188 protein-coding genes, 4 tRNA genes and 2 pseudogenes are annotated in these 191,955 nt (G+C 68.1%); 105 read left to right on the top strand and 89 right to left on the bottom strand.

All coding sequences use genetic code 11. From position 1 onward, the window contains the following. On the bottom strand, positions 1 to 1,536 hold a 1,536-nt coding region (locus ESP51_RS03260; protein WP_129519449.1), incomplete at its 3' end, for an MFS transporter. A 5-nt stretch (positions 1,537 to 1,541) separates the two neighbouring features. After that, complete coding sequence (locus tag ESP51_RS03255) at positions 1,542 to 1,964, bottom strand: MarR family winged helix-turn-helix transcriptional regulator (RefSeq protein WP_129519448.1); 423 nt, start codon at positions 1,962 to 1,964, stop codon at positions 1,542 to 1,544. A 125-nt stretch (positions 1,965 to 2,089) separates the two neighbouring features. On the opposite strand from ESP51_RS03255, the gene ESP51_RS03250 reads away from it, so the two are divergent. The 4 genes from ESP51_RS03250 to ESP51_RS03235 are packed head-to-tail and all read left to right on the top strand — an operon-like array spanning position 2,090 to position 6,454. Beyond that, positions 2,090 to 3,817 carry a circularly permuted type 2 ATP-grasp protein gene (locus tag ESP51_RS03250; protein ID WP_129519447.1) on the top strand — a complete coding sequence of 576 codons (1,728 nt, stop codon included), beginning with the start codon at positions 2,090 to 2,092 and terminating at the stop codon, positions 3,815 to 3,817. Beyond that, a complete protein-coding gene (locus ESP51_RS03245) occupies positions 3,811 to 4,740 on the top strand; it encodes an alpha-E domain-containing protein (protein ID WP_129519446.1) in 930 nt (309 codons plus the stop codon). Before ESP51_RS03250 ends, ESP51_RS03245 begins: the two co-directional genes overlap by 7 nt. Continuing rightward, positions 4,737 to 5,582: a transglutaminase family protein gene (locus tag ESP51_RS03240; RefSeq protein ID WP_129519445.1), complete on the top strand. Its 846-nt coding sequence runs from the start codon at positions 4,737 to 4,739 to the stop codon at positions 5,580 to 5,582. Before ESP51_RS03245 ends, ESP51_RS03240 begins: the two co-directional genes overlap by 4 nt. Before the next feature lie 23 nt (positions 5,583 to 5,605). Further along, entirely contained in the window at positions 5,606 to 6,454 is an 849-nt protein-coding gene (locus ESP51_RS03235) for an alpha/beta fold hydrolase (RefSeq protein ID WP_129519444.1), read from the top strand. Positions 6,455 to 6,462: 8 nt separating this feature from the next. Here ESP51_RS03235 and ESP51_RS03230 read toward each other — a convergent pair whose 3' ends face one another. Beyond that, positions 6,463 to 7,110: a histidine phosphatase family protein gene (locus ESP51_RS03230; RefSeq protein ID WP_129519443.1), complete on the bottom strand. Its 648-nt coding sequence runs from the start codon at positions 7,108 to 7,110 to the stop codon at positions 6,463 to 6,465. A gap of 83 nt (positions 7,111 to 7,193) precedes the next feature. Between ESP51_RS03230 and ESP51_RS03225 the strand changes: the two genes are divergently transcribed. Together ESP51_RS03225 and ESP51_RS03220 are read left to right on the top strand one after the other, a co-directional pair. Beyond that, entirely contained in the window at positions 7,194 to 8,243 is a 1,050-nt protein-coding gene (locus ESP51_RS03225) for a lipoate-protein ligase LplAB (protein WP_129519442.1), read from the top strand. A gap of 97 nt (positions 8,244 to 8,340) precedes the next feature. Next, the gene (locus ESP51_RS03220) at positions 8,341 to 8,658 is read left to right on the top strand and encodes a hypothetical protein (RefSeq protein WP_129519441.1); all 318 of its coding nucleotides are present in this window, start codon (positions 8,341 to 8,343) and stop codon (positions 8,656 to 8,658) included. Positions 8,659 to 8,719: 61 nt separating this feature from the next. Here ESP51_RS03220 and ESP51_RS03215 read toward each other — a convergent pair whose 3' ends face one another. Then, on the bottom strand, positions 8,720 to 9,223 hold the full coding sequence (locus tag ESP51_RS03215) for a flavodoxin family protein (RefSeq protein ID WP_129519440.1): 504 nt from the start codon (positions 9,221 to 9,223) through the stop codon (positions 8,720 to 8,722). A 74-nt stretch (positions 9,224 to 9,297) separates the two neighbouring features. Between ESP51_RS03215 and ESP51_RS03210 the strand changes: the two genes are divergently transcribed. After that, entirely contained in the window at positions 9,298 to 10,188 is an 891-nt protein-coding gene (locus tag ESP51_RS03210; RefSeq protein ID WP_129519439.1) for a DNA-methyltransferase, read from the top strand. A gap of 13 nt (positions 10,189 to 10,201) precedes the next feature. Here the strand turns inward: ESP51_RS03210 and ESP51_RS03205 are convergent, their stop codons facing one another. From ESP51_RS03205 to ESP51_RS03185, 5 genes are all read right to left on the bottom strand, one after another. Next, complete coding sequence (locus ESP51_RS03205) at positions 10,202 to 11,230, bottom strand: LacI family DNA-binding transcriptional regulator (protein WP_129519438.1); 1,029 nt, start codon at positions 11,228 to 11,230, stop codon at positions 10,202 to 10,204. Between the two features lie 4 nt (positions 11,231 to 11,234). Continuing rightward, positions 11,235 to 12,761 (bottom strand): GH1 family beta-glucosidase, encoded by a 1,527-nt coding sequence (locus tag ESP51_RS03200; RefSeq protein WP_129519437.1) that lies wholly within the window; start codon positions 12,759 to 12,761, stop codon positions 11,235 to 11,237. Further along, positions 12,758 to 13,687 carry a carbohydrate ABC transporter permease gene (locus ESP51_RS03195; protein WP_206737179.1) on the bottom strand — a complete coding sequence of 310 codons (930 nt, stop codon included), beginning with the start codon at positions 13,685 to 13,687 and terminating at the stop codon, positions 12,758 to 12,760. Before ESP51_RS03195 ends, ESP51_RS03200 begins: the two co-directional genes overlap by 4 nt. 2 nt (positions 13,688 to 13,689) lie before the next feature. Beyond that, complete coding sequence (locus tag ESP51_RS03190) at positions 13,690 to 14,667, bottom strand: carbohydrate ABC transporter permease (protein ID WP_129519436.1); 978 nt, start codon at positions 14,665 to 14,667, stop codon at positions 13,690 to 13,692. Between the two features lie 87 nt (positions 14,668 to 14,754). After that, positions 14,755 to 16,026: an ABC transporter substrate-binding protein gene (locus ESP51_RS03185; RefSeq protein WP_422386823.1), complete on the bottom strand. Its 1,272-nt coding sequence runs from the start codon at positions 16,024 to 16,026 to the stop codon at positions 14,755 to 14,757. A 194-nt stretch (positions 16,027 to 16,220) separates the two neighbouring features. Between ESP51_RS03185 and ESP51_RS03180 the strand changes: the two genes are divergently transcribed. The 3 genes from ESP51_RS03180 (at position 16,221) to ESP51_RS03170 (ending at position 19,868) form a co-directional block, all read left to right on the top strand. Then, positions 16,221 to 17,036 carry a M15 family metallopeptidase gene (locus ESP51_RS03180; protein ID WP_241842944.1) on the top strand — a complete coding sequence of 272 codons (816 nt, stop codon included), beginning with the start codon at positions 16,221 to 16,223 and terminating at the stop codon, positions 17,034 to 17,036. Beyond that, entirely contained in the window at positions 17,029 to 18,411 is a 1,383-nt protein-coding gene (locus tag ESP51_RS03175; RefSeq protein ID WP_129519434.1) for an MFS transporter, read from the top strand. Before ESP51_RS03180 ends, ESP51_RS03175 begins: the two co-directional genes overlap by 8 nt. A gap of 422 nt (positions 18,412 to 18,833) precedes the next feature. Beyond that, the gene (locus tag ESP51_RS03170; protein ID WP_164990379.1) at positions 18,834 to 19,868 is read left to right on the top strand and encodes an amidase domain-containing protein; all 1,035 of its coding nucleotides are present in this window, start codon (positions 18,834 to 18,836) and stop codon (positions 19,866 to 19,868) included. A gap of 122 nt (positions 19,869 to 19,990) precedes the next feature. Here the strand turns inward: ESP51_RS03170 and pgm are convergent, their stop codons facing one another. Together pgm and ESP51_RS03160 are read right to left on the bottom strand one after the other, a co-directional pair. Then, the gene (gene pgm, locus ESP51_RS03165; protein WP_129519432.1) at positions 19,991 to 21,622 is read right to left on the bottom strand and encodes a phosphoglucomutase (alpha-D-glucose-1,6-bisphosphate-dependent); all 1,632 of its coding nucleotides are present in this window, start codon (positions 21,620 to 21,622) and stop codon (positions 19,991 to 19,993) included. Between the two features lie 46 nt (positions 21,623 to 21,668). Next, positions 21,669 to 22,946, bottom strand: coding sequence for a DUF445 domain-containing protein (locus ESP51_RS03160; protein ID WP_129519431.1), 1,278 nt, complete (start codon positions 22,944 to 22,946; stop codon positions 21,669 to 21,671). Positions 22,947 to 23,033: 87 nt separating this feature from the next. On the opposite strand from ESP51_RS03160, the gene pheA reads away from it, so the two are divergent. The 4 genes from pheA (at position 23,034) to ESP51_RS03140 (ending at position 26,954) form a co-directional block, all read left to right on the top strand. Next, the gene (gene pheA / locus ESP51_RS03155; RefSeq protein WP_422386826.1) at positions 23,034 to 23,984 is read left to right on the top strand and encodes a prephenate dehydratase; all 951 of its coding nucleotides are present in this window, start codon (positions 23,034 to 23,036) and stop codon (positions 23,982 to 23,984) included. Between the two features lie 107 nt (positions 23,985 to 24,091). Continuing rightward, complete coding sequence (locus ESP51_RS03150) at positions 24,092 to 25,942, top strand: carboxypeptidase regulatory-like domain-containing protein (protein WP_129519429.1); 1,851 nt, start codon at positions 24,092 to 24,094, stop codon at positions 25,940 to 25,942. A gap of 80 nt (positions 25,943 to 26,022) precedes the next feature. Further along, positions 26,023 to 26,619 carry a hypothetical protein gene (locus ESP51_RS03145; protein ID WP_129519428.1) on the top strand — a complete coding sequence of 199 codons (597 nt, stop codon included), beginning with the start codon at positions 26,023 to 26,025 and terminating at the stop codon, positions 26,617 to 26,619. After that, a complete protein-coding gene (locus tag ESP51_RS03140; protein ID WP_129519427.1) occupies positions 26,616 to 26,954 on the top strand; it encodes a hypothetical protein in 339 nt (112 codons plus the stop codon). Before ESP51_RS03145 ends, ESP51_RS03140 begins: the two co-directional genes overlap by 4 nt. Here ESP51_RS03140 and ESP51_RS03135 read toward each other — a convergent pair. After that, complete coding sequence (locus ESP51_RS03135) at positions 26,914 to 27,942, bottom strand: diacylglycerol/lipid kinase family protein (protein WP_241842943.1); 1,029 nt, start codon at positions 27,940 to 27,942, stop codon at positions 26,914 to 26,916. The two genes, ESP51_RS03140 and ESP51_RS03135, sit on opposite strands and share 41 nt — an antisense overlap. A gap of 95 nt (positions 27,943 to 28,037) precedes the next feature. On the opposite strand from ESP51_RS03135, the gene serS reads away from it, so the two are divergent. The 6 genes from serS to ESP51_RS03105 all read left to right on the top strand — a co-directional run bounded on the left by serS (position 28,038) and on the right by ESP51_RS03105 (position 33,280). Then, positions 28,038 to 29,309 (top strand): serine--tRNA ligase, encoded by a 1,272-nt coding sequence (gene serS, locus ESP51_RS03130; protein ID WP_129519425.1) that lies wholly within the window; start codon positions 28,038 to 28,040, stop codon positions 29,307 to 29,309. Positions 29,310 to 29,317: 8 nt separating this feature from the next. Next, a complete protein-coding gene (locus ESP51_RS03125) occupies positions 29,318 to 30,208 on the top strand; it encodes an HAD family hydrolase (protein ID WP_129519424.1) in 891 nt (296 codons plus the stop codon). Between the two features lie 57 nt (positions 30,209 to 30,265). Further along, positions 30,266 to 31,555 carry an LCP family protein gene (locus tag ESP51_RS03120; protein ID WP_129519423.1) on the top strand — a complete coding sequence of 430 codons (1,290 nt, stop codon included), beginning with the start codon at positions 30,266 to 30,268 and terminating at the stop codon, positions 31,553 to 31,555. Between the two features lie 134 nt (positions 31,556 to 31,689). Next, positions 31,690 to 31,774: transfer RNA gene (locus tag ESP51_RS03115), tRNA-Ser, on the top strand. A 27-nt stretch (positions 31,775 to 31,801) separates the two neighbouring features. Next, the gene (locus ESP51_RS03110; protein WP_129519422.1) at positions 31,802 to 33,112 is read left to right on the top strand and encodes an LCP family protein; all 1,311 of its coding nucleotides are present in this window, start codon (positions 31,802 to 31,804) and stop codon (positions 33,110 to 33,112) included. A 79-nt stretch (positions 33,113 to 33,191) separates the two neighbouring features. Next, a tRNA-Ser gene (locus ESP51_RS03105) sits at positions 33,192 to 33,280 on the top strand. Positions 33,281 to 33,348: 68 nt separating this feature from the next. Here the strand turns inward: ESP51_RS03105 and ESP51_RS03100 are convergent. Both ESP51_RS03100 and ESP51_RS03095 read right to left on the bottom strand, forming a co-directional pair. Then, positions 33,349 to 34,449, bottom strand: a complete 1,101-nt coding sequence (locus tag ESP51_RS03100) for a tyrosine-type recombinase/integrase (protein ID WP_129519421.1) — start codon at positions 34,447 to 34,449, stop codon at positions 33,349 to 33,351. A gap of 474 nt (positions 34,450 to 34,923) precedes the next feature. After that, positions 34,924 to 35,778: an Ig domain-containing protein gene (locus ESP51_RS03095; protein ID WP_129519420.1), complete on the bottom strand. Its 855-nt coding sequence runs from the start codon at positions 35,776 to 35,778 to the stop codon at positions 34,924 to 34,926. A 502-nt stretch (positions 35,779 to 36,280) separates the two neighbouring features. On the opposite strand from ESP51_RS03095, the gene ESP51_RS20495 reads away from it, so the two are divergent. Beyond that, positions 36,281 to 36,451: a hypothetical protein gene (locus tag ESP51_RS20495; protein ID WP_164990378.1), complete on the top strand. Its 171-nt coding sequence runs from the start codon at positions 36,281 to 36,283 to the stop codon at positions 36,449 to 36,451. Positions 36,452 to 36,469: 18 nt separating this feature from the next. On the opposite strand, the gene ESP51_RS03090 is transcribed toward ESP51_RS20495, so the two are convergent. Together ESP51_RS03090 and ESP51_RS03085 are read right to left on the bottom strand one after the other, a co-directional pair. Beyond that, complete coding sequence (locus ESP51_RS03090) at positions 36,470 to 36,781, bottom strand: hypothetical protein (RefSeq protein ID WP_129519419.1); 312 nt, start codon at positions 36,779 to 36,781, stop codon at positions 36,470 to 36,472. 86 nt (positions 36,782 to 36,867) lie between these two features. Beyond that, positions 36,868 to 37,188, bottom strand: coding sequence for a hypothetical protein (locus ESP51_RS03085; protein ID WP_164990377.1), 321 nt, complete (start codon positions 37,186 to 37,188; stop codon positions 36,868 to 36,870). A 276-nt stretch (positions 37,189 to 37,464) separates the two neighbouring features. Between ESP51_RS03085 and ESP51_RS03080 the strand changes: the two genes are divergently transcribed. Continuing rightward, on the top strand, positions 37,465 to 37,770 hold the full coding sequence (locus ESP51_RS03080) for a hypothetical protein (protein ID WP_129519417.1): 306 nt from the start codon (positions 37,465 to 37,467) through the stop codon (positions 37,768 to 37,770). A gap of 100 nt (positions 37,771 to 37,870) precedes the next feature. Here ESP51_RS03080 and ESP51_RS03075 read toward each other — a convergent pair whose 3' ends face one another. The 8 genes from ESP51_RS03075 to ESP51_RS03040 form a co-directional block, all read right to left on the bottom strand. Continuing rightward, positions 37,871 to 38,863 (bottom strand): ATP-dependent DNA ligase, encoded by a 993-nt coding sequence (locus ESP51_RS03075; protein ID WP_241842942.1) that lies wholly within the window; start codon positions 38,861 to 38,863, stop codon positions 37,871 to 37,873. Positions 38,864 to 39,067: 204 nt separating this feature from the next. After that, complete coding sequence (locus tag ESP51_RS03070; protein WP_241842941.1) at positions 39,068 to 39,937, bottom strand: MT-A70 family methyltransferase; 870 nt, start codon at positions 39,935 to 39,937, stop codon at positions 39,068 to 39,070. A 58-nt stretch (positions 39,938 to 39,995) separates the two neighbouring features. Next, positions 39,996 to 41,273 carry a 5-methylcytosine restriction system specificity protein McrC gene (locus ESP51_RS03065; RefSeq protein WP_129519416.1) on the bottom strand — a complete coding sequence of 426 codons (1,278 nt, stop codon included), beginning with the start codon at positions 41,271 to 41,273 and terminating at the stop codon, positions 39,996 to 39,998. Between the two features lie 68 nt (positions 41,274 to 41,341). Beyond that, positions 41,342 to 43,153: an McrB family protein gene (locus ESP51_RS20490; RefSeq protein WP_164990376.1), complete on the bottom strand. Its 1,812-nt coding sequence runs from the start codon at positions 43,151 to 43,153 to the stop codon at positions 41,342 to 41,344. A 119-nt stretch (positions 43,154 to 43,272) separates the two neighbouring features. After that, on the bottom strand, positions 43,273 to 43,821 hold the full coding sequence (locus tag ESP51_RS03055; RefSeq protein WP_129519415.1) for a hypothetical protein: 549 nt from the start codon (positions 43,819 to 43,821) through the stop codon (positions 43,273 to 43,275). A gap of 91 nt (positions 43,822 to 43,912) precedes the next feature. After that, the gene (locus tag ESP51_RS03050; protein WP_164990375.1) at positions 43,913 to 44,788 is read right to left on the bottom strand and encodes a BglII/BstYI family type II restriction endonuclease; all 876 of its coding nucleotides are present in this window, start codon (positions 44,786 to 44,788) and stop codon (positions 43,913 to 43,915) included. A 436-nt stretch (positions 44,789 to 45,224) separates the two neighbouring features. After that, the gene (locus ESP51_RS03045) at positions 45,225 to 45,752 is read right to left on the bottom strand and encodes an RNA polymerase sigma factor (protein WP_129519413.1); all 528 of its coding nucleotides are present in this window, start codon (positions 45,750 to 45,752) and stop codon (positions 45,225 to 45,227) included. After that, a complete protein-coding gene (locus tag ESP51_RS03040; protein ID WP_129519412.1) occupies positions 45,749 to 46,402 on the bottom strand; it encodes a hypothetical protein in 654 nt (217 codons plus the stop codon). Before ESP51_RS03040 ends, ESP51_RS03045 begins: the two co-directional genes overlap by 4 nt. Before the next feature lie 210 nt (positions 46,403 to 46,612). Here ESP51_RS03040 and ESP51_RS03035 point away from each other — a divergent pair, with 210 nt between their 5' ends. Together ESP51_RS03035 and ESP51_RS03030 are read left to right on the top strand one after the other, a co-directional pair. Further along, positions 46,613 to 46,912, top strand: a complete 300-nt coding sequence (locus ESP51_RS03035) for a hypothetical protein (RefSeq protein WP_129519411.1) — start codon at positions 46,613 to 46,615, stop codon at positions 46,910 to 46,912. Positions 46,913 to 46,953: 41 nt separating this feature from the next. Further along, entirely contained in the window at positions 46,954 to 47,598 is a 645-nt protein-coding gene (locus tag ESP51_RS03030; RefSeq protein WP_129519410.1) for a hypothetical protein, read from the top strand. Between the two features lie 278 nt (positions 47,599 to 47,876). Here ESP51_RS03030 and ESP51_RS03025 read toward each other — a convergent pair whose 3' ends face one another. Further along, a complete protein-coding gene (locus ESP51_RS03025) occupies positions 47,877 to 48,338 on the bottom strand; it encodes a DUF1643 domain-containing protein (RefSeq protein ID WP_129519409.1) in 462 nt (153 codons plus the stop codon). Positions 48,339 to 48,470: 132 nt separating this feature from the next. On the opposite strand from ESP51_RS03025, the gene ESP51_RS03020 reads away from it, so the two are divergent. Together ESP51_RS03020 and ESP51_RS03015 are read left to right on the top strand one after the other, a co-directional pair. Continuing rightward, the gene (locus tag ESP51_RS03020) at positions 48,471 to 50,021 is read left to right on the top strand and encodes a competence protein CoiA family protein (protein WP_129519408.1); all 1,551 of its coding nucleotides are present in this window, start codon (positions 48,471 to 48,473) and stop codon (positions 50,019 to 50,021) included. A gap of 241 nt (positions 50,022 to 50,262) precedes the next feature. Then, entirely contained in the window at positions 50,263 to 50,754 is a 492-nt protein-coding gene (locus ESP51_RS03015) for a DUF6998 domain-containing protein (protein WP_129519407.1), read from the top strand. Positions 50,755 to 50,894: 140 nt separating this feature from the next. On the opposite strand, the gene ESP51_RS03010 is transcribed toward ESP51_RS03015, so the two are convergent. Further along, positions 50,895 to 51,383: a hypothetical protein gene (locus ESP51_RS03010; protein WP_129519406.1), complete on the bottom strand. Its 489-nt coding sequence runs from the start codon at positions 51,381 to 51,383 to the stop codon at positions 50,895 to 50,897. A 279-nt stretch (positions 51,384 to 51,662) separates the two neighbouring features. On the opposite strand from ESP51_RS03010, the gene ESP51_RS03005 reads away from it, so the two are divergent. After that, positions 51,663 to 52,901, top strand: a complete 1,239-nt coding sequence (locus tag ESP51_RS03005; RefSeq protein ID WP_129519405.1) for a Swt1 family HEPN domain-containing protein — start codon at positions 51,663 to 51,665, stop codon at positions 52,899 to 52,901. 650 nt (positions 52,902 to 53,551) lie between these two features. Here the strand turns inward: ESP51_RS03005 and ESP51_RS03000 are convergent. Further along, positions 53,552 to 54,628 (bottom strand): pentapeptide repeat-containing protein, encoded by a 1,077-nt coding sequence (locus tag ESP51_RS03000; protein ID WP_129519404.1) that lies wholly within the window; start codon positions 54,626 to 54,628, stop codon positions 53,552 to 53,554. Positions 54,629 to 55,119: 491 nt separating this feature from the next. Then, positions 55,120 to 55,707: a helix-turn-helix domain-containing protein gene (locus ESP51_RS02995; RefSeq protein WP_129519403.1), complete on the bottom strand. Its 588-nt coding sequence runs from the start codon at positions 55,705 to 55,707 to the stop codon at positions 55,120 to 55,122. A gap of 103 nt (positions 55,708 to 55,810) precedes the next feature. On the opposite strand from ESP51_RS02995, the gene ESP51_RS02990 reads away from it, so the two are divergent. The 4 genes from ESP51_RS02990 to ESP51_RS02975 all read left to right on the top strand — a co-directional run bounded on the left by ESP51_RS02990 (position 55,811) and on the right by ESP51_RS02975 (position 60,275). Beyond that, complete coding sequence (locus tag ESP51_RS02990; RefSeq protein WP_129519402.1) at positions 55,811 to 56,014, top strand: helix-turn-helix transcriptional regulator; 204 nt, start codon at positions 55,811 to 55,813, stop codon at positions 56,012 to 56,014. 639 nt (positions 56,015 to 56,653) lie between these two features. Then, positions 56,654 to 57,391, top strand: a complete 738-nt coding sequence (locus tag ESP51_RS02985; RefSeq protein ID WP_164990374.1) for a DUF2637 domain-containing protein — start codon at positions 56,654 to 56,656, stop codon at positions 57,389 to 57,391. Between the two features lie 374 nt (positions 57,392 to 57,765). Beyond that, complete coding sequence (locus tag ESP51_RS02980) at positions 57,766 to 58,488, top strand: hypothetical protein (RefSeq protein WP_129519400.1); 723 nt, start codon at positions 57,766 to 57,768, stop codon at positions 58,486 to 58,488. Between the two features lie 23 nt (positions 58,489 to 58,511). Beyond that, positions 58,512 to 60,275, top strand: a complete 1,764-nt coding sequence (locus ESP51_RS02975) for a type IV secretory system conjugative DNA transfer family protein (RefSeq protein WP_164990373.1) — start codon at positions 58,512 to 58,514, stop codon at positions 60,273 to 60,275. Positions 60,276 to 60,337: 62 nt separating this feature from the next. Here the strand turns inward: ESP51_RS02975 and ESP51_RS02970 are convergent, their stop codons facing one another. Together ESP51_RS02970 and ESP51_RS21230 are read right to left on the bottom strand one after the other, a co-directional pair. Next, positions 60,338 to 61,126, bottom strand: coding sequence for a DNA-processing protein DprA (locus ESP51_RS02970; RefSeq protein WP_164990372.1), 789 nt, complete (start codon positions 61,124 to 61,126; stop codon positions 60,338 to 60,340). 432 nt (positions 61,127 to 61,558) lie between these two features. Continuing rightward, positions 61,559 to 61,843: a winged helix-turn-helix transcriptional regulator gene (locus tag ESP51_RS21230; RefSeq protein WP_422386825.1), complete on the bottom strand. Its 285-nt coding sequence runs from the start codon at positions 61,841 to 61,843 to the stop codon at positions 61,559 to 61,561. A gap of 180 nt (positions 61,844 to 62,023) precedes the next feature. Between ESP51_RS21230 and ESP51_RS02960 the strand changes: the two genes are divergently transcribed. From ESP51_RS02960 to ESP51_RS02925, 8 genes are all read left to right on the top strand, one after another. After that, on the top strand, positions 62,024 to 63,421 hold the full coding sequence (locus tag ESP51_RS02960) for a MinD/ParA family ATP-binding protein (protein ID WP_129519396.1): 1,398 nt from the start codon (positions 62,024 to 62,026) through the stop codon (positions 63,419 to 63,421). A gap of 21 nt (positions 63,422 to 63,442) precedes the next feature. After that, positions 63,443 to 63,757, top strand: a complete 315-nt coding sequence (locus ESP51_RS02955) for a pilin (protein ID WP_241842940.1) — start codon at positions 63,443 to 63,445, stop codon at positions 63,755 to 63,757. Positions 63,758 to 63,765: 8 nt separating this feature from the next. After that, a complete protein-coding gene (locus ESP51_RS02950; RefSeq protein WP_129519395.1) occupies positions 63,766 to 64,443 on the top strand; it encodes a hypothetical protein in 678 nt (225 codons plus the stop codon). Positions 64,444 to 64,562: 119 nt separating this feature from the next. After that, the gene (locus ESP51_RS02945) at positions 64,563 to 65,813 is read left to right on the top strand and encodes a hypothetical protein (protein WP_129519394.1); all 1,251 of its coding nucleotides are present in this window, start codon (positions 64,563 to 64,565) and stop codon (positions 65,811 to 65,813) included. A 122-nt stretch (positions 65,814 to 65,935) separates the two neighbouring features. Beyond that, on the top strand, positions 65,936 to 67,459 hold the full coding sequence (locus tag ESP51_RS02940; RefSeq protein WP_241842947.1) for a hypothetical protein: 1,524 nt from the start codon (positions 65,936 to 65,938) through the stop codon (positions 67,457 to 67,459). Beyond that, the gene (locus tag ESP51_RS02935; protein ID WP_129519392.1) at positions 67,456 to 68,910 is read left to right on the top strand and encodes an ATP/GTP-binding protein; all 1,455 of its coding nucleotides are present in this window, start codon (positions 67,456 to 67,458) and stop codon (positions 68,908 to 68,910) included. The genes ESP51_RS02940 and ESP51_RS02935 overlap by 4 nt, the downstream gene beginning before the upstream one ends. A 4-nt stretch (positions 68,911 to 68,914) precedes the next feature. Next, complete coding sequence (locus tag ESP51_RS02930) at positions 68,915 to 69,979, top strand: hypothetical protein (protein WP_164990370.1); 1,065 nt, start codon at positions 68,915 to 68,917, stop codon at positions 69,977 to 69,979. Positions 69,980 to 70,248: 269 nt separating this feature from the next. Further along, entirely contained in the window at positions 70,249 to 70,461 is a 213-nt protein-coding gene (locus ESP51_RS02925) for a hypothetical protein (RefSeq protein WP_129519390.1), read from the top strand. Positions 70,462 to 71,046: 585 nt separating this feature from the next. Here the strand turns inward: ESP51_RS02925 and ESP51_RS02920 are convergent. Further along, on the bottom strand, positions 71,047 to 71,283 hold the full coding sequence (locus ESP51_RS02920; protein ID WP_129519389.1) for a hypothetical protein: 237 nt from the start codon (positions 71,281 to 71,283) through the stop codon (positions 71,047 to 71,049). Between the two features lie 276 nt (positions 71,284 to 71,559). Next, a complete protein-coding gene (locus ESP51_RS02915; protein ID WP_164990369.1) occupies positions 71,560 to 73,383 on the bottom strand; it encodes an ATP-dependent nuclease in 1,824 nt (607 codons plus the stop codon). A gap of 480 nt (positions 73,384 to 73,863) precedes the next feature. Here ESP51_RS02915 and ESP51_RS02910 point away from each other — a divergent pair, with 480 nt between their 5' ends. Next, entirely contained in the window at positions 73,864 to 74,409 is a 546-nt protein-coding gene (locus ESP51_RS02910; RefSeq protein WP_129519387.1) for an MFS transporter, read from the top strand. Positions 74,410 to 74,499: 90 nt separating this feature from the next. Here ESP51_RS02910 and ESP51_RS02905 read toward each other — a convergent pair whose 3' ends face one another. After that, positions 74,500 to 75,288 carry a hypothetical protein gene (locus tag ESP51_RS02905; RefSeq protein ID WP_129519386.1) on the bottom strand — a complete coding sequence of 263 codons (789 nt, stop codon included), beginning with the start codon at positions 75,286 to 75,288 and terminating at the stop codon, positions 74,500 to 74,502. Positions 75,289 to 75,409: 121 nt separating this feature from the next. On the opposite strand from ESP51_RS02905, the gene ESP51_RS02900 reads away from it, so the two are divergent. Next, positions 75,410 to 76,129, top strand: a complete 720-nt coding sequence (locus ESP51_RS02900; RefSeq protein ID WP_129519385.1) for a hypothetical protein — start codon at positions 75,410 to 75,412, stop codon at positions 76,127 to 76,129. Between the two features lie 472 nt (positions 76,130 to 76,601). Here the strand turns inward: ESP51_RS02900 and ESP51_RS02895 are convergent, their stop codons facing one another. The 7 genes and pseudogenes from ESP51_RS02895 to ESP51_RS02865 all read right to left on the bottom strand — a co-directional run bounded on the left by ESP51_RS02895 (position 76,602) and on the right by ESP51_RS02865 (position 81,113). After that, complete coding sequence (locus tag ESP51_RS02895) at positions 76,602 to 77,027, bottom strand: ester cyclase (RefSeq protein ID WP_129519384.1); 426 nt, start codon at positions 77,025 to 77,027, stop codon at positions 76,602 to 76,604. Positions 77,028 to 77,152: 125 nt separating this feature from the next. After that, positions 77,153 to 77,563 carry a hypothetical protein gene (locus ESP51_RS02890; protein ID WP_129519383.1) on the bottom strand — a complete coding sequence of 137 codons (411 nt, stop codon included), beginning with the start codon at positions 77,561 to 77,563 and terminating at the stop codon, positions 77,153 to 77,155. A gap of 40 nt (positions 77,564 to 77,603) precedes the next feature. Continuing rightward, positions 77,604 to 78,203: a dihydrofolate reductase family protein gene (locus ESP51_RS02885; protein WP_129519382.1), complete on the bottom strand. Its 600-nt coding sequence runs from the start codon at positions 78,201 to 78,203 to the stop codon at positions 77,604 to 77,606. Positions 78,204 to 78,399: 196 nt separating this feature from the next. Then, positions 78,400 to 79,158 carry a hypothetical protein gene (locus ESP51_RS20935; protein ID WP_241842950.1) on the bottom strand — a complete coding sequence of 253 codons (759 nt, stop codon included), beginning with the start codon at positions 79,156 to 79,158 and terminating at the stop codon, positions 78,400 to 78,402. A 139-nt stretch (positions 79,159 to 79,297) separates the two neighbouring features. Continuing rightward, a pseudogene (locus tag ESP51_RS20930) lies at positions 79,298 to 79,879 on the bottom strand (ice-binding family protein); the annotation flags it as partial. Positions 79,880 to 80,249: 370 nt separating this feature from the next. Further along, a complete protein-coding gene (locus ESP51_RS02870; RefSeq protein WP_129519381.1) occupies positions 80,250 to 80,714 on the bottom strand; it encodes a hypothetical protein in 465 nt (154 codons plus the stop codon). Between the two features lie 117 nt (positions 80,715 to 80,831). Then, entirely contained in the window at positions 80,832 to 81,113 is a 282-nt protein-coding gene (locus ESP51_RS02865) for a hypothetical protein (RefSeq protein ID WP_241842939.1), read from the bottom strand. A gap of 177 nt (positions 81,114 to 81,290) precedes the next feature. Between ESP51_RS02865 and ESP51_RS02860 the strand changes: the two genes are divergently transcribed. Beyond that, a complete protein-coding gene (locus ESP51_RS02860; protein WP_129519380.1) occupies positions 81,291 to 81,731 on the top strand; it encodes a hypothetical protein in 441 nt (146 codons plus the stop codon). A gap of 57 nt (positions 81,732 to 81,788) precedes the next feature. Here the strand turns inward: ESP51_RS02860 and ku are convergent, their stop codons facing one another. Beyond that, on the bottom strand, positions 81,789 to 82,730 hold the full coding sequence (gene ku, locus ESP51_RS02855; RefSeq protein ID WP_129519379.1) for a non-homologous end joining protein Ku: 942 nt from the start codon (positions 82,728 to 82,730) through the stop codon (positions 81,789 to 81,791). Positions 82,731 to 82,799: 69 nt separating this feature from the next. On the opposite strand from ku, the gene ESP51_RS02850 reads away from it, so the two are divergent. Both ESP51_RS02850 and ESP51_RS02845 read left to right on the top strand, forming a co-directional pair. Continuing rightward, complete coding sequence (locus tag ESP51_RS02850) at positions 82,800 to 85,334, top strand: ATP-dependent DNA ligase (RefSeq protein ID WP_129519378.1); 2,535 nt, start codon at positions 82,800 to 82,802, stop codon at positions 85,332 to 85,334. Between the two features lie 56 nt (positions 85,335 to 85,390). Continuing rightward, complete coding sequence (locus tag ESP51_RS02845) at positions 85,391 to 85,735, top strand: DUF7882 family protein (RefSeq protein ID WP_129519377.1); 345 nt, start codon at positions 85,391 to 85,393, stop codon at positions 85,733 to 85,735. Between the two features lie 3 nt (positions 85,736 to 85,738). Here the strand turns inward: ESP51_RS02845 and ESP51_RS02840 are convergent, their stop codons facing one another. The 3 genes from ESP51_RS02840 to ESP51_RS02830 all read right to left on the bottom strand — a co-directional run bounded on the left by ESP51_RS02840 (position 85,739) and on the right by ESP51_RS02830 (position 87,901). Beyond that, positions 85,739 to 86,662 carry a DNA topoisomerase IB gene (locus ESP51_RS02840; protein WP_164990368.1) on the bottom strand — a complete coding sequence of 308 codons (924 nt, stop codon included), beginning with the start codon at positions 86,660 to 86,662 and terminating at the stop codon, positions 85,739 to 85,741. A gap of 62 nt (positions 86,663 to 86,724) precedes the next feature. Continuing rightward, positions 86,725 to 86,991, bottom strand: a complete 267-nt coding sequence (locus tag ESP51_RS02835) for a DUF7218 family protein (RefSeq protein ID WP_129519375.1) — start codon at positions 86,989 to 86,991, stop codon at positions 86,725 to 86,727. Positions 86,992 to 87,016: 25 nt separating this feature from the next. Then, on the bottom strand, positions 87,017 to 87,901 hold the full coding sequence (locus ESP51_RS02830; protein ID WP_129519374.1) for an SDR family oxidoreductase: 885 nt from the start codon (positions 87,899 to 87,901) through the stop codon (positions 87,017 to 87,019). 294 nt (positions 87,902 to 88,195) lie between these two features. On the opposite strand from ESP51_RS02830, the gene ESP51_RS20485 reads away from it, so the two are divergent. Together ESP51_RS20485 and ESP51_RS02825 are read left to right on the top strand one after the other, a co-directional pair. Then, positions 88,196 to 88,360 (top strand): hypothetical protein, encoded by a 165-nt coding sequence (locus ESP51_RS20485; protein WP_164990367.1) that lies wholly within the window; start codon positions 88,196 to 88,198, stop codon positions 88,358 to 88,360. 165 nt (positions 88,361 to 88,525) lie between these two features. Beyond that, positions 88,526 to 88,939, top strand: coding sequence for a DUF7882 family protein (locus tag ESP51_RS02825; RefSeq protein ID WP_422386822.1), 414 nt, complete (start codon positions 88,526 to 88,528; stop codon positions 88,937 to 88,939). On the opposite strand, the gene ESP51_RS02820 is transcribed toward ESP51_RS02825, so the two are convergent. Then, entirely contained in the window at positions 88,936 to 89,496 is a 561-nt protein-coding gene (locus ESP51_RS02820) for an SRPBCC family protein (protein WP_129519373.1), read from the bottom strand. The two genes, ESP51_RS02825 and ESP51_RS02820, sit on opposite strands and share 4 nt — an antisense overlap. A gap of 181 nt (positions 89,497 to 89,677) precedes the next feature. Here ESP51_RS02820 and ESP51_RS02815 point away from each other — a divergent pair, with 181 nt between their 5' ends. Next, on the top strand, positions 89,678 to 89,887 hold the full coding sequence (locus tag ESP51_RS02815) for a hypothetical protein (RefSeq protein WP_129519372.1): 210 nt from the start codon (positions 89,678 to 89,680) through the stop codon (positions 89,885 to 89,887). Positions 89,888 to 89,957: 70 nt separating this feature from the next. On the opposite strand, the gene ESP51_RS02810 is transcribed toward ESP51_RS02815, so the two are convergent. Further along, positions 89,958 to 90,281: a DUF7882 family protein gene (locus ESP51_RS02810; protein WP_129519371.1), complete on the bottom strand. Its 324-nt coding sequence runs from the start codon at positions 90,279 to 90,281 to the stop codon at positions 89,958 to 89,960. A gap of 103 nt (positions 90,282 to 90,384) precedes the next feature. Here ESP51_RS02810 and ESP51_RS02805 point away from each other — a divergent pair, with 103 nt between their 5' ends. After that, positions 90,385 to 91,560, top strand: a complete 1,176-nt coding sequence (locus ESP51_RS02805; protein WP_129519370.1) for an alcohol dehydrogenase catalytic domain-containing protein — start codon at positions 90,385 to 90,387, stop codon at positions 91,558 to 91,560. A 99-nt stretch (positions 91,561 to 91,659) separates the two neighbouring features. Here the strand turns inward: ESP51_RS02805 and ESP51_RS02800 are convergent, their stop codons facing one another. From ESP51_RS02800 to ESP51_RS02775, 6 genes are all read right to left on the bottom strand, one after another. Further along, positions 91,660 to 91,899, bottom strand: a complete 240-nt coding sequence (locus tag ESP51_RS02800; RefSeq protein WP_129519369.1) for a hypothetical protein — start codon at positions 91,897 to 91,899, stop codon at positions 91,660 to 91,662. Between the two features lie 129 nt (positions 91,900 to 92,028). After that, positions 92,029 to 92,379, bottom strand: coding sequence for a hypothetical protein (locus ESP51_RS02795; RefSeq protein ID WP_129519368.1), 351 nt, complete (start codon positions 92,377 to 92,379; stop codon positions 92,029 to 92,031). Beyond that, entirely contained in the window at positions 92,366 to 92,755 is a 390-nt protein-coding gene (locus ESP51_RS02790) for a hypothetical protein (RefSeq protein ID WP_129519367.1), read from the bottom strand. The genes ESP51_RS02795 and ESP51_RS02790 overlap by 14 nt, the downstream gene beginning before the upstream one ends. Continuing rightward, positions 92,752 to 93,981, bottom strand: coding sequence for an Nramp family divalent metal transporter (locus ESP51_RS02785; protein ID WP_129519366.1), 1,230 nt, complete (start codon positions 93,979 to 93,981; stop codon positions 92,752 to 92,754). The genes ESP51_RS02790 and ESP51_RS02785 overlap by 4 nt, the downstream gene beginning before the upstream one ends. After that, complete coding sequence (locus ESP51_RS02780) at positions 93,978 to 94,442, bottom strand: hypothetical protein (protein ID WP_129519365.1); 465 nt, start codon at positions 94,440 to 94,442, stop codon at positions 93,978 to 93,980. Before ESP51_RS02780 ends, ESP51_RS02785 begins: the two co-directional genes overlap by 4 nt. Continuing rightward, positions 94,435 to 95,142: a DUF6766 family protein gene (locus tag ESP51_RS02775; RefSeq protein ID WP_129519364.1), complete on the bottom strand. Its 708-nt coding sequence runs from the start codon at positions 95,140 to 95,142 to the stop codon at positions 94,435 to 94,437. Before ESP51_RS02775 ends, ESP51_RS02780 begins: the two co-directional genes overlap by 8 nt. A gap of 120 nt (positions 95,143 to 95,262) precedes the next feature. Between ESP51_RS02775 and ESP51_RS02770 the strand changes: the two genes are divergently transcribed. The 4 genes from ESP51_RS02770 (at position 95,263) to ESP51_RS02755 (ending at position 97,916) form a co-directional block, all read left to right on the top strand. Beyond that, positions 95,263 to 95,661 carry an MmcQ/YjbR family DNA-binding protein gene (locus tag ESP51_RS02770; protein WP_164990366.1) on the top strand — a complete coding sequence of 133 codons (399 nt, stop codon included), beginning with the start codon at positions 95,263 to 95,265 and terminating at the stop codon, positions 95,659 to 95,661. 103 nt (positions 95,662 to 95,764) lie between these two features. Beyond that, positions 95,765 to 95,837 (top strand) — tRNA-Arg (locus ESP51_RS02765). 318 nt (positions 95,838 to 96,155) lie between these two features. Next, on the top strand, positions 96,156 to 97,571 hold the full coding sequence (locus tag ESP51_RS02760; protein ID WP_129519362.1) for a hypothetical protein: 1,416 nt from the start codon (positions 96,156 to 96,158) through the stop codon (positions 97,569 to 97,571). Positions 97,572 to 97,616: 45 nt separating this feature from the next. After that, positions 97,617 to 97,916, top strand: coding sequence for a GNAT family N-acetyltransferase (locus tag ESP51_RS02755; RefSeq protein ID WP_129519361.1), 300 nt, complete (start codon positions 97,617 to 97,619; stop codon positions 97,914 to 97,916). Positions 97,917 to 98,217: 301 nt separating this feature from the next. On the opposite strand, the gene ESP51_RS02750 is transcribed toward ESP51_RS02755, so the two are convergent. The 3 genes from ESP51_RS02750 to ESP51_RS02740 all read right to left on the bottom strand — a co-directional run bounded on the left by ESP51_RS02750 (position 98,218) and on the right by ESP51_RS02740 (position 101,268). Continuing rightward, positions 98,218 to 99,174 (bottom strand): alpha/beta hydrolase fold domain-containing protein, encoded by a 957-nt coding sequence (locus ESP51_RS02750; RefSeq protein WP_129519360.1) that lies wholly within the window; start codon positions 99,172 to 99,174, stop codon positions 98,218 to 98,220. A 46-nt stretch (positions 99,175 to 99,220) separates the two neighbouring features. Then, positions 99,221 to 100,207 (bottom strand): AraC family transcriptional regulator, encoded by a 987-nt coding sequence (locus ESP51_RS02745; RefSeq protein ID WP_206737177.1) that lies wholly within the window; start codon positions 100,205 to 100,207, stop codon positions 99,221 to 99,223. Between the two features lie 164 nt (positions 100,208 to 100,371). Beyond that, positions 100,372 to 101,268: a hydroxymethylglutaryl-CoA lyase gene (locus ESP51_RS02740; RefSeq protein ID WP_129519358.1), complete on the bottom strand. Its 897-nt coding sequence runs from the start codon at positions 101,266 to 101,268 to the stop codon at positions 100,372 to 100,374. Between the two features lie 174 nt (positions 101,269 to 101,442). Here ESP51_RS02740 and ESP51_RS02735 point away from each other — a divergent pair, with 174 nt between their 5' ends. The 3 genes from ESP51_RS02735 to ESP51_RS02725 are packed head-to-tail and all read left to right on the top strand — an operon-like array spanning position 101,443 to position 104,850. Further along, positions 101,443 to 102,927, top strand: coding sequence for an aldehyde dehydrogenase (locus ESP51_RS02735; protein WP_129519357.1), 1,485 nt, complete (start codon positions 101,443 to 101,445; stop codon positions 102,925 to 102,927). Positions 102,928 to 102,929: 2 nt separating this feature from the next. Continuing rightward, complete coding sequence (locus ESP51_RS02730; protein WP_241842938.1) at positions 102,930 to 104,129, top strand: CaiB/BaiF CoA transferase family protein; 1,200 nt, start codon at positions 102,930 to 102,932, stop codon at positions 104,127 to 104,129. A 25-nt stretch (positions 104,130 to 104,154) separates the two neighbouring features. Next, positions 104,155 to 104,850, top strand: coding sequence for an FCD domain-containing protein (locus ESP51_RS02725; RefSeq protein WP_164990365.1), 696 nt, complete (start codon positions 104,155 to 104,157; stop codon positions 104,848 to 104,850). 9 nt (positions 104,851 to 104,859) lie between these two features. Here ESP51_RS02725 and ESP51_RS02720 read toward each other — a convergent pair whose 3' ends face one another. Both ESP51_RS02720 and ESP51_RS02715 read right to left on the bottom strand, forming a co-directional pair. Next, positions 104,860 to 105,315 (bottom strand): MarR family winged helix-turn-helix transcriptional regulator, encoded by a 456-nt coding sequence (locus ESP51_RS02720; RefSeq protein WP_129519354.1) that lies wholly within the window; start codon positions 105,313 to 105,315, stop codon positions 104,860 to 104,862. Between the two features lie 292 nt (positions 105,316 to 105,607). After that, positions 105,608 to 106,150 (bottom strand): TetR/AcrR family transcriptional regulator, encoded by a 543-nt coding sequence (locus tag ESP51_RS02715; protein ID WP_129519353.1) that lies wholly within the window; start codon positions 106,148 to 106,150, stop codon positions 105,608 to 105,610. Positions 106,151 to 106,242: 92 nt separating this feature from the next. On the opposite strand from ESP51_RS02715, the gene ESP51_RS02710 reads away from it, so the two are divergent. From ESP51_RS02710 to ESP51_RS02700, 3 genes are all read left to right on the top strand, one after another. Continuing rightward, positions 106,243 to 106,878 (top strand): SRPBCC family protein, encoded by a 636-nt coding sequence (locus tag ESP51_RS02710; protein WP_129519352.1) that lies wholly within the window; start codon positions 106,243 to 106,245, stop codon positions 106,876 to 106,878. A gap of 96 nt (positions 106,879 to 106,974) precedes the next feature. Next, on the top strand, positions 106,975 to 107,610 hold the full coding sequence (locus ESP51_RS02705; RefSeq protein WP_129519351.1) for a putative glycolipid-binding domain-containing protein: 636 nt from the start codon (positions 106,975 to 106,977) through the stop codon (positions 107,608 to 107,610). 82 nt (positions 107,611 to 107,692) lie between these two features. Further along, positions 107,693 to 108,646 carry a helix-turn-helix domain-containing protein gene (locus ESP51_RS02700; RefSeq protein ID WP_129519350.1) on the top strand — a complete coding sequence of 318 codons (954 nt, stop codon included), beginning with the start codon at positions 107,693 to 107,695 and terminating at the stop codon, positions 108,644 to 108,646. 11 nt (positions 108,647 to 108,657) lie between these two features. Here the strand turns inward: ESP51_RS02700 and ESP51_RS02695 are convergent, their stop codons facing one another. Both ESP51_RS02695 and ESP51_RS02690 read right to left on the bottom strand, forming a co-directional pair. Next, a complete protein-coding gene (locus ESP51_RS02695; protein WP_241842937.1) occupies positions 108,658 to 109,371 on the bottom strand; it encodes an IclR family transcriptional regulator in 714 nt (237 codons plus the stop codon). After that, a complete protein-coding gene (locus ESP51_RS02690; protein ID WP_129519348.1) occupies positions 109,361 to 110,890 on the bottom strand; it encodes an APC family permease in 1,530 nt (509 codons plus the stop codon). The genes ESP51_RS02695 and ESP51_RS02690 overlap by 11 nt, the downstream gene beginning before the upstream one ends. A 262-nt stretch (positions 110,891 to 111,152) precedes the next feature. Here ESP51_RS02690 and ESP51_RS02685 point away from each other — a divergent pair, with 262 nt between their 5' ends. From ESP51_RS02685 to ESP51_RS02675, 3 genes are all read left to right on the top strand, one after another. Further along, a complete protein-coding gene (locus ESP51_RS02685; protein WP_129519347.1) occupies positions 111,153 to 112,667 on the top strand; it encodes an APC family permease in 1,515 nt (504 codons plus the stop codon). A 61-nt stretch (positions 112,668 to 112,728) separates the two neighbouring features. Beyond that, positions 112,729 to 114,783, top strand: coding sequence for a primary-amine oxidase (locus tag ESP51_RS02680; RefSeq protein WP_129519346.1), 2,055 nt, complete (start codon positions 112,729 to 112,731; stop codon positions 114,781 to 114,783). Between the two features lie 9 nt (positions 114,784 to 114,792). Beyond that, complete coding sequence (locus tag ESP51_RS02675; protein WP_129519345.1) at positions 114,793 to 115,329, top strand: hypothetical protein; 537 nt, start codon at positions 114,793 to 114,795, stop codon at positions 115,327 to 115,329. A gap of 122 nt (positions 115,330 to 115,451) precedes the next feature. On the opposite strand, the gene ESP51_RS02670 is transcribed toward ESP51_RS02675, so the two are convergent. The 3 genes from ESP51_RS02670 to ESP51_RS02660 all read right to left on the bottom strand — a co-directional run bounded on the left by ESP51_RS02670 (position 115,452) and on the right by ESP51_RS02660 (position 117,772). Next, complete coding sequence (locus ESP51_RS02670) at positions 115,452 to 116,228, bottom strand: winged helix-turn-helix domain-containing protein (protein WP_129519344.1); 777 nt, start codon at positions 116,226 to 116,228, stop codon at positions 115,452 to 115,454. 495 nt (positions 116,229 to 116,723) lie between these two features. Then, positions 116,724 to 117,356: a uracil phosphoribosyltransferase gene (upp, locus tag ESP51_RS02665; protein WP_129519343.1), complete on the bottom strand. Its 633-nt coding sequence runs from the start codon at positions 117,354 to 117,356 to the stop codon at positions 116,724 to 116,726. A gap of 32 nt (positions 117,357 to 117,388) precedes the next feature. Next, positions 117,389 to 117,772 carry a hypothetical protein gene (locus tag ESP51_RS02660; protein WP_129519342.1) on the bottom strand — a complete coding sequence of 128 codons (384 nt, stop codon included), beginning with the start codon at positions 117,770 to 117,772 and terminating at the stop codon, positions 117,389 to 117,391. A gap of 78 nt (positions 117,773 to 117,850) precedes the next feature. Between ESP51_RS02660 and ESP51_RS02655 the strand changes: the two genes are divergently transcribed. Together ESP51_RS02655 and tadA are read left to right on the top strand one after the other, a co-directional pair. Then, positions 117,851 to 118,471, top strand: coding sequence for a TetR/AcrR family transcriptional regulator (locus ESP51_RS02655; RefSeq protein WP_129519341.1), 621 nt, complete (start codon positions 117,851 to 117,853; stop codon positions 118,469 to 118,471). Continuing rightward, entirely contained in the window at positions 118,464 to 118,934 is a 471-nt protein-coding gene (gene tadA, locus ESP51_RS02650) for a tRNA adenosine(34) deaminase TadA (RefSeq protein WP_241842936.1), read from the top strand. The genes ESP51_RS02655 and tadA overlap by 8 nt, the downstream gene beginning before the upstream one ends. 23 nt (positions 118,935 to 118,957) lie before the next feature. Here the strand turns inward: tadA and ESP51_RS02645 are convergent, their stop codons facing one another. Then, positions 118,958 to 119,920 carry a cation diffusion facilitator family transporter gene (locus ESP51_RS02645; RefSeq protein WP_129519340.1) on the bottom strand — a complete coding sequence of 321 codons (963 nt, stop codon included), beginning with the start codon at positions 119,918 to 119,920 and terminating at the stop codon, positions 118,958 to 118,960. A gap of 23 nt (positions 119,921 to 119,943) precedes the next feature. Between ESP51_RS02645 and proC the strand changes: the two genes are divergently transcribed. Both proC and ESP51_RS02635 read left to right on the top strand, forming a co-directional pair. Further along, complete coding sequence (gene proC / locus ESP51_RS02640) at positions 119,944 to 120,795, top strand: pyrroline-5-carboxylate reductase (protein WP_129519339.1); 852 nt, start codon at positions 119,944 to 119,946, stop codon at positions 120,793 to 120,795. A 138-nt stretch (positions 120,796 to 120,933) separates the two neighbouring features. Continuing rightward, a complete protein-coding gene (locus ESP51_RS02635) occupies positions 120,934 to 121,329 on the top strand; it encodes a hypothetical protein (RefSeq protein ID WP_129519338.1) in 396 nt (131 codons plus the stop codon). A 104-nt stretch (positions 121,330 to 121,433) separates the two neighbouring features. Here ESP51_RS02635 and ESP51_RS02630 read toward each other — a convergent pair whose 3' ends face one another. Continuing rightward, positions 121,434 to 122,102: a potassium channel family protein gene (locus ESP51_RS02630; protein WP_129519337.1), complete on the bottom strand. Its 669-nt coding sequence runs from the start codon at positions 122,100 to 122,102 to the stop codon at positions 121,434 to 121,436. Further along, a complete protein-coding gene (locus tag ESP51_RS02625; protein WP_129519336.1) occupies positions 122,095 to 123,540 on the bottom strand; it encodes a TrkH family potassium uptake protein in 1,446 nt (481 codons plus the stop codon). The genes ESP51_RS02630 and ESP51_RS02625 overlap by 8 nt, the downstream gene beginning before the upstream one ends. Before the next feature lie 71 nt (positions 123,541 to 123,611). Between ESP51_RS02625 and ESP51_RS02620 the strand changes: the two genes are divergently transcribed. After that, positions 123,612 to 124,064 (top strand): ArsR/SmtB family transcription factor, encoded by a 453-nt coding sequence (locus tag ESP51_RS02620; protein ID WP_129519335.1) that lies wholly within the window; start codon positions 123,612 to 123,614, stop codon positions 124,062 to 124,064. A 5-nt stretch (positions 124,065 to 124,069) separates the two neighbouring features. On the opposite strand, the gene ESP51_RS02615 is transcribed toward ESP51_RS02620, so the two are convergent. Further along, positions 124,070 to 124,570, bottom strand: a complete 501-nt coding sequence (locus tag ESP51_RS02615) for an anthrone oxygenase family protein (RefSeq protein ID WP_129519334.1) — start codon at positions 124,568 to 124,570, stop codon at positions 124,070 to 124,072. Between the two features lie 99 nt (positions 124,571 to 124,669). Continuing rightward, positions 124,670 to 125,179 carry a GNAT family N-acetyltransferase gene (locus tag ESP51_RS02610; RefSeq protein ID WP_129519333.1) on the bottom strand — a complete coding sequence of 170 codons (510 nt, stop codon included), beginning with the start codon at positions 125,177 to 125,179 and terminating at the stop codon, positions 124,670 to 124,672. Between the two features lie 117 nt (positions 125,180 to 125,296). Here ESP51_RS02610 and ESP51_RS02605 point away from each other — a divergent pair, with 117 nt between their 5' ends. The 3 genes from ESP51_RS02605 to ESP51_RS02595 all read left to right on the top strand — a co-directional run bounded on the left by ESP51_RS02605 (position 125,297) and on the right by ESP51_RS02595 (position 127,384). After that, positions 125,297 to 125,395, top strand: coding sequence for a 30S ribosomal protein bS22 (locus ESP51_RS02605; RefSeq protein WP_003792170.1), 99 nt, complete (start codon positions 125,297 to 125,299; stop codon positions 125,393 to 125,395). Positions 125,396 to 125,475: 80 nt separating this feature from the next. Further along, positions 125,476 to 125,751 carry a glutaredoxin family protein gene (locus ESP51_RS02600; RefSeq protein WP_206737176.1) on the top strand — a complete coding sequence of 92 codons (276 nt, stop codon included), beginning with the start codon at positions 125,476 to 125,478 and terminating at the stop codon, positions 125,749 to 125,751. A gap of 85 nt (positions 125,752 to 125,836) precedes the next feature. Then, positions 125,837 to 127,384 (top strand): FAD-dependent oxidoreductase, encoded by a 1,548-nt coding sequence (locus ESP51_RS02595; RefSeq protein WP_129519332.1) that lies wholly within the window; start codon positions 125,837 to 125,839, stop codon positions 127,382 to 127,384. 5 nt (positions 127,385 to 127,389) lie between these two features. On the opposite strand, the gene ESP51_RS02590 is transcribed toward ESP51_RS02595, so the two are convergent. Then, complete coding sequence (locus ESP51_RS02590) at positions 127,390 to 128,310, bottom strand: formylglycine-generating enzyme family protein (protein ID WP_277871058.1); 921 nt, start codon at positions 128,308 to 128,310, stop codon at positions 127,390 to 127,392. Positions 128,311 to 128,372: 62 nt separating this feature from the next. Further along, positions 128,373 to 129,731, bottom strand: a complete 1,359-nt coding sequence (gene aspS, locus ESP51_RS02585; RefSeq protein WP_129519331.1) for an aspartate--tRNA(Asn) ligase — start codon at positions 129,729 to 129,731, stop codon at positions 128,373 to 128,375. Between the two features lie 163 nt (positions 129,732 to 129,894). Between aspS and ESP51_RS02580 the strand changes: the two genes are divergently transcribed. From ESP51_RS02580 to ESP51_RS02550, 7 genes are all read left to right on the top strand, one after another. After that, complete coding sequence (locus ESP51_RS02580) at positions 129,895 to 130,539, top strand: histidine phosphatase family protein (protein ID WP_129519330.1); 645 nt, start codon at positions 129,895 to 129,897, stop codon at positions 130,537 to 130,539. Continuing rightward, positions 130,539 to 131,135, top strand: a complete 597-nt coding sequence (locus tag ESP51_RS02575; protein WP_129519329.1) for a TlpA family protein disulfide reductase — start codon at positions 130,539 to 130,541, stop codon at positions 131,133 to 131,135. The genes ESP51_RS02580 and ESP51_RS02575 overlap by 1 nt, the downstream gene beginning before the upstream one ends. A 14-nt stretch (positions 131,136 to 131,149) precedes the next feature. Beyond that, complete coding sequence (locus ESP51_RS02570; protein ID WP_129519328.1) at positions 131,150 to 131,902, top strand: cytochrome c biogenesis CcdA family protein; 753 nt, start codon at positions 131,150 to 131,152, stop codon at positions 131,900 to 131,902. Beyond that, positions 131,886 to 133,631, top strand: coding sequence for a cytochrome c biogenesis protein ResB (gene resB / locus ESP51_RS02565; protein ID WP_129519327.1), 1,746 nt, complete (start codon positions 131,886 to 131,888; stop codon positions 133,629 to 133,631). Before ESP51_RS02570 ends, resB begins: the two co-directional genes overlap by 17 nt. A gap of 58 nt (positions 133,632 to 133,689) precedes the next feature. Further along, positions 133,690 to 134,640: a c-type cytochrome biogenesis protein CcsB gene (ccsB, locus tag ESP51_RS02560; protein WP_241842946.1), complete on the top strand. Its 951-nt coding sequence runs from the start codon at positions 133,690 to 133,692 to the stop codon at positions 134,638 to 134,640. Positions 134,641 to 134,679: 39 nt separating this feature from the next. Next, positions 134,680 to 137,253, top strand: a complete 2,574-nt coding sequence (locus ESP51_RS02555) for an ATP-binding protein (RefSeq protein WP_129519325.1) — start codon at positions 134,680 to 134,682, stop codon at positions 137,251 to 137,253. A gap of 362 nt (positions 137,254 to 137,615) precedes the next feature. Next, complete coding sequence (locus tag ESP51_RS02550) at positions 137,616 to 137,822, top strand: hypothetical protein (protein WP_129519324.1); 207 nt, start codon at positions 137,616 to 137,618, stop codon at positions 137,820 to 137,822. A 47-nt stretch (positions 137,823 to 137,869) separates the two neighbouring features. Here the strand turns inward: ESP51_RS02550 and ESP51_RS02545 are convergent, their stop codons facing one another. Then, complete coding sequence (locus ESP51_RS02545; RefSeq protein ID WP_164990364.1) at positions 137,870 to 138,919, bottom strand: epoxide hydrolase family protein; 1,050 nt, start codon at positions 138,917 to 138,919, stop codon at positions 137,870 to 137,872. Between the two features lie 268 nt (positions 138,920 to 139,187). On the opposite strand from ESP51_RS02545, the gene pulA reads away from it, so the two are divergent. Beyond that, positions 139,188 to 145,250, top strand: a complete 6,063-nt coding sequence (pulA, locus tag ESP51_RS02540; protein ID WP_129519322.1) for a pullulanase-type alpha-1,6-glucosidase — start codon at positions 139,188 to 139,190, stop codon at positions 145,248 to 145,250. Positions 145,251 to 145,363: 113 nt separating this feature from the next. Here pulA and ESP51_RS02535 read toward each other — a convergent pair whose 3' ends face one another. Together ESP51_RS02535 and ESP51_RS02530 are read right to left on the bottom strand one after the other, a co-directional pair. Continuing rightward, a complete protein-coding gene (locus tag ESP51_RS02535) occupies positions 145,364 to 145,957 on the bottom strand; it encodes a hypothetical protein (protein WP_129519321.1) in 594 nt (197 codons plus the stop codon). Between the two features lie 80 nt (positions 145,958 to 146,037). After that, complete coding sequence (locus tag ESP51_RS02530; RefSeq protein ID WP_129519320.1) at positions 146,038 to 147,048, bottom strand: o-succinylbenzoate synthase; 1,011 nt, start codon at positions 147,046 to 147,048, stop codon at positions 146,038 to 146,040. Positions 147,049 to 147,131: 83 nt separating this feature from the next. Here ESP51_RS02530 and ESP51_RS02525 point away from each other — a divergent pair, with 83 nt between their 5' ends. From ESP51_RS02525 to ESP51_RS02510, 4 genes are read left to right on the top strand one after another with little or no spacing between them, the layout of a single operon-like run. Next, on the top strand, positions 147,132 to 147,407 hold the full coding sequence (locus ESP51_RS02525; RefSeq protein WP_129519319.1) for a hypothetical protein: 276 nt from the start codon (positions 147,132 to 147,134) through the stop codon (positions 147,405 to 147,407). Positions 147,408 to 147,449: 42 nt separating this feature from the next. Then, positions 147,450 to 148,460, top strand: a complete 1,011-nt coding sequence (locus ESP51_RS02520; RefSeq protein ID WP_129519318.1) for a 1,4-dihydroxy-2-naphthoyl-CoA synthase — start codon at positions 147,450 to 147,452, stop codon at positions 148,458 to 148,460. Further along, positions 148,448 to 149,698, top strand: coding sequence for an AMP-binding protein (locus ESP51_RS02515; protein ID WP_129519317.1), 1,251 nt, complete (start codon positions 148,448 to 148,450; stop codon positions 149,696 to 149,698). The genes ESP51_RS02520 and ESP51_RS02515 overlap by 13 nt, the downstream gene beginning before the upstream one ends. 13 nt (positions 149,699 to 149,711) lie before the next feature. Next, on the top strand, positions 149,712 to 150,821 hold the full coding sequence (locus ESP51_RS02510) for a 1,4-dihydroxy-2-naphthoate polyprenyltransferase (RefSeq protein ID WP_338420334.1): 1,110 nt from the start codon (positions 149,712 to 149,714) through the stop codon (positions 150,819 to 150,821). Here ESP51_RS02510 and ESP51_RS02505 read toward each other — a convergent pair. Then, positions 150,798 to 151,106: a DUF4229 domain-containing protein gene (locus tag ESP51_RS02505; RefSeq protein ID WP_164990363.1), complete on the bottom strand. Its 309-nt coding sequence runs from the start codon at positions 151,104 to 151,106 to the stop codon at positions 150,798 to 150,800. The two genes, ESP51_RS02510 and ESP51_RS02505, sit on opposite strands and share 24 nt — an antisense overlap. A gap of 72 nt (positions 151,107 to 151,178) precedes the next feature. On the opposite strand from ESP51_RS02505, the gene ESP51_RS02500 reads away from it, so the two are divergent. The 3 genes from ESP51_RS02500 to ESP51_RS02490 all read left to right on the top strand — a co-directional run bounded on the left by ESP51_RS02500 (position 151,179) and on the right by ESP51_RS02490 (position 154,442). Further along, positions 151,179 to 151,643 carry a PLD nuclease N-terminal domain-containing protein gene (locus tag ESP51_RS02500; protein WP_129519315.1) on the top strand — a complete coding sequence of 155 codons (465 nt, stop codon included), beginning with the start codon at positions 151,179 to 151,181 and terminating at the stop codon, positions 151,641 to 151,643. Then, entirely contained in the window at positions 151,636 to 153,495 is a 1,860-nt protein-coding gene (gene menD / locus ESP51_RS02495) for a 2-succinyl-5-enolpyruvyl-6-hydroxy-3-cyclohexene-1-carboxylic-acid synthase (protein ID WP_129519314.1), read from the top strand. The genes ESP51_RS02500 and menD overlap by 8 nt, the downstream gene beginning before the upstream one ends. An 89-nt stretch (positions 153,496 to 153,584) precedes the next feature. Continuing rightward, a complete protein-coding gene (locus ESP51_RS02490) occupies positions 153,585 to 154,442 on the top strand; it encodes a PPK2 family polyphosphate kinase (RefSeq protein WP_129519313.1) in 858 nt (285 codons plus the stop codon). Positions 154,443 to 154,506: 64 nt separating this feature from the next. Here ESP51_RS02490 and ESP51_RS02485 read toward each other — a convergent pair whose 3' ends face one another. The 6 genes from ESP51_RS02485 to ESP51_RS02460 form a co-directional block, all read right to left on the bottom strand. After that, positions 154,507 to 155,433 carry a carbohydrate ABC transporter permease gene (locus ESP51_RS02485; RefSeq protein WP_129519312.1) on the bottom strand — a complete coding sequence of 309 codons (927 nt, stop codon included), beginning with the start codon at positions 155,431 to 155,433 and terminating at the stop codon, positions 154,507 to 154,509. Further along, positions 155,430 to 156,383 (bottom strand): carbohydrate ABC transporter permease, encoded by a 954-nt coding sequence (locus ESP51_RS02480; protein WP_241842935.1) that lies wholly within the window; start codon positions 156,381 to 156,383, stop codon positions 155,430 to 155,432. The genes ESP51_RS02485 and ESP51_RS02480 overlap by 4 nt, the downstream gene beginning before the upstream one ends. A 102-nt stretch (positions 156,384 to 156,485) precedes the next feature. After that, complete coding sequence (locus ESP51_RS02475) at positions 156,486 to 157,838, bottom strand: ABC transporter substrate-binding protein (RefSeq protein ID WP_241842934.1); 1,353 nt, start codon at positions 157,836 to 157,838, stop codon at positions 156,486 to 156,488. Between the two features lie 49 nt (positions 157,839 to 157,887). After that, the gene (locus tag ESP51_RS02470) at positions 157,888 to 159,990 is read right to left on the bottom strand and encodes a beta-galactosidase (protein ID WP_129519311.1); all 2,103 of its coding nucleotides are present in this window, start codon (positions 159,988 to 159,990) and stop codon (positions 157,888 to 157,890) included. A 117-nt stretch (positions 159,991 to 160,107) separates the two neighbouring features. Next, entirely contained in the window at positions 160,108 to 161,160 is a 1,053-nt protein-coding gene (locus tag ESP51_RS02465; protein WP_164990362.1) for a LacI family DNA-binding transcriptional regulator, read from the bottom strand. 84 nt (positions 161,161 to 161,244) lie between these two features. After that, positions 161,245 to 162,537, bottom strand: a complete 1,293-nt coding sequence (locus ESP51_RS02460) for an isochorismate synthase (protein WP_129519309.1) — start codon at positions 162,535 to 162,537, stop codon at positions 161,245 to 161,247. A gap of 99 nt (positions 162,538 to 162,636) precedes the next feature. Between ESP51_RS02460 and ESP51_RS02455 the strand changes: the two genes are divergently transcribed. The 12 genes from ESP51_RS02455 (at position 162,637) to ESP51_RS02400 (ending at position 173,998) form a co-directional block, all read left to right on the top strand. Beyond that, positions 162,637 to 163,344, top strand: coding sequence for a demethylmenaquinone methyltransferase (locus ESP51_RS02455; protein ID WP_241842933.1), 708 nt, complete (start codon positions 162,637 to 162,639; stop codon positions 163,342 to 163,344). 44 nt (positions 163,345 to 163,388) lie between these two features. After that, complete coding sequence (locus ESP51_RS02450) at positions 163,389 to 164,510, top strand: polyprenyl synthetase family protein (protein WP_129519308.1); 1,122 nt, start codon at positions 163,389 to 163,391, stop codon at positions 164,508 to 164,510. Then, entirely contained in the window at positions 164,510 to 165,886 is a 1,377-nt protein-coding gene (locus ESP51_RS02445) for an FAD-dependent oxidoreductase (RefSeq protein ID WP_129519307.1), read from the top strand. The genes ESP51_RS02450 and ESP51_RS02445 overlap by 1 nt, the downstream gene beginning before the upstream one ends. Before the next feature lie 29 nt (positions 165,887 to 165,915). Further along, positions 165,916 to 166,569 carry a prepilin peptidase gene (locus tag ESP51_RS02440; protein WP_129519306.1) on the top strand — a complete coding sequence of 218 codons (654 nt, stop codon included), beginning with the start codon at positions 165,916 to 165,918 and terminating at the stop codon, positions 166,567 to 166,569. Between the two features lie 201 nt (positions 166,570 to 166,770). Next, the gene (locus ESP51_RS02435) at positions 166,771 to 166,971 is read left to right on the top strand and encodes a Flp family type IVb pilin (RefSeq protein WP_129519305.1); all 201 of its coding nucleotides are present in this window, start codon (positions 166,771 to 166,773) and stop codon (positions 166,969 to 166,971) included. A 76-nt stretch (positions 166,972 to 167,047) separates the two neighbouring features. After that, positions 167,048 to 167,446 carry a TadE/TadG family type IV pilus assembly protein gene (locus tag ESP51_RS02430; protein WP_129519304.1) on the top strand — a complete coding sequence of 133 codons (399 nt, stop codon included), beginning with the start codon at positions 167,048 to 167,050 and terminating at the stop codon, positions 167,444 to 167,446. Next, a complete protein-coding gene (locus tag ESP51_RS02425) occupies positions 167,437 to 168,480 on the top strand; it encodes a TadE/TadG family type IV pilus assembly protein (protein ID WP_129519303.1) in 1,044 nt (347 codons plus the stop codon). Before ESP51_RS02430 ends, ESP51_RS02425 begins: the two co-directional genes overlap by 10 nt. A 57-nt stretch (positions 168,481 to 168,537) precedes the next feature. Beyond that, a complete protein-coding gene (gene cpaB / locus ESP51_RS02420; RefSeq protein ID WP_129519302.1) occupies positions 168,538 to 169,296 on the top strand; it encodes a Flp pilus assembly protein CpaB in 759 nt (252 codons plus the stop codon). Further along, positions 169,293 to 170,663 carry a CpaE/TadZ family protein gene (locus ESP51_RS02415; protein WP_129519301.1) on the top strand — a complete coding sequence of 457 codons (1,371 nt, stop codon included), beginning with the start codon at positions 169,293 to 169,295 and terminating at the stop codon, positions 170,661 to 170,663. Before cpaB ends, ESP51_RS02415 begins: the two co-directional genes overlap by 4 nt. Then, positions 170,650 to 172,155, top strand: a complete 1,506-nt coding sequence (locus ESP51_RS02410; RefSeq protein WP_129519300.1) for a TadA family conjugal transfer-associated ATPase — start codon at positions 170,650 to 170,652, stop codon at positions 172,153 to 172,155. Before ESP51_RS02415 ends, ESP51_RS02410 begins: the two co-directional genes overlap by 14 nt. Further along, positions 172,152 to 173,108, top strand: coding sequence for a type II secretion system F family protein (locus tag ESP51_RS02405; protein ID WP_129519299.1), 957 nt, complete (start codon positions 172,152 to 172,154; stop codon positions 173,106 to 173,108). The genes ESP51_RS02410 and ESP51_RS02405 overlap by 4 nt, the downstream gene beginning before the upstream one ends. Next, positions 173,108 to 173,998, top strand: coding sequence for a type II secretion system F family protein (locus tag ESP51_RS02400; protein ID WP_129519298.1), 891 nt, complete (start codon positions 173,108 to 173,110; stop codon positions 173,996 to 173,998). The genes ESP51_RS02405 and ESP51_RS02400 overlap by 1 nt, the downstream gene beginning before the upstream one ends. Positions 173,999 to 174,016: 18 nt before the next feature. On the opposite strand, the gene ESP51_RS02395 is transcribed toward ESP51_RS02400, so the two are convergent. Together ESP51_RS02395 and ESP51_RS02390 are read right to left on the bottom strand one after the other, a co-directional pair. Beyond that, positions 174,017 to 174,829 (bottom strand): HTTM domain-containing protein, encoded by an 813-nt coding sequence (locus ESP51_RS02395; protein ID WP_129519297.1) that lies wholly within the window; start codon positions 174,827 to 174,829, stop codon positions 174,017 to 174,019. Continuing rightward, positions 174,820 to 175,128: a hypothetical protein gene (locus ESP51_RS02390; RefSeq protein WP_129519296.1), complete on the bottom strand. Its 309-nt coding sequence runs from the start codon at positions 175,126 to 175,128 to the stop codon at positions 174,820 to 174,822. The genes ESP51_RS02395 and ESP51_RS02390 overlap by 10 nt, the downstream gene beginning before the upstream one ends. 314 nt (positions 175,129 to 175,442) lie before the next feature. Here ESP51_RS02390 and ESP51_RS02385 point away from each other — a divergent pair, with 314 nt between their 5' ends. Continuing rightward, positions 175,443 to 176,543, top strand: a complete 1,101-nt coding sequence (locus ESP51_RS02385) for a hypothetical protein (RefSeq protein ID WP_129519295.1) — start codon at positions 175,443 to 175,445, stop codon at positions 176,541 to 176,543. 178 nt (positions 176,544 to 176,721) lie between these two features. Here ESP51_RS02385 and ESP51_RS02380 read toward each other — a convergent pair whose 3' ends face one another. The 6 genes from ESP51_RS02380 to ESP51_RS02355 all read right to left on the bottom strand — a co-directional run bounded on the left by ESP51_RS02380 (position 176,722) and on the right by ESP51_RS02355 (position 184,438). Next, positions 176,722 to 177,210: a YajQ family cyclic di-GMP-binding protein gene (locus ESP51_RS02380; protein ID WP_129519294.1), complete on the bottom strand. Its 489-nt coding sequence runs from the start codon at positions 177,208 to 177,210 to the stop codon at positions 176,722 to 176,724. A 69-nt stretch (positions 177,211 to 177,279) separates the two neighbouring features. Further along, positions 177,280 to 178,941: a glycoside hydrolase family 13 protein gene (locus ESP51_RS02375; RefSeq protein WP_422386824.1), complete on the bottom strand. Its 1,662-nt coding sequence runs from the start codon at positions 178,939 to 178,941 to the stop codon at positions 177,280 to 177,282. Positions 178,942 to 179,019: 78 nt separating this feature from the next. After that, the gene (locus ESP51_RS02370; RefSeq protein ID WP_422386821.1) at positions 179,020 to 179,958 is read right to left on the bottom strand and encodes a carbohydrate ABC transporter permease; all 939 of its coding nucleotides are present in this window, start codon (positions 179,956 to 179,958) and stop codon (positions 179,020 to 179,022) included. After that, positions 179,958 to 180,899: a carbohydrate ABC transporter permease gene (locus tag ESP51_RS02365; protein WP_129519292.1), complete on the bottom strand. Its 942-nt coding sequence runs from the start codon at positions 180,897 to 180,899 to the stop codon at positions 179,958 to 179,960. Before ESP51_RS02365 ends, ESP51_RS02370 begins: the two co-directional genes overlap by 1 nt. A 2-nt stretch (positions 180,900 to 180,901) precedes the next feature. After that, a complete protein-coding gene (locus ESP51_RS02360; protein ID WP_129519291.1) occupies positions 180,902 to 182,227 on the bottom strand; it encodes an ABC transporter substrate-binding protein in 1,326 nt (441 codons plus the stop codon). Positions 182,228 to 182,275: 48 nt separating this feature from the next. After that, positions 182,276 to 184,438 (bottom strand): alpha-galactosidase, encoded by a 2,163-nt coding sequence (locus ESP51_RS02355; protein ID WP_129519290.1) that lies wholly within the window; start codon positions 184,436 to 184,438, stop codon positions 182,276 to 182,278. Between the two features lie 134 nt (positions 184,439 to 184,572). Between ESP51_RS02355 and ESP51_RS02350 the strand changes: the two genes are divergently transcribed. Then, positions 184,573 to 185,739: an ROK family transcriptional regulator gene (locus ESP51_RS02350; protein ID WP_129519289.1), complete on the top strand. Its 1,167-nt coding sequence runs from the start codon at positions 184,573 to 184,575 to the stop codon at positions 185,737 to 185,739. Positions 185,740 to 186,168: 429 nt separating this feature from the next. Here the strand turns inward: ESP51_RS02350 and ESP51_RS02345 are convergent, their stop codons facing one another. Then, a complete protein-coding gene (locus tag ESP51_RS02345) occupies positions 186,169 to 187,194 on the bottom strand; it encodes a LacI family DNA-binding transcriptional regulator (protein ID WP_129519288.1) in 1,026 nt (341 codons plus the stop codon). Between the two features lie 107 nt (positions 187,195 to 187,301). Here ESP51_RS02345 and ESP51_RS02340 point away from each other — a divergent pair, with 107 nt between their 5' ends. The 4 genes from ESP51_RS02340 to ESP51_RS02330 all read left to right on the top strand — a co-directional run bounded on the left by ESP51_RS02340 (position 187,302) and on the right by ESP51_RS02330 (position 188,583). Next, the gene (locus ESP51_RS02340) at positions 187,302 to 187,547 is read left to right on the top strand and encodes an LPXTG cell wall anchor domain-containing protein (protein ID WP_129519287.1); all 246 of its coding nucleotides are present in this window, start codon (positions 187,302 to 187,304) and stop codon (positions 187,545 to 187,547) included. 130 nt (positions 187,548 to 187,677) lie between these two features. Beyond that, on the top strand, positions 187,678 to 187,845 hold the full coding sequence (locus tag ESP51_RS20480; RefSeq protein ID WP_164990361.1) for a hypothetical protein: 168 nt from the start codon (positions 187,678 to 187,680) through the stop codon (positions 187,843 to 187,845). Then, entirely contained in the window at positions 187,842 to 188,429 is a 588-nt protein-coding gene (locus tag ESP51_RS02335; RefSeq protein WP_129519286.1) for a PH domain-containing protein, read from the top strand. The genes ESP51_RS20480 and ESP51_RS02335 overlap by 4 nt, the downstream gene beginning before the upstream one ends. Positions 188,430 to 188,501: 72 nt before the next feature. Further along, positions 188,502 to 188,583 (top strand) — tRNA-Tyr (locus ESP51_RS02330). Positions 188,584 to 188,655: 72 nt separating this feature from the next. Here the strand turns inward: ESP51_RS02330 and ESP51_RS02325 are convergent. Beyond that, on the bottom strand, positions 188,656 to 189,390 hold the full coding sequence (locus tag ESP51_RS02325) for a DUF998 domain-containing protein (protein ID WP_129519285.1): 735 nt from the start codon (positions 189,388 to 189,390) through the stop codon (positions 188,656 to 188,658). 113 nt (positions 189,391 to 189,503) lie between these two features. On the opposite strand from ESP51_RS02325, the gene ESP51_RS02320 reads away from it, so the two are divergent. The 3 genes and pseudogenes from ESP51_RS02320 to ESP51_RS20825 all read left to right on the top strand — a co-directional run. Continuing rightward, entirely contained in the window at positions 189,504 to 190,154 is a 651-nt protein-coding gene (locus tag ESP51_RS02320) for a TetR/AcrR family transcriptional regulator (protein WP_129519284.1), read from the top strand. Between the two features lie 28 nt (positions 190,155 to 190,182). Further along, complete coding sequence (locus ESP51_RS02315; RefSeq protein ID WP_129519283.1) at positions 190,183 to 191,016, top strand: inositol monophosphatase family protein; 834 nt, start codon at positions 190,183 to 190,185, stop codon at positions 191,014 to 191,016. A gap of 191 nt (positions 191,017 to 191,207) precedes the next feature. After that, a pseudogene (locus tag ESP51_RS20825) lies at positions 191,208 to 191,955 on the top strand (hypothetical protein); the annotation flags it as partial.

The raw sequence follows: 191,955 nt of genomic DNA, 5'->3' as shown, positions 1-191,955 counted from the left end.
GTCGGCGCGCTTCGGCCGGGGCTTGGGGCCGGTGGCCGCCGGGCGCACCCCGTCGTGGTCGCGGTGCTGCGCCTCGTCATGGTCGCGCCGCGGCACGTCGGCCGCGCGCTCGCGAGACTGCGGCTTCGGCAGGGGGATCGGCGAGGTGAGCGCCACTTGCTCCGAGAAGTCGGCCGGCACGAGCCGGTTGTTCGGCACGGGCGGCACGAGCTCGCCCTCGCCCGGCCTGGCATGGTCGTGCACGAGGCGCACGGGCCGGGTGGCGACGACGGCGATCGCGGCGGTCGGGGCATCCGCGAATCGCACTGCGGGTCGCCAAGCGGATCGCGGATGCCGCACCACGCGCATTCCCCGTGCGAACACGAGCCAGCCGAGCCCGATGAGGGCCGCGACCACGGCGGCGACTGCGGCGACGCCGAGCGCCCAGCGCGGACCCCACGCGTCGGCGACGGCGCCCACGATGGGTGCGCCGAGCGGCGTGCCGCCCGAGAGGATCGCCATGTAGAGGGCCATCACCCGGCCGCGCAGCTCGGGCTCGGTCGTGGTCTGCACGTAGCCGTTCGCCGTGGTGAGGATGGTCACCGCGCCGAAGCCGATGAGCATTCCTGACGCCGCGAAGGTCCAGAACGTGGGCATGAGGGCAGCGATGAGCACCGCGGCGCCGAAGAAGCCCGAGGCGAGGATGATCACGCGCATGCGGGCGCGGTCTCGGCGGGCGGCGAGGAGCGCGCCGGTGAGCGAGCCGATCGCGAGGATCGACGAGAGCAGGCCGTACTCGCCGGCGCCGCGGCCGAACTCGACCGCCATCGTCGAGGAGAAGATCGGGAAGTTCATGCCGAACGCACCGATGAGGAACACCATGACGAACACGATCACGAGGTCGGGGCGGGACGCGACGTAGCGGAACCCCGCAACGAACTGGCCGCGCGCGCGAGGGGCTCGCGGCATCCGCGTCAATTGCCTGCCGCGCAGCATCGCGAGTGCGACGAGCACGGCGAGGAAGGTGGCCCCGTTGATGATGAACACCCAGCCCGAGCCGACGAGCACGATGAGGAACCCGGCTGCGGCAGGGCCGATCATTCGTGCGGCGTTGAACGAGGCGGAGTTCAGCGCCACGGCGTTCGACATGTGCGAGCTCGACACGAGGTCGGCGACGAAGGTCTGGCGAGCGGGTGTGTCGACGGCGTTGACGATGCCGAGGAGCAGCGCGAACACGTAGAGGTGCCAGAGCTCGGCCCGGCCGAACACGAGCAGGAGGCCGAGCGCGACGCCGAGCGTCATGAGCGCGGTCTGCGTGACCATGAGGATCTTGCGACGCTCGAAGCGATCGGCGATGAGGCCCGTGACGGGCACGAGCAGGAGTTGCGGGGCGAACTGCAGGGCCATCGTGATGCCGACGGCGAAGGCGTCGTTGTCGGTGAGCTCGGTGAGCACGACCCAGTTCTGGGCGGTGGCCTGCATCCAGGCGCCGACGTTCGAGACGAGGGCGCCGATGAACCAGATTCGGTAGTTGCGGTGGACGAGGGAGCGGAACATTGCACTCACTGGGTGGCGAGTCCTCCCATCAGTTCAGCGGCCCGGGCGAGGGTCGCGCGGTCTTCTTTCGAGAGCTCGCGAAGGCGCGTGGTGAGCCAGGCGTCGCGCTTCGAGAGCGTGGCCTTCACGACGTCGCGGCCGGCGTCGCTCAGGGTGATGTTGGTCTTGCGGCGATCGACGTCGTCGAGGGTGCGCACGAGATAGCCGGCCTCTTCGAGGTGGTTGACCGTGCGGTTCATCGACGGCGCCGACACCCGTTCGCGCTCGGCGAGCTGGGTGAGGGTCTGGCTGCCGTGTCGGTAGAGCTCGCCGAGCACCGCGAACTGCGCGTCGGAGAGGGCCTGGTCGGCCTTCTGCGCACGGATGCGGCGGGCCAGCCGGAAGGTCGCGAGACGGAGTTCGGTGCTCTGCTCCGCGATCGTCGCCATAGGGTAGTTAGCTTAGCTCATTAGCAAAGCTAAGTAAAGTTCGGTGGATGCCTGCGTCGCCCGATGCCGCACGCGCGACGCGCCCCGGTAACATCGCGGTAACCACAGACTGGGAGCCTCGTGCCATGGGAACGCTCTTCGACGGCTACACCCCCGCTCGCGCAAGCAGCAGGCGCAAGCGGCGAGCGCAGCCGTGGGACGAGATGTTCCCGACCGACGGGGTAAGCGTGCGCGAGCCCTACCGCGAGCTGTATCCGGCCCTCGCCCGCATGACGCAAGAGGAGCTCCGCGGACGCACCGACGCCCTCGCGAGCTCGTATCTCGCGCAAGGCGTCACCTTCGACTTCGCGGGGGAGGAGCGGCCCTTCCCGCTCGATGCCGTGCCGCGCGTCATCGCGGCATCCGAGTGGACCACCGTCGAGGCGGGCGTCGCCCAGCGGGTGCGCGCCCTCGAGCGGTTCCTCGCCGACGTCTATGGGCCGCAAGCGGCCGTGCGCGACGGCGTCATCCCGGCGGCGCTCATCAGCTCGTCGACGCACTACCACCGGCAGGCCGCTGGGATCTCGAGCGCGAACGGGGTGCGCATCCACGTCTCCGGCATCGACGTCATCCGCGACGAGCGCGGCGACTGGCGGGTGCTCGAAGACAACGTGCGCGTGCCGAGCGGCGTGAGCTACGTCATCTCGAATCGCCGGGTGATGGCGCAGACCCTGCCCGAGCTCTTCGTCTCGATGCGCGTGCGGCCGGTGGGCGACTACCCGAACAAGCTCCTGCAGGCGCTCCGCGCGAGCGCGCCCGAGGGCGTCGAAGACCCGACCGTGGTGGTGCTGACGCCGGGCGTGCACAACTCCGCGTACTACGAGCACACGCTGCTCGCCCGCCTCATGGGCGTCGAGCTCGTCGAAGGCCGCGACCTCTTCTGCTCGGGCGGCCGCGTGTGGATGCGCACGACCGCCGGTCCCACCCGCGTCGACGTCATCTACCGCCGGGTCGACGACGAGTTCCTCGACCCGCAGCAGTTCCGCCCCGACTCGGTGCTCGGCGCGCCGGGCATGTTGCTCGCGGCCCGACTCGGCCACGTCACGATTGCGAACGCCGTGGGCAACGGCGTGGCCGACGACAAGCTCGTCTACACCTACGTGCCCGACATCATTCGCTACTACCTCGGCGAAGAGCCGATCCTGCCCAACGTCGACACGTGGCGGCTCGAGGAGCCCGAGGCACTCGCCGAGGTGCTCGACCGGCTCGACGAGGTCGTCGTGAAGCCCGTCGACGGCTCGGGAGGCAAGGGCCTCGTCATCGGGCCGGATGCCTCGAAGGCCGAGCTCGCCCAGCTGCGCACGCAGCTCCTCAGCGACCCTCGCGGCTGGATCGCGCAACCCGTCGTGCAGCTCTCGACGATCCCCACGCTCGTGGAAGACGGCATGCGGCCCCGCCACGCCGACCTCCGGCCGTTCGCCGTGAACGACGGCGAGAACGTGTGGGTGCTGCCCGGCGGCCTCACGCGAGTGGCCCTGCCCGAGGGGCAGCTCGTCGTGAACTCGAGCCAGGGCGGCGGCTCGAAAGACACATGGGTGCTCGACGGCGACTCCGCGAACGGAGCCGGGGCCGGGGCCATGGGCGTGATGCGCACCGGCCGCTCCGCGTCGGGCATGGGTGCGCTCGTCGCCGACCAGGCCACGAAGGCGGTCGAGACGAGCGCCGTCGTGGCGGCCGCCGACGCGGGCTCCACCGGCGGCTCGACCCACGGACTGCATCCGCCCGAGGCCTCACCGCAAGACGAGGAGGCGCCCGTGCGCCAGCAGCAGCAACAACAGCAGCAACAACTCCGTGGGGCGGCGACGACATGCTGAGCCGCATCGCCGAGTCCCTCTTCTGGATCGGCCGGTACATCGAACGCAGCGACGGCACCGCGCGCATCCTCGACGTGCACCTGCAGCTCCTGCTCGAAGACCCGTGGATCGACGAGGACACCGCCTGCCGGTCGCTCCTCTCCGTGATGGGCAGCGAGGCGAATGAAGACGTGCCGCTCGGCCGCGACGACGTCATCGCCCTCCTCGCCGTCGACCGCACGCACCCGGCCTCGATCGCGCACTCCATCGCCGCCGCCCGCGAGAACGCACGGCGCGCCCGCGAGATCGTCTCGACCGAGCTGTGGGAGGCGCTGAACCAGACGAACGCACGGATGCCGCGACGAGTCGCCGGCGACAAGACGCACGAGTTCTTCCGTTGGGTCCGCGACCGCTCAGCGCTCGCGATCGGCGTCGTCGACTCCGCGACGAGTCGCGACGAGGCTTGGCACTTCTTCTCGCTCGGACGCGCTCTCGAGCGCGCCGACATGACCGCACGCCTCCTCGCGACACGCTCGCTCACCGAGGCGAGCGGGCCGAGCTGGACCACGATCCTCCGCAGCTGCGGCGGGTACGAGGCCTACCTCCGTAGCTATCGCGGGGTGCCGTCGACCCAGTCGGCCGCCGAGTTCCTGCTGCTCGACCGGCTCTTCCCGCGGTCGATCATCTCGAGCGTCATCCGTGCCGAAGAATCGCTGCGAGAGATCGACCCGCGTGCCGGCCGCGTCGGCGTCACCGACCAGGGGCAGCGGCTGCTCGGGCAGATCCGCTCCGAGCTCGAGTACCGCCCGATCGCCGAAATCCTCACCGACCTGACGGCGCACATGGAGCATGTGCAATCGGTCACGTCGTCGGCGAGCGAGGCGATCCGGCAGCGCTACTTCCCGACGAGCGTCGCGCCCGTCTGGATCGGAGAGGTCTCATGAGCCGCATCCGCATCGTGCACCGCACGGGCTTCAGCTACGAGCAGCCCGCGACCGCGTCGTACAACGAGGCGCGCATGCTGCCGCACTCGGGCGGCGAGCAGTTCGTGCTGCAGGCCGGACTCGACATCCGCCCGGGCGCGACCCAGCACTCCTACCTCGACTACTGGGGCACGAGGGTCTCGACGTTCGAGGTGCTGACCCCGCACCGCGAGCTCGCGGTCACGGCGACGAGCCTCGTCGAGGTGCGGCCCGCCCCGCACCGGCGCGGCGAGCTCTCCTGGGAGGAGCTGGCAGAGGCTGCGAAGTCGACGCTCACGCTCGTCGAGGCATCCACTCCCTCGCTCGTCACGGCGCCGCCGCCAGACGTCGCCACGCTCGCCGCGGAGATCGCGGCCGAGGGCGCGCCCGTCGGCGAGACCGCCCTCGAGGTGTGCCGCGCCGTCGGCGGCGCCATGGAGTACATGTTCGGGGTCACGGGCGTGCACTCGACCGCGAGGGAGGCGTGGGGCGAGCGCAAGGGCGTGTGTCAAGACATCGCGCACCTCGCGATCGGCGCTTTGCGCTCGATCGGCATCCCCGCTCGCTACGTCTCGGGCTACCTGCATCCCGACGCGGGCGCCGCGATCGGCGACACGGTCGTCGGTGAATCGCACGCGTGGGTCGAGTGGTTCGCGGGGGAGTGGCACGGTTACGATCCGACGAACCTCGTCGAGGTCGGCGACCTCCACGTGCTCGTCGGCCGTGGCCGCGACTACAGCGATGTTCCGCCGTTGCGCGGCGTCTACGCCGGAGCGAGCACCTCCGAACTCTTCGTCACGGTCGAGATCACCCGCGTGGCCTGACCTCGCGGTGCCACAATGGCCGCATGCCGATCTTCACCGACGCGTACGGCGTGCACATCCACTACCGGTCGTGGCGGGTGCCCGAGGCGACCGCGGTCGTGCAGCTCGCGCACGGCATCGGCGAGCACATCGGCCGATACTCCGAGCTCATCGAGGCGCTGAACGAGGCCGGGTACTCGGTGTGGGCCGACGACCACCGCGGTCACGGGCAGACCGGCTTCGAGCAGCACGGCGGCGACCTCACGCGCATGGGGCGACTCGGCCCGGGCGGCGTGCGCGCCGCGATCGACGCCATGCAGCAGTTCACCGGAATCATCCGCGAGACCGAGGGGCCCGACGTGCCGCTCGTGCTGCTCGGGCACTCATGGGGATCGTTCATGGCACAGCATGTGCTCAATCGCATGCCCGACGCGTTCGACGGAGTCGTGCTGTCGGGCACCGCGCGGCTCATCCCGGGCTACGGGAACCTCGGCAACCTCAACAAGGGCTTCGAGCGACCCGGCGGCACCTCCGTCGAGTGGCTGAGCAGCGACCCGGCCGTCGCCAAGGCGTTCCAGGCCGATCCGTACACGACGGATCGCACGATCCAGCAGCTCCTCGGCTGGGTCGACGTGTTCCGGCTCACGACGTGGCCGTCGCGGCGCATCCCGTCCGAGCTGCCGTTGCTCATCATGGTCGGCTCAGACGACCCGGTCTCCTCCGAGCGGAACACCGTGCGCCTCCTCCGCGACTACGTGCGCAGGTGCGGTCTCGTCGACGCGCAGCTCATCGTCTACGAGGGCGACCGGCACGAGATCTTCAACGAGAAGAATCGCGCCGAGGTGCGGGCCGACCTGATCAGGTGGCTCGACGAGCGCTTCGCGACGGACTGACGCTCGGCCTACGCCGTGCCCGCCGGCACGGGCGGCACGTTGAACCCGAGCAGTCGCGCCCGCCCCGCGCCCTTCGACTCGCCCTGCCACGGGAACTCGAGCGTGAGCAGCGAGCAGCCGTCGACCACGGGGAACACGTCGCGGTAGTGGTCGGGATCGATGCCGACGAGCTCGCACACGAGCAGCCGCATGAGCGTCGCGTGGAACACCACGAGCACGCGGTCGTCGGGCTGCGGGAACTCGGTCGCCAGCTCCTCGAGCGCGGGCATCGCTCGTGCGACCCCGTCGACGCCGGGCTCACCGCCGGGCAGCGGATGCCACGCCGGCCGTCGCTCGAAGTCCGACCACTCGTCGGGATAGGTCGCTGCCAGCTCGCCGGGCGACATGCCCTCGCCGGCGCCGAAGTCGATCTCGACGAGCCTCGCATCGATGCGGAGCTGCAGTCCGGTCGCCTGCGCGGCGGGCTCCGCGCTCAGCCTCGCCCGGCTGAGCGGCGAGGCCACGATGCCCGCGAGCTGCGCCGTCGCGGCCCAGTCGCGCAGTGCAGCGGCCTGCTCCCGTCCGCGTGCGGTGAGCGCCACGTCGGATGAGCCTGCATATCGGTGCTCGGCATGCCATTCGGTCTCGCCGTGGCGAGCAAGGTAGAGCGTCGTCATCCGTGGTCCCCTCCTGATGGGATCGTAGGCGCACCCGCGGCATCCGCGCTCGCTTGTCGTCTCGCATCCGTAGGCTGTAGCGCATGCACGGTGAATACAAGGTGCCCGGCGGCAAGCTCGTGGTCGTCGACTTCGACGTCGTCGACGACGTCATCCGCAATCCCCGCGTCGCGGGCGACTTCTTCCTCGAGCCCGACGAGGCGCTCGGCGACTTCGACCGGGCGCTCGACGGGCTGCCCGCGGCATCCGACGCCAAGCAGATCGCGCAGGCGATCACCGCTGCGCTTCGGCCCGGCACCGTGCTGCTCGGGTTCTCGGCAGAGGCCGTCGCGGTGGCGGTGCGCCGGGCGATGACGGATGCCAGGAGCTGGGCCGATTTCGAATGGGAGGTCGTGCACGACGCCGCGGTACCTCCCCGCACCCACCTCGCGCTCGACGAGGTGCTCGCGACCCGTGTCGGCGAGGGCCGCCGCAAACCCACCCTGCGCTTCTGGGAGTGGGACGAGTCGGCCGTCGTCATCGGCAGCTTCCAGTCGGTGAAGAACGAGGTCGATCCCGAGGGCGCCGAGAAGTACGGCTTCGAGGTCGTGCGACGCATCTCGGGCGGCGGGGCGATGATGATGGAGCGCGGCAACGTCGTGACCTACTCGCTCTACGTGCCGGGCGAACTCGTGCAGGGCATGAGCTTCGCCGACTCCTACGCCTACCTCGACGACTGGGTGCTGCAGGGGCTCAGGGGCCTCGGCATCGAGGCGACCTACCAGCCGCTGAACGACATCGCGAGCCCGCTCGGCAAGATCGGCGGCGCCGCGCAGAAGCGCCTCGGCTCGGGCGGCGTGCTGCACCATGTGACGATGGCCTACGACCTCGACAACGCCAAGATGCTCGAGGTGCTGCGCATCGGTCGCGAGAAGATCAGCGACAAGGGAATCGCGTCGGCCGCCAAGCGCGTCGACCCGCTGCGCAGCCAGACCGGTCTCAGCCGCGCCGCCATCATCGAGAGCCTGAAGCAGACGTTCACCGACCTCTACGGGGCGACGGCCGGCAGCGTCAGCGCCGACGAGTTGGCCGAGGCCGAGGCGCTCGCCGAGTCGAAGTTCGCGACCGAGGAGTGGCTCTACCGCGTGCCGTGAGCCGCTCGAGCCCTCGGTCGGCGGTGCGACACGCCCGGTCGGCGAGGGCCTGTGGACAGCGGATGGAACGCCCAGAGATCCCCGTTAGAATCGCCGGGTGGATTGGTGGATCTGGCTCGGGATCGCCGCACTCGTCGTCGCCTTCATCTGGCTCGCCGTGGGGCGCGGCTGGGTCGACCTCTCCGACAAGACGCGTCGTGGCGGCGGCGGTGGCGGCGTGATGTTCATCGGCGACGAGGTGTTCGCCCCCCGTAAGCACGAGGCGCAGGCCGAGCTCGACCGGCAGAGCCGGCTCCCCGTTCAGGCCCCCACGCCCGACGGCGACAAGGGCATCTCCTTCGCGGCGGCCGACGCCGACGAGGGCGACCCCGACCGGTTCCGCGGGCGCATCCGCCTCGACGTCGACCGCGCCTGACCGGTGGTTGAGTAGCGCCCGGCGCAGCCGGACGCGTATCGAAACCACCTGTGCGCAACGCTCACCCGAGCGGAAGCCGCCCGGCGATCTCCGTGCCCCACTTCCGCGCGCGATCGAGCTCGCCGTCGGCGACGGGCCCCGAGTAGCCGTGCACGTCGAACGTCTCGGGCTTCGCGGCCGCACGGAACCCGGCCGCGACGAGCCGTTTCATCGCCTTCTTCGCGGCCGACCCCGGCAGTCGCGGGCTGACGACTCGCGTGTCGAACGTCGCGACGGGCACGGCTCGGGCGGGCGAGGCGAGCGACTCGATCCACTCGCGGATGCCCCAGGCCGGGATGTGCACGGCGCCCTGCTGCCTCGCCGACTCACGCGTCGATGCGGTCGACATCGTGAACGCGTGCGTCGGTCCGCCGACCACGAGCAGGTCGACGTCGTCGTCGAGCGCTGCCGGCGCGGATGCCGCGTCGATCACGTCGGTGCGCTCGCCGCCGATGCCGGCGGCGACCTCGCGGGCGAGCTGCTCGGTGTTTCCCCAGATGGACTCGAAGATCACGACTGCGTGCATGGCGCCCCCTCGTACGCGGCTCACGCTACGCCGATCGGCACGCCGCTGGAACCCCGGGCTGGCAGACTGGGCGAGTGAGCGCCGACGAACCCAGCCGCATCATCCATGCGGACAACCTCGACGTGCTCCCGACCCTGCCAGACGGGCAGTTCACCCTCGTCTACCTCGACCCGCCGTTCAACACCGGGCGTGCCCAGGAGCGGCGGTCGACACACCACGTGCGGCTCCCCGACGCGACGGATGTGGCGCACACCGCGACATCCGGAGCCATCACGGGGTTCCAGGGCAAGCGCTACGAGCGCATCCGCGGCGACCTGCTGCGCTACGACGACCGCTTCGAGGACTACTGGGGCTTCCTCGAGCCACGCCTCGCCGAGGCCTGGCGCGTGCTCGCCGACGACGGCACCCTCTACCTGCATCTCGACTATCGCGAGGCGCACTACGCGAAGGTGCTGCTCGACGCGCTCTTCGGGCGCGAGTGCTTCCTCAACGAGATCGTGTGGGCGTACGACTACGGGGCCCGGGCGAAGCGCCGCTGGCCGACGAAGCACGACACGATCCTCGTCTACGTGAAGAACCCCGGTGGGTACTGGTTCGACTCGAGCGCCGTCGACCGCGAGCCGTACATGGCGCCCGGGCTCGTCACGCCCGAGAAGGCCGAGCTCGGCAAGCTGCCGACGGATGTCTGGTGGCACACGATCGTCTCGCCGACGGGCCGCGAGAAGACGGGCTACCCGACGCAGAAGCCCGAGGGCATCTTGCGACGCATCGTGCAGGCATCGACGCGTGAGGGTGACTGGGTGCTCGACTTCTTCGCGGGCAGCGGCACGACCGGCGCCGTCGCGGCGACGCTCGGCCGCCGCTTCGTGCTCGTCGACGAGAACCCCGAGGCGATCGCCGTCATGCGCGCCCGCTTCTCGGGCGTCGCCGACGTCGAGTTCCAGGTCGGCGCGCCCGCGGGGTGACGGATGCCGGCGGCTACGCCGAAGCGCGCCGCACCAGCCGCGTCGGCATGATGTTGCGACGCGGCACCGTGGTGTCGCCGGCGAGCACCCTCAGCAGCAGGTCGGCCATCGCGAAGCCCATGTCGGCCGAGGGCTGGTGCACCGTCGTGAGCGGGATCGCCGACGACGTCGCGGCCGGGCTGTCGTCGAAGCCGACCACGGCGACGTCTTCTGGGACACGGCGTCCGCGCTCGCGCAGCACCGAGAGGGCGCCGGTCGCCATGAGGTCGCTCGCCACGAAGAGACCGTCGAGGTCGGGCACCTGGGTGAGCAGCCGGCGGGTGGCGGCGACGGCGCCGGCCACGGTGAAGTCCGCGGTCTCGACGGCGTCGGAGGGTCGGCCCGCGCGCTCCATCGCCTGACGGAAGCCCTCGAGCCGGTCGATGCCCGCGGGCATGTCGAGGGGGCCCGTGATGGTGCCGATGCGCTGTCGGTTGATCGCGATGAGGTGCTCGGTGCCGGTCATGCCGCCCTCGACGTTGTCGACGTCGACGTAGATCTCGGAGTCGGTCTCGCGCGACGGGCGGCCGCCGAACACCATCGGCACTGCGCCCACGGCCTCCCACAGCGAGTCGTCGCCCTCGTGATGCGAGACGACGAGTGCCCCGTCGACGACGCCCGATCGCAGGTACCGCATGGTCTTGCGGGCGGGGTCATTCGTCGAGATGAGCAGGTTCAGGAGGTATTCGCTCTCGTCGAGGCGCCTGGTGATGCCCTGCACGATCGCGGCGAAGTAGGGATCTCCGAAGAACCTCGTGGTGTCTTCGGGAACGACGAGCGCGATCGCCTGGGTCGTGCGGCTCGCGAGCGAACGGGCCGCGCGGTTCGGCACGTAGTTCAGCTTCGCGATCGCCGCGTTCACGGCCGTCACCACGTCGGGCCGCACCTTGGGGGAGCCGTTCACGACCCGGCTCACCGTCGCGCGGGAGACATTCGCCTCACGCGCGACCGCCTCGAGCGTCGGCGCTGCGGGCCGTGCCGTGACTCCACCACCCCCGTGCATATGGTCAGTCTATTTCCGCAGCGGTGCGATCGGTGGTTTGTGCGGCGAGAGTTCGCGGCAGCGACCGCTCGCGGATGATCGACGCGTAGGCCAGGCCGCTGTCCTTCACCGTGCGCTCCTGCGTGTCGTAGTCGACGCGCACGAGGCCGAAGCGCTTGTCGTAGCCCCACGCCCACTCGAAATTGTCCATGACCGACCAGTAGAAGTAGCCGTGCACCGGCACGCCCTCGTCGATGGCGTCGAGGATCGCACCGAGGTGCGCCTCGAGGAAGTCCGCCCGCTCTCTGTCGTGCACGCGGCCGTCGCCCCCGACGACATCCTCGTAGGCTGCACCATTCTCGGTCACGTAGAGACGGACACCGGCGGATGCCGCGTAGTCCCGCTGCACGCGCACGAGGAGCTCGCGCAGGCCGTCGGGCTGCACCTCCCACTCCATCGCCGTGAGCGGCAGGCCCTGGGGATGGTTGAACACCCCGTCGGCCGCCGGGTACGGCGACCGTGTCGGGCGGTCGGTCGGCGCCGCGGCGAGCAGCGGGTGCTCGGCGGGCCGGTCGCTCACGAGCTCTCCGTGGTAGTAGTTCACGCCGAGCGTGTCGATGGGCGTCGAGATCACCTCGAGGTCGCCGGGCTGCACGACCGCATCGAGACCGAGGTGACCGACATCCGCCAGCAGGTCGTCGGCGTACGCGCCGAGGAAGATCGGATCGAGGAAGAACCGGTTGAACTGCCCGTCGATGCGGCGGGCAGCGTCGAGATCGCCAGGGTTCGTCGGGTCGACGGGCTTCGCGACGGTCAGGTTGAGCGTGATGCCGAGCTCGAGCCCGGGGTCGCGCTCGCGCAGCGCCTGCACGGCGAGGCCGTGCGCGAGCAGCAGGTGGTGGCCTGCGGCGAGCCCTGCTGCGACATCCTGGCGCCCTGGGGCATGCGCCCCGCCCGTGTAGCTGAGGAACGACGAGCACCACGGTTCGTTGAGCGTCGTCCACACGTCGACCCGGTCGCCGAGTGCCTCGTGCACGTCGAGCGCGTAGTCGCGGAACAGGAACGCGGTGTCGCGGTTCGCCCACCCGCCCTTCTCTTCGAGCGCTTGCGGCAGATCCCAGTGGTAGAGGGTCAGCCACGGCTTGATGCCCGCGCCGAGCAACTCGTCGACGAGCCGCGAGTAGAAGTCGACGCCCTTCGGGTTCACCGGTCCGCCGTCGGGGCGCACGCGCGACCATGACGTCGAGAACCGGTAGGTCTGCAGGCCGAGTTGCTGCATGAGGGCGACGTCCTGCGGCATCCGGTGGTAATGGTCGCACGCGACATCGCCGTTGTCGGCGTTCACGACCGCGCCCGGCACCCGGCTGAAGGCGTCCCAGATCGACGCGGTCCGGCCGTCCTCGAACGCGGCGCCCTCGATCTGGTAGGCCGCGGTCGCCGCGCCGAAGAGGAAGTCGGCGGGAAAGGGCCGGGCGACGGATGCCGCATCCGCTGCACGCTCGACGAGCGAGCCATCGGGGCGGGCGGCGGCGGGGTACTGGGCGGTGGTCATCCCTTGACGGCTCCTTGCATGATTCCGGAAACGAGCTGCTTGCCGGCGAAGACGAAGAGCAGCAGCAGGGGCAGCGTCGACAGCAGCACGCCGGCGAGCACGATCGAGTAGTCCACGAAGTGGTTCGACTGCAGCAGCGAGAGGGCGACGGGCAGGGTCGGGTCGCTGCGGTCGAGCACGATGAACGGCCAGAAGAAGTTGTTCCAGGCCGTGACGAACGTGAACAGTCCGAGCATCGCGGCGGCCGGCCGCGCGGCGACGACCCCGATCGTCCAGAACGTGCGGATCATCGAGGCGCCGTCGACGCGTGCCGCTTCGATGAGCTCATCGGGGACCGACTGCTGCAGGTACTGCGTCATCCAGAACACCCCGAAGGCGCTCGTGACGGCCGGGATGACGATGGCGCCGATGTTGCCGGTCCAGCCGAGGTCCGAGAACAGGATGTACAGCGGCACGACGCCGAGCTGCATCGGCACCGCCATCGTCGCGACGACGAAGACGAGCAGCGGCTTGCTGCCAGGGAACCGCAGCTTCGCGAAGGCCCATCCGGCGAGCGTCGAGGTCACGACGACGGATGCCGCGATGAGCAGGGAGCTCGTGATCGAGTTGCCGAGCGCGCGCCAGAAGTTCACGGCCGGGTCGTTCACGACCGTCGCCGCGTTCTCGAGGAAGTTGCCGCCCGGGATCCACGACATGTTGGGGTCGTTGATCGTCGACGAGTCGCCCGAGCCGATGAGGAACGACCAATAGAAGGGGAACAGTGCGCCGACGAGCACGACGCCGAGGCCGACGTAGACCCAGAACCCGGCGCGCACGCCGCGGATCTTCGTGGTGCGGTTGCGGCCCCGGGTCGCGCGCGGCTGCGGCATCCGCTCGCTGTCGGATGCCTCGGTCGTGGAGATCGGAGGAGTCTCGAGTGCGGTCATGGCTAACGCCGCCCTTCGTCTCGGACGAGTCGTCTCGTCACGAGCAGGTTGATGAGGCCGATGATCAGGATGATCAGGAACAGGATCCACGCGAGCGCTGCCGCCCTGCCGAAGTTCCACTGTCCCCAGCCGATGTCGTAGAGGTAGAGGGTGATCGTGAGCCACTGCTGTGCGGCGCCGCCGCGGCCGAACTGGTCGAACATGCGCGGCTCGTCGAAGATCTGCAAGCCGCCGATCGTCGCGGTGATGATGACGAAGATGAGCGTCGGCTTGAGCGATGGGAGCGTGATGCTGCGGAACTGGCGGAATGCGCCGGCGCCGTCGACGGTCGCGGCCTCGTAGTAGTCGCGCGGGATCGCCTGCATGGCCGCGAGCAGGATGAGCGTGTTATAGCCCGTCCAGCGGAAGTTCACCATCGTGGCGATCGCGACGTGGCTCCAGAACGCGTCCTTGTGCCACTGGATCGCGGGCAGGCCGACGTCGGTGAGGATGTTGTTCACGAGCCCGTGGTTGTCGCCGAACATGTTGCTGAAGATGAGCGCGACGGCGACGGGCGCCATGACGAAGGGCACGAGCACGCCCATGCGCCAGAAGGTCTTCGCCCGGATGTTGCGGTCGAGCATCGCGGCGATGAAGATCGCGGCGATGAGCTGCGGCACGGCCGAGAACAGGAAGATGCTGAAGGTGTTGCGCAGCGCCGTCCAGAACTGCGGCTGGCCGAGGATCCAGGCGTACTGGTCGAAGCCGATGAACTGGCCCGAGTTGCGCACGAGGTCCCAGTCCATGAACGAGATCACGGCCGTGAACGCGATCGGGAAGAGCCCGACGACCGCGAACATGATGAAGAACGGCGAGATGTAGAGGTACGGCGAGACCTTGAGGTCCCATCGGCTGAGGCGCTGGCTGAACGAGATGACACGCGGCGGCCGCGGCGGGCGGCTCGTCGGGGGCGCCGGCGGGCGCGTCGCGGTGGCGGTCACGGGATGCTCCTGAAAACGAGGACGAGGACGGCGGGTCGGGGGTTGCGCGGGTCGCGCCGCCTGGGCGACGCGACCCGCACGGTTGGGCTAGAAGGCGCCGACCTCGGTGACCCATGTGTTCCATGAGGTCTGCTGGTCCTCGACGCCGTCGAAGACTCGCGTGACCGCGTTCTGGAGCGCGTCGTGGAACTGGAAGAACTTCGGACCCTTGAAGGTCGCGACGGTCACGGCCTCGGCACGGTTGATGCCGATCTCACCGGTGGGCGCGTCGTTGAAGTACTCGTTGGTGAAGGCGGTGAGGCCCTCGTCCTCGTAGGCGGCGGCCTGGCTCGGGAAGGTGCCGGCGTTCACGAACGCCTTGACCTGCTGCTCGGGCGCGGTGAGCCAGTCGGCGAGCTTCAGGGCCTCGTCGACGTTCTTGCCGTCGGCGGGGACCGTCAGGTACGAGCCGCCCCAGTTGCCACCGCCGCCGGGGAAGACGTCGGCGACGTCCCAGCCCGCGACCTCAGGAGCGCTCCCCGAGATGACGCCGTGCATCCAGCCCGGGCAGAGCATCGCGGCGAACTCGCCGTTGGCCATCGAGGCGAACCAGTCGTCGCTCCACTGGCCTGCGTAGGCCGAGATCGGCACCGCGCGCTCGACGACGGTGTTGTAGGCGTCTTGGATGTCGGCGTTCTCAGTGGCGACGGCAGTGCCGTCGGGCTCCTCATAGGCGGTCTCGAGCTGGTTCACGATGCCCTGGAGCACGGAGTTGGCCGAGTCGATGAAGGGCTTGCCGGTCGCGGCCTTGTACTGGTCGGCGACGTTGAAGAAGTTGTCCCAGTCGCCCTCGAGGAGTGCAGCGACCTCGGTGCGGTCGGTCGGCAGGCCTGCTGCGGCGAACAGGTCGGAGCGGTAGCAGATGCCCTGCGGGCCGACGTCGGTGCCGAAGCCGACGAGGCGGCCCTCACCGTCGGTGGCGGCAGCCTCCTTCCAGTCGAGCCAGCGGCCCTTGGCGTCCTCGGGGACCTCGGCGAGCAGGTCGGAGTACTCCATGGCCTCGGTGAACCAGTCGACCTCGACGGCCTCGATGTCGGCGAGGCCTTCCTTGCCGAGCTTCTGGAAGTAGTTCGCGCGGGCGTCGTTCGAGGTGGCGGCCCGGTTGTGCACGATCGTGACGTTCGGGTTCTCGTCCATGTACTCCTGGAGGAGCTCGTCCGAGTAGCCGAAGTCGTTGAACGTGGCGACGGTCAGTTCGACCTTGCCGTCGCCGCCGCCCGAGTCGGACGGAGACGAACAACCGGTGGCGATGATGGCGATGGATGCGGCGCTTGCGATGGCTGCGATCGCCTTGGTGCGTCGTGAAAGCTTCACGGTCACTCCCTTGTGTGCGTGGTGTCGGAATGGTCACGTGAGGACGCGCTGGCCCACTGGGTGAGAGCGCTCTCACGATGCAGCCCTGATGATAAGCAGCCGTGGATCGCATTGTCAAGAGAGCGCTCTCATTCGAGGGTTCCGTTACCGAGACGTGACCCGCCCGAGCGCCCCGCGGCCGCGGGCGTACACTCGAAACCGTGTCTGCAAGCGAGCGTCGAGAGCCCTCCGATCGCGTCAGGCAGAACCGGCGCCTGGTCGTGGCGCTCTCCCTGAGCCTCGTACTGATCGCCGCGAGCGTGGTCGTGATCGGGGCCGTTGCGGGCGACGATTCGAACGGCGATACCGGCCCGAGCGCGGCATCCGACCCCACCGAGACTCCGACCGTGCGACCCGCGCCGGCCGAGCCTCCGCCGCCGGCGCCCGTCGACACGTTCGATCGGGCTGCGCACTCCCTCGACGACCCCATGAGCATCTGGGTCGTCGTCAACAAGCTCCGGCCGCTCACCCCGCAGGACTTCGAACCGCCAGACCTCGTCGACGTACCGGTCGAGCACACCAACGAGCCGCTGCTTCGGCAGGAGGCATCCGACGCCGTGGTCTCGATGTTCCAGGCGGCGTTCGACGAGGCCGGGCTCGAGCTCGCCTCGAACAGCGCCTACCGGTCGTACAGCGCCCAGGAGAACGTCTACGACGGCGACGACCTCACCACCGCGCGCCCGGGATTCAGCGAGCACCAGACCGGGCTCACGATCGACATCGGCCCGCTGTCGGGGGAGTGCTCGCTCGACCCGTGCCTCGCCGAGCTGCCCGAGGGCATCTGGCTGCGCGACAACGCGTGGCGATTCGGGTTCATCCTGCGATATCCGGCCGATAAGACCCCGGTGACCGGGTACTCGTTCGAGCCGTGGCACTTCCGCTATGTGGGGGTGCCCCTCGCGACCGAGATGCACGAGACTGGCGTCGTGACCCTCGAAGAGTTCTTCGGCCTCCCGGCAGCGCCAGACTATGGCTGAACGGATGCCGCGGCGCGGCGTCTCGCTCGCGGTGCTGATCGTCAATCAGCTGCTCGCGGGTGTCGGCGTGGCGTCCGGCGTCGCGGTCGCGGCGCTCCTCGCCCAAGACCTCACCGGCACCGCCGTGCTCGCCGGCCTGGCTCAGTCCGCGACCGTCCTCGGGGCCGCGGTCTCGGCGATTCCGCTCGCACGGCTCGCGGTGCGCTCCGGCCGCCATGTCGCCCTCGCCGCCGGCTACGGGCTCGCCTTCGTCGGCGCCGTGCTCATCGTGGTGGGGTCGGCGGGTGGCTGGATCCCGCTCGTCTTCCTCGCGCTCGCAGTGTTCGGCGCGGGCGCTGCCGCGGGCCTGCAGGCACGATTCGCGGCCACCGAAGTGGCAGCACCCGGTTTCGAGGCTCGCGCCATGTCGCTCGTGCTGTGGGCGACGACACTCGGCTCGGTCGCCGGCCCCCTGCTCGCGGACACGGGAGACGTCCTGGGCCGCGCGCTCGGACTCCCGCCGTTCGTCGGGCCGTTCCTGCTCTCGGGTGCCGTGTTCGGCCTCTCGACCGTGCTCGTCGCCGCGCTCCTGCGGGTGCCGCGGGCCGGAGCGCTCGCATCGGATGCCGCGACGAGCGCGTCCGCCGCCGACCCCGACGATGATCCACCGATCGCTCCCGATGGGGTCGCCGACGTCGCCGGCTCGGCTCCGATCGCCCCAGACGTGCCGGCCCTCGATGTCGCCGACGAGGCGGCGCCAGCCGCGGTCGCCGACACGGCTCCGGTCGCAGAGCGCGTCGGCGCCTGGCAGGCGCTGCGCACGGCGATGCGCAATCCGCGCTCCCTCGTCGCGGTCCTCGCCATCGTGTGCTCGCACACGGTGATGGTCGGCGTCATGGTCATGACGCCGGTGCACATGACCGACCACGGGCTGTCGCTCACGCTCGTCGGGGTGGTCATCAGCATCCACGTGTTCGGCATGTACGGCGCGAGCCCCATCGTCGGCTGGCTCGTCGACCGGGTCGGCCCGGTGCGCGTCATCGTCGGCGGAGCGGTCATCCTCTTCGCAGCGACGCTCATCGGCATCCTCGCCGCGGGCGACGACATGCTGCTCGTGCCCGTCGCGCTCGGTCTCCTCGGGCTCGGCTGGTCGTGCGGCCTCATCGGCGGATCGACGCTGCTCACGACCTCGGTCGACCCGGCGGTCCGGGTGCCGTTGCAGGGCGCCACGGATGCCGCGATGAACGTGACGGCGGCGGCATCCGCTGCCCTCTCCGGGGTGATCCTCGGCATCGGCGGCTTCGCGGTGGTGAACGTCGTGGCGGTGCTCGTGCTCGTGCCGCTCATCATCGCCGTGCTCCGCCTGGCGATGCGGCGTACGAGCGTGCCCGCCTGAACACTGGGTGAGCGCGCTCTCACGGCTCTCCCAGCGTTTAGGAGGTTCCCTCACATTCGGTCGTGATGGGGTGACGCGGTCCCCCGAAATGCCGACCGGAAGATCCCCACGTGTTTCAGAACTTCATGCTGCCATCGCGCCGCCGTTCGACGTTCCGTGAACCCCCTTCCGTCTCGTACGCCGCCCTCGGCGACCTCACTCCTGCCGATTCACCCGCGATCGGTGACCCCGCTCCGACCGATTCATACGCGGTCGGCGACCCGGCTCCCGCCGATTCCACCGGCTCCCTCGGGGATCCCGCTCCCGTCGACTCGTCCGATTCGGCCGCAGCCGCGCCCGCCGAACCCGAGACGGCTTCGGAGGGGCCGCGCGAGCCTCGCCATCGTGCCGATCCAGTTCGAAATCGACGACCTGCGCCGGGGATGCGCCGTTCCATCGCGTTCGGTTGCGTCGCCGCGATCATGGGCGTGAGCGCGTTCGGCACGGTCGCTGCGTCCGCCGGTGAGGGCGCGACGAGGGTCGTCTCGGCTCGTGAGGCGGTCGCCACGGTCGCCGAGACGGTCGATCCCGTTGAAGCGGCCGCTGTCGACGAACTCGTCTCGCTCATCGACACGGACGACGGCCCCGCGATCACGAGCGGCCTGTCGGTCGCCGAGGCGCCCTTCACCGGCGGCACGCAGGTCACCGTCACCGGCGAGGAGCTCGATCAGGTCGCATCCGTCACCGTCGCGGGCGTTCCCGCGGCGATCGTCGCGATCGACGAGAGCCACGTGACGTTCGCCGTGCCGGCCGTCGCCGAGAACGCGCTCGGCAGCGCGGAGGTGCGATTCGCGGATGTCGCGGGCGAGCCCGTCGACGTCGAGGCGCCCGGCGCGACCGTCGCCGCCGGCGCATCCGTTCCCGCGGCATTCACCACCGAGCTCCCCGGCATCGTGCATGCCTCGACGCAGTCCGTGCCGCACGCCCTCACCCTCGCCTACACGACCAACCCGGCCATCGACGCGCAGGTCGGCTACGTGCTCACCTACTGGAGCAGTTACAACACCGCGCAGTACACCGTCTTGAGCGGTGTCGACTGCGCGAACTTCGCGAGCCAGTCGCTCATCGCCCGCGGCTGGACGATGGACGGCGAGTGGTACCACGACGCGGCTACCGGTGCGATGGGTGCCGCGTGGGTGAGCTCCACCGCGCTCCGCGACTACCTCGCCGCGCGCCCCGACCGGGCGACGGCGCTCGACGATTCGCAGCGTTCGCTCGTGAAGGTCGGCGACATCGCGCAGTTCGACTGGGACTCCTCCGGCGACCGCGACCACACGGCCGTCGTCACGCGCGTCGAGCACACCGAGACCGGAACCAAGGTCTGGGTCGGCGGGCACACCAAGGACGCCGATTACTGGGACGTCGACCAGGCCCTCGCCACCGGCGGCGGCTACGTCAGCTACTTCTCGCTCGCGTAGCTCCGGTGGTTGAGTAGGCGCGCAGCGCCGTATCGAAACCACCCTGCCCGCACGTGCACGTTGGGTAATCTCGATACGCGTCGCGCTGGCGCGCGGCGCTACTCGACCACCGGGGAGGCGCGTCAGGCGTCGGCGAGCGCGTCGTCGACGAGCTGCTTCGCCGCGGCCTGCACCGACTTCAGGTGCTCGGGGCCGCGGAACGACTCCGCGTAGATCTTGTAGACGTTCTCGGTGCCGCTCGGTCGCGCCGCGAACCACGCGTCGGCGGTCGCGACCTTGACCCCGCCGATCGCGGCGGCGTTGCCCGGAGCGTCCGAGAGTTTCGCCGTGATCGGATCGCCGGCGAGGTCGGTCGCCTCGATCGAGGCCGCGTCGAGCTTGCCGAGCACGGACTTCTGGGCGGGGGTCGCCGCGGCATCCGTGCGCTCATAGGCCGGATCGCCGAAGCGGGCGACGAGCTCTGCGTAGAGCTGCGAGGGCGAGCGGCCCGTGACCGCCCGGATCTCGGAGGCGAGCAGGCAGAGCAGGATGCCGTCTTTGTCGGTGGTCCAGGCTGTGCCGTCGAAGCGCAGGAACGAGGCGCCGGCGCTCTCTTCGCCGCCAAAGCCGACCGAGCCGTCGAGCAGCCCGGGCACGAACCACTTGAAGCCGACCGGAACCTCCCAGAGGCGACGGCGCAGGGCCGCGGCGACGCGGTCGATCATCGAGCTCGAGACGAGCGTCTTGCCGATCGCGGCATCCGCCCGCCATCCGGATCGGTGGCCGAAGAGGTACTCGACCGCGACCGCGAGGTAGTGGTTCGGGTTCATGAGGCCGCCGTCGGGCGTGACGATGCCGTGCCGGTCGGCGTCGGCGTCGTTGCCGGTGAGGATGTCGAATTCGCCGGCGTGCGCGAGCACCGAGGCCATCGCGTAGGGGCTCGACGGATCCATGCGGATCTTGCCGTCCCAGTCGAGCGTCATGAACGACCACGTCGGGTCGACACGCTCGTTCACGACCGTGAGGTCGATGTTGTACTTGTCGCGGATGGCGCTCCAGTAGTTGACGGATGCCCCGCCCAGCGGGTCGGCGCCGATGCGCACCCCAGAGCGGCGGATCGCGTCGAAGTCGATGATGCTCTCGAGGTCGTCGACGTAGTTGCCGCGGAAGTCGTAGGTCTCGACGCCGCTCGGCTCGGCCTCGAGCACGCCGCGCATGTTGTCGGCGATGAGCCCGTTCGCGCGGTGCGCGATCCAGCTCGTGGCCTCGGAGTCGGCCGGGCCGCCGTGCGGCGGGTTGTACTTGAAGCCGCCGTCGCCGGGCGGGTTGTGACTCGGCGTGATGACGATGCCGTCGGCCTCGCCCTCGGCCCGGCGCACCGGGTCGTTGTTCCACTTCAGGATCGCGTGCGAGAGCGCGGGCGTCGGCACGAAGTCGTCGAACCGGTCGACGAGCACCCGCACCTGGTTGCCGACGAGCACCTCGAGGGCCGTCGTCATTGCTGGCGCGCTCAAGGCGTGCGTGTCGGCGCCGATGAAGAGCGGGCCCGTGATGCCCTGCGACGTGCGGTACTCCACGATCGCCTGTGTGATCGCGAGGATGTGCTGTTCGTTGAAGCTCGTGGTGAGCGATGAGCCGCGGTGGCCCGAGGTGCCGAAGGCCACGCGTTGGTCGGGCTCGGAGACATCGGGATCGCGATCGTAATAGGCCTTGACGAGGGCCTCCACGTTGATGAGATCGGATTCGGTCGCCGGGGTTCCCGCTCGCTCGTGCATCCCCCCAGTCTGTCACCGGCGCCCCGGTCCGTCACGCGGTCATTTCTCAGAGGAGCGCGCCCACTCCGGTCGCGACCGTGAAGATCGCGAGCCCGGCGAGCGCGCCGACCACGGTGCCGTTGATGCGGATGAACTGCAGGTCGCGGCCCACCTGGAGCTCGAGCTTCTCGGTGGTCTCGCGCGGGTCCCACCGCTCGACGGTCTCGGTGATGACCCCGGCGATCTCGTGCCGGTAGGTGCGCACGACGTAGGCTGCGGCATCCGCGACCCAGGCGTCGACCTTGGCCGCGAGCTCCTCGTCGCTCGCGAGGCGCGATCCCACCTCGATGACCGCCGAGCGCAGCCCGGCGCGCAGTTCACTGTGCTCGTCGGCGAGCGACTCGGCGAGCGTGTGCTTCACCGACTCCCACACCTCGCCGGCGAACTCGCGCAGCCGGGCGCTCTCGAGGAGCTCGGCCTTCAGCGACTCGACGCGGGCGATCATGTCCGGGTCGTGCTGGAGATCGTCGGTGAGGTCGGCGAGGTAGCGGTCGATCGCGATCCGCAGCGGATGCCTCGGGTCGACGCGCACGGCGCGCACGAACGACCGCACCTCTCGTGAGGCGCGGTCGTCGACCATGCGATCGACGAATCCGGGAAGCCAGCGCGGCAGGCGGTCGGAGACCATGCTGCCGAACGCCTCGGGATGGGACTCGAGCCATCCTTCGGCCTTCTCGAGCACGACGTCGATCGCCGTGCGCTGCTGGTCGGACTCCACGAGCCGAGCGCCGAGGCGCCCGATCGCCGGACCCCACTCGGGCGCGAAGACGTGCCGGCGGGCGAGGTTCTCGATCACGTCCTCGACATCCTCGTCGCCGAGGAGGGTGAGCACCCCGCGCGCGGCGACGGAGACCTCGGCGGTGAGCCGTTCGGCGTGCTCGGGCATCGCGAGCCACTCGCCGAGGCGCCGCGCAACGCCCATCGACTCGAGCTTGCCGAGCACGACCTCGTCGGAGAGGAACTCGTTCTCGACGAACGCACCGAGGCTCGCCCCGATCTCGTCCTTGCGGTTCGGGATGATCGCGGTGTGGGGGATCGGCAGCCCGAGCGGATGCCGGAAGAGCGCCGTCACCGCGAACCAGTCGGCGATCGCGCCGACCATCGCGCCCTCGGCGGCGGCGCGGACGTAGGCGAGCCACTGCACGGCGTCCTGCAGCGCGAACGACACCGCGAACACCACAGCGGCGACGGCGAGCAGGCTCGTCGCGACGCGCTTCATGCGCCGCAGCGCGACCAGCCGTTCGGCATCGGTCGGCACCACTCGCAGATCTTCGATCACGGTCATGACCAGACCTCCATCGCGCATCGGATTGCGGTCGGTTTCGACGCTAACCGCTTCGCCGCCCGGGCGCTGGCTAGGCTTGCCTGCATGATGGATGCCGCGCCTGCTTCGCCCGAGGAGACCTACTCCTATCTGGGTCCGGCCGGAACCTTCACCGAAGCGGCGCTGAAACAAGTGCCCGAGGCCGCGGGCAAGCATTGGCGCTCGGTCAACAACGTCGGCGAGGCACTCGCGGATGTCACGAGCGGCCGTTCGATCGCGGCGATGATCGCGATCGAGAACTCGATCGAGGGCGGCGTCTCGGCCACGCAGGACGCGCTCGCGACCGTGCCGGGGCTGCGCATCATCGGCGAGTACCTCGTGCCCGTGAACTTCGTGCTCGTCGCCCGCGAGGGCACGACCCTCGCCGACGTGCACGTCGTGAACGCCCACCCGGTCGCCTACGCGCAGTCGCGCCGCTGGCTCGAACGGGAGCTGCCCGACCACGGGCACATCCCGGCGACGAGCAACGTGCAGGCCGCGGCATCCCTGTTCGAGGGCAGCCAAGCGGATGCCGCGGTGGCACCGCCCGGCATCACCGAGCACCTCGACCTCGTGGTGCTCGCCCATGACATCGGCGACAACCCCAACGCCGTCACGCGCTTCGTGCTCGTGAGCCGCTCCCACGTGCTCACCGAACCCACGGGAGCCGACAAGACGAGCCTCATCATCGAGCTCCCGACCGACGAGCCGGGCTCGCTGCTCGCGATGCTCGAGCAGTTCTCCACCCGAGGCGTGAACCTCTCGCTCCTCCAGTCGCGGCCCATCGGCGACGCCCTCGGCCGCTACCGCTTCGTCGTCGACCTCGACGGCCACATCGCCGACGAGCGCGTCGCCGACGCGTTGCTCGGCCTGCGCCGCACGAGCCCCAATGTGCTGTTCCTCGGTTCGTATCCGCGAGCCGATCGCCAAGAAGTCTCCTATCACTCGAAGTACGACGACGAGATCTTCATCGAGGCGCGCGACTGGTTGCGCGGCCTGCTGAGCGGCGAGCCAGACTGAGCCTGCGCGGCCGTGCAACGGCTCCCTCGCCGGGCCGCCTCGCCCCGGTCGCACCGCCTTCGGCGATCGACGTTGCGAGAAGTCCTCAACATTGGTACGTTCCGGCTATGTCGCGCAAAGTGGGGTACGTCGATGACCGGGGGAAGTACATCGACGATCGGCAGGGCGCGGGCCCTGCATACGGGCGGCCGGCGCGCCGCCGCATGGGCCGGCGGCTGGGTATGGCCGTGTTGGCAGCCCTCGCTCTCGCCGCCGCGTCGCAGTCGCTCGCGCTGACTCCCGCCATGGCGGCGGAGACCCCGTCGATCTCGGGCACGGTCACGCTCGGAAGCGCGTCGACGCCTGCGGGTGACGGCGAAGTCGTCGTCACCGCACGGCTCTACAGCGCCTTCAACGGCAGCTGGACCGAGATGAAGACGCAGACCGACGCAGAAGGTCGCTACCTGTTCGAGTCGTTGCCTCGCGGCTCGTACGAACTCGAGTTCGACGACGTCGGCGACGAAGGATTCGCGACCATGTGGTGGCCGTCGCATCCGGTTCCCTCGCCGAACGTGACACGCTTCCAACTCGGCGAGGAAGCGCTGCAGCGAGACATCACGCTGCCCCCTGGCGCGTCGCTCGCGGGAACGGTGCGCAACACGGATGGCGTGCCGTTGGGGGCAGTTCGGGTGACGGCCTCCGCGTTCGATCCGGAGGGCGGCGACGTGCCGGTCACCGTCGACACCATGCTGACGGCTGCCGATGGGATCTACACGTTCGACGGCCTTCCTCCGGCCGAGTACTCGCTCCGGTTCTCGACCGCCACGGAGTACCAGCCCGCGATCCTCGAAAGTGGCCTCGACCTCGCCAGCGGTGAGGTGCGCACCGGTGTCGACGTGACGATGTACCGGTACACGCGACTCAGCGGCAACATCCTGTGCCCGAGATGCGGCGATCCAGAGGTGACGCCGTTCCTCTCGGTGCAACTCGAGCGCGACGCCGGCACCGGAGCCGAGCCTGTGTGGGAGGGCGCCGGAACGACGCCGGTGTCGCCGACGGCTTCCGCCGATACCGGCTACTACACCCTCACCGGGCTCGCACCGGGGTCGTATCGCATCCGGGTCGACGGCGATGAGAGCTGGACTCCCCGGCCCAACGCGTCCGAGGTGGTGACCATCGGAGACGGCGACGAGGCGCTGCTCGATCTGAGCATCGAGTTCTCGCGACTGGATCGTGACTTCTCGGGTGACGACGATCCCGACGTGATCGTGCGCTCGAGAGGAGGAGGCCTGCTCATGTACGCGGGCGACGGGGCATCCGGCTGGTCGGGCGTCTCCACCATCGGTTCGGGTTGGGGGGCGATGAACCACGTGTTCGCGGCGGGCGACTTCTCGGGCGACGGGCATGCCGACGTGATGGCGCGTGACGGCGCAGGGCGCCTGTTCCTCTACCGAGGCGACGGCTCGGGCGGCTGGCTCGACTGGGGCGTGGTCGGCACCGGTTGGAGCGTCATGAACTCGATCTTCAGTCCCGGCGACTTCTCCGGAGACGGCCACGTCGACCTGCTGGCGCGGGATGGCGCGGGCAACCTCTGGCTGTATCCGGGCGACGGCGCCGGCGGGTTCGGATCCGTGTCGAAGGTGGGTGTCGGCTGGAACGTCTACGACCAGGTCTTCGCGGTCGGTGACTTCGGCGGGTACGGCCGTGCGAACGTCATGGGGCGCAACAGCGCCGGGCAGCTCCACGTGCACCCGTCGTCGGGATCCGGCGGATGGGCGCCACCCTCCCTCGTCGGCACCGGTTGGGGCGGGTTCGATGCGGTGTTCGGCTCGGGCGACTTCACCGGAGACGGCAACGACGACGTGATGGGGCGGGACGCCTCCGGCCGTCTCTGGCTCTACCCGGGCGATGGATTCTCCGGATGGAAGCCCCGGTCGGTTGTCGGAACCGGGTGGAGTTCGCTCTCGTTCGTGAGCTGAACGGAGTCGGACAACTCCGGCGTCGCTCCCCGATGGCTCGTGCGCGGTACTGTGACCCTGATCGATCATGAGGGGTGACCATGAGTGAGGGCCGGAGCGCACAGGACATCGACCCGAGGTTCGATCCACGGTTCCAGCGCGGGTATGTGCCGTCGCCCGAATCGGAGGCGGCCTCGGTGGCGACACCGCCGCAGAACGTCGTGCGATCGCCGCAGGCCCCGACCGCGCCGGCGTCCGGGCGCATCCCACCGGTCCCACCTGTCGCGGTGAGGTCCGCCGAGCCGGCGGAGCACGCGCACGTCGCAATGCCGCCCACGACCTCCGAGATCCGGTCGGCGGATGCCGCGGCGCCCGACGCATCGGTCGATCCGGCCGTATTCGCGGAGCCCGATCTCGACGGCGTCGACGAGGCCGAGGAGCGCCGCACTCGCTGGCGCTGGCTCTGGATCGCGCTGGGCGCCGGCGTCGGCTGCGTCCTCCTCGGGGTCGGCCTGTTCTGGAGCTACGCCTCGGACCCCGGAGGCTACATGGGTCGCCCGGGGACCGGGTACGACGCGACCCTCGCACAGTTCGCCATGTCGCTCGCACCGGGGCTGGTGCAGGCCGGGGTGATCGGCGTGGTCGTGGCGCTCGCCTCGATGGCGATCTTCGGACGACGTAGGGATTCTGGCCGGTGAGGGCGCCTCATCCGGCGCAGATCGCCCTGGGGGCCATCTGCGTACTCGCGCTGGTCGGGCTGTGGTGGATCACGACGGCGATGCTCGAGATGCAGAGCGTCTCGTGGAGCGGCGAGGAGCCGAGTGACGAGATCATCGCCATGTGGGCGTTCCAGAACCTGGCCTACACCCTTTTGATGCCCGCGCTCGCGCTGGCATCCGTGGCATCCGCCCTCGGCCTCGTGTTCACCTGGTCCTTCTCGACGGCGCTTCGCCGCCGCAGCGACCGACGCCACGTCAGCGACCGACGCGACGTCAGCGACCGACGCGAAGTCCGCGACCGACTCGAACGATGAGCGCCGCCGGGTCGACGCGGAACCGCACCGACGCGACCGTGCCGAACTCGTCGCCGTCGATCTCGAACTCCTCTGGCGCACCCTCGATGTCGATGTCGACGGCGCGGCCCCGGGAGTAGAGGATCTCGCTTCGCCGCTTGTCGCCGGTGAGCGCGATGAACTGGCGGCCGACCGCGCTCTTGCGCAGCACCCGGTTCTCCCACGTCACCTTGCGCCAGATGAGGATCCAGCCGAAGACGTTGCGTGGCTGCAGCAGCACGACGTCGAGCTTGCCGTCGTCGACCTCCGCGTCGGGGATGAGCTCGATGTTGCCCGGCAGGTAGCCGAGGTTCGCCACGAGGATGCTCGACACCCGCGAGCGGTGGTGCCGGCCGAGGTCGAGCCGGTGCGTGATGCGGAACGGCTTCGACGCGGGGATCGCGCGCAGCCCTGCGTCGACGTAGGCGAGCCAGCCGACCTTCTTCTTCAGGTCGGGATTGGTGTTCGAGATCATCGCCGCGTCGATGCCGATGCCGGCCATCACGAGGGAGACGTGCGTCTCGTTGGTGCCGTCGGGCCTTGTGACGTCGGCGACGAGCACGTCGACGGCATGCTCGAAGCCCGAGAAGGCGAGCACGACGGCGTCGTCGGGGTCGTTCACGGGGATCTCGAGGTTGCGTGCGAACAGGTTGCCGGTGCCGAGCGGCACGAGGCCGAGGGGCACGCCACTGCCGCGGAGTCCCGCCGCCACCGCGCGCACCGTGCCGTCGCCCCCGGCTGCGATCACGAGGTCGACCCCGGCGGCGAGCGCCTCGAGCGCCATGCTGCTGCCCGGGTCGTGCTCGAGCGTCTCGATCCACAGCGACGGGGCGAACCCCTGCCGCGACTCGGCTTGCCGCACGGCGTCGCGCAGCGCGTCGACACCCTGCTTCGTGGGATTGAAGATGACGGCTGCGCGCGGGCGCGTGCTCGCGGCATCCGTCGAACCCTGCCTCCCCAGTCTCGCCACGCTGCCAACGGTATTCCATCCAGCCGTGCGCAGGCCCGGAACCACGCGCATGAGCCGGACCGGACCGGCGGATGCCCACGGCTAGACTTGCTCGGGTGATCGACCCCCTGCTGCTCCGCGAGAACCCCGAACTGATCAAGCGTTCGCAAGAGCTCCGTGGCGAGTCCGTGGCCTTCGTCGATGACGCCGTCGAAGCGGATGCCGCGCGCCGCAGCGCGATCACCACGTTCGAGTCGCTCCGCGCCGAGCAGAACACCTTCGGCAAGCAGGTCGCGCAGGCGCCCAAAGAGCAGAAGGCCGCGCTCGTCGCCGAGGTGCAACAGCTCTCCGCGCGAGTGAAGGCCGCGAGCCAGCAGGCCAGCGACGCCGAGACTGCGTTCACCGAGGCCGTGCAGCGCATCGGCAACGTCGTCCTCGACGGTGTGCCCGCTGGCGGCGAAGACGACTACATCGTGCTCCGCGAGGTGGGCGAGGTTCCCGCGTTCGGCTTCGAGCCGCGCGACCACCTCGAGATCGGCGAACTCCTCGACGCGATCGACATGCAGCGCGGCGCGAAGGTGTCGGGGGCGCGGTTCCACTACCTGAAGGGCGTCGGCGCGCGCCTCGAGCTCGCGATCATGTCGATGGGCCTCGATCGTGCGCTCGCCGCGGGCTTCACGCCGCTCATCACGCCCACGCTCGTGCGGCCCGAGATCATGCAGGGCACCGGATTCCTCGGGGCTCACGCTGAAGACATCTACTACCTGCCCGACGACGACCTCTACCTCACCGGCACGAGCGAGGTCGCGCTCGCCGGCTATCACGCCGACGAGATCATCGACCTCTCGAACGGTCCGCTGCGCTATGCGGGCTGGTCGACGTGCTACCGCCGCGAGGCCGGCAGCCACGGGCGCGACACGCGCGGCATCATCCGGGTGCACCAGTTCAACAAGCTCGAGATGTTCAGCTATGTCGACCCGGCCGACGCCGAGGCGGAGCACGAGCGACTGCTCGGATGGCAGGAGGGCATGCTCCAAGACCTGGGCCTCGCCTACCGGGTGATCGACACGGCCGCGGGCGACCTCGGCTCGAGCGCCGCCCGCAAGTACGACGTCGAGGCATGGGTGCCCACGCAAGCGGCCTACCGCGAGCTCACCTCGACCTCGAACTGCACGACCTTCCAAGCGCGCCGCCTCGACATCCGCCACCGCACCGAGAGCGGCAAGACGGCTCCCGTTGCGACCCTCAACGGCACGCTCGCCACCACTCGCTGGATCGTCGCGATCCTCGAGACCCACCAGCAGGCCGACGGCTCGGTGCTCGTGCCCGAGGCGCTGCGCGGCTACCTCGGCGGCCTCGACGTGCTCGAGCCCGTCGCGGCTCGATAGGCGATCGGATGTCGCAGCAACCCGCTCCCGGCGAGAACCGAGCGCCCGAACGTCACGAGGCGTCCGCATCGCAGCGCCCGCACGCCGTCGACGTCGCCCCCGACGGGCGCTGGCTCGTCGTGCTCGACATCGACGGCACGATCATGCACGAAGACGAGTCGATCGACCAGGTCGTCGCCGACGCGGTCGCGGCGGTCCGCGATCGCGGGCATGAGGTCACCCTCGCGACCGGCCGTTCGTGGGCGACGACCCATCCCGTGCTCGAGCGGCTCGGGCTCACGCCCGAGTACGTCGTGTGCGCCAACGGCGCCATCACGATGCGGCGCGACGACGAGGCATCCGACGGCTATGTCCGCGCCCACGTCGAGACCTTCGACCCCACCGAGGTGCTCGAGCGCATCCGCTCGTTCCTGCCCGACGGCCGGTTCATGGTCGAGGAGCCCAACGGCTTCCGCCTGTACACCGAGGGCATGAGCGACTGGAACCTCGACAACGCCCGCGAGGTCCCGTTCGAACAACTGCTCGACCAGCGGGCGACCCGTGTCGTCGTCGTCTCACCCGACCACGAGCTCGAGGAGTTCCTCAGCATCGTCGAGGAGATGGGCCTGCACCAGGTGAGCTACGCGATCGGCTGGACCGCCTGGCTCGACATCGCGCCCGAGGGCGTCAGCAAGGCCACGGCCCTCGAGCGCGTGCGCGGCTGGCTCGACCTGCCGGTCGACCGCGTGATCGCGATCGGCGACGGCCGCAACGACATCGAGATGTTCACGTGGGCGGGAGCCGCGGGCCGGTCGGTCGCGATGGGCCAGGCACCCGCCGAGGTGCGGGAAGCGGCCGGCGAGGTGACGGGCGACATCGACCACGCCGGTCTCGCCTCGGTGCTCGACTCGCTCTCCTGACCCTTCCACGGGCGGATTCCCGGTCACGCGGATAAGATCCAGTTCGGGGAGGGTTCCGTGAGCGGTGGCTCTGAGCAGGCCTCGGTCGTCGATGAGCAGGTCTCGATCGCCGATTCCGCCGACGTGCCGAGACACGGCCGACTGCCGCGACACGATGCCGCGCGGGCCTACCTGAAGCTCGCGGCATCCGTCGTCGCAGTGCTCGCGGTGAGCGCCGGATCGGTGGCGGCCTTCGCGGTGATCGACCTCGTCGGATCGGTGAAGCCCCCTGTCGAGCTCGAGAGCGAGGAGATGCTCGAGGGCGTGCCCGACATCGGCGCGATGGAAGGGGGACTCAGCTTCATCCTCGTCGGCAGCGACAAGCGGCCCGACGACGGCGCGTTCGGCGATCCCGAAGAGGAGTCGGCCGTGCTCAACGACGTGACCATGTTGCTGCACATCTCCCAGGACCATTCGCACGTCGAGGTCGTGAGCTTCCCACGCGACCTCGTGGTGGAGGTGCCCGAGTGCACCGATCCCGAGAACCCCGAAGGCGAACCGCTCCCGGCGATGTCGGGCGTGAAGCTCAACACCGTGCTCTCGCACGGCGGGCTCGGCTGCGTCGGCACGACGGTGGAGCAGCTCACGGGAGTGCAGATTCCGCTCGGCGGCATCGTCGAGTTCTATGGTGTCGCGGCGCTCTCCGAGGCCGTCGGTGGCGTCGAGGTGTGCCTCGCCGAGCCGGTCGTCGATGAGTACTCGGGCCTCAACCTCGACGCGGGCAGGCATTCGATCTCGGGAATGGAAGCGCTCGCGTTCCTCCGGTCGCGGCACGGCGTGGGCGATGGCAGCGACCTCGGCCGCATCTCGAACCAGCAGACGTTCCTCGCCTCGCTCATGCGCACCCTGCAGAGCGAGGGCACGCTCGGCGACCCGGTGAAGCTCTACTCGATCGCCAAGGCGGTGCTCTCGAACATGACCCTGTCGACGGCCCTGCAGGACCCGACGCGGCTCGTCGCGATCGCGCGGATGATGCAGGACGTCGACCTGTCGAAGGTCGCCTTCGTGCAATATCCGACCGTGTACACCGAGGACTTCGCCTCCGTCGAGCCTTCGGAGTCGGCGGCGATCGTGAATGCGGCGCTGCAGGCCGACCGGCCGGTGCAGTTCGATCCGAATGCCATCGCGGGCGCGGAGTTCGGCACGGTCGAAGATCCCACGGCGCCGCCGCCCGCCGAGGAGGCGCCGGCGTCCGAGGCTCCCACCGACCCTCCCGCCGAGGCCGGTGCACCGCCCGAACCGCTGCCCGGCGACGTCACCGGCCAGACGGCCGCGGAAGTGCGCTGCGCGAGCGCCAACGAGGGCTGATCGCGACATCCGGCCCGCATCAGGACACTCCCAGACAGGGCTGAAAGGCTCGTCGGAATGCGCGTCGGCTAGAATCGGGGCCTGCCTGCACGTAGATGTGCCGTCATAGAGACGGTGTTGCGGTGTGCGGGCGAGGAGGGCTGTCCGAGCGGCCGATGGAGCTGGTCTTGAAAACCAGTGGGCAGCAATGCCTCGTGGGTTCGAATCCCACGCCCTCCGCGCGAACCTGAGAGAGAAGGGACACCGGTGAACGAAGAGTTACGTCACAGCTCCCGTCGCGCAGCGAAGAGTCCTGCCGTCGCGCGTCACGGTCGGCTGAAGCGGCACAATGCCTGGAAGACCCTCGCAAAGGTCGTCGGCTCCGTCGTCGCAGTCACTCTCGTCTCCGGTTCAGCAGTCGCGGCCTACGCCGCCTGGGATCTCGCAAGCACCGCGCAGCCCACGATCACCCTCGGCAATGAAGCGGTGCTCGACGGTGTCCCCGATGTCGGCGCCATCGAAGGCGGCGTGAACATCCTCATCGTCGGCAGCGACAGCCGAGCGGGCCAGGGCGAGGCGTTCGGCGATCCCGACGAGGAGACCGCGGTCCTCAACGACGTGACGATGCTCCTGCACATCTCCGAAGACCACTCGAATGCCTCGGTCGTGAGCTTCCCGCGTGACATGCTCGTCGACGTGCCGGCGTGCACCGACCCTGAAGACCCCTCAGGCGACCCGCTCTACGAGCAATCCGACGTGAAGATCAACTCGGTGCTCTCCCATGGCGGCATGCCGTGCGTCGTGAAGACGGTCGAGGAGCTCACCGGGGTCACCATCCCCTTCGCGGGCATCGTGCAGTTCCTCGGTGTCGCAGGGCTCTCCGAAGCGGTGGGCGGCGTCGACGTGTGCGTCGCCGAGCCGATCGAAGACGAGTACACCGGCACGTTCCTCTCGGCCGGCACCCACAACCTCAAGGGAATTCCCGCCCTGCAGTTCCTCCGCACTCGCCACGGCGTCGGCGACGGCAGCGATCTGGCCCGCATCTCGAATCAGCAGGTGTTCCTCTCGTCACTCGCGCGCACGCTGCAGTCGAGCGGCACGCTCGGCGACCCCGGGAAGCTCTACTCGATCGCGAAGGCCGCGCTCGCCAACATGCAGCTGTCCGACAGCCTCATGGATCCCACGCGCATGATCTCGATCGCCAAGGCGCTGAAAGACACCGACCTCAACAAGATCGCGTTCATCCAGTACCCCACCGGATACGTCGACAGCGGGGCGGTCGCCCCCACGGATTCCGCCGAGCTCGTCAACACGGCCCTGCAGAACGACTTGCCCGTGACGTTCGACCCGGCCGCCGCCGAGGCGCAGTTCGCCTCGGTGGGCGACCCGAACGCGGTTGCCGCGCCCCCGGCGGAAGCGCCGGCCGAAGAGGTTCCGGCTGAAGAGGTTCCCGCCGAAGAGGCGCCGGCCGACGCGCCTGTTGCTGCGGCGCCCGTCGAGGCGCTGCCGAGCGACGTGACGGGGCAGACCGCCGCCGAGGCGCGCTGTTCGGCAGGCCGCACCCTCGACGACCAGTAGCGCCGCAATTCGGCCGAATCGTCATCGACGGCACGGCCGGGTTATGATGGCTCTCGCGTGTTCGCGCAAGCGTTCACGAGGAGACGTCGCATAGTCCGGCCGAGTGCACCACCCTGCTAAGGTGGAGTCCCCGTAAGGGGACCGCGGGTTCAAATCCCGCCGTCTCCGCAAGACAGAGACGCCATTTGCCCCGAAATTCCGGGGCAGATGGCGACTTTCTTTTGGCGACCAAAGGGCTATGGACGCGGTTTGGACACACTTGCAGCCGCAACGGCCTGATCGAGGCGGTCTGAAACCGCATCGAGGTCATCGTCGAAGAGGTCGCTGTAGACGTCCAAGGTCATTGCTGCGGAGGCGTGACCGAGCATCCGCTGGACGGCTTTCACGTTCGCGCCTGAGCTGACGGCGAGCGAGGCGGCAGTGTGCCGGAGGTCGTGGATGGTCATCGGCTCGAGCGAGGCGTTCCGAAGCGCAGTCTTGAACCAGGACTTCGACCCGGTGCTTGTTCTAGTCCGGCGCATGTAGTCGCCATTGGGGCCGGGGAACAGGAGCTCGTCACCTTCCCGGCCACTTATCTGATCGTTGAGGTAGGGGTGAAGGAACCGCGGCGTTGGGACGGAGCGGGTCTTATAGGTTTTCGGCGAGCCGACGTGAATCACCCCTCCGACTTCGACGGCGTTCTCGGTGACGTTGATGCGCCGGCGTTCGAAATCAACGCTTCTGACACGGAGCGCAGCTACCTCACCCCATCTCAGGCCGGTATAGGCGAGAGTCAACACCAGAGCCGCGCGGGGACCGGCCTCGGTGGCGAGCCGGTGGACCTGCTCGTGTGTTAGATACGAGTGCGTCTTGCGCTCTTTGCGCGGCAGTGTGATTCCTCGTGCCGGATTGGAGAGAATGCGCCGATCGCGCACGGCGACATCTAAGATCGCGGCCAGCACCCCGAAGCTGCGAATTACCACGGTCGGGGAGCGGGAGGCGGAGAGCTCTGACACCCATGCCTGCACGTCACTGTGCTGGATGGCGGAGACCGGATATCGCCCCCATCTTGGCTCAACCCGAAGACGCCATGCGTCAGCTACGGTGCGATAGGTCGAGGGTTTTAGGTGCGTTTGAGTCGACAGCCAAGCCTGCCCCAGCTCGGCTATCGTTGCGCGCGCCGCCCCATGTTCGACGAACTCGCCACGTGCCTTCGAGATCTCGATTGACGCAAGGTACAGCTCGGCCTCCCGCTTGGTGCGGAAGCCTCGCTTTGCACCCTGGGAATGGTCTGGCTTGCGATAGCGCACCCGATAGCGCTTCCCTGCCTTCGTCGAATACGTCTCGATGCTTGCCATTCGCTAGAAACCACCAACTCGTCACTCAAAGCCATAGATGCACCAATGGTAGAGGCGTGGGCGAATCCACCGGCGTGATGGGTAGCACCCAGAGGACCGTTCGATTTCAGTCGGCACCAACGCCGCGGTATCTCAGTAGCCGAGCACGGGCGATCCCAGTGAATACGGGGGACTTCGGTCTTCATGATCACCGGGATGTGCAACAGTCCGCCGTATGGCTTGGCGGCTCGGGCATCACCGGATGAAGGAGCGCGGTCGGACGTCCCCACGATTCTTGTCGTAGGCGCTGATAATCGCGTTGCCTTTGGTGCGTTGGTTGGTTGACGGGGAGTAAGCCCACTGAAGAGCGCGGGTCGGGATAACGCATTTTGCGGCCTCTGGTGCCAAACTCGCCCAAGGCTCCCGGCAAGGCGACCTCTTCGTCGGAGATCCTCTCCTAATCGGAGCTCGGCCTCGAGGACAACGCGACATGTTTCAGGCGTTCACGGTCCACATGAACTCCACTGTCGAAGCTTTGCCGAGTTTTGCAGACCTTACTGTCACAGTCACTTTCGACGGAGCTGCGCTGACTGTCGTCGGCTTGCCGCTGTACTCGCCCGTTGTCGCCTTGATATCGATGCCGGCGGGATGCCCGCTTGATTCGTAGATCAGGTCGTCGGGACCCGCTGCTTCAATTTTGAACGCGTCGATGAGTTCATCGAGGGTGCTCATCTGGTCCTCGGGAGGCGTCACAGTGACCGTCGTCGGCTCGGCCTTGTCATCGGGTTCGTCTTCCGCGTCGGCTCCTGCGGCGGCGACAGCCTGCATGATGGCGCTGATCGCAGCGGCCGACCCGGCGGCGACCTTCTCATGGGTCACGGCGAGCAGGGCAAACTGCTCCGACGCCTTGCGACCAGCAAGCCGAAGATCGCTGAGACGCCCCTTGTCGTGGGCGAACTGCGCGTAGTAGCTCGCCACGATCGTGTCTGACCACCGCCGATAAACGATGTCGCGCTCGATAGTTTGCAAAGGGTTGAGAAAGAGCGCGACGGCGAGCACGGCGACCACTGCCGCGGCGGCGATACCTGCAGCGAGATTCTCACTTTCGATTGCCTGCCACGCGAGGAAGACGCCGCCGCCAACGAGCCCGACGCCGATCGCGCCGATCAAGAGCAACCGCCAGGCGCGCGCCCACTTATCGGACTCCCCTAGGCCCGCGATGAATTCTCGCGCTTTTGTGTTCGCCGCGGCGATCTCGCGGGCTTCCTGGGTCTTGAGTTCGATATAGACGACAGGGTCCACGCCATCCACAGGACGAGGGATCTCTACCAAGGTATTGAACGTCGACATGCGCACACCATATTGGCGAGCATCGTGTGTGCACTAGTGGTGGCCGCATATCCGCGCAGAAGCGCCAACCGCGGGTGCCGCCGTAGCCCGCTCTGCGGTACCCGGCCGACGTCGACCTATGCGGGCGTCTTCCATGCGGAGCGTCAGAATATGGTCCTGCCGCGAATGACTGCCACGGTAGAGCCCCGGACTTTCGGGCTTCAGCGCACGTCGTCTACGTCGTCGTGCTCACGGTGAGCCTGGCCGTGCGGAGTTCTTCCCCGGGCTCGCGATGGTTGCTGTCCTCTTCTGGATCCTCGCTGTGGCGCACGTCGCCGCCTACGTCACCGCGAAGGCCGCTCGCATCACAGGCGACGCGAAGCGATCCGAACCCTTCGCGGCAAGGCTGTTGCTTGGAGCGATCGTGCGGTCTGGGTGGAGTTCACGCTGCACGACGGGTCGACTCACCGCGCCTGGGTATGGGCGTCGGCTGTCGATCGCATCGACGGAAGGAGCGGGCGTAATGCGAATAATCGGGACGATCCGATCAACCGAGACGCGGCAGATCGAAGTCGACGCAGATAGCTACAACGAGGGCCGGCGGCGGGTCGAGGCGCAGGTGCCCGAAGGGTGGCAGCTGCTCTCGTGGCGCGTCGACCGCAGCGCGCCCAGCGTCGAAGCTATCGACTCTTGACCCCGGCCGGCAATGCAGTCAGATCGACAATCTCTGGGCGTTTGAACTCGCTGTGCTCGGGGTATGGATCGGATACGTCGCAGCATGGCCGCCTTGCGGGGCATGGGCCGCAATGTACTCGTAGTGCACCCGCTCGCAAGCCTGGCGAAGCGTGCCGCCGTAGCCGATGAGTTTCCCGCGGAACTCGGTTCGATACTTCGGTTCGCCACCGACTCTGACGAGCCGGATCACTCCATACTCGCGGCCCTCCGGGTCGAGCATCCGCCACGTCAAGATCGGGCCTTCCACCGCGGCCAGGAGCGGATGCCAACGGGGTGCGTCACGGGCCATACTGGGCTCCTCTCAAATCGGGGAGCGCGCCGGCCCGCGCAGGACCAATTCTACGATCGTCCCGCCTACAAGGGCGTTGTTAGGGGTCAGGAGTAGTCGAGGATCGTCTGCTCGCGAGACGCCAAGTCGATCGCCAAACGCTCGCGCATGCGACGGCGTCGCATACGCCACGCGAGGATCGTGCTGGACATCCTGGTAGCGATTTGCGCCCGTTCCTCGAAGCCCCGTGCGACCGTGAGTCGGTACGCTTCCTCGGCCAGCCAGTACACCAAAACCCATTCTCGCCGCGGCAGCACCTCGAACAGCGATGTCGTGGCCTGCACGATCGCGACGTCTGGCCTCTTCCAGCGCCGCAGCAGCCGCGGCATCGTTTCAACGATCGCGACCCGCTCGAGGCCGGTCTCCAAGCGAGCGAACACCGCAGCTCGGCGATCACTCGATGCGCGGCGCGCGCGAAGCCACTCCGAGATCGCGTACGTCAAGGCTGCGGCGAACGCGGGGATGCCGGCGGCAAGCAGAGCGACAACCCAGGGTTCCATTGGGCGATGGTATCGCCACTGGGAGAAGTGACTGCATCGGTGCCGACCTGACCTCGTTCTGGGGTGTAGTCGACCGCGGGAAGTTCCCCCGGCCCCACGTAAAGCACCCATAGGGTTGGACGATCAACGTGGGTTGGGGCGAGCATGAGTCAGGTCAAGAGCACGAAGTGCTACATCGAGGAGTACGAGAACGAGCGGGGCCAGCTGAGCGCCCGCCTTCGCGAGAAGGCGACGGGTCGAAAGATCGACCTAGGCCTGACGACAGCGGGAGGCGTGCAGGACTTTCTTCGGTTCCTTGGCGCTGCGGGCGCGAACAAGCCCCTGATGCCGGATGTGTTCAGCAGGGACGGGGACGAGGACTGCATCGTCGTCTCGGGTGACGTTGATTTTCACGCGCCCGATGAGATCAGGTTCATCCACAACGAGAAGCTCTCATACCTGTTCGGCTGACGGAACGACCAGGCCAGCGCCTCACAGCGGGCTGACCCTCCGGTACCGTGATCGAGGAAGACACGCTCGCGGCGGTTGTCGTTTATGAGGTAGCCGGGCCTTACGTGGCAGGCCATTCGACCTCGGCGACGTCGAGCTCGGGACGTATACGGATGAACCGAACCGCGTGGCGGAACGACCGCCCTGAGAGTGCCACGTCGGCCGATACTTCGATGACTAACGGCTGAACGAGCGTGAGCCGCACAGGATCCCGGCCGGTGTTGAAGCGGTCGACCGCGCCAGGCGAGACGACCCCCGGCCACGGGTGCTCACCTTCGGGTGGCTGCAGGTAGGTCGAGAGCGTGCGCGCGACGTGCGGGGGGAGGGGCGTCGAGCGGCCGGCGATCCGAAGCTCGCCGGCGACAGGGAGGCCGACGACGACCGCCTCGGGCCTGCTCATCGGCCCGATCACTGCACCCGCGATGACGTCAATGGTGTCGCGGTGCTTCACCTTCAACCACTGACGTTGTCCACCTTCATAGCGTTGAGCGGCGCCCTTGACGACGATGCCCTCGATGCCGGTTGCCGGCATCGTCGCGAGCCAGTCGCGAGCCTCGTCATAATCCCGAGTAACGGGGGAGAGGTTCAGCGGCGGGGTCCACGTCGATGCAAGCTCCTCGAGCAATGCGCGTCGGTGCTGGAGGACGATCCCTCGCACGTCGCGTCCGGCGATGGCCAGGACGTCAAACGCGACATAGGATGCGGGCTGCGCATACGCGAGAGGGCCCACCTTGGCCGCCCCGGTGCTGAGACGTCGCTGCAGCGCGTCGAAATCGAGTCGGCCCGCATTCCACACAACGGCCTCACCGTCGACGACACATCCCTCCGGGATCTCGCCAGCAGCCACGGCCAGCTCGGGAAAGTACCGCGTTAGGTCTTTTCCCTGCCTCGACCAGAGATGTATCTCTGCATCTCGCACCAGAGCGATCCTGAACCCGTCCCACTTCGGCTCAAAGAAGCAGCCGCCCGGAAGCGCCGACGCACCAGGCAGCTCCGCGATCGCCCTCGCGAGAGCAAGCTCGGGTGAACGTCGCAACGATGCGGGCAAGCTCACGCCGCCAGCGTACGCCGCAACTACCCCGTCTCTTCGTTTCCGTTCCAGCTATGCAGCTGTGGCTCGGTCGACCACCAGTCCTCGTTGAAGCTCGGGGGCATCTGCAAGACGACTGACATGTAGGGAGGCTACTGCGACAGCCGCCCGGAAGCCGGAGTTTTCCACACCGGAGGTGTGCTGATGCTCCGCTGTCCGGAACGGCGCCTAGTGGGCCCCGCCGCGTGGGCGAAGATCCGCGCCCGCACGCTCGAGGAGGCCGCGTACGCGTTGAATCGAATACCCGGTCGTCTTCTGAAGGTCGCGAATGCTGAGGCCCGACTCGTAGAACGCGCGCAGTTGTTGCCCGAGCGCCTCGGCCACCTCGCCGTCGAGACGCTCGTAGCGAGCAACGGCTGGCGCCTCAATCTCGCCGCCCCCGTAGCCGCGGTGTACCCTGCCGCGCGGCTCGAGCTCCTCGTCCGCCTCGTCGCCCCATAGAATCCACCCCTTGCGGGCATGGCGGGAGAACATCTCAAGAAATGGGCCAGGTGAGCACGCCTCGATGAACGGATACTGCTCGTCGGGCTTGCGGCTGTGCTCGCGCTTGCGGGTCTCAATCATGTTGACCTGCGAGCGGGCCGGCGCCAGAGTCCGCATGCTTCCACGTACGCCGAACAGCAGGATCTCGGTTACGTTGCGGAAGTAGAACCCCACTCCGCGACCGTCGGGTCCGCCGTCCTTGCGGCGCTTCGCCCAGATGATGTTCGAGACATAGCGAAAGCCCCAAGCCTCCATGACCGCGATGCCCTCGGGAAGTAGGGCGTTCGGGACCCAAAGATAGAGATGCGCATTCTGCGCGACGACCTCACTCACGGGCAGAGCCTTGATGGCGTCGAGGTCCATCGTGCTGTACCGGTCGAGACGACGGTGCTCGGGTGCGACCTTGCCCGTTCGATTTGCGAAGCGCCACGGCGGGTCGGCCAGGATGGTCTTGAAACCACCGTCGACAGTTGGCAGCGGCGGGGCTTCAGATTCCTCGCGAAGCGGCTCGGCTCGCGGGCGGGTGGGCTCAGGCGCAGTCAGGGTCAGAGTCACGGCTTCTCCATTGGATCTTGGTCGTCAATAGATTAGATCTTGGAGCCGACCTCCGACATCAGGCTACCGGCGAGTCCGACCCCTTGGGGGAGCGTCGAAGCTCCGCGATGCGTTCGAGGAACGCGCCGACGTGCTCGCGCGCACGAGATCCGACGTCGATGAACGTCAACCAGATCGGGTCTCCCAGGCCTTCGACGACGTAAGGCTTGGGCAGGTCGGCATTGGGTGCCACTGCGACGGGGTAGATGAGCGCCACCGGGGCGCCCTTCCATGCCGCATGCTGACGGTAGGCGGCGAGCTGATAGAGGTCGCTTCGCGACACGCGAAGCCGAGGGCCGGTCGTGCTCTCGACGAGTTCGGTGTCCGTACCTCCAATGCCGAGAGCGTCCTTGTACTTCGCGTCGAGCACCAGCGCGCCGTCGTCACTGGCAAGTATGAAGTCGGGGTCGATGGTCGATGACCGCAGACGTGCCCCATTCGCGTCGTAGTACTTGGCAGTCGGCCGCCGCGCCGCGTCCATGGTGAAGTCTTCGCTTGCATCGAGGATGCCGCGAACGGCCTCCTGAAACAAGTGGGGCATGCTCCACAGAAACGAGTCCACCTGCGCCTGACCGAGGGTCTGACCGAGGAATCGGCCTTCGAGGAGGTCCCGCGTGGTCGCGAGGATGCTCTCGTAGTGCCGCTCCGGTCCCTTCGTGCTTGTTGCACGCAGCTGCCCGGATCCAATCTCGACATCAGTCACCTCGGCAAAGCGGGGCAGTGCCCCCGCCACGGCTCGGCGAACCGCTCGCCGCGCTGCAGGGACGGGCAATGTCATCGCGAGCTTCGCAACCCGACGCAAGCCCGCCTTTAGGACCCGGTTGTTCGCGGTGTCGATGGTGCGTTCCGTCACGACGCACGGAATCTCGTTCGCCCGTCCGGAGGTGAGGCTGCGCGCCATGTACGGGCCGATGAGGACGCGGCCGCGAACCCGACCATCGAGCGTAACGCGACGGCTGCGATAGGACCGGCGGAGCCACCGTGTAGCGAAGTCGTTCACGGACTGCACGTACCAGATAAGTAGCGTCGCGATGGGGTCGTTGTGCTGGCTATCGACGCCCACGCGTGCAGCGTCCGGTCGGCGTAGCGCCCCACTTCGCTGGCCGTAGGCGTAGTCCGCCAGGAAGACAAGGTCGGCACCCGCGAGCTTCGGCATGATTCGCACAGTCAAGTCGAGCTCCCGCGTCCGCGCGCGGGCGATGCCCGACAGCGCGTCCGCCTTCACCTTCCACCCGATGTCACCGGGCTGTTTGCTAACAGTCACGCCCAACGCCATCCAGAAGTCGTCGTCGACCAACTGGGCGAGCTCATCGTCGATGACGCTCTCGCCGTATTCGGTGAGAGTGAGGACTTCGACGCGTGGGCTCACCGCGGCTCGGTGTCTTCCTCGGTCGCTTCGTCGTCCGCCCTGGCATCGCCGGATTCGTTCGGCAGCGTCCCGACCAGCGCGGGCGCTGTTCGATCCAGAAGCGCGACACGCAGAGCATCCACTTGGTCGCGTGCGGGGGTGGCTGGGTCGATTCCCAAGTCTCCGACCAAGCGAGCTAGGTCGCCGTCGTCAAGCTCGCCCTCGAGCACATACTCGCCGAGCAGGGGGAGGACCTCGTAGACAAATCGCGAGGCGAGCTCGCGGAGTCCGGCATCGAGATCCACTGCCACACCCGAAGGCAGGTAGTAACTCGGGCCGACCTGGATGCCTGCCAAGGAGCCGCCGAGCGCATTGTGCACTGCGGCGAACATTTGCAGCGCCGCCGCGCGGTGATGCTCATCGACGTACCCGGTGTGACTCACGAGCGGGCGCTCGGTCGCCGGCACCGTGATGAAAACAAACCTGCGGCGTAGGGCATAGTCGATGACCGCGATTGAGCGGTCAGCCGTGTTCATCGTGCCGATGACGCTCAGGCTTTCGGGAATGGTGATGGAAGCGTCACCGTCCACCGAGTACGCCGTTGCGACGGGCTGGCCGCGGTACTCGAGGGCATACAACAACTCACCAAAGATGCTCGGGATGTTTCCGCGGTTCACCTCGTCAAGCACAAGCACGAGTTCGCAGTCAGAGCCGCGCGCTGCGAGTTCGACGCCGGCCGCGGCGATGAGGCTCAAAATGCGGTGCTGCGCGACGAAAGTCACGCCACCCGGCACTGGCTGAGCCGCGAGGGTCCGCACAAAGTCGTTGTACTCGTACGACGGGTGGAACTGCACGATGTCCCACAGCGCGGACAGCCCCAGCCGCTCCACCTCGTCCGCGATACGAACGGGTGTCCGCTCGCGTAGCGGCAGCGCGTCGAGGATCGCCTGCAGGCGGCTCTCCTGACGCCGCCCGTCGGTAGCCCAGTCAATGTATGCGGTCGCGAGGTGTGTCTTGCCCGTACCCGGGGGGCCCTGAAGGACGACCTGTCGTTTCGCGGTGAGCATCTCGGCGAGCTCGGCGAGCTCGGCGGGTACAGGTTTCCGCGCGGTCGCGGGAACCGGCATCCCCGCACCACGAGAGGCGCGGATGAACTCGTCACGGGTGAGGCCCAGCCAGTGGTTCGCACCGAGAGCCAACGCGAAGTCGAGTGTGTGAGCAGATGACGCCGGCGCGAATCGCGTGTCGTCCGCCCAGTATTCGACCCGGTTCTGAATGAGACGGAGCAGTGACGGGACAACGAATGCGGTCGGGAGGAACTGCTGCACTCCGACGATTGTCGAACCGGATCGTTCGGGGATGAAGATGCCGGCCTGGTGCATGTTTTGAAGGACATTGGTGATCGCCTTCGTCGCCGCGAAGTCGGAACGGCTGGCCAGCGCAATCGTGAGCGAGTCCTTGTTCAGAACCCCCTCGATGAACCGACCGTCCGCGTCGGTCAGCACTTCTCGGACAGCAGCCTCAAGTCGCTTGTCTGCGAAGACGAGCGCGCACCAAAGAAGGAGAGGACCCTCGGGGCGCCTGGCGCGTGCGGCGCTGAGCAGTTCGTCATCCTGCACGACCTCAGCCGCGGTAGCACTGACGGCCCGCGAGTTCGCCGGCCGTGGAGCGTACTGGACGACGTCGTCCCAGAGCGGTTCCAACAGTGGGTCCGCGTGGACGTCCTGAGCCGTGGTTGACCCCGGGACAAGTGCCGCCAGGTGGGCGAGTACGTCGGAGAAGTGGATGTATTTGGTCAGCGACAGCACGCCGAGAGTCCGAACTGGCATGTGCCCTCCTCACATTCGTGGCGGCCGCAAAATAGGGTCGCGAAGGCGACGTCGCCCCTAGGTAAACCTACAGCGGGGCGGTCAGGGCGCCGCTTCGCGCGGCGTGCGAGAGTCGGCGTCTATTGGGCGAAAGCATCGGCGAGGAAACGCCTCGCGTCGTTGGGCGCCATCTTGTAGCCGTCTTTCATGTTCGCGAAGGGTCGGCGGCCGAACTGTTCGATGTGCAGAGCGAGGAGAGCCTCTTCAACGTCGCCCACATCGAGATCTTCCGTCGCCCGCCAACCGACGAGCAGAGCCTCACTCGAGGGGAGTTGCCAGACGAAGCGCCCGCCGGCGTGCCCCGCTGACCGACCGCGGCCCTGCCGCGCATAGTCCCACAAGCGGTCCCTCAGCCCGTGCTTGCCCCCGGCTTTGCCTACGTAGACGACCTCTGCGTTATCGCCCCACGCCGTCTCGAGTACGTCGACCCCGACCGTCAAGGCCTTCCGCTTGTGCAGGCCACCGACGCTCTCAACGAGGAAAACGGGGCGCGGGCCGGGTTCGCGGACCACCACGTAAACGCCGTGCCGAGGCGGAAGGTCTCTCGATTCGAGTGCACCGAATGTCTTCCATCCCACGAACCCCAATCGCTCGAAGCCAGCCCGCGTCCACTCGATCTCTAGCCTCATTGCGTCAGATTATCGACCGCCACTAGTCCGAGACTCCTGCCCCTGACACCCGACGCTGTGCCCACCAGGAACAAGTGAGCGGCAATGCCCGCTATTGGTCCTCGAGGTCGTCGTCTGACCTAAGGAGTTCCGGTGCGATCGCGTCAGTGTGAACCAGCCCCATCCGATGGCCAAGGCGTTCTGGCGTGACGCCACGGTCTACGCTCCGCGCAAGGTTGCGAATCGCCATGTCCAGATCATGGGGCCAGTCGTAGAGCTCGGTCGTGATGGCAATCGCGAGAATCGGGCATCCACCGCCGTCACCGCGCTTGACTCGGGGAACGAGCTTTTCGAAGTTCGACGTCGTGCTCGTGCCGAGAGGATCGTTCGGCGTCTTCTCGATTCGCTGCGCCCACTCATTCGCCCAGGCCTCGCTTGGTGCGATCTCCTTGCTGCGCGCAATCGTGTCGACCCAGAGGTCCCGCATGCCGGTGACAGTGCGGGTGACGATCACCCCTGCGTCGAGCGCGCCGCCGTCGTAGAGCGCGCGGAAGTTACCGAAGTCTCGGTCGAGGTTGCCGTCCTTCGGGTTCCACTCGACGTCAAGCCCGATACGGCCCTTTACGTTGTCGATCTTGTGGCCGCCATACTCGTTGACGGTGCTGCGCCGCCTTTTCGCCCTCTCACCGGCTGCGCGGTACGGCTCAAGCGTGAGCGTGGTCGTCAGCTCCTGGTCGTACCTGCCTTCGCGCCAGCCAAGCTCTCGGAACGCCTCGTCGAGCTCGAGCGAGATCAGATGCTTCGACCCGCCAGGCCGGACGATGCGGTCTAGATCGAAGTAAAACGCTTCAAGAACACGACACAGGTCTTCGAACTCTTGAGGGTGCGTCGATCTGATCAACATCGCAGCGTTGCGTGTTTCAGCGAAACGGTACCGCTCCAGCAGCGGCTGGGGCATCACATCGCGCCAGGATTCGGTCAGTTCCACGACCACCACCGTACCGGCGTGCAGGTCGGCCCCACCTGAACGAGGAGTAGGCGCGCGGATCGCGGATTCGCGATGTTGCTCGGTACGGGCAAAGACCGTTGTCTTTTTCACATGACAACGAGCGCTACGAGCCAAGCAAAACCGGGTCTGATAAGGGCTGATGGTGAAGTGGCTTAATCGGATTTCCACAAAGCTCGCTTCGGATGACGAGGCGTTCAAAGCTCCACCACCGGGCATCCTCGGGCGACTCAAACGGAATCGCGATCTGCCGAGCGACCGTTGAGGTCAGCACCCCGATGGAAGTTCCGGTGCGGGGACCGAATATCGAGTGCGCCTCAGCCGGATGGCTCGTCGATGGGGCTGGGAAGGTAGGCCGTGATGTCGATCGATTGCGTCGGCGGCAGACTGGGGGCGGCGGGATCGATGGGGTGGGCGCTCACGTGTTGCTCCATTCGTGCTGGTAGTCGTGCAACTGGGTGCGGAGGTTAGTGCGTGCACGCTGGTAGCGTCCGCGGGCGGTGGATTCGGTGATCCCGAGGATGACGGCCGCCTGGGGGACGGTGAATCCGTCCCAGAGGACCAGCCGCACCAGTTCGGCCTGATCTGCCCGGATGGCGTCGAGCGCCGCTCGGACGTCGAGGGCCCGGTCGCCGGGTGCCTCCGGCGGGAGTGTGGCGAGGTGCTCTCTGAGCCCAGCGGTGAACCGGTGCCGACGCGCCGTGCCGCGTGCGGCGTTGGCGAGAACATTCCGGGCGATCCCGAATAGCCACATCCGCGCCTCCTCGTCGTCCACGGGGAGGCGGCTGCTGCGCCGGGTGGCGATCAGGAACGTTTCCCCGAGCAGGTCCGCCGCGTCAGCCGGGATCTCCACCCGTCGAGCGAAGTACGTGAGCAGGTCGGTCGCGTTGGCGGTGTACGCGGCCGTCAGGCGTTCGTCGCCGGCCTGACGACGATTGCCGATCATTCTGCGGTTCCGTCGTTCTCGGCGGCGCAGGGGCCCGCGGCGCCTTCGAGCGCGACGCCATCTTGGAGGTGGCCCGCCTCTTCGAACTCGGCGCGGATGCGATCGGCGATCAGGCTGGTTGCGGCGCCGGAGAGCGTTGCGGGCGGCGGGGTCATCGTGTCCGTGGTGATCGACTCCCGTTGCGCCTGGTCGCGCTCGAACGCCGTTTGGATCTCCTCGGCGGTGACCGAGGCGATGAGCGGATCCCAATCGTGCTCGGAAAGGAACCGTCGGGCTGCTTCGGTCCGACGGTCGGCCTCCTCATCGGGCACGGAGCCGTACTCGGGGGCGACTCGGATGAACACTTCACAGAGTCCGAGCTCGACGCCGTCATCCAAGTCAAACGTGCGTTGGGCGACGACATCAGGCGACCAACCCAACCAGTCGATGACCGCCGGTGAGGCCGCCGCCGCGCAGACACCGAGAGCCAAAACACCAAGCCCGAGGCCTGCGCCGCCGGCGAGCCGTCGCAACCGTGAATGCCAAGCACCCGGCCGGCCGCGACCAGCGACCGCTTCTGCCGCGACTGCGGCGGCGCGCTCGCTCGTGGCGGGGTTCGATCCCAGTGCGGGCGGCGCCGCCTCGCGTACGGCCTCGTCCAACCAGTCCATCGTTCTGCCCTCTCCTAGGGAATGCGCTCACAAAGGACATGTCCGCACGAGCCCGCCTCTTAACTCTGCGTGACCATAATCTTCATTGCAGCCGGATCAGTCGCGTTTGGAGCCCATACAGGTCAAGAAGGAGAGGGATCGGAAGCGCCGTGCCCTGCTCCGGCGGAACGTGGGAGGCTTTGAGCGCTCTGCATTCCGAGGGGAGGCGCGATGAAGCCGGATTGGAGTCAGCTGCTCTTGGGCGGCTGCGGCTTGGCGCTCGTTGGGGTCGGTCTCGTCTTCGCCGCACTGTTCTCGCACTCAAGCCGGGTGTTTGCCGTCGACCATCTTGCCGGCACCGAGCATCATGACCTCATGGTCCAGCTCAGTGCTGCCACGCCGGGCGAGCGCTCGCTTCTCATGCTCGGCGCGCTGACTCTGATCTGCGGGCTGCTGCTCCTGGTTCTCGGGTGGATTCAGCGCTCGAGGTCCAAGCGTCATTCGCTTGGAGCGACAACAGCATCGCACTGAGGGATCCCCAGTTGCGAACCTGACACTGCGAGACTTTGCAGGTGATCGCAGATTCCGTGCCTTGGCGTGAAGAGCTATTGAAGGTTGCCGCCGCGCTCGAGCGGCGTTCCGAGATGACGCGGTGGACGACACGAACCGGCTTCCTCGTCGAGCGCGACCTCTTGGTAGGCATGTTCACTATCCGGCGCTTGATCGAGTCCGCGAAGACGTCCTCTTTCCTGCCACGGGAGCGAGTTTCGCTGGGGATGCACCCGCTCAAGGATCGTGTTCCCGGAATTTACGACAGGTGGTCGTATTGGGAGTACTACGACATGGAGTCGAAGCGCCAAACCGAGCTCACCGTCCATGAACTCATCACCTTGTTTATCCATTCATTTGTGCTCGAGTTCTATCCCTCGTCAGAGCACGGGCCGGCGATGATCTGGGTGGTGTCCGACCGCGATCGGCACAAGTGGCTTTATTCGATCCCCTTCGAGCCGCTCGTAGGGCTTTTCAGGCGAGTTGGTCACGAGGACGTCATCTACTTTGAGGGGGGATGGGACGAGACGGCGACGAGATTGTCGCAGCACGACTACGTAGAGGCCGGGCTGGCGCAATACGACCCATACCCGTTCGCAGACACGACCGCCACGCGCGAGCAGATCGTTGCTGCATTCCCGCCACTCCTGCGCCAAGTAGAGCGATGAGAGACGGCGGCGACACGATGGTTGCATCTGTTCCATTGCGGGGGAGGGGCTTGGAATCGCGCAAATTCTGCAGGTTGTGGATTTGCTGATGGTGAAGTCCCTTAATCGAACTTCCACAAAGCTCGCTCGGACTTGAAGCGAGCGACGAGGCCAAGCAGCTCGGGATCGAGATGGGAACTCCGTGGTTCCAGCTCGCCGCGCAGGCGCCCCGCTGGGGTCTCTGGCACCGCTCGAGCAACTACAAGCTCTACGGAAACCTCAGCGCCCGCGTCGCACGGTTACGGCATCCACTCGATCAGCGGCGCATCGCCGAGCACGTAGAGCGGATGCGTCGGTTGTCCACCCTCGTTGATCCCCAGCGCGTGGAGCGGCGGCAGGAGCGCCACCGCCTGGGCGACGCGCTCGGGGTCGGCGATGTTGCCCCACCCGGCGACGACGGTGCCGGTCGCACCTGCGAGCACGCGATCGTTCTCCGGTCCCACCGGGTCAGCCGCGGCCTTCATCAACTTCGGGGACTTGGTGCGGAACGCGTACAGGTTGAGGATGACCATGCCGCCGTACCCCTCGCGCGTCGCGAAACTCACGCACCGCCGCAGTGTCGGATCGAGCTGCTGCGCGTCGGCGGTGCTCGGGTTCAGTAGCACGAATGTGATCGTCGGCAGCGCTTCGTCCCAGACGCGCGTCAGCGAGTAGCGGTAGTCGCCGCGGATGTCCGCGGTGGCGGAAACGAACTCAGTCATTAGCCCTCTCTCGGTCAGATCATATGGTCAGCGAGCGACAGGCACGTTCATCCAGAGAGTGATTCATATCGGTCAACACTCGTGAAGGCAGTCGCATCGAGAAATGTCAGAGGGTGGCTGTACGGTGCGGCCGTGCACATCCACGCCGGTTCGAGCCTCCGGGAGTTCACTGGCTCGGATGACCCCCGCTTAGTCTTCGCGCGTGGCTCTGACGGTTCTGTCGTGTACATGCCAGAGGGTGCTGCGGAGCGATTCCGCGAGGCAACGAGAACCGGCGAGCTTGTCTGCATCGTTCCGGACTGCGCCAACCCCAAATTGAAGGCGGTGAACCGGCGCGAGCGCCGGCATGGATTCGCCCACCACGCCGGCGCTGGTGGGCATGCGGGCATGGGTATTCATCACCTCCAGGCGCAGTTGCTTATCGCACGCTGGCTGAGGCTGAAGTACCCGGAAGCAGTGGTCGAGCTGGAGGAGACCACCGAAGACGGACGGCGACGGGCAGACGTGATGTTCACGTCGCAGTCCGGGAGGAAAGCGGCGTTCGAGGTCCAGTACAGCCCGATCACGGTCGACGCCTGGAACGAACGGCACCAGCACTACAAGGCCCTCGACATCGTTGACATTTGGTTGTGGGGTCACACCTCACCTCATCTGCGGCCAGAGAGCGGCAGCGAGCTAGGAGTGCTTCTCAACGCCGTGCAGGAAGCATCAACGCTCGACGGCGCCCCGGTCCTTTGGATCAACCCGGAGCTCGGCCAGATCGGAACCGCGACCTCTCTGCGCCACCTGAACAATGGCAGGCAGTTCGTCGTGCCCGCCCGCACGTATCGCGGTCAATTCACCTCGGAGCCGTTGGACGCATTCCGACTCGTAGGATCCGGGTTCACGACCGATAGCTTGCAAGCGCTGTACCGCGCGCGCGAGGACTACGCACGGTTGAGAGAGGTGGAAGTCAGGGCGCAGGCGGCTGCCGAATCCAAGCAAGCAAGAATGCGGGCCGAGGAGGAAGAACGTCAGCGAGCCAAGAGCCAACGACTCGCGCAGATCCGTGCGCGGAAGGCCGGGCAAATCACTCGACTGCGCAAAGAACGAACCGACCAATGGCTCGCATCGGAGCGCCGAACCACGGTTCTCGCTAAAAACGGCGGAGCATGGCCAGCTCACCTCTCTGTTGAAGTCGATGCCACACCGGGGATCCCCTTCCCACACGAGATGTGGCAGGAGAAACTGTTCCGCCAGTTCATCGCGGGGAAGGCTCACCGCACCGGGCTGAGCACTCCGGAAATGGCGAGGTCATTGAATTGCTCAGAGGTCACCACAGAAGAGGTTCACCAGCCGATTACCCAATGGCTAAACGCGCTGACCGTGATGGGCTTGGTCTACAAGACGATCCAGCCAACGACTCGGCACGGTGCGTCTAGGACCTCGTTCCATGTGCTCAACCTCGCAAGCGAACAGAAACGCGCCGAGGCAACGCAGAGGATGGACGATCTCCGCGCGAGCATCGCCGCACGGGCGAGAGCGCACGACGCCGATGATGTCATCAATCAGGTCGTGAGGAACGCACGGCAACCATTGGCAGCGCCGAAACCGAAGGCGTGTGCGATTTGCAGGTACCCACTCGCTGACATCTACGAGGATCTGGGCTATCACCCCGTGTGCTCTCCTGGCCATCGCCGGTGACCATCTGTGCGGCGTATCTGATCCGAATCACAGGGGGAGGCCCTGCACTTATCTCCGCGGTGAATTGCCGCAGTGGTTGCGCCCTGGCGACGGTCTCGAGCAGGGTGCGGCGCTCTTCTCGGACTCCGTCGTGCCGCATGGTGCGAGGTTCGGTCATGAACACAGGTGTCAGGCTATCGGCGCGCATTGACGTCGCCGGCACACCTGCCATCATCGGGGTGTGCCAATCACGATTCACACGTTGACCGTCGGACAGCTGCTGACCTTGTACGCCGACATTCTCACCGAGCTCCGACGCCGAGGGCTCGTCCGCACGAAGAACGCCCCACTTGGAGACCTCGCCGAGTACGCTGCTGCCCTCGCGTACGGTGGTCTGCTGGCGAAGAACTCCGAGAAATCGTACGATCTGACCGCTGCGGACGGGCGCCGTATCCAGGTGAAAGCCCGGTCAGTCGACCGCAACGCGAGCCCGTCGCAGACGTTCTCCCCGATCCGCACCCTCGGGTTTGACGTGACCGTGTTCATCATCGTCGACGCGGACACGAACAGTGTGAAGTCGGCGTTCGAGTGGTCACCGACCGAGGTTGGGACGCTGGGCCGATGGTCGGAGCACACCAAGGGGCATGTGGTGCGGATCGGTCAGATCCGGGCAGCAGGCACCGACGTTACTGAGATGATGCAGGGTGCATGGGCCCAGCTGCTCGACCTGGTGGAAACGGTCGAACCGGACTAACGAGCACCTCCACGCCGTTGGCCATCCACCCGACCGTCTGGATCGGCGGTCAGCGGATGCCGGAACCCATGGGGACGAGCCCGAAGGAGTCCCGCTTACGAGCAATCACGCGGTCGGCTCCGTTTGGCGTTGCAGCAGCCTCACTTGCGCTCGTTGAGACCCTGTGACCGTCGAGCGTCGTCGAGGGCCTTTTCGACCTGCGGCTGTCCGAGTGCTGCCTCAACGATCGGCATCAACTCGCCGGGGATCGCGAAGGCTGGCACGGATCCAGTACGGTCTACCTTCACGAGGTGGCTCGCGTCGTCCGGAATCAGCCCTGCCTTCTTCATGGTCTCAATGTGCTTGGAGATCGCGCCGGTCTGGCCGCGGAGGCCGCTGTCGCCGATCGCGAACTTCTCACGCACCTCGGGGTCGCTCCGCCTGCCCCCCGAGCGAGCAACGAAGCTTACGAGGAGCAGCTGCCAGGGGTGCAAGCGATCCAGCAGTACTGTCATGCGGTCGACTGTCCAGCCGCCCCAGGCATCGGACGCCACGGCCGTTTCGAGCGCGCCAGGAAACCATTCGTCGATCTTCAACGCAAGATCACTGAGGACCGTGAGGTCGCCATGGATGCTGAGTGTGCCGTTCATAATGAACTCCTTTTCAATTTGTGTTTGAATCGGCGCATAGAAGCATATTGAAGGTTTGTCTAGATGCACTTCAATGTCAGTTTTGAAAGTTTGAGTCGCGCTTGAAGACCGACCCGGCTATGGGCTGGATGGACGCCGATCGCTCGGCACGGCAGGGGTCAACGGACGACCGCAAGCGGATCCGCTTGTGCGGAACGACGGACGGTCCAACGCGCCGCTTTTACCCTCGTCCGCTGTCCAGGCCCTAGTCTGCAGTTCACGCATTGTTTGGGGGCGGCGTTGGAGAACGAGGACGCGATTCGGTTCGTGCTGAAGACTGCCGTGCGCGGCCTTGACCCATTCGTCTCGGAGGTCGTTGCAGAGAAGCTGCCGGAAGTCGGCCATTGGTCAGCCCTGCTTGCTGAGAAGGATGCGCGGGTGGGTTTCGACTCGGTTGCGGTTGGTGCCGGAGATGTCGCGCCGCTGCTGCGCATGCTTACGGAGCGCCTCGGCGCGCACGGCTACCTGTTCTCATCGAGCATGCCTCGCGTAGCTGCAACGTATGCGAGTGAGCTCATCGCGGTTCGCAATGCCTGGGCGCATCTTCGCGAGTTCGATGACGCGGACACCTACCGCGCAATTGACACGGCCGAGCGACTCCTGATCGCGGTGGGTGCCACTACCGAAGCTGGCCGGCTCGTGTCGATCAAGCATGGGCTACTGCACCGGCTGGCTACCGGAGGGCATCCCGCCGACAGTCTCGAACCGACCCTCTTGAAGGACGTCCTTGCCGCGCCGCCCCTCGACGATGATGAGTCACCCTTGCTGTCTCAACCGCCGGTTGATAGCAAGTCAGCCCGCATCGAAGCTCAGGATCTGAGCTCGGAAGCCGAGGATGTGGAAGAGGGCGTGCGCGAGATCCTTGCAGGAATGACACGCCCGCTTCCTCTCGCGGCTGTGTCGCAACAGGTCTTGGCGCGGTTCGGAAGGGAGTCAATGAACGTCTGGGGCGGCACCGGGGGCTTCACAGCCCTCCTGCGACGGATCGAACCGAGCGCATCGGTCAGCGGGCCTCAACCCGGCTATGTGCATCCAATTGGTCGAGCTGTCCCCGACGACTGGGATCGCGAGCCGCGGGAAAGCGACGTGCCAGCCTCCTTCCGAAACCTGCGCGCCGTCGATCCCGAGCTGCCGCTCATCACTTGGGGTCGAATGCAAGACACAATCTCTGCCGTGCTCGACGCTGGCCCGATCGATGGTCAAGCGATCGCCGCACTCACCAAAGGAACTATTGAGGGCAAGGCTCGCGCTGCCGTAGCAATCGCCGGTGAGCGCGGCAGACTCATTTTCAAAGCCGATGTCATCTGGGTGTTGAAGGCACTGACTAGGCAGCATCAACCGGAGGGAGCCGTGAGCGTGACATCTGCGAGCCAGGCCGTCGCCACCGAGATCGCGTCCCTTGCTCGGGAGGCAGATATTGACGCGGACCAGCTGGTACTCGATGTCAGAGACTGGCTCTCGAGGTCTAGCGACTCATAGCGACCGCGCCGGGAATCGCCCGCTGAGTCACCCGCTTGCGGGGCTTAGCAGGCTAGATCCTGCATTTTCTGCAGGTAGGGGATTTACATTCGGACATAACGAAGTTATCGGCTATCAAATCCAACGCGAGTTGTCGAGCGGTGCTCGGCAACATGTTCATCCGGAACGACGCGGTCACACCTGGAAGTAAGATCAGCGTCTGATGGGGCTGGCGTCGGATCGCGTGCACACGCCACTGGAGCTCGGCGGACACGACATTGCGGTTTGCTGCACAGCGACGTGAAGCCGGATTCTCTCCGTGCCGTCTACGCATCGAGAAATGCCAGAGGGTGGCTGTATGGTGCGGCCGTGCACATCCACGCCGGTTCGGGCCTCCGGGAGTTCACCGGCTCGGATGACCCCCGCTTAGTCTTCGCGCGCACATCTGACGGTTCCGTCGTGTACATGCCAGAGGGTGCTGCAGAGCGATTCCGCGAGGCAACGAGAACCGGCGAGCTCGTCTGCATCGTTCCGGACTGTGCCAACCCCAAATTGAAGGCGGTGAACCGGCGCGAGCGCGCGAGGATCCGAGGTCCGAGTCCCTCCGTTCTAACATCACGACTGGAGTGTGTCCCTGGAGAATCAATCGTGCCGTTCGCGACTAAGGCTCCTCATCCCGGCTCCTGGCTCAACACATAGTCCGGATTCACACGATGTCTCAGTGGATAGTAGGTAGCCGCGAGCCGATAAATTAGGTCCTCTGGAGGATCGATGGACCCTGGCAATGTCTGGCCATCTCCGCGTGCATACAGGAGCGCCAACGATTGGTACCTGCTGTGAAGGGCCGCACAATCCTCATGGTCAGCGTCGGGAGTGGCGTCTCTCACATTTGTCGGAAGAGCCACATCCGGGCTGACGCAGTATCGCACGTTGAGTGGGCCGCCATTCGGAGGATCGACCTCATCAATAATCCGCACCGTTGAGAGATCGCTAGGTCCGACAATCGTTGCTCCTAGTAGGTCACGACTCCAAAGACGATCAGTTCTGCTGAAATCAACAGTGCTCATCACGGCGCCGGACAAGTCAGCATCGTTCCAAATGGCGGCGGACGATGCTGGCGCATCGTTGAACTTACCGATCGTAGCGCCCCGAAGATGAGCCATCGAGAAGTTTGCATCTTCGAACGTCGTGCCCACAAGATCGGCGCCGCTGAGATCAGCCCTCGAGAGATCGGCGCCGGTGAGGTCTGCCCCGTGGAGGTCGACGCCCGCTAACCTCGTATCCTCAAGCCGAGCTCCGCGCAGGTTCGACTCCGAGAAGTCTGCGCCATTGAGATTGAGGCCGCTTAGATCCATATCCTCGAGATCAAGCCCGCGGAACGGGCGATCCATCGGCTCGATGGACGACAGTGCCCGCACGAAACGGAGGTTCTCAAGTCGAGTTGCCAGCGCTACCTGCTCGTCCTCGCGGACATGTTCACGGGCGATCTGGGCGTCCTCGCGATTCTCCTCACGCGCGATGCGCTGATCCTCAACATAGAACTGCGCCACGAGAATGGTCACGCCTACGACGGCGCCCGCCACGATGCCCGAAATGATGTCATTACCTATCGTGTGGGGATCTGGCTTCCACCACTGCGATCGAGGGCTGTCGCTTCGCTCAGGTGCGTTCGGATCCGCTGTCCCCGCGATGGAAGCTTTCGCGCGTTTCCGCACGGCTCGTTGACCGCCTTCGGAACTATTCACCATTCACCGAGAGTATTGTCTCCTACCGCGTGCGGGTCAGATGAGTCATGTTCCAATAGTGCGAGAACCGCCGCCCGCGGGTCTGCCTGATTCGCGACGACGCCTCCATCCCGTCGAGCGACGCGAACGTCTCTCTCGTGACCGTTCGGTGTGGATCGATTCCTGGAGTCGTCCTCGATAGCGCCCGAGGAACGTCGCACGATGCGGGCCCGGTGAGGTGTCCTCTTGCGGGGAGATCGAGGGGACCGGCCAATTCGCACGTGATGCGAACGTGCCGGGCTTATTCGGACATAACCAACATTCTCGGCGGATAGCCGCTCGGAAGCCCGCCGCCCAAAGCAGTCGACCGATGGGAAGTCGAAACAGCGGAAGTACTCGTCATGATCGGTTCCTGCGCGTTCGAGGCAGTGGACTCGTCGTCATTCAGCCCATGGGGATGTCGGGCTCTGCTTGAATCAGATCAAGATCGGGTAGAACCAGATCAAGATCGAGCGCTACGACTCTCGGGTATTTGTGTCGAAGCCTGAAGTGCTGAGAAGCCGGGCGAGCTCGTCGGCCCGTGCTCGCAGCGCATCCATTCGGGCGAGCGCAGGGCTAGCGCCACCAGCGTCCGGTCCGCCGCGCTCGCTTACCTCGAGGGCGGCAACGACATTCAACCGGTCGATCTCCCGGCGTAAAGCGAACAACTCCCGATACGCATCGAGATTTTCCCGATCATTTCGTTCTGCGGTCGATGTGGGCCGGTGCGCTCCGGTGGAGGCTCCGGAAAACCAGGCATCGAATTCGGCGGCGCTCAGGCCCTGAAGGTCGTCGGTGATGTTCTGCAGGTCGAGGTGCGCCGAGGGTCGGACGAGGGGAGCGAGCAAGTAGCTCGGCGGCACTCGGAGGGCGTACGCGATGCTGAGGAATTGGCCGAGGGTCAGGTCGGCTTTGCGCCCTGACTCGATGTTCTCGAGGACCGATTCAGTGATCTTCGTGCCCGTCAGGGTCTCCGCCAGCTCACGGGTTGTTCGGTAGCCGCGTTCGCGACGGGCGGCGCGGATGCGTGCCCCAATGCTGGCTTCCCCGCGGTAGTCCGTCATTTCGACAGGTTACCGCTTTCGCTGTTGTCAGGTCGAAGGCAGCCTGCTACCGTGAATCTGACAACGACAACATCAGCGAGTTGTCATTACGAAGGGAAACGTGATGGACAAAGAGTTCATTCAGCCGGAAGCGGTGTCCGAGATCACCGGGCTGTCCGTGGGCGCGCTTGCACAGCTGCGGTACACGGGTCAGGGGCCACGGTTCTACAAGCCGACGAAGCGGACAGTGCTGTACAAGCGACAGGAGGTGGTCGAGTGGGTCGAGTCCACGGCACGCACGCGAACGGGCGTGGAGTCGTTCGCGTAAGCCTCGCGTCGTCCGACCATCAGGGGGTTGTTTGCCATGGGCCTGTATGCCGCGAAGGGTGCAGTGATCCTCGCGGCCCGACTTCAGCTGGGCAATGCGGCGACCCGCTTGCTTCTACATATGGCGCTCGAGTGCTGGGATGAGGAGGCGCCAGATGGGCGCCTCCCGCGGCGGTACTTCGGCGGCCGGGAAATGGCGGCGATCGCGCTTGGGTACATGGCGCCGGACAATGCGTCGCCGGCAGCCCGACAGGCGGTGAAGCGCGCGATCTCGGAATTGACCGGCAAGGGCGCGATTGTGCGCGTCCGCACTGGCGGGCGCGGCCTGCCTGCGGAGTACGAGCTGCTCGTGGCAAGCGCGCGACCGGTGGGTGGTCGGAGGGCTGTGGATAACGCGGTGGTGTTGCCGTTCCATGGTCGGGGCCAGGGGGACGCTGACCGTACCCCTCAGGGGGTCGCTCGCCGTACCCCTTAGAGGGTCAGTCTCCGTACCTGCCAGGGGGACGGTGATCGTACCCCTTAGAAGAAGGAAGAGAACAGGAATGAACACTAATGAATCAGTACGCGCGCGAACCGCGGACAATTGGAGCGTCAAATGAGTCGAGAACCTCGGTGGTCGGCCAAGAATGAGACTGGCCCATTGCAACTTCGTTCGGCGTCGCGGCCACTCCGGATCTTTCTGGGATGGCTCATCGCCGCCGCGGGTGCGCTCGCGATCTTCATGTCCTGGGGTGCACTGCACGACTTGGCGTTGTACGTCGGCGGCATGCCACCGGACCGGGCGATCGTGTTCCCCATCGTGGTCGACCTTCCCGCGTTGGCGGCGATGCTGATCGCCCTCCTGGTACCGGCCCCATCACAATTCCTGCGGACGCTCCCGTGGTTCACGTTCGCCCTGTTCAGCGCGCTCACGGTTGCCGGCAATGCGGCTGCCGTTGCGATCGCGGACCCGAGCACGATGATTCTTGGGCAGGCGCCGGCGGTGATCGTGAACGCGGTGCCGGCGATTGCGTTGCTGCTGACAACCCACCTCGCCGCCGCCACGGTGTACCGGCGCGATGACCGCTCGGCACGCGGCCCCCGGCGGCCGGGTGCGATCGATCGTCCGGGTTCGACTAGGGGGAAGTACACTCCGACTAAGACTCCAGTTCAAGCGGCGTCCGGTGCGGTCGCTTCGAGCACACCACCCGAGCATGGGGTCGGCGAGTTCGAGGATCGGACCGCGAAGCGAGTCGAGGTGCTCGAGCTCGTCGGTACGGGCGCGACGGTGCGGAGCGCGGCACGCACCGCCGGGGTTGCACCCACCACCGCGCAGCGCTGGGTTGAACGAGCGCGCCTCGATGGCGTGCTCGTAGACAGGGCGACCGTCGATGCATAGTCGCATTGCCGGCCTTGACGCCGCCATCGAGGATCGAGACATCCTCGTGTGCCGTTCTCCCGGCGTGTTACCCCCGTTTGGGGGTAAGAATGCCGGTTGTATAGGCGTGCGCTTGGGTGTTCACCCGGCGCGAATAGGTGAACGAACAGTTCACCCGGTTCTTTCCCTGTCCTGCTGCCCCTGCCGCGCTTCGCGCGCTTCCCAACCTCCCGCACTCATCCTTCGGAGTTCCTGAGGGAGGTTGGGAAGTAAAGCAGGGGCAGCAGGACAGGGAAAGAACAACAACAAGAAACAAAGCAAAGGTGCGGCGGCGGTCGTGTGCAGGGCGATGGAAGCAGGTAGGGGCGCGTGAGTAGAGGGGTAGAGCGGGGCTGATGGTGCAGTTGACGAGTCGTGATGAGGCGATGCTCGAGTGGCTGAGCGTGGTCCGGATGGCGGACGTGGAAGCGATCCGGTGGGCCCTGTCGGGGCTCGCTGGGGACCATTCGGGGTCGCCGGTGAGCCGTCGGAAGGCGCAGCAATGGGTGGCCCGGCTGGCGGGCGTCGGCTTGGTGGATAGGGCCCGCCCGAACTTCCAGGACGGGCAGGTGGTGTGGGCGACGCACCAGGCGATCGGCCGGTCCGCGCCGAACCTGTACCGACAGACTGCCCGCCACGAGGTCGCGGTCGCGGCCGCGTCGGCCCGGTACCTGGCCCGCGGGTACGCGTGGTACCGGGACCGGCGACCCGGGTCGACCCAGGATCACCAGGTTGATGGGGTCGCGGTGCGCGGGGAGCGGATCGAGCTCGTGGAGGTGGAGCTGACCCCGAAGACGCTGCACCGGTACAAGGCAATCCACACGAACCATGCGACCCGGATGACAACGACCCGGGTGACGCGGGTTGTGTACCTGTGCACCGCGGACGCGGCGCGGGTAGTGGCCCGCGAGGCGGACCGGTTCATCTTCCGCACCGAACGCGACCGGCTGGTCACTCTGCCGGTGCTGGATGCGCGTGGAAAGTGGGTCGGCGACGACGCCGGGCTGTGGGGCGACGCGCCGGAACCTGCGGTCGGTGACCCGACCGTGACGCCGGAGCTGTGGGAGCGGGTCGGATGAGTGTCGAGCAAACCGCGGTGCCTGTGGAGTCCGACGGCCTGAGCGACGGGATTGAAGCGATCCTGGGTGCAGGCCTGCTCGTGGTTGTGGGCTTAGTTGCCCTGCCGCTGCTCGTACCCGTCCTAGTTGCGCGGGTCACGGGGGAGAGGATCGCGACGAAGGCATCGTTCTGGAAGGTGCGGCGCGGCCAGTGGGTCGTGAACACGATCGGGGCGATCGCGGTGACGCTGCTCCTCGCTATCGAGGCGGTGCTCTTAGTGGAGTGGGTCGCATCGGGCGGTGCGGAGCAGTTCTTCGCCGGCGACTGGGTCGGACAGCTTGCACCAATGTTCGGGCGATGGGCGATGGTGAACCTGCTCGCCGGGGTGCTCCTGCTGCCCCTGACCTGGTCCATTCGCCGTCGCCAGATTGCGGACAGGGTCCGGGCGCGCCGGATCGAGGACGTGCTCCGGCAGGAACGGATCGAAGTGGCCCGCAAGCGCGCCGCGGACGCGGCCACAGCGGACCGGATCGGGATCCGTCTCGACCCGCAGACGGGTCGCATCACCGGTGTTCGCGACGGCGCGGTGACCGTGCCGCACACCGTCGACGGGCAGGAGGCGTTCGGGTTCGTGACCCGCTCCACAGTGCGGAGCATCGCTGACCGGTTCCACGACGCCCGACAGGTCCGCGACTGGGTCGACCCGACCGGACGCTACCTCCTCATGCCGGACTCGTCGTCCGCGGCCCGCGCGTTGATCATCGCTGAATCCGGCAGCGGGAAGACCGTGCTGATCAACGGCTTCGTGCTCTGTGCTCTCCAGTACGGGTGGCCGGTGTTCGTGATTGACGCGAAGGGCGACCCGGCCGACGCCCGATCCATGGTCGCCCTGGCCCACGCCGCCGGCCGCACCGCGACGATCGGCGGCCAATGGAACCTGTTCTCAGGGACGGCGGAGCAGGTCACCGCGAAACTGATGCGGCTAATGCCCGTCCCCGACGGGGCGAACCAGCACTACCTGGACGAGATCCGAGGCGTGCTCCAAGCGGTGCAAGCTGAGGCACCGATCCGGTCCGCCGCTGACCTCCGCGATCGGCTCTTGAACCCCGGCCCGCACGTCCGAGACCAGTTCGACCTCACGCTCGTGAACCAGACCGTCGACCGCAACGGTGCCACCGCCGGAAGTCGGGCGCTGCAGAGCCTCGCCGTGGCGCTCCGGCCGCTGGAACGATGGATCACCGAAGACGGCTGGTCCTACTCGGCACCCCCAGCGGACCTGACTGTGGTCCCGCTTTCCCCCGTCGACGACGCGCAAGCGCGAGTCGGTGATCTGCTGCTCCTGGACTTGCGGAACTTCCTCTCCGCAAGGCTCGAGGCCGGCGACAAATCACCAGTCTTAGTCATCGTCGACGAGTTTCCCCAGCTCGTCACCGGGGCACAGGACCCCGGAGACACCGCAGGCAGCCTCTTCGAAACAGCCCGCTCCGCCGGCGTTGGACTCGTGCTCGCCACACAAAGCCCCGCCGGCCTCTCAAACGACGACATCCGCCGGCGTCGTGCCCTGACCAGCGGCGCCGCCCTCATCTTCGGGCGTTCAAAGGACCCCGAAGAAATCGTCCAGTACGCCGGAACGATGATGCGAATGGAAGCGTCAGGACAAGCAGCCGGCGATCGGCTCGGATCCGCCCGGGCCCAACACACGTACGTCGTGCCGCCGCAGGATGTGCGTGAAGCTGCAGACGGAGCCTTTTGGCTCGTCCAAGGCGGCGCGATCGCGGCGTTCCGAGCGCTGCCGCACCCGACATGAACCACCTACGACACCGGCCTGGCGATCGATTGGCGAACATCGATAGTTGCGACCGGTTCGTCTCATTCGGTGGCAGCGGCGCGACCAACGGGGCGCCGTAGCATTCGCGCGGTCTCGGCGATCATTCGTGCGTTCCAGCAACGTGCTTCGTCGACCACGATCATGCGGGTTGCCGTCGCCGCCAGGATCTGGCGTGCACGACGGATGCTCCGCGCCGTCCTCTCCGCAGTCGGCGGTTCAGCACTCACAGTCACCGAGGTGGCGACCGTAGGGGTGTGACGGTCCAGGCCGATCGGTGCGATGGCGATGGTGGCGCCCCGCATCGCCGTCGCAGCTCGGAGCGCGAGCTCCTCAACCCCGGGCGCGACCCCGGAGGCGACCACCCATCCACGGTCGGCCAACGAGGTTGCGAACTCGAGCGTCGCGTGCCGCGCCTCGCGAGACGGGTGCCGGGGGCCGACGATGGCGGCAGCTTCTTCGGCGAGGACGGTCTCGGCGCCTCGGACCCAGAGCAGCAGCGGCGCTGCGTCGCCGAGCGCGTCCAGCCCCCGTGGCCAGCTCTCGTGCTGCGGGGAGATCAGGGCCAGGCCCAGCCGTTCGGTCATCGTGATCACGCTGTCCACTCGAGAGCCGTGCGCCTGCGCCGCGAGGGGGCCGAACGAGCTGAGTGGGTCGTCGTCGGTGCCTGACTGCACGTGATGTAGCAGCTCAGCCGCACCACCCAATCGGCGGATGGCTGCACCCACGGTTGGGTCGCCTGAGAGCCCGTCGCAGACCAAAGCGACCCGCGCGCGATTCTCTTCGTCGGAGTGGATGGTGGTGGGAGCGGTTCGTGCGGCGGTCCAGGTCACGGCAGTGGTAGTCCTCTCGGATCGATCATTTTGTTTGCCTTCCGGCAAGAGAGATCGATTGCGAAGAGACAAGGTGCAGTGCCCTGATTGTCGGGCGAAATAAGCCCTCCGGGCGCGTCCGGCAATCTGGGAACGAAACTGCGGTCGCGAGCTACGATCGACAGCCGGAATGGCCAAACAAATCACCAGGGCAGTGCCCGCATCGCGGCTCCAATCAACGCTCTTCCGTCGCGCCTGCTCCGTCAGGCGCCGCCCGCCGCGGTCGCGGCGGTAAACAGCATCGTGGCGCCGCGTCGCGGCGCTGCATTATTGGTAGAGTCCGCGACTAACACGAGCGGCGGGTGGGCACGGAGCGCATCGCTTCCTCCCCATCCGCCAGCTGGCGAGGGGCATGCCCCTTGCTCTCCCCGCATGGCGCTACGCGACGAACGGCTATCGGAGGATCCACGCCACGAGCGCAGTCAGGTCATCGGTCAGCGCATGCCGGCTCGCTGTATACCGGACCCGCTGCCCTCTCCGCGGGGCATCGATATCGCCCACGACGTAACCCAGCGACTCGAGCTCCGCCAGAGCAGCGCGCACGCCACCGGGACTCACGCCCGTGCCAGACACGATCTCCGGGCGCTTCGAACCAGGATGATCAAGGAGATACCGAAGCACACTCAACCGGGCATGACCTGAAACCGCTTCATGGGCAGCGGCAGCGCGAACGGGCATCCCCGCCAAATTCACGCGCCTGGGCATGCAGCCAATCATGCCCCACGCGAAGCGTCTGCGGCCGATTCTTCGATGTCAAAGAATGCTATTTAGTAGCAATGTGGACAGTCGGCGCGATACAGTCGGTGGCATCCGTTACCCTCGCTTGGGGGACAGGGATCTGGTGACTGAGGGGCTGCCATGACTGAGATTTTCTCGCCGTCGAAGAGCGACGCACTTGAAGCGACGACGTGTCCGGCATGCGATTCGAGACAAATCGGCTCGAAGTTCTGCACGCAATGCGGGGCAACCATGCTCAAACAGCAATCTGCCAATGAACCGCAAGCCTCCAGCAACGAAACTCTCATTCAGCGGGACACGCCTGCGACCGTCGGACCGTTCCCGGGAGCGCACCGCGCCACCGGATACGTCGAGGACCCAGACACGGTGCACGGCCAGGAGCTTCGCGCGGTGCGGGACGCGGCCGCGGCAATCGCCGTCAACGAGGAGCCTGCCGAGACGGACCAGGGGTCGGCTGAGCCGGTCGAGATACCGCCGGCTCGCTCGCGCGGAGTGATGCCGCCGCTGGCCCGCCGACCCACCACCGTTCCTGCGTCCCAGCCGTTCGCGCCGGCCGCTTCGCCGGCCCACATTCTCTCGGAGCCGTTCAGCGAGCTTTCCACAGGGGCCACCACAGACACCCCGGTCGTGGCGACTAAGGGCATGCGCGGCGCGTTCTCGCGTATCGGCATCCGCATGGCACCAGGTGCGGCCGAGGCCGCGGAACTGAAAGCGAGGGAGGAGCGCCGGCGCGACGAACAGACGATCCGACAGGCGACGTGGACACGCGCCGTCTCGGTGCTTGTCGCAAACCCCAAGGGCGGCACCGGCAAGACCCCGTGCGCCCTTTTGCTGGGTGGCGTGCTGGCCGCGGTGCGGGGCGGCTCCGTCGCGATCATGGAGGTTTCCGACGACCCCGGTGCACTCACCTTCCGCGCCGAAGGGAACCCGCCGCGCGGCATCGGTGAACTTGTGCGCGACGTCGCGGGGATCCGGACCGCTGGACAGCTTGCGGGCTACACAGCCCCGCAGACGTCGTTTGCGTCGGTCATCGGCACGACCAGCCGGCGCGATCGTCTCACCCGTGAGAACGTGCGCGACGTCGCGGCCGTTGTGGATGAGTTCTACGGCATCCGGGTGATGGATTCCGGGAACCAGCCGAGCTCATCGGCGTTCCAAGGCGCGATCGAGACGGCCGACGCGCTCGTGGTGCCGGTCATGAACGCCGGCGATGCCGTGCTCGAGGCAGTGGCGCTGCTCGACGTGCTCCGGGCCGCCGGCGGCAAGGCCGCGGCATTGGCAGACAACGCGAGCATCGTTCGCCTGACCGACGGCCGACCCGAGCATCCGCAGGTGGTCGAGCGCGTGAACCGGATCATCACGAACGCGAACGTGCGCCAGGTGTTCGAGGTTCCCTACGACACGCACATTGCCGAGCGCGGGCAAATGACGCTCGACTCTCTCGCGCCCGCGACCCGGCAAGCGTTCACGGCCGCCGCCGCGGGCGTCGTCTCCTACTTGCAGCAGAGCGTCCGCTAACCACCAAGAGAAAGCACAAGCATGCTCAAAAACATCATCATCCTCGCGGATGAGATCAGGAATCCTTTGGATGGGATTCTCCCTGACTTTGGTGCGTTCGGAATGGAGTTCACCGAACTCTGGCAGAAGCTGGTCGCCGGCCTCTGGGGCATCGGCATCATCCTCGCAATCGTCTTTCTGATCATCGGCATTGTGAAGATGGCCAGCGCATCGACTGGCGGCAACCCGAACGAGTACAAGACGGCTCGCACTCAGGCGATGTGGGCCGGTATCTCGCTGGGTGTGCTCGCCGCCCTCGCCGTGATCGTGGGCGCGATCCTCGCGCTGTTCGGATAGGCCGCGGGATGCGAACCGAAGCGCGACCTCCGCGACGGAAATGGCCCTGGATCGTCACGGGTGCCGCCATCGCGGCTCTCGTCGTTGCAGGGGGCATCTGGTACGCCGCGAACCTACCTGACAAAGCTCCGATCCTCATCGGCACCCCAAGCCCGGTCACACCCTCGCCGAGCAGCGATGACGTCCAGCCGACCGGATGCATGGGGGGCGACACACGCGACGCCGCAATGCTGCTCGCGGCCCAGAAAGCCGCACCACATACGAGCAACGGCGCCGTCGAATTCGCCGCTGCCTTTGTTCGCTGGATGGGGCAATTCCCTGTTCCCACTCAAGAGGAAGCGGGGACGATCCAATCGGCAGTGGTGGCACCGGACTCTGAGTATGACCTTCCGGCCTTCCTCGCGAAGAACCCGAACGTATCCGGTTCGCTTGTGCCCGATGAGACGCCGTTCTACGTCTCGACGGTTCCGGGCGTCTGGAATCTCGAATCCTATTCGGACGACTCTGCACGAGTGTCGATCGGGACGGGAATCGTGATCAACGGGGAGCTGCACCCGACCTTCCGGCTTTCGAGCACGTACACGCTCGAATGGGGCAATGCGGGATGGATGGTGCTTGAAGCAAACCAGCCACGGCCGACCGAAGAGCTATTCCCGCTCGGGAGCGGCTTCACCGAGGGCTGCTGATGCAGGTCCAGGCGAATGAAGCATGCACCGACCCTGTCTGCTTCATCAGCGGTATTGGCGAAACGATCGGCGGAGCCGTCAATTACTGGCAGGATCCGTGGGGCAACACTTTTAAGGCATTGAAAGATGCCGCATCCCAGCTCGCCAACGACGTGCTGCCGGCACTCACCAAGGCGACGCTGCCCGATCTCACGGCCGAGTGGTTCCTGAACGCATATGCGATCGCGTTTGCGACCGCGATTTTTTCCGCGATCGTGCTGCTGATTCCGCAGTTTGTGCGGACGGCGCGCGGCACGATGGCCGGTCGCGATCTCTTGGAATCGATCGGCATCTACTTCCCGCTGTTCATGGCGGGCGCGATGTTCGGCCCGATGCTTGGGTACGTCCTGGTGAACTTCTTCCACGCCCTCTCAAACGTGTTCATCACCTGGGGCGTCTCGGGTTCAACCTCTCAGGTCGTTACCCGAATGGAGGGCATGATCAACACCGCGGATCCGGTGGCCCTCACCGGCGGCGTTGTGGTCGCGGTCGTGCTCATGCTGCTTATGGTCATCGGCCTGTTCTTGGTGGTGCTCATGCTCATCGTGCAGCTGGTCACGCTCTACTTCACGGGCGTGCTTATCCCGCTCGGTATCGTCTGGATCATCGACCCCACGAAGCGCAGCTTCGGCATCCGTCTCGTGCAGGTCTGGCTCGGGATCCTCGCGGCGCATCCGCTGCTGTTCTTCCTACTCGGCTTCGCCTTCAACATGATGGCCGGCAGCATCGTGACACTCGGGCAGAACGAACCGCTGCAAACGCTCGTGACGTTCCTCGTCGCGATCATCGCCCTGTTCATGGCGGCTCTCTCGCCGTTGCTGTTGCTCAAGTTCGCGCCCGTCATCCCGACCGGGATGGGCGGCACGAGCGGGCCGACGCTGAGCGGGAGCCCGATCGGCTCGAACAACATGACGGATGCTGGTAAAAGGTACGGCCAGAGCGCCGACAGCGGTTCGAACACGTCGAGCACGTCGAACTCGGCCACGAGCGACGCGCAGCCGTCGACCGTCCAGAGCGCTGGCGGCGGAGGACTCTCTGATGTCGCTGCGGCGCGAGCCGCAGACGGTGCAGCGGGTGACGCGGGCGCGGCCGGCAGTAAGGTCGCGGCCAGCGCCGGCGCCGGGGAAGCGGCCGGGGCAGAAGGGCTCGCTGCGGCGGGCGCAGCCGAGTCCGCTACGGGAGTCGGAGCCGCGATCGGCGTTCCGACCCTCATTGCCGCGGCCGCGGTTGGAGCGGCAGAGAAGGCTCGGGAAGTCGGAGAGGCCGCCTCGAATCAGGCGGTCGCGCCGATGGATGACCAAGGCTCGAACATCGGGGGAGATCGACCATGAGTCAGCCACAGACGCGCGCGATCGTGCGGCATCTAGGCGGCGAGTCCGGACACCGCTCGTTTTTCGGTGGCACCCACTCAAAGACGCGAATTGCTCTGATCATCGGGTTCGTCGTGGCCGGCATGATCGTGACGATCTTCGCCGGCTGGCCGGGGCTGTTGATCGGCCTTGGCGGCGTGGGCGTGACGATGCTCGTCACCGCCAAGACGCACCGCGGCACGATCGTGGAGCGCAGCCGCCGCCGGCGTCGCTGGAAGGCCCGTCTGGCCGCCGGCACTGACGCATTCGAGCCGTACGACGTCGCAGCCTGGGATCAGGCCGAGCAGGCCGTGCGTATGGCCAAGGGCCGCACCCAGAAGTGGGAGGCGCAGCGCACGCTCGCCGCGATGCGCGCGAACCCCGATGGGGCAGACGGCATGGGCTGGCTCGAAGGCGGCCGCGGCGTGCCTGGCATCCAGTGGCACGCTCCGATCGGTGAGCGCGGCTATCTGGCTGTCACGTTCTCGGTGACGGGCCAGCTACGCGGCATCGAGTCGACGTCAGTCATGACCCGCGCGGCCGAGGGCTGGGGCGCGTTCCTGGCCTCGCGAGCGGTGCCGTCCGTGCTCGTTGAGGACGTGCAGACGATGACGCGCGTACTGCCGGCAGATACCGCGTTGCAGGAGTTCTGGGTACTCAACAGCCTCGACGTCGACGCGCCGGCGGACGCGATCAATTCCTACGAGGAAGTGCTGCGCCGCACCGGCGATGGAGCGATGGTGCAACGGCACTTCGTCACGGTCAAATGGCCGCTGTCGCCGGCGTTCTACGACTCTGCACGCAAGTACGGCCAGGGCCGCGATGGCTGGCGTGGCCTCATGCACGAGGAGATCGCATCCGCGCACCGTGGACTGACCGAGGCCCGCATGGGCCAGGTCGACGTGCTCTCCGCACGCCAGGTCGCCGCGGTGGTGCTGCACCAGCAGAACCCCTCACGGCCGATCGATTACGTCGTGGACGTGCACCCGTCACGGCTCGGTGTGCGATCGCACGACGAGTTCTCCGCACACGTCGTGGAGGGCATCGACCCGCTCACGGGCGAGCCCGTGGAGTGGTGGCACCGCACGGCGAAGATCACCGCCGACGCGCTCGCCACCGCACCGCGCACGCAGCTGTGGGCGCTGGATCTCCTCATCGGTCGAGACGTCCAGTTCATCCGATCGGTGAGCTTCCACATTCACCTTGTGCCCGCCGGTGAGGCCAAGGCCGCAGCGCAGCGAGATCTCGTGCGCGACCAGGCCGAGGCGATCTCCAAGAGCGAGGCCGGCGCGGTCGACCTTGACGAGACAGGAACCGCAATGACGGCATCGAAGCGGCGGCGAATCGATCTTCGCGCCGGCACCGGGCACCACGGTGCGGCATGGGTTGGATACGTGACGATCTCGACGCGATCGCGCGACGAGCTCGCGCGGGCATCACGCCAGCTGGACGAGACGTGCGCGACCGGGCTCGGCATCGAATACCTCGACTGGCAGGACTCATTCGAGGCCGCGGCATCCGGCACGACGTGGCCGATCGGCCGCGGCATCACGGCGCACGATTCGTCGTTCTCCGCGCGGATCTACCGCGCGTTGGCGGGCAAGTCGGAGAAGGAGGCACTCTCGTGAGCGAGCACAAGGCGGAGAACAAGGGCAAGGGCATCTGGGCACTGCCCGGCTTGCGCGCGTTCGCGCCGCCGGCCGAGACGCCGCTCGAGGAGCGCGTGACAAACGCCAGCGAGGTCGTGCCGTGGAATCTCCCCGGCACGCAGTTGCGCACTAAGGTATCGAAGGCCGCGCGCGGGTTCTACGCGCCTGCCGGCGTCGGAGCTCCGACGTCGACACGACAGGCCGAGATCCTCAATACTGCACTGATCGGCCCGCCCACGGGCACTAAGGGCGTCGTAATCGGGCGAGACGTGCTCTCGCGCACGTCGATCGCGCACGACCCCGTGACCGCCTACAACTCGACGCCGCGCGAGGTGTCGAGCCCGAACACGATCGTTATGGGCGATGTCGGCTCCGGAAAGTCGAGCTTCGTCAAGACTGCGTGCGTGCTGCGGCCTCTGCTGCTGCATAACCGGCGCGCGGTCATCTTCGACAAGAAAGACCAGGCCGGCGAAGGCGAGTACTCGAACGTCGTGCGCCGCTATGGGTACGAGCCCATCCGGTTCACCGCGGACGGCACCGGCACCCGGCTCAACCTCATGGATCCGATGATCGCGCGGGGCACGGGAGTGAAGGGGCAGTCACGGCTCCTCAACATCATCACCCGTCTTGGGCGCGGCGATCAGAGCTTGAACGAGTGGGAGGAAGAAGCGCTACGGGCGGCCCTCTACGACACGGTCGCGCAGCACGAGGGAGGCCGCACGCCAGTGCTGGCCGACGTGCTGCCGAATCTCGGCGTCGTGGATCCTCACCGCTACGCGAGCCTGTCGCCGGAGGCGCGCGACAAGCTGCACCAGGCCGGCCTCTCGGTGCGCTGGACGCTGAACGGGCTGCTCGATGAGTACGCCGGCCTACTCGATGGCGAGACGTCATCCGAGGTCGACCTGACTGGCAAGCTCACGTCGTTCGACATTTCGCAGCTGCCCGACGACGGCCCCGCGGTGCCGGTCGTTATGGCGATCGGCAACATGTGGATGCTCGGCCGGCTCCGCACCGAGCGCGGCTGGGCTACCACTGTCGTCTATGAGGAGGGCTGGCACATGATCGGCGGGCCTAGCGCCCAGCTGATCAAGTCGAACCAGAAGCTTTCCCGCGGACTCGGCATCAGCAACGTGTTCGTCATGCACAAGGGCACTGACATTCCGCGCGACTCTCCCGGCATCACGATCATCCAAGAGGCACAGAGCATTCACGTGTTCCGGCAGGGCCGGCCTGAGGATGCGCAGTGGTGCCAGGAGACGTTCGGGTTCGCCCCCGAGACGGCGCAGACGATTGAGAAGCTTCGGGATGGTCACTACATCTTCAAGTACGGATCTCACCCCGAGACGCACGTGCAGCACATTCGCTCGCAGTGGGAGATCGACGTGACCAACACCGACGAGGCGTTGGCCGCGGCCGCGGGCCGCGAGTAGTCGGATGGGGGCGGGCGAGGTCGCACTGGCCGCGGGCGTGGCGTTTCTCGTCATGCTTGGCGGCTCAGTCGCGATCAGTTCGGCATCCGCCAGCTGTGGCGGCGGCTCGGTGAATCTCGCGAGCGTCGGCACCAGCGCGCCGGTCGCCGGCTACTCCGGTGACCAGCTGGTCATCGCCGGCACGATCATCAACGCCGCGGCCGAGCTCGGGCTCGACAGCCGCGCCGCGGTGATCGCGGTCATGACCGGCATGGGCGAGTCCAGCCTGCGGAACCTCAACCACGGCGATGCCGTCGACAACACAACGATCGGCGTGTTCCAGCAGGGCGAGAGCTACGGCCCGCGGGCCGACCGGCTCGACCCCGAGAAGGCCGCGACGGCGTTTCTGACCCGGCTTGTGCAGGTTCCGGGCTGGGCGACGATGCCGCCCTCGCTCGCCGCTCATGAGGTTCAGATCAATCAGGATCCCGATCACTACACGAGGTTCTACCCCGCGGCCGTCGAGGTGGTGCAGGCGCTAACGAGCAGCGCTGGCGGCGGCTCGTGCAGCGTTGGCGGCGGCTCCCAGGCGCTCGCGCAGGAGCTTGTGACCGCGGTTGGCGCGGGGCAGCTGCGCGTGCTCGAACCGCGCTATCTCTCGCAGATCGAGGCTGTCGCGGCCGGGCGGAAGGTGCCGGACTGCGGAATCGACGTGGGCATTCTCCAGATCATGGTGCTTGCCGTGCGATCGTTCGAGACGGTCGGCGTGAGCGACATCAATCGCAAGTGCACCGGCTCACTCTTGGGAGCCGGCACGGGTTCGTCGCACTGGATCGAAGGCGGCGAAAAGGCCGTCGATTTCTACGCGCTCGACGGTCGCACGCTCACCGGCGCCGATCCTCAGTCGATCCGGCTTGTCTCGATGCTCGACCCGATCATGCCCGCCGGCGCGCGAGTCGGGCAGTCCGACTGCCGCGCCGACGCCGGCATTTCGCTCGCACTTCGCAACCTCCGGGAGTTTCCAGACGACTGCTCTCACCTGCACGTCGACATCGCCTATGCGAAAGGGCCGCTGAACGTCGGCGGCTGAGGGAAGGATCCACAGGCGTAGTCGGTCAAAATTGCCCACAAAGTGCGGAGTGCCGTGCGTCCTTAGGTGATCGTTTCCTTCCCCCTTCCGCCCTCCGACCGTAGCTCGCTCCGTCGGCTGCGTGCTCTCCGATCGCTATTTGCAGACTCCGCCCTCCGCTGCGCTCCGGGCTTCGCTTAGCAACCGCTCCCTGAGAGCCCTCCGCCGTCTCCGCTCCCTCTCGATCTCCACGCCGGAAGGGCGAAGGAAACGATCACCAAGGAGAGAGCATGGCCAGCACGACGTTCGACATTCAGGTCATCAAGACCACCATCTCGACTCAGGCGCCGGTGCATATCGTCAGCGAAAAGCTGGCTTCGCGCAGTGTGGATCTGCAGGGTTTCGGCCAGCACGGCTACGAGCTCGTCTCGACAGTCAAGTTCGAGAGTCAGGGCTTCGTCACCCTCGTGGACACCATCCAGCGGCCGGTCTCGACGGAGTAGCTGGTACGGCTGGGGCGGCCGCGGCCGCCCCAGCCTCGCGCAGTGCGGGCGTCGGCTCCCAACTGCGCAGCTGCGGCTCGGTCGACCACCAGTGCTCCGCGAAACTCGCTGGCATCTGTAGAAGCTCACCCATGGGGGGAGCGTAGCGCTGGCCGCTGCCCGGAAGCCTGAGTTTTCCACACCGGGGGTGCGGGGTGGTCAGCTATCCGGTTCAGCTCCAAGCTGTGAGCAGAAGGCGAGGATGCAGTGCGGCGTACGCTGGCGGCGTGAGCCCGCCGGCGTCGATGTACTTCCCGCCCGATCTCGCGCTTGCCCGCGTCGTCGCCGAGCTGCCAGAGCCGGATGCCCTGCAGGGTGGCTGCATGTACTCGCCGAAGTGGGACGGGTTCAGAGTCGCGATCGTGCAGCGTCGACAAGGAGGGCGAGGTGATCGTTCGACTGCGCCACGACGTCGCCCTTTAACGTCGAATCGCCAAAGATGCGCCCGCGGAGCAAAGAGTCAGGATCTGGTGAGACTACGATCGTGTCCCTGAAACGATCGGCGAATCCGGAGCGCGAGCTTGCGGATACTCGGCAGCCACCAAGTTAGATTGGTTCGACCTCGAATATGTAGCGTGTTGCGTTCGGCTTGTTGTACGGGATGCGTGTGGGCCGGTATCCGAGTTCTTTCATCCGGGAGATGACCTGCTCAAGCTTCGAAAACCCCTCCCCACCAAATGCTGGGAAAGGCTCGCCTGAGCGGGTGCCACCGTCCGCACCAGTCAGTGTCACGATCCACTGCTGGTCGCGTTCGTGGAAGTCTATGCGTACCACATTGTTCACGGGTCCAACCTATTGTGCTGGGGCGCTTCGACCGGGACCTCGGCCGCGAGTGGACAAGATCTGATCGTGTGGCGGCCCCTCGCAATCGGTCGGCGGCTACCACAAACTAGGGGATTGTCGGCCGTCTCTGATTCGCAACGCGGCCCGGGCGGCGGTGTCTGGTTTGGGAAGACGTGAACGGGCGCCTCGGGACCTGTGAACGGCGAGCGTGGCGGGCGGCGTGATGTCTCAGGACATCGTGAACAGTGGGCAAGTACGAGCTGCCGGGATCTGACGCTAGACGGGCGCCAAGGAGGCACTTGATTTGATGGCGTCGAGCCAATCAACGAGTGGCTTCAGCGCGTCGCCCGGATAACGGTCATCGGCCATCCATTCCTCAACGAGGAGCGCGGGGACGTGAGGCTGTAGCTTTCCGGACTTCTTGCCGTCCGAGTTCCAGCCCTTTGACCCCATCCACGAGGCCAGCTGAGCCGCACCGTCGTCCGCAGACAGCAGATGGTCGACGAACGCCTGATCGATCTCTGCGAGGCGAGTTGGCCCAAGTTCTATCGTGAGCTCCTTCCAGCCGAAGATGTCGATAAGCAGGCCCTCGAGATCTGCAGCCAGGATGAACACGTCGAACGGCTTTAGTTGATCGTTCAGGTTTCTCTGGCGTGCGAGAGCTGTCGCCAGATCGGGGCTTGGCGAGTCGGATTCTGTTCGCAGCGCATTGAGAGCGTCAGTATCGGGTCGCACCGGGCGTTCACGGAGGATGTCGAGTAGCTCCCGCTTTCCGCCATCACGCTTGTGAAGGGAGTCGCGATCCGCGAGAACGTACGATCTGACACCGAAGAGCTCGCTGAGCTGAACGAGGTACCTAATCTTGGAAACCCCAGCCGCCTCGATCACAGTGAGACCCAGTGCGTAATGACCTCCGGGGCCACCGCATAAACGTCCCAGTAGCTTCTCCAAGACGGCAAAGTCTCCCTCGCCTTCCACGAAGATGACGGCATTCGCGAACACGAGCTCACTATTGGCCGCGGAACAGTATCGAGTCAGTCTGCCCACGTCTGTGGCCTCGAGCGTCGGACGATGCCAGGTGTGCTCCATGCCGGAGGGACGCAACGGGAGGCGAAGGACGCGGTCCACGCTGAAGGAATCGACCAAGACTGAGCTGTGGGTAGTCACAATGACCTGCGCATCCGTCGAGATGTCGCGGATGATCTTTGCCATTGCACGCTGCGTTTGCGGATGGAGAAAGGCCTCGGGCTCCTCGATGGCGAACAGAATGTTGCCTCCGGCGTGTGCCTCCTTCTGGGCGACGTAGCGGAGGATTCCTAGAACGAGAGCGGACTGGAATCCCGTGCCTCGTTCAGCGACGGGTACTGCAATAGTGCCGTGGCTTTCGATCACGGCTTCGGCGAGCATCCCACGCAGTGCATGTCTGGGCTCTGGGAGCTTGAATCGGACCTCGTTCTCCTGGAATGGAAGGTCGTCTTTGATGGCGTCTGCTGAGTGGTTGAGGACGTCGCGGACGAGTTCCTCGACAGGCTGGATCTTCGCTGCGAAGTTCTGTTGCATCGTCGTACTGCGTGCTGACCCCTTCCGCACAAGCACGGACTCCAGAGTCTCAAGGAGTCTCTCTAAGGAGTCCGTATCACCCATCCGTCCGTCCGCGACGCGGATGGACGGAATTTTCACGAAGTGAAACCGGTCGAGGATCTCGTCGTAATAGCGACGTGCCTCCTCGGCGCCAGGCTTCCTTGACGCATCAAAGCTGATCGCTCCCTTCCGGGTGGAACGGAGCCTAACCGAGAAGGTGCGGTCACGCTGGCGAACGATCGGCGCGAAGACAGTCGCCTCCTCTGCGCTGAGGTCTCCGAAGTGCACGGTGATGCCAGATAGTTGCCGGGGCCCTTCCGCCGCGTAGTAGTCGTTCAGCGGCTGGTGCTGAAGGAGGCTCTCGCTGTCTGGGTTCGAGAAGAAGAGCTCGAGGAGCCGTACGAATGTCGACTTGCCGGCATTGTTCGGGCCGGCGATCAGTTGCAGTGCCGGATCGACTTCGATCGACACAGACTTGAACCCAAGCAACCGCTGAAACTCAACTCGCACCAATCGCACGATGTGAGGCTACCGCGCTGGCGAGCTCGCATCAGCCTTCGCGCTGCTGCTTTGACCTCCGCCGACCCTCTGCGTGGTACAGCCTCACCCAGCGGTCGGCTCTCGCTCGGCCAGATCCTGTCGATTGTCCGGTAGCCGATGATGGATCCATGCCCGCTGTCCACGGTGCCAGGGGGAGCGGAGCGTTCTGAGGCATGTTCCCTGCTCCGTCGGGCCGCTCTGCCAGGCGTCACGCGAAATCGCGCGCCGACGTTATGCACAGGCCTTAGGCCGTGTTGCTGGCCTAGTCGGCTAGTTAGATGAGTTGGCGCGAACAGTTACGAAGCCGCCTGGAGCCACCTGAGGGAGCGAAAGATACCTGTATCGTCCTCTCCAAGAGAGTCGACAACACGATTCAGCCGCTGGGCCTTGAGGCAGGCAAGACCCTGCAGCTCGGATGTCTCGACGCGTGGAGTGATGCTCGGATGATGAGGAGACCCCTTGGAAGAGGCGTACCGCAATGTTCTCTCCGACGCAGAGCGCAATGAGTACGACAACCTCGGTGCGGTTGTCGATCGGCTGGAGCAGAAGCGTCGGCGGCGCCTCTACATCTGGGCTGGTGTTATGGGCGCCGTGATGGTCATCGTTCTCATCGGGGTCGGCGTCAGCATCGGCACGTCACGTGACGGTGGCGAGCCGGCTGTTCCTTGGTTGGTCGCCGCCAACGTGGTGCTCTTCACATATGTGTTCGGGAACCTTATCCCGGGATTCGCCGGCCTCGGCGAGTTGAAGCGGGCGCAGCAGCGTCGCACGAAACTGACACAAGAGGCTCAGCGCCGCCATTCGAACGGGTGGCGTCGCTATCAGGGCGGTGACCAGCATCGCGCCGACACCTCACTCTGGGACGCGAAGTCGAAGCGCCAAATGCAGCACGAATGGTACGGGAGCCACTCCGAACTGGACTGGCGCGACAGGGAACAAGCTGAGGCGCTCGGATTGGATGTCGAGACATACATCAGCAACGTGCTCGAGAACGACAGGGACTAGTTGTCCCGAGGCACCGTAGCCGCGTTGCCAAAGCCCCGCATCGATGTCCTCGAGGTCCACAGCCCCTTCTTCGTTGCGCCGCCGCTCCAGTCAGCAGCGAGCGTTCGTCACTAGACCAGCCGTCGTCCACTCATTCTGAGGAGCTGGCAGCGTGGGCAGCTGTGCCGCGACGGTCGTCACCGCGAACCCACAGGGCATATTGAACGTCTCGCTCATTCGCGCCGTGAACAGGATGTACGCGTTGGCGCCGTTCAGGTACGAGCCGACGTTGATGCCAGTCTCAAGGAGGTCGCCTTCGACCGGCAGCCCATCCGGATACTTGGTGTTGTGCCATGTGGCGGTGCCAGGCACGAACTCGAGCCCATCGTCGAGGTAGGCACGAATCGTCGTGTCATCCACCTGTCGGCCCGTCCAGTTGCGCCACCAGACGAGGACGTCGAACTCGTCGCCGGGATTGACGCCTTCGAGCGCGGTCTGCCAGCAGTCCTCATCCGGCTGTGAAAGCTGGATTGTCAGGTACTGTTCGCCGTCCGCTTGATTCGGTGAGCCGCTCTCGCAACCGAGCCGCTCGGCTGTTGGCGGCTCGACGACCTCTTCCGCCGACTGTTCGAGGAAGAACTGGAACGTCACAATCAGGACGCCTGCCAGCACGGCGCTCGCCACTCCCGACGCCCACAGACCCATGTTCTTCAGCCAGCGCCGTTCCTTCTTCGCGTTCGGCTCGATCTTGGTGGCCTGCTGTGCACCGGCCGGACCCACGGGGTCCGAGGCCAGAGGAACAACGGAATCACCGGCCGCGCTGACGGCCGGACTCACGGCCGTGAGCGCAGCCCCGTCAACACTCGGTTCCGCTGTGGTGTCGGTATCAGGCTCAGTCACGCGATGATGCTACATGCGCACCTAGCGCGAGGCCGTCAGCCAATCCCGCAGCTATGCTCACCGGGAATCGACGCGAACATCCACCTCTTCCGGCGACGGCCCGGACGATAAGGTGCGGTGCATGAGCATGAGCATGCCGGAGCAGAACCCCGCAGTTACGGTCGCGCAGTCCGCAGCCCTCGGCCTCATAGGCAGCTTCCCCGGTATGGGCGTGCTCACCGGGGCTGTTCAGGGCGCATTCGCGGCGAAGGCTCGCGCGCGTGATGAGGATTTTTGGGCTATGGTCAACGCCCGCGTTGGCGCTCTGGAGAGGGACCTCGACAGGGTACTCGCCTGGGACGACAACGAGTTCGTGGCCGCTGCCCATCGGATAGCACGCGCAGCACAAGAAACGGCGGACGAAGCGAAGCGCCGGATACTCGCCGCGGCCCTCGCTCACTCCGGGAGCTGGTCCGAGCTGCCGTGGGACGAGCGGGAGTTCCTCCTCGACATCGTGGTGGATCTCAACGCTCGGGAGGTGTATCTGCTCGGCTTCCTCCACGACCCGAGAGAGTGGCTCACAAACAGGGGGGTCGACCCGAACCTTATTGCGGGCAACAATCTCCCCGGGTCGATTGCTGATCTGATTCGAACGCGAGTCGCGGGAGACGCACTCTCATTCGATCAGGCCGAGGACGCGATCGACGGACTCCAACGTCGAGGCCTCGCGGACGTGCCGCTGCGCACCCAGATGTCGGGATCGGGTCCGCTCGCGAAGCGCACCACAGCATTGGGCGACCGGGTGCTCAGATTCGTGGGGGATGCGGTCACCCCACAGCGAGGTGACACAGGATCGGCCTGAGGCCGATCCCGAAGGCACCCGCCAGTTTGTCTCCCCTTTTTGTCGAGGTCCCTATGTCGGGAAGTCGTCCAGCTGACCACATTCTGACCACACTTGACCCGCTCGGGTCGTGATCAAGGCGTGGTTGGCGTGAATCAAGAAGCCCAGGATTACGCGGCTGCCGGTCGCGACGTGCGTCAATCCGTCGCACCGATACGAGCACACCGCTCAAACCCGTGAACTGCATCAAGTGCGGCATGCGTGGACACGGAATGGACACAAACGTCGCTCGGTGAAGTCATTCCCACGTGATCGATTCGAAGCAACATGAACGGATTTCTGCGGTTTCTTGGGAACACCGGCACGTTCGCGGGGCGTTCCATCGGGTTCAAATCCCGCCGTCTCCGCTTCATCCGTTCCCCCGTCTGCCCAGAGAATCCGGGCGAGGCGGGGGATTCTGGTTTCCGCGATTCCTGCCTGTCGTTCGCCTCGTTCAGGCCCCGGGCATGTGGATCACGCCGAGCTGCTGCATGAGTCCGAGGTCGTCGCGGTTCGACCAGTGCTCGACGATCTTTCCGTCTTCGACTCGATGGATGGCCACGGCCGTCTCCCGCAGCTCTGCTCCGGTAGCCGGGAGTGGTCCGGGAAGGTCCCCTTCATGTCGACCGGACGCAGTGAGCCTCGTTACCACCTTGTCGCCCTCGGCGAGCTGGTCATCGATCTCATGGCGTCCTGGTGTCGCCTTCAGGAATACGAGGAATGCCTCTTTCAGGCCTTCCCGTCCTGCCGAAAGCCCCGGAAACGGCGGGTTGTGATCGAGGTAGTCTTCGGCGACCAGCTCGTCCATCGCATCGATATTGCCCGCATCGATCTCGGCGTAGAAACGGCGCACCAGCGCTTTGTTGTCGTCAGGCTCCATTGTCGTGCCCTCCCAATATGTACAGGGAGGCCCGATGGCAACAACCCTCAGCTACGGGCGGTTCGGATGTTCCCTGGGAGGCCAGTCTATGGGTGGGGCTCGAATCCCTCCGCGGATCGTCGGGCCTACGCTTCGCGCTTGGCCTCGTCGACGATGCGCTTCGTGAACTCGTCGGTGAGCCGCAAGGTCGCGGCCGTCTTCTCGGCCACGTTCTCGGCAGTCGCGGACGCCCACTCGGCGGCGATCCGGTCATCGAGATCTTGGATCTGGACTCGGATCGCCTCGTTCGCCTCCTCGTTCGCGGTGCGGACCAGGCGCACCGCGTTGTCGATGATCCGCCGCTCCAGGAGCACCACGATGCCCACGAGCAGCAGCGTGGTACCGACGTTGGCCAGCACGCCGGCGAGGTAGCCCACGCGGGCATCGGCGGGTGCCACGAACCCCCCGATCATGACGGCGGCGAGGCCCAGCACGATGCATCCGACGAACCAGCCCCAGCGGATGCGGAAGCGGGAGGGAGTCGGCGTTTCGCTCATTCCGCCAGCGTAGACAATCGTCGGCGTCGTCTCGCGGAGGCTACTCCCGCACCGGCCGGTAGGTGATGTGCGTCACGAGCGACGCCGCTCGCACCGATACCCGCTCCAGCGCCTGCGGCGGCACGCCGTCGAACACGCGCTCGCCCGCGCCGAGGATGCAGGGCGTCACGTGCAGCCGCAGCTCGTCGAGGCGGCCGGCGGCGAGGTACTGGTTGACCGTCGTGGCGCCGCCCGCGATCGAGATGTTCTGGTCGCCCGCTGCGGCACGCGCCTGCTCCATGGCGGAGTGGATGCCGTCGGTGACGAAGTGGAACGTGGTGCCGCCTTCCATCTCGATGGGATCGTGCGAGAAGTGCGTGAGCACGAAGACGGGTCCGTGGTACGGAGGGTTCGGCCCCCACCAGCCGCGCCAGTCGCGGTCCCACTCGCCGCGGACCGGACCGAACATGTTGCGGCCCATGATGGTCGCGCCCGAGTCGACGATCGCGTCGACCTCTGCGCGGTTCTCGTCGTACGTCTCGAACATCCACGCGTGGAGCCAGTTCTCGTCGATGTCGCCGAACGGCGCCTCCTCCCGCTGGTTCAATCCTGTCGCGAAGCCGTCGGCCGAGACCGCGATGTCGCTGAACACCTTCCCCATGATCTGACCCCTTCAACCAGTCGTGAATTGCACGCCCGGTTGGCAGGCTACTCGCGGTCCGGGAATCCGACCACGTCGACGAACGAGAGAGGTGGCCGAGCGCGCGACCGCGCCACACGGGGTGATCCCGTGTGGCGCGGTACCTCGAGCCGGGGTTATGCCCGGTGGCCCTGCCGGCGGCGAGCCGCGGTGAAGATCAAGATGATCCCACCGAGTACGCCGATCGCTGCCGCTGACTGGAGCAACATGATGCTCGTGTCATCGACCCCTGTGTCGGCCAGTCCACGTCCGCCCGTGCTTCCGCGCGTTGTGCTCGGAGGTACCGTCGTCGTCGATTTGACCGGGGTGATTCCGGGAGTGCCGGGAGTCCCAGGGACGCCAGGTCCGCCGGGAATGCCGGGAGTTCCAGGAGCACCGGGAATGCCGGGAGCGCCGGGTTCGCCAGGGGCACCGGGTTCGCCAGGAGCGCCGGGTTCGCCGGGAGCGCCGGGTTCACCGGGAGCGCCGGGTTCACCGGGAGCGCCAGGTTCGCCAGGGGCACCAGGTTCGCCGGGAGCGCCGGGTTCGCCAGGGGCACCGGGTTCGCCAGGGGCACCGGGTTCACCGGGCGCGCCGGGTTCACCGGGAGCACCGGGTTCGCCAGGAGCGCCGGGTTCGCCAGGGGCACCGGGTTCGCCAGGGGCACCGGGTTCGCCAGGGGCACCGGGTTCGCCAGGGGCACCGGGTTCGCCAGGAGCGCCGGGTTCACCGGGAGCGCCGGGTTCACCGGGAGCGCCGGGTTCGCCAGGTTCACCGGGAGCACCGGGTTCGCCAGGTTCACCGGGAGCACCGGGTTCGCCAGGTTCACCGGGAGCGCCAGGTTCCCCGGGTTCGCCAGGAGCGCCAGGTTCCCCAGGAGCGCCAGGTTCGCCGGGAGCGCCGGGTTCCCCAGGAGCGCCAGGTTCACCAGGTTCACCGGGTTCCCCAGGTTCTCCAGGTTCTCCGGGTTCCCCAGGTTCGCCAGGAGGGCCGGTTATGCCGCACCGAGGATCGGTGAAGACGTTGTCATCGAGCGTCACCGATCCGGTGCGAGCGAGGGCGCGGCCCTCGACGTCGGTGCCGGTAGTGACCGTCACCGAGGCCATCGCCATGATCGTGCCGACGAAGACCGAGCCGGTGCCGAGTGTGGCCGAGCTTCCGACCTGCCAGAAGACATTGCACGCCTGGGCGCCGTTGGTCAGCGAAACCACACTGCTCGATGCCGTGGTGAGCGCCGAACCGATCTGGAAGATCCAGACGGCATCCGGATCGCCCTGCGCATCGAGCGTGAGCGTTCCGGTCAGGCCGGCTGTGGAAGCGGACGTATAGACGCCCTCGACCAAAGTCTGGTTGCCGAGGTCCGGCGGACTGCTCGCGTCAGAAGCCTGGCCCGCTGCGTTGTTGTACGCGGTGACCAGGTCGATCTGAGCTTGCGTTGCGTGCGCGTCTGTCGAGTGAGTCGTGCCGCCGACGACGATGCCCGGCGGGAAGCCGGTGATCGAGGTGCCGGGATAGACGCCGAGATCTCCATTGAGGATGCTCGGACCCGTGTTCGTCACGGATTCGCCCCCGAGAACGACGTAGGAGTCCGCGGTTCCCAGGCCGACGGACGTGGCAATTGCATGGGCGCTCGGGATTGCCCCCGTCAACGCGACCATGGCAATGCCAGCGGTTGCGACCAGCGCCCCCGCGCTGGTCTTGTTACGCAATGAAGCACCTGTGGAACGGGTGCGTTTGGAAGTGTGGGTTCCCATGGGAACCGCCTTATCATCCCCCGAGATGCGAAGGAACACAGCCCAAAGTGAGCCAAGCTCACCGTAGCCGCGGCGGTGGGGATCGCCTAGGAAACGGAGGGAAAACTCCTCATTCGGGGGGCGCGAGACTGGGAAAGCGCCCGGCCAGAGTGCCTTTCCCCTGTCAACGGCTAGGCAGCATCCCTACAGAGTGATACCCTCGCGCGAGGCTCACCGCGTCGGCTCAGCTGGGATTGTGCGGCATGTTTGAGATCTCTGTGGTCGGTGCAGCTCGTTACGCGACGTCCTGGTGCGGCGTGCCGGATTCGAGCAGCTCGGGGTTGAGGAGCAGCTCGGAGACGATCACCGGAGCTGTGGTGATCAGACGTCGCAGTAAGGATTGCTGCATCTGTGCGCGGTCGGCGGCGGAGAGCTCCTTCTGTGCGCGGTGATGAGGATGGCAGGCCAGCACAGTGGCGAGGTGCTGGATCGCGCCGTACACATCAGCCGGCTGAAGGCCGAGCCGACGGAAATGCTCGATCGTGAGTTCAGGTATGGGAAGGTGCCTCTGGGCATCGGCGATGACGCCGATGTCGCGGTCCGAAATCACGTCGAGCGCCCTTCCGTGATCTGGGCGCTGCTGGGAGTCACGTCGCGCCAGCGCATTCCAGAGGCGCGGCGGGGTGGCCGGTGGTGCATGGGCAGGGTTCTCCTCGGTTGTTGCTCGGTCCCCCAACCGATGATCTGACATCGTTGTCATAGACACTTCTACGACAAGCTCTTAGTTGAGGTCAAGTCAGTTTTGCCAGACGTCCCGCACTATTTGGTCGCGCTCTCAGCCAGTTGTCAGGCGGATCCCGCGCCCGAGCCTGTGGGCTCAGCTTGGGCTGTGCGGCATGTTGAGCTCGTCGGGGTCGACGTCCACGTCACCCGTGTCGTCGGGGCCGCCCGTACCCGGCACGGTCTTGACGCGTGACTCGTCGATGTCCTCGTCGAGGTTCTCGGGCAACGACTCATCCTGCTTCGCCGCGGTCTCGGCATCGCTTGCAGGGCTGTAGCTGACGTCCTTGCGGATCAGGTCGTCGTCGGTGAGCGGCTTCGGCCGGCCCTGTCCTGCATCGGGGTTCTCGCGCTCGACGTTCTCGTCTGCTCCGTTCATGCGGCGAGCCTAAGCCGCACCACGGGGCATCCGCAGCCCCTTGACTCCCGACGAACCCTGACCCGAGCAGGTAACGCAGCGGCAAGACACCGACCGCTCCCGCACGACTGCGCCGGCCACCAGTTGTCGGAGGGTCGTCGCTAGGCTTGTGAGTACCACGATCAGGGGGATTCACACATGCAACGAATGAAGACGTCTGTGGCGCTCGTTTTCGCGGGCGCGCTGCTGCTGACCGGCTGCGCCACCGGTGGCACCGGTGGCGGTGGTGAGGCCACGGCCGACCCGTGCGAGACTGTGCGCTCCGAAGTGCGCGACATCTCGAACGGCGCACAGAACGCCCTCGCGGCGGGCGGCGACCCGAGCGACGTCCAGTCGGCGGTCGAGGGCTACCGCGAGCGTGTCGACGCGATCGACAAGTCGGCGGGCGACGACGCCGGGCTGTCCGACGCGCTCGAGGCGCTCGGCGAGAAGATCGACGAGGCGGCCGAGTACGCGGCGACGCTGCCGAGCGACCCCGATGCCGAGGTCGACGCCGACGCGCTGGCCGCCCAGCAGGAGGCCATCTCAGCGGCGGCCGCCGAGGTCACCGCGAGCTGCTCCGGCGACACCGAGGGCTAGTCCTTCAGAACGAGAGCGGCGCGCGGCATCCGATCGACGGATGCCGCGCGTCCTCGTTCATGAGGCAGCCTTCTTCTTCGCGGCGGGCGCCTTCTTCTTCGCGCCGTCGCCCGATGCCGAGGACTTCGACGCCGACGACTTCGACCCCGATGCCTTCGATCGCGACGACTTCGACGCCGTCTCCTCGCCCTCGTCCTCGTCCGATTTCGCCCCGCCGCCGCGCTTCGCGGCGATCGACTGCTTGAGCGCCTCCATGAGGTCGATGACCTCGCCGCCTTCCTCCTCTTCGACCTCGCCGAACGTCGCCGCGGTGTCGAGCGCGTCGCCCTGCTCGAGCTTCGCCTTGATGAGGGTGCGCAGCTCCTGCTGGTACTCGTCGACGTACTGCTCGGGATCGAAATCCGAGACGAGGCTCTCGACGAGCTGCTTCGAGAGGTCGAGCTCCTTCGCTGAGATCTTCACCGAGTCGTCGAGCGCCGGGAACGCGGCCTCGCGCACCTCGTCGCTCCAGAGGAGGGTCTGCACCATGAGCACGTCGCCGTGCACGCGCAGGGCAGCGAGCCGCGTCTTCTGCCGCAATGCCATCTGCACGACCGCGGTGCGGTCGGTCGACTCGAGGGTGCGCCGCAGCAGCACGTACGCTTTCGACGACGCCGAGTCGGGCTCGAGGTAGTAGCTGCGGTCGAACATGATCGGATCGATCTGGTCGCTCGGCACGAACTCCATGACCTCGATCTCGCGGCTACGCTCGGCGGGAAGTGCCTTCAGGTCTTCGTCGGTGATGATGACGGTCTGCTCGCCGTCGTCATATGCCTTGTCGATGTCCTTGTAGGCCACGACCTTGCCGCAGACCTCGCACTTGCGTTGGTATCGGATGCGCCCACCGTCCTCGTCGTGCACCTGGTGCAGTGACACGTCGTGGTCTTCGGTGGCGCTGTACAGCTTGACGGGCACATTGACCAGGCCGAATGTGACCGCGCCCTTCCAGACGGCTCGCATTCCTCAAGTAGACACCCCCGACCTTCGCGAGGGAAGCCCTTTGCGACGTGCAAGGGCCATGATGGGTGCATGGCCGAGGGCACGCGTCAGCTCGTCGACGTCGACGGCCGGAGACTCCGGCTGACGAATCTCGACAAGGTCATGTATCCCGAGACGGGCATGACCAAGGGCGAGGTGATCTCCTACTACGCGGAGGTCGCCAAGGTCATGGTGCCGCTCGTCGCCGGCCGGCCGGTCACGCGCAAGCGCTGGGTGCAGGGCGTCGGCACTCCGGATGCGCCGGGCCAGGTCTTCTTCGAGAAGGCACTCGCCGAGCACGCGCCCGACTGGGTGCGGCGCGGGATCATCGAGCATTCCGACGGTCCGAAGATCTACCCGATCGCCGACAACCGGGCCACGCTCGTGTGGCTCGCGCAGCAGGCCTCGCTCGAGGTGCACGTGCCGCAGTGGCGGTTCCAGCCCGACGGGTCGCGTGGAAACCCCGACCGCATGGTGTTCGACCTCGATCCCGGCGAGGGCATGGGCCTCGCGGAGTGCGCCGAGGTCGCTCTGCTCGTGCGCGACATCCTCGAGGGCATGGGACTCGAGGCGTTCCCGGTGACGAGCGGCAGCAAGGGCCTCCACCTGTACGCCCCGCTCGACGGGTCGCAGACGTCGCAGCAGGCGTCGAAGATCGCCCACGAACTCGCCAAAGCGCTCGAAGACGACCACCCCGAGCTCATCGTCTCGAGCATGCGCAAGATGCTCCGCGAAGGCCGCGTGCTCATCGACTGGAGCCAGAACAACCAGAACAAGACGACGATCGCGCCGTACTCGCTGCGCGGGCAGTTCCATCCCATGGTGGCGGCGCCCCGCACCTGGGAGGAGCTCGAGCGCCCCGGCCTGCGACACCTCGACGCGCACGAGGTGCTCGCGCGGGTCGCCGACGGCCTCGACCCGACCGCGCCCCTCGCCCGCTCGGGTGGTAGCGGGGCCGGCCCGCTGGCCACCTACCTCTCGATGCGCTCGAGCGAGGCCACCCCCGAGCCGATGCCCGAATCGAGCTGGGGCGCCGCGAGCGGGGGCGACCCGACGTTCGTCATCCAGGAGCATCACGCGCGCCGCCTGCACTTCGACTTCCGCCTCGAGCGCGACGGCGTGCTGAAGAGCTGGGCGGTGCCGAAGGGGGTGCCGGATGACCCGGGCACGAACCATCTCGCCGTGCAGACCGAGGACCACCCGATGGAGTACGGCTCGTTCGAGGGCACTATCCCGGCTGGGGAGTACGGCGCCGGCTCCGTGACGATCTGGGACGCCGGCACGTACGAGACCGAGAAGTGGCACGACGACGAGGTCATCGTCGACGTCGAGGGCCGGCCCGGCGGGCCGCTCGGCCGGGTGCGGCTCGCGCTCATCCGCACCGACGGAGAGGGCGAGAAGAGCACGTGGCTCATGCACCGCATGAAGGACCAGCGGCCCGGACACTGGAGCCCGACGTCGAAGGCGCGGCACGCGAGCGAGGCACCCGAAGACGGGGCGGATGCTTCCCCGGGGCCTGGTCTCGATACGCGTCCGCCTGCGGCGGGCGCTGCTCGACCACCGGAGGCGAAGGCGAAACCCGCAGGCCGCGTCGGCCCGATCCTGCAACGGCCGATGCTCGCCACCGCGACGAACCCCGCCGTGGTCGCCTCGCTCGACCCCGTGGGCTGGGCGATCGAGTGGAAATGGGACGGCATCCGGGTGCTCGCGAGAACCGAGGACGGAGGCGTGCGCCTGCTCACCCGGAACGGCAATGACGTGACCGCGAAGTACCCCGAGCTCGCAGACGTCGCCTCCGCGCTTCGCGGCGACGCGCTCGTCGACGGCGAGATCGTCGCCCTCGATGAGGATGGGCGGCCGAGCTTCGGGCTGTTGCAGCAGCGGATGAACCTGTCGAAGCCTCGCGAGATCGAGCGAGTCGCGGCATCCGTTCCGGTGCGACTCCGCCTCTTCGACGTGCTCGAGATCGCGGGATACGAGGTGATGGACGAGCCATATGCCACCCGGCGCGCGCGGCTCGAGCGGCTCGTGCGGGAGCGCGAGGGGGTGCCGCTCGAGCTGCCGGAGCAGGTCGGCGGCACGGTCGCCGAGGCGCTCGAGGAGAGCCGTCGACTCGGTCTCGAGGGCATCGTCGCGAAGCGCCGGGACTCCCCGTACCGGCCGGGGGTGCGTTCCGACGAGTGGCTGAAGCTGAAGGTCACGCGAACGCAGGAGGTGGTCATCGGCGGCTATCGCCCCGGCGTCGGGAGCCGCACCGGCCGCATCCGATCGCTGCTCGTCGGAGTGCCGGGCGATGACGGCCTCGAGTACGCGGGGCGTGTCGGCACGGGCTTCCGCGAGATCGACCTCGACCGGCTGATCGCGGCACTGCGGCCGCTCGAGCAGCCCGCGTCCCCGTTCATGGAAGTACCTCGAGCGGATGCCTCGGACGCAGTGTGGGTGAGGCCCGAGCTCGTCGGCGAGATCGAGTTCGGCGAGTGGACGAGATCGGGCGTGGCGCGGCATCCGTCATGGCGTGGACTCCGGCCCGACAAGGCGCCTGACGACGTCGTGCGAGAGGGGGATCCGGGCGGTTCGGCGACGTAACGCGGTCGTGTGGGTTACGAAACAAGCCCGCCCATCTGGTCGGGTACCCTTCACTCGTGGGCACCCTCTACTACGGCGACTCAGGCACCCCCATCGGCATCGACGACCGGACGCTCGCGCACCTGAAGGTCGCGATCGTGACCAAGCTCCGGCGGGGTGAGAGCTTCACCGTGTCGTGGATGCACGCCGACGACGATCCCCGCGGCCGCAGCACCCTCTGGCTGCACCATACGATCCCACTGCGCTTCGTGTTCGACGACGTCGAGCCGCCAGAACTCAGCAGGGAGTGGATCGAAGACCTCATGCGCTCGGCGAACAGCACGGGTGGCGTCCTGCTCGTCGACGAGCACGTCGACACCGACCGTGCGCCCAAGATCGCCGCGCAGCAGTTCGACGCCTGAGGCTCAGCCGCCGTCTTCGACGAGCAACTCGAGCAGCGCGGTCTCGCGAATGCCGACCGTGGCGATGACCCGACCACGCTCGTACTCCGCGATGACGCGCGGATCGATGTAGCTGCCGCGAGCGATCGTCGGGGTGTTGCCGAGCAGCGAGCTCGCGTGTTCGATCGCCTCGCGCACGGCGGCCCGTCGCGCACGCGCCGATTCAGCCGGGCCGAGCTCGGCGAGCCGGTCGGCGGCGGCAATGGTGCCGCGCAGGGTGCGGAAGTCCTTCGCGGTGAACGCTCCTCCCGTGCGCGAACGGATGTCCTCGTTGACGTCGGCCGCGCCGGCGGCGCGCATGCCGCGCCCATTGCTCCACGCGTAGAGCCGCGCCGCGGCCGAGCGTTGTGTCGCGCGGGCCACGAACGCCGCGAGCGACGCATCCGCCACCTGTACGTCCTGCGTCTTGCCGCCCTTGGCGCGGAACCGGAATCGCACCGCCTCGTCGTCGAGCAGTGACACGTTGCGCACGAGCAGCGTCGTGAGGCCACGGCTGCGTGCGATCGAGAGCGCTTCCTCCGAACCGATGCGGATCGCGCCGAGGTCGAGCGTGCGGAAGGCCGCGGCGAGCACGCGTTCGCGCGGGAGCTCGGTGAGCTGCAGGTCGCGCAGGACGCCCTTGCGAGCACCGGGGAGCACTTCGGCCAGTGCCGTCATCCGCAGGAACTTCTCCGTGTCCTGCCGCTCGCGCCACACCGGGTGGTAGAGGTACTGGCGGCGACCCGCCGCGTCGACACCGACGGCGAGGATGTGCGCGTTCGGGGCATCCGCGATCCAGACGTCCTCCCATGCCGGCGGCACGGCGAGGTCGGCGATGCGCTGCCGCTCGGCGCGGCCGGCGACGCCGCCATCGGAGTGCACGTATCCGAACCCACGACCACGTCTCACCCGGATGAATCCGGGTGAGACGTACGGTTCGACGCGCCGCAGCCGCGGCATCCGTCGGCCGCTCAGTGGTTGCGCAAGGCGCTGATGAGCTCCGACTTGCGCTTGCCGCTGTAGCCCTTGAGGCCGAGCTCCTTGGCGCGCTTGCGCAGCGCGTCGACTGTCCAGTCGTCGTAATCGCCGGCCTTGCCGCCCTTGCGGCCGACCTTGCTGCGACCCTGGCTGGCCGCCGCGTTGGAGATGCGCGCGGCCTTCTCCTTCGAGGCGCCGTCGTCGCGGAGCTCTTCGTAGAGCTTCGGGTCCTTCAGCGATGAGTTCTTGCGGCCCGGCATGGTGTGCTCCTTTCCTCCTCGACGTTCAGAGGCCGCGCCCGCCGGTGACCGGCAGGATCGCGCCCGAGACGTACGATGCGTCGTCCGAGGCGAGGTAGACGTAGGCGCCGGCGAGCTCGGCGGGCTGGCCCGCTCGCCCGAGCGGCGTGTTGCCGCCGAAATCGGGCACCTTGTCGGGCCATCCGGTCGCCGGAATGAGCGGCGTCCAGATCGGGCCGGGTGCGACGGCGTTCACACGGATGCCGCGTGGCCCGAGCTCTTCGGCGAGCGCCTTCGTGAACGCGACGAGCGCGGCCTTCGTCATGGCGTAGTCGACGAGCGCCGACGACGGATCGAAGCCCTGGATCGACGTGGTCGTGATGATGCTCGACCCGGCGCGCATCACGGGCACCGCGGCGCGCGCGAGGAACACCGGCGCGAAGATGTTCACCCGCATCACGCGCTCGAAGTCGGCCGTCGGGATCTCCTCGATGCCCCCTCGATTCCGCTGGTGCGCGGCGTTCAGCACGAGCAGGTCGAGCCCGCCGAAGGCGCCCGCGGTTCGGCGCACGATCTCCTCGCAATAGGACTCATCCTGCAAGTCGCCCGCGAGCAGGAGCGGCATCCGGCCGGCGTCCTCGATCCAGCGGGCCGTCTCCTCGGCGTCGGCCTCCTCACTCGGGAGGTAGGAGATCGCGACGTCGGCGCCCTCGCGCGCGAACGCGATGGCCGTTGCGCGCCCTATACCGGAGTCACCGCCTGTGATGAGTGCTCGTCGATCGACGAGCCGGCGGCTGCCGCGGTAGCTCTGCTCACCGTGGTCGGGAAGCGGCGTCATCCGATCGGTCATCCCCGGCGGCTGCTGCTCCTGGCGGGGGAACGGTCCCGTGGCGTGCTTGATCGTAGGGTCGATCAGCTGGTCATCGGTCATCGCAAAGCCTCCTTCATGGCAAAGCCCCCCTCATTGCAGTGGCCAAAGCTACGCGCGCGTGTGCGATGCCTACAGGGGGTTGACATCGGCGGACGCGCGAGCGAAACGCTTTCCACGCTCGCGCGCCGACGGCTAGCACGCCGCCGAAACGGCGGTCAACCCCTAGTTGGCGGGGCTCGCGACTCCCTAACGTCGAACCAACGGGCGTCACCACGCCCCAAGCCCTCGCCGAGTTCGACGAGGACCAGCCGCACTCGTCCAACACGACGGGACGGCACCCGAGAAGGAGAGATCATGAACATTCTCGTCGCCATCATCGCCATCGTCGCCGTCGTGCTGCTGATCACAGGCGGACTCGTGGAGACCCTGAACTTCCTGCTCTGGGTCGGACTCGCGCTGGCGATCATCGCGGTCATCGTGTTCCTCGTGCGGTACCTCGGCGGGAACCGAACCGTATAGCTCGAAGCGTTGCGCGATCGGGCCCTGAGACCCGGTCAGCAAGAGGAGGGCGGCCTGCGGGCCGCCCTCCTCTCCTGTTCATGCGCAGTTCGAGCGAGAAGACCTGCGGCGTGCCGCGGCGCTCGGACGTATCGCCGGAGGCGCACTCGGCGTAACCTCAATGATGTGGGCACTCTCTATTACGGCGACTCCGGCACCCCGATCGGCATCGAGGACCGCGCCCTTGCGCATCTGAAGATCGCCATCACCACGAAGCTGCGCCGCGGAGAGAGCTTCACCCTCTCGTGGCAGCACGCCGACGACCAGCCTCGCGGTCGAAGCACGCTGTGGCTGCATCCGTCGATCCCGCTCCGCTTCGTCTTCGACGAGCCCGAAGGGCCTGAGCTCAGCCGCACTTGGGTCGAAGACCTGATGCGCTCGGCGAACAGCACCGGCGGCATCCAGCTCGTGCCCGAACAGCTCGACAAGGAACCCATCAGCTCACCCGACGGCCAGCCTGTGCAGGTGGGCGTCGACGTGCAACCGATCGAAACCGAAACCGAGCCGCCGAAACGGGGCGCGGAGAAGCAAACGGTCTAGAGCAGGTCGGCGTCACTTCCTCGACTGCCCTCGCCGGGCTGGGTGAAGGGATCCCGTGGCGTGGGCCGGCCGCTCACGTTCTGGTCGGGAACGGCGGGCTCGCCGCCGTGGATCTCGCCGCGCCAGGCGCCGGTGGGCGTGCGGCGCTCCTCGATGTACTCCTTGAACCGCTTGAGGTCGCTCTTCACCTGGAGGTCGTCGAGCTGCAGCGCAGCGCCGGCCGCTTCGACGAACCCCTCGGGCTCCCATTCGATGGTGAGGTCGATTCGGGTGCGCTCGGCCCCGAGGGCGCGGAAGTCCACGCGTCCGTTGTGCACGACTTCGCCGACGCTCCGCCACGTCACGTGGTCGTCGGGAACCTGGTCGCCGATCTCGGCATCGAACTCGCGCTTGACCCCGCCGATGGAGACGGTCCACTGGGTCATCGCGTCGTCGATCTGCCTGACGGAGTCGACGCCGCCGAGGAACTCAGGGAACGATTCGAACTGTGTCCACTGGTCGTAGGCGACCCGCACGGGCACGTCGACCTCGATGTCTGCGGTCACTGTCGCGGTCATGATCATCCTCTCGTTCCGAGCGCGCCTACCGCGCTCGGATGACACGTTAGGCACGGCGCAACGCGACCACGAGGGGGTTGCCAGCCGCAAACGCGGCTGCTACCACGGAGTAAGGGGACAGTACGCCAAGGCGTCGGCGGGCGACGAGCCCGAGAGCCGCGTCGGAAGCCTGGAGGGAACGATGAGCGAACACGAGCAGGGAATCCACGCCGAGCGCTGGTGGCCGCAGCTGTCGATCACGGCCAAGCATCACCTCCTCGAGGACCTCGACGGCGAGCTCGATGACGTCGTGCGCAACGAGATCTCGGAGATCACCGGCGAGCCGGCGGGCGATCGGCTCGGCGACGGCGACAAGGCGTTCATCCGAACCCAGATCGAACCGGTCGACTGAGTCGCGTCACTTGGGACTGAGCGCGAGTCGCGTCACTTGGACTGAGCGCGCAACTCGCGGCTGACGCGCCTCACTCGCCTTCGAACGAGGCCGACTCATCGGGCTCGGGCACGAACTGCAGGCCGGCCGTGCTGTTGGCAGAGAGGAGCATCTGCTCGATCCAGAGGCGGTTGAGCTTCGGGGGGCGGTTGCCGCTGAAGACGAACTGCAGGGGGATGGATTCGTGCAGCCAGATCGTCGTACGACCGCTGCCGTTCTCCACGCCGTGCTCCCATGTCATCGCGAAGCTCTCCGACCGGCGGAGCTTGTTCAGGATGGCCACGCGCAAATGGGCGAGCGTGCGATCGTCGATCTCGATCTCGCGTGCTGAGGAGTTGTAGATGAACTTGCCCATGCCTCGAATCTATCCCGCGACGATGTGCAATGGGTGAGCAGTTCGACCGCTCGTGACTGTCAAGCCCCTGCCGCGGGCTCCGACGGGCGGGTAGGAACGGACCATGAGAGCCGTCACCTGGCACGCTGCACGCGATGTTCGCGTCGAGGAGGTTCCTGACCCGTCGGTGCTGGAGCCCACGGATGCCGTGATCCGCGTGACCTCCGCGGCGATCTGCGGATCCGACCTGCACCTCTACGACGTGCTCGGTCCGTTCATGCACCGCGGCGACATCCTGGGCCACGAGGCGATGGGGGTCGTCGAAGACGTCGGTGACGCGGTGCGTCGCGTCGCCGTGGGGGACCGGGTCGTCGTGCCCTTCGTCATCGCGTGCGGTCACTGCTTCATGTGCGCGAGGGGGCTCACGACGCAATGCGAGACCACCCAGGACGTGGACCGCGGCACGGGTGCGATGCTCTACGGCTACACCGAGCTCTACGGCTCGGTGCCGGGCGGACAGGCGGAGTTCCTGCGCGTGCGGCTCGCCGACGCCAACGCGCAGGTCGTGGGGCGCGACCTGCCCGACGAGCGGTACCTCTTCCTCAGCGACATCCTGCCGACGGCGTGGCAGGGGGTGCGCTACGCCGATGTGGCGCCCGGCGATTCGCTCGCGGTGCTCGGCCTCGGCCCCGTGGGCCAGCTCGTCGCCCGCATCGCGAAGCACGAGGGGGTGCGGGTGATCGCGATCGAACCCGTCGTCGAGCGGCGACTGATGGCCGAGCGATACGGCGCCGAGGCCTTCGATCTCACGGATGACGCGATCGACGCCATTCGCGACGCGACTGACGGGCGCGGGCCCGACGCCGTCGTCGACGCGGTGGGCCTCGAGGCGCACGGCAGCCCCGGCGCGGCCTTCGCACAGAACGCCGTGGGCGTGATGCCGAGCGGCATCGCGAAGCAGGTGATGACCAAGGCAGGAATCGACCGGCTCGCCGCGCTGCACCTCGCGATCGACCTCGTGCGTCGTGGCGGCACGGTCTCGGTGAGCGGCGTGTATGGCGGCACGCTCGATCCGATGCCCCTGCTGCGCATCTTCGACAAGCAGCTGACGCTCCGGTTCGGCCAGTCCAACGTGCATCGCTGGATCAGTGAGCTGCTTCCCCTCGCCGAACAGGAGTCCGACCCCCTCGGCCTCGAGGATCTCGCCACGCACCGGGTGCCGCTCGACCGTGCGCCCGACATGTACGAGCTCTTCAAGGCGAAGGAGCAGGGCTGCATCAAGGTCGTGCTGAAGCCGTGATCTGGGGTCCGCTCATCGACGGGGTCGCGTCGACCGGCCTGAAGGGCTGACGTCGCTCGCCTCAGGCCGGCTGCTGCGCGATGGCAGGCTGGTGCGCGATCAGATCACGTGCCCGTCAGGGTCGAGCGGGTCGCCCGTCGCCCGTCCCGGCTTGTGCGGGTCGAGGGGGTCGACCGTCCTGGGACGGTCGGGATCGCTGAGCGAGGTATCCCCGAACACACCACCCCGTTCGTCGTCGTCACGTCGTTGTTCGTTTCGGGCCGGGGGCTCGCTTCGTTCGTTTCTGTTCTCTCGTTCCTCTGTCAGGTTTCCGGGGATCCGGCTGAGCGGCTCACCCATGATGTTTGCTCCTTCCGGTGCACGGATGTCGGGTCATCCGTCAACTCCACGCTAGGAAGTCGAGCGTGAAGCCGGTAGGGGATTGACCTTCGTGTCGCCCGGGGCTACTCCAACGTCGGCCCCCGTCCGTCAATGGGGATGCGCCGTGGAGGCCAGCACCGGGTCGCGTCGCTCGTAGCCGTCGCGCAGTGTCACGCGACCCTCGTCGATCTGCGCGACGTCGGTCCACGCGATGAGGAACATGCCGCGGTGCAGCCAGTGCTGCGGTCGGGCGATGATCGCCGGCGCGTTCGCGCCGCGGCGCTCGAACCCCCACGTCGAGGTCCGGCTGTGCGGGCTCACGAGGATGCCGACGACGACCGTCTCGGCGAGCAGCTGGTGCGGCGCGCCCGAGATCTCGAGCCGTACATCGATGAGCGCGCCGAGGTGGTGTCCGGCGGCGTCGACGACCTCCGAGCCGAGCAGGTCACTCAGGATCATGGCGACCTCCCGGGATGCGGGCGATGATGTGCTCGCTGACCCAGCGCTCGGTCCAGGTGGCGTCGAGGATGTAGCCCGTGATGCCGAGGCGGATCGTGGTGCCGACCTCGGACACCAGTTTCCATGGGATGCGGATGTGCCGGGACTCCGGCGGCCTTCCGCCGAAGATCCGCGTCGCGAGGTCCGGTCCGGTCAGGATTGCGGCGACGGTCGGCGGCGGAGCATCGGGTTCGATCGGCGCACCGGGCTCGATGCCGTCGAGCTCGAGGTCGTCGACGGTCGTCACCGGCACGCCGTCGCGATCGAGCACCTGCCGGTCGAGGATGTGCAGGTGTGCGTCGAGCACGCGCCCTGCGGGTCGGTGAGGGTCGTTCATGAGCCCGCTCCCGTGACGATGAGCAAGGGGATCGCGGCGATCGCCGCGACGAGGATCACGACCAGGTACACGGAGCCGATGAGGTTCATGGCGCGGCCGTTGACCTTGTCGCCCATGTACTCGCGGTCGTTCGCGATGATGAGGATCGGCAGGTACGTGAGCGGCAGCGCGACGGCGGAGAAGACCACGGAGTACTCGGTGACGAGGATGGGGTCGACGCCGGTCGCCAGGATCGCCATCGCGACGAAGATGCAGATGATCATCGCAAGGTGGAACCGCGCCGCCTTCGCCGGGCGGCGGAACTTGCCCCAGGACCACCCGAAGTACTGGGCGAGCGTATATCCGCTCGAGAGGGTCGTCTCGAGTGCCGCGCCGAACGTCGCGGCGAGGATGCCGACGATGGCGAACGACAGCGCGAGCTTGCCGCCTGCTTCGGCGACGGGCAGCACGACCTGGCTGAGGCTCGTCACATCGATCGAGGCCGGCAGCAGCACCACCGCGGCGCATCCGGCGATCGCGATCGAGAGCACTCCGCCGAGGGGGAAGCCGACCAGCACGTTCGCCCGCGACGTTGCCAGATCCTTCTCCGTCCACTTCTCCTCGATCGCGCCGGAGGAGAAGAAGAACACCTCGTACGGCGTCATCGCCGCGCCGAAGAGGGCGATCGCGTAGAACCAGTAGGTCGACATCTGTTCGTCGGCGGGCGGGCCGGGCTGGAGTGCCTGGCCCGCGAGGGAGCCCCAGTCGGGCGAGAGCATGAAGAGCGCGACCGCGAACACGATGAGCGTGAGGCCGAGGAGTCCGGTCACGTTCTCGAGCAGCTTGAATCGGGCGCGCCAGATCACGATCCACACTCCGAACGCGGCGACGGGGACCCACAGCAGCGGGTCCACGCTCGTCGCGAGCTGGAGTGAGAGTGCCACGCCGCCGATCTCCGCCGTGACGGTGAGCAGGTTGATGAGGAAGGATGCCCCGAGGTTGGCGAGCCCGGCACGCGGCCCCAACCGCTCGCGAATGATCTCGAACGTCGCCCGCCCGCTCACCGCCGCCACGCGGCCCGACATCTGCGCGTACACGCAGATCCCGACCACGCCGACGAGCACGACCCAGGCGAGTCCGAGCCCGAATCGCGACCCGACGATCGCGTTCGTGACCAGGTCTCCGATGTCCACGAATCCGCCGATGGCGGTGAGGATGCCGAGGGCGACGGCGAAGATGCGTCTCATCGTCTCGCGCCCTCCGCCTCGGTGGCGCGTTCCTCGAGCGCCTCGAGGGCATCCGATGCGCGCTCGAGTGCAGGCACCGCATCTTCGAGGGAACCGGTGCCGCCCATCGCATCGCGCGCCCGGTTGACGCCCGTCACGCCGAGTGCGAGCGCCTCGAGCAGGTCGGTGCGCAGCGCGGCATCCGACTCGGTGGAGGTATCGGTCTCGGACACCGACGTCGACGCGTCGACGAGCTCGCGCCGCGCATCGCCGAGCGCCGTGATGGTCGTGGTCGGGAAGATGCGGTCGTCGAGCTGCTGGTCGACCGCGATGCGCGCGGTCTCGACGGCGGCGACGCCCTGCCCGATGGCCTGGTCGAACGTCGATGCCGGGCTCGAACATCCTGAGAGCACGATGGTGAGGGCCAGGAGTGGGGCGAGCGCCTGCGCCCGTTTCGACCGACCCCTCCGCGACTCAGGCACCGGTCTCGTGGTGCGGGGTGGCGACGGGCTTCGACTCCGGTGAACCGCGCTGCCTGAGGTACACGGATGCCCCGACGATCGCGGCGACCGCGAGGAACTCGCTCTGCCAGTTCTGCATCGACTCGAACCAGAACTGGGAGGTGCCGAGGAACTCGATCGCACTCACTCCTGGGAAGCCGTGCGCGGCCTGCTCCTCGGAGTAGGCCACGGCACCCGAGACGGCATGGAACCAGAACGAGAGGGCGAAGAGCACGAAGAAGAAGATCGCGAGCGAGTTCTCGTAGAGCACGAGCACGAACCCGCCCTTGCGCACGGGCCACGGGGTGGCGGCGTTGACCTTCACCTCTCGCGGATCCTGGTCCTGCTCGGTGCGCTTGTCGATCGGCTTGGATTCCGACGAGCCCTTCTGGAAGAGGAAGACCGTGAGCACGACGTAGGCGCCCATCTGCAGGAACTCGGACTCCCAGTTCTCGAACGTCGCCTCGAAGAAGTGCCCCGACGTGAGGTACTCGGCGAACGGCACGACCGCCGCCCCATGCTGGAGTTGCTCCTCGTTGTAGACCTGCAGACCGCTGATCGCCATGCCGGCGAGGCAGAGCACGAAGATGGCCATGCACACGAGGAAGAGGGAGTGTTCGTAGACCCACTGGCCGGCACGGCCGGCCGCATCGGCCTTGTGAGCCGTCTCGGCCTTCGTCATGATGCCTCCCGCGTCGAGAGCGTCCGTTGAGATGATGCTCTCGGGGCGCCTCTGCAGCAGCAAGGGCTTGACAGGGTCATGCCCTGATGGGGCACCGGATGCCTCGATATGCTGGCCGCCATGGGGCATCCGCAGGTGGTCGATCCGTCGCATCCGCTCGTCGAGCGGGTGCGGGCGATCTGCCTCGAACTGCCCGAGGCCGTCGAGGTCGAGGCGTGGGGCCGGCCGACGTTCCGGGCTGCGAAGCCGATCTTCGTGCACGTGAGCGCGTCGATGGAACGCCCATTCTCGATCGTCGTGAAGACCGATCCCGAGGAGCACCTCGCGCTCATGCAGGATCCGCGCTTCTTCGGCCCGCCCTATTACGACCGCAACCACTGGGTGGGCGTCGACATCGATGCACCCGACACGGATTGGCAATTGCTCGCCGAGCTCATCGAGACCTCGTATCGGCAGGTCGCGAACGTCCGGCAGCGCACGGCGCTCGACGCGCTGCGGCCCACCCACGCAGGCGGCTGATCGCGGTCTGCCGAGGAGGCCCTGCGGATTGGCGAGATCGAGACGCGTGGGATAGAGTGGCGTGGTTGCCTGATCAGCGAGTTTCGCGCGGGCGACAACCCATGCGCCCGTAGCTCAACGGATAGAGCATCTGACTACGGATCAGAAGGTTGGGGGTTCGAATCCCTCCGGGCGCACACTGGTTGAGACAGTAGGAGAACGGCTCGCTTCGGCGGGCCGTTCTCGTTTTCCTGGCAAGGCGGCTGCGGGCGGGCGACCCGGCCCTCGCTGACCTCCTGACGTCGGGGTACAACCTCGGCATCGTCGGAATCACACCGTCGGGCTCGGTCGAGCACGCAAGGCCCCCATGCGGGGTACAAATACCACGCTTTAGACCATTCTTTGCTGGGAATCCGCCGAGTATCCGCGCGCCCGGCTCCGTTCCCCGGTGAGCCGCATCCACGCCTCTGGATAGGCTCACGAACAATCTGAGTCCCGTGATCGAGAGTTCGGATATGAGGGGTGACCGAGCCGGACTCGTTCCGGCCACGTCAAAACTGGGGGGCTTCGTGCGGCAGCGAGCAGCCGCTCCCGGCATCGCCGACCGTGGGGGACACGGTCGGCCAGAGGTCGTGCTCGAGCAGCGTTTCCGCTCGTTCGTCAAACGCGTCTACGTGCTGCTCATCACCATCGCGGTGTCGATCGTGCTCTTCCATTTCGCACCGCAGCGCGGGATGCCTCGCGACGGTGCTCAGCTGACGGCCGACGTGCTGTGGCTGCTGCCTGCCGCAGCGGGCGGAGCGGCGGCCGGTGCCGCCATCGTCGTGGCATCCGCTTCGCATGCTGCACTCGAGGGCATGGCTCGCCTCGGCCTGCCCGGCCTCGGAGCCGGCGCGCGCGCACTCTCGAACGGGCTCACATGGGCGGCCATCGCACTGCTCGGCGTGCATTTCACGGCGAGCGCGTTCGCGGCGCTGCCCGGCGGCCACAGCCTCATCGGCGCGATTCTCGGCGGTTCGCTCGGCTTCGGCACCTATCGCCTGCATCGACACGCGATCGAGCACGACGCGTACCGCACGTTCAACCTCGTCGCGATGCTGCTCGCCACCGGCATACTCGCGAGCATGAGCATGACCCCCACGGGGGAGTGGTGGACGGTCAACTTCAGCACCCTCGGAACCTCCGACGACGTCGCCGCAGCGTGCTTCAACGTGGCGATCATCGTGTCGGGTGCCGGAATGGCGGGACTCGCCCGCAGCCTCACTCGCACCCTCACCGGGGTCCGATTCGGCACGCGCCGGGGCGGACTTCGCACGATGAATGCGCTCATCGTCATCATCGGAGTGTGCCTGATGGGCATCGGACTCGTGCCGATCGACGGCGATATGGTGCTGCACAACACCTTCGCCGCGGCCGCAGCGGGCGCGTTCGCCATGCTGTGCCTGGGTGTGCAGATCTGGGCGCGCCGGATGCCGCGAATGCTCGTCTGGTTCTCGTATGCGGCGCTCGGCCTCGAGGTGGTGGCGATGATCGCCTACGACCGCCTCGGATTCTTCAGCCTCACGGTATTCGAGATCATCGCGTTCACCCTCGTGTTCACCTGGCTCATCGCCCTCGTTGCGACCACGGCCATGCATCCGCATTCGCATTCCCAGTCGGCCGATGGCACGGATGCCGCGACGCGCCGGCACCTCGCGGTCGACTCGTTCGCGCGACGGGCCACGGCCGTGGCGACCGGGCCCGTGGGCCCCGCCCCAGATCGCCGCGCTCCGCGCCGTCTTCGAACGTCGACCGGGGTGATGAATGCGCGTGTCCGCAGGCGGTCACGACGAACAGGACCCCTCTCCCACGAGCAGCGCGCGATGTGGCGTGGCAGCGTGAGTTCAGACGACCCCCCGGACCACGGAATCTCCCGCCGCGTACGGCGTTAACCCTTGTGAGCCAGCGAGGTTCGCGGCCGTCGTCATGGAGGAAGCATGCCCATTGAGACCGACCGAGTCCAGATCACCCGACACGACGACAGAAATCGCTACGAACTCACGCTCGACGGAGAACGCGCAGGCTACGCGGAGTACCGGGCCAGGCCCGGGCGAATCATCTTCACGCACACGGTCGTGTACCCGGAGCACGAGGGTGAGGGACTCGGCAGCCGGCTCGCGAAGCACGTGCTCGATGAGGCCGTCGCGCAAGGCCTGACGATCGTGCCGGTGTGCCCGTTCATCGGCGCGTACCTGAAGCGGCACACCGAGTACGAGGCATCCGTCAGCTGGCCGTGATCGGCTGCTGAGCAGGCCTCGACGCGCGACGCGACCAGTGGAATGCGATGTCCCTCGATCTGGGCAGTGCGCGTCCGGCACGCGAGGACTACGATTCGACCAAACCCGAGTCGGGCCCGAACCCGACTGTCGTCAGCCCGTGATCGTTGCGCGCCGGCGAACCTGCGATCGATTTCCGGTCGTTCGCTCGGGGGCAGTCTCGTCGGGCTCAGTTCGGGTCGCCCGCCGAGAATGGCCTCCACGGAGGCCGCGGTGGGGCGGGAGGTAGGGTTCCCGCCCCGCCGTCAATTCTCCTCTGTGCTCACACCGATGCGTCGGATGCGTCGAGCCATTCCGTGATCGTCTCGACCGAGCGCTTCGCGGCATCCGTCCATGGGTAGTTGAGGTGCGCGTGCGCCGCTCCGGACTCCTCGAGGAAGGCGACGTCGACCCCGGCGTCGCCCAGGAGCTGAGCCAGGTGCATGCCGTCGGGGGCGAGCGCGTCGTACTCCGAGGTGATGATCATGGTGCGAGGCAGACCGGAGAGGTCGCCATCAGCAGGGGTGGCGTATGGACTGGGGCTCGCGGATGCGTCTCCGAAGTAGCCCTGGTACATGAAGACGACCATCGCCGCGTCGTAGTTCAGCATCGGCGGGATGACGGCCACTTTCGCGGCGTGCTCGTCGGAGGGGTCGGGGACGACGAGGTGGGTGAGCGGGAACGGCAGGAGCAGGCCCGCGGGCAGCGGCTTGCCGGCGTCCTTGAGCTTCAGGGCGGCGCCGAGGGACATGCTCGCGGCGCATCCGCCGCCGCCGAGCACCAGTCGGGCGGGATCGATGCCGAGTTCCGCGGCGTTGTCGTGGGTCCACGTGAACACCGCTTCGTATTCGTCGAGCGGCACGGGGAACTTCACGGTCTCGCTCACCAATTGGTAGGCCAGCGTCACGACGACCCCGCCCGTGCGGGCGACGAGCTCGCGGGCGAAGCCATCGGAACCCGGGTCGTCGATGGTGCCATAGCCCCACCCGCCATCGTGCGCCCACACCAGGCCGCCGCCTGAGGGCGTGCCCGAGAGCGGGCGGTAGATCCGGATGGGGATGTCGCCATGGGGGCCGGCGATGGCCCGATCCTCCGTGCTCGCATCGGGGGCACGATAGGTCGCCGGGGGCACGAAGGCGCTGAAGTACCGACCCTGAATCTCAGGATCTGCGAAGAACGTGCCGAGGTCGATGTCCTCGATCTTGTCGAACAGCTCAGCGAAATAGGTCTCGACAGGCATGGGTGTATCCGTTTCTTCATTGAAGGGACGCGGGTGGTGCGGGTTCTCAGCGCGAGCGGCGGGTGCGCCCCTCGCGGGCGGTCATGGACGGGAGCACGCCGAATCGCATGCGGTACTGCTCAGCGAACCGTCCGAAGTGGAAGAAGCCCCACCGCGCGGCGACCTCGTTGATCAGGGCACCATCGGCATCCGCGAGCAGTTCCTCGTGCACGCGATCGAGCCGACGGCTGCGCACGTACGCCATGGGCGACATCCCGACGTCGTCCTGGAAGCCGGCCTGCAGGGCACGGACACTGACCGAGGCCGCCTTGGCGATGTCGGGTCCGGCGAGCGGCTCCGCGAGATGCTCGTCGATGTAGTCGAGCGCCACCCGGATGTGACGCCGGCCAACACGCTGTCCCACCTCGCGGAGCAGGTCGTGATGGTCGCTCGGCACCACGAACAGCAGCTGGCTCAGCACGTAGGACTCGAGTTGCGCCCGGACCAGCGGCGACTCCGTGAGCCCGCCGGTGCGCGAGAGCTCGGTGCGGAGGTGGCCGATCGCCGCGAGCAGACTCTGGCCATGGGGCCCTGCGAGGTCGACGTCGAGTGCGAACCGCAGCGGCCGATCGACGGGCCGGCCGAGGAGCGCGGCGAGTTGGCCCTCGAGGCTCGCGCGGGGGATCTTGACCGCATACTGCACGGCATCGGGGCTCCAGCGCACGGCGCGTGGGCGCTCCGGCCCGAACATGACCGCGGTGCCACCCGGCGCCGTCGACACGGAGTTCCCGCCCTGGCTCGCCATGGTTCTGCCGGCCAGCGTGACGTTGAGGTGGTAGCAGTGCTCCATCGGGGGCACCAGCACCTCGGAGTCGGCTCCGTAGCGCACGTGTCCGAGCGTCAGGCGGCTCGACTCCAGGTAGCGGATCTTGAAGTTCAGCGGGAGCCCGTCACGCGATCGCAGCTCGTGGGGCACGTAGACGGAGGTCAGGAGCGATCGGGCCTCGGCCGGATCGTTCGTCGCGAACACCTGCTCGGCGGCGCGTTCGTCCACGGCGAACCTCCTTCCCACGTCATCGTTGTGGGCATGCTAGGCGCTGCGATCGTCGGGGCATAGTGTTTTCGACCGGCTTGGCCGCGTTCCGTCGCGATCGTGCCGGATTCGGATAGCGGTCGACGCGCGCCGGACAGGGGGATGTCGGGATCGGCTGCCGCGCGTCACGAGTTCGGGAAGACCCCCGCCTTGGACACCATGGCGGGCACGGGATGGCCGAGCTGTGCACCGAGGAAGTCAGCGGTCGGCAGCAGCGTCGCCAAGTTCCACCCAGAGGACATGCCCATCCGCTCGATGGCGTACAGCAGGTCCTCCGTCGCGATGTTCCCCGTCGCGTTGGGAGCGAACGGGCAGCCGCCGATGCCACCGGCGCTCGCGTCGAGGGTGGTCACGCCGAGATCGATCGCGGCGAGCGCGTTGGCGATACCGGTGTTGCGCGTGTTGTGGAAGTGGAACCGCAACGGCGCGGCCGACCGGGCTCGGAAGCCGTCGGTCAGTGCTCGCACCTGCGTCGGCACTCCGACGCCGATGGTGTCGGCGAGGCAGACCTCCTGGGCTCCGCCTTCCGCGGCGCGTACCGCCAGGTCGAGAACGCGCTCGAGGGGCACCTCGCCCTCGAACGGGCATCCGAAGGCCGTGGCGATCGTGACGGTCGCGAAGATGCCGTGCGCGCGGGCGCCCGTCACGACGTCCAGCGCTGCCGCCAGGCTCTCCTCGGTGGAGGCGTTCTGATTGCGACGGTTGAACGTGTCGCTCGCGCAGACCACGACGTTGATCTCATCGACCGCGGCGGCGATGGCCCGGTCGAGTCCGCGGCGGTTGAGCACGAGGCCCGCGTACGAGATGCCCCGGGTCCGATCCACGCCGGCCATCACGTCCTCGGCGTCCGCCATCGCCGGAACGAGGTCGGCGCGCGCGAACGAGACGGCCTCGATGCGGCGCGCCCCGGCATCCGCCACCTGCCGGATCAGCTCGAGCTTCGCCTCGGTCGGCAGGATGACGTGCTCGTTCTGGAGCCCGTCGCGAGGGCTCACCTCGACGATCTCGATCGTTGCGCTCATGATTCCTCCTGTGCAGACCAGCACAGCAGCAAGTGCCCGCCCCGTCGAGCCGATTCGCGACGCACGGCAGGAGGCGGCGTTCGCAGGACGCGGGACGGCGCGGTGCGGATAGCGGAGCGCGACGTGCTCGGCGAGACTGCCTGTTGACCATCGACCGACGAGCCGAGGACGACGATGTCTCACAGCACCACTCCCACCTACTTTCCGATGCACGTCGGCGGAGAGGATCGCGCCTCGGCATCGGGTCGCACGTATCTCTCGCTCAACCCCTTCACGGGCGAGGCGTGGGCCGAGGTACCCGACGGGAACGCAGAGGACGTGGATGCGGCGGTCGCCGCCGCGAGACTGGCGCTGCAGGGGGAGTGGGGCATGCTCACTCCCACTCGTCGTGGCGTGCTGCTGCGCCGCCTCGGCGAGCTCATCGCCCGGGACTCCGCCTATCTCGCCGAGCTGGAGACGCGCGACAACGGCAAGCTCCTGCGGGAGATGCTCGGGCAGATGGCGAGCCTGCCCGATTGGTATGCGTACTTCGGAGGCCTCGCCGACAAGCTCACCGGCGACGTGATCGCCACCGACAAGCCGAACTTCCACGTCTACACACGCCACGAGCCGGTCGGCGTGGTGGCGGCCATCACTCCCTGGAACTCGCCGCTCATGCTGCTCACCTGGAAGCTCGCGCCCGCCCTCGCAGCCGGCTGCACCATGGTGATCAAGCCGAGCGACCACACCCCGGTCTCGACCATCGCCCTCGCCCGCCTCGTGGACGAGGCCGGGTTCCCGCCCGGGGTGGTGAACGTGGTGACGGGCTGGGGCCCCGAGACCGGCAAGGCGCTCTCGTCGCATCCCGGAGTCGATCGGGTCGCGTTCACGGGATCGACCGAGGTGGGCCGGCTGATCGCCCACGCCGCGGCTGACAACCTCACCCGGTCGAGCCTCGAGCTCGGCGGCAAGTCCGCCCAGCTGGTCTTCGCCGATGCCGACCTCGATGCGGCGGCCAACGGCATCGTGGGCGGCGTGTTCGCGGCCACTGGGCAGACCTGCATGGCCGGGTCCCGCGTGCTCGTGCACGCGGACGTCGCCGAGGAACTCACGGCGAAAGTGGTGGATCGCGCCCGACGCATCCGACTCGGCGACCCCATGCTCGCCGAGACCGAGATGGGTCCCGTGGCCAACCAGCGCCAGTACGACACCGTGACCCAGCACTTCGCGTGGGCGGTGGAGGATGGTGCCACCGTGGCGTACGGCGGGCGAGCCGACCCGCAACTCGGGGGTCTCTTCGTTCAGCCGACCGTGCTCACGGATGCCACGCTGCAGATGCGATCGGTGTCGCAGGAGATCTTCGGCCCGGTCGTGGCGATCACGGCCTTCGACGACGAAGACGAGGCCGTCGCCATCGCGAACGGCACCGAATTCGGTCTCGCGGGCTCGGTGTGGACGAGCGACATCCGACGGGCGCACCGCGTGGCCGCCGCACTGCGGTGCGGCACTGTCTGGATCAACGCCTATCGTGTGGTGGCGCCGCAGGTGCCGTTCGGCGGGGTCGGGCTCAGCGGCTGGGGCCGGGAGAACGGTGCGGCGGCGATCGCCGACTACACCGAGACGAAGGCGGTCTGGGTCGAGCTCAGCGGAGCGACTCGCGACCCGTTCGTGCTGGGATGAGCATGCCGACCGCCACCGGGCCGCTCGCCGGCATCCGAGTGATCGAGCTGGGCCAGGTGATCGCCGGGCCGTTCTGCGGGCAGCTCCTCGGCGACCTCGGTGCCGACGTGATCAAGGTCGAGGCGCCGGGCACCGGCGACGTGCTGCGCCAGTGGGGCCCGGGCGACGCCGCGGGCGGAAGCGTGTGGTGGCAGGTCGCCGGCCGCAACAAGCGCTCGGTGACCATCGACCTGCGTGTGGCCGAAGGGCAGCGGCTGGCGTCGCTGCTGGCGGCTGAGGCCGACATCCTGATCGAGAACTTCCGCCCGGGAACGCTCGAGAAGTGGGGTCTCGGCTGGGAGCGGCTGCACGAGGTCAACCCCGGGCTCATCCTCGTGCGGGTCAGCGGCTACGGGCAGACGGGTCCGTTCGCCGGCTTGCCGGGTTATGCGGCCGTGGGGGAGGCGATGGGCGGGCTGCGATCACTGGTCGGATACCCCGACCGCCCGCCCGTGCGGATCGGCGTGAGCCTCGGCGACTCGCTCGCCGGGATGTTCGCCGCGCTCGGTGCCGTGGCCGCCCTGGAGGCGCGCCACTCGAGCGGACTGGGCCAAGTGGTGGACGCCAGTATCTACGAGTCGGTGCTCGGCATCACCGAGTCGCTGGTGGCCGACTGGTCGGCGCTCGGACGCATCCGCGAACGCAGCGGGCCCATTCTGCCCGGCATCGCACCCAGCAACGTCTACCCGACGGCCGACGGCGAGGTCATCATCGCGGCGAACCAGGACACCGTGTTCGGCCGCCTGTGCGAAGCGATGGGATGCCCCGAGCTGGCGACCGACGATCGGTTCCGCGATCACCGGGCGCGGGGAGAACGGCAGGAGGAGCTGGACCGGATCATCGCCGACTGGAGCCGCGGTATCCCCTCGGCGCAGCTGCTCGAGACCCTGCGCGAGGCCTCGGTGCCGTCGGGATTGCTCTACCAGCCGAGCGACATGGTGGATGACCCGCACATGCGTGCACGCGGCTCCCTCGTCGAGGTGCCGACCGACGGATACGGCCCTGTCACCATGCAGAACGCCTTCCCGATGCTGTCGGGAACGCCCGGCTCGGTGCGCTGGGCCGGACACGCCCTCGGCGCCGACACCGACGACGTGCTGGAGAACGTGGTCGGCTTGTCATCCGACCGGATCAGCGCGTTGCGGCGCGACGGCATCGTGTGACCGGATGACGGCGAGGGGGCACGCGATGGAGCAGGAGCAGGAGCAAGCAGCACGCTACGGCGCGTTCGAACGGGCGCAGGACCGAGCGGCATACGAGGGGCTGCGCGACCTCGTGCTCGCGCGCGCAGGGCGCACCGTCGAGGCGATCGACCTGCACGCCATCGGCGAGGAGCTGGACGTCGAGACTCGCTGCCTCGAGCACGCCCTGGTGCGGCTGCACGCGGAGTCCCTGGTCATCCGCGACGAGTGGGGCACCTATCGAGCCTCGCCGCTCACCGTGGAGCTGGCAGACGGGTTGTTCGACGCACGAACCGCGATCGAGATCGGGGTGATCGACTCCCGCATCGACGAGATCGCGCTCGCCGAGCTCGCAGTGCTCGAGGACTTCGCCCGACAGCTGGCGAGCATCGTGAAGGAGCCACTGCCCGACCTCGCGCGCTTCCTGGCCACCAGCCACGACTACCACACGCACCTCGTCGGCCTCGCCCACTCGCAGCCGCTCACCGAGGCGTACCTTCGGTTGGGGATCTCCAAGTTGTGGCGTGCCTCGATCGCCGACCTCGACTGGTGGAACCTGTTCGACGTGCAGCATCACACCGCGCTCACGGCTGCACTGCGCGAACGAGACCGGAAGCGCGCGAAGGCGCTCGTCTATGAGCACCACTTGCAGGTGAAGACGCTCGTGCGCGACGTCATCCGCGCCGGTGGCGGTTCCCTCTGAGCTCGAGTGTCACTCGCGGGCTGCGGCCGGCGCGACACTGCGTCGGAGCCGGTCGCACAGTTCCGTGAGGTTGCGGAGCTCCTCGTCGTCGAGTGCGTGGCCGACGTGCCGGTTGATGGTCTGCATGTGCGTGATCGCGACCCTGCGGAACAGGTCGAAGCCCTCGGTCGTGAGGGCCACGATGGTGCCGCGGCCGTCTTCAGGATCGTGCGACTTCGCGATCAGGCCGCGCGCGGTGAGGCGGTCGACGAGCCGGCTCACGCTCGGCTGGGTGATGAGCACGCTGCGGTTCAGTTCCTTCAGCCGGAGCCGACGGCCGGGCGCCCTCGAGATGTTGAAGAGCACGTCGTATTCGTTGAGCGAGAGCACCTCGCTCGGGAACTCGGCCGCGAGCGCGCGCATGACAGTGACCTGGGCGCGGAACAGCGACTCCCAAGCTGCAACGGTGATCGCTCGATCCGCCATTCGGGCCCCCTTATCGATTGGACTGATCCAAGAATAGGGAACCGCAGGAGAAATCGGTTGAGGGCCGGTCGTAGAGGCTGACGACCGGCCCTCTCCCTTGCACCAAGAGTGTCCTGCAATCACATTCCGCACCGACCGCCACAGCAAACAGTCGGTGCACTTCCGAATATATAACGGATCGATAACGGGCGCTAGTTATCATTCTGTGATTTTTCGAAATTGGCGGAAATCGGTTACCCGAGCGTCGATCGGTTGGCTGAATCCCACAGGATCTGGCTGCTTCATCGCGTTTTCACCCCGCGTGCAACAGCGCGACGAAGTCGTCGACAACCTGCTCGGGCGTCGTGGGCTCGTCGCCCTTCGCGAGGTGCCCGGCCAGCGCAAGGTCGATCGCCCCGTGCGCGACCGAGCGGATGAGGTTCGCCAACCGGTGGGGGGATCCGGCGGGCAGCTCGCCGGACTCCTGGGCCGCGCCGACCGCCACGAGGAGGGCTGCCCAAGCCTCCTCAGCGCTGCGGGCGAGCTCGATCGAGTCGACGGTCCATGGCCCGTACACGAGGCGAAAGCGGTCGGGATGTCGCAACGCTCGGCCGATATAGGCCCGCATCGTGGCCGCGAGGTCTCCCTCGACCGCGAGCAGGGCCGCGTAGTCGGCGAGCTCGCGGGCCGCCACTGCGGCCAGCAGGGCCTGTTTGTCGGCGAAATGCTTGTAGGGCGCGTTGTGCGACACGCCGGCTCGCCGACCGACCTCGCGCAACGTCACGCCTTCGGGGCCGCCCGCGTCGAGCAGTGCGGTGGCAGCGGCGAGGAGCGACTCGCGCGTGGTGGAGCTCACCCTCGGAATACTACCCCCGGGGTTGACAGCGTCAACCGAGCCATGGTGAGGTTGACGCTGTCAACCTCACCACCTACGGATTGGAGACCGTAATGGCCACGTCATCCACCCTGTCGCGCGGCCGCCGAGTACGCGCTCTCGTCATCGTCGCCGGGGCCACCGCCGCGCTCGGCGTCATCGTCTGGCGCCTGCTCGCGCCTCCCGCAACCCCGCCGGCGTATGCCGATGCCCGGCCGGACGAAGCGGACGACGGGTACTCCAGCGTCACCCACTCGGTGTTCATCGACGCGGCACCGGAGCGGGTCTGGGAGTGGAGCAACGACCCCGACCTGCGTCTCGAAGACCTCGTGAGGTTCGAGAACTTCCCCGCCGTCGTCGGCACCGTGCCGATCACCGGCGAGTGGCGTCCGGGCGAACGCGAAGGCGATCGTCGTCGGGTCGAGTTCGCCGACGGCAACTCCCTCGCCGAGGAAGTGCTCGTCGACTCGCCCGAGCGGTTCCGCTATATGATCTGGGGTTTCACGAGCCCGCAGCGGTTCGCCGTTCAGCACGGGATCGCGGAGTTCAGGTATGCGGGCGAGGGCCGCGGCACCCGCCTCACCTGGGAGTACACCTTCCTGCCGACGGCCGAGTTCCTGCGGCCGGCCGTCGAATGGTTCCTCGAGTCGACGATGTCGCCCATGATGCGCGCGACGCTCGCGGCGATACGCGACGGCGCCGAGGCGTAGGGCGGGGGCGACGCTCCGAAGGCCGCTCGGAATCGCGGTTGTTCGGGCACGGATGCCCGTCGTGGACGCGTCGCGTCGCCTGCGATACTGCTGCCCATGGTCTTCGCACCACTCCCGTCGACTGCGGCGTGGCGGCATGAGCTCGCCCGCGACGGCTTCGAGGTCGCCTATTTCCAAGCCGATGGATCCCGATCGCGGTTCATCGGCTGCACGACGGCGGTCGAGGAGGGGGCGACCGCCGTGGTGACCTACGACATCATCGTCGACGCCGACTGGGCGACGAGGCGCGCGAAGGTGGCGCTGCAATCGGAGTCCGGCGCCCGACGAGTTCTCCTCGAATCGGAAGGCCATGGACACTGGCGCATCGACGGCGAACCGGCCCCATGGCTCGACGGATGCCTCGACGTCGACCTGGAGTCGTCGGCCATGACCAACACCCTCCCGGTGCACCGGATGCGGCTCGATGTCGGTGAGCGGGCCGATGCTCCGGCCGTCTATGTGCGCATGTTCGATCTCAGCGTCGAGCGGCTGGAACAGGGATACCGCCGCATCGCCGATGCCGATGCCGATGCCGAGACCGACGCTGATGCCGGGTCGCGCGAGCCACGCTCGACGCGCGCCGGCGAGCGATACGACTACCGATCGCCGGCGTTCGACTTCGAGTGCGTGCTCGTCTTCGACGAGTCGGGCCTCGTGCTCGACTACCCGGAGATCGCGGTTCGCGTCGCCTGACTTCGCGACGAGCGGGAACGACGGTCTATCCGTGTACCACCAGTGCCTCCCTCTCTGCAGCAGACCGCCGTACGGTTGACGCATGGACCATCGCGAGGAGATCCGAGACTTCCTGCGCTCGCGGCGGGCCAGGATCACCCCCGAGCAGGCGAACCTGGCCGCGTACGGTGGCAACCGGCGCGTGCCCGGCCTCCGTCGTGAGGAGGTCGCGATGATCGCCGGGGTGAGCGTCGACTACTACGCCCGCCTCGAGCGCGGCAACGTCAACGGCGTCTCCGACGAAGTGCTCGACGCGATCGCTCGCGCACTGCGGCTCGATGAGGCCGAAATCGCGCACCTGTTCGACCTCGCCCGAGCTGCTCGTGCGACGCTCACGCCGAGACGCCGCTCGAACCTGCCGCAACAGCACGTGCGGCCGAGTGTGCAGCGACTCCTCGACGCGTGGGTCGGCGCGCCGGCGTGGATCCGCAACGACCGCATGGACCTCCTCGCGGCGAACGACCTCGGTCGCGCGCTGTACTCCGAGCTGTTCGCCGAGCCGGCGCAGCCGCCGAACAACGCTCGCTTCGTCTTCCTCAACCCGCGATCGAAGGACTTCTACGTCGACTGGGAGCGCGGGGCGAACGACCTCGTCGCGATCCTCCGCAGCAGCGTGGGCCGCAACCCGAACGACCGCAGCCTCATGGAGCTCATCGGCGAGCTCTCGTCCCGCAGCGAGGCCTTCCGCACCAAGTGGGCGAACCACAACGTGCGGTTCCACCGCACGGGCGTGAAGCGGCTCCACCACCCGGTGGTCGGCGACCTCGAGCTCTCGTACGAGGCGATGGTGCTGCCCGCCGACCCCGGCCTGACGATGTTCGCCTATACCGCCGAGCCCGCGTCACCGAGTGAGGAACGACTCAAGCTCCTCGCGAGCTGGGCGGCGACCACGGCGGCGGATGCGGCGACGGCGACGGATGCCGCAACCGCGACGGATGCCGCGTCGGAACCCGCACCCGCGGCTTCGGACGTCGCTGACCGCCGACGCGATCGCTGAGCGGCAGCTCGCTAGGAGAGCAACGGCCCGAGCCGGCTCGCCCCCTCGCGGAGCACGCCGAGGAGTCGCCCGGGGCGTTCGATGCGGTCCGTCGTGGTCGACAGGCTGAGCGCTGCCACGAGGCGGCCCTCGAGGTCGCGGATCGGCAGGGCGAGGCATCCGCGAGCCGGATCGAACGCACCGGTCTGCACCGCGAAGCCCCGATGGAGCGTTTCGGCGACGAGTCCTGAGCTCAGGAGGCCCGACCGCACGCCCTGCCGGTCGAGGTCGGCGAGCAAGAGCCGGCCGATCGCCGAGACGCCGAGGTCGCGCGTCAGCCGCGCGGCATCCGCCAGGCGATAGTCGGGGTCCTCGTCGAGTATGCGCAGCGTCGTTCCGGAGTATCCAGCGAGATGCACGCCGCCACGCACGTGCGTGCGAACGCCGGCGACGATGCTCCGCACCGCCTGCGGCGGACGCGCCGGTGTGACGAGGTGTGCGAGCTCGGCCACCTTGCGTCCCAGCGCGAATCCCGAGAGATCGCCGAGCCGCACGAGGTACTCCTCCTGCACGAGCAGGTTGAGGAGTCGATACGCAGTGGCGCGCGGCATGCCGAGGTTCGCCGACACCTCGCGCGCCGTCACGCCGGCGCCGCACCGCGCGACCTCCTCCAGCACGGTGAACGCGCTGTGGATCGCCTTCGGCTGGCGGGCGTGCACGCCGTGGGCCGCGAGTTCATCCGCCACGTCGTCCGCCCGCGCCCGAGTCGTCGACCCACTCCGCGTCGGGGATGCCGCCGAGCACGTCGCCTGCGACCGCATGGTCGTAGACGCCGATCGCATGCCGCAGCCACGGGCGCCGCAGCATCCGCAGCCAGTACACGGCGATACCCGCCGCGAGCAGCGCGATGAACCCCCAGACCCCGATCGCCCGATCGCCGCGGGTCTCCTCGATGAGGTAGACCGCCACGACTCCGGTGAGCGCGCTCGCCGCGATCGCGGCCTTCGCCGTCGCCCACGCGCTCGACTCGCCGATGCGATGCAGGAACACCGGGGCCGCGATGCACGCGAGCACGTAAGCGAGGATGTACCCGGCCGCGGCGAAGATGATGAGCACGGTCATCGCCGCCCAGATGTCGCCGATCACGAGCACGAGCACGACCGGCACGGTCGTGACGACCGGCAGCGCGATCGCACTCGCGACGAACGGCGTGCGGAACCGGGAGTGTGCAGTGCCGAACACTTGGGGCAGCAGCCCTTCGCGACCCATCGAGAACAGCACCCGCACGAGCGCCGTCGACGACGCGACCGCGCACGCGAAGAGAGAGGCGGCGATGCTCACGTCGAGCAGGAATCCCGCCCACGGAACACCGAACGCCGCCGCGAGATCGTTCGCGGGTGACGTGCTCGACGCCGCGTCGAGCCCCGTCACCTCGAACCCGATGGTCTGCGCGGCCGCCGACCCGAGGTAGAGCAGGCCCGAGAGCAGAACTGTCCAGCTGATCGCCCGGGGGATGCTCGCGAAGGGCCGCTTCGCCTCGACGCCGAGCGCGGCTGAGCTCTCGAAGCCGACGAACGCCGTGATCGCGAGCGTCGCGGCGACCGCGAATCCCTCGACGTCGAAGGCTCGGGAGTCGGGAACGAGCATGACGAGGCCTTCGGGGCTCGACGCGATGACCGCGACGATGAGCACGACGATCAATGCAACCGAAGTGACCTCGACGAACAGGGTGACCCGAGTCGACAGCCGGATGCCGCGGGCGAGCACGAGCAGGCACACGAGCCCGAGCGCGGCCATCGCGCCCGTTCCGAGCGCCACGGCATCGAGCCCGATCGGGGCGATCCGCGTGATGAGCAACGCCAGGTAGTATCCGGCGCCCGCGAGCGCGAACATCGCGATGAAGCCGTAGCCGATGAGCAGTCCGACGCCGGCGACGAATGCCGGCCCGGTGCCGAGGCCCCGGGCGACGAACGTGTAGAGCGAGCCGGTCGCCGCCATCCGCCGGGTGAACTCGTTGATCGTGCTCGCGGTGAGCAGGGCGATGACGAGAGCTGCCGCGAGGGCCGGCAGGTTCGTCGCTCCCGCGACCGCCGACACGAGGAGTGGCGTCGTGAAGGCCGCGCCGGCCGGCGCGACGGCCGACACCGATTGCGCGAGCACATCAGCGAAGCCGACGCTTCGCCTCGCCAGACCCGAGAGCGGTGAGCGCTCGGCGAGGCCCTCGATTCGCTCGGGGCGGGCGATGGCGCGGGCGAGCGCATCCATTCGGCGGGTCCTCTCGTTCGGCTCCGCGTCCGGCTCGGCCGCGCCTTCGCGGTCGACCGGCCGGATCGTCGCAGAGCGCGATCCTAAGTCGGCCAGGTTTCGGCCGGGGCATCCGTTTCGTTTCGTTCGTGTGACCGCGAGTGAGACGGCGCTGCTCCCGGTGTCTCAGAGAGCGTGCACGACTTTTCACGGGCGAGGCATTCGGGGGCAACACGTGCTCGGCAGGCTTGCCGCATCCGTTCCCGTCCCCCGAGGAGTCGCCATGACCGCACTCAATCAATCCCCAGGCAGCACCGGAACCACCGGAACCGTCGACGCCGCGGCCCGCCCGAGCAACGGCCGTACCCTCACCGGTTCCCTCGGCGTCACCGCGATCGTCTTCATGGTCGTCGCCGCAGCATCCCCGCTCACTGTCGTGGGCGGCGCAGCGCCGCTCGGCATCCTCCTCGGCAACGGTGTCGGCTATCCGGCGATGTTCGCCATCTCCGCCGTCGTGCTGCTGCTCTTCTCCGTCGGGCTCGCGACCATGGCGAAGCACGTGCCGAAGCCAGGCGCCTTCTTCACCTTCGTCGGGTACGGACTCGGACGGCCGATGGGCCTCGCGACCGCTTACCTCGCGCTCCTCACCTACACGACGATCCAGGTCGCGGTGTACGGCTACATGGGCTACGTGCTCCAGGTCACGTTCACCGGTCTCGGCGGGCCCGACCTGCCGTGGTACCTCTACGCGCTCGCCGTCATCGGCCTCGTCGGCGTCCTCGGCTATCGCCACATCGAGTTGAGCTCGAAGGTGCTCGGCGTGCTCCTCGTCGGCGAGATCCTCATCGTGCTCGCGCTCGTGGTCGCGGTCGTGGCATCCGGTGGGCCCGAGGGCCTCTCGCTCGCACCGTTCGAGCCCGCGAACATCGTCTCTGGCGCCCCGGGCGTCGGCCTCATGTTCGCGATCGCGGCGTTCATCGGGTTCGAGGCGACCGCCATCTTCCGCGACGAGGCCAAGAACCCGAGCCGCACCATCCCGATCGCCACGTACGTCGCGGTCATCGGCATCGGCGTGTTCTACACGATCGCGTCATGGGGCATCGTCATGGCATGGGGGCCGAGCGGCGTCGTGGACGCGGCCGCCGCCGACCCGGGCGCCATGGTCATCATCACGACACTGAACTACCTCGGCCCGATCGGCGAGGTCGTCATCAACGTGCTGCTCATCACGAGCATGTTCGCGTGCGTGCTCTCGTTCCACAACGTCATCACCCGCTACCAGCACTCCATGTCGACCGCCGGCGTGCTGCCCCGCCGTCTCGGCGACGTGCACCACCGCCACCTCTCGCCGCACACCTCGTCGATCGTGCAGACCGCCACGGCCGTCGCGTTCACGGGCGCCTTCGCACTCCTCGGGCTCGACCCGGTGCTCGCGGTGTTCACGTGGTTCTCAGGGGTCGCGACGCTCGCGATCGCGATTCTCATGGCGATCACGAGCGTGGCGGTCATCGTGTACTTCACGCGGAAGAACCGCGGCGCGGCCAGCGTCTGGCACACGGTCATCGCCCCGGCGCTCGGCCTCGCGGGCCTCGTCGCCTCGGCGATCATCATCACCGCGTACTTCCCGATGCTCGTCGGCGACGTCGACGCCGAGGGCATTCCGGTGTTCGGCGTCCTGAGCCTCTCGCTCCTGGCGTTCATCGCGCTCGTGCCGGTCGCCGGCTACGTGCAGGCGCTCGTGCTGCGGGCGCGCGACCCGCAGGCATATGAGCGCATCACCGACGCGATCGGCGGATGACCCGCGCGGCACAACCTCACTTCGACCCGCACACCGACACCACCCCGAAGGAACCGACGACATGACCATCCTCGATCCAGTCGCCACGCCGACCGACACCGTCACGAGCATCGTGCACCCGCTCTCGAGCCTCTCGGCCGAGGAGTTCGTGCGAGTCCGCGACCTCGTCGCCGCCTTGCCCGACTTCACGTCGACCACCCGCTTCGCCTACGTCGGCCTCGACGAGCCGCACAAGCGGGAAGTGCTCGCGTGGCAGGACGGCGACGGGCCGCGGCCCGAGCGTCGCGTTCGCGTGATGCTGCTCGACATGGCGACCGGTCGCTCGACCGACAACATCGTGTCGCTCACCACGGGTGAGCTCGTGTCGACGACCGTGCTCGATGGGTCGCGCGGCCAGTTGCCCGTGCTCATCGAGGAGTTCGAGGCCATCGGCGCCATCGTCGCCGACGACCCACGCTGGGTCGAGGCCCTCGCCCTTCGCGGATGCACTCCAGACGACGTCGTGTGCGTGCCGCTCTCGGCCGGATACTACGACTACCCCGAGGAGGAGGGCCGTCGCATCCTCCGGGTGCTCGCGTTCCGGCAGGACCACCCGGCCGATCACCCGTGGGCGCACCCCGTCGACGGCCTGAGCGCGTACGTCGACGTCGCGAACCGCGAGGTGACCCGGCTCATCGATGCCGGCCTCATCCCGATCCCAGCCGAGAGCGGCAACTTCGACGACCCGGCGGTGCAGGGCGAGCCGCTCACGACGCTGAAGCCGATCTCGATCACCCAGCCCGAAGGCCCGAGCTACTCGGTCGACGGCGAGTGGGTGAGCTGGGCGAACTGGCGCTTCCAGATCGGCTTCGACACCCGCGAGGGTCTCGTGCTGCGCCAGTTGTCGTTCACGGATGCCGGCGAAGAGCGCCCGATCATCTACCGCGCGTCGATCAACGAGATGCTCGTGCCCTACGCCGATCCGTCGCCCGTGCGCTTCTGGCAGAACTACTTCGACACGGGGGAGTATCTCTTCGGGCGCTTCACGAACTCGCTCGCGCTCGGATGCGATTGCGTCGGTGAGATCCGCTACTTCGATGCCGTGCTCGCCGACGAGCTCGGCAACCCGTTCACCATCGAGAACGGCATCTGCATGCACGAGGAGGACTTCGGCACCCTCTGGAAGCATTCCGACATGTTCACCGGCTCGAACGAGGTGCGCCGATCGCGCCGCCTCGTGATCAGCTTCTTCACGACGGTCGGCAACTACGACTACGGCTTCTACTGGTACCTCTACCTCGACGGCACGATCGAGTGCGAGGCGAAGCTCACCGGCATCCTCTTCACGTCGGCCTACCCCGGACTCGATGCCGACGGCAACGACTATCCGTTTGCCAGCGAGGTGGCGCCCGGCCTCGGCGGTCCGTACCACCAGCACCTCTTCAGCGCACGACTCGACATGATGGTCGACGGCGTCTCGAACGCCGTCGACGAGGTCGACGTCGCGCGGGTCCCGATGGGCGCAGGCAACGAGCACGGGAACGCGTTCACCAAGCAGGTCACGCGCCTCACGAGCGAAGCCGCTTCAGGGCGGGTCGCGGATGCCTCGGTCTCACGAGCGTGGTTCATCTCGAACACCGAGAAGGTGAACCGAATGGGCCGGCCGACCTCCTACGTGCTGTACCCGCAGGAGGCGCCCGTGCTGCTCGCCGACGACGCATCGTCGATCGCCAAGCGGGCCGAGTTCGCCACGAAGCACCTCTTCGTCACCCGGTACGACCCTGCCGAACGGTACGCGGCCGGCGACTTCGTGCACCAGAACCCCGGCGGCGATGGCATCACGAGGTACATCGCCGACGATGCATCCGTCGACGGCGAAGATCTCGTGTTGTGGCACACGTTCGGGCCGACGCACTTCCCGCGCCCCGAGGACTGGCCGGTCATGCCCGTCGACTACGCGAAGTTCACGCTGAAGCCGCACGGATTCTTCGGCAAGAACCCGGCGCTCAACGTGCCGGCTCCGGATGCCGCGCCGCATTGCGCTCCTGCCGGACACGCCGGTCACGACCACACGGGTCACGACGCGCACGCGGGTCATGGCGTCGCCGGTCACGGTCACGACCACGCCGGCCACTAGGCGGCCCGGATGGTCGAGGTGCTCCACCTCACCGCGCTCGTCCCCGCCACGGTCGGGCTCTGCTGTGCGGTCGGCGACCGCCCCGGCAGTGCCCGGTCGGTCGTGCCGGCGGCGTCGATGCTGATCGCGATGATCGCCATGGCAGCCGGATGGCCCGTGCTCCCGCCGCTCCTGTGGGCGGGCGTGCTCCTCGTGCTCGGCGTCGTCACGGCGGCGGGGATCCGGATGCGCCTGGGAACCGAGGCGCCGCCAGCACACGAGCGGCAGATGCACGCGCACCGTGCGCTCGGGCTCGTGCTGGGCGCGGGCCTGCTCCTGATCTCGTCGGCGGCGCACGCCGGCGGATCGTCGCCGGCGGCGCACTCGGGCCACACCGCAGGAGGTCTCCTCGCGACCGCGATCCTCGCGGGCGCGGCCGGCTACCTCGCCTTCACCGTGTGGCTGGTGGCCCGCTCAGTGCGGCGTCGCGTTGCGCTCGTGGGCATGGTCGAGGCATCCGCGATGGGCCTGATGACCGTGCTGATGGCACTCGTGCCGCTCGCCTGAACACCAGGCCCGTTCACGCCGGCCAGAGTGCGCTCTTGCGGCGGAGGCACCGCATTCGCGCCCTCCGGCGGAACAGCGTCACTCCACCGTGGCCGGCTCGCATAGCGGCGGCCGCCGCGACCTCAGTAGAGGTCGGGTGACGGCGTCGAGGCCTGGCGGATCGAGACGTCGGCGTGACGGTCGAAGCGGTAGCCGATGCCACGCACGGTGCGCACGATGTCCTGGTAGTGCGCGAGCTTGGAGCGCAGGCGCCGCACGTGCACGTCGATCGTGCGCTCGCTCGGAGCCTCGTCGTCGGCGTCCCACAGGTTCTCGATGAGCTCCTGGCGATCGATCGTGCGGCCCTCGCGCAGCACGAGGAACTGCAGGAGCTCGAACTCCTTGTAGGTCAGACCCGCGGCCTCGCCGTCGAGCAGCACCCGCTTGCGGGAGATGTCGATGATGACGCCGTTCGGGTGCCGGTCGGCGTCGTCGTTGTTGTCGCGGCGCTGCTTGGCGAGCGCGGCGGGGTCTTGGAGGGCGAGGCGCACGACGTCGACGTCTCGGCCGCCTGCACCTTCGGGAGCGAGGGCGACGGCCGCGTAGGTCTCAGCCGAGGGGGCGACTTCGGCGGTGAGGGCGCGCAGCGCCTCGACGATGCGGTGCAGCGTCGTGCCGTCTTGCGTGGCCTTGGTTTCGTCGATGCCGACGTAGAGCACGAAGCCACGGGCCTCGGTGCCCTCGGGCACGGCGCGAACGCGCGGCGCGTCGGAGCGGACGGCCTCAGCTGCGGCATCCGTCGAGGGCGTCGAGGCCGGACGGGGCGAGATCGAGACGGAACGGAGCGGTGCGCCGGGCTGCGACGGAGCAGTGCGAACGGGAGCGGGAGCGGTGCGGGCGGGAGCGAAAGCGAGAGACATGACGAAATCCTTGTGTGAAGGGTGCAACAACAGACCCCGGAGCGGGGGTCGGAGCGAATGGCCGTGGGGCCGGGCGAACCTCGAGATACGACGGTTCAGTGGAGTCGTGGCCGATCGGGATGCTGATCGGCTGCGGGACTCGGCGGTGGGGTCGCGGTCAGCGGCACATTCGACAACACATGGGCGCGCGCATCGGCATCATCATGCCGTGAGTCCTGAGATCGCCGGGGGCGGTCAGGGTGCGTGCGGTGTCAGTCATGGGCGTCAGTCAAACCGATGTTCGCGCATGTGTCAATTCATGACGTGCACATGACGGGCTGTGACGTCGCACGCGGTGCGCGCCAGCGCCCACCATTCGGAGGAACCGGGTAAGCGGATGTCGCCACTGCAAGATTCTGCGAGGAATCACCAATTAATAGAATCTTCCCCGGTGGCGTTGCCGACTGGCGTGGCGCCTGTCGAAGATCCTTCGGGGCGACGGATGCCTAGCAGAACTCAGACCGTGCCGTAGAGGCGATCGCCCGCGTCGCCGAGGCCCGGCACGATGTATCCCAGTTCGTTCAGGCGCTCGTCGACCGCGCCGAGCACGATCGTGACCTCGCGGCCGTGGAGGGCCTGTTCGACCGCGGCGAGGCCCTCGGGGGCGGCGAGGATGCAGATGGCCGTGACATCTGTGGCCCCACGCTCGAAGAGGTACTGGATGGCGGCCGTGAGCGAGCCGCCCGTCGCGAGCATGGGGTCGAGCACGAAGCACTGCCGGTCGGAGAGGTCTTCGGGCAGTCGCTCGGCGTAGGTGGTCGGCTCGAGCGTCTCTTCGTTCCTGGCCATGCCGAGGAATCCGACCTCGGCTGTCGGCAGGAGCTTCACCATGCCCTCGAGCATGCCGAGGCCCGCTCGCAGGATCGGGACGATGAGCGGCTTCGGGTCGGCGATGCGAACGCCGGTCGTGGGCGCGACCGGGGTCACGATGTCGATCGGCTCGACGCGCACGCCTCGCGTGCCCTCATAGGCGAGCAGGGTCATGAGCTCTTCGACGAGCGAGCGGAACTGCGGAGACGGGGTCTTCGCGTCGCGGAGCACCGTCAGCTTGTGGGTGATGAGCGGGTGGTCGGCAACGTGGACTCGCATGGGCTCGAGTCTACTGAGCGGGCTCCGGCGAGCTAGCGCCAGAACACGGCGACGACGATGTTGGCGATCGCCGCAACGCCCGCGCCCCAGAGCACGGGACGCAGGGCGGCATCCGTTCGGCCGCTTCGCTTCAGCACTCGGCTGCGCACGAGTCCCGTGATGGCCGCGGCGAGCACGACGAGGGTGATCGAGAGCTTCGTGATCGCCTTGCCGGTGTCGATGTCGTTGCCGCCGATCTCGTTCACCGCGATCAACGCGATGCCAGTGACGAGTTGCACGATCGAGCCGACGAGCACCGGCGAGAAGTCGAAGCCCGCCCGCCAGGGCATCTGCAGGATGTAGGCACCGACAATTGCGCCGAGGCCCACGAAGTGGGTGACGAGCAAGACGAGCCTGAGGTTCTCGAGCGGTTCCATAGTGCCTCCAGTTTGGGGTGAGTAAGTGTTTACTCACCCCGATGCTACGATACGAGGAGTCCGGTGTACAGGAGGCCCATGTCGACGCGCGAGCGCATTCTCGATGCCGCCGCCGAGGTCATGTCCGAGCGCGGCATCGCCGCGACGACGACGCGAGCGATCGCCCGTGCGGCCGAGTGCTCCGAGGCGCTGCTCTACAAGTACTTCGAGGACAAGCAGCAGATCTTCCTCGCCGTGCTGATGGAGCGGATGCCGACTCCCGGCGGGCCGAGTGGCCCGGCTGGCAAGGGCGGCACGGGTGGCGCCGACGGAGCCGGGCCCTCGGCCCCGTTGGCCGACGTGCTCGCCGACCTCGTGCAGCGCATGTTCGAGTTCTTCGTGGCCTCGTTCCCGATGGCGGTGTCGATCTTCGGCTCGCCAGAGCTCCTCGCCGAGCACCGGGAGTCGGTTCGTGCGCGCGGCTACGGCCCTGAGGGGGCCATTACCATGGCCGTCGCGCAACTCGCGCGCGAGCAGCAGGGCGGTCGCATCCGCGTCGACGCCGACCTCGACTCGGCAACCTCTGTGCTCGTGGGCTTCGCCTTCCACCAGGCGTTCCTCGCACTCTTCGACGGGCGCCAGTCACTGCCGGCCGACGCCGTGCCGCGGGCGGTCGCCGTGGCGCTCCCGTATCTCGAGCCGGTCGGCGACGATGCGTGAGCTCGAGATCCACCGCGAGTGGATGCGGCTCGCGCTCGCCGAGGCCGAGGCCGCGCCGGCCACTCGTGACGTGCCGGTCGGCGCCGTGGTCGTGAACGGCGACGGCGTGGTGATCGCCTCACGACGCAATGAGCGGGAGCTGCTCGGCGACCCGACCGCGCACGCCGAGCTCCTCGCGCTCCGCACCGCGGCCGAGGCGTACGGCGACTGGCGCCTCACGGACTGCACGCTCGTCGTCACGCTCGAGCCGTGCATCATGTGTGCTGGGGCGATCCTCGCGGCCCGGATCCAGACCGTCGTCTTCGGCGCGTGGGACGAGAAGGCCGGCGCCGCCGGCTCGCTCTACGACGTGCTGCGCGACCGCAGGCTCAACCACCGGGTCGAGGTGATTCCAGGAGTCGAAGCGGATGCCGCGGCGCGGCTGCTCGTCGAGTTCTTCGACGATCCGCTGCGTCGCCACTGACGCGACGCCACGCTTGCTGGCCGCTACTCGAGTCCCTTGATGACGATCGCGTCGGTCGGCGGCGCCGTGAGGTTCGGGTCGACGTAGACGTCGGGCTCGACGTAGATGACGCGTGCCGCGGGAACGGCGTGCCGGATGCGCTGCTCGATGACGTTCGTCGCGGTGGCGACCTCGAGCAGGCGCTGATCGGCGTGGAAGCCCACCTTCGCGGCGACGAGCAGTTCGTCGGGGCCGAGGTAGAGGGTCTTCATGTGGATGATGCGCTCCACCTCGGTGCCGGCGAGGATCGCCTGCTCGATCTTCTCGTGATCGGCTTCGGTGGCACCCTCGCCCACGAGAAGGCTCTTCGTCTCGATGCCGAGCACGATCGCGACGACGATGAGCAGCGTTCCGATGAACAGCGTGCCGAGCGCGTCGAAGAAGGGGTTGCCGGTCAGCACGGTGAGGCCCACGCCGATGAACGCGAAGACGAGGCCCAGGAGCGCCGCGATGTCTTCGAGGAGCACGACCGGGAGCTCGGGCGCCTTCGCGTGACGCACGAACTGCACCCAGCTCTGCTTGCCGCGCACGTGGTTCGACTCCTTGACCGCGGTGCGGAGCGAGAACGACTCGAGCACGATCGCGATCGAGAGCACGAGCAGCGGCAGCCACCAGTGATCGAGCTCGTGCGGGTGCTGCAGCTTGTCGACGCCCTCGTAGATCGAGAACACGCCACCGACGGAGAAGAGGATGATCGCGACGACGAACGCGTACACGTAGCGTTCACGGCCGTAGCCGAACGGGTGCTCCTTGTCGGCCGCCCTCTTCGCCTGGCGACCGCCGAAGATGAGCAGCAGCTGGTTGCCGGCATCGGCGACGGAGTGCACGGCCTCGGCGAGCATCGACGCCGAGCCCGAGAATCCCCACGCGATGAACTTCGTGATCGCGATGCCGGTGTTGGCGAGGAATGCCGCGATGATGGCCTTGGTGCCGCCTGATGCGCTCATACGCCAATCCTAGGATGGGTCGCATGACCGTCGAAGCCCCTATCCACCTGCCCTCGATCGCCTTCCTCGGAGCGGGGTCGATGGCTCGCGCCATCCTCTCCGGCCTGCTGCACTCGGGTGTCGTCGTCGACGGCGGCATCCGTGCCACCAACCGCACCGCAGCACGGGCGGCGGAGCTCGACGACCTTCCCGGCGTCACCTCCTTCGCCACCGAGACGGATGCCGCGGCGAACCGCACGGCCGTCACCGGCGCGAAGATCGTGGTCGTCGCCGTCAAGCCCGCGATGGTGCCCGACCTGCTGCGCGAGATCTCCGACGCACTGGATCCCGGCACGGTCGTGATCTCGGTCGCCGGGGGCGTGACCGTGGCGACGTTCGAGTCGTTGCTGCCCGAATCGATCGCGGTCATCCGCTCGATGCCGAACACCCCCGCGGTCGTCGGCCGCGCGGTCACCGGCGTCGCAGCGGGCACGCGATCGAGCGACGACGACCTCTCGCTCGCCGTGACGCTCTTCGAGGCAGTCGGCGAGGTGCTCGTGGTGCCCGAGGCGCAGCTCGACGCGCTGTCGACGATTTCGGGTTCCGGCCCCGCCTACGTCTTCTACCTCATCGAGCAGTTCACGGCGACGGCCGTCGACAAGGGATTCACGCCCGAGCAGGCGGCCGTGATGGTGCAGGGCACGTTCCGGGGGGCGAGTGAGTTGCTCGCGGCATCCGATGATTCGCCGATGGAGCTGCGCCGCCGGGTCACGAGCCCCAAGGGCACCACCGAGCGTGCCATCGCGGTGTTGGAAGAGGCCGCGCTCAAGCAGACCTTCGACCGGGCGACGGATGCCGCGCTCGCTCGCGCTCGCGAGCAGGCGGCCGGCGCGTGATCCCGCGTCCGTGCGAACAGCGGGCCGGCGACGGTCGGTTCGCGCTTCGCCCGGACACGAGAATCGCAGCCGCTCAGGCTGCACAGTCGCTCCCCAACCGGGATCCCATGAGGCCGGGCGGTCCGCTACCGTGAGGATGTGGAAGCGTCAGAGGTCGTCTCGGTGGTCGCCGAGGTGATCGGCTGGACCGCCCTCGGCGGTGCCCTCGCCTTCCTTCTCCTCGCCCTCCTCATCCGGGTCGCCGACGGCCGCTGGCTCCGCACCGAGGCCGTCGTCGTCGACCAGGAGCACGGCAGCACGGTGCGCTGGTTCGCCGAGGGCGCGTTCCACCAGCGGCGGCTCAGCTCCGACGAGCGGGCGCATGTCCTGCGGCCCGAAGAGGAGCCCGCGTACTACAAGGAGCGCGAACCCGACCGGTTGCGCCTGCACGACCCGCCCGCCGGTCGGCGCATCATCCGCACGGTCGGTTTCGTGCTCCTCGCGATCGCCTTCGTCGCGGGCGCGGTGGGCACGGTGCCGTTGTTGTTCAGCTAGGGGCCCGCGCGCCCGGCTGCGGCATCCGCTCGCTGGAATGCAGGAGAGTCACGATCATGTGGCGGCATGCACGCCCATGATGCGGTATCTCCTGCGGTTCGTCGCTACTCGAGCGCTGCGAACTTCTCGATGTCGCCCTCGGTGCCCGACACGATGATGAGATCGTGGTTCGAGACCACCGTGTTCTCGGTCGCATACGTGAATGGCTTTCCGGGGCTCTTCACGCCGACGACCGTGACGCGGTGCTTCGACCGAACGCCCGCCTCCTTGAGGTTCTTGCCGCGGATCGGCTTCGGCGGGTACATCTTCACGAGGGCGAAGTCGTCGTCGAACTCGATGAAGTCGAGCATGCGCCCGCTCACGAGGTGCGCCGACCGCTCGCCCGCCTCACGCTCGGGGTAGATGACATGGTTCGCGCCGATGCGCTGCAGGATCTTGCCGTGCGACGCCGAGATCGCCTTCGCCCAGATCTGCGGGACCTTCAAATCGACGAGGTTCGCCGTGATGAGCACGGATGCCTCGATCGAGGAACCGACGGCGCACACGGCGATCGAGAAGTCTCCCGCGCCGATCTGGCGCAGCGCGTCGATGTTCCGCGCGTCGGCGACGACGGCGTGGGTCACTCGCTCGGCCCACTTCTGCACGAGAGCCTCGTCGTCGTCGACGGCGAGCACCTCGCGACCGAGGCGGTCGAGCTGCCCGGCCGTTGCCGCACCGAAGCGGCCGAGTCCGATCACGAGCACTGGGGCATCGTGCTTGATGCGATCAACCAACGATGGGCCTCTCTTCCGGATGCCGGTACAACTGCCGACGCTGGCTGGCCGCCAGGGCCGCGGCGAGTGTCACTGTACCAACCCGCCCCATGAACATCGTGGCAGCCATGACGTACTTGCCCTCGGAGGGAAGCTCGGCCGTGAAACCCGTCGAGAGCCCGCACGTGGCGAAGCCCGAGATCACGTCGAAGAGCACGAAGTCGAGCGGGGCCTTGGTGATCTGGCTGAGGATGATCGTCGAGACCGCCACGATCGTCGCGCCCCACAGCACGACGCTGACGGAGAGGCGCAGGATGTCGCGGGGGATGCGGCGCCCGAAGGCCTCCATCGCGGGCGCGCCGCGCGCCTCGGCGAACGCGGCGAGGAACAGCACGGCGAGCGTCGTGACCTTGATGCCGCCCGCGGTCGACGCGGAGCCGCCGCCGACGAACATGAGCATGTCGGAGACGAGCAGGCTCGAGCTGTTGAGTTCGGCCAGATCGATCATCGAGAACCCGCCGGAGCGGGTCATCGCCGACATGAAGAACGACTGGAATATGGTCGGCCCGGCGGCGAGCTGACCGTAGGTGCGCGGGTTGTTGAACTCGAGGAGCAGGAACATCGCGGCTCCCGCGATGAAGAGGATCACCGTGGTGGTGATGGTGAGCTTCACGTGCACGCTCCACCGGCGCGGCACGCGCCAGGTGCGGAGCAGCGCGAAGATCACGGGAAACCCGAGGCTGCCGAGGAAGACGTCGAGCATCAGCAGCGACTGGAACCAGTAGTCGTCGATGAACTCGACCGCCCCGGCCGGATTGGGGCTGAATCCGGTGTTGGTGAAGGCGCTCACCGAGTAGTAGCTGGAGTACCAGAGACTCGTTCCGAAGTCGTATCCGGCGGCGAGCATGCTCGGCACCATCCCGATCGCGATGACGGCCTCGATGACGAGCAGGCTCGAGGCGACGGTGAGGAGCAGGCTGCCGACCTCGCCGAGTCGCACCGCCTGGCTCTCGGAGACCGGCCCGACGTGGATTCGCGAGGGGTTCGTGTCGCTCGCAGCGATGAGCTTCGCACGCAGGCCGAGCCGACGGGAGATGACGAGGCCGAGGATCGACGCGAGGGTCAGCACGCCGATGCCGCCGACGTTCATGCCGATGACCACGACGGCGTTGCCGAACGGCGACCAGTGGGTGGCCATGTCGACGGTCGACAGGCCGGTGACGCAGATCGTCGACACCGCCGTGAACAGGGCGTCGGCGAGCGGAGTGCCGCTGCCCTCACCCGCTCGCGCGATCGGCAACGACAACAGGAGCGTGGTGACGAGAATGAGGGCGGTGAAGATGAGGATCGCGAACCGCGACGGCGAGCTCTTGACGAGGGAGTCGATCGCATCGCGTGCCCGACCGAGCCACGACCGCCGGTCGACTCCACCCAATCGGGCCACGGGCTGTACGCGCATCGACCCCCCTCTGTGCCGTCACCGAACGCGATGTCATGGTACTCCCCGCCGGGAGTGACTAGCCTTGGTGCATGGCGGACATCTTCGACGTGGTGGCGGACTCGACGCGGCGCGACATCCTTGCGGTCCTCCTCGAGCGTGAACGCGGGGTGCCGCAGTCGGGTGGCGAGATCAGCGTCTCAGACATCGTGACCGCGCTCGGTGCGAGCCAGCCCACGGTTTCGAAGCACCTCAAGGTGCTGCGCGAGTCTGGGCTCGTCGCGGTACGCGAAGAGGGCCAGCACCGGTACTACAAGCTCGACCGCGGGCCGCTCGAGACCCTTGAAGACTGGCTCATCCCGTTCCTGTCGTCGGATGCCGCAGCCGATGCCGCGGCGCTCGCGGGCGTCGAGTCCAATGGCGAGATCGCCCTGAACGACGACCAGCGCGCGTTCGCGTCGGCGATCGGCAAGGCCTTCGCCGACACGGCGCACCAGGTGACGGCGGTCGTCGCGCCGAAGCGGCGCCGGCTGATCGGTGACTGAGCGCGTCAGCGGAACCCTCCGTGGCTCGCGATCAGCGCGACGACGAGGCAGAGGCACGCCGCCGTCGAGCTGAGCGTGCGCACGTGGTTCCAGGCGGCCCAGCCGGGCCGGAACGCGAGCCAGGCCGCGGCGAGGGCCGCGTCATCCGTCTCGGTGGCCGCCGCCAGCTGGTTGTTGCGCGGCACGTTCGCTCCGCCGGTGACGCCGATGACGCCCACGAGGTAGAGCGCGGCCCCGATGATCGCCCACTGGGTGCCCCCTTCGGGCTCGCCGAGGAGCGCGAACACGAACAGGATCGCCACCAGCAGCGCCGTGGCGAAGATCGCGAGCATGAGCGGCGCGCGCACGGCCGTGACGTTGACCTCGCGCATCGCCCGCGCAGCGTGCTCGGGCGCGAGCCGGTCGAACCCCTGCACGACGAAGCCCGAGAACGCGAAGAACACGCCCGCCACCAGGCCGGTGCCCACGATGGCGGCGATGAGCAGGGTGTCTGCGAACAAGTGCATGGCGTCAGTCTGTCCGCTGCGGGCGACATCCCGTGGCCGCCACGCGGCCTCCCAGCGTCGGATGGGCCGGGTGCCTGCCGCTTGGCGCCCGCCGCCCGCTCAGCGCAGCGGCTTGATCATCTCGAGTTCGAGCCCTCCCGGGGCGAGCTCGTACGCCCGGCTGCGGCCCGTGAACGTGAAGCCGAGCTTCTCGTAGAACCGTCGGGCGCGAACGTTGTCTTCATGCACCTCGAGCCGCAGGGTGTCGCCCCAGTCGCGGGCCCACTGCTCCACGGCGTCGAGGAGGAGGCGCGACACCCCTGCCGCGTCGCCGCGCTGGTCGGGCGCAACGTAGACGCCGACGAGTGAGGGCCCGGTCTTGGCATCAGGGATGTATCCGCCCATGGTGCCCACCCAGCGCTCGCCGATGATGGCGACGATCGCGGTCTGGCCGCGGGTCGTGCCGCGTGCGCCGCGAAGTCGCCACGTGGCCTCGTCGGCGAGGAGCGCGTGTTCGAGGGTCTCGCCGTAGGCGATCGGATAGTCCCGCAGCATCTCGAGGCGGAGGGCTCGAACGGCCTGCCAGTCGTCTGCCTCGGTGGTGCGGATGACGACGTCGTGCTGGGGCATCCTTCGACGCTAACGCATCGGCGAAGGGCGGCGGCCCGAATCCGCTAGACTATCGCGAGGCTTTCATGCCTTCGGCTGCGGCACGCGCGGCCGTCTCGATCTTTCTGTGAGGTTTTGATGGGTTCTGTCATCAAGAAGCGTCGCAAGCGCATGGCAAAGAAGAAGCACCGCAAGCTGCTCCGCAAGACGCGCCACCAGCGCCGCAACAAGAAGTAGTCCTTCGCAACACAGCTGAGCGCCAGGCATCAGGCCTGGCGCTTTTCGCTGCGCCCGGGCGGCATGCGTAGGCTTGCAGGGTGAGCGCACGAGACATCCGCCTGACCCTCATCGGCAAGCCCGGATGCCACCTCTGCGACGACGCGCGAGCGGTGGTGCAGGGGGTGATCGCCGAGTTCGAGGCGGCGACGGATGCTGCGCCGCGCATCGTGCTCGACGAGCGCTCGATCCTCGACGACGCGCAACTGCACGCGCGGTACGCCGAGGAGATCCCCGTGCTGCTCATCGACGGCGAGGTGCACGACTTCTGGCGTGTCGACGCGACGCGACTGCGGGCGGCGCTGCTCGGCGATTGATTTCGTCGCGATCGACCTCGTATCCCTGCGCTGCGCGCTTCGTCAAGGCGTTGCCGGTTCAGCGCCATGCCCCTTGACTGGTGCCATGACGTCGATCTGGAAAGCGGCCGCGACCGGCGAATTCGAGGGGCGGCCGCTCGTGCCGCCCGAACGCGGGGCGGTGCCTGGCGATCGATACGACGTCGTCGTGGTCGGCGCGGGGATCACCGGTCTCACCGCGGCGCTCGAGCTCCAGCGCGCCGGCCGCAGCGTCGCCGTCATCGAGGCACGCGACGTCGCCGCGCTCGCGACCGGTGGCAACACCGGCAAGGCGAGCGTGCTGCAGGGCAAGCGGCTGAGCATGATCCGGCGGTCGCACTCGGCTCGCGTGACGCGCGCCTACATCGAGGCGAACCTCGACGGCCAGCGCTGGATCGAGCAGTTCAGCCGAGAGCACGGTGTGCCGTTCTCCTTCGAGACGGACTACAGCTACGCGCAGGAGCAGGGCGGCCTGCGCACGCTCGACGACGTGTTCCAGGCCGCGTTCGAGGCCGGCCTGCCGGTCGAGCGAGTCGAGCGGATGCCGGTGCCGTTCCCGTTCGCGGGCGCCGTCGCGCTTCCCGGCCAGCTCGCCCTCGACCCGTATCGGCTCGCCCTCGAGATGGCGCGGGAGTTCGTGCGGAACGGCGGCGTGCTCACCACCGGCGTTCGCGTCACCGGCGTGCGCGCGTCGGATCCGGCCGTCGTCGAGACCGACAACGGCGAGCTGCTCACCGACGACGTCGTCATCACGACCGCCGCTCCGGTGCTCTACCGCGGGTTGTATTTCGCGAAGACGCGGCACTCCCGCTCCTACCTCGCGTCGTTCCGCGTCGAGGACCCGCCCACGCCGGGGCTGTTCATCTCCGTCGACGGGCGCACCCGCTCGCTGCGCGCGGCACCCGATCCCGAGTCGCCGGATGCCCCGCAGCAGCTCATCGTCGGCGGCAACGAGCACCCGGTGGGCCGCGTGGACTCCGCCGCCGCACGCGTCGAGGACCTCCTCGAGTGGACGAAGCGATACTTCCCCGGAGCCGAACTCACCCACCGGTGGTCGGCGCAGGACTACGAGTCGGCCAACCTCGTTCCCTTCGCCGGACGGATGCCGCGCGGCCGCGGCCGCGTGTGGGTCGCCACCGGGTACGCCAAGTGGGGACTCACGAACGGTGCGGCGGCGGCGCTGCGCATCTCGGCGGAGATCCTCGGCGAGCCGCGGCCGGAGCAGCGTCCGTGGATCAGGACGCTCGCCACCCGCGTCACCATGCCGTCCGACGTCGGCCGCGGCATCGCCGAGAACGCCACGGTCGGGCGCGAGCTCGTCGCCGGATGGGTGCGCGCGGAGCTGCACCGGGCGCCCGTGCCGAAGCCCGCCGAGGGGCAGGGTGTCGTGGCTTCACGCGGAGGCGTACCGATCGGCGTCTCGACCGTCGACGGCACCACGCGCGCCGTGCGAGCGGTGTGCACCCACCTCGGCGGCGTGCTGTGCTGGAACGACGCCGAAGCGACGTGGGACTGCCCGTTGCACGGCTCGCGTTTCGAGGCATCCGGTCGCCTCATCGAAGGGCCGGCGTTCCGCGACCTGGAAGCCACCGAGCGGCCCGACGGCGCCGTCTGACCCGGTCAGGTGACGTCGCGCGCGCAGCGGAACCCGATATGGGTCGTCGCCGTGTCGTCGGCTTGCGGTGAGCGGGCCGCCGGGCGGTAGCGCAGGCAGTACTCGGGGGAGCAGAGGTGCGAACCGCCCTTGAGCACGCGGCGGGGGATTCGCGAGCCCGGTTCGGCGGATGCCCCGGCGAGCAGGTTCTCGCGGGCGCCCGGGTTGACCGCCACCTGGCCGGCCACCTCGTGCCGCGACGTGTAGAAGTCGGTGGTCCATTCCCACACGTTGCCGACGACGTCGAAGAGCCCGTATCCGTTGGCCGGGAACGTCATCACCGGCGACGTGCCGACCCACCCCTCGGCGCCCGTGTTGCGGTAGGGGAACGAGCCCTGCCACCGGTTCACCATGAGTCGTCCGCCCGGACGCTCCTCATCGCCCCAGGGGAACCGCGCCCCGTCGAGGCCGCCGCGCGCGGCGAACTCGAACTCGACCTCGGTCGGCAGGCGCCTGCCGACCCACGCGGCGTAGGCCGAGGCATCCGCGAAGCTCACCTGCACGACGGGATGGGTGGGCTTGTCGTCGACGGATGACCCGGGCCCGAACGGATGCCGCCAGCTCGCGCCCGCGCCCCAGCGCCACCACTGCCGCCAGTCGCGCAGGTCGACCGGGCCGTCGGTCGGCGTGAACACGAGGCCGCCCGGCACGAGATCCGCCGGGTCGGCGCCCGGGAAGTCGGCGGGATCGAGCGGGCGCTCGGCGACGGTGACGTAGCCGGTCGCGTCGACGAACGCCGCGAACTGCTCGTTCGTGACGGGGTGCACGTCGATCTCGAACGGGCCCACGGTGCGCTCGTGCACGGGCGTCTCGTCGGGGTAGAACTCGCTCGACCCCATGCGGAACGTGCCGCCTCCGATGCGGACCGTGCGCGTGGTCTCGGTCACCCTCCGAGCCTACGTCGCCCGCCTGTGGGCAGCTTCGAACCCCGCGAGATGACGCGGTGCGGCTAGGGGAGCAGGCGCGTCGGGCCGCGGAACAGGTACGTCGTCTCGCGGATCGAGTGCTCCTCGAGCATGAGCATCAGCACACGGGCAAGACCCATGCCGAACCCGCCGTGCGGGGGCACGCCGTAGCGGAAGAAGTCGAGGTAGAACTCGAGCTCTTCGGGGTCGAGCCCCTTCTCCTTCGCCTGCTCGACGAGCACGTCGATGCGGTGCTCGCGCTGCGCCCCGGTCGAGATCTCGACGCCGTTGTAGATGAGGTCGTACGAGTTGGTGAGCGCCGAGTCTTCTGGGTGACGCATGTGGTAGAACGGCCGCAGGCTGATGTCCCAGTCCGTGAGGAACACGAAGTCGTGCCCGTACGTCTCCTTCACGTACGCGGAGATCTGGCGCTCGCCCTCGGGGTCGATGTCCGCGTCGTCGCGCGGGATGACGTAGCCGCGGTCGGCGACGATCTGCTTCGCCTCGGCGAGCGGGATGCGCGGGAACGGCGTCGTGGGCACCTCGAGTTCGATGCCGAAGAGATCGAGGATCTCGGCGCCGTGCTTCTCCTTCACCGCCGTGAACGCGGCGACGAGAAGCTCCTCGTGCATGCGCATGACATCTTCATGAGAGTCGACCCAGCTCATCTCGGCGTCGATCGACGTGAACTCGGTCGCGTGCCGAGACGTGAACGACGGGTCGGCACGGAACGCCGGGCCGATCTCGAACACCTTGCCGAAGCCGGCCGGCTGCGCCATCTGCTTGAAGAACTGCGGGCTCTGCGCGAGGTAGGCCTTGCCCTCGAAGTAGTCGACCTCGAAGAGCTCGGCGCGCGACTCGCTCGCGCTCGCCATGAGCTTCGGGGTGTGGATCTCGATGAAGTCGTTGTCGACCCAGTACTGCCGCAGCGCGTGCTCGAACGTCGTCTGGATGCGGAAGATGAGGTGCTGCTTCGGGTGGCGCAAGTCGAGGAAGCGCCAGTCCATGCGCTTGTCGAGGCTCGAGTCGGCCGCGATCGGCGTCTCGGGGTTGGCCTCGGCGACCACCTCGAGCGAGCCGATCTTCACCTCGAGGCCGCCGAGCTTGACCCGCTCGTCGTGCTTCAGTTCGCCCGACACGGTGAGGAAGGTGCCGTGGGCGAGCGCCGAGATCGACTCGGTGGTCGCGAGCCGAGCGGATGCCGCGGCATCCGCCTCGCCCCCTTCAATGGGCTCAGGGAGTTCGCGGGTCGCGGGGTTCACGAGCTGCACCGCCCCGGACTCGTCGCGCAGGATGACGAACTGCACCTTCTTCTGATCACGCACCGTCTCGACCCATCCGGACACGGTGACGGGGCCGTCGGGGAGCGCGGCGAGGTTCTTGACGAGGGTGCGGGTGTTCACGATCGACCATCCTACTTGCGCGCTGGAGCTGGGAGCGAAGGCCATTTCTGGCCTTCGCCCCGACGCCAGCGCCGACTGCCGTCTCGGCCGTCGGTGTTTCGACGGGTCGGGGGCACAGGGCGCTCGGCGCTTTCATAGGGAACCGCTCCGTAGACTGGAGACCGTGCCGGCCGAGCAGATCCATCTCGTGCGCCATGGCGAGGTATTCAACCCCCAGGGCGTGCTCTACGGTCGTCTCCCGGGCTACGGACTCTCCACCCTCGGGCATGAGATGGCGCAAGCCGCCGCCGACGACCTCGCCGGCCGCTCCCGCCCGGTGCGGGCCCTCATCTCCTCTCCGTTGCAGCGCACCCAGCAGTCGGCTGAGCCCATCGGCCGGGTGTTCGCGCTCGAGGCCTCGCTCGACGACCGCGTCATCGAGCCCGAGAACCGATTCGAGGGCAAGCGCATGAGCGGCCGCGCCGGCGCCCTCCGCGATGTGCGCAACTGGGGCTACCTCGTGAACCCGCTCCAGCCGAGCTGGGGCGAACCGTTCCGCTCGATCGCGACCCGCATGCTGCACGCGATGGACGACGCCTGGACCTCGGTCGACGACGGCGACGTCGTGATCGTGAGCCACCAGCTGCCGATCTGGATGGTGCACCGCCGGGTCGTGGGCATGTCGCTCTCGCACGACCCGCGCCGCCGTCGCTGCGCCCTCTCGAGCATCACGACGTTCGAGCGTCGCGGTGCGGGTTTCGTGGAGGTCGGCTACCGCGATCCGGCGGCGGGGCTGGCTGCGCACGCAACCGACGTGGGGGCGGTGTGATGCACGGAACCCGCAGAGTCGGGGTTGTGCTCGCCGTGGCATCCGCTCTCCTGCTGACGGGGTGTACGAGCGACCCGCTCGCCGAGCAGTACCGCGAGGGCAGCGGCAAGAACTACATCGCGGGCGACGGCACCATCTCGGAGTTCGACGAGCCGCAGCGCGGCGAGCGCATCGAGTTCTCGGGCGAGACGGTCGAGGGCCAACGCTACGACTCGGCCGACGCCGAGGGCGACGTGCAGGTCGTGAACTTCTGGTACGCGGGCTGCGCGCCGTGCCGGGCGGAGGCGCCCATCCTGCAGGATGTGTCGGAGGCGTTCGCCGACGAGGGCGTGAGCTTCGTGGGCGTGAACGTGCGCGACCAGGCCGGCACCGCTGCGTCCTTCGAGGAGAAGTACGGCGTGACGTATCCGTCGATCCTCGATGTCAACTCGGGTGAGGCGCAGCTCGCGTTCTCGGGCCCGGTGCCGCCGGCCGCCGTGCCGACGACGATCGTGCTCGACCAGGAGGGCCGCGTGGCCGCGAGAGTGCTCGGGCAGCTCGACAGCGCGTCGATCCTCGAGTCGATCATCGACCAGCTGCTCGCCGAGCAGGCATAGGCCGGGCGGCGGGCATGGGCGTCGGTGAGATCGTGCTGAACGGGCAATTGCTCGCGGCGATGCCGATCGCGCTCGCCGCGGGTATCGTCTCATTCCTCTCGCCGTGCGTGCTGCCGCTCGTGCCCGGCTACCTGGGCTACGTCGGCGGATTCACGGATGCCTCGGCCGACGCCGTCGAGGCACGCCGCAACCGTCGACGCCTCCTGCTCGGCGTGCTCCTGTTCATCGCGGGCTTCACGCTCGTGTTCCTCATCTTCACGACCGCGTTCGGTGTGATCGGTGCGTGGCTGCAGGTCTACGCCGACCTGCTCGTGCGGGTGCTCGGCATCGTGCTCATCGTCATGGGGTTCGTCTTCATCGGGCAGTTCACGTTCCTGCAACGCACGATCAAGCCCTCGTGGCGGCCCGCCACCGGTCTCGCGGGCGCACCGCTCCTCGGGATCGTGTTCGGCCTCGGGTGGACCCCGTGCATCGGCCCGACCCTCGCCGTCGTGCTCGCCCTCAGCGCAGACTCGGCCTCGGCGGGCCGCGGGGCGCTCCTCGGCCTCGCCTATTGCATCGGCCTCGGCATCCCGTTCCTGCTCGTCGCCCTCGGCTTCGGCTGGGTCACGGGATCGCTCGCGTTCCTCCGCCGGCACATCCGCGCCATCAACATCATCGGAGGCTCGCTCCTCATGCTCATCGGCGTGCTCATGGTCTCGGGCCTCTGGACGGTCTGGATCTACGAGCTGCAGGCGGTGATCACCGGTTTTGTCCCCGCAATCTGACCCGGGCGCGCCGTCGCGGCCCGCCGATCACATCGACTCCGTCGAGGGTGCGCCCGACGCGGCATCCGACAACTCGGTCAGCCAGCCGAAGCTCGGCTTCATCGGCTGGATCCGCTTCGCGTGGCGCCAGCTCACGAGCATGCGCACGGCCCTGCTCCTGCTGTTGCTGCTCGCGATCGCCGCGGTGCCGGGCTCCCTCGTGCCGCAGCGCTCGAGCGACCCCAACGGGGTCGTGCAGTACTTCACCGACAACCCCGCGCTCGCGCCCGTGCTCGACGGCTTCCAGATGTTCGACGTCTACACGTCGGCGTGGTTCTCGGCGATCTACCTGCTGCTGTTCGTCTCGCTCATCGGCTGCGTCATCCCGCGCACGAAGCACCACCTCGAGGCGCTGCGAGCCCGCCCGCCGCGCACGCCGGTGCGGCTTTCGCGCCTCGCGGGATATACCGAACGGCCGTTGCCGGTTTCGGCGGGCGCGGTTTCGACAGGCTCAACCAGCAGTGGAGCGGATGCCGCGATCGACGCCGCGGCGAAGCAGCTCCGCCAGGCGGGGTACCGGGTCGAGCGCTTCGACGCGCGCGACGAGGCATCCGTCTCCGCCGAACGCGGCTACCTGCGCGAGACCGGCAACCTCGTGTTCCACACCGCGCTGCTCGGCGTGCTCGTGGCCGTGGGCATCGGCGGCGGCTTCGGCTTCGCGGGGCAGCGCGTGATCGTCGAGGGCCAGTCCTTCGTCAACACGCTCGCGGCCTACGACTCGTTCAACCCCGGCCGCTTCTTCGACGACACCTCGCTCAAGCCCTATCGGATCTCGCTCGAAGAGCTCGACGCCGTCTACGAGACGCGCAATCAAGACGCGATCGGGCAGGCGATCGACTTCACCGCGCACGTGACCGTGCAGGGCCAGGGCGAGCAGGCGACGGAGGAGACCGTGAAGGTCAACGAGCCGCTCTACACCCACGGCACCGACGTCTACCTGCTCGGCAACGGCTACGCGCCGACGATCACGGTGCGCGATGCCGACGGCGAGGTGGTCTTCACCGACTCGGTGCCGTTCCTGCCGCAAGACGCCAACCTCACCTCGATCGGCGTCGTCAAGGTGCCCGACGGCCTCGAGGAGCAGGTCGGCATGGTCGGATTCTTCTACCCGACGCAGAGCGAGCTCGCCTCGGGGGCCTACACGTCGAGCTACCCCGACCTGATCTTCCCGGTGCTCACCCTCAACGTGTACCAGGGCGACCTCGGCATCGACGGCGGCGAGCCCACCTCGGTGTACACGCTCGACCCGTCGAGCATGGAGCAGCTCACCGGCGGCTCGACGGGCGTCGACTCGATCGAGTTGAAGCCCGGCGAGACGGCCGAGCTGCCGAACGGGCTCGGCTCGGTCTCCTTCGACAATGCGGATCCGGATGCCGCCGAGGGCGACCTCTCGCAGAGCGTGCCGCGCTTCGCGTCGTTCGACATCCACCACGACCCGTCGCAACTGTGGGTGCTTGTGTTCGCGATCCTCATCCTCGCCGGACTCCTCGTCTCGCTCTTCGTGCCGCGACGACGCATGTGGGTGAAGGCCGCGACGCGCCCCGACGGCCGTGTCGTGCTCGAGTACGCGGCACTCGCGCGCGGTGAGGACCCGGGGCTCGAGGCCGCGGTCACGGCGTTCGCCGACCGGCATGCCGCCGGGCTCTCGGCCGCCGAACCGCCCCACGACCGCGATTCCTCTTCGACGTAAGGTAGAAACCGTGACGTTCACGCTCGACGAGATCTCCATCCTCTGCGTGTATTCGGCGATGGCCGTATACGCGATCGCGTTCATCGCGTACGCGATCGACCTCGCGAGGCGCTCCGTCGCGGCGACGCGCGCGGTCGACGAGGCGAAGGTGCCGGTCGCGGTAGGTGCGTCCGCGGTGGGGAGCACCGAGGGCGCCGCCCGTCCTGCGAACCGGGCGGGTGCTGCGGCATCCGTCGTGTACGGTCGCTCGCCGGCACTGCGCGTGGGCGTGGCCATGACGGTCGTCGCGTGGCTGCTGCACCTCACCGCCGACGTGCTGCGCGGTCTCGCCGCCGGACGTGTGCCGTGGGCCAACATGTACGAGTTCGCGCTCACGGGCACGCTCATCATCACGACCGTGTTCCTCGTCGTGCTCCTGCTGGTGAAGCAGGACCTGCGCTTCCTCGGCACGTTCGTGACGGGCCTCGTGCTCGTGCTGCTCGGGGTCGCGACCGTGAACTTCTACGTCAGCGTCGTGCCGCTGCCACCCGCCCTGCAGTCGGTGTGGCTCGTGATCCACGTGTTCGTCGCGTCGTCGTCGGTCGGCTTCTTCGCGCTCGGCTTCGCCCTCTCGGTCGTGCAGCTCCTGCAGTCGCGGCGCGAGTCGGTCGCCGAGACCGCGAAGGCCGTGAAGCAGAACTTCCTCGCAACGCTTCCCGACTCGATCACCCTCGAGAATCTCGCCTACCGCGTCAACATCATCGGCTTCATCCTCTGGACCTTCACCCTCATGGCCGGCGCGATCTGGGCCGAGAAGGCGTGGGGCCGCTACTGGGGCTGGGACACGAAGGAAGTCTGGACCTTCATCATCTGGGTCATCTTCGCCGGCTACATCCACGCGCGGGCGACCCGCGGCTGGCGCGGCTCGCGCTCGGCGTGGCTCGCGATCATCGGCTTCTCGGCGGTGCTGTTCAACTTCACCGTCGTCAACCTCTTCTTCAAGGGACTGCACGCGTACTCGGGTCTCTGATTCCTTGCGCGCCCGCCGCCGCGAGAGCACGATCGCACTATGACCCTGCTGGAGCGCGAGCACGAACTCGGCGAGCTCGATGGCGCCGCGCGCGCCGCAAGCGAGGGTCGCGGCAGCGTGCTGCTCGTGCACGGCGAAGCCGGCATCGGCAAGTCGAGCCTCGTGGCGGCGCTGCGGTCGCGCCCGCCCGCGGGCTGCCGCGTGCTCGTAGGCGCGTGCGATGCGCTCGCAACGCCGCGAACCCTGGGACCGCTACGCGACCTGACGCCGTTCGTCGGGCGGCGACTCGCGGACGCCCTGCGCTCGGGCGATCGCGAGGAGATCTTCGAGTCGCTGCGTGACGAACTCGAGACCGCGCCCGGAACCGTGCTCGTCGTCGAGGACGTGCACTGGTCCGACGAGGCCACGCTCGATGCGCTGCGTTTCCTGGCGCGGCGCATCGACGAGCTTCCCGTCGTGCTCGTGCTCACGTATCGCGACGACGAGCTCGACGGCGGTCATCCGCTCACTCGGCTGCTCGGCGACGTGCACACGAACGTGCGGCACGTCGCGGTGCAGCGACTCTCGCCGTCGGCCGTCGGAGCGCTCGCCGCCGAGGGCGGGCTCGACCCCGAGCGCGTCTTCGCCCTCACGCGCGGCAATCCGTACTTCGTGAGCGAGCTCGTCGCCTCGGCGGATGCCGCGCACGTGCCGCGCACGGTCGTTGATGCCGTCACGGGGCGATTGCGCCGCCTCGACGCCGAGACGAGGGCGCAGGTCGAACAGCTCGCCGTCATCCCCTCTGCGGTCGGATCGGCGGAGCTCGCGCGGCTCGTGCCCGGCGGGGCACTCGCGCTCAGCGCCGCTGAGGAACGCGGCATCCTCGCCGTGCGGCCCGACGGCGTGCAGTTCCGCCACGAGCTCACGCGGCGCGCCGTGGTCGACTCCCTGTCGGCGTCCCGCCGGATCGGGCTCAACGCGCGCGTCCTCGCGATGCTGCTCGAGATCGGCGCCGACCCGGGCCGTATCGTCTCGCACGCGGTCGAGGCGGGCGACGTCGACGCCATCCTGGCGTGGGCGCCGCTTGCCGCGCGCGACGCAGCGGTGAGCGGTGCGCACCGGCAGGCGGTCGCGCACTATCGTGCGGCGCTCGAGTACGCCGATCGCTTCGACGCGACCGAGCGTGTCGAACTGATGGAGGAGCATGCCATCGAGGCCTACATGCTCGGCCTCGGATCCGAGGCTGTGGAGGCTCAGGCGGATGTCCTGCAGTTGCGGCGCGAGCTCGGCGACGCCACGGCGCTCGGGGCGAGCCTGCGCTGGTCGTCGCGCTTCCACTGGCTCGCGGGGGAGCGGCGCGGCGCGGAGGAGGCGGCCCGCGAAGCATCCGAGGTCTTGAATGACTCCGATGACCGTGCCTTGTTCGCGCTGGCCTTGAGCAATGAGGCGCAACTCGCCATGCTCGCGCACGACGTGCCGCGCACGATCGACCTCGCGTCGCGCGCGGTCGCGATCGGGCGCGAGGTCGGCGACCGTCGAGTGCTCTCGCACGCCCTCAACAACCTCGGCACGGCGCATATGCTGCAGAACCGCGACGAGGGCATCGAGGAGCTGCTGGAGGCGGCGGATGTCGCGGCCGCCGGCAACTTCATGGACGACGCCGCCCGTGCCCACGTCAACCTGGTGTGGAGCCTGCTCGACCAGTACCGCCTCGATCTCGCCGAACGCCATATCGGGCCGGCGCTCGAATTCTCGCAACGGGCTGAGGTCATGGGGCTCTGGACCTACCAGCAGGTCGAGCGAGCGCGACTCCACCTTGCGCGGGCGCAGTGGGATGACGCGATCGCCGCTGCCGCCTATTCGAGCGAATCGCAGCCGCATGCGCGATGCGTGGCGCTCACGGTGGCGGGCGTCGTCAGTGTGCGTCGCGGGGACCCCGACGGCGACGCGACGCTCGACGAGGCGTGGCGCGTCGCCACGCACCTCGGCGAGTGGCAGCGAACGGGCCCCGTGGCGGCGGCGCGAGCCGAAGCCGCCCTGCTGCGCGGCGACGTCGACTCCGCCCGCGCGATCGCGCGGTCCGCCTACGACGAAGCGGTGGCCCTCCGGGCCGTGAACCAGCAGGCCGAGCTCGCCGCGTACTTGCGCCGCGCGGGCGAGGAGGTCGAGGTACCCGACGGCGACCACCCGTTCGCAGTGCAGGCGCGAGGCGACTGGCGCCGCGCCGCGGAGCTCTGGCGGGCGCGGGGATGCCCCTACCACGAGGCGTCCGCGCTCGCGGAGAGTCCGCACGACGCCGACCTGCTCGAGGCGCTCGCGATCCTCGACCGCATCGACGCCGCACCGCTGGCGCGCCGGGTGCGCAGCGAACTGCGGGAGCGCGGCGTCCGGAGCATTCCGCGCGGCCCGTCGACGCCGACGCGGCGCAATCCGGCGGGCCTCACCGATCGCCAGGTCGACGTGCTGCGGCTCGTGTCCGAGGGACTCACGAACACCGAGATCGCCGGGCGGCTCGTGCTCTCGGTGCGCACTGTCGACAGCCACGTCGCCGCGATCCTCGCGAAGCTGGGCGTGCCGTCGCGCCAGGAGGCCGCGCGGCTGGCGCCCGAGGTGCTCCCGCCGGTGATCGAGTAGCGCCCGGCGCAGCCGGACGCGTCCGCTCCGGTGATCGAGTCGCGCGGCGCGATGCGCCGGGCGCTACTCGACCACCGAGGACTCCTGAAAACAAGGACGCTCACTCGAGGAGTTACCGCGTCCTTGTTTTCAGGAGTCGCCTGGCCCGAACCTCTTGTCCCCTTTCGTGCATGCACGAATCACGCGGCCACCCGGATCAGCGTGCGCGGGTGGCGTCGACTACCGACGCCACGTGCGCAGATCTCGGTAGTGCTCGCGCGAGATCTCAGTAGTCTTCGCGGACGAGCCGCACCGACCCCTCGCCGTACAACGGATACAAGCCAGAAAACAGGCCCGAACCGAACGGAACCCGAGGAGTCATCATGAACACCGCACTCATCGCCACGGGGACGGCATCCGCCCGCCCGGCCGGCCACGAGACGCTCATCGAGCGGATCTCCCGCCTCGTGCGACCCGCGCCCGTCGAGCAGAGCCGCGAGCAGCTGGCCGAGCTGCACGAGCGGCAGCGGGAAGCCGCGCGGCTCCGCGAAGAGCGCTTCCGCGACGTGGCCGTCAGCCGCCTCGTGTGACGACGGCTGAGAATGGCTGAGCAGGGACGAGCCGCGAACCAGCCGCCTCAGCCTCGCCCGAGACCTGCGAAGAACTCACTGACGTCCTGGGCATAGAGTGCGGGTTGCTCGAGTGCGGCGAAGTGACCGCCGCGCGGCATCTCGGTGTACCGCGCCAAACGGTAGTTGGGCTCCACCCACCGCTGGACGGCCGGATTGATCTCGGCCGGAAAGACGGCCGCGGCGGTCGGCACTTCGGGCGCTGGGTGGACGCGTCCCTCTGGGTCCAGCCGCGACTCGTAGTAGATCATGGCGGATGACGCGACAGAGCGCGGAATCCAGTAGAACATCAGGTTGGTCAGCAGATCCTCGGTCACGAAGGCGCCGAGGCCGCCGTCGCTCCACGCCTCGAACTTCTCGAGTATCCAGGCCGTCACGTCCATTTCGTCCCATCGGGCGAGCAGGTCGAGTTCGTGCTCATCGGCGCCTTCCGCCCACGAGGGCAGCCGGTGGACGCCGAACAGCGGCATGTTGGTGTGGAAGCCGATCACCGCGTCGGGGTGCAGTTGCGAGAGTCGAGAGCCGATGATCGCGCCCCAGTCGCCACCGGCGACGCCGTACTGCGTGTAGCCCAGCTGCGTGGCCATGAGGGTGTGCATGGCCTCGGCGATGCGCGTGACCCCCCAGCCGGGCTCGGTCGGCTTGCCGCCGAACCCGAAGCCCGGGAGTGTGGGCATGACGAGGTCGAAGGCCGCCGTCCCGGAGGGAGGGTCGACGAGGGGCTCGATCACCCGACGGAACTCGACGATCGACCCGGGCCACCCGTGGAGCAGCAGCAGCGGGATGGCATCGGCTCGTCGGGCGGAGGCGCGGAACACATGAAGCTCGAGGCCGTCAACCGGCACCATGATCGGATCGAGGCTGTTCAGCCATTCTTCGTGGGGCCGCCAATCGTAGTCATCAGCCCAGATACGGCACAGCTCGTGGAGAATGGCGAGATCCGTGCCGGCTGCCCACGCCGCTGCCGGCACCGGCTCCGGCCAGCGCGTGCGGCGCAGCCGCTCTCGCAGATCGTCGAGGTCCTCTTCGGCGACGTGGATGGGGGCGGGACGGTGCACGCTGACCATGCTTGATTATGCCGTGCCCGGCACGGACGCGGACCGGGCGGGCAGGCGCGAGCTGGCTCGAGGCGGACGATGCGACCGACGCGGGTGAGAGCGTTTCCAGCGAAACCGCGCGCTGCGAACGCCGCCGTGGCGTGACATCCGTCAACTTGAAGAACTTTCGGGTCGAGCGTCTGTAAGCGCTTGCATTAACGCGACTCCCGCTGCTAGCGTCGCAGCATTGCCGGTGGCACGCCGTCGTGCCGGGATTCAGGAGTCAAGGATGACGCAACGCGGTCGCGCTCGAAGCTGGTTCGCTCTGGTGGTGTCGGGGGCCCTCGCGGCATCCGCAATCGCCGTGATTCCGGGCCTCGCGGCCGCAGCCGAGGAGCCGCGCACGTTCGCGCTCGTCGGCTCGCTGCAGTCGGAGCTCGGATGCCCCGCCGACTGGGATCCCGCCTGCGCCGCGACGGAACTCACCGCGACCGGCACCCCCGGCGTCTTCGCCGCCGACTTCACCGTGCCCGCGGGCACCTGGGAATACAAGGTCGCCGTCAACGACACGTGGGACGAGGCGTACGGCCTGAACGGCGGCGGCGACAACATCCCGCTCACCGTCGCGGGCGACACCCCGGTGCGCGTCGTGTTCGACGACACCCTGAAGCGCGTCGGCCTCGAGTCGACCGGCATCCGCACGGCGTACAACGAGGCATCCGACGCCGCGCTCGTGTCCGACCCCGTGCGCCAGCCCGGCAGCGACGAGACCTTCTACTTCGTCATGACCGACCGCTTCGAGAACGGCGACGTGACCAACGACCAGGGCGGACTCACCGGCGACGCCCTGACGACGGGCTTCGACCCCACCCACAAGGGCTTCTACAATGGCGGCGACCTCGCCGGACTCCGCTCGCAGCTCGACTACATCGACGGCCTCGGCACGAGCGCGATCTGGCTCACGCCGAGCTTCAAGAACCGCCCGGTGCAGGGCGAGGGCGCGAACGCGTCGGCGGGCTACCACGGCTACTGGATCACCGACTTCACCCAGATCGATCCCCACCTCGGCACCAACGCCGAGCTCGAGGCCCTCATCGCCGAGGCGCACGCCAGGGGCATCAAGGTCTACTTCGACATCATCACGAACCACACGGCCGACGTCATCGACTACGCCGAGGGCCAGAACTCGTACATCGACAAGGCGACCGAGCCCTATCGGGACGCCGACGGCAACGTCTTCGACCCGGCCGACTTCGCCGACGGCAGCCAGCCGTTCCCGACCCTCGACGCGGCCACGAGCTTCCCCTACACGCCCGTCGTCGCGCCCGAAGACGCCGACCTCAAGGTGCCGGCCTGGCTCAATGACCCGACGCTGTACCACAACCGCGGCGACTCGACGTGGGTGGGCGAGTCGGTCACGCTCGGCGACTTCGTCGGCCTCGACGACCTCATGACCGAGCACCCGACGGTCGTGAACGGCTTCGTCGACGTGTACCAGCAGTGGGTCGACCTCGGCATCGACGGCTTCCGCATCGACACGGCCAAGCACGTGAACTTCGAGTTCTGGGAGCAGTGGTCGACCCAGGTGCTCGACTACGCGCACGCGGCCGGCAAGCCCGACTTCTTCATGTTCGGCGAGGTCTACGACGCCGACCCCGTCAAGCTGAGCCCGTACGTGCGCAACAGCGACATGAACTCCGTGCTCGACTTCACGTTCCAGTCGCAAGCCGTGAGCTTCGCGGCGGGCAACTCGGCGAAGGGCCTGCAATCCCTCTTCGCGGGCGACGACTACTACACGACGCCCGACTCGTCGGCGACGGCGCTGCCCACCTTCCTCGGCAACCACGACATGGGTCGCGTCGGCTACTTCATGAACTCGACGGCCGAGCCGCTGCAGCGTGATGAGCTCGCGCACGAGCTCATGTTCCTCACCCGCGGCCAGCCCGTCGTCTACTACGGCGACGAGCAGGGCTTCGCGGGCATCGGCGGCGACCAGAGCGCCCGGCAGACGCTCTTCCCGACGCAGGTCACCGAGTTCCAGAACCAGCCGCTCGTGACGGGTGAGACCTTCGGCACCGGCGAGCACTTCGCCACGGATGCCCCCCTCTACGGGCACATCGCCGAGCTTGCGACGCTCCGCGAGACGCATCCCGCCCTCGAGACCGGCGCGCAGCTCGAGCGCTACGCCGACAGCGGCGCGGGCGTCTACGCGTTCTCGCGCGTCGACCGCACCGAGAAGACGGAGTACCTCGTCGCCCTGAACAACTCGAACGCCGCGAAGACCGTCGACGTGCCGACGCTCACGGGCGACGGCGCGTTCCAGGTGCTCTACGGCGACGGCACGGCGGTCACCGCGGATGCCGCGGGCGTGGCATCCGTCACCGTGCCGGCGCTCGGCGCCGTGGTGTGGAAGGCCGACCGGCCGGTGAGCGCGCCCGACGCGGCATCCGCCATCTCGGTCTCAGTGCCCGCAGCGGGTGCCGGCGTGACCGGCGTGAGCCCCGTCGTCGCCGACGTCGCCGACAACACGTGGCAGGAGACGAGCTTCGCCTGGCGCGTCGCCGGCTCGAGCGACTGGCACGCCCTCGGCACGGCAGAAGACACGAGCCCCCGCGTCTTCCACGACACGGCCGGCCTCGCGAACGGCACGCTGCTCGAGTACCGCGCGGTGTCGACGGATGCCGCGGGCCACCGCTCGGCGGCGAGTACGTATGCGTCAGTCGGCAACGCCGTCAACCTCGTCGAAGAGGAGGAGCCCGAGGAACCCATCGAGCTGGTTACCGTGCCGGGTTCGCACAACTCCGAGATGGGTTGCGCCGGCGACTGGACCCCGGGCTGCGAGGCGGCGAAGCTCACGCTCCGCGCCGACGGCATCTACGCGGGCACCTTCGACGTGCCCGCGGGTGACTACGAGTACAAGGTCGCGATCAACGGAAGCTGGGACCTGAACTACGGCGCGAACGGCGAGCCGAACGGTCCGAACATCCTCTACTCACACCCGGGCGGACCGATCACGTTCTACTGGAACCCTGGCACCAAGGTCGTCTCCTCGACCGCCGAGGGCCCCACGGTCACGCTGCCCGGCAGCTTCCAGTCGGAGGTCGGATGCCCCGGCGACTGGCAGCCCGAGTGCCTGGCGTCACTCATGCAGGACGGCGACAAGGACGGCGTCTTCACGTGGTCGACCACGTCGATCCCCGACGGCTCGTACGAGGTCAAGGTCGCCCACGGCCTGAACTGGAATGAGAACTACGGCGTCGGCGGGGCGCCCGGCGGCGCGAACTACTCGTTCACGGCTGAGGGCGGCAAGCTCATCGAGTTCCGCTACACGATCGCGACCCACGTGCTCGAGATCATCGTGACCGACCCGCCGCTCGCGGGCAGCGGGCAGTCGCGCGCGCACTGGGTGAGCGAAGACACGCTCGCGTGGCCGGCGGAACTGCTCGGCGGGGCATCCGCCGCCTCGGCGACCTGGACGCTCGAACACTCGGCCGACGCCACGCTCGTCGCCGCCGACGGTGCCGTGAGCGGTGGCGGCACGCCCGTCGAGCTCGCACTCGACCCGGCCGGCCTCACCGACGCGCAGCTCGCGAAGTTCCCGGCGCTCGAGGGCTTCATCGCCCTGCACCCGGTCGGCGTCGACCGTGCAGCGGTGCAGCAGCTGCTGACCGAGCAGCTCGCGGTGGCCCAGTCGACGGATGGCGCGCTGAGCGCGTTCACCGGTGTGCAGATGTCCGGCGTGCTCGACGACCTCTACGCCGACGCCGTGGCATCCGTGCCGCTTGGCGTGAGCTGGGAAGGCGACGCACCAACGCTCTCGATCTGGGCGCCGACCGCGCAATCGGTCTCGGTCGACGTCTTCCCGACGGGCGAGAGCGGCATGCCCGCCACGACGCCCGCGGTCTTCGATGAGGCGTCCGGCGTCTGGTCGGTGACCGATGCGACCGACGTGAACGGTGACCCCGTGTCGTCGGGCGACGAGTACCGGTGGTCGGTCGAGGTGTACGCCCCGACGACGGGCGCGATCGAGACGAACTCGGTCACCGACCCGTACTCCGTAGCCCTCACGACGAACTCGGTGCGCTCGGTCGTCGTCGACCTCGACGACGAGTCACTGCGACCCGCCGAGTGGGAGGCGACGCCCGCGCCCACCGTTGAGCGCGCGGTCGACCGTGCGATCTACGAGCTGCACGTGCGCGACTTCTCGATCAGCGACGAGACCGTGCCCGAAGAGGAACGCGGCACCTACCGCGCCTTCACGCGCGACTCGGCCGGCACCGCGCAGCTCGAGGAGCTCGCCGAAGCCGGCATCAACACCGTGCACCTCCTGCCGACGTTCGACATCGCGACGATCGAGGAGCGTCGCGACCAGCAGGCCACTCCGGCGTGCGACCTGGCGAGCTTCGGCCCGGCATCCGCCGAGCAGCAGGCCTGCCTCGAGTCGATCCGCGATCTCGACGGCTTCAACTGGGGCTACGACCCGTTCCACTTCCAGGCGCCCGAAGGCTCGTACGCGGTGGATCCGAACGGCGGCGCCCGCGTCGCCGAGTTCCGCGAGATGGTGGGCGCCCTGCACGCGACCGGCCTCCAGGTCGTGCTCGACGAGGTGTACAACCACACCGCGGCATCCGGTCAGGGTGAGAAGTCGGTGCTCGACAAGGTCGTGCCCGGCTACTACCAGCGCCTGAACGCCGTGGGCGGTGTCGAGACCTCGACGTGCTGCCAGAACATCGCCACCGAGCACGAGGTCGCCGAGAAGCTCATGGTCGACTCCGTGGTGCTGTGGGCCAGGGAGTACAAGGTCGACGGCTTCCGCTTCGACCTCATGGGCCACCACTCGAAGGCGAACATGCTCGCGGTACGGGCCGCGCTCGATGAGCTCACGCTCGAGGACGACGGCGTCGACGGCTCGGCGGTGCACCTCTACGGCGAGGGCTGGAACTTCGGCGAGGTCGCGAACAACGCGCTCTTCGAACAGGCCACGCAGGGGCAGCTCGGCGGCACGGGCATCGGTACGTTCAACGACCGGCTCCGCGACGCGGTGCACGGTGGCAGCCCGGTCGACGGTTCGTCGACATTCGTGCAGGGCTACGGCACCGGGCTCGCGACCGACCCGAACGGCGACCCGATCAACGGCACGCCCGAGCAGGCGCTCGCCGATCTCAGGCACCAGACCGACCTCGTCAAGCTCGGCCTCGCGGGCAACCTCCGTGCCTATGAGCTGACGGATGCCTCGGGTCAGGTCGTGCGCGGCGACGCGCTCGACTACCGGGGCTCGCCCGCCGGCTACGCCGACCAGCCCGACGAGGTCATCAACTACGTCGACGCCCACGACAACGAGACGCTCTACGACCTCTCGGTGTTCAAGCTCCCGACCGACACCCCGATGGCCGACCGCGTGCGCATGAACACGCTGTCGCTCGCGACGGTGACGCTCTCGCAGTCGCCCTCGTTCTGGCACGCCGGCACCGAGCTGCTCCGCTCGAAGTCGCTCGACCGGAACAGCTACAACTCGGGCGACTGGTTCAACCGCATCGACTGGACCGGCCAGGAGTCGACGTTCGGCTCGGGCCTCCCGCCCGCTGCCGACAACGAGGGCAAGTGGCCGATCATGGCGCCGCTGCTCGCCGACCCCGCGCTCAAGCCGGGCGTGGCGGATATCGCTGCTGCCGAGGCATCCGCGCTCGACCTGCTGCGGGTGCGAGACGAGGTCGACCTGCTGCAGCTCGGCTCGGCGGCGCTCATCGACGAGAAGGTGTCGTTCCCGATCAGCGGACCGGATGCCACGCCTGGCCTCATCGTGATGCAGATCGACGATCTCGTGGGCGACGACGTCGACCCCGAGCTCGACGGCGCGCTCGTCGTGTTCAACGCGACGCCCGAGGCGATCACCGAGTCGGTCGACGGCCTCGCCGGGCGCGAGTTCGCGCTCGCCAACGCGCTCGCGAACGGCGCCGACCCGGTCGTGAAGGCGACGGAGTGGGATGCCGCGACCGGCGCCCTCACGGTGCCCGCTCGCACCGCCGCGGTGCTCGTCGACGGGCGGGAGCCCCCGGAGGTCGCGACGTCGGTCGTCGCCGTGCCGAACAAGGTCTTCGCGAAGGCCGGGTCGTCGGTGAAGCTCACGGGCCAGGTGACCGCCGCCGATGCAACCGACGCGGTGGGCACCCTCACCGTGCTCGACGGCGACACCGTCATCGCCACGGCGCAGGTCGCGGCCGACGGCGCCGGAAGATTCGAGATCAAGCTGCCGAAGCTCGGGGCCGGCATCCACGTGCTGACGGTCGCGTTCGACGGTGGCGAGGGCTACGCCGACTCGCAATCGGCGCCCATCGTGATCGCGCTCTGGTAGGCGCCTCTCGAGATCAGGCAAACGGCGCGAAATCAGGCAGGGAACCCGAAGTTCCCCCTGATTTCGCGCCGTCGGCCTGATTCCGCGTTGAAAAGCCCGGCGAGGCCGGCCCGTCAGGCCCCAGGCAGGTGCACGGTGGTGTGGCCGCTGTCGGGCTCGCTGAGCTCGAGCACGAGGTCGTCACCCTCGCACGAGGCGCGGGCGCCCTCGATCGGGTTGTGGTCCATGATCCTCCGGACGATCGCCGCGGTGGGTCCCGCCGCCGCGTCGACCGCGGGAACCGAGGTGCGCCCATCCACGACATCCGACGTCGAGAGCACCCCGTCTTCGAGCGTGTATCGACCAGTGAGCCGGCCGCTCTGCCGCACGTCGACGATCGCGGTGCCGTCGCTCAGCCAGAAGTCGTAGGCGGGCTCGACCCAGAACGTCTCCTCATCGAAGCCGATGACGTAGCGGCCGTTGAAGGTGCGCATGTACTGCTGCTCGGCTCGCAGGCCGACGAGCGCTTGCTCGTGATACTCACGCGCCTCCTCTACGTCGATGACCCGCGCTCGCTGGATACAGGCAGCAGCCGCTTCGGGCTCGGGCGTCTCCGCGGCGGCATCGGCGGAGGGCGGGGGAGCCGCGAGGCATCCGCTCAATCCGGCCCCGATCGCCGCGGCGATCGTCAGGTGAAGGATCGGGCGGAGTCGGAATGGTCGCGGCACGCGGGCTCCTCGAGTGGTCGTCGGTGAAGGTGGCCCCACGCTATCGGAGAGGATGCTCCGGATGGGGCCGAACGCGCGGGTCAGTCGACCGATGCCGTGGCTCCTGCCGTGAGCACCGCGTGCGCCCGTCCGAGACGATCGAGCCACCACTCAGTGCGCTCGGCGCTCGCGGAATAGCGGTCGAGCAACTCGGGGTCGGGCAGGACTCGTCGCACCGCGATCGACCCGTCTTCGGGCAGGAGCGGCGAGCGCGTGACATCCGCCGACAGCAGTGACGCCGTGCCGAGCCCGCAGTCGAACTCGAGGTCGGGAACGGATGCCGCGAGCTGCGCCCCCATCGCGATGCCGACGCTCGTGTCGAGGGCGCTCGAGACCACGACGGGCAGGCCGGCGGACTCGACGATCTCGAGCGCTCGGCGGATTCCACCGAGCGGCTGCGCTTTGATGACGAGCAGGTCGGCGGCGCCGAGGCGAGCGACCTCGAGCGGGTCGGCCGCGCGCCGCACGCTCTCGTCGGCCGCGATCGGGATGCCCATGTACTTCGTGCGCAAGCGGATCTCGGCGAGCTCCTCGACGGTCTCGCACGGTTGTTCGACGTACTCGAGGTCGAACGGCGCGAGCGCGTGGATCGCGTGCTCGGCCTCGTCGACGTTCCAGCCGCCGTTCGCGTCGACGCGAATACGCCCCTCGGGGCCGAGCGCCTCGCGCACGGCGCGAACCCGGGCGACATCCTGCGCGAGGGTCTGGTCGCCGGAAGCGACTTTCACCTTCGCGGTGCGGCAACCGGGGAACCGCGCGAGAACGGCCGCGACGCTGTCGGGGTCGACGGCTGGCACGGTGGCGTTCACGCGAATGCGGTCGCGCAGGGTCGCCGGCGGCGCGTTCCAGCCGTAGTCGATCGCCGCTTCGAGCCACGCGGATGCCTCGTCGTCGTCGTATTCCACGAAGGGCGAGAACTCGGTCCAGCCCTCGGGGCCTTCGAGCAGCACCGCCTCACGCACGTCGATGCCGCGGAACCGTGTCACGAGCGGCAGCGCCACGACGCGCGCCGAGCCGAGCAGATGATCGAGGGTCGGAACGTCGTTGCTCACTCGCCCAGTCTGTCACGCCGGGATGGATCGCCCCCTGTGGCGCTCGCCGGTACCGGCGAACCGGTTGGCGGTAGGCTCGGGGCATGGCAGGCGAGGGAATGCACTCAACGGGCGCCGAGGCGGCTGGCGCGGCATCCGTCGACACACCCTCCAGCGAGCTCGACGAGCTGCTCGGCGGCGAGATCGAGGCCGGCGACGTGGCGCCCGAATCGACGCCGCGCAACATCGCCATCAGCGTCATCGGCGTGGCGATCATCATCGCCGCGCTCATCCCGATCAGCGCCGCAGCACTCTGGGTAGGCTCGCTCGTCATCGCGAGCACGGTGTCCTTCTTCGAGGCCGCGCCCACCGGTCTCTGAATCGCCGACGTCGCGAACGCCGCCGCGGAATAGGCTGGGCGCATGGCGCCCGAGGTATCCGAACTGTTCGATGCGAACGAGTGGACGGATGCCGCGCCCGGCGTCACCGGATCATCCGGTTTCTCCGACATCACCTACCACCACTCGCTCGACGGCCGCATCGCCCGCATCGCATTCGACCGGCCTGAGGTGCGCAACGCGTTCCGCCCGCACACCGTCGATGAGCTCTACCGGGCGCTCGAGCACGCACGCATCGATCCCCGTATCGGGGTGGTGCTGCTCACGGGCAACGGGCCGAGCGAGAAAGACGGCGGCTGGGCGTTCTGCTCGGGCGGCGACCAGAGGATTCGCGGCCGAGACGGGTACAAGTACGAGGAGCCCGGTGGTCGAGTAGCGCCGCCAGAGGCGACGCGTATCGAGGCCACCGCGAACGACGAATCCGCTGGTGGTTTCGATACGGCTGCTTCGCTGCCTACTCAACCACCGGCGGGCACGGGCCTCGGCCGCCTGCACATCCTCGAGGTGCAGCGCCTCATCCGCTTCATGCCGAAGGTCGTCATCGCGGTCGTGCCGGGCTGGGCGGCGGGCGGCGGCCACTCGCTCCACGTCGTCTGCGACCTCACGATCGCGAGCCGCGAGCACGGCCGGTTCAAGCAGACGGATGCCGACGTCGGCAGCTTCGACGCCGGCTACGGCAGTGCCTACTTCGCGCGGCAGATCGGACAGAAGTTCGCCCGCGAGGTGTTCTTCCTCGCCGAGGAGTACTCGGCCGAGCGCGCGTACGAGATGGGCGCCGTGAACCGCGTGGTGGCGCACGCCGAACTCGAGCGCGAGGCGATCGCCATGGCACGCACCATCCTCACCAAGTCGCCGACGGCGATCCGCATGCTGAAGTTCGCCTTCAACGCGGTCGATGACGGCATGATGGGGCAGCAGGTCTTCGCCGGCGAGGCGACGCGCCTCGCGTACGGCACCGATGAGGCGGTCGAGGGCCGCGATGCGTTCCTCGAGAAGCGCGAACCTGACTGGGGGCCGTACCCATGGCACTTCTGAGCGCTCGGGGCAGCTGGCCCCTCCTCGCGGTGGCGTCCGACGACCTTCCCGCGCTCACCGCGCAACTGCGCGACGCCGTGCTGCTCGACGCCATGCCCGTGCTGCCGCTGCCCCGTGAGCGCGTTCCCGCCGACCCGGTCGTCTCGCTGGAGCCCGAGGGCATCGCGCTCGTCATCGAGACGAGCGGGTCGACGGCCTCGCCGAAGCGCGTCGCACTCTCGTCCGAGGCGCTGCGATTGAGCGCGCGGTCGGTGATGCGCGAGCTCGGCGGCCACGGGCAGTGGCTGCTCGCCCTGCCGACGCACTACATCGCGGGCGCCCAGGTGCTGGTCCGGTCGATCATCGCGGGCACCACTCCCGTCGTGCTCGAGGGCGGGGGCTTCGATCCCGTCGCGTTCGCCGCGGCATCCGCCCGACTCGACCCGGCCGGCCTTCGCTTCACGTCGCTCGTGCCCGTGCAGCTCGCGCGGCTCGTCGACGCCGCCGAGACCGATCCCGCCGTGGCGGAGGCGATGCGCTCCTACGACCGCATCCTCGTCGGCGGCCAGTCTGCGCCGACGGGCCTCGTCGAACGCGCGTGCGCCATGGGCGCGCTCGTCACGCGCACCTACGGCTCGACCGAGACGGCGGGCGGATGCGTCTACGACGGCCGGCCCCTCGAGAACGTCGGTGTGCGCATCGTCGACGGCGTGGTGGAGCTCTCGGGCCCGATGCTCGCCGAGGAGTATCTCGGCGACGCAGAGCTCACCGAGGCGGCGTTCACGACGGATGCCGCCGGCAACCGCTGGTACCGCACGGGCGATCTCGGCTCTATCGACGACGACGACGGACGCCTCCTGATCACCGGACGTGCCGACGACGTCATCATCTCCGGCGGCGTCAAGGTCGTGCTCGGCGAGGTCGAACGCGCCGTGCGCGCCGTGCCGGGTTTCGAGCACGCCGTCGTGCTGCGGGTCGAAGACCTTGAGTGGGGCGAGCGGGCGGCGGTGGTGGCTCCCGAGACGGATGCCGCAGCAGCCCACGATGCCCTCGGCATCCTCGCCGCCGCGACCGATGCCGCGGGGCTCACGCCCGCCGCCCGCCCGGCCAGGCTCCTCTTCGTCGACGAGCTGCCGAGCCTCGACTCGGGCAAGCCCGATCTTCAGACCCTCGCGGTGCTCCTCGAGCGCGACCGCGACCGTGAGCGCGCCAGCGCGAGCGCCGATGCCGAGTCGCCACCGCCGCCGTCCCGCATCTGACTAGCATGGTGGCGTGGCCCGCCCGAAACCCCAGAGATTGAACCCCGCCGACGAGCTCGCGAAGCGTGAGGCAGCTCGCGCGAAGAAGGGCTCCGCGCCGAAGGAAGCGAACGGCTCTGCTCCGAAGGCGACGAACGGCTCCGCCAGGAAGGCGCAGAACGACTCAGCGCCGAAGGCATCGCCGCGCAGCCGGTCGGGCAACCCGGCGAAAGCCGCGCGAGGCAATCCCAAGCCGCCCCCGCGTCCGGCGACCGCGGGCGACTGGATCGCGGGAGCGCGCTTGCGCACCCTCCCGCTCGCGATCGCACCCGTCGCCCTGGGCACGGGAGCCGGTGTCGTCGCGATCGCCGACGGGCCGTGGCATCCGGCTCGCGCCGTGCTCGCCCTCGTCGTCGCCCTCGCGCTGCAGATCGGCGTGAACTACGCGAACGACTACTCCGACGGGGTGCGCGGCACCGACGACCATCGCGTCGGCCCTGCACGGCTCACCGCCTCGGGTGCGGCGAAGCCGAGGCACGTGCTCGCCGTCGCGCTGAGCTTCTTCACGCTCGCGGCGCTCGCCGGGCTCGCGCTCACGATCGTGACCGGCCAGTGGTGGTTGCTCGCGGTGGGCGCGGCGGCGATCGTCGCAGCGTGGTTCTACACGGGCGGGCGGCATCCGTATGGCTACTACGGCCTCGGCGAGTTGTTCGTCTTCGTCTTCTTCGGCCTCGTCGCCACCGCGGGCTCGGCTTTCGTGCAGGCCCTCACCGTCAACCTCGAGGCGTGGCTCGGCGGAGTGGGCGTGGGCCTCATCGCGTGTGCCGTGCTCATGGCCAACAACCTGCGCGATGTCGTGCAAGACAAGGCGGCGGGCAAGCGCACCCTCGCGGTGCTCGTCGGCCCGCTCGCGGGGCGCATCCTCTTCGCGATCTTCATGCTCGCGCCGTTCGGCATCGTCTTCTTCTGGGCGTTCCTGTACCCAACGGCCACCCTCGTGTTCTTCGCGCTGCTCGCGGCGCTGCCCGCGTGCGTGATCGTGCTGTGGGGCAAGACGCCGCGCGAACTGCTCACCGCGCTGCAACTCGCGAGCCTCACGGCGCTGCTCTACGGCGTCGGGCTAGGACTCGTCTTCGCGCTCTGACCGCTGTGGCGACGGCTGGCGAACGGATGCCTCGACCGCGGCATCCTCCGCGTCGTCATCGTCTCTCGTGACCGGCTGCTCACGGTGGCGCGCCCGGTAGAGGTCGCTCGAGATCGATTCGCGCGCGCGCCGCAGGAACAGCAGCGAGGCGCTGAGCCCGAAGACCGCCGCCACGAACGCGGCGATCCATGGGGTCACGCCGGCGAGGAGCAACACCGCGAGCGGCACGGCGAACAGTGCGATGCGCAACAGGGTGTACCAGATCCAGACGGGCACGGATTTCACCATGCCAGTGTAGGCGTGACGCCTGTGGAGTCTCCCAGCCCTAGTGCAGCACGACGCGCCTAGACTGTGGTCATGGCCCGGCTGCTTTTCGGACTCGGCGTCGCCGCCGTGATCTTCATGGTCTACGCCGTCGCCGACTGCGCGTTCTTCGATCGCTCGCGCATTCGCGGGCTCAGCCGGGGCTGGTGGATCGTCGTGATCCTGTTCGTGCCCGTCATCGGCGCGGTGCTGTGGTTCCTCATCGGGCGAGGTCGTGTCGGCAGAATCCCCGCCGGCCGGAGTCGCGAGGTGGCCCCCGACGACGACACCGATTTCCTGCGCCGTCTCCAGAACGACGCCGCGCAAGACGAGCGCATCCGCCGGCTCGAGCAGGAGCTCGCCGAGCTCGACGACGACTCCGGGGCGGGCGGCAAGGGCGGCGCGGGCGGCACGGGCGGCACCGAGGCCGGCGACGACACGCTCGGCACCGAGAGCCAGCGCCCCGATACCCCAGAGACGCCGGGTGAGTCCGGCCCATCCGGTCGCCCGAATGGCTGAACCGGCGCCCGAGCGCCGGAGAAGTCCCGCGAGCGACGCCACCATGGCGTTGTTCGCTTCGTTCGTACGGGCCGGCGTCATCGATGTCGTGGTCGCCCCCGGCTCGCGGTCGCAGGCGCTCGCGCTCGCCGCGGCCGAGTTCGAGCGCGCCGGCGCCATCCGGCTGCACGTGCGCATCGACGAGCGCGGCGCGGCCTTCCTCGCCCTCGGTCTCGCCGTCGAGTCGGGTCGTCCGACCCTCGTCGTGACGACGTCGGGCACCGCGGTCGCGAACCTGCATCCTGCGGTGCTCGAAGCCCATCACTCTGGGGTCCCGCTCATCGTGCTCTCGGCCGATCGGCCGGCCGAGCTCCGAGGCATCCGCTCGAACCAGACCACGATGCAGCCCGGCATCTTCGCGGGTGCGGTGCGGCTCGAACGCGACGCCGCGGCTCCCGAGGGCGCGCCGGGCGAGACGGATGCCGCAGTGCGCCTCGCCCGCGAGGCCGTCGCCGCAGCACTCGGTCACGACGATTCCGGGGCGTTCGTGCCGCATCCGGGGCCCGGTCCCGTGCACCTGAACCTCCAGCTTCGCGAGCCGCTGTCGGCCGCGGTCACGCTTGACGAGCGGATGCTGCTCGGTGATGAGTCGGCGGTGCGTGAGGATGCCGCGAGCGGCATGAGTCGGGCGTCGCTGGCCGGCGACAGCGAGCGCGACAGCGACCGCGACCGCGACCGCGACCGCGACCATGCTGCGCTCATCGAGCCCGGACCCCCGACGGTGGTGGTCGCCGGCGCCGGTGCCGGAGCAGTCGCCGAGGAGTTCGCTCGCGCCGGCGGCTGGCCGCTTCTCGCCGAGGTCACGAGCGGCGCGCACTTCGGCCCGAATCTCGTCGTGGCCTACCGGGAGCTCCTGGCCGAGCCGGGCTTCGGCGACCTCGTCGAGCGGGTCGTCGTGTTCGGGCATCCGACGCTCTCCCGAGAGGTGCCCGCGCTCGTGCAGCGCGAGGGCGTCGAGACGATCGCCGTCGCGCCCTCGGGCATCGAGTGGTTCGACCCCGGGCGCCGGGTGCGGCGGTTCGAGCGCGCGGTGCGCGCCGAGGAGCATCCGCCGTCCGCAGAGGAACGCGCCTGGGTGGGACGCTGGGTGCACGCGAGCCGCACGCTCGTCGAGGCGGGCCTGCCGCAGGCCGGGCCGTCGCAGAGCGGCATCGGCGAGCACGGACACGTCGCCGACTTCGCCGCCCAACGCGACTACATGCGCGCCCAACTCGCCTCGGTGCGCGCGCCGATCACGCGCCGCGCGCTCGTCGACGCCGTGTGGGCCGCGACCTGGCCCCACGACCGGCTCGTGTTCGGCGCGTCTCGGCTGATCCGCGACGCCGATCGCGCCGTGCCGGGCCGACGCATCACCGTGCACGCCAATCGCGGTCTCGCGGGAATCGACGGCACTGTCGCCACCGCGCTCGGCATCGCGATCGCGAGCCAGGTGGCGCCGCCGGGCGCCGACGTCGATGCCGCGGCATCCGTAACCACCCACGCCGGTGTCACCCGCGCCCTCATCGGCGACCTCACCCTGCTGCACGATGTCGGCTCGCTGCTCCTCGGCGCCGGAGAGCGGATGCCGCGACTGCAGCTCATCGTCGGCAACGACGGCGGCGGCTCGATCTTCGACGCACTCGAGGTGGCCGGCTCGGCGCCGCCCGAGGCGTTCGACCGGGTGCAGTTCACCCCGCAGCACGTGGACTTCGCATCGCTCGCCGCCGCATACGGCTGGGGCTATGCGCGCGTGACGACGCGCGGCGAACTCGACGAGGCGCTCACGGGCGGCATCGACGGCCCGCAGCTACTCGAGGTGCCGCTGCCGCGCTGAGCCGCCCGCCGCGCGGGCCCTTGTTCGCGGTGCCGCCGGTGGGCAGGATTGACGTGTGCGATGTTGCCCGTCGCCGAGGGGAGCGTGGCATGAGCCGGGAGTCGTACTGGACCGCGGATCCGAGCGAGTTGCTGCGAGTGCGCGAGGGGTTCCGGCTCGCCGACGTCGACCCGCGCTCGCATCCCGGATTCGACGGCGACAAGGCTGCCGGCGTCAGGGCGCTGGCCGAAGGAGCGCACATCTTCGCGGAACTGCAGGAGCAGCTCTTCGCCAACAGCCGCATGGGCGACGACGAGCGCCGGGTCCTCATCGTGCTGCAGGCCCTCGACACCGCAGGCAAGGGCGGCATCGTCAAGCACGTCATGGGGTCGGTCGATCCGCAGGGCGTGCACCTCACCGCGTTCAAGAAGCCCACACCTGAAGAGCTCGAGCACGACTTCCTCTGGCGCATCCGCAAGGAGGTTCCCGGGCCCGGCATGATCGGCGTCTTCGATCGCTCGCACTATGAAGACGTGCTCATCGGCAAGGTGCGCGAGCTCGCGCCGCCTGAAGAGATCGAGCGTCGCTACGGCGCGATCAACTCGTTCGAGGCCGAGCTCGCGGCATCCGGCATCGCCATCATGAAAGTCATGCTGCACATCTCGCCCGACGAGCAGAAGGCCCGGCTGCAGGCGCGCCTCGACCGGCGGAAGAAGCATTGGAAGTTCAACCCCGCCGACATCGACGAGCGACTGCTCGGGCCGAAGTACATGGAGGCGTTCCAGACGGCGTTCGACCGGACGGCGACCCCGAACGCGCCGTGGTACGTGATTCCGGCCGACCGCAAGTGGTACGCGCGGCTCGCCGTGCAGCACCTGCTGATCGAGGCGCTCGAAGCGATGCAGCTCGAGTGGCCGGTCGCCGACTACGACGTGGCTGAGCAGAAGGCGCGCCTCGCGGCGAGCTGACGCGACTCTCGACGGATGCCGCATCCGCCACACGACGGATGCGGCACGCCGCCCTACGAGATCGTCATCCCTTCACGCTTCCCGTGGCGAGCCCGCTCTGCCAGTACCGCTGCAGGAACAGGAAGGCGATGATCAGCGGGAGCACGGCCACGAACGACCCGGTCGTGACCGTGGAGAACAGCGCTTGCGAGCCGCCTCCGGCCGAGGCCGCCGCCTGGATCTGCGCGAGGCCGACCGTGATCGGGTAGAGCTCCGAGCTGTTCAGCATGATGAGCGGCAGGAAGTAGTTGTTCCACGTCGCGACGAGCGAGAAGAGAAACACCGTGACGAGACCAGGGCCGAGCAGGCGCAGACCCACCTGCCAGAAGATGCGGAACTCGCCGGCGCCGTCGACCCGAGCCGCCTCGATGAGCTCGGTCGGGATCGCGTCGGCCGCGTAGACCCGCATGAGGTACACGCCGAACGGGCTCACGAGCGAGGGGACGATGATCGCCCAAGGCGTGTCGGTGAGTCCGGCGTTCGAGAACAGCAGGTACGTCGGAAGGGCCAGCGCCGTGAGCGGGATCATGATCGCGCCGAGCGTCACGCTGAAGAGCGCCTTGCTCCCGGGGAAGTCGTACTTGGCGAACGCGTAGCCGGCCATCGTGGCCAGGAGCGTGGCACCGGCTGCGGAGGCGACCGAGTAGATCACCGTGTTGATGAGCCAGCGCGAGAAGATTCCGCCACGGATGGTGAACAGCGTTTGCAGATTCTCGAAGAGCGAGAAGTCCCCGCCGAACCAGAGGCCGAAGGTCGAGAACAGCCCGGAGTTGTCCTTCGTCGCCGCGACGAGGAGCCACCACAGCGGCAGCACGAAGTACAGCACGCACAGCCACAGCAGCACCGTGAGCAGCAGGCTCCGTCGTCGCTCGGGGGCGTAGCCGCGCCTGGTACGGCGGGGGCTCGTGACCTCTCCGATGGTGACCGAGGCGCGAGTGTCGATCGAGGTCATGATGTAGTCCTCTCGCGACGTTCGCGTTGTTGCGTACTGAGCTGCACGATGTACGACACGATCGCGATGAAGATCCCGAGGAGGAAGGCGATGGCGGCCGCGTAGTTCAGTTCCTGGTTGATGAACGCGAGGTTGTAGGCGTAGTAGTTCGGCGTGAACGAGTTCGTGATCGCATCGGGCGCGATCGTGTTCAGCAGGCTCGGCTCGGCGAAGAGCTGGAACGTGCCGATGATCGAGAAGATCACCGTCAGCAGGATCGCCGGGCGGATGGCCGGGATCTTCACGCTCCACGCGATGCGGAACTGACCGGCGCCGTCGATCTCCGCCGCCTCGTAGAGCTCGCCGGGGATCGAGCGCAGGGCTGCGTACAAGATGATCATGTTGTAGCCGACGAACTCCCACGTGACGATGTTCATCATCGAGCCGAGGATGTTCTCGGGCGACAGGAACTCGGGTGTGCCGAGCCCCACCGCGCGGGCGATCTGGGCGATCGGTCCGAAGTCGGGTCCGTACAGGTAGCCCCACATGAGCGTTGCGACCACGGCGGGCACGGCATAGGGCATGAAGATCAGGAGGCGAGCGCCGCGAGCCCCACGGGCACGGCCGCTGTCGAGCGCGAGGGCGAAGAACAACGCCAGGCCGAGCATGATCGGCACCTGGACGATGAAGAACAGCCCCATGCGGCCGATGCTCGCGAGGAACGCGGAGTCCTGCAGCGCGCGGACGTAGTTGGCGAGCCCCGCGAAGACCTCGCCGCCGATGAGCTTGCTCTCGAAGAGGCTCAGGTATCCCGAGTAGACGAGGGGCACGATGAGCATCGCGATGAACACGACGAAGAACGGCAGGACGAACAGGTACGCGGCGATGTTCTGCTTGCGTCGGGACGTGCTCGAATGGCGATGCGGTGGTGCGGAGGAGCGCTCGGCGCTGAGCGCCGGGGAGTGCGACACGGCGATCCCTTCTCTCTTCGTAGGTGGTGGGTCGGCCCGACGGCCGGCCCGTGGGCGGAACCGGGGTGCTCGCCGCTGTGTTCGGCGAGCACCCCGCGGGACTCACTCGACGGTGAAGCCCTGGTCCTCCGCGTAGCTGACGAGCTGGTCCTGCCACGTGTCGAGCGCGGCGGAGATGTCACCCTTGTCGGCGATCACGGTGCCCATCGTCTCCTCGTAGGTGGAGTAGACGTAGTCCATGAACGGCAGCCACTGGAAGTCGGTGTCCACCGTCTCGGAGATCACCGAGAACAGCTTGTTGACTTCCTGGCCGCCATAGAACTCGGACGCCTGGTCGACGAACGCGGGGTCCTCGAGCACCGACAGCTGCGGCGGGAACAGGAACTGCTCCGTCGCGAGCATCATCGCGGATTCCTCGTCGTTGTTGATGAACTTCGCGAGCTCGTACGCGGCGATGGGGTTCTCACTCGACGCGAGCACCGCGTCGGCCGAGCCGCCCCAGTTGCCGGCGACCTGCTCGCCCTCCTCCCACTGCGGCAGCGGAGCCGCTCGCCAGAGGCCCGAGGTGCCCTCGGCCGTGCCCTGGAGGAAGATCGGTCCCCACGCTGCGGTGAGCCAACCGGCGTACTTCCCGGTCGCGAGGCCCTGGTACCACTGGTCGTTGAAGTCGACATCGGTCGAGACGAGATCCTGCTGGATCAGCCCCGTCCAGTAGTCGGCGACCTCTTTGGCCTCGTCGCTGTTGACGTTGATGGAAACGGTGTCCTGGCCGTCGTAGCTGAAGGGCTTGACACCCCGCTGCCACATGAAGCCGATCATCTGGCCGGCCTGTGTCGCGCCGAGGTTGGAGATGTAGGAGCCCGTGGAATCCTTCACCGCCTTGGCGGCTGTCGCGTACTCCTCCCAGGTCGCCGGCGGCTCGGTGATGCCCGCTTGCGTCAGGAGGTCTTCGCGGTACAGGTTGCCCATCGGGCCGACATCCTGCGGAACCGCCCACACCTCGTCGGCGGGCGACACCTGATCCCATGCCCAGTCGACGTAGTCGCCCGCGATGTCCTCTGCACCGTAGGGCGTCAAGTCGAGCAGCGACTCGGGCAGCACGAACGACGGGATGTACTGGTACTCCACCTGTGCGACGTCGGGCGCGCCTTCGCCCGCCTCGATCGCGCTGCGGAGCTTCTGGTAGTGGGGCAGGCCCTGGCCGACGTTCTCGACCTTGACGTCGATCGCGGGGTACTTCTCCTCGAAGAGCGCGACCTCGTTCTCGATGTCGGGAACCCACGTCCAGAACGTGAGCTCGGTCTCGGTGTTGAGGGCCTCCTCGCGCTGCTCTTCGGTGATGGGGCCGGCATCCTCACCGGCGTCGCCACCTCCGGGAGTGCAGCCCGAGAGGATCAATGCTGCGGCCACGGCGCCGGAGCCCAGCGCCAGTGCTGTTCTTGGTGCTTTCCTCATGTCCTTTTCCTTCTCTCGTGAAGACCGGAGACGTGTCGTCCCGGTCGTCTCACCCATCGATGAGGGTCTGCGTCGACCATGCGGCGAGGGGGAGTTCAGTGCCGGCCGCATGTGCTGCGGCGGTGACGGCGTCGACGACGGGACGCGCGAGCGTGACCGACGACTCGTTCCAGCTCCAGTTGAAGACGAACGAGGCTCGGCGGCCGTCGGGGAGCGTGCCGGACGAGATCGTCACGGCGGGGCCGCGCTGCTGCGCCAGACCGTCGGCGATGGGCTCGGGAACCGCCCAGCGCACGAGATCGGCGGCGAACGTCGGCGATGGGACGCAGCCGACCACCGTGATCCGCCCCTCGCCGTGGTCGTTCGTCGTGACGGCGGGGAAGTCCGAGAACCGGGGGTGGCGGTATCGCGCGAGCACCTCTGCGCCGTCGCTGATGAGGCCGTCGGCCCAGAGGGCGGCTGCGGCATCCGTCGATACCGACAGGCTGCCCTCACCCGTGACGGCGACGCGCTGCTGGAGGTTCGAGAACTCCTCGTAGTGCACGCCCGCCGCTTCGTACAGGCGGTCGGGTGCGATCGCGACTCGGGCGCGGGCCTCGTCGTCGCCGTATCCCGTGCGGACGCCGATCACGAGGTGCCCGCCTGCCGCGGCGTACTCGCGAAGAAGGTCGAGGTCGTCATCGGATGCCGCATAGAAGCCCGGCGCGATGAGCACCGGGAAGCGAGCGGCGAGCTCGGCGGCCCCGAGCCCATGGGCCTGGCCGGTGTGCAGGATGCGCGATTGCGCGCCCGCGTCGATGACCCCGCGGTGGAAGGCGTCGATGATGCGTGCGTACGACGCACGGTCGGGTGCGCCCTGCTCGGTCGGGAACGGCGGGAAGAACTCGAGCGCGAACCGGCTGTCGGTCGACCACAGGATCGCGACATCCGCGTCGGGCTCGAACCCGTCGAGCTGCTCGCCGATGGCCGCGAGATCGGCGCCGAGCTCGGACAGCTCGGCGTAGACCCGGCCGGGAACGAGGCTGTGCGGCAGGACGCCGCCCCAGTAGGTCTCGGTGCCGTATGGGAGCGTGTGCCAGTGCCAGTACTCGATCATCGCGGCACCGCGCGACACGAACGCGAGGGCGGACTGCTTGAGCTGGCCGGGGTAGGGCGGCAGGTTGAAGTCGGACCCGCCGATCGACTGCGCGTCGGTCTCGGTGACGAGGAATCGCGACTGCTTCGAGGAGAAGATCCGGTCGGCCTGGCGGAAGAGTCCGGCCACGCCCGAGGTCGTCCAGTCCGTCACCGCGTCGAGGTCGAGCTCGGCGTCGAGGTGGTCCTGCATCGCGTAGTACGGATTTCCCGCGGTGATGTCGAGGGCGGCCACGAGCGCTTCGTCGTCGACCGCGGGGCGCGGATAGGCGATGCACGTGGTGACGAACTGCTCGTCGTTCGCGTACTCGCGCACGATGCCGGCCTGCCAGGCGATGAACTCGGTCGTGAGGTCGGCCTGGTACCGGCGCCACGCGAGGTCGTACTGGGGGAGCGTGTTGCCATCGGGCGTCCAGAGATCCGACCAGTCGCTGAGCCGGTGCGACCAGTAGGTGAGGCCCCATTCGCGGTTGAGGGTGTCGACGTCGCCGTACTTCGCCTTGAGGCGACGCACGAACCGCTGGAACGAGCCGCGGTTGTGGAAGAGCAGCATGCCCGGCTCGTTGTCGACCTGGAAGCCGATCACAGCAGGGTGGTCGGCGTAGCGGGCGACGACGGCACGGATGACCCGCTCGGCGTGGAAGAGGAACGCCGGATGCGAGTAGTCGACCTCTTGGCGCGCGCCCCAGGGCACGGGCTCGCCGGTGCGGCGCTCGGCGGCGATCTCGGGATACGCGGTCTGCAGCCACGGCGGGACCGCGTAGGTCGGAGTGCCGAGGATGACGGCGATGCCTCGCTCGTGCGCCCCGTCGAGTACCGGTTGCAGCCAGTCGAGGTCGAACTCGTTGTCACGCGGCTCCCACGTCGACCACACCGACTCGCCGACCCGGATGACCGAGAACTTCGCGTCCTTCATGAGGTCGAGGTCTTTCGCCGTACGTTCCTCGCGGTGGTACTCGGCGTAGTAGGCGGCGCCGAAGAGGATGCGGGTGGGCTGGTACGGCGGGGTCGCTTCCATGCGTGCGGTGAACTCCGTTGTCTCGCTCGTCGTTTGCCATCAAGGGCGGTTGCGAGGAAAGCTACCCGTCTTTGTTACCGGTAACAAGCCCCCGTGATGAATTCGTTGCCCAAAACGTCACGTGGGCGGGCGGCTCGTCGATTCCCGCACCATGAGCTCGATCGTGAGCGGCGGCGGCGGCGAAGCCGACGGCCCCTCGATGAGTCGAAGCAGCCGGTGGAACGACGCGCGCCCCTGGGTGTCGAAGTCGAGCCGCACCGTCGTGAGCGGCGGCTGGAAGTACGCCGCCTCGGGAATGTCGTCGAATCCGGTGACGCTGACGTCGTCGGGAACACGGATCCCCCGCCGCTTCAACGACAGCATCGCACCGAGCGCCATCTGGTCGTTCGAGACGACGACCGCCGTGACCCCGAGTGCTGCCGAGATCTGTTCCGCCGCCGCGAAGCCCGACGCCGACGACCAGTCCCCGTGTGCGGTCCCGAGTGAGGTGAGCCCGTGTTCGGCGAGGGCTCGCGCGTACGACAGTTCGCGGTTGCGAGCCGAGACCCATCCGGGCGGACCGGCGATGTGGAAGAAGCGCGTGTGGCCGAGGCCCACGAGGTGGTCGACGACCGCACGGAAACCACGGAAGTTGAGGCTCGTCGGGTGCCCGCCGACGAGGTCGTCATCCTCGACTTCGATGAGGGTGGGCATCGGGAAGTCCCTCGAGACGAAGGCCTCGGTCATGACATCCGTCGAGGAGAAGGCGATGAGCCCTGCGATGTCCTGCTGCGTGATGAGGGTCAGTGCCTGCTGCACGGCGCTCGCGTCCTCGACGTCGAGGGAGACGATGTCGAGCAGGTAGCCCGCCTCGCGTGCGGCCGCGGATGCCCCCTGCATGATCTTGCTCGGGCCGACTTGCGAGATCTCATGTGTGAGCGCACCGACCCGGTGCGAACGGTTGGTCGCGAGCGTTCGCGCCGTCATGTTGGGTCGATAGTCGAGGCTCTCGAGCGCACGCTCCACGCGCTCCCGGGTCTCGGGCCGGATGCCGGCGAAGCCCTTCAGATGCCGACTCACGGTCTGGTGGGAGACCCCCGCGACACGCGCCACGTCGTAGATCGTGGCCGGTCGCTCGGCACGAGAACTCGAGGGAAACGCGGCGTTCTCCGCCGCCTTCGCGTCGCTCACAGACACTCCTCCCGCACGCCTCACTCGCGGTTCGGCGTTCGTCGGTAGGACTCTACCCCCAGCTTCGAGCATATGGAGGAATCCTCAGCCGCCGAATGCCTCCACGATCGGCCGGAACTTCATGACGGTCTCGGCGAGCTCGTCGGCGGGCACCGAATCGTGGACTATGCCGCAACCGGCATATGCCGTGACGGTTCCGTCGCCGTCGACCTGCGCGCACCGCAACGCGATCGCCCATTCGCCGTCTCCGTCGCCGTCGATCCAGCCCACGGGGCCCGCGTAGCGCCCGCGATCGAAGCCCTCGAGCTCCGCGATCACCGGGAGTGCGACCCTGCGCGGCGTGCCGGCGACGGCCGCGGTCGGGTGCACCGCGCGCACGAGGTCGAGCGCGCTCGATCCGTCGCCGAGCGTGCCCTTCAGGTCGGTCGCGAGGTGCCAGAGGTTCGGCAGCTGCAGGGTGAACGGCTCGGGGCTCGTGTCGAGACGAGCGGTGTGCGGTGCGAGCCGCTTCACGGCGCTCGCGACGGCGAGGGCGTGTTCGGCGCGGTCCTTCGCTGACGCGGCGAGGGCTACAGCGCGTTCGCGATCGGATGCCTCGCCCGCGCCGCGCGAGGTCGTGCCGGCCAGCACGCGGGCCGAGACGGTGCCGTGGTCGACGCGCACGAGCGTCTCGGGGCTCGCGCCGATGAGGCCGTCGACAGCGAACACCCACGTGTCGGGGTAGTCCTCGGCGAGGCGGTTGATGGTCGCGCGAAGGCCGTCCTCCTCGTGCAGCTCGCCGACGAGCTGCCGGGCGAGCACGACCTTCTCGAGCTCGCCGGCGTCGATGCGGCGCACGGCCTCGGCGACGGCCGCCTCATATTCCGCTGGGGGCACGGATCCCGGTGCGAACGTGACGCGCGGCACGCGACGCTTCGGCGTGGGCTCGGGGATCTCGAGGGGAACGGATGCCGCGGCATCCGCTGCCTCGTCGTCGCCCGTCGCGAGCGAGATGCGGGTGACCCACGCGCGCCCGTCGCGACGGCCGAGCACGAGCTCGGGCACCACGAGCACGCTCGTCGCCTCGGACTCGTCGGCGAATGCGAACGCGCCGAACGCCACGAGCCCCGTGCCGGGAAGCCCCACGCGGTCGTCGATGTCGGCCAGCGCGGAGAGCTCGGTCCACGCGGCGGCGGCGTCCTCGACGCGAGTGGCGCCGCTCGACTCGATGCGGAGCGTCTCGCCGAGGCCCACGATGCCCTCGCCGCGTCGCATCCAGAGCAACGGATGCCGCGGGTCGGCCCGGGGGATCAGCGGAGCGAGCTCATCGACCGGCTCGGTACGCACGACGAGGCGTGCAGGAGCGGCGTGCCGCGGCGGGGCATCCGTGTGGTTCACCGCACCAGCCTACGTCCGCCATCTGCGGCCCTCCTCAACCCGCAGCTTCGCACCCTCCCCGGCCCGCAGCCTCGCGGCATCCGACCGTAGACTCGAAGGATGATGCGCGCAGACCTCGGCAAGGAGCCCGAGCAGGTGTCGGCGATGTTCGATCGGGTCGCGGCCCGGTACGACCGCACGAACACGGTGCTCTCGGTCGGCAATGCACCGCTCTGGCGCGTCGCCACGACGCGGGCGGTCGCGCCGAAGGCGGGGGAGCGCATCCTCGACGTCGCGGCGGGCACGGGCACGTCGAGCGCGAGCCTCGCGAAGTCCGGGGCATCCGTCGTCGCCGCCGACTTCTCGCCGGGCATGATCGAGGTCGGCCGCCGCCGGCAGGCGCAGGTGCCGAATCTCGTCTTCGTCGAAGCGGATGCCACGAAGCTCCCGTTCGGCGACGACGAGTTCGATGCCGTCACGATCTCGTTCGGCCTGCGCAACGTCAACGACCCGAAGAAGGCCCTCGCCGAGTTCTTCCGCGTCACGAAGCCGGGCGGTCGCCTCGTCGTCTGCGAGTTCTCGCACCCGCCGGTCGGTGTCGTGCGGGCCGGCTACCACGCCTACCAGCGCTACGTCATGCCCTCGCTCGTGAAGCTCTCGAGCTCGAACGACGACGCCTACGAGTACCTCAACGAGTCCATCAACGCGTGGCCCGACCAGCGCGCGCTCGCCGCCTGGATCCGCGAGGCCGGTTACACGGATGTCGCGTGGCGCAACCTCACCCTCGGCGTCGTCGCGCTGCACCGAGGCCGCAAGCCCGCCGCCTGACACCGCGCGACATCCGCTCGAAACCTCACCGGTAGGCTGGGGACGTGAATCCGAGCCACCCGGTCGCCCGTCGAGGCTCTTCGCTCGCTGCGAACCTCGGCCTGAGCGAGCGCGTCTTCGCCACGTCAGCCGATCGCGCCATGGCGAAGGCGATCGACGACGGGCTCGATCGGGTCGAGTCGGGGCTCGAACGCGAGGTGCGCTTCGCCGATTCGATCGCCGACGTCTCGACGCGCTACCTGTTCGAGGCGGGCGGCAAGCGCGTTCGCCCGATGCTCACCCTGCTCACGGCGCAGCTCGGCGCCGGCGTCACCGACGACGTCGTCACCGCGGCCCAGGCGATCGAGATCACGCACCTCGCGAGCCTCTATCACGACGACGTCATGGACGAGGCCGACCGACGCCGGGGCGTGCCGAGCGCGCAGACCGTTTGGGGCAATTCGGTCGCGATCCTCACCGGAGACCTGCTGTTCGCGCGCGCCAGCCAGCTCATGGCGAGCCTCGGCGAGGGCGCCATCCGACTGCAGGCCAACACGTTCGAACGCCTCGTGCTCGGCCAGCTGCACGAGACCGTGGGCCCGGCCGACGGCGAAGACCCGATCGCGCACTACATCCAGGTGCTCGCCGACAAGACCGGCTCGCTCATCGCCGCCGCCGCCCAGGCCGGCATCATCTTCTCGGGCGCCGACCCCGCGTTCGAGGCGCCCATCATCGCCTTCGGTGAGAAGATCGGCGTCGCCTTCCAGCTCGTCGACGACGTCATCGACCTCTCGCCGCAGCCCGCCGAGACCGGCAAGGTTCCCGGCACCGACCTGCGTGCCGGTGTGGTCACGCTGCCGCTGCTGAGGTTGTCAGAGCACGCGAAGTCGGATGCCGCATCCGCCGCCCTCCTCGAACGCATCGAGCGAGACGTCGTCATCGTGACCGACCCGACCGCCCCCGAGGCGATCGACACCAACACCCAGGCGTCGCGCATCGTGCCGTCGCGAGAGACCGTCGACGCGATCGTCGCCGAGCTCCGCGAGCACGAGGCCACCCGCGCTACGCTCGCTGAGGCGCACCGTTGGGCGCGCGAGGCCGTCGCGGCGCTCGCCCCGCTGCCCGAGGGCAGCGTGAAGAAGGCGCTCACGCGCTTTGCGGAAACGATCGTGGAGAGACAGAGCTAGTGAAGAACAAGTTGAGACTGGCGATCGTCGGAGCCGGCCCCGCCGGCATCTACGCCGCCGACATCCTGCTGAAGGCCGAGCGCCACTTCGACGTCTCGATCGACCTGTTCGATCACCTTCCGGCGCCCTACGGGCTCGTGCGCTACGGCGTCGCCCCCGACCACCCGCGCATCAAGGGCATCATCACGGCACTCCGCGAGGTGCTCGACCGTGGCGACATCCGCATCTTCGGAAATGTGCGCTTCGGCGAAGACATCACGCTCGACGACCTGAAGAAGCACTACAACGCGGTGATCTTCGCGACCGGCGCGGTGCGCGATGCCTCACTGCGCATCCCCGGGCACGACCTCGACGGATCCTACGGCGCGGCCGACTTCGTGAGCTGGTTCGACGGGCACCCCGACGTGCCGCGCACGTGGCCGCTCGAGGCCCGTCAAGCTGCCGTCATCGGCAACGGCAACGTGGCGCTCGACGTGTCGCGCATCCTCGCGAAGCACGTCGAAGACCTCATGCCCACCGAGATCCCGGCGAACGTCGCGGCCGGTCTCGCCGCCTCGCCCATCACCGACGTTCACGTGTTCGGCCGGCGCGGTCCCACCTCGGTGAAGTTCACGCCGCTCGAGCTGCGCGAGCTCGGCGAGCTGCGCGACGTCGACATGATCCTCTACGACGAGGACTTCGACTATGACGACGCGGCGCGCGCTGCGGTGGCCGGCAACAAGCAGGTCTTCGTGATCGACAAGGTGCTGAACCAGTGGCGCCAGCGCGAGGTCGGCACGGCGTCGCGACGCCTGCACCTGCACTTCTTCGCGAAGCCGCTCGAGATCGTCGACGACGGCACCGGGCGCGTGGGCGCGTTCCGCTGGGAACGCACCGCGCCCGACGGCGAGGGCGGCGTGGTCGGCACCGGCGAGATCCGCGAGCTGCCCGTGCAGGCCGTCTACCGGGCGGTGGGCTACTTCGGCACGCCGCTGCCGGGCATCCCGTTCGACAAGGACTTCGGCGTGATCCCGAACCATGAGGGCCAAGTGCTCATCCATGACCAGGAGACGGGCGACAGCCGGCAGATGTACGGCGTCTACGCCACGGGGTGGATCAAGCGCGGGCCGGTGGGGCTCATCGGGCACACGAAGTCCGACGCCATGGAGACCATCCGCCACGTCATCAACGACCTCGGCAATTGGTGGCGGCCCGAGTCGCCCTCAGAGGAGTCGGTGATCGAGATGCTCGAGTCGCGCGGCATCCGCTACACCGATCTCGACGGCTGGCACCGCCTCGACGAGCACGAGAAGTCGCTCGGCGCGGCCGAGGGTCGCATGCGCGTCAAGGTCGTTCCGCGCGACGAGATGGTCGACCTCTCGCGCGGCGAGGCGTAGCGCCACCGCTTCCCGCTACGCTGCACACCATGCCGCTCGCGACCGAGATCACCGTCGTGCTCGCGGTCGTCCTCGGCGCCGCCCTCGGCTGGTGGCCGCTCTCCGACTGGGCTCGCCGGTCGATGCTGGGCGAGCGGATGCCGCAGCAGCGCACGGTGCGCATCGTCGCCGCCGCGACGACCGCCGTGATCTTCGGCGCGCTCGCGTTGCGCTTCGGCCCCACGCTGACCCTGGCGCCGCTGCTCGCATTCGCGGCCGCCACGACGGTGCTCTCGATCGTGGATCTCGCCGAGAAACGCCTGCCCAACGCGGTCGTCTTTCCGGCCCTCCTGGCCGTCGGAGTGCTCCTCATGGCCGCAACTGCCGCGACGGGCGAGTGGCTGTCCCCCATCTTCGCCATTGCCGGGGCGGCCGCGATGTTCGCGGTCTACTTGCTGCTCGCGATCATCTCGCCGTCGTCGATGGGCATGGGCGACGTGAAGCTCGCACTCCTCGTCGGACTGCTGGTCGGCTGGTTCGGGCTCACGGCGTGGCTCGTCGGGCTGCTCGCTGCATTCGTTGTCGGCGGCGTGATCGCACTGGTCGCGCTGATTCTGCGCCGAGTGACGCTGCGCGGGTCGATCCCGTTCGGGCCGTCGATGCTCGTGGGGGCGTTGCTGGCGGTGCTGTTCGTCGGGCCGTAGCCGGCACAACCCGGGGCGGGAAACCGGATGCCGCGCCGAGGGCCAGCCCCAAGAAGGTGAGGATCCCCCGAAATGGGGTGAGCGGGCCCGGTTCGATCACGGGTATACCTGCAACTACCTGCTGCACCGATGCGGCGACTGCATTACCTCCTGTACCCGCAGGAGCCGTGCGGTGTTTCCTGCTACCCGAAGGAATTTGAAATGCTCAAGGCATACTCGCGCGCTCGCGCGCTGATCAACTCCGTCCGCACCGAAGAGGAAGGCGCGAACGCGGTTGAGTACGCGCTCGTGCTCGGCCTCGTCGCCATCGCGCTGGTTGTCGCCGCAATCGGCCTCACCCCCATCCTGACCACCTTCGTCGCCGAGATCGGCACGTGGATGGACGCTCAGGGCGTGAGCTGAGCCATCGCATCAAGCGATTCAGCGGGGTTCGGGATGCCAGTCATCCCGAACCCCCTCATCAGTAGGGGTGGACGGTATGCGTTCTCGTGAGCGTTCTCTGAAGGAGCGGGGAGCCGCTGCCGTCGAGTTCGCCCTGGTCTTCCCGATGGTGATCATGCTCCTGCTCACGGTGGTCGAATTCTCGCGGCTCTGGAACATCCAGGCCACATTGACGGACGCAGCCGGTATCGCAGCCCGCTATGCGGGGATCCATCATGAGGAGCCGAGCGTCATCGCAGACGCGATCGAGAAAGCCAAGATTCCCGGCCTCGTCGATTGGTCGACTGCGACGATCGACGTCGCGGCGGATTGCGCGGGCGGCGGTGAGGCGACAGCGTTCATCAGCGTGTCTCCCGGCTCGATCACGACGTGGTTCACCACGGCCATCGGGAGCCCCGTCGAACTGAATGCAACAGGGAGGATGCCATGCCGATGATGGCGAAACACTTCATGCGCCTCGTCCGCGACGAGCGGGGCGCGAACGCCGTGCTCATCACATTCCTCCTCATTCCGATGATGGGCTTCGGCGCACTTGCGTTCGACGTCTCGGCACAACATGCCGAGCGAACACAGCTGCAGCTCGGCGCCGATGCCGCCGCACTCGCGGTGGCACGGTCATGCGGCATAGACGAGACGACATGTGCTGGAACTGCGCAGACAGTGGCGGATGGGTTCGTGGCCGGAAACGGCGGCACCTTCCCCGGAGCCGCAGAAGCACCCGTGATCGATTTCGGGAAACGGCAGGCGACGGTCACGACCGCAGCCGATTTTCCCCACTTCTTCGCCTCGCTGATCGACGGTGACGGCGACCCGAGTCACACGAGGGTTGCCGCACGAGCGACCGCCGAGTGGGAGGAGGGCACCGCAGCCACCGTCGTGCCGTTCGCAATCGGCGAGTGTTCGGTGCCGAGCGGAACCGGTTCGGTGGAATTCATCCCCATCGACAACGATCCGTGTTCAGGGTCTGTTCCCGGCGGATTCGGCTGGCTCGACGACGGAACGGATTCCTGCATCAAGGACGTCACACTCGGTGATTTCACAACGATCACCACCGGTAACACCGGCAAATGTGACCTCACGGATGCTGAGCTGGCGTCTGCCGCAGCCCAGATCGGATGTTCACTCTCGTCGCTCCCAGGCAAGCCCAAGTCCAACGTAGAGAAGCTGTTCGCCTGCTTTGTCGGTCGCACGATCCTCGTTCCGGTCTACTCGCTCGCGAGCGAATGTGAAGGTACTCCACCCGCTGGGAAGTCGTACTGCATCTCGAAGTTCGCTGCATTCGACATCATCGGCATCCACGTGAAAGTGAACGGAAGTGATCAGGTCGATGCATGCGAATCCGGGGAGACCTGCCATCTTCCAAAGGACTGGGGCTCGCTCGGATTCGAAGGGCGGTTCATCAGTTATGTGACCCCCGAAGACTCCTGGGTGCTTGGTCCCCCCAATCCCGTCATCCTTCTCATCGAGTGATCCCGGCCCGGCGCCCTAAGCCGCCACACTGACCATCCAGAGCAACTAGGACCCGACATGAAAACCAGAATCATCGGCGCGATCGTCGCCGTCATCCTTGCCGCTGTCGGCGCCTTCGTCCTCGTCACTTATGTGCGCGCCGCAGATGCTCGCGCCGCGGACGGCGCTGAACTCACCGATGTGTACATCGTGGAGGAGCTGATCCCCAAGGGGGCGACCGGCGAATCCGTCGAAGAGTTCGTGAGGGTGGACACCGTTCCGCAGCGCAACCTCGTCGATGGCGCCGTCGCCGATCTCGCCGATCTCGTCGGCCTCGTCGCCGAAGCGGACATTCTCCCTGGGGAGCAACTCGCCGAAGCGCGCTTCCTCGATCCGGCAGATTTGGCCGCTCGCGGCGAAACCCCGATCCCAGCAGGAATGCAGATCATCTCATTCACGCTCCCGGCTGACCGCGTCGTCGGTGGGCAGGTGCGAGCCGGCGACCACATCGGCCTCGTGGGAACCGTCGATCCCGACGAACCCGGCGAGGAGGAGGACGTGATCAACCCGATCACCAACTTCGCGTTCCACGGCGTGCTCGTCACGAAGGTGCAAGGCGTCGTCACGCCCGACCCCGAGTCGGAGGAAGTCTCGGAGCAGGGATCGCAGGACAGCATCATGGTGACGATCGCTCTCACGGCACATGACGTCGAGCGCTGGGTGTGGTTCACCGAGGGGGAGTCGGCCAATTACGCGCAGATGTGGCTCACGCTCGAGAATGAGCAGACCGACAACAGTGGCTCCAGCCCTGTCGACGGAAGCAACGCCTGGCAATGAATCCCTTCCTGCTCGTGAGCCGTTCCGCCGAATACGAGTCCCGTCTCCGGGCACTACTCGGCGGCCGGCTCACGGTCATCACCGGCGAGTTCCTCACATTCGGCGTCGACGCGGTGATGGAACGTGTCGAGGGAACACCGCGGATCGCCCTGCTCGGGCCGGTACTGAATTTTGAGGAGACGCGCGGGCTCTTGAAGGAGCTCACCGAGCGACACCCCGACATCGGCCTGGTCGTCGTGCGCGAGCAACGGTCCGACCTCGAGGACTGGGTCGACGAGTTGTCGCTCCACGCCGTCCTGAGCCCGTTGGCCACTGATGAGACCACCATCGAACTCATCAGACGGCTCTCCGCGTGGCTCGTTGTCAACGGGCGCGCCGACGAGCAGGACTTCGCGATGCCGATCGAGGAAGAGACCGGCGAGGCATCCGACGATCTGCTGGCTGCGCTGGTGAGCGGGGCGGCAGCCCAGACGATCTCCGACGTCGACGTTGACGAGGATCTCGTGCTCGAACTCGAACGCGATCTCGACTCGCTCACCCAGACGGAACCCGAGCAGGAATGGGAGTTCCCGCCGCTCGAATCCGGGGTGCGAAGCGAGGCGATTGCTGTAGTGGCGCCGAAGGGCGGCCAAGGCAAGACGACGATCGCGATCAATCTGGCCACCGGTCTCGCCGAGATCGCGCCCAACTCGGTCGTGCTCGTCGACGCGGATCTTCAGTTCGGCGATATCACGGCGGCACTGGGGCTCACTCCCGAGCGCACGATCGTCGAGGCCGCTGGAGCCGCTGCCGCCGACGAACTGGTGCTGAAGACGGCCTTGACCCATCACGCCGACGGCTTCTTCGTCGTCGCGAGCGCTCCGTCACCTGAGGCCGGAGACGCGATCGCCGCCGCGGCGCTCGCCGTACTCATCGGGCGGCTGCGGACGACCTTTCGGTACGTCATCGTCGACACCACGCCCGGCCTTGGCGAACACACGCTCGCACTCCTCGAAAACGTGACCGACGCGATCTTCGTGACGAACATGAGCGTGCCCAGCCTGAGGGCGATGCGTACGGAGTTCGAGTTGCTCCGCCGGCTGGCACTCACGCCGGCGAATCGCCACATCATCCTGAACCAGACCGATCGTCAGAGTGGTCTGACGACCCGCGATGTGGAGAACATCATCGGCGCGCCGGTCGACGTCGAGGTGCCTCGATCCTCGGCTGTGCTCCTGGCGAGCAATCGGGGCGTTCCGCTCATTCACGACGATGTCCGCGACCCGGCTTCAAAGGCGATTCGTTCCCTCGTGATGCGGATCGCACCCGACGCCCAGCCCAAGCGCGCCCGGATCCACAGAAGGAGGCGTTCGAATGAATCTGAGTGAACGACTGAATGCGATCCGCAGTCCACAGCTCGTTCCCACCGAGGTGGAACCGCCGGTCCTGCCTGCCGGCGACTCGACGGCCGATGTCGCACCGAACCCCCCGATGACTGACGCTCCGACCGAATCGTTGTTCCAAACGCCGCCGGTCGCGCCACTCGCTCCCGTCGCCCATCCGATGTCAAAGCCGGCTGCGCAGGCGGACCCACTCGCCGCAGTGAAGGAAAAGGCCGCCCAGGAGCTGTTCGCTCGCATCGGCACGCGCCTCAGCGACGCGAGTCTCACCGAGGAGCAACTGCACGCGATAGCCCGGTCCGAGCTTGCTGAGATCGTCGCGGGCGAACAGCTCGCCCTCTCGACGGCGGAACGCAACCGGCTGATCGACGACATCGGCGCAGACGTGCTCGGGTACGGCCCGCTGGAACCGCTGCTCGCCGACCCGACCATCACCGAGATCATGGTCAACCGATTCGACCAGCTCTACGTCGAGCGCAACGGTCGGCTCACGGAGACGCACCACCGGTTCACCGGCGAGCCGCAGTTGCGCCGCGTGATCGAGCGCATCGTGTCGCGGGTCGGCCGACGCATCGACGAGTCGTCCCCGCTCGTGGACGCCCGCCTCCAAGACGGGTCGCGCGTCAACGCGATCATCCCGCCGCTCGCCGTGAACGGTTCGTCGCTGACGATCCGCAAGTTCGCGGCGACCCCGTATACGGTCGAAGACCTCGTGAACTTCGGCACACTGACCCGAGAAGTCGCCACGGTGCTCGATGCGGCCGTGCGAGCCAAGCTGAACATCCTGGTCTCCGGGGGCACTGGCACAGGCAAGACGACGATGCTGAATGTGCTGTCCGGGTTCATCCCGAGCGATGAGCGCATCATCACCATCGAAGATGCCGTGGAGCTCCAGCTTCAGCAGGAACACGTCGTGCGCCTCGAGTCGCGTCCGCCGAACATCGAGGGTCGCGGTGAGATCACGATCCGCGATCTCGTGCGCAACTCGCTCCGAATGAGGCCGGACCGTATCGTCGTCGGCGAGGTTCGTGGCCCGGAGAGCCTCGACATGCTGCAGGCGATGAACACGGGTCACGAAGGATCGATCTCCACGCTCCACGCCAACTCCCCGCGCGACGCCATCAGCCGGATGGAGACGCTCGTGCTCATGGCCGGTATGGACCTGCCCCTCAGGGCGATCCGCGAGCAGATCTCATCAGCCATCGACCTCATCGTCCAGATCACGCGCCATAAGGACGGCGCTCGCCGCGTCACCCACATCACCGAGGTCCACGGCATGGAGGGCGAGATCATCACCCTCCAGGACGCGTTCACCTTCGACTACTCGGCCGGTTACGACGAGGACGGTCGGCTTCGCGGGCGTATCGAGCCGACGGGCGTGCGACCCCGTTTCGCCGAAAAGGTCGCCGATCACGGCATTCCGCTGCCGGTGTCGCTGTTCCAGACGAATGTCCGGGGGATACTCGGAGAGATCCGATGAACCCCGCGACCCTCGTCGCCGGCCTGGCTATCGCCATGCTCGCCGCATTCGTACTGGTGTTCTTCGTGCTCGCCCCACCCGCACCGCGGGTCGCCTCGGATCGTCGGCGCGCGCCCGGCGTCGAACACGTCTCGGCGCTCTCAAGAGCGGCTGAGCGCACGACCGCCGCGGTCGAGAATGCGGTCTCGAAGCGGTCGCGCCGCGCATTCGGGCCTGAGGAGCTCGAGCTGGCCGGGATCAAGACCGAGCCCGGCGGATTCCTCGTGCTGATCGGATCAGCGGCGAGCGTCTTCGCTCTTGTCGGCGTACTCCTGGGGCTCTCCAATGGAACCTCCTTCGTCTGGGCCATCGTGCTTGCGATCTTCGCGCCCGTCGGTGCGAAGATCCTCGTGATCCTTCGCACCTCGAAGCGGCGAGAGAGATTCGCCGAGCAGATCGACGACACCGTGCAGCTCGTCGCGGGTGGCCTCCGGGCGGGGCATGGGCTTTCGCGCACCGTCTCCGCGGCCGCGAGCGACACGGATGCTCCCATGAGCGAAGAGCTTGCCCGCGTCGTCAATGAGACGCGCCTCGGGCGCAGCCTTGCCGACTCGCTCGCCGTCACCGCCCAGCGCATGCGCAGCGACGACTTCGAATGGGTCGCACAAGCCATCGCCATCAACCAGGAGACCGGCGGCAACCTCGCCGAAGTGCTCGACCGGGTCGGCAAGACGATCCGCGAACGTAACGAGATCCGCCGGCAGGTGAAGGCGTTGAGCGCCGAGGGACGGCTGTCGGCCATCGTCCTCATCGCGCTGCCGATCGTGATCTTCTTCGTGCTGCTGATCCTGCGGCCGACGTACTTCGCCGCGTTCTTCCTGAACCCGATCGGAGTGCTTGCCCTCATCGCGGCCGTCGTGCTCCTCATCGTCGGGTCGATCTGGGTCACCTTCGCGGTACGAGTGAGGTTCTGATGAGTCCCTTGTTGCTCGCATACGCCGGGATCGCACTGACCGCACTCGGGCTGGGCGTCTTCGTGTTCGTGCTCTTCCCCGGCAACCGTGTCGCTGAGGAACCTGTCGCTGAGATTCATCCGACACTCGGTCCGGTGCAGCGATCGAGCCTCGGCGCAACGCTCGTTGAGGCGGCGCCGCACGGCTACACGGGCTGGCTCGAGAAGCAGATCGCTTTCGCCGGGCGTCCGATCGGCTGGTCGCCCTCGAAGATCGTCACCTGGAAGCTCGTGCTCACCGCGGTGGGCGGGTTGTTCGGGCTCATGTTCGTCCTCGTCGGCGGACCCCACCCCCTGAAGATCCTGTTGGCACTCGCGGGTACCCTTCTCCTCTTCTTCCTCCCCGACGGTCTGATCAACAGCCGGGCGCACGATCGTCAAGAGGCGATGAAGCGCGCGTTGCCCGACACCCTCGACCAGATGACGATCGCGGTCGAGGCCGGCCTCGGGTTCGACGGCGCGATGGCGAAGGCCGCTCGCAACGGACGCGGCCCGCTCGCCGAGGAGCTCATCCGGGTGCTGCAGGACATGTCGATCGGCCGCACCCGCCGCGAGTCGTTCGGCGAGCTCGAACGTCGTACGAACTCAGAAGACCTTCGACGCTTCATCCGAGCCGTGATCCAGGCGGATGCGTACGGAGTCGCGATCGGTGACGTCTTGCGGGTTCAGGCCGGCGAGATGCGCCTCAAGCGCCGACAGCGCGCGGAAGAGCAGGCGATGAAGGTCTCGGTGAAGATCATCTTCCCGCTGGTGTTCTGCCTGATGCCGGTGCTCTTCATCGTGCTCCTGACGCCGGCGGTGATCGGCGCTCTCGACTCGTTCAGCGGATTCGGCCCATTGGGCGGTCGCTGAGAGCCCGTCGTCGCCTGGTTACTCAGCACTGGTCGCACGGGTGGTCACCGCGCTGCCGACGCCGCGCCGCACGTCTCGAAGGCGAGGCCGGAACAGGAAGAGCGGATAGAGCGAGACGCACGTAATGGCGAACGCGAGCAACGCGAGCGTGTCGTGATCCATCAGCACGACGATGGAGAAGTGCAACCCCAGCCCGAGGAGGATCGCGACCCTCCGGGAGCTTGGAAACCACAGGGCCACGGCAATGACGAGCTCGACGACGATCGTCATGACCGCCGCGATGGCGTAGGTCTGCCACGGCAGCTCGATCCACACCCAACTGGAGAGGGGCACGCCCGAGATGAACCACACGTTGATCTTGCTGAGCCCCGAGAAGAGATAGAGCACCGAGAGCTGGCTCATCATGAGCAGTTGCGGCCACCACGGGACTGACGGTCGCCCGGAAATGGGCCGGATCGACCAGGCCGTACCGGCCTTCGCGAAGACGAGGTACGCCATGAGGAGCGTCGCCAGCAGTCGGTGACTGCTGTACGTCTGCTGGTCCCAGAGCAGGATCGCGATGCCCAGGACGACTGAGACGATCGCCGCCTGCTCGGTGTACCAGCCGATGGTGACAGCGACGGCGGCCCCGATGGTGAGGACGATGAGCACCGTCAACCAGGGCAGCGTCGGTGCCGGGACGCCTGGCAACACCGGCATGGCGAGTTTGCCGCCAGAGATCGCGGCGAGTATGTCGTACGCCTCGATCGAGGTGAGGACAGTGGCGAGCCCCAGACCGACGCGTGCGATCGCGACAGGCCGAGGATCGGTCCGGATTTCGGTCAGTCGCATTCCACCGTCCGTTCCCGGTCCGATTGCTCTACACGCACTCGGACCGCATCCGGAACGGCGTCACACACGGTTTCGGGGAGCGTCGCCACCCAATCGATCTCCGGACGCAGCTCTCCGACGAGTTGCAGGGCGTCTTCGAAGGAGGACTCGACGCCCTCGCTGTCGATGACGGTCACACCGACACCCCCGAGTCCCGAGTACATCTGGAACCCGAACCGTTGCGGAGGCGGAAGCAGGAGTGCCACGGTGGGAACGGCGACCTGGATCGCGATCACCAGCAGCACTGCGAGACCACCCAAGCGGGCGCCGCGCCCGCCAGGTGCGCGTGGGCGCGGCGAGTCGTCTCCGGCTATTGCGGCAGGGTCGTCAGATGGCGGCTGCACATCCCAACCCTAGGCTCGGCACCGCCCCGTACCTACGCCCGCGTTAGAGGGACTCGCGCTGGCTCGCCGGCATCCCGCGCAGGAGGAGCGTGTTCGCGTGGAGGCACCGCGTTCAGTGTCTCCCGTGGAATAGCGTCACTCCTCCTCAACCGCGCCACCAGTTCGCGAATGCACACGTCCCAGCTCGCCCCGGCGGATCCGCAGACCTCGGCGCGCGCATGCTCGGCGGCATGAACAATCCGCTGCCGGCCGACGACCACGGCCTCATCCTGTTCGGAAATGTGCGAGCGCTCGGACGCCAGTCAGAGCTCTACTCAGCGGTCGCCGCCGGCACGATCGAGCGCGTGCGACGTGGCGTGTATCGCAACGTCATCGCGGCGGTCGATACCGAGGCGGATGCCCCTGCTGGCGCCGAGGCGGATCGACTGGCGTACCTCACCGTCGTCCGCGCCGCCGCACGGGCGTTCACCGCACCGGTGTTCACGAGTTACTCCGCCGCGGCCCTCAAGGGCCTGCCGGTCATCGGCTCCTGGCCAAGCGAGGTGTTCGTGTTGTCACGCGATCCGCAGGGCAGTCGGCGCAAGGGCGTCGTCACCGTCGCTCGAACCCGCGACGTCGAGATCGTGATGGTCGACGGTTGCGCGGTGACAGCCGTCGAATTCACCCTGCTACAGCTCGCGCGACACGCGCCGCTCGTCGCAGCCTTGACGGCGACGGATGCCGCGCTCCACGTTCCTCGCTTCGGCGGCGCCCCACCCAAGACCTCACTCGAACGGCTCCACGCAGAACACGAACGGTTGAAGCCGTACCCCCGGAGCCAGCGGGCGGACGCGGTGCTGCAGCGTGCGACGACGCTCGCCGATACGCCCCTCGAGACCGGGAGCCGCCTCCTCATCGAGGAGCTCGGATTCGCGCAGCCCGAGCTGCAGCACGAGCTCTGGTTGCCGGAGCTCGGCAAACGGGCGTTCCTCGACTTCTACTGGCCGGAGGTCAATGTGGGCGCGGAAGCTGACGGGCGCGGGAAGTATCGGTCTGCGCTGGCTCGGCGGGATGCGACGGGGTCGTCGAACGGCATGGGATCTCCGCAGCGGTGGCCCGCGTCCAGCGCTGAGACGGAAGTCGCGGCCGCTGCCGCTCTCGCGGCCGCCGCAGCGGCGAAACGTGCGGCCGATCTCGTGATCGGCGAGAAGGACCGTGAGAACGCGATCCGTCGTCAGGTCGCAGGGTTCGATCGGTGGGACTGGGGCGAGATGATCGACAAGGATCCCGTGGCGGCGCGCCTGGCCGCGCTCGGAGTGCCGCGAGTGCGTCGTCGCATCATCCTGAGCTGAGGGCCGGCGGCATCGCGGCATCCGATCGCTGAGTGGCCGCGTTTCGCAGGAGGCACCGAATTCGGTCACTCCGGCGGAACGCCACCCTCTGCCGCGGAGTGGAGGCGGCGGCGCAGAGACGGGAGAGCGGAGCGCGGGGAGTCGCGTCGCCGGGGGACCGGGGGACGAGTGGTCTCGCTCAGCGGAAGTTCACGAACTGCAGCGCGACGTCGAGGTCTTTGCCCTTCAGGAGCGCCATCGTCGCCTGCAGGTCGTCGCGGCTCTTCGATGAGACGCGCAGCTCGTCGCCCTGGATCTGGCTCTTCACGCTCTTCGGCGCCTCGTCGCGGATGATCTTGTTGATCTTCTTCGCGTTCTCGGAGTCGATGCCGGCCTTCATCGTGGTCTCGATGCGGTATTCCTTGCCCGAGGCGAAGGGCTCGCCGGCGTCGAGCGAACGCAGCGAGATGCCGCGCTTGATGAGCTTCGCCTCGTAGACCTCGAGGATCGCCTTCGCGCGCTCTTCGCTGTTGGCCTTGATCAGCACCTTGTCGCCGGACTGCTCGATCGACGCGCCCACGTTCTTGAAGTCGTAGCGCTGCGCGACCTCTTTCTGCGCCTGGTGGAGCGCGTTGTCGGCCTCCATCTGGTCGACCTTGGAAACGATGTCGAACGTTGAATCTGCCATGCCGCCAAGTGTAACGACGAGCGGATGCCGCGCGCAGGGCGTGCCCGCGGCATCCGCTCGCCCTGCGAATCAGCGCAACCAGACCGTGGTCGCCGGCGGCAGCACGTCGCCCTCGATCGGGCTGCTCGCGAGCAGCACCTCGCCCTCGGGAAGCCGCGCCGGCTCCGAACCGAAGTTCGTGAACGAGCGCCATCCGCCGGGTCGCTCGAACGCGAGCACCGAGTCGGCGCCGCTCTCGAGCCACGTGAGCTCCTCGGAATCCTGCAGGTCGCGACGTAGCCACAGCGCACGCCGGTAGAGGTTCAGCGTCGAGCTGGGGTCGGCGTCTTCCGCCTCGACCGAGAACTCGCCGAACCACACGGGCTGCGGCAAGTGCGCGCTGCCCTCGCCGAAGCCGAACGAGGAGCCGCTCTTCGTCCAGGGCAGCGGCACGCGGCATCCGTCTCGGCCGACCTCGACGCCGGCATTGCGGAAGAAGGTGGGATCCTGCCGGTCGTGGTCGGGGATCTCGGCGACCTCGGGAAGGCCGAGCTCCTCGCCCTGGTAGAGGTAGGCGCTGCCGGGGAGGGCGAGCATGAGCAGCGTCGCGGCGCGGGCGCGGCGGAGGCCGAGCGACGCGTCGAGCTCGGGCGCGATGCCGCCCGAGAGCAGCCACGCCGCCCCGACCTCGCCATCGGCGCCGCCGCCCGCGGGCAGTCCGTACCGCGTCGCGTGCCGCACGACGTCGTGGTTCGAGAACACCCACGTGTTCGACGAACCCGTCTCGCGAACGGCGGCGAGGTTGTCGGCGATGATCGCCCGGAACGCGTCGGCATCGAACTCGGCGCGAAGCAGGTCGAAGTTGAACGCCTGCCCGAGACTGTCGGCCCGCGCGTAGCGGTGACGTCGGCTCGGCGCGACCCACGCTTCGGCGACGGCGATGCGCGGCGGGTCGTACTCGTCGAACACCGCGCGCCACTCGGCGTAGATCTCGCTGAGCTCCTCGCGGTCCCACAGCGGGTGCGTGCCGTCGGCGGCGAGCAGCCGGTCGGCGAGCTCGGCTCGTGACGGCAGTGGGTGGGTGAGGTCCTTCGCGAGGCCGTGGGCGACATCGACGCGGAAGCCGTCGACGCCGCGGTCCGACCAGAACCTGAGCGTCGTGAGGAAGTCCTCGCGCACCTCTGGATTCGCCCAGTTGAAGTCGGGCTGCTCGGGCGCGAACAGGTGCAGGTAGAACTGGCCGTCGCCGACCGGATGCCACGCCGGGCCGCCGAACATCCCCTCCCAGTCGCTCGGCGGCTGGTCGCCGTCGGGGCCGATGCCGTCGCGGAAGATGTATCGGTCGCGCGCGGCGGAGCCCGCCGGGGAGGCGAGCGCCTCACGGAACCACTCGTGCCGGTCGGAGGAGTGGTTCGGCACGATGTCGACGATGAGCCGGATGCCGGCGCCATGGAGCGCCGCGACCATCTCGTCGAAGTCGGCGAGTGTGCCGAGCTTCGGGTCGACGTCGCGATAGTCGTCGACGTCGTAGCCGCCGTCGGCGAGGGCCGACGGGTAGAACGGCGAGAGCCACACCGCGTCGATGCCGAGCGCGGCGAGATACGGAATTCGGGAGGTGATGCCCGGGAGGTCGCCGATGCCGTCGCCGTTCGAGTCCGCGAAGCTGCGCGGATAGATCTGGTAGACGGCGGCCTGGCGCCACCAGTCCGGATCCTTCGCGAGGATCGTCTCGGACTCAGGAGCTTGGGTGATCGTCACAGGGTTCCTTTCTGAGGGGCGAGCGGATGACTCGGGCCGAGCTTCGGTGGAGACCCCGGCCCGCGGCATCCGTCACTTGATCGAGCCTCGCATGACGCCGGAGATGACCCAGCGCTGTGCGAACACGTAGATGAGCAGCAGCGGGGCCATCGCCATGAGGTACGAGGCGAATGCCACCGTGTAGTCGGTGTTGAACTGTCCCTGGAAGATGTACTGCGCCAGGGGCAGCGTGCGGGCGGCGGGGTCGGAGAGCACGACGAGCGGAAGGATGAAGTCGTTCCACGCCCACACGCACGTGAGGATGCCGACGGTCGCATTCATCGGCGCGAGCAGCGGGAAGATCACCGACCAGAAGACCCGCCACGTCGAAGCCCCGTCGACCCGTGCCGCCTCCTCGAGCTCGATCGGGATCGAGCGGATGTAGGCCGTGTAGATGAAGACGTTCAGCGACAGCCCGAACACCGTGTAGAGGATGATCAGCCCGGTCTGGTTGTCGAGTCCGAGGAGCGAGGTCTGCTTCACGAGCGGCAGCATGATGATCGGGAACGGGATGAACAGCGCCGCGAGCAGGTAGAAGAACACGCCCTTGAAGAACGGGCGGTGGATGTTCCTCGCGATCGCATAGGACACGACCGAGTTCGAGAGCAGGGTGAGCACGACCGCCCCGACCGTGATGAAGGCCGTGTTGGCGATGGCCTGCGGGAAGTTCGTGCGCTCCCACGCCTCGCCGAAGTTCGCCCAGTCCCAGGTCGTGGGCAGTTCGAATCCGGTGCCGCTCGCGAGATCGTCGGGCGTCTTCAGGGAGACGACGACGGCGAGGTAGAGCGGGATGAGCACAGTCAGCGAGCACACCGCGATGAGCGCGGTGGCCCACCAGTTGATCTTCCTGGTGTCGAGCTGCTCGGCGCGGCGGCGGCGACGGCGAGCCGCCGGCCCCTCGGTCGTGTCGATCTCGTCGTCGAGGGCGATCATCGCCGCCGTCGAGGTGGTGGTGGGTGCTGCGGTTGTCATCAGAAATCGGCCTCTCTGCGCTGAAGGACCCGGAACTGGAGGAGCGAGACCACGGTGATCACGATCACGAAGATCACCGCGTTCGCGGTCTGGTAGGCGAACTCGCCACCCTGGAAGCCGCCCCGGTAGATGAGCAGGGTGATGGACTCGGTCGCCGTCCCTGGTCCTCCGTTCGTCAGTGCGACCACGTGGTCGAACACCTGCAGGAAGCCCTTCAGGCTCAGCACCATGTTGATCGTGAAGAACGCGCTGATGAGCGGGAAGGTGATTCGGCTGAACTGCTGCAATGCGCCGGCGCCGTCGAGCGATGCCGCCTCGTAGAGCTCTGCCGGGATCGTCTGCAAGCCTGCGAGGTAGATGATGATCGAGAACGCTGCCGCCTGCCACACGGCGAGCACGACGATCGCGACCCAGGCCCAGTCGGGGTTCGAGAGGATGTTGTCGGCGAGCACGGGGATCGATGGCAGCAGCTTCGGCAGCGAGTTCGAGAAGAAGAACTGGAACACGTAGCCGACGACGAGGATCGCGAGCACGTACGGCACGAAGTAGACGCCGCGGAACGTGTTGCGGGCCACGATCTTCGCGTTCAGTCCGAGAGCGATCAGGAGCGCGATCACGTTCGTGAGGATCGTCGCGGCGATCGCGAACCCGAAGCTGAACCCGTAGGCCCTGAGCGCCCGGTCGTCCTGGAACAGGTTGACGTAGTTCGAGATGCCGATGAAGTCCCATGCGCCGTACCCGGCGTAGTTCGTGAAGCTGAAGAACACGCCGACGAGCACGGGCAGGGTGTGGAAGAACGCGAACAGCACGATGGCCGGCACGACCATCCAGTAGTAGGCGGGAAGCGCGCGCCCGAGCGCGCTGCGGCGCTTGCCGGCGCCGTCGTCGACGCCCTTGCGCGAGGCGCGGCCCGCGACGTCGGGAAGCGTGGTGGTTGCCATGATCAGTCTCCGCTCACGGTGATGGTGCGCGCGGCGACCTTGCGCCACTCGTTGTCGAGGGTGGCGAGCGCCCCGTCGGCGTCGCCATCGAGGAGGAACTGCTGGATCGTCGGCACGAGCGGCACCGCGGGCGGGATCTGGTGGTCGATGAATCCCGTGATCTGTCCTTCGTCGATGAACGGCTGCAGCTCGGAGAGCGCCGGGTTCTCGGTCGGCGCCGCATCGACGTGCGCCGAGAACATGTTCTGGGAGGCCGCGAACGCGTCCATCACGTCAGGCTGGAAGAGGTACTCGACGAATCTCCTCGCGGCGTCGAACTTGTCGGTGTCGCGACCGATCGTCACGGTGACGTCGACGCCCGAGACGAGCTTCCGATCGGCGGGGTCGTCGGTCGGATACGGGAAGACGCCGGCATCGAAGTCGGGGTTGTTGTCGAGGATCGGAGCGAGCGCCCACACGCCCTGGAGGTACATCGCGGACTCGCCGTTCGCGAACGCCGGGTTGCCGTCGTCGTAGCCGCGGCCGCGGTACCCCTCCTGCGCGAAGGAGTACAGCTCCTGCAGACGGTCGAGGGTGTCGGGGAAGTCTTTCTCGAATGAGACAGGAGATTCGGGTCCGACCTCGGTTCCCTGTGCGCGGAGTTCGTCGAAGAACCCGCCCTCTGCCTCGTACGCGCCGATGCCGTTGAACGCCGGCATCGCCGTCCACGCGTCGGAGAGGGTGCCGTAGAAGGGAGTGATGCCCGCCGCCTGCAGTTGCTCGCAGACGTCGATCAGCTCGTCCCACGTCGTCGGCGGCTCGAGCCCCTGCTCGGCGAAGATCTCCCGGTTGTAGATGATGCCGTCGGCGTTCGAGACGTAGCCGAGCGAGTTGATCTCATCGCCGTTGAACGTGCCGAGATCGGCGAGGATCTCCTGCACCGCGGGGTTGACCTCCTCCACGAGCGGGTCGCCGGTGAAGTCGTGGAAGACACCGGCGCGGGCGAGCTGGCCGAAGTAGCCCGACCCATTGAGTGTGATGACGTCGGGCGTCTTGTTCTTCACGAGCAGGGTGCGGATCGCCGTGTCGGCGTCGGGCACCAGGTTCTGCACGACCCTGATGTCGGGATTCTCCGCCTCGAAGTCGGCGATGATCTCGTCGAAATCACCGAGCGCCTCGCCCTTGAACTGGAAGAAGTCGAGCGTCACGACGTCTCCCTCGCCGGCGGGTGCCGCGCAGCCCGCGAGCAGCAGCGCTGCGGCCGAGGCGATCGCCACGGTGCTCACCGCTCGTCGTCGCCGGGAGCGTCGTGAGCTGTGCGGGATGCCGCGTGGTGTGTCATCCGTCATAGTGCGCCTCCTTGCGCTTCGTGGTGCAGGTCGTGCGAGTGGTGAGGGTCAGGCCGCGCCGGTCTCGCCGACGAGCCGGGGGGAGCTGAGTTCGAGCAGCACGAGCTGTGCCGGGAAGAGCACGGGCGCCTGCAGCCCCGCGGTCGCGAGCTGGCGGCCGGTGAGCGTGATCTGCTGCCCGGCCCACGCGAGCGGCGACTGGCCGGGTCCGGCGTCGACGCTTCCGGCGACGATGCGCAGCGTGTAGCGGCGGTCGGGATCGAGCCCCGGGAGCGTGAATCGGCCGGGCGGGTACGTCACGCTCGTCGACACCTGGGTGAAGGTGAAGAGAGCGGATGCCCCGTCGGCGGCCACGACACCGCGCACGTCGCTGGTGGCATCCGCGGTGTCGCCGTGCACGAGCGCGCCCGAGTGGATGAGCGCGCGGTGCTGCTTGTGCAGCTCGACCCAGCGGGAGATCGCCGCGAGGCCCTCGTCGTCGAGCCCGGTGAGGTCCCACTCGATGCCGAGGTGGCCGAAGAAGGCGATGCCGGCGCTGAAGTCGAGCGAGACCGAGCGCTGGGTCGAATGCACATCGGGGCTCGTGAGGTGCGCGCCCATGATCTCGGTGGGCACGAGGAGGCTCGTGTAGCGCTGGATCTGCAGCCGCTCGATCGGGTCGAGGGTGTCGCTCGTCCAGACGCGGTCGGTGTGGTCGAGGATGCCGAGGTCGACGCGTGCGCCGCCCGATGCGCACGACTCGACCTCGAGCCCGGGGTGGCGCTGCTTGAGTGCCGCGAGCAGGCGGTAGAGCGCCGCGACGTTGTCGTGAACGCGAGCGCGGCCCGTGTCGGCGGCGCCGGCCTCGAGCAGGTCGCGGTTGTGATCCCACTTGAGGTAGGCGATGTCGTATTCGCTCAGCAGTGCGTCGAGCCGTTCGAGCAGGTAGGACCACGCGTCGGGGTGCGCGAGGTCGAGCCCGTACTGCTGCCGGGCGGGGACCGGCAGCTCGTCGCGGCCGCGCAGGATCCAGTCGGGGTGCTCGCGAGCGAGCTCGCTGTCGAGGTTGATCATCTCGGGCTCGACCCAGAGGCCGAACTCCATGCCGAGGCCCTGCACCTTCTCGATGAGCGGACCGAGCCCAGCGGGCCAGACCGTCTCGTCGACGAACCAGTCGCCGAGGCCGGCGGTGTCGTCGCGTCGGCCGAGGAACCAGCCGTCGTCGAGCACGAAGCGTTCGACCCCGACGGATGCCGCGAGCTCGGCAAGCTCGCCGAGCTTGTCGAGGTCGTGGTCGAAGTACACGGCCTCCCACGTGTTGAGGGTCACCGGGCGGGCGCGACGCGGATGCTGCGGGCGCGCACGCAACTCATCGTGGAATCGCTTCGACAGTGCATTGAGCCCGTCGCCCCACGAGCCGATCGCCCAGGGCGTCGTGTAGGTCTCGCCCTCGGCGAGCACGATCTCGCCGGGCCCGAGGAGCTCGCCGGCGCTGAAGAAGGATTCGGCAGTGGGCGTGCGCTCGGCGAGCAACCGGTGGTTGCCGCTCCACGCGGTGTGCACGGCGTAGACGAGCCCGCGCTCGAATCCGAAGCCGGCGCGCCCCGCGGCGAGCAGGAGGCTCGCGTCGGAGCCGGGCCGGCCGCGCCGGCTCTCGCGCACGTGGCCGCCGATCGTGAACGCGTGTCGCTGCGGCGACCGCTCGCGAAGGTGCCTGCCCGTCGTGTCGAAGAGCTCGTCGAGGTCGTGGGGCAGCGGGAACGTCGGTGCGAGCGCGAGGAGCGAATAGGGCTCGGGTGAGCGGTTCGTGAGCGAGATCCGCTGGCGGAGGAGGCCCGCGGGGGTGACCTCGAGCGTGATCGTGGCCTCGAGGCCGGCTGCGGCATCCGTCGCGGTGATCTCGGCGGTTCCGGATGCCTCGTCGACGTCGATCGCGGTCGTCTCGAGCTTGGTCGAGAACGAGCGGCCGTCGCGATGGCCGCTGAGCCCCGGGGTCGCGAGCCAGCCCGAGGACTCCTGCGGGATGAGCGTGAGCGGGGCCGGCTGGTCGAGGCCGCCCGAGACGCGTTGCGGCAGTGCCGCCACGCCGAGCGCCGCGAGCTCTGACTCGGCGAGATCGCCCTGGTCTTCACCCCAGTAGACGATCGCGGGGAGCGGGGAGTGCCGGTCGTCGATGATGACGCTCGTGCCTCCGTTGCGCAGGTGGAAGAGCCCAGTGGTGCTGCCTTGCATGAATTCTTTCTACGGCAGAAATAACTGGGCTGTCAAGACAGTGTCTCCAAGCGTCCGCCGGGTGCTGCCCGCCGTTCCGCCGCTCGGTTCATGTCACAATGAAACGAAATAGGCCGACGCCGAAAGAGAACCCGATGACGGATGCCACGACCACCGAGGCGAGCCGTTCCGCGCGCGAGCTCGCGCGTGAGGTGCTCATCCACGGCCCCATCTCGCGTTCGGAACTCGGACGACGCCTCGGCCTCTCGCCCGCGAGCCTCACGCGGCTCAGCAAGCCGTTCCTCGACCTCGGGCTCTTCGTCGAGGGCGTCGAGGAGCAGAAGGGCGCGATCGGGCGCCCGGCGAAGCCGCTCGACGTGCGCGTCGATGCGCGACGGTTCATCGGCATCAAGGTCACGGGCGACGACGTGCTCGGCGTCGCCACCGACCTCCGGGCCACCGCGCAGACTCGCGCCGCGCACGCTCTCGGAGGGCACGACGTGGCCGCCGTGGTCGAGGCGATCGCCGCGGTCGTGCGCGAGGTCGCCGCGGCATCCGGAACAGGCGACCTCACGGATGTCGCGGGCGTCGGCCTGAGCATCGGCGGCAACGTGGCCGGTCGGCGCATCGTGAAGCGGGCGCCGTTCCTCGAGTGGCGCGACGTGCCGCTCGCCGACCTCCTCGAACGCGAGCTCGGCGGACTGCCGGTCACCGTCGAGAACGACGTCACCGCGCTCACCACCGCCGAGCAGTGGTTCGGCGCCGGGCGGGGCCTGCCGAACTTCGCCGTCGTCACGATCGGCGCGGGCGTCGGCTACGGCCTCGTCATGCACGACCGGGTCATCGTCACGCCCGACTCGGGGCTCGGCCTCGCCGGCCACCTGCCGCTCGACGCGAGCGGCCCGCTCTGCATCGAGGGGCACCGCGGATGCTCCACCGCGATGCTCTCCATCCCGGGCATCTGCGCGCAACTCGGCATCGCCCTCGGCCGTGAGGTGAGGTACGACGAGGTGCTCGAGCTCGCGGAGGCGGGGCATCCGCTCGCCGTCTCGATCACGACGGCCGCCGGACGGGCGCTCGGTCGCATGCTCGCGTACATCGCGAACCTCGCGATGGTCGACACGGTCGTGCTCTCGGGCGAGGGCATCGGCTTGTGGCGGGTCGCCGAGGGCGCGGCTCGCGAGGCGCTCGCCGCCGACCGCGACGCGGAGGCCTCACCGCTGCAGCTGCACGTCGATGACGCCGGGTTCGTGTCATGGGCGCGCGGCGCCGCGGCGATCGCGATCGAAGACGCCTTCGCGCGATTGCGGCTCAGCGCCTGACGCCCTCCGTGACGCTCCGTGCCGAGCTCGGACTCGATGGGGCCTGCGCGTCCTCGTGGCGACCTGTTCGTCATTCCCTTCGCGCCGGCCATGCGGGATCCGGCCTTTCCGCCGCCGCCCGATGCGGTGTGGATCAGGCCCGAGGCCGGACGCGAGCCCAGCCCGGATGGGTCGATCGTGGCCACGCTCGGCACGGAGTTCAACACGGAGTCCGGCGATCTGTTCGATCGAATCCTCGAGGCCCTCGCGAGCCGGAAGGGGCCGGCCGTCGTCGCGGTCGGACGGGATCTCGATCCGGCTCGGTTCGGATCGCAGCCCGCGCACGTGCTCCGTCTGGCTCGTGTGAATCCTGCCTCGTGTGAGGCGAAACTCACATGACGCACGGCGAACACCGCTGCCACGGTCGACGGGGCTCGGGCAGCGGCTCCGTCAGCGAGCGGGGTCGACGGGTCGCGCTGTGCTCGAGCGCACCCGCAACTCGTAGGGCAGCGGGGTGGCGGCGGGCGCAGCGGCATCCGGACCCGGCTCGAGCTGCTCCATGAGGATCTCGACGGCCTTCTCGCCCTGCAGGCGCGGGAACTGGGCGACGGTCGAGAGGCCGAAGAAGTCGGAGAGGTCGTGGTCGTCGATGCCGATGATCGAGACGTCGCGCGGCACCACGAGGCCGAGGTCGCGGGCCGCGAGGATCGAGCCGATGGCCATCTCGTCGGATGCCGCGAAGATCGCCGTCGGCCGGTCGTGCGGCACCCCGAGCAACTGCTTGGCTGCGTGGTAGCCGCCGCGGATCGTGAAGTCGGCGGGCGCGAACAGGCGCTGGTCGACCTCGATGCCGGCGTCGCGCAGTGCCGCCTCGTAGCCGATGCGCCGGTTCGTGGGCAGGTGGAAGTCGAGGTCGAACTCGAGGTCGCCGCCGATGTGGGCGATGCGCGAGTGGTCGAGGCCGATGAGGTGCTCGGTCGCGAGGCGAGCCACGGCGACGTCGTCGATGGTGAGCGTACGCACGCCGGGGATCGGCCCGCCGACGCCGACGAGCGGTTTGCCCAAGTCGTGCAGGCGGGTGACCTCGCGTTCGGTGAGCTCGAGGGAGACGGCGATGACCGCGTCGACGCGCTGCCGCATGAGGAAGTGCTCGAACACGCTCGCGCGCTCGCGGCCGTCGCCCGAGAGGTTGTAGAGGGTGAGGTCGTAGCCGCTGCGGAGGAGCGACTGCTGCGCGCCCTCGAGCACGGATGAGAAGAACCAGCGGTTGAGGAACGGGATGACGACGCCGATGTTGCGCGTGCGACCCGACGCGAGGCTCGACGCGTTCGACGACACCACGTAGCCGAGCCGGGCGGCGGCCTCCTCGACCTTCGCCTTCGCCGCGGGCGACACGTGTCCGCGGCCGCTGAGCGCGCGCGAGACCGTCGCGGTCGACACGCCCGCGAGCTTCGCCACCTCTTCGATGCCGGCCATGTGCTCCTCGCCCTCGGTTTCCCGCGCGATTCGCGCGTTCGGGCCTCGCTCGAATCCTAGCGGCGGGGCGAATCGATCTCTGGCGCGGTGACGCGAAGTCTGTCAGCATGAAACGCATGTCGAAGCGCCGCATGGGAATCGCAGGGATGATAGCGACCGCCACCTCGGTCGTGTTCGCCGCAATCGCAACCGCCGCGCCCGCCGCGGCTGCGACCGCTGCAGCATCCGCGGCGCCTGCAGCGCTCGCGGCGACCGGCGCCGATGTGATGCCCTGGCTCATCGCGGGCGGCGTGGCACTTCTGGCCGGTCTCGCCGCGGTGCTGGTCGGCTTCGTGCGGCGACGCCGAAGCTGACAACTTCGGCACGATTGCCGCGCCACGCGGGGCAAGCGTTGCCCCGTCGCGAATTCGTGCTGTAGAAAGGCATGCGTCAGGGCTTGCACCGGGGGCGGCTTGCCCGCCGTTGCCGTCGAAGGGAAGCATCGTGATGAAGTGGGTCAAGGGCATCGGCATCGCGCTCGTCGTGATCTTCGCCCTGTTCTACATGATCTCCCGGCCTGAGGATGCCGCGAACGCCGTGCAAGGCGCCGTCGGCGCGGTCGTGACGGCTACTGACGCGATGGGCCGGTTCTTCTCCTCGCTCGCGACATGAGCGTCTTGAGGTTGTTCGAATTCGACCCCCGGGTCGAGCGGCACCTCATCGCAGACGAGGGCGAAGTCATCATCGACGAGGTGCGCAAGCATTGGGCGGCGATCGTCGGTCCCATGCTCGAGCTCGCCGCCGCAGTGCCGTTCCTGCTGATCATCTTCTGGGTGCCGGCCGCGGCCTGGTGGGTTCCGTTCGTCATCGCCATGTGTCTGGCCCTCCACGCGACGTGGCGGATCCTCCAGGCTCGAATGGACCGCTTCGTGATCACCAACATGCGGGTGTTCCGCGTGCACGGCATCCTGTCGCAGCACATCGCCACCATGCCGATCGCGCGAATCCTCGACATCTCGGTGCGAAAGCCGATGATCGGCCGCATCTTCGGCTACGGCCACTTCGTGTTCGAGTCCGCGGCCCAAGACCAGGGGCTTCGCGAGATCCGGTACGTCGGTTCGCCTGACGAGCGTGGCAGCTCCATCCAGCGGGTCATCCAGCGCTCGGGTCTGCGCGGGGCGGTTCGCCAGTCGAAGGCCGATCATGCCGGCCCGCCCGACGGCACCTGGCGCCGTGCATCCGCGCGCTGGCGCTGATTTCTCGACACGCCTCTCGACGGGTATCCTTGACAGGCCCCCGGTTGTGTGCAGAACGTGGTCGGGTGCAATGGCGAGTTACCCAAGCGGCCAAAGGGATCTGACTGTAAATCAGACTGCTCAGCATTCGGGGGTTCGAATCCCTCACTCGCCACGTGAAAAGCCCCGGTCTCGACCGGGGCTTTCGTGTTTCCGACGCTTCGTGCGCGCGGCTTGAGCCCGCCGATCAGACGGCAGGGCCGCCGTCGGCGGTGGTCACACGGCCGGCCGCATCGGGGTGCGGCACCGCACGATAGGTGTGCACGGATGCTGCGGCGAGCCAGGCCCATCCGACGAGCACGGTGAGCCACAGCGACGCGACGCCGGCGGGGCCCGCCGACAGTGCCGCGCCGCCGAAGAACCCGAGGATGATCACGGCGCCGGCCACGCGGCATCCGATCGCCCACCCTCGTTCGCCGAGGCGAGCGCTGCGGCTGCCGTATGCGATCGCCGCGATGGCGAGCGTGACGAATCCCACGGCGCCGAACGCGAAGTGCAGCAGGCCCGAGACGCCGAGCGCGGTCGCCATCTCCGAGCCGACCGGGAAGCCGGCCATCGGGTCGGGTGGGAAGATGCCGCTGCCCACGAGACACACGCCGTAGACGGCGACGAGCCAGCCGGTGACGCGGGCTCGGTCGGGCGCCCGCAGGAATCCGATGGCGGCGGCGATGACCATGAGTCCCGAGAGGATGAGGTTCGTCATCTGGATCCAGCCCGCGCCGCCGAGCATGAGCAGGCTGAGCGGATGCTGCGCCAGGTCGAAGCCCGGAGTGAAGGGCACTTGCACGAGGCTCACGATGAGGTAGAACGGGCCGACGACGACACCCCAGCCGAGGAGTGAGCGCGTGACGGCGGCGGTGCCGTCGAAGCCCGAGGGGCGATTCGCGCGGGCGGCGCGAGCTGCGCCGGGTGTTGTGGACATGGCCGACCTCCGATCGTGAACTGCGGTGAACTACGGTGAACTACACTGATGCGTGCAGTATTGCACGCACGAGTGCATTAGTACACTGGTGAGTAAAAGAAATCGAGGAGCGCATGCAAGTTCCGGTCTCCACCGACCCGCGCATCGAGCGATCGCGTGCCGTGATCCTCGAGGCGGCCGCAGCGCACTTCCTGCGGCACGGGTTCATCGCCGCGAACGTCGACGAGATCGCCGCCGAGGCGCGGGTCTCCAAGCGCACCGTGTACAACATCTTCGGCGGCAAGGAGCAGCTCTTCCGCGAGATCCTCGGCAACGCCATCGACATTGCCGAGCGCTTCTCGACCGACATCGCCCGGGAGCTCGGTGAGGCGGCCGATCCCGAGAGCGCGCTTCGCGACACCGGGGTGCGGCTCGCCCGCGTTGTGTTCGGCGGTCGCGTCGTGCCCCTCCGTCGCCTGCTCATCGGCGAGACCGCGCGATTCCCCGAGCTCGCCGCTGACTACTACGAACGCGCCCCGGGGCGGGTCATGCGCACCATCGCCGAGGCGCTCGAGCGATTCCGTGAGCGCGGCGTGCTCGACTTCGACGACGCCGACGAGGCGGCCGAGCACTTCGCCTTCCTCGTCATGGGAGCGCCGCTCGATCGGGCCATGTTCATCCTCGACGCGGCGCAGCCCGATCTCTCGGCGATCGAGCGCCGCGCCGAGCGCGGCGTCGCCGTGTTCCTCCGCGCGTATGTCGGTCCGAGACGGGCGCATGCGTGAGGCCGTGCGTGCCGCGTAGCGTGAGGGGATGACCCAGCACGAGACATCCGACGCATCCGCACCTGCCGACCTGCTCGAGCTCGCTCGCAGCATCGCGTTGCGCGCGGCAGAGTTCTCGCTCGACGCGCGAACCGCCGGCGTGAGTGTGGCGGCCACGAAGTCGACCCCGACCGACATCGTCACGGCGGTCGACCGCGACACCGAGGCCCTGATCCGCTCGCTCGTGCTCGAGGCCCGGCCCGACGACGGCATCCTCGGCGAGGAGGGCGCGACCCACGTCGGCACGAGCGGCCTGAACTGGGTCGTCGACCCGATCGACGGCACGGTCAACTTCCTCTACGACATCCCGGCGTGGTGCGTGAGCATCGCGGTCGTCGACGGGCCGGCCGACCCGGGCAGGTGGACGGCGCTCGCCGGTGTCGTGGTGAACCCCGTCTCGGGCGAGGTGTTCGAGGCGAGCGCCGGCGGGGGAGCGCGCCTCGACGGACGAACGCTGCAGGTGAACACGGATGTCTCGCTCGGCCAGTCCCTCGTCGGCACCGGGTTCTCCTACGCCGCCGAGCGCCGGCGCGCCCAGGCCGAGGTGATCCTCGAGCTGCTCCCACGGGTGCGCGACATCCGCCGCATCGGATCAGCGGCCCTCGACCTCTGCGGGGTCGCCGCCGGCCGGCTCGATGCCTTCTACGAGAGCGGCCTGAACCCGTGGGATCACGCGGCCGGTGCCCTCGTCGCGCGCGAAGCCGGCGCTCGCGTCGGCGGCCCGCGGGGCGGTGCCGAGAGCATCGAACTCCTCATCGCAGCGGCGCCCGGGCTCTACGCCGAGCTCGCGTCGGCACTCATCGACGCGGGTGTCGACGCGTGATTCAGCGGCGGATTCCCCGCCGTCATGCGGATGGCCCCGCTCTCAATCCGCGCGCCTTCCGGAAATCTCCGTTCGCCTTGGCAAGGTGGTGGTCAGCAGGTAGTCTTTACCAATCCGTTATCTCGACGTGATGTCGCGATGAACACCTCCGAGATCCCCCGCTCGCCCCCAATGCCGAAGGTCCTTCACACGTGCTCGAGTCCCCCCTCGTGCCCGACGGTTCAACGCCAGGCACTCAGGCTTCATCGCGGCCCGAGCGACCCCTGACCCGACGTGAATTACGTGAGCGCGAGGCGGCTCAGGCTCGGCAGGCCGAGGGGCACAGCATCGAGGCGGTCGTCGAGTCGGCCGTTCAGCCTTCGGCCGGTGCGGGCCGCAACGCCGATCTTCCGGTAGCGCAGCCCGGCTTCGACGCCGGTGCAGGGGCAGCGCCGCAGCCGAGCTTCGACGAACTCTTCGGCATCTCGGCCGGCGCTCCGGCCGAAGCTGCCCCGACACCGCGGGCCGACCGTCGAGCGGATGCCGCGAGCCATCCGAGCTCCGAGCTCCGGTCGCGCCGCACAACTGCTCCCACCCCCGCACGGTTCTCCCAGGCCGAGCCGGCCGACTCTCGAGTCGACCCGGACTCGGCCTTCGCTGTTTCCCGCTCCGAGGCCGCCGCCTCGTCGGAACCGAACTCCTTCGACTCATTGTTCGGCGGGCTCGGCGACGAGGTCTTCGATGACGTCGATGCGGTGAACTTCGAAGCCGGCCGCGGCCGCAAAGCGCGCGCGGCCAAGCCGACGCGCGCTGAACGCAAGGCCCAGAAGGCTGCCCGAGCGGCTGGACCGCGACGTGGTGGGGCGGCGGCCACGCCGGCCAAACCTCCGACCTCTGCGGCAGCGCCGGGCGTGCCGAAGCCCGCCCCGCCTGCCGTGCCGAAGCCCGCACCGCCGGCCG

It is taken from the genome of Agromyces albus, assembly GCF_004134825.1.
GTDB lineage: Bacteria > Actinomycetota > Actinomycetes > Actinomycetales > Microbacteriaceae > Agromyces > Agromyces albus.
This window is presented reverse-complemented; position numbering and strand designations above follow the sequence as displayed.

Coding starts and splice junctions, on each gene's coding strand:
- ESP51_RS21230 (WP_422386825.1), bottom strand. CDS start 61,843: ATGCCCGTTCGCGCTGCCGCTGCCCATGAAGCGGTTTCAGGTCATGCC.
- ESP51_RS03200 (WP_129519437.1), bottom strand. CDS start 12,761: ATGACCACCGCCCAGTACCCCGCCGCCGCCCGCCCCGATGGCTCGCTC.
- ESP51_RS02470 (WP_129519311.1), bottom strand. CDS start 159,990: ATGGAAGCGACCCCGCCGTACCAGCCCACCCGCATCCTCTTCGGCGCC.
- ESP51_RS02860 (WP_129519380.1), top strand. CDS start 81,291: ATGCAACGAATGAAGACGTCTGTGGCGCTCGTTTTCGCGGGCGCGCTG.
- ESP51_RS03080 (WP_129519417.1), top strand. CDS start 37,465: ATGAGTCAGGTCAAGAGCACGAAGTGCTACATCGAGGAGTACGAGAAC.
- ESP51_RS02760 (WP_129519362.1), top strand. CDS start 96,156: ATGAGGGGTGACCGAGCCGGACTCGTTCCGGCCACGTCAAAACTGGGG.
- ESP51_RS02950 (WP_129519395.1), top strand. CDS start 63,766: ATGCGAACCGAAGCGCGACCTCCGCGACGGAAATGGCCCTGGATCGTC.
- ESP51_RS02550 (WP_129519324.1), top strand. CDS start 137,616: ATGAACACCGCACTCATCGCCACGGGGACGGCATCCGCCCGCCCGGCC.
- ESP51_RS02795 (WP_129519368.1), bottom strand. CDS start 92,379: ATGATCCTGAGTGACCTGCTCGGCTCGGAGGTCGTCGACGCCGCCGGA.
- ESP51_RS02750 (WP_129519360.1), bottom strand. CDS start 99,174: ATGCCTGTCGAGACCTATTTCGCTGAGCTGTTCGACAAGATCGAGGAC.
- ESP51_RS02850 (WP_129519378.1), top strand. CDS start 82,800: ATGGCCGAGGGCACGCGTCAGCTCGTCGACGTCGACGGCCGGAGACTC.
- ESP51_RS02730 (WP_241842938.1), top strand. CDS start 102,930: ATGCCGACCGCCACCGGGCCGCTCGCCGGCATCCGAGTGATCGAGCTG.
- ESP51_RS03240 (WP_129519445.1), top strand. CDS start 4,737: ATGAGCCGCATCCGCATCGTGCACCGCACGGGCTTCAGCTACGAGCAG.
- ESP51_RS02670 (WP_129519344.1), bottom strand. CDS start 116,228: ATGTCTCTCGCTTTCGCTCCCGCCCGCACCGCTCCCGCTCCCGTTCGC.
- ESP51_RS02395 (WP_129519297.1), bottom strand. CDS start 174,829: ATGCGACTGACCGAAATCCGGACCGATCCTCGGCCTGTCGCGATCGCA.
- pheA (WP_422386826.1), top strand. CDS start 23,034: ATGGATGCCGCGCCTGCTTCGCCCGAGGAGACCTACTCCTATCTGGGT.
- ESP51_RS02475 (WP_241842934.1), bottom strand. CDS start 157,838: ATGAGGAAAGCACCAAGAACAGCACTGGCGCTGGGCTCCGGCGCCGTG.
- ESP51_RS03000 (WP_129519404.1), bottom strand. CDS start 54,628: ATGGTGAATAGTTCCGAAGGCGGTCAACGAGCCGTGCGGAAACGCGCG.
- ESP51_RS03245 (WP_129519446.1), top strand. CDS start 3,811: ATGCTGAGCCGCATCGCCGAGTCCCTCTTCTGGATCGGCCGGTACATC.
- ESP51_RS02610 (WP_129519333.1), bottom strand. CDS start 125,179: ATGCCCCAGCACGACGTCGTCATCCGCACCACCGAGGCAGACGACTGG.
- ESP51_RS02675 (WP_129519345.1), top strand. CDS start 114,793: ATGGTCGAGGTGCTCCACCTCACCGCGCTCGTCCCCGCCACGGTCGGG.
- ESP51_RS02490 (WP_129519313.1), top strand. CDS start 153,585: ATGAGCCGGGAGTCGTACTGGACCGCGGATCCGAGCGAGTTGCTGCGA.
- ESP51_RS02555 (WP_129519325.1), top strand. CDS start 134,680: ATGACCCTGCTGGAGCGCGAGCACGAACTCGGCGAGCTCGATGGCGCC.
- ESP51_RS03025 (WP_129519409.1), bottom strand. CDS start 48,338: ATGACTGAGTTCGTTTCCGCCACCGCGGACATCCGCGGCGACTACCGC.
- ESP51_RS02955 (WP_241842940.1), top strand. CDS start 63,443: ATGCTCAAAAACATCATCATCCTCGCGGATGAGATCAGGAATCCTTTG.
- ESP51_RS03205 (WP_129519438.1), bottom strand. CDS start 11,230: ATGCACGGGGGTGGTGGAGTCACGGCACGGCCCGCAGCGCCGACGCTC.
- ESP51_RS02410 (WP_129519300.1), top strand. CDS start 170,650: ATGAATCTGAGTGAACGACTGAATGCGATCCGCAGTCCACAGCTCGTT.
- ESP51_RS02995 (WP_129519403.1), bottom strand. CDS start 55,707: ATGACGGACTACCGCGGGGAAGCCAGCATTGGGGCACGCATCCGCGCC.
- ku (WP_129519379.1), bottom strand. CDS start 82,730: ATGCGAGCCGTCTGGAAGGGCGCGGTCACATTCGGCCTGGTCAATGTG.
- ESP51_RS20495 (WP_164990378.1), top strand. CDS start 36,281: ATGCGAATAATCGGGACGATCCGATCAACCGAGACGCGGCAGATCGAA.
- ESP51_RS02705 (WP_129519351.1), top strand. CDS start 106,975: ATGGTCTTCGCACCACTCCCGTCGACTGCGGCGTGGCGGCATGAGCTC.
- ESP51_RS02370 (WP_422386821.1), bottom strand. CDS start 179,958: ATGACAACCGCAGCACCCACCACCACCTCGACGGCGGCGATGATCGCC.
- ESP51_RS02655 (WP_129519341.1), top strand. CDS start 117,851: ATGTCGACGCGCGAGCGCATTCTCGATGCCGCCGCCGAGGTCATGTCC.
- ESP51_RS02620 (WP_129519335.1), top strand. CDS start 123,612: ATGGCGGACATCTTCGACGTGGTGGCGGACTCGACGCGGCGCGACATC.
- ESP51_RS02660 (WP_129519342.1), bottom strand. CDS start 117,772: ATGGAACCGCTCGAGAACCTCAGGCTCGTCTTGCTCGTCACCCACTTC.
- ESP51_RS02485 (WP_129519312.1), bottom strand. CDS start 155,433: ATGACCTCGATCGACACTCGCGCCTCGGTCACCATCGGAGAGGTCACG.
- ESP51_RS02365 (WP_129519292.1), bottom strand. CDS start 180,899: ATGGCAACCACCACGCTTCCCGACGTCGCGGGCCGCGCCTCGCGCAAG.
- ESP51_RS02380 (WP_129519294.1), bottom strand. CDS start 177,210: ATGGCAGATTCAACGTTCGACATCGTTTCCAAGGTCGACCAGATGGAG.
- ESP51_RS03195 (WP_206737179.1), bottom strand. CDS start 13,687: ATGACCGCACTCGAGACTCCTCCGATCTCCACGACCGAGGCATCCGAC.
- ESP51_RS02575 (WP_129519329.1), top strand. CDS start 130,539: ATGCACGGAACCCGCAGAGTCGGGGTTGTGCTCGCCGTGGCATCCGCT.
- ESP51_RS02940 (WP_241842947.1), top strand. CDS start 65,936: ATGATCGTGACGATCTTCGCCGGCTGGCCGGGGCTGTTGATCGGCCTT.
- ESP51_RS03235 (WP_129519444.1), top strand. CDS start 5,606: ATGCCGATCTTCACCGACGCGTACGGCGTGCACATCCACTACCGGTCG.
- ESP51_RS02360 (WP_129519291.1), bottom strand. CDS start 182,227: ATGACGGATGACACACCACGCGGCATCCCGCACAGCTCACGACGCTCC.
- ESP51_RS03125 (WP_129519424.1), top strand. CDS start 29,318: ATGTCGCAGCAACCCGCTCCCGGCGAGAACCGAGCGCCCGAACGTCAC.
- ESP51_RS03225 (WP_129519442.1), top strand. CDS start 7,194: ATGCACGGTGAATACAAGGTGCCCGGCGGCAAGCTCGTGGTCGTCGAC.
- ESP51_RS03090 (WP_129519419.1), bottom strand. CDS start 36,781: ATGGCCCGTGACGCACCCCGTTGGCATCCGCTCCTGGCCGCGGTGGAA.
- ESP51_RS02815 (WP_129519372.1), top strand. CDS start 89,678: ATGAGCGAACACGAGCAGGGAATCCACGCCGAGCGCTGGTGGCCGCAG.
- ESP51_RS02615 (WP_129519334.1), bottom strand. CDS start 124,570: ATGCACTTGTTCGCAGACACCCTGCTCATCGCCGCCATCGTGGGCACC.
- ESP51_RS02520 (WP_129519318.1), top strand. CDS start 147,450: ATGGCGCCCGAGGTATCCGAACTGTTCGATGCGAACGAGTGGACGGAT.
- pgm (WP_129519432.1), bottom strand. CDS start 21,622: ATGCACGAGCGAGCGGGAACCCCGGCGACCGAATCCGATCTCATCAAC.
- ESP51_RS02680 (WP_129519346.1), top strand. CDS start 112,729: ATGACCATCCTCGATCCAGTCGCCACGCCGACCGACACCGTCACGAGC.
- ESP51_RS02455 (WP_241842933.1), top strand. CDS start 162,637: ATGATGCGCGCAGACCTCGGCAAGGAGCCCGAGCAGGTGTCGGCGATG.
- ESP51_RS03150 (WP_129519429.1), top strand. CDS start 24,092: ATGTCGCGCAAAGTGGGGTACGTCGATGACCGGGGGAAGTACATCGAC.
- ESP51_RS02720 (WP_129519354.1), bottom strand. CDS start 105,315: ATGGCGGATCGAGCGATCACCGTTGCAGCTTGGGAGTCGCTGTTCCGC.
- ESP51_RS02315 (WP_129519283.1), top strand. CDS start 190,183: ATGACCCAGCACGAGACATCCGACGCATCCGCACCTGCCGACCTGCTC.
- ESP51_RS03010 (WP_129519406.1), bottom strand. CDS start 51,383: ATGAACGGCACACTCAGCATCCATGGCGACCTCACGGTCCTCAGTGAT.
- ESP51_RS02835 (WP_129519375.1), bottom strand. CDS start 86,991: ATGCCGGGCCGCAAGAACTCATCGCTGAAGGACCCGAAGCTCTACGAA.
- ESP51_RS02415 (WP_129519301.1), top strand. CDS start 169,293: ATGAATCCCTTCCTGCTCGTGAGCCGTTCCGCCGAATACGAGTCCCGT.
- ESP51_RS02405 (WP_129519299.1), top strand. CDS start 172,152: ATGAACCCCGCGACCCTCGTCGCCGGCCTGGCTATCGCCATGCTCGCC.
- ESP51_RS02725 (WP_164990365.1), top strand. CDS start 104,155: ATGGAGCAGGAGCAGGAGCAAGCAGCACGCTACGGCGCGTTCGAACGG.
- ESP51_RS02770 (WP_164990366.1), top strand. CDS start 95,263: ATGGGGCATCCGCAGGTGGTCGATCCGTCGCATCCGCTCGTCGAGCGG.
- ESP51_RS02440 (WP_129519306.1), top strand. CDS start 165,916: ATGCCGCTCGCGACCGAGATCACCGTCGTGCTCGCGGTCGTCCTCGGC.
- ESP51_RS02885 (WP_129519382.1), bottom strand. CDS start 78,203: ATGGGGAAGGTGTTCAGCGACATCGCGGTCTCGGCCGACGGCTTCGCG.
- ESP51_RS02990 (WP_129519402.1), top strand. CDS start 55,811: ATGGACAAAGAGTTCATTCAGCCGGAAGCGGTGTCCGAGATCACCGGG.
- ESP51_RS02425 (WP_129519303.1), top strand. CDS start 167,437: ATGCCGATGATGGCGAAACACTTCATGCGCCTCGTCCGCGACGAGCGG.
- ESP51_RS03055 (WP_129519415.1), bottom strand. CDS start 43,821: ATGAGGCTAGAGATCGAGTGGACGCGGGCTGGCTTCGAGCGATTGGGG.
- ESP51_RS03045 (WP_129519413.1), bottom strand. CDS start 45,752: ATGATCGGCAATCGTCGTCAGGCCGGCGACGAACGCCTGACGGCCGCG.
- ESP51_RS02960 (WP_129519396.1), top strand. CDS start 62,024: ATGACTGAGATTTTCTCGCCGTCGAAGAGCGACGCACTTGAAGCGACG.
- ESP51_RS02435 (WP_129519305.1), top strand. CDS start 166,771: ATGCTCAAGGCATACTCGCGCGCTCGCGCGCTGATCAACTCCGTCCGC.
- ESP51_RS02325 (WP_129519285.1), bottom strand. CDS start 189,390: ATGTCCACAACACCCGGCGCAGCTCGCGCCGCCCGCGCGAATCGCCCC.
- ESP51_RS02625 (WP_129519336.1), bottom strand. CDS start 123,540: ATGCGCGTACAGCCCGTGGCCCGATTGGGTGGAGTCGACCGGCGGTCG.
- ESP51_RS02525 (WP_129519319.1), top strand. CDS start 147,132: ATGGCAGGCGAGGGAATGCACTCAACGGGCGCCGAGGCGGCTGGCGCG.
- ESP51_RS02385 (WP_129519295.1), top strand. CDS start 175,443: ATGAACAATCCGCTGCCGGCCGACGACCACGGCCTCATCCTGTTCGGA.
- ESP51_RS02430 (WP_129519304.1), top strand. CDS start 167,048: ATGCGTTCTCGTGAGCGTTCTCTGAAGGAGCGGGGAGCCGCTGCCGTC.
- ESP51_RS03230 (WP_129519443.1), bottom strand. CDS start 7,110: ATGACGACGCTCTACCTTGCTCGCCACGGCGAGACCGAATGGCATGCC.
- ESP51_RS02605 (WP_003792170.1), top strand. CDS start 125,297: ATGGGTTCTGTCATCAAGAAGCGTCGCAAGCGCATGGCAAAGAAGAAG.
- upp (WP_129519343.1), bottom strand. CDS start 117,356: ATGCGAGTCCACGTTGCCGACCACCCGCTCATCACCCACAAGCTGACG.
- ESP51_RS02785 (WP_129519366.1), bottom strand. CDS start 93,981: ATGAGACGCATCTTCGCCGTCGCCCTCGGCATCCTCACCGCCATCGGC.
- ESP51_RS02690 (WP_129519348.1), bottom strand. CDS start 110,890: ATGGATGCGCTCGCCCGCGCCATCGCCCGCCCCGAGCGAATCGAGGGC.
- ESP51_RS02735 (WP_129519357.1), top strand. CDS start 101,443: ATGTCTCACAGCACCACTCCCACCTACTTTCCGATGCACGTCGGCGGA.
- proC (WP_129519339.1), top strand. CDS start 119,944: ATGACCGTCGAAGCCCCTATCCACCTGCCCTCGATCGCCTTCCTCGGA.
- ESP51_RS03145 (WP_129519428.1), top strand. CDS start 26,023: ATGAGTGAGGGCCGGAGCGCACAGGACATCGACCCGAGGTTCGATCCA.
- ESP51_RS02400 (WP_129519298.1), top strand. CDS start 173,108: ATGAGTCCCTTGTTGCTCGCATACGCCGGGATCGCACTGACCGCACTC.
- ESP51_RS03160 (WP_129519431.1), bottom strand. CDS start 22,946: ATGACCGTGATCGAAGATCTGCGAGTGGTGCCGACCGATGCCGAACGG.
- ESP51_RS03250 (WP_129519447.1), top strand. CDS start 2,090: ATGGGAACGCTCTTCGACGGCTACACCCCCGCTCGCGCAAGCAGCAGG.
- ESP51_RS02865 (WP_241842939.1), bottom strand. CDS start 81,113: ATGAACGGAGCAGACGAGAACGTCGAGCGCGAGAACCCCGATGCAGGA.
- ESP51_RS02320 (WP_129519284.1), top strand. CDS start 189,504: ATGCAAGTTCCGGTCTCCACCGACCCGCGCATCGAGCGATCGCGTGCC.
- ESP51_RS20490 (WP_164990376.1), bottom strand. CDS start 43,153: ATGCCAGTTCGGACTCTCGGCGTGCTGTCGCTGACCAAATACATCCAC.
- ESP51_RS03170 (WP_164990379.1), top strand. CDS start 18,834: ATGCGCCGTTCCATCGCGTTCGGTTGCGTCGCCGCGATCATGGGCGTG.
- ESP51_RS02345 (WP_129519288.1), bottom strand. CDS start 187,194: ATGGCCGGCATCGAAGAGGTGGCGAAGCTCGCGGGCGTGTCGACCGCG.
- ESP51_RS02895 (WP_129519384.1), bottom strand. CDS start 77,027: ATGGAGCCTGACGACAACAAAGCGCTGGTGCGCCGTTTCTACGCCGAG.
- ESP51_RS03100 (WP_129519421.1), bottom strand. CDS start 34,449: ATGGCAAGCATCGAGACGTATTCGACGAAGGCAGGGAAGCGCTATCGG.
- ESP51_RS02830 (WP_129519374.1), bottom strand. CDS start 87,901: ATGACCGATGACCAGCTGATCGACCCTACGATCAAGCACGCCACGGGA.
- ESP51_RS03255 (WP_129519448.1), bottom strand. CDS start 1,964: ATGGCGACGATCGCGGAGCAGAGCACCGAACTCCGTCTCGCGACCTTC.
- ESP51_RS20485 (WP_164990367.1), top strand. CDS start 88,196: ATGAACATTCTCGTCGCCATCATCGCCATCGTCGCCGTCGTGCTGCTG.
- ESP51_RS02350 (WP_129519289.1), top strand. CDS start 184,573: ATGACGGATGCCACGACCACCGAGGCGAGCCGTTCCGCGCGCGAGCTC.
- ESP51_RS02805 (WP_129519370.1), top strand. CDS start 90,385: ATGAGAGCCGTCACCTGGCACGCTGCACGCGATGTTCGCGTCGAGGAG.
- ESP51_RS02810 (WP_129519371.1), bottom strand. CDS start 90,281: ATGGGCAAGTTCATCTACAACTCCTCAGCACGCGAGATCGAGATCGAC.
- ESP51_RS02700 (WP_129519350.1), top strand. CDS start 107,693: ATGGACCATCGCGAGGAGATCCGAGACTTCCTGCGCTCGCGGCGGGCC.
- ESP51_RS02890 (WP_129519383.1), bottom strand. CDS start 77,563: ATGAGCGAAACGCCGACTCCCTCCCGCTTCCGCATCCGCTGGGGCTGG.
- ESP51_RS02595 (WP_129519332.1), top strand. CDS start 125,837: ATGACGTCGATCTGGAAAGCGGCCGCGACCGGCGAATTCGAGGGGCGG.
- ESP51_RS02900 (WP_129519385.1), top strand. CDS start 75,410: ATGAGCATGAGCATGCCGGAGCAGAACCCCGCAGTTACGGTCGCGCAG.
- ESP51_RS02355 (WP_129519290.1), bottom strand. CDS start 184,438: ATGCAAGGCAGCACCACTGGGCTCTTCCACCTGCGCAACGGAGGCACG.
- ESP51_RS02335 (WP_129519286.1), top strand. CDS start 187,842: ATGAGCGTCTTGAGGTTGTTCGAATTCGACCCCCGGGTCGAGCGGCAC.
- ESP51_RS02710 (WP_129519352.1), top strand. CDS start 106,243: ATGGCCACGTCATCCACCCTGTCGCGCGGCCGCCGAGTACGCGCTCTC.
- menD (WP_129519314.1), top strand. CDS start 151,636: ATGGCTGAACCGGCGCCCGAGCGCCGGAGAAGTCCCGCGAGCGACGCC.
- ESP51_RS02925 (WP_129519390.1), top strand. CDS start 70,249: ATGGCCAGCACGACGTTCGACATTCAGGTCATCAAGACCACCATCTCG.
- ESP51_RS02775 (WP_129519364.1), bottom strand. CDS start 95,142: ATGACGAAGGCCGAGACGGCTCACAAGGCCGATGCGGCCGGCCGTGCC.
- ESP51_RS02870 (WP_129519381.1), bottom strand. CDS start 80,714: ATGACAACGATGTCAGATCATCGGTTGGGGGACCGAGCAACAACCGAG.
- ESP51_RS02500 (WP_129519315.1), top strand. CDS start 151,179: ATGGCCCGGCTGCTTTTCGGACTCGGCGTCGCCGCCGTGATCTTCATG.
- ESP51_RS02685 (WP_129519347.1), top strand. CDS start 111,153: ATGACCGCACTCAATCAATCCCCAGGCAGCACCGGAACCACCGGAACC.
- cpaB (WP_129519302.1), top strand. CDS start 168,538: ATGAAAACCAGAATCATCGGCGCGATCGTCGCCGTCATCCTTGCCGCT.
- ESP51_RS03095 (WP_129519420.1), bottom strand. CDS start 35,778: ATGTCGACGTTCAATACCTTGGTAGAGATCCCTCGTCCTGTGGATGGC.
- ESP51_RS02930 (WP_164990370.1), top strand. CDS start 68,915: ATGGGGGCGGGCGAGGTCGCACTGGCCGCGGGCGTGGCGTTTCTCGTC.
- ESP51_RS03035 (WP_129519411.1), top strand. CDS start 46,613: ATGAAGCCGGATTGGAGTCAGCTGCTCTTGGGCGGCTGCGGCTTGGCG.
- ESP51_RS03215 (WP_129519440.1), bottom strand. CDS start 9,223: ATGCACGCAGTCGTGATCTTCGAGTCCATCTGGGGAAACACCGAGCAG.
- ESP51_RS02980 (WP_129519400.1), top strand. CDS start 57,766: ATGGTGCAGTTGACGAGTCGTGATGAGGCGATGCTCGAGTGGCTGAGC.
- ESP51_RS02820 (WP_129519373.1), bottom strand. CDS start 89,496: ATGACCGCGACAGTGACCGCAGACATCGAGGTCGACGTGCCCGTGCGG.
- ESP51_RS02790 (WP_129519367.1), bottom strand. CDS start 92,755: ATGAACGACCCTCACCGACCCGCAGGGCGCGTGCTCGACGCACACCTG.
- ESP51_RS03175 (WP_129519434.1), top strand. CDS start 17,029: ATGGCTGAACGGATGCCGCGGCGCGGCGTCTCGCTCGCGGTGCTGATC.
- ESP51_RS02800 (WP_129519369.1), bottom strand. CDS start 91,899: ATGGGTGAGCCGCTCAGCCGGATCCCCGGAAACCTGACAGAGGAACGA.
- ESP51_RS02340 (WP_129519287.1), top strand. CDS start 187,302: ATGAAACGCATGTCGAAGCGCCGCATGGGAATCGCAGGGATGATAGCG.
- ESP51_RS02515 (WP_129519317.1), top strand. CDS start 148,448: ATGGCACTTCTGAGCGCTCGGGGCAGCTGGCCCCTCCTCGCGGTGGCG.
- ESP51_RS02740 (WP_129519358.1), bottom strand. CDS start 101,268: ATGAGCGCAACGATCGAGATCGTCGAGGTGAGCCCTCGCGACGGGCTC.
- ccsB (WP_241842946.1), top strand. CDS start 133,690: ATGGCCGTATACGCGATCGCGTTCATCGCGTACGCGATCGACCTCGCG.
- ESP51_RS02645 (WP_129519340.1), bottom strand. CDS start 119,920: ATGAGCGCATCAGGCGGCACCAAGGCCATCATCGCGGCATTCCTCGCC.
- ESP51_RS02755 (WP_129519361.1), top strand. CDS start 97,617: ATGCCCATTGAGACCGACCGAGTCCAGATCACCCGACACGACGACAGA.
- tadA (WP_241842936.1), top strand. CDS start 118,464: ATGCGTGAGCTCGAGATCCACCGCGAGTGGATGCGGCTCGCGCTCGCC.
- ESP51_RS03040 (WP_129519412.1), bottom strand. CDS start 46,402: ATGGACTGGTTGGACGAGGCCGTACGCGAGGCGGCGCCGCCCGCACTG.
- pulA (WP_129519322.1), top strand. CDS start 139,188: ATGACGCAACGCGGTCGCGCTCGAAGCTGGTTCGCTCTGGTGGTGTCG.
- ESP51_RS02570 (WP_129519328.1), top strand. CDS start 131,150: ATGGGCGTCGGTGAGATCGTGCTGAACGGGCAATTGCTCGCGGCGATG.